Source organism: Rhizobium lusitanum, assembly GCF_014189535.1.
Classification (GTDB): domain Bacteria; phylum Pseudomonadota; class Alphaproteobacteria; order Rhizobiales; family Rhizobiaceae; genus Rhizobium; species Rhizobium lusitanum_C.
The window spans coordinates 1,897,501-2,122,036 of the sequence record NZ_CP050308.1 but is presented as its reverse complement, the minus strand read 5'-3'; the positions used below and the strand labels follow the sequence as shown (position 1 = coordinate 2,122,036).

Genomic DNA, 224,536 nt, shown 5'->3' with positions numbered 1-224,536 from the left:
GGCGGTGTGGGAGCTTTACCTTGCCTGGCTGCCGCAGATCCATCGCGGGTTTGCAAGTCGCAAGCCGCTTAGCCCCCGGCAGCAGCAATTGCTGGAGGCTTTCCAGCTTGTCGGTCAGTCGGTCGTCTCGCATCTTGCCATGATGCCTGAGGAGCGCAAGCTTGCTGCAGAAAATGCGGGCCTCATGCAGCAGCTTCACGACCTGCAGGATCACACGCCGGGTGCCGCCTGGGTGCGCCAGATGTTTCTCTGCAGCAGTGATGAGCTGATCGTCCTGCACCAGCCTAGTCAGCGGGGCTTCCGGCTGCGCTATGAAAACATCGCCAATTGCTGTCACCTCTTCACGCTGATCCAGGCGGCGCTGGGTGAAACCCTGCCGGGCGGACGCCAGCCCAACAGGTTCATCGTCGACATGGCGCGGTGCGTGACGCTGGTGGAGGATGGGACCGACGAGGCCTGGTGGCATTACGGTGCCCCAGCAAGTCAGGCTGCTATTGCAGGCGACACTTCCATCGACAGCATCCCGCGTATCGACGGTATGCAGGTCATCCTTCTCTCGCCTGCTGCTGCCGGCGCTCCGCTCTGGGATACGAGCTTCTTTACGCCGCAACTCTTCGCGATGCCGGCGAACGTCGTGATCGAGAGCGAATTGACGATAGCGGAGAGCGGCGAATGGTTGGCAAAAGCCGGCGTGCCGTCGAAACAAGAGGCTAGTAAGCCATGGCAGAAGCATCCGGCTCCAGCAAAAAGCAGAACCCCTATTATCAGGGGGCCGTTTCCGATCATTTCGACGGCCTACGGTTTTTCAATCCCGAAGGCGTCGAGCCGGGGAGCCTTCTCGACGTCCTGAAATGGAAGCTCGGTGGTGGACGGGCGCGCTGGCCCAATCCGGTCGTCAGCGCCTTTCCGCCGGCAAAGCCCGACAGGCATGTCTTCGGCGACGCATTGCGCGTGACTATGGTCGGTCATGCCTCGATGCTGATCCAGGTGGCGGGGCTGAATATCTTGACCGATCCGGTCTGGTCGGAGCGGGCGAGCCCTTTCACTTTCATCGGGCCGAAGCGCGTGGTGCCGCCGGGCATTCGTTTCGAGGACCTCCCGCCGATCGATCTCGTGCTGGTCTCGCACAATCACTACGACCATCTCGATCTCGCGACGCTGAAGCGGCTGCACGAGGCGCATGCGCCTGATATCGTCACGCCGCTGGGTAACGATACCATCATCAAGCGCGGCATTCCCGGCGCGAAGATCATCACCATGGACTGGGGCGGCCATCTCGCCATCACCGACACGGTGACCATCGATGCCGAGCCCTGCCATCACTGGTCGGCGCGGGGTGGAAGCGATCGCCGAATGGCGCTCTGGGCCGCCTTCGTCATCACCACGCCGGCGGGAAAGATCTACCATGTCGGCGATACCGGCTTTCATGGTGGTATCAATTATGAGGCTGTCCGGCAAAAGCACGGCGGCTTCCGCCTCGCCATCCTGCCCTTCGGCGCCTATGAGCCGCGCTGGTTCATGCGCGGCCAGCACCAGAACCCGGCGGAGGCTGTTCGCGGCATGACGCTTTGCAACGCGGCTCACGTCGCCGGCCATCATTTTGCGACCTTCCAGCTCACAGACGAGGCCATGGATGCGCCGGTGCGGGCGCTGGATGCGGCGCTAAAAGAACAGGGCGTGGAGCCGGATCGGTTTCGGCCGTTGAGGGCTGGGGAAGTGTACGACGTCCCGGTCGTCTGAGGGACAACGCCCGGACAAATCGGATCGCGAAGATTGCCAACGCGATCCGATCGCAAGAGCCCTTGTTCGCTCTCGATGCTTTATTCGTTGATATCGGGCTCCACGAGCTTTGCGAGGTTTCGCAGCGACTCCTGCCAGCCGAGATAGCAGGCTTCGGGCGGGATGACGTCCGGCACGCCCTCCTGCGTAATGTTCACCTCGGTCCCGACCAGGACCTTTTTCAAAATCACGGTCACTTCCATTTCGCCCGGTAGGTTGGGGTCGTCGAATTTGTCCGTGTAGCGCACCCGCTCGCCGGGAACGAGCTCATGAAATTCACCGCCGAAGGCATGGCTTTTGCCCGTGGTGAAGTTGCGGAAAGACATTTTGAACGTGCCGCCGACTGTCGGCTCCATGTGATGCACGGTGCAGGCAAAGCCGTTGGGCGGAAGCCACTTGGCGAGCGCGTCCGCCTCGATGAATGCGCGATAGACCTTCTCCGGGCTGGTTGCCAGGACGCGGTGCAGGCTTATGGTATTCGGCATGGTTATCATCCCTATGAATTGACGAATTGGACGACCCTAGGACGAGCGACACTTCAACAATCCGACATTGGACCGATCTTTTTCGAAATAAATTGCGTCAGGCCTTACGCGCCAGAATTTTGATCGAGATCCGCTTTGTCCGCCAGCGGCCATCGGGGATAGTGCCGTCCGCTGAGGATGAACTTTGCATTGAATAAGCATCGAGTCTACACTGCGAACAGCTACCGAAAATCGGGCCGGTTGGTAATCCGGTCACTGCATCATGCAGTTCAGGCTCCTTGAGCTTCCACGGTACCAGTTGGTTCAGAAATGGCCGGCGAGGTACGTGGTTCTGCGCCCCGTTCCCTCGACGACGGAGAAGGAACATTGAAATGGCGCCTTTCGGCTCACCGCAAACATCACAGATTCCGGCGACCAATGTCATCGAGAATAGCCAGCTCGATCGTGCAGATCTCGAAAATCTATCGAAAATCGGATCGGCGCACAGGCTTGTGGGCTGCATTCTCGAAGAAGTCGATCTTTCGCGGCTGCCGCTGGATGGCTGGGTTTTCGAGGGCTGCAATGTCAAGAAAGCCAATTTCACGGGCGCGAAACTAGGGTCTACCCTGTGGTCCGGCTGCAAGGGTGGATTCGCGGATTTTACGGGCTGCGACCTGTCCGAGGGCGCATTCGAGGGATGCGACTTCAACAACAGCAATTTCCGAGGTGCGACGCTCACCGGTTCGCAATTCGAGCGGTGCAAACTCACGGGCGCCAATCTTTCGGAGGCAAAAACACTCAACCTGTCCTTCAACGAGACATTGCTGGCGGACGCCAGATTGCCCGGCCTCTCGTTTCGAAAGTCGCGTTTGAACGGGCTCGATTTTCAGATGGCGGACCTGAAAAAGTCCGACTTCCGTGACGCGGTATTTCAGAACTGTAGTCTGCGTGATGCCAATTTGGTTGATTGCCGGTTTGAAGGCGCCGATCTTCGCGGCGCGGACCTTGGCGGCATTCGTTTGTTGAACGCCAAGCAATTCAAGGGCGCGACCATCTCACGCGATCAGGCGGGACAGTTGCTTGCCGAGTTGGGGCTTAAGGTTCGTTAGGGTACCGGGCAGGTCATCATCGTGCCGTGGGAATACCAGGAGAATGTCGCGATACGATTTTCGCTGCGTTGTGTTCAGCCCATGGGCGTGAATGGCAGATTTGCATGACAACTGGTCTACACGGGTTCCATCATCCCCTTATACGCCACAATTGATCCGACTCCGGGCAAGGCAATCTCGACATCAAAGCGAAACCGCCCTTCGTGCTGTGTTTCAAAACTCTGGCCGTTCGGCAGCAATAGCCGGGGAAGCGGAATGCCGAGCAGGGACCAGCTGCGGGCAACAAAACAAAGCCGGCCTCCATCGATGACAAGAGCGAGGGCGACGGTGATGACGCCAAATCTTTCGAGCATCAGAAGGTCGTTTTTGCCTGTGCCGCATTTCTGAACGGATGAGAAAGACTTTCCGCCGAAGGTTCTTTTCCAGGTCTCGCTGTGCTCCTTTGGTGATAAAACCACACTTACGGGAACCTCGACCGCAGTGTCGGGAAATCCCATGATTTGACAAATCGCCCGCGCAATCCTGGATTTCCCCCGGATGACCTCGGCATGTCCGCGCCATTCGCGCAATCGTGTCGAGTCATGCAGTGCTTTCACCGGAGCGGAAAGAGTTTCAAAGCTTGGACCCAAAACCTGCTTGTAAATAGGAGCACCTTCCGACTTGGCGCTGCGAAATCCCGCATATATCGAACGACCGGCAAATAGTTCGTCGTAGTCGGCTAGGTCCAGAGCCCGCGTAGCGGGCCGCGCGCCCGCATGTGGACGAATTCCGTTCAGGAGTTTGCGGATAATGGCCTCGATGGCCATGGACGGAATGTACGGACCGTCATCCCCTTCCGCCAGCAAATGCCAGCTCTGTTCGGTTTGCTTACCCTCTCTCAATCCCTTGGCGAGGACAAACATGCCTCCTCGGTGTTCTCCGAACTTCATCAGGTTAAGCACTCGATAAAACAGGCCCGACAATGGCGCCAGGGAGGGCAGCGCTAACGCCGCGCGTGCTCTAGCCAGCAGATTGAGGATGCGATGCAGGAATTCAGGTACGGGTCCGGCTCCCATCCAGATGTCCTGCAAGGTTTCATGCTCAGGAGGAATGACCTGAAGGTCTGGAACATCGACGAGCGAGAAGCGAATATTCCTGAGCGGCAGTCGTCCGGGAACGGCAATCGTGTAACGCATGCTCTCGGCAAGACCGGTGGCGGAGGTCTGAACGCCCTTTCGATAAAGCTTCACCGGCGCGCCGGCGTAGCCGACAACTGCCCGCATGACATTGAGCCCTATGCCAGCAAAGGGCGATGGAGCTATGCCCCCTTTCACGGATGCAATATCCATCGTCTTCGCCATTTCGCGCAGCACCGCGGCGGTCAATACCGGGAAGCTGCTAACACCCGATAACACAAAGACCCCCGCTGCTTCGGCATCGGCGTTGAATTGCGGCACACCAAATACGAAATCTGCGGCATCAGCAAAATCCAAATAATCTGTTCCGGATGCTATGCAGGCCTTGATGACGCCATATGGCGCATCTCCATAATTCTGAAACGGGCCGGACGCGTCAACGACAAGGTCTGGGCGTTCAGTCTCCAGCGCCCGTGCGATCTCGGCACGGTCAAGTCGCAGCGGCCTGACAGCGGCTTTGCCACGATAGGTGGCGCAGAATTCAGTTGCCCGCGACATGTTGCGGCCGCAGATGATGAGTTCGATCTCGTCAATATCAGAGAGAAGTTCTGCTAAACGCCCCCCAAAAACGCCATATCCCCCGAGGATGAGAACCTTCACAACAGCAATCTCTTTCGGACCTCGGGATCCGGAAGTGTGCACAGATCAGCGGTTCCCAAAAACCTGATGCGGTTGCGCGCAACGAAACGATACATGCCGTCTTGCCAGACTGTTGGAAGAACATGAAGCAAGCCTATCACCTTCCAAATCCCGCCAAGCCGTTTCCCGACACGAATAAATGCATTCAGCGACGAGTATGCTCGTCCATCCTCCACATAGAGCCAAGAAGCCGGATCGCTTGGATCAAGCCCATAATGCGTCATCAACGCGCCGCCCAGGTCCGATTGTAGGGGAATGATCTTGAACTCCTGCGCTTTGTCATGCCGGGCAATCCAGGTCGCGCCCCGCGCGCAAAGAGAACATTGGGCATCCATCACCGTAAAAACGCTGCCGGCGGAGAACGGCGGGACATTTTTGTCTTTCTGATAGGAAAACGGTTCACGGCTTTCAATCATGCGGATCTGCTTCGAGTTCGTACGTGCCTTGCTCCAAACAACTTATGAGAGCTTTTTTCTTTGAGCAACATAAAGATGGTCCAGTGGCCGTTTCGAAGCTGGATCAGTCATTGTTGACAATGCTGTGGACTGCTGAAGAGTTGAATTACGGAAATGGAGAGTGCTTCTCCGGCATCTAAGCCTTTCACCTCAACCCCTCGTCCCGCAGCCAAGCAACGGTCGATCATGCCACTGGTAATTCCCCCACATTTCCGCCATATACAGCTCGAAAACACTGACGGGCATACCACCATGAGCAACACGGTCGAATTCGCGCGGATGAACGGGCTTGGCAACAAGATCCTGGTTGTCGACATGCGTGGCCGGAAAGACGTGGTGACGGCAGCGGCCGCGATTGCGCTCAATGCCGATCCCGCAACCCAGTTCGACCAGATCATGGCGATCCACGATCCGAAGGCGGAGGGTACCGACGCCTGGATCGATATCCTCAATTCCGATGGCACCAAGGCGCAGGCTTGCGGTAACGGTACGCGTTGCGTCGTGCAGGCGCTTGCGGCTGAAACCGGAAAGAAGGTGTTCACCTTCCAGACTGTCGCCGGCATTCTGAACGCCATCGAGCATGAGGACGGCACCATTTCCGTCGACATGGGCACGCCCGTCTTTGCCTGGGATAAGATTCCGCTGGCCGAGGAATTTGCCGATACGCGCCGCATCGAGCTGCAGATCGGGCCGATCGACAATCCTGTCCTGCATTCGCCTTCGGTGATGTCGATGGGCAATCCGCATGCGATCTTCTGGGTCGACAAGGACCCGATGTCCTTCGATCTCGCCCGCTTCGGCCCGTTGCTGGAAAACCATCCGATGTTCCCCGAGCGCGCCAATATCACGCTGGCGCAGTTGCTTTCACGGACCTCGCTGCGCACCCGCACCTGGGAGCGTGGCGCCGGTCTGACGCTTGCCTGCGGTTCGGCCGCCTGTTCGGCCGCTGTCAGCGCCGCCCGCACGGGCCGCACCGGCCGCAAGGTGACGATTGATGTCGCCTCCGCGCCGGCTTCTGGCCAGCTCATTATCGAATGGCGGGAAGCTGACGACCATGTCGTCATGACCGGGCCGGCGGAATGGGAATGGTCTGGCTCGGTCGATCCGTTGACGGGCAGCTTCACGCGCGCTCAGGAGCAGGGGGCTCTGGCGCGGTGAGCGGGGTCGAGGTCATTACCTTCGGCTGCCGTCTCAACACCTACGAATCCGAAGTGATGCGGGCCGAGGCAGAGAAAGCCGGGCTCAACAACGCCATCCTGGTTAACACCTGTGCCGTCACCGGCGAGGCCGTGCGTCAAGCGCGCCAGGCGATCCGCCGCGCGCGACGTGACAATCCGCATGCCCGCATCATCGTCACCGGCTGCGCCGCGCAGACCGAGAAGCACACTTTCGCCGACATGGCCGAAGTCGACGCCGTGTTCGGCAATGAAGAGAAGCTGACAAGCGCATCCTATCGCTCGCTGCCGGATTTCGGCGTTTCGGCGGAAGAGAAGCTGCGGGTCAACGATATCATGAGCGTGCGCCACACCGCGCCGCAGATGGTCAAGCACATTGACGGGCATGTGCGCGCCTTCATCCAGGTGCAGAATGGCTGCGACCATCGCTGCACCTTCTGCATCATCCCCTATGGCGCGGCAATTCCCGCTCCGTGCCGATGGGCGCGGTGGTAAGTCAGGCGCGCAATCTGGTGGAAAGTGGTTATCGCGAGATCGTCCTGACCGGCGTCGATGCCACCAGCTACGGCGGCGACCTGCCGGGCGAGCCGACGCTCGGGCTTCTGGCGAAGACGCTATTGAAGCAGATCCCCGAGATCCGCCGTTTGCGGCTGTCATCGATCGATAGCATCGAGGCGGATCAGCATCTGCTGGATCTGATCGCCGACGAGCCGCGCTTCATGCCGCATCTGCATCTATCGCTGCAGCATGGCGATGACATGATCCTGAAGCGGATGAAGCGGCGGCATTCACGCACCGATGCCATTCGTTTCATCGAGGATGTGCGGCGTCTCAGGCCCGAGATGAGTTTCGGCGCCGATATGATCGCCGGTTTTCCGACCGAAACGGACGCGATGTTCGAAAATGCCGTCAGCATGGCGGAAGAGGCTGGCATCGCGCATCTGCACGTCTTTCCCTATAGCCCACGCCCCGGCACGCCGGCGGCACGGATGCCGCAGCTCGACCGGGCGCTGATCAAGGAACGCGCCGCCCGATTGCGCGCCGCTGGACAAAGGCTGCATCAGGCCCATCTCGATACGATGGTCGGCACGCGGCAATGGCTGCTTGTCGAAAACAACGGCCTGGCGCATACGGAAAACTTCACGCTTGTCGCGGCACCGGGCCTCCGGCCGCGCGACCTTGTGCAGGTGGCGATCACCAGCCACAATGGCAAGCACCTCGACATGCAACTTGCGGCCGCTGACGCGGCCTGACCCCACGGAATTTTCATGGCGCTCAGTTTCATCAAAAAAGTCTTCACCTTCGGCCGCGAAAAGCCGGTGGAAGAGAAAGCGCCGGAAGAGGTTTCTTCGGTTGAGGTCGCTGTTCCTGCGTCGGAAGAGCCTGTGGTGGAGCCTTCTGTTGCGTCCGAGGTTGCCGAGCCTGTCGAGCCCCCCTCCGTCCCTTCGGGACATCTCCCCCACGAGGGGGAGATCAGTTGGAGGATGCCGGGCCACCGGAGCAAGAACAAGAAGCTGACGAGCACGTAGATGCTCCTTCTTCACAAGTGTCCGAGGCTTCCGAGCTAGTCGTCGACAATGAAGTTGCAGCACTGCCGGAGCAAACTCCAGATACCGAAGCCGATGTAGTGCCGGAAGCGGCCGCGATCGAACCAATCTCCCCCCTGTGGGGGAGATGTCCGACACGACAGAGGGGGTGACGAAGCCTCGGCAGATGCGGAGTTTTCGTCGGAAAGCACCGAAGTTCCGGCAGACACGGACCTAACCTCGAAAGACACCGACACCACCCCCATCCTCCCCAAAGGCTTCGCCACCGCCTCCAGCATCCCCGAACCTATCCCGGAAGCGCCCAAGCAAAAACTCTCCTGGTTCCAGCGCCTGCGCGCCGGTCTTGCGCGCACCTCGTCGCAGCTCACCGGCCAGATTACCGCGCTGTTCACCAAGCGCAAGCTGGACGACCAGACGCTGCAGGATCTGGAGGATCTGTTGATCCAGGCCGATCTCGGCGTCGAGACGGCGATGCGGGTGACCGATACGCTGGCATCTGAGCGTTACGGCAAGGATGTGACGGGCGAAGATGTTAGCCGGATCATGGCGCTGGAAATCGCGAAGGTGCTGAAGCCGGTCGCCAAGCCGTTGCAGCTCGATCTCAGCCACAAGCCGCACGTCATCCTCGTCGTCGGCGTCAATGGCACCGGCAAGACGACGACCATCGGCAAGCTGGCGTCGAAACTGTCGGGCGCCGGGCTCAAGGTCATGGTCGCCGCCGGCGATACGTTCCGTGCGGCCGCCATCGAGCAGCTGAAGATCTGGGCTGACCGCACCAAGTCGGAATTCATCGGCACGAAGCTCGGCGCCGATGCGGCAGGTCTCGCCTTCGATGCCTTCCAACAGGCCAAGGCCAACAAGAGCGATGTGCTGATCATCGACACCGCCGGCCGCCTGCAGAACAAGGTGGAGCTGATGGCGGAGCTGGAAAAGATCGTCCGCGTGCTCGGCAAGCTCGATCCGGATGCGCCACATACCGTGCTGCAGACGCTGGATGCGACCACCGGCCAGAACGCGCTGAACCAGGTAGAAATTTTCCGCAATGTCGCCGGCGTCAACGGCTTGATCATGACCAAGCTTGACGGTACGGCGCGCGGCGGCATTCTGGTCGCCATCTCGGCCAAGCACAAACTGCCGGTCTATTTCATCGGCGTCGGCGAAGGTGTAGATGATCTCGAGCCGTTCGAGGCCGAGGAATTCGCCCAGGCCATAGCCGGCATCAGCCCCGGAAACGGCCAATGAACGACAAGACCAAACTCGACGATAATGAAAGTGCTGCGATGACGACCAGTGACCGTGACCTCGCCCCAAGTGCTGCCGACAAGCATCATCCGCTATTGAAGCTGGTGCTGGAACTTGGGCCTTTGCTGGTGTTCTTTTTCGCCAATCTGCGCGGCGAATGGCTGGTGCAGCAGTTTCCGGCATTGTCCGCGCTCGGCGGTCCGCTTTTCGTTGCGACCGGGCTGTTCATGGTGGCGACGGCGCTGTCTCTCATCGTCTCCAAGGTCATGCTCGGTCATCTGCCGCTGTTGCCCTTCGTCTCCGGCATCGTCGTCCTCATCTTCGGGGCGCTCGGCATCTATTTGCAGAGCGAAATCTTCATCAAGATGAAGCCGACCATCGTCAACGCGCTGTTTGGCGTGGTGCTGCTCGGCGGCCTCTTTTTCGGCAAGTCGCTGCTTGGCTATGTCTTTAACGCTGCCTTTCAGCTCGATGCTGAAGGCTGGCGCAAGCTCACCTTCCGTTGGGGTATTTTCTTCCTGGTTCTTGCCGTGCTCAACGAAGTCGTCTGGCGCGGGTCGAACTGGCTTTACCTGCCCGACGTCAAGGCTGCGGACAATCTCTGGGTGAACTTCAAGGTCTGGGGCACGATGCCGATCACCATCCTCTTCACGCTGTCGCAGATGCCGCTGATCATGAAGCATACGATCGAGCCGCCGGCGGAAACAGAATGATGACCGCGCTCCCCGACACCGAAAACCGTTATCAGCGGCAGAGTTTCTGGCTCATCGCCTGCGCCCTGGTCCTGCTCGTCCAGATCGTCGCGGAATATATGATGGGCCGGGTGCCGATCTGCACCTGCGGTTATGTCAGGCTCTTCGAACCCGTGGTCAATTCCAGCGGCAACTCGCAGCATATGGCGGATTGGTACACGCCGTCGCACATCATCCACGGCTTCCTGTTCTTCGGGCTGACGCATCTGATCATGCGCCGCAAGCCGCTCTCCATGCGCCTGTTCGTCGCCATGCTGATCGAATCCGGCTGGGAGCTGCTCGAAAACTCGCCCATCATCATCGACCGCTACCGCGCCGCGACGATCTCGCTCAATTATGTCGGCGACAGCATTTTGAATTCGGCGATGGACGCGGTGTTCATGGTCGTTGGCTTCTTGTTCGCCTGGCGCGCGCCGGTGGCGCTGACCATCGTGATCGCCATCTTCTTCGAGCTGCTAACCGGCTGGCTCATCCGCGACAATCTCACCCTGAACGTCATAATGCTGGTTTGGCCGATCGAGGCGATCAAGACCTGGCAGGGCGGGCTTTAAGAGGATTTTGAAGCTGGCCTCGCGGCCACCTCGTGGTTCGAGGCTTTGTTACCTGCGCTATGGCTTCGGTAACAAAGCGCCTCACCATGAGGTGGGGCAGCTTCTGCGGTTGAGCGACAAAGATCAGCCCTCATGGTGAGGTGCGGAGGCCCGCAGGGCTGGAGCCTCGAACCACGAGGGCGGGTGGTTACGCCCCCGGCTTGCCCAGCGCCTTTTCCATGGCCGGATACAGCCCCTCTTTCAGGCTGGTGGCAGTGAAGGGGCCGACCTGTTTGTAGAGGATCGTGCCGTCGGGGGCGACGAGGTAGGATTCGGGGATGCCGTAGACGCCCCAGTCGATCGCGGCCGAGCCGTTTGGATCGATGCCGATGGCGTTATAGGGATTGCCGAGTTCGCCGAGGAAACGCAGGGCGTTTTCGCTGGTGTCCTTGTAGTTGATGGCGACGATATTCAGGCGGCCGTCCTGGGCGAGCTGCTTCAGGACAGGATGTTCATCGCGGCAGGGGATGCACCAGGAGGCGAAGACGTTGACCAGCGTCAGCTTGCCCTTGATGGCGGCGTCGGTCAGCGGCGGCAGGTTGGAGCCGTCAAGCGGCGCCATTGCCAGTGCCGGCGCCTTCGTGCCGATCAGGGCGGAAGGGATGGCGGAAATATCGGTGCCGTGGACTTCCTGATCATACATAACCTTGCCGACGGCGAGCGCAATGCAGGCAAAGACGATCAGCGGAATGAGCGCCATCAGATAGCGTGCGGTGCCGCCCGACTTCGGCTCGCCGCTTTTCTCGGTTTCGATGCTCATTGCGCCTTGTCCTTCGGCGCGCGCTGCGACCGGCGGCGGATGCCGGAGGCTTCGAGCACTGCCATTTCCTTGCGGCGCAAACGACCGTCGATCCATGTCCAGGCGATGATGGCAATAATCATGGCGGCGGCGAAGCCATAGGAACCGTAGACGTAAAAGGGATGGGTCATGCTAGTCCTCGCGGGCGGCCATGCGCGCGGCGAGACGGCGCTGCGCGGCGATGCGGCGGCGCCAGATCTCGTTGCGGATCGCCATCAGGTGCAGCGTGAAGAACAGCAGCGTGAAGGCAAGCGCCATGGTGAAGAGCGGCCAGAGAAATTCCGCATCGATGGCGGGGCCGTCCATGCGCATGAGGCTTTCCGACTGATGCAGCGTGTTCCACCAGTCGACTGAGAATTTGATGATCGGGATATTGATGAAGCCGACGAGGATCAGCACGGCGGTGACGCGTGCGGCCCTGGACGGATCGTCCATGGCGCGGTTGAGCGCAATCAGGCCGAGATACATCAGGAAGAGAATGAAGACCGAGGTCAGCCGGGCGTCCCAGACCCAATAGGTGCCCCACATCGGCTTGCCCCAGAGCGAACCGGTGACGAGCGCAATGAGCGTGAAGGCGGCGCCGAGGGGGGCTGCAGCTCTGGCCGAGACATCGGCGAGCGGATGGCGCCAGACCAGCGTGCCCATCGCCGATAGGCTCATGATCGTGTAGCACATCATCGACAGCCAGGCGGCCGGCACATGGATATACATGATGCGGACGGTATCGCCCTGCTGATAGTCGCCTTCCGTCGAGAAGGAGAGATAAAGGCCGATCGCGAAGAGTATGGCGGTGATCGCCGCCAGCCACGGGATCAGACGCGCCGACAGCGCCAGAAACCGGGTCGGATTGGCGAGGTCGGAAAATCGGCTGATCGCAGGGCTGATATCGCTCATGCGATTTGTTTAACCCGATATGCTTTTGACGGCAATCGACCGGATCGCCTGAGATCGATCAATCCGTCGTGTTGCGCAAGGCGATTGCCGCCGCCGCCGGGCCGAGCACTGCGAAGAACAGAGTGAGTGCCATCAGGATGAGGAAGGGCGGCAGGAAAGGCTGCGGACCCTCGACGGCGGCATAGGTGGCGCTGACGCCGAAGATCAGCACGGGAATGGCGAGCGGCAGCACCAGGATCGACACCAGCAAGCCACCGCGCGGCAGGGCAACGGCAACAGCAGCGCCGACCGCGCCGATGAAGGTGATCGCCGGTGTGCCGACGAGCAGGGTCAGGGCCGTCGCGCCGATCGCCATCTCATTCATATTCATAAAGAGACCGAGCAGCGGCGAGGCGATCACCAGCGGCAGGCCGGTCGCCACCCAGTGTGCTGCGCATTTGGTCAGCACTGTCAATACCAGCGGCGTTTCCTGCATCACCAGCAGATCGAGCGACCCGTCATCGCGTTCCGCCTGAAACAGGCGGTCGAGGCCGAGCAAGGCGGACAGCAGCGCGCCGATCCAGACGATGGCCGGGCCGATGCGCGATAGAAGCTTGAGGTCCGGGCCGACGCCGAAGGGAATGACGGCGACGACGGTCAGGAAGAAGAGAATGCCGATGAGCGCGCCGCCGCCGGCACGAACCGAGAGTTTGAGGTCGCGGAGGAAGAGTGCGGTCATGGGTGGCACCCGGTATGAGGGAGATTGCCTTTCGCTTGGCTCAAGGCGCGATAAGCGTGCGCTTCTCGCCACCCCCCTCTGCCCCTTTGGGGCATCACCCCCACAAGGGGGGAGATTGCGGGCGGCGGCTTCTCGCCCTGTTCGGCCTTATAATGCTCAGCGAATTCAATTGTTTGTTGTTTGGAGAGGTTCGAGCCGCAGGTTTTCAATCTCCCCCCTTGTGGGGGAGATGTCACGACAGTGACAGAGGGGGGTAGCTTATCGTGCAACGATGAGCGCCTCGAGCAAAGCGAAAGGCAATGTCTCCTCATCATCCCCAAACCCCCTCACTCACTCCAACAAACCCCGTCATCCGCATCTCCCGCGCATTATCGAGCCCCAGCGGCTGATGCGTTGCCGCGAGCACGATGCCGCCCGCCGTCTGATGCGAGGCGATCAAATCGCCAAGCAGTCGATCCGCTGCCGTGTCCAGCGCCGCCGTGGGTTCGTCGAGGATCCAGATCGGACGATAAGCGACGAGTAGTTTGGCGAAAGCTATCCGGCGTTGCTGGCCGGCAGAGAGGTAGCCGAAGGGGAGGTGGGTGATGTTGGCAAGACCGACGGCCTCAGTGGCATCTTCGATCGCAAGGCCGGCGCCGCCCTCCATATCGCCGAGAAACTTTTTCCAGAATGTCAGGTTCTCCGCAACCGTAAGTTCGGATTTCATCGCATTGCGATGGCCGAGATAATGGCTGGCTTCCCCCGGCTGACGGTCCGATTCTCCTTGGGAATCCGTGAGAATCACCTGACCTTTTTCCGGTCGCAAGAGGCCGGCGACGACACGTAAAAGTGTTGATTTCCCCGAGCCGTTTCGGCCGGTAAGGATCAGGGCTTCTCCGCCCTCCAAGTCAAAGGAAACACTCGCGAAAATCAGGTCTTCGCCTCGCCTTGCGGCCAGGTTTTCAGCGCTTAGATGCATCAGCTCAGGCTTTCCCCATTTTCGTTGTCGCAGTGCGAAAAAATCTCAAATTTTGCGCTCGGCCACTCTGGCAAGTCTTTACGAAATTATCTATAAGACCGGCAACCACGCCAGCGGTCGGCGTGAATTTCATCCTTGCGCCGAACATAAGGTGTTTTTCCTTACGTGCGGACAGCGGAAATGGCCGTACCCGCATCCTGATGTGCATTAAAGTGCATAGGCGTTCGCACGACTGTGTTGGCTATCAGAAACGGGGTATCTCGTGTCTAAATCTCTTGACAGTTTCAATTGTCGGTCCACGCTGACCGTGGGCGGAAAAGACTATGTCTATTTCAGCCTACCCAAGGCCGAGGCCAATGGTCTGCCCGGTGTTGCCAAGCTTCCCTATTCGATGAAGGTTCTTCTGGAAAACCTGCTGCGCTTCGAAGACGGGCAGACGGTCACCAAGGAACACATCCTTGGCGTTGCCGAGTGGCTGGTCAACAAGGGCACCGTCGAGAACGAAATCGCCTATCGCCCGGCGCGCGTGCTGATGCAGGACTTCACCGGCGTGCCCGCCGTGGTCGATCTTGCCGCCATGCGTGACGCGATGGTGTCGCTCGGTGGCGATCCTGAAAAGATCAACCCACTGGTTCCCGTCGACCTCGTCATCGACCATTCGGTCATCGTCGACGAATTCGGCACGCCGCAGGCTTTTGCCCGCAACGTCGAGCTCGAATATGAGCGCAACGGCGAGCGTTACCGCTTCCTGAAGTGGGGCCAGCAGGCGTTCAAGAATTTCCGCGTCGTTCCTCCCGGCACCGGCATCTGTCATCAGGTGAACCTCGAATATCTCGGCCAGACCGTCTGGACGAAGGAAGAGGACGGCGAGACCATCGCCTATCCCGACACCTGCGTCGGCACCGATTCGCATACGACCATGATCAACGGTCTCGGCGTTCTCGGCTGGGGCGTTGGTGGTATCGAAGCTGAAGCCGCCATGCTCGGCCAGCCGGTCTCCATGCTGCTGCCGGAAGTTATCGGCTTCAGGCTCACCGGCAAGCTCAAGGAAGGCGTCACCGCGACCGACCTGGTGCTGACCGTCGTGCAGATGCTGCGCAAGAAGGGCGTTGTTTCCAAGTTCGTCGAATTCTTCGGCCCCGGCCTAGACGCGCTGCCGCTCGCCGACCGTGCTACCATCGGCAACATGGGTCCGGAATACGGCGCGACCTGCGGCTTCTTCCCGGTCGACAAGGAAACCTTGAACTATCTCGACATGTCCGGTCGCGCGAAGGATCGTATCGCACTGGTCGAAGCCTATTCGAAGGCGCAGGGCATGTGGCGTGACAACGACGGCGCCGACATCGTCTTTACCGATACGCTGGAACTCGAGCTTAGCGACGTCGTGCCGGCCATGGCTGGCCCGAAGCGCCCGGAAGGCCGTATTCCTCTGGAAAACATCGCCTCCGGTTTCGCCGGCTCGCTGGACACCGAATACAAGAAGCCCGGCCAGCTTTCGAACCGCTATGCGGTCGAAGGCACGGATTTCGATCTCGGCCATGGTGACGTGGCGATTGCCGCCATCACGTCGTGCACCAACACCTCGAATCCGTCGGTGCTGATCGCCGCCGGCCTTCTCGCCCGCAACGCCGTTGCCAAGGGCCTGAAGACCAAGCCGTGGGTCAAGACGTCGCTCGCACCTGGATCCCAGGTCGTCGGCGAATATCTCGCCAAGTCCGGCCTGCAGGCCGATCTCGACAAGCTCGGCTTCAATCTGGTCGGCTTCGGCTGCACCACCTGCATCGGCAATTCCGGCCCGCTGCCGGCGCCGGTCTCGAAGACGATCAACGACAAGGGCCTGATCGTTTCCGGCGTTCTCTCCGGTAACCGCAACTTCGAAGGTCGTATCTCGCCTGACGTCCAGGCCAACTACCTGGCCTCGCCGCCGCTCGTCGTCGCCTATGCGCTCGCCGGCACGGTGCAGCTCGACCTGACCAGCGAACCGATCGGCGAAGACCAGGACGGCAAGCCGGTGTTCCTCAAGGACATCTGGCCGACCTCGCATGAGATCCAGGAATTCATCCTGAAATACGTCACCCGCGAACTTTACGAATCCAAGTACGCCGACGTCTTCAAGGGCGATGCCAACTGGCAGGCCGTGCAGATTCCTCCGGGCCAGACCTATGCCTGGGACGATAACTCGACCTATGTGCAGAACCCGCCTTACTTCGTTGGCATGGGCAAGACCGGCGCCGGCATTTCCGACATCAAGGGTGCCCGCGTTCTCGGCCTCTTCGGCGACAAGATCACCACCGACCACATTTCCCCGGCCGGTTCGATCAAGGCTGCCTCGCCGGCTGGTGCTTACCTCATCGGTCATGGTGTCGGCGTTGCCGACTTCAACCAGTACGGCACGCGTCGCGGCAATCATGAAGTCATGATGCGCGGCACCTTTGCCAACATCCGCATCCGCAACCACATGCTCGGCCCGAACGGCAAGGAAGGTGGCTACACCATCCACTATCCGTCCAAGGAAGAGATGTCGATTTACGATGCGGCCATGCAGTACAAGGCCGAGGGCGTTCCGCTCGTGATCTTCGCCGGTGTCGAATATGGCAACGGTTCATCGCGCGACTGGGCTGCCAAGGGCACCAACCTGCTCGGCGTGCGCGCCGTCGTCGCCCAGTCCTTCGAGCGCATCCATCGCTCGAACCTGGTCGGCATGGGCGTCATCCCCTTCGTCTTCGAGGACGGCACCACCTGGGCCACCCTCGACCTCAAGGGCGATGAAGTCGTCTCGATCGAGGGCCTGGAAGATATCAAGCCGCGCGAGCGCAAGATCGCCAAGGTCACCTATGGCGACGGCACAGTCCGCGACATCCCGATCATCTGCCGTATCGATACGCTGGATGAGGTCGTCTACGTCAACAATGGCGGCATCCTGCAGACGGTTCTGCGTGATCTCGCTGCCTGATCGGCGTTAAAGCCATCTTTGCACGCCGCCGGGGGAAACTTCTCCGGCGGCGTCATGTTTTTCACGCTGATGTGTTCGGTGTGGTGGCCTCAGGGCCTTCTCTCACCCCTTCGTGACTTTTAGTCATCGCGCTTAGCTATTATCTCTTGTTTCAGATTTATCAGGCTTGATGAGAGCTTTACGGATACCCTGAAAAGCGGCAAGCGATTTCAGGGTGCTGTCTTGGCTTTGGCCTTCAGCGTCTGAGAAAGAGGTATCACGGCATGCGCCTTCGATTTTCGGTTTCACTTCTGGCAGGCATCGCGCTCGCGAGTTCGCTGCATGCGCAGGAGCTTGCCAAGATCAAGGGGGTCGTCGAGCTCTTCACGTCGCAGGGCTGTTCGTCCTGCCCGCCTGCTGATGCCGCGTTTCGCAAGCTGATCCGCCAGGGCGACGTCGTGGCGCTTGCCTATCATGTCGACTACTGGAACTATCTCGGCTGGAACGACACGATGGCGTCCAAGGACAATACGGCGCGCCAGTATGCCTATGCGCGGACGATGGGCCGCAGCGGGGTCTATACGCCGCAGGCGATCATCAATGGACGAGACCATATGAGTGGTGCCGACTTCGACGGCATCAATGTCAAGCTCGACGGCTTTCAGCACCAGGGCAAGGGCCTGACGGTCGCGGTGAGCGCCGCGATGAAGGGCGACGAGCTGGAAATCAAGATCGGTGCCGGCCAGGGCAAGGCGAATGTGGTCGTTGCCTATTTCGACAAGGAACAGCTGGTCTCCCCCAAGGGTGGCGAAAATAACGGTCAACAGATTGCCTATCTGCATGCGGTTTCGGACGTCGAGACCGTCGGCATGTGGGATGGCAAGGAAATGAATGTGGTGCTGCCCGCCAATGTCCTGGACAAGGACGGCCGGCGCGGCATGGCGGTTCTGCTGCAATCCTCCACGTCGTCGGGAGACCCGGCGGCGATCATCGGCGCGACGGTGCTGACGATTGGCTCTGACGGCTGATCAGATTTCGGTGAGGTGCCCGGCGAGGACGCATTCGGGGCTGGGGTTCGGTCGACGCGCCCCCGGCCGGGCCGTTTGGCGCGGCGGCGCCAAACAATTACCAATAATTCCGGAAATGGGGCGTCGTTTTGGCTGAAATACGGCGCCGCAGAGATGCTTTTCTCCGACGTAAAAATTTGTGAGTGACCGCCGGTCTTGCAATTTGGTGCGGCTGAGGCAAACTGTCATCCTCTTGTCATGACCAGCCCCTGGGGGATTGATGACTGATCAGCCGGATTTACGACACGGCGAAAGCCGTTCCGTCGACACCAATTCTTCCATCGTCGTTGATCTCAGGGACTATAAACAGAGCAGGGATCCGCTGCCGGTAACCTTCCATCGCAGGGAGCTGGACGCGATCCTGTGGATCTACGGCCGCATGGTCGGCGAGGGCGAGTGGCGCGACTATGCCATCGACCATCTCGGGGACAAGGCCGTCTTCTCCGTCTTCAAGCGCTGCGGCGAACTGCCGCTCTTCCGCATCGAGAAAAACCCGAAGCTTGCCGTCAAGCAGGGTGCCTTTAGCGTGGTCAACACCAATGGCATGATCCTGAAGCGCGGCCATGAGCTGAGCCAGGTGCTGAAGATTTTCGACAAGCAGCTGAAGCTGGTGGAGAAGTGATCTCGTCTGGCATCGCCGGTGATCATCGACTGGGGAACAAACGAAAAGCCCCGCCGGTGAGCGGGGCTTTGTGTAGCGACAGATAGCGCCGAAATTAGAACTTCAAGCCGACGCCCAGGTTTATCGATTGTTCGGTGAGGTCGCTCTTCACGCCCTGCAATTCCTTGCTGCCGAAATCACTGTAGCGGTATTCCGCGCGAGCGAAGATGTTGTTGGTGAAGGCATAATCGACGCCGGTGCCGGCCGTCCAGCCGTTGAAGATGACCTTGCCGTCGCCTGAACCAGGAACGTCGGCGAAGCCGCGAGCGGCGGTCCATCCGGCCGCGCCGTAGATCAGCAGGTTGTCGAAAGCATAACCGACCCTTCCGCGAACCGCGCCCGACCAATCAGTGCCGACGCTGGATGCATTGGCGACAGCCTTGTTGTTCCAGTTGTAGTCGATATTGCCGTCGATGCCGATGACGACCTTGTCGAACTGATAGTTGTATCCGAAGAAATTGCCGAAAAGGCCGCCCTTGAAGTCTTCGGATTGGTCGCCACTGCCGAACTTGAAGCTGCCCTTGGTGATCGCGCCGCCGCCGTGGACACCGAGATAGGGGCCGGACCAGGTGAAGACTGAAGCCGGAGCCGCGGCGGCAACAGGCTCCTCGGTGAGATCAGCGGCAACCGCGGAGGTCGAGGTCAGTGCAAGCAAAGCCGAAATGAGCAGATATTTCATATCTATTTCCTTCTATAATTCATATGTGCCAATGCGATGCCCACGAGCCGCAGCGTGCGGCCCTGCCTCAATGCGAGGGAAAACGAATCTCTGAACAAGTCGGGAAATCGGCGGTTAGGGGAACGTTATCGCAGCCAAAATAGCGAATCGAATATTGCGGTGGCTGCTTTAATGTTGAGAAATGTTGCGGAGCGCATCCGATCGCAATTGGCTCTTCTCCGAGGGAAAAGCAGAGGCTGCCTTACTCGCTGAACATCGTCCCCGGATAGGCCGAGGGATCGGGGTCCGTTTCAGCCCCTTCGCCGAGCGCCTTCTGCATCAGCATCGTATCCAGCCAGCGGCCGTGCTTGTAGCCCGTCCCTTTCAGCAGGCCGGTCTCCGCGAAGCCGGCGGCACGGTGAACGGCGATGGAGGCGGGTGCAGCACCGCCGATGACGGCGATCATCTGGCGAAAGCCGAGGGCTTCGCAGGTTTCTATCAGGTTTGCCAGCAGGAGCTTGCCGAGGCCGCGACCCCGTGCTTCCGGGGCAAGGTAGATCGAATCCTCGACCATCCAGCGATAGGCCGGCCGTGTGCGGAAGGCAGACGCATAGGCATAGCCGAGAAGCTTGCCGCCCTCGTCCTCGGCGACGATATAGGGATAGCCCTTGTTCCGGATCGCCTGGAAGCGGCTTGCCATCTCGTCCTCGTCCGGCGGGATGATCTCATAGCTTGCCGTGCCGTTCAGAACAGCGTCGCAATAGATGGCGGTAATCTGGGGGAGGTCGTTCGGGGCGGCCTGGCGAAGGCGGAAGGACATCTGGTTTTACTGCCTGATCTGCGATTTGGAGACGCCGATATAAAATCGCGCGCAGAGATAAGGCAAACAGAAAAGGCGGCCGGAGCCGCCTTTTCGAACTTTCATTCACGTCACTGCGATTATTTACGGTTGCCCATGAACTGCAGCAGGAACATGAAGAGGTTGATGAAGTCGAGGTAGAGCGACAGGGCGCCCATGATCGCCTTGCGGCCGGCCACGGCCGCGTCGTCGGCTTCATAATACATGCTCTTGATCCGCTGCGTATCGTAGGCGGTCAGGCCTGCGAAGATCAGTACGCCGATCACCGAGATAGCGAACTGCATGGCGGACGAAGCCAGGAATATGTTGACGATCGATGCGATGATCAGGCCGAAGAGGCCCATCATCAGGAACGAACCCATCGCCGACAGGTCACGCTTGGTCGTGTAGCCGTAGAGCGACAGCGCGCCGAACGAGGCGGCGGTCACGAAGAAGGTCTGCACGACGCTCTGGCCGGTGTAGATGATGAAGATCGACGACAGCGACAGGCCCACCAGCGCGGCGTAGACCCAGAAGGTCGTCGTCGCGGCGGCCACGCTCATGCGGTTGATCCTGAAGCTCAGGAAGAACACCATCGCCAGCGGAGCGAAGATAACCACCCACTTCAGCGGGCTCTGGTAGATCGCCTGGCCGAAGGCCGTGATCTGGCCGCCGGAGAAGGAGAGCGAGAATGCGAAATAGGCGGCCAGACCCGTGATCGCCAGACCCAGCGCCATCAGGTTGTAGACCTTGAGCATGTAAGCTCGAAGGCCCTCATCTATCATCGCACCGGTCTGCGCGCCTGCTTGCGGCGTCCGGTTTTGGTAATTGCGAAAGTCAGCCATGTTTTCCTCTTTTAAGCTCCGATATGATTACGGTGTCGGGCGATTTCGTCCCAGGCGCCGCTGCGGAGCTTCAGCATGCCTGCTAAGAATATGAGGCTTTCAAGCCCTTTACACAAGACCCAAGCGGCTGGGGCGGGGTTAAATCGATGTAATATCGGGCCGTTTCGCGGTGAAGAGGGACGGCCCGATCTGGGTTCATAGCTCCCGCAGAACGGGCGCCGCCTTCTGGCCGAGCACGCGCCAGGTACCGATAAGGCCGATGCCCACCGTCAGCAGCAGCGCGATGGCGAGGGTCGAAAAGGCGACGTCGGGGAGGAAGCTCGACGGCAGGCGCATGATGCGGCTGACGACATACCAGGCAGCCGTCGAGCCGGCCAGAAGCGCAAAGATGGCGGTGGCCGCCCCGAGGATCAGATATTCGTAGCTGAAGGCGCGGATCAGCATGGCCCGCGTGGCACCGAGCGTCTTCAGCACGACCGCATCATGCGTACGAGCGCGATTGCCTGCCGCCAGCGCGCCGGCAAGCACCAGCACGGAGGCGATGAGCGCGACGGAGGCTGCGGCGCGGATGGCGGTGGCAAGCTGGCCGACCAGCGTGTTGACGATATCGAGCGCATCCTTGACGCGGATGCTGGTGATCGTCGGATAGGTGTTGGTGACGTTCTTCAGGATCGCGGCTTCCTGTGCCGAGGTGGCGGAAGGATCGGTCAGGGTCGCGAGCCAGGCATGTGGCGCGCCCTTGAATGTGTTGGGTGAGAAGATCATGACGAAGTTGATCGATAGCGACTGCCATTGGATCTTGCGGAAGCTGGCGACCTTGGCCGTTACGTTGCGGCCGAGCACGTTGACGGTCAGCTTGTCGCCAAGCTTCAGGCCGAGCGCCTTGCCTTCTTCGTCCGAGAAAGAGACAAGCGGTTCGCCGCTATAGTCCTTGCCCCACCACTGCCCTTCCGTGAGAGCGGCGCTCTCGGGCATGGTTTCGGCATAGGTGATGCCGCGGTCGCCGCGCAGCACCCATTGGCCGGCGGCCGGCACGTTCATCTTGGTGACGTCTTCGCCGTTGAAGGCGACGATGCGGCCCCGCAGCATCGGTGCTTCCACGAGCTTACCCTCAGGCGCCTGGGCCTGAACGACCTTGCGGAAGCCGTCGAGCTCAGAGCTTTGGATATCGACGAAGAAGAAATTCGGCGCCTGCTCGCTCAAGCGCCCGGTCAGCTCCTGGCGCATATTGCCGTCGATCAGCGTCAGCGTCACCAGAAGCGCAAGGCCGAGGCCGAGCGATAGGACGACGGAGGCGGTCAGTGCGCCCGGTCGATGGATGTTGCCGATCGCCAGCCGTAGGGCCGGCGAGTGCACGCGCGGGCTGCGGCGGGCAAGCCATGACAGCAGTGCCGCGACGGCGCGGAGCACGACGAAGGCAACTGCGATCGAGACGATGAAGACGACGGCGATGCGGCGGTCATAGGCGGTGTAGATCGCAAGTGCTGCCAATGCCGCCATCAGCAGGCCGGCGGCGAGCAGATAGGGCCAGCCGGGCAGGCGGCGCGCCTCGAAACCTTGCTCCCGGAAAAGTGCTGTCGCCGGCACTTCGCGGGCATGACCGAGCGGCGGAATGGCGAAGGCGAGCGTCGTCAGCAGGCCGAAGAGGGCAGCCAGCGCCAGCGGGCCGGGATAAAGCTGCGGCGCGGTGGAGATCGGCAGGAATTCGGCCATGAATTGTGACGTCAGCATCGGCGCGATGGCGCCGAACACCAGGCCGATGACGATGCCGGCGAGCGCGATCAGGGCGATCTGGATCAGATAGATCATCACCACGACGGAGGCTGGTGCGCCAAGGCACTTGAAGGTGGCGATGGTGGTGCGCTTGGCGTCGAGGAAGGCGCGCACGGCGTTGGCAACGCCGACACCGCCGACGATCAGGGCAGTGAGGCCGACCAGCGTCAGGAATTGCGAGAAACGGGTGATGTTGTCGGCAAGCGCCGGCGCGGCCCGGTTGCTGGTCTGGACCGACCAGCCGGCCTGCGGAAAGGCGGCATTGGCGCGGGTGGTGATATCGCGCAGGCCGCCCGCGGGATCGTCCATGCGGATCTTGTAGATCTGTTCGACCAGGCTGCCGGTGGTGATCAGTCCGGAAGCTTGCAAGGCCTCGCGGCTGGTGAGCAGTCGCGGGGCGAAGCCAAAACCTTCCGAGACCGAATCCGGCTCGGTCTTCACCGTGCCTGTAACCCGGAGCTTCGTATTGCCGAGCAGCAGTTCGCTGCCGATCTTCAGGTTCAGTCGTTCCAGAAGCAGGGGCGCGAGGATGGCGCCATAGGTTCCATCCTTGGCGGCAAGCAGCGTCGACAGCGGCTGGTCCGGATCGGCCGCGAAGGTGCCGTAGAGCGGATAGGCGCCGTCGACCGCCTTGACCTGGACGAGCGCCTGGTCGGAGCCATCGGGCAGGCGGGCCATGGAGCGCAGGCCGGTGGAGCGAGAGGTCTGGCCGAGGCTTTCGAGATAGGCCAGTTCATCCGGCCTTGCCTCACGATTGTTGAGCTCGAAGCGGACGTCGCCGGCAAGCAGCGACTGGCCCTGGGTCGAGATCGCATCGGTGATCGACTGCGAGACGGAGTTGACGGCGGCAATCGCGCCGGTGCCAAGCGCGATACAGGCCAGGAAGATGTAGAAGCCGCCGAGGCCGCCGCGCAATTCGCGTAGCGCCAGGCGGAAGGCAAGCGTGAAGCGTGCGCCTGCCACCGTCATGCTATCGCCGCCTGGCTGGTCCGCGCATGGGCGCTGTCGCCCTCGATTTCGCCGGAGCGGACGCGGATCTGGCGGGAGCAGCGGGCGGCAAGCGCCGGATCGTGGGTGACGAGCAACAGCGTCGTGCCGCGCTCGGCTTGCTGGGCGAATAGGAGGTCGGAGATCTGCCGTCCGGTATCGGTATCGAGATTGCCGGTCGGCTCGTCGGCGATCAGCAAGGCCGGCGAGGGAGCGAGCGCGCGGGCAATCGCCACGCGCTGCTGTTCGCCGCCCGAAAGCTGGCCGGGATAATGGCTCAACCGCTCACCGAGGCCGACGGCCTGCAATTCGCGCCGGGCGATATCGAAGGCGTCGCGAACATTGGCGAGCTCCAGCGGCACGGCGACGTTTTCGAGCGCCGTCATATTGGCGATGAGATGGAAGGACTGGAAGACGATGCCGATATTGCGGCCACGGAAATCGGCAACGCGATCCTCGCTCAGGCTGTGCAACGGCATATCGCGGATCAGCAGTTCGCCACTATCGAGCTTCTCCAGGCCGGCCAGCACCATCAGTAGCGTCGACTTGCCGGAGCCGGAGGGGCCGATGATGCCAACGGACTCACCTTCCGCAACCGTGAGGTCGATGCCTTTCAGCACATGGACGGAGGCGGCGGCATTGCCGAGCGTCAAATCCGCTTTCTTCAACTCGATGATGGTTTTTGCCAATGCGGGACGCCCTATATACATCTGAGACCATGGCGGGCGCGATTTGGCCCGCGCAGCGAATTTAGGGAATGGATCATGAGTTTTAAAGCTGTCGCGTTTCACTTCGCTGTCATTGCTTTCGGCCTTTTGTTTGGCGCGGCGAGTGCGGCCGAGGCGCGGACCATCCAATTGGTCGGTTTCGGCGACAGCCTGATGGCCGGTTATCAGCTGCCGCCGGGCGACGGATTTCCGGCCAAGCTGGAGGCGGCGCTGAAGGCAAAGGGGCTGGACGTGGCGATCAACGATGCCGGCGTCTCCGGCGACACCACGTCGGGCGGGTTGTCGCGTATCGACTGGTCGGTGCCGGACGGGACCGATGGCGTCATCCTCGAACTCGGGGCCAACGACGCGCTGCGTGGCATTCCGCCGGAGCAGACGGAAAAGAACCTGGACGCCATCATTGCCAGGCTGAAGGAGCGCAACATTCCTGTCCTGCTCGCCGGAATGCTGGCGCCGCCGAACATGGGTCCGGACTATGCGGCCAAATTCAATCCGATCTACCAGCGGCTTGCCGACAAATATAAGCTCCCGCTCTATCCGTTTTTTCTCGATGGCGTCGCAACCCACGCGGATTTGCAATTGAGCGATGGCATGCATCCGACCTCAAAGGGCGTCGACGTGATGGTGCAGGGCTTCCAGCCCGCGGCTGCCAGTTTCATAGGGACGATTGCCGCAGCTGCGAAATAGGTGCTTGCACCGGCCGCAAATGCGTGATTCCCTGCTTATACCTGCAAGAGATTCGGGGAGTGCTCGTGATGCCGAGACTTTTTACCGCCCTCGAAATTCCGCGCAACGCGGCCATGAGCCTTTCGTTGTTGCGCGGCGGTCTTCCCGGTGCCAGGTGGATCGACGTTGAAAATTATCACATCACCCTTCGTTTCATCGGCGATGTCGATGGACGCACGGCGGATGAGATCGTCGACCGTCTGGACCGTATAGACCGGCCGGAATTCCAGCTTCGGCTGGAAGGTATCGGCTCTTTCGGTTCCAAGAAACCACATTCGGTCTGGGCCGGCGTCACGCAGACGCCCGACATGTACGCCCTGCAAGGCGAGATCGAGCGAATCTGCCAGCGTATCGGCCTGCCGCCGGATCCGCGCAAGTTTACGCCGCATGTGACGCTCGCCCGCCTGAAATCCTCGCGCGTCGATGATGTCGTGCACTATCTCTCCGGACGCGGCGACTTCCACACCTCGCCGTTCACGGCGGGTCGCTTCGTGCTGTTGTCATCGCGCGAATCGGTCGGCGGCGGCCCCTACCTCACCGAAGAGGTCTTCCCGCTTCATGAGGCCCGCAGCGCCTTCCCCAGTGTGGGAAGCAGCGCGCTGCAGCCCGCCAAGAGCATGGTGTAGACCGCCTCGAAACCTTCGTGGCCACCGTAGTAGGGATCGGGAATGTCCTTGCTGTTGCCGAGTGCGAGGGCGTTGAAGAGATGTAGCTTGCCGAGCGCATCGGCAGGCGCGATCTTGCGCAAATTCTTCAAATTGTCTTGATCCATTGCGAGGATCAGGTCGAACCGATCGAAGTCGGTGGCTTCGATGCGGCGTGCGCGTTGGCCGGAAATATCAACGCCGTGACCTCCGGCCGCGGCAATCGAGCGGCGGTCCGGCCTTTCTCCCTGATGCCAGCCGCCGATGCCGGCCGAATCGACTTCGAACGCGGCGCTGCGACCGGCTTCGCTCGCAAGATGCCGGAAAATACCTTCGGCAAGCGGTGAGCGACAGATATTGCCGGCGCAAACAAACAGAATCCTGAAGCGGTCCATGATATCCTTCAACCGATCGAGAGGAGTGACCTTGTCATGAAATACGAAAAGCTGGAACCGGGCGCAATCGATGAAACCGTCGCTGGCCTTGGTGGATGGACATTGGCGGCCGATCGCCTGTCGATTTCAAAGAGCTACAAATTCCGAAATTTCATCGAAGCTTTTGGTTTCATGACCGAAGCGGCCCTGACGGCGGAGAAACTCAACCATCATCCGGAATGGTTTAATGTCTATTCGCGTGTCGACGTGACATTGACGACCCATGATGCCAAGGGGTTGACCGATCATGACGTCAAGCTGGCAAAAGCGATGGAAAAGGCCGCGGCGCGGCGGGTCGATTGAATCGCGTGGCGCGATCACCATATGTTTATGCGCCCGGGAAACGGGGTTTCGATGGAGTGCGTGGAATGGATGACATCAAGTATGGGGAAATCCTGATGCCTGGTGACGAAGAGACCCAGCAGCGGCAGGAGAAGTCGGTGCGCGGCAAGTTCTGGCCGACCTTGCGCAAGGCTGCGCGGTATATCCCGTTTTCCCGCGATGTCGTCGCGGCTTTCTACTGTGCGCTCGATACGCAGACGCCGACGCGCGTTCGCGGCGTCCTTCTGGCCGCTCTCGGCTATTTCGTCATGCCGATCGACATCATCCCAGACTTCTTCGCCGTCATCGGCTATTCGGACGATGCCGCGGTTCTGGCGCTTGCCTTCAGCATGGTCAGGGGCCACATCCGCCAAGAGCATTATGACGCCGCCGACCGGGCTTTGGCCAACGAAGTTGCGGCGGCCAAGACGGCTTGATTCCCGCCCGGCTGCAAGCTTTGGAAATCCTGACGGGTTTCCAGACCTTCATGAGATCCTCCTGATTTTAGAGAGGACAAATTCTTGCCTGAATCTTTCTGTCTTAAATCGTTCCCACAGGATGGTGTTCCGCCATCCGGGTTTTCCAATTCTTCCTGATGCATTTTCAGGCCTGACGCAGCGTTTGGGTTGAAATAGCACAGATTAGGGGCGCTTATTGCTCCGTTGACGGTTTGGTAACCTGAATAAAGACAAAATAGAGCAGCTCATGAGCATAGGCAGGCGTGCGTACTCAAATCGCCTCGAGCTCTGGACCGCAAGAAATCGGCAGGAAACCATGTTTGTAAAAAGCTTCGCAATCGCCCTCTCGCTCGTTCTCGCCGGCACCGGCATTGCCTCCGCGCAGACCAAGAAGCAGGCGCCCGCTCAGGCGCAGGCGGGGACACAGGCGGCTCCGACGCGCATCCAGCAATTCGATGCCTGGGGCGCCTATTCCTACCAGTCCGGCGCCGGCAAGGTCTGCTACGTTCTTTCCGTGCCGACGACCAAGATGCCGGCCACGGGTATCGATCACGGCGACAACTTCTTCATCGTTTCCCAGCGTCCGGGCCAGAATATCTCCTATGAGCCGCAGGCGATGATGGGCTATCCGCTCAAGGACAATTCCAAGGTTGACGTCATCATTGACAACAAGACCTTCGTGCTGTTCACCAAGGACAAGGCTGCTTGGGTCGAGAATGCCGCGCAGGAGCCGGCGCTGGTCGCAGCACTCAAGTCCGGCCATTCGCTGAAGGTCACCGCGACCTCGAAGCGGGGCACCCCCACCACCTACACCTATTCGCTGAAGGGCGTTACCGCAGCGCTCAAGCAGATCGAAAACTGCAAATAGGATCGATGATGCCGCGATCACACCGAAGTGATTGCGGGTTCTATCGAGACCGAAGTGATAAGGCTGGCCCGGGTGGCTGGCCTTTTGCTTTTTCAAGAGGGATGACGCGGACTGAAATTAATGCTAAAGGCCGCCCCAACAAGCGGTGTGTTTTGCAAGTTTCTTGCCCGCATCGAGATGAACCTTCTGATTTCAGTGCCTTGCCCGCGCCCGCAGCTTTCCAGCTTTTGGGGGCATCGCCGATATGAACCATTGGAATATCCTATGTCCGCCATCGATGTCATGACCCCATCCAAGCTCAAGCCGATGCCCGTATCGCAGCCGGTCGAGCTTTCGCCGAAACCGTCGCTGATCGGCCTGACGCGCGAGGAAATGGGGGCGGCTCTCAAGGAAAAGGGTGTCGCCGACAAGCAAGTCAAGATGCGTGTCAGCCAGCTCTGGAACTGGATCTATGTGCGCGGCGTCTCGGATTTCGACGCCATGGCGAACGTCTCCAAGGACATGCGCGAAATGCTGAAGACGCATTTCACCATTGCTCGTCCGGAGATCGTCGAGGAGCAGGTCTCCAATGACGGCACCCGCAAGTGGCTGCTGCGCTTCCCGCCACGGGGTGCCGGCCGTCCCGTCGAGGTCGAAACCGTCTATATCCCGGAAGAAGGGCGCGGGACGCTTTGCGTTTCCAGCCAGGTCGGCTGTACGCTCACCTGCTCCTTCTGTCATACCGGCACGCAGCGCCTGGTGCGCAACCTGACGGCGGAAGAGATCCTGTCGCAGTTGCTGCTCGCGCGCGACCGGCTCGGCGATTTTCCGGACCGCGAAGCGCCGCAGAGCACGATCATGCCGGCGGAAGGCCGCAAGGTCAGCAACATGGTCATGATGGGCATGGGTGAACCGCTCTACAATTTCGAAAGCGTCAAGACGGCGCTGCTGATCGCCTCCGACGGCGATGGCCTGTCGCTGTCGAAGCGCCGCATCACGCTGTCTACCTCCGGCGTCGTGCCAGAAATTTACCGCACCGGCGATGAGATCGGCGTCATGCTGGCAATCTCGCTGCATGCGGTGCGCGACGACCTGCGCGACATGCTGGTGCCGATCAACAAGAAATATCCGCTGAAGGAATTGATGGACGCCTGCCGCTCCTATCCCGGCGTTTCCAATGCACGGCGCATCACCTTCGAATATGTGATGCTGAAGGGCGTCAACGACAGTCTTGAGGACGCCAAGGGGCTGATCCAGCTGCTGAAGGGCATCCCTTCGAAGATCAACCTCATCCCCTTCAATCCCTGGCCGGGCACGAACTACCAGTGTTCGGACTGGGAACAGATCGAGAAATTCGCTGATTTCATCAATGCGGCCGGTTACGCCTCGCCGATCCGCACGCCGCGCGGCCGCGACATTCTCGCCGCCTGCGGCCAGTTGAAGTCGGATTCGGAGCGCATGCGCAAGACCGAGCGGCTGGCCTTTGAAGCCATGATGATCGCCAATCACGGCGAGGATTGAGATCGATGCTTCTCGTGTTGCGCAGGCCGATACGGCTCCTGTGGGGCTATCTCGGCGCCTGCGTCATGATGGGCTTCGTGCTGGCCTGCGTCGCCGCCTGGACGATGCCGGGGACGGGCGGCCCGGAGCTCATCGCGCTCACCATCGCCTTGACCAAGCTCGCGATGATCGTCAGCATCCTGCCGTCGCTTGTCGTCATTCCGGTTTTCGAATGGCGCGGCATGCGTCGCTGGTACGGCTATGCGGTCTATGGCGCCTTACTGTCGGCGGTAGCATCCGTCCTGATTTCGGGCAGCGCGGAACGGCCGCAGCCCTTCAACCTGATCACCGTCGTCATCTGCTTTGCTTTTCTCGGAGCAACCAGCGCCACCGTCTATTGGTGGATCGCCGGGCGTTTCGCCGGTAGCGTGATCAACGCGCCTGCGTGAGGAAAATCTTCGCCGCGAAGATCGAAAAGACGCCGGCGAATGTATAGTCAAGGCCGCGCAGGACTCGGCGGTTGTTCTGCAGCCAGGACGACAGCTTGTCGGCGGCGAGAACGACGATGATGTTCACCGGCACGCCGACGACGATGAAGAAAAATCCCAGGAATAGCAGCTTATGCGTGACGGCCGGGTCGCCCGCCGTGACGAACTGCGGCAGGAAGGTCATGAAGAAGATTATGACCTTCGGGTTCAGCAGATTGACCCAGAAACCGTTGGCGATGTTGGAGAGCGGTGTTTTCCTGGCCGCGTCGACCTGCATGACCGACAGGCTGGAGCCGAAGCGGATCGCCTGGATCGCCAGCCACAGCAGATAGGCGGCGCCGCCGGTTTTGAGCATGGTGAAGGCAACAGGCGATGCCGTTATCAGCGCCGAGATGCCAAAGGCTACCAGGCATGTGTGAACGACGACGCCGAGGGTGGTGCCGAGGACCACGAAGAGTGCGGCCCTTTTCCCCTGGGCCAAGGCGCGGCTGATCGAGAGCGTCATGTCCGGGCCGGGGGTCATCGCGAGAAGCAAGGTCGCGGCGGTAAAGGCGAGCAGGGTCGACAGGCTGGGTAGGAAATCCATGAGGGCAGCTCCGAAGGCCGGATAAGAGGATCAGCGTTTTCTATCCGGCTTTCGAGGATTTGCAAATCAATCCTTCTTTTCCAGGAAAGCCTTGAACGTGTCGGCATAATCAGGATGCCAGCGCGACAGCGGCGGACGGTTTTCGACGATATCGCCGGCAGCCCAGAGCATGCGGCGCTCGTCGGTCGGCCGTGCTACGTCATTGTCCGGGCAGAGGATGTAGAAATCGCCGCGCTTCAGGCTTTCCACCATGAAATTGACCGTCTGCTCCGCCGTCCAGGCGGCAGCCGGCTTTTGCCTGCGGTCGCCCTGGGTCAGGCCGGTGAAGACGAAACCGGGGATCAGCAGATGCGCGGAGATCTTCCCGCCTTCGGTGTTGCGCAGCTCATGCTGCAGCGCCTCGGTGAAGACCTTCACGCCGGCCTTGGAGACATTGTAGGCCGGGTTGCCGGGCGGCGTGGTGATACCTTGCTTCGAGCCGGTATTGATGATCAGTCCGGGCTCGCCATGGGCCAGCATGGCGGGTCCGAAGACACGCGTGCCGTTGATGACGGCGAGGAGATTGACGCCGAGAATAGCGTCCCAGCCGGCCTGCGGGCTGAAGATCGAGGTTTCCGGCCCGATGCCGGCATTGTTCATCAGCACATGCACCCGGCCGAAGCGTTGCAGGACGGCGCGCTCGAGAGCTTCCAGCGCCTCTTTCTGGGCAACGTCTGTTTCGACGGCCATGACATGCTCTTCGCCGGCGATGGCTTCAAGCTCAGCACGCGCATCCGCCAACCGGTCACCACCGAGATCGGCAATGGCGACGCTCATGCCGAGGTTTGCGAAATATTTCGCCGCGGCAAGGCCGATGCCGGAGGCGCCGCCGGTGATGACGGCAACATTGGATTTTTTGAAAATGTCTTGAATATCGGTCACGGGCAGGGTCCTCCCTAGGCATTGTTCGTTCGCCGCCGAATATGGTACTTTCGGGAACCAAGTCAAACGGCCGGAGGTCGCACCCGTGACAAAGCATGTGTCCGTAGAGATCGATGAGCAGATGGACGCGTTCATCGGCGAGCAGATCAGCCATGGCAATTACGGCTCGCCGAGCGAGGTTATCGATGCCGCGCTGAAACTATTCCGCACGAGGGCCGAAATAGAAGCTATTGCGGCTGCAATCGCTGAGGGCGAGGCGTCGGGCGAGCCGGAGGAGTTCGACGGTGAAGCGTTTCTGACGGAGTTGCATCGCAAGTATGTCCGCTAAAAGCCGATCCTATAAGCTCTTGCCGAAAGCGCGACAGGATTTGGATGCTATTTGGCGATATACATTTGAGACATGGTCTCTTCAGCAGGCAAATACTTACTACACTGAGTTGATTGGTTGTTTTCCGGACTTGGCAGCCGGAACAGCACGCGGTCGCAAAGTCGGTGGCATAAAACCTGAATATCTCGCCTTGGCCCACGGGTCACATTTCATCATCTACAAAGACGGCGCTCAAACCGTCACGATCATCCGTATCCTGCATCGGCGGATGAATGTCGGCGCTCATCTCTGACCTTACTCGGTTATGCGTCGCGCCGCACTTCCCCTTGCACCTTGCGATAATCTCGCTAAAAGTGCCGCGACATAGGGTTTGCGGGCCTCTCCGCAGGCTCGCATTGAAACGGATCTTATCATCATGGCATCACATAAAGACGTGAAGAAAGTCGTTCTCGCCTATTCGGGCGGTCTCGACACCTCGATTATCCTGAAGTGGCTGCAGACGGAGCTTGGCGCCGAAGTCGTCACCTTCACCGCCGATCTCGGCCAGGGCGAAGAGCTTGAGCCGGCGCGCAAGAAGGCCGAAATGCTCGGCATCAAGGAAATCTATATCGAGGATGTGCGCGAAGAATTCGTGCGCGATTTCGTCTTCCCGATGTTCCGCGCCAATGCCGTTTATGAAGGCGTCTACCTGCTCGGCACGTCGATTGCCCGTCCGCTGATCTCCAAGCACCTGATCGAGATCGCCAGGAAGACCGGCGCCGATGCGATTGCTCACGGCGCGACCGGCAAGGGCAACGACCAGGTCCGTTTCGAACTGTCGGCCTATGCGCTGAACCCGGACATCAAGATCATCGCGCCGTGGCGCGACTGGTCGTTCAAGAGCCGCACCGACTTGCTCGCATTCGCCGAAGAGCACCAGATCCCGGTTGCCAAGGACAAGAAGGGCGAAGCGCCGTTCTCCGTCGACGCCAATCTTCTGCACTCCTCGTCCGAGGGCAAGGTTCTGGAAGATCCGTCGCAGGAAGCGCCGGAATATGTGCACATGCGCACGATTTCGCCGGAAGCTGCTCCCGACAAGGCGACCATCATCAAGGTCGGCTTCGAGAAGGGTGATGCCGTCTCGATCAATGGCGAGCGCCTGAGCCCGGCGACGCTGCTGGCAAAGCTCAATGATTACGGTCGCGACAACGGCATTGGCCGCCTCGATCTCGTCGAGAACCGTTTCGTTGGCATGAAGTCGCGTGGCGTCTACGAGACCCCGGGCGGCACGATCCTGCTCGCCGCGCACCGCGCCATCGAATCGATCACGCTCGATCGTGGTGCCGCGCACCTCAAGGACGAGCTGATGCCGCGTTACGCGGAACTGATCTATTACGGCTTCTGGTTCTCGCCGGAGCGCGAAATGCTGCAGGCCCTGATCGACAAGAGCCAGGAGCATGTCGAAGGTGAAGTGACGCTGAAGCTCTACAAGGGCAATGTCATGACCATCGGTCGCGAAAGCCCGAAGTCGCTCTATTCCGACAAGCTGGTCACCTTCGAAGACGACCAGGGCGCTTACGACCAAAAGGACGCGGCCGGCTTCATCAAACTCAACGCGCTGCGCCTGCGCACGCTCGCCAAGCGCAACCTGACCAAGTAATCAGATTTTCAAAACTTATAGCCCGCTTCCGATTGTCGGAGGCGGGCTTTTTCTTCTCAGGCTTCGCGACGCGCCGGATTTATTCCGCCGGCCTCAATTCACGTTCCATCTCGACCGGCATATCCGCATTCTGCAGATTGCTGCGGAAGACGCGGAGCGCGTGATGCAGTTCGTCCTGCAGGCCGTGATTGAAACCTTGCACCGCATCGCGTTCCACCGCACAGATCTCCCTGCCGATCTGTTTCAGCTTCGCGTCGGCGGTTTCCGACAACACGATGCGCTTGGCGCGGCGGTCGAGGGGGTCTGGCTGTCGCTCGATTAGGCCGCGTGCCTGCAACTTGTCGAGGAAGGCGCTGACCGTCATCGGCTCCAGCCCCATGCGAGAGGCGATGTCAAGCTGTCGGCTGCCATTGACGGCGGCCACCTGAATCAGTGTTCGTGCTTCGCCCGCTGTGAGGCCAAGTCCCGCGACCAGAATGCGCCGCTCGAAAGCCGTTCGCATCAATCGGGCGCAATCCGCTACCAAAAAGGCAAGCGAATCCGTATCTATCCTGCTGCTCATAAGCGCTTCCCTACCTACGCTTGTTTTTAGGCCCCGGTAAATTCTTAGTGATATCGCCCCTTAAATTCAATGGATTCTTTATTTTATACGCCACTCGGTTGGCTTGACCCGATTCGCCTTGTCGCTAGTCTGTCATGGTTGCCATCGGGAACTTTCAATATGACGCAATCACTTATCGTCGGCGCTTTTCTGGCGGCTTTGTTCTATGTGCTGATTCCGGGTCCGGCTTTTCTGGCGCTTCTCGGTATCGGTGCCGGGCAGGGCCGCAAGGCCGGTGCCTTCTTCATGAGCGGCCATCTCGTCGGAGATCTGATATGGTCATCACTCGCCTTGATTGCAATTGTTGGCGCAAAAACTCTCGGCACATTTGTCTTCGATCTGCTCGGATTGCTCTGTGGTTTTTATCTCGCCTGGATCGGCTGGAGTGCCGTGACCGCCAAGCCGAGGTCGGATGGCAAGACGCTGCTCAACGTCGACCGCCCGTTCCGTCGCGGCCTGATTTTCGGCGTCACCAATCCAAAGGGATATCCGGTGGCGCTGGCGACCTTTACCGCGCTGGTGGCGGGGTCTGCCGGGGCATTGACGTTCAGCGCGCTCCCCTTGCTGGTTACCGTTTCTCTTGCCGGCTTCATCACCGCCGACATCATCCTGATCGGCATCATCGGCGCGAGCGTCGTCCGGCGTTTCTATCGCGCTCACGAGCGAATGATCGTGCGTTGTTCCGGCGTGCTCTTCATGGGCTTTGCAGCACAGGCGCTGTGGCACGCGACGCCCGGCCTGCTCGGCTGGCGCAAGGCCTGACAATTTCTCAATCTTTGTTCCGCCTCCGCCATACCAATCCGGCGGATCGGGCCTTATATCGTGCTTCGATCAGAAGTTTGCCGAAAGGATGTCTCGCATGTCTTCCCACGCCGCCGTCAATCCCGCGCTCGTCGAATGGACCGGACATCAGGGCTTGCCACGTTTCGATGCGGTGAAAGACGCCGATTTCGCGCCCGCCTTTGATGCCGCCCTCGCCTCCCACGAGACGGAGATCGAAGCGATCGCCAACAATGGCGAGGCCCCGACCTTCGCCAACACCGTCACCGCGCTCGAGATTGCCGGCGATCCACTGTCGCGGGTTTCCGCGCTGTTCTGGAACAAGGCCGGTGCGCATACGAATGAGGTGATCCAGACCCTGGAGCGCCAGATCGCGCCGAAGATATCGAGGCATTATTCGAAGATCGGCATGAATGTGGCACTTTTCGCCCGCATCGATTCGCTCTGGGAAGGGCGCGACGATCTCGGCCTGACGCTGGAAGAGACCCGCGTTCTGGAACGCCATTGGAAGGGTTTCGTCAAGTCGGGCGCCAAGCTGCCGAAGCCTGAGCAGGAACGGCTTGCAACGATCAACGAGACGCTGGCGGGCCTCGGCGCGCAGTTCGGGCAGAATGTCCTTGGCGATGAAAAGAGCTGGGCGTTGATCCTTTCCGAAGAAGCCGATCTTGCCGGCCTGCCCGATTATCTTAAGGATGCGATGGCGGCGGCGGCGCGGGAACGCGGCGAAGAGGGCAAATATGCCGTCACCCTTTCGCGCTCGATTATCGAGCCTTTCCTGACCGCTTCCGAACGTCGCGATTTGCGGGAACAGGCCTTCAAGGCCTGGGTGGCGCGCGGCGAAAATGGCGGCGAGACCGACAATCGCAAGATCATCCGCGAGACGCTAGCGCTGAGGGCCGAAAAGGCCAAGCTGCTTGGCTACGCCAATTTTGCCGAACTCAAGCTCGACAACACCATGGCGAAGACGCCGGAGGCGGTGAACGATCTCTTGAAGGCTGTCTGGGCTAAGGCGCGGCGCGTGCCGGCGAGGAAGAGGCCGATATCGCCGCATTGATTTCGCAGGAGGGCCGTAATCATGAGGTCATGCCCTGGGACTGGCGGCATTATGCCGAGAAGATCCGGACGCAGAAGTTCGATTTTTCCGAGGCGGAGCTGAAGCCCTATCTGCAGCTCGAAAAGATCATCGCCGCCTGCTTCGATGTCGCTGGGCGTCTTTTCGGCATCCATGCCGTCGAGCAGAAGGGCGTTCCCGCCTATCACCCCGATGTCCGCGTCTTCGAAATCCGCGATGGTTCCGACAGGCTGGTGGCACTGTTCCTCGGCGATTATTTCGCCCGCAGTTCGAAGCGCTCCGGTGCCTGGATGAGCTCGTTCCAGTCGCAGCATAAATTGTCGCTGCCGAACGGCGATGTCGGCGAGCTGCCGATCATCTACAACGTCTGCAATTTCGCCAAGCCCGCGGAAGGCAAGCCGGCGCTGCTATCGCTCGATGATGCCCGCACGCTGTTCCACGAATTCGGCCATGCGCTGCACGGCATGCTCTCCAACGTCACCTATCCCTCGGTTGCGGGCACCGGCGTGTCCCGCGATTTCGTCGAACTGCCGTCGCAGCTCTATGAGCATTGGCTGACCGTGCCGGCGATCCTCAAGCAATATGCCGTGCATTACGAGACCGGCGCGCCGATCCCGCAGGCGCTGCTCGACAAGGTTCTCGCCGCCCGCACCTTCAATGCCGGCTTCAACACCGTGGAATTCACCTCGTCGGCATTGGTCGACATGGCCTTCCACACGCGTGGTGCCGTCGAAGACCCGATGGCGGTACAGGCCGAGGTGCTGTCGGAAATCGGGATGCCGAAATCGATCGTCATGCGCCACGCGACGCCACACTTCCAGCACGTCTTCGCCGGCGACGGCTATTCGGCCGGCTATTATTCCTACATGTGGTCGGAGGTACTCGACGCCGACGCCTTCTCCGCCTTCGAGGAAACCGGCGACGCCTTCAACGCGGAGATGGCCGAGAAACTCAAGGCCAACATCTATTCCGTCGGCGGCTCGATCGACCCGGAAGACGCCTACAAGGCTTTCCGCGGCAAGCTGCCGAGCCCGGATGCGATGCTGAGGAAGAAGGGGCTGGCGGCCTGATCTTTGCTGTCGGGCGTAGCCCCATTCCGCGCAAGATGATAGGCGTTTGAAGCGCCTATCATCTCTGTGCCATTCACGACGACCAATCTCCCTTTTCGATCGCCGGGTTAGTCCCGGCGAGATTACGACGCATGCGAAGCAGATATTCAGTACGATTGAACGGATCGGGGCCAGAGCGCCGGCGCGACCGCTGCGAGCCAGCCGCTGGGGCATAATGGTCAAAGGACGTTTCCATGGTCCCCATGCCGCTCGTCAGCCCTGGAACCTGGTGCTGGATGCTTTGGATCATCGCAGACGCTATCGTGCCTTCCAGTCGGACCACCCCATTGGCAATCACGGAATCCTTCGTGGATGCACCGGATTTCGCAAGCAAGGTGAGCAGGCCGTTCAACGTCGCCGCAGGAGCTTCAACGTAAAAGCGGTCGACCGGTTCACATACAACGGTTTGCGCGGCCGATAGAGCCGTTGCCAGCACCAGAGGGGTCAATTGCCGGAAGTCAGCGGCGGTGCTCGTCGGGGAACTCTGCCGGGCCGAGGTCATAGCCACATGGCAATCGATGATCTGCCAGCCGAGGATACCCTGCTTCAGCGTTTCGAATACGGTTTCCTCGACCGCCCGGTAGAAGCTTGCAGGCATCTGACCCAAGTCCACTTCCAGCGCGAAGCTGTTGCCCGCCCCTTCCGGTCGCGGTTCAACACGCAGTCCAACGGTCGCGATAAATGGATTCGGCTCCTTGAAGATGATTTCGAGGCCGGTCCCGCTTCCGACGAGCCTTTCCACGCAGATGACCGTGCTCGCCTCAAACATTGCCTCAAGACCGAAGTCCGTCAGCAGGGTCGACTGGATGACTTCCTTTTGCACTTCGCCATAGAGCGACACGAAGACTTCGTTCGCATCCTCGTTTCTGCGCAGATTGATCAGGGGATCCTGTTCGGCCAACTGGTTCAGCGCCAACCAGAGCGCCGCATTGTCGGAGGGCCGCTTGGCTCGGACGCAGGTTTCAAGGGTCGGTGGGGCAAACTGGTGCCGACCAGCCGAGAGCAGGTCGGTTCCCACCATGTCGCCTGTCCTGGCACTGCCAAGTCCACTGATGCGGGCGATCTGCCCAGCGCGGAGGCTGGCAACGGTATCAATACGGCCGGCTTCGAAAACATGAATTCCGGTTACCCTCGCCGGGCCTTTGGGCAAGTTCAGATATTGTCGGAGCTGGATCGTGCCGGATTTCAGGTCGATATAGGACAGTTTTTCGCCGCCCCATCCGCGCTCGATTTTGAAGATTTTTCCGACGACCGGGCCGTCCGGGTCGAGCCGACGGTGGGGGAGGATTGTCGCAATGGCCGATGCCAGGGCAGGCACGCCAACGCCGGTCGTTGCGGCTCCCGCAAATGCCGGATGCACCAGGCCTTTGGCGACCTGGTCGGCCAGGCAACGTCCAAGCCTTTCGGTGCTTAGACGATCAGGGGCCAGGACATAGTCGCCCAGCAGCGCGTCGTCGTTTTCCGCCAGTGTTTCGCATAAGGTCGTGAAAACTGGTTCACCTCCGAGGTCGACTGCCTCGACCCGGGCAAGTTTGCTGCCGGCATCGATGACGGCCGACATGGCGATGGGCCGAACAGGCAGTTGGTTGGCAATGGCCTCCAGCACCTCATCATAGCGCGCGCCGAGGCGATCGACCTTATTAATGAAGAACAGGAACGGGACGGAAAGACGTTGCAGCGCCCGCACCAGCACGCGCGTCTGCGCTTGCACGCCTTCGACCGCCGAAACAACGACCACTGCTGCGTCCAGCAATCCAAGCACCCGCTCGACCTCAGCAATGAAGTCAGGGTGACCGGGCGTGTCGATGAGATTGACGACGGTATTGCCGATGGTGAAAGACACGACGGCAGCCCTGATAGTGATGCCACGTTGCCGTTCGAGTTCGAGGCTATCCGTTTGTGTACTACCGGTATCGACGCTGCCAAGCTTGTCGATGATGCCAGTATCAAAAAGCAGCCGTTCGGTAAGGCTAGTCTTGCCTGCGTCTACATGGGCCAGGATGCCCAGATTCAAAGTGCGCATGAACCCTCAACTTCTCAGAATTTCGAATGTGATTTTCGTGAGAAGTGAATCGGCGCATTGGAACCTCTACATGCTGGTAGCTACGGCTTGATGCGGAACCCTCTGTGGTTTTACAGAGACGCAAGCCAAACTCTAGAGACGTATCCGAAGGTATGTCAAGCAAGGCCATCTCGCTGCTTTGTAGCCGTTGCCAACTGGTCGCAGTTACTATCGGCGAGCGCGAGATTGATGTATTCGTGACGCGCAAAAGCAGGCTCGCCATTGCTTTCTCGCCTCCCCCCCTTTCGCAAACGCGAAAAAAAGGGTAAGAGCGCGCCAAACGTAATTGGCGTGTTTACTTTATAGTGCGCCCCAGCCCCAGAGATATAACATTATGAAACTCCGCAACATCGCGATCATCGCGCACGTTGACCATGGGAAAACCACCCTCGTTGACGAGCTTCTGAAGCAGTCCGGCTCCTTCCGCGAGAACCAGCGCACCGTTGAGCGCATGATGGATTCCAACGATCTGGAAAAAGAGCGTGGTATCACCATTCTCGCCAAGGCGACCTCCGTCGTATGGAAGGGCGTTCGCGTCAACATCGTCGACACGCCAGGCCACGCCGACTTCGGCGGTGAAGTCGAGCGCATCCTGTCGATGGTCGATGGCGCCATCGTGCTGGTCGATTCCTCGGAAGGCCCGATGCCGCAGACCAAGTTCGTGGTCGGCAAGGCGCTGAAAGTCGGCCTTCGCCCGATCGTTGCGATCAACAAGATCGACCGTCCGGACGCTCGCCACGAAGAAGTCATCAACGAAGTCTTCGATCTCTTCGCAGCACTGGACGCTACCGACGAGCAGCTCGATTTCCCGATCCTTTACGGTTCGGGCCGCGCCGGCTGGATGAACTATTCGCCGGAAGGCCCCACTGAGGATGGCCTTGGCCCGCTTCTCGATCTCGTGCTGAAGCATGTGCCGGAGCCGAGTGTCGGCGAAGAAGATGGCGCATTCCGCATGATCGGCACGCTTCTCGAAGCCAACCCCTTCCTCGGCCGTCTCATCACTGGCCGCATTCATTCCGGCTCGATCAAGCCGAACCAGGCCGTCAAGGTTCTGGGCCAGGACGGCAAGCCGATCGAGACCGGCCGCATTTCCAAGATCCTCGCCTTCCGCGGCATCGAGCGTACGCCTATCGATGAAGCTCATGCCGGCGATATCGTCGCCATCGCCGGCCTGTCCAAGGGTACCGTCGCCGACACGTTCTGCGATCCGTCCGTCACCGAGGCGCTGCACGCCCAGCCGATCGATCCGCCGACCGTCACCATGTCCTTTATCGTCAATGACAGCCCGCTGGCTGGCACCGAAGGCGACAAGGTTACCTCGCGCGTCATTCGTGATCGCCTGTTCAAGGAAGCCGAAGGCAACGTTGCGCTGAAGATCGAAGAAGCCGAAGGCAAGGACTCGTTCTACGTCTCCGGCCGCGGCGAATTGCAGCTCGCCGTTCTGATCGAAACCATGCGCCGTGAAGGCTTCGAGCTTGCCGTTTCGCGTCCGCGCGTCGTCATGCACAAGGACGAAGCCACTGGCCTGATGCTGGAGCCGATCGAAGAAGTCGTCATCGACGTCGACGAAGAGCATTCGGGTGTCGTCGTGCAGAAGATGTCTGAGCGTAAGGCCGAAATGGTCGAGCTTCGTCCATCCGGCGGCAATCGCCTGCGCCTGAAATTCTTCGCGCCGACCCGCGGTCTCATCGGCTATCAGTCGGAACTGCTGACGGATACGCGCGGCACGGCGATCATGAACCGCTTGTTCCACGACTATCAGCCTTTCAAGGGCGCGATCGGCGGCCGCTCCAACGGCGTCCTGCTCTCCAACGCATCCGGCGAAGCCGTCGCCTACGCGATGTTCAACCTGGAAGACCGTGGCCCGATGATCATCGATCCGGGTGAAAAGGTTTATGCCGGCATGATTATCGGCATCCACACACGCGACAACGACCTTGAAGTCAACGTCCTCAAGGGCAAGCAGCTGACCAACATCCGCTCGGTCAACAAGGACGAGGCCGTCAAGCTGACGCCGCCGATCCGCATGACGCTCGATCGCGCGCTGTCCTGGATCCAGGACGACGAACTGATGGAAGTCACGCCGAAGTCGATCCGCCTGCGCAAGATGTACCTCGACCCGAACGAGCGCAAGCGCTTCGAAAAGTCTCGCTCCGCATAATAAAGCGAGCTGTATCGCTTTGAATCAATCAACCCCGGCCTTTGTGCCGGGGTTTTATTTTGTGTGTTCGATTTTTGGACCCTTGTGGCAAAGGTTAAAAAGGCGTTAATTTTCAGCAGTCGTCCACGGATAAAGGCTGTGGGCAAGTCGGCCGTCTTCGTAAATGAGGATGGTTAATTTGGGCTGGCGAGACCAGAGTAAACGTTATGAAGACGTTGTCGATTGATGTTCGGCGGGCAGAACCGCATGATGCCCGAGCCATATCGGAGGTGCACCGCCAGTCGTGGCAGTACACCTATTCCGGCATCATTCCGCATCGCGCGCTGAGCCAGATGATCGAACGGCGCGGTGAAAGCTGGTGGCGCAAGGCGACCAGCGGCCCGGCAACGCTTCTGGTTCTCGATGTCGCCGGCGAGATTGCCGGCTATGCGACCCTCGGCCTCAATCGCGCCCGCGCGCTGCCGCAGGAAGGCGAGATCTACGAACTCTATCTTCGTCCGGAATATCAGGGCATTGGCCTTGGCCGGCTGCTGTTCGGCGAGGCGCGCCGGCTGCTGAAGTCGCTCGGCTGCAAGGGTCTTGTCGTCTGGTGCCTTGAGGAAAACGAGAATGCCGACCGCTTCTATCGCGGCCAGGGTGGTGCGGATTTCTGCGAGGGCGTCGAGACCTTCGACCGCAAGCAGATCAAGAAGATCGGCTTCGTTTGGTCTTGATGAGGCCGCGTTGCGCTGGCTACGATCCCCGATAAAATCCCGCACTCTACCAATGCATTGTTGCGTTGCAGAATGATTCCGATTATCTGGCTTGCGGTAACCATCCTTAATATTTAGGGGACATGCATGCGCATCGACGCGATTTCCATTGGCAAGAACCCGCCCGAAGACGTCAACGTCATCGTTGAAGTTCCGGTCGGCGGTCACCCGATCAAGTACGAAATGGACAAGGAGGCCGGCACGCTGGTCGTCGACCGTTTCCTCTACACGCCGATGACCTATCCGGGCAATTACGGCTTTGTCCCCCACACGCTTTCCGAAGACGGCGACCCGATCGACGTGCTGATCGCCAGCACCCGTCCGCTGGTGCCGGGCTGCGTCATCAATGTTCGCCCGATCGGCGTGCTGAAAATGGAAGATAATTCCGGCAAGGACGAAAAAATCATTGCCGTTCCCTCGCCGAAGCTGACGCTGCGTTACGAGAAGGTCAAGGAACATACCGACCTGCCGGAGATCACGCTGAAGCAGATCGAGCATTTCTTCGCGCACTACAAGGATCTGGAGCCCGGCAAGTGGGTGAAGATCTATGGCTGGGGCGGCTCCAAGGAAGCTGGTGAGCTCATTCTTGAAGCCATTGAGCGCGCCAAGAAGGCGAAGTGATCAGTCCTTCACTATAGCGTTCAGCCTGCCTATCAAGTCCTCCGGGTCGCCATCGATCCGGAGGATTTTTTTGCGTGCGGTGTCGCCGGAAATCAGGTTGAGCGAGGATTTTGGCATGCCGATGCTCTTGGCCAGCAGGGCGATCAGCGCCTTGTTGGCCTTGCCTTTTTCCGGCACGGCAGACACGCGGGCCTTGAGATAGGCCTCGCCATCGGCACCAGTCTCGATGCCATCGACGGCGTCACGCCCGCCATTGGGCGTGAGCCGGACCGATAGTCTCACATGATCGGCAAAAGCCTGCCAGGCGTCGTTCACCGAACGAAGAGCGGGTACAGCGAATTCCACATCAGCGAGCGGACGAAGAAGATGAGCAGAAGCAGGATGATCGGCGAAATATCGATGCCGCCGAGATTGGGCAGCACGCGACGGATCGGGCGCAGCGCCGGTTCAGTGACTGCGTACAGGAAGCTTCCGACCGAGTTGACGAACTGATTGCTCGAATTAATGACGTTAAAAGCATAGAGCCAAGAGAAAATGGCGCTGGCGATCAGCACCCAGGTATAAAGATTCAAAGCCAGATCAATGGTTTGAAATAAGGCGAGCATGTCCGTCTCCATTTCGTGGTTGACAGACATGTAGACATTGGCGACTTAACGAGCAAGCCCCATGCTTTGACACAGGCTGAATCATGCCTAACAGGCCGAGCCAGCGCGTTCTGCGCCATTGCTCCGGTCGGAAAGTCTCACATATGTCGTTGGTTGCCAGCGGAGACAGATTTGCCGCGTTCCGGCATATCGCCTACACCTATTTCTTCTTTGCCCGTTTTCTGACCGCGTTCGCCACGCAGGTCGTCAGCGTTTCCGTCGGCTGGCAAATGTATGAGCATACCGGCCAACCGATCTATCTCGGCCTGATCGGTCTGGTGCAGTTCCTGCCGTCGCTACTTCTGATCCTGGTGACCGGCACGGTGGCCGACCGTTACAACAGGCGCATGATCGCCGCCATTTGCATCCTCGTCGGCACGATCTGCACGGCCGCGCTGTTGTTTCTGACCGTCACCGGCATTTTTACGCCGCTGCTGGTCTTCCTGATCCTTGCTGTCTTTGGTGTCGAGCGCGCTTTCATGTCGCCAGCCTTGCAGTCGCTCGCCCCCAATCTCATCCCGCCCGCGGATCTTTCGAATGCGGTGACCTGGAATTCCATGTCCTGGGACGCCGCCGCCATTCTTGGCCCGGTCGCCGGTGGCCTGCTTTATGGCATCGGTCCCAGCGTCTCCTACACGGTTGCTGTGTTCTTCTTTGCCGCCGGCTCGATGCTCACCTTCCTGATCCCGAAGCCGCAGCAGCGCGTCGCGCACGAAGCGAAGAGCCTGAATGAGATCCTCGCCGGCTTCCGTTTCATCTGGTCGGAGAAGGTGGTGCTGGGTGCTGTCTCGCTCGACCTTTTCGCCGTGCTGCTCGGTGGCGCCGTGGCGCTGATGCCGATCTTTGCCCGCGATATTCTGACGCTTGGTCCCTGGGGCCTCGGCCTCCTGCGCGCGGCACCGAGCTTCGGCGCCATCGCCATGGGCCTGTTCCTGGCGACCTATCCCATCCGGCATCGGGCAGGGATCTGCATGTTCATCGGCGTTGGTATGTTCGGCCTGGGAACGCTGATCTTCGGCATCTCGCATACGCCGTGGCTGTCGATAGCAGCCCTTGCGATCATGGGCGCGTCCGACCTGATCTCGGTCTATGTCCGCGAGACCCTGATCACGCTCTGGACGCCCGACCACGTGCGCGGCCGCGTCAACGCCGTCAACATGGTCTTTGTCGGCGCCTCGAACGAGCTCGGCGAATTCCGCGCCGGCACCATGGCACATTATTTCGGCGCCATCCCGGCCGTCGTGATCGGCGGCATCGGCACGCTGGCGGTTGCGGTCATCTGGGCGGCGGGCTTCCCGCAACTGCGCAGAATTGATAGTTTGAACGCACCGGAGCGCGAGGACGAGCCGAAGATTGGGTGAGGTCATAAAGATGGGAGAGCAGTCGGATTGGTATAGATCATTCCCGGCGTTGCAGGAGCAGGAGACCGAAGGCGTCGATTATCGTATCCGCATGGAGGATAAGTCGTCGCTGGTGGCGGTGATTGCGCCTCATGGGGGATATATCGAGCCCACGACGTCGGAGATTACGCTGGAAATAGCGTCCGGTAGTTTTTCCGCCTATTGCTTCGAGGGGTTGAGAGAGGGCCGGCCGCATCATGAGCTGCACATCACTTCGGAATGTTTTCGTGAACCGAAGGCGCTTGCTCTGGTTTCAGCAGCCTTGATTGTGGTTGCCATTCATGGTCGAGCAAATGGGGACGATCTGGAAACATCCTGGGTCGGAGGCCTTGATGTGGTTCTTCGTGACCTAATCGTTGAGGCTTTGTCAGAGGGTGGATTCGCGGTCGTTGCGAGGGTGAAGGGAGAGCCTCTCGCCGGTATAGGCGTCCGTAATATATGCAACCAGGGCAAGCGAAATGCGGGCGTTCAGATCGAAATCCCAAGAGCGTTGAGGGACGAGCTTGCTGCCGATAGTGAACAGCTAAGGCACTATGCCACATCCGTGCGTGAAGCGATCAGCCGATACGCGACGATGTTGGAAGCAGGCTGAGGTATCGGGCAGCTCAAGCCGCCATCGCCTGCTTGCCCTCGAACACCATGTCGAGGAATTCGGAGAGCCAGGCTTTCAGGGCCGCGTCGAAGATCATGCGGCCTTCCAGATGCTCGCGGCCCTGCTGGGCGTTCGGAGCACAGAAGCGGTGTTCGCCATGCACGACCCAGCGCTGCATCATGGCGCGCGTGAGTTCGGCGTGGAACTGCAGGCCCCAGGCGTTGGCGCCATAGCGGTAAGCCTGGTTGGGATAGGTCTCGCCAGTTGCCAGTAGTTCGGCTCCGCGTGGCAGCTCGAAGCCTTCGTGGTGGAAGTGATAGACCATTTGTGGCCAACGGCGCATCAGCAGCCGGCCCCTTTCCGTCGGCTGCAGCGGGTACCAGCCGATTTCGGTCTTGCCGTCGTCGCGCGCCTTCACCTTGGCGCCGAGGTGACGGGCGAGCATTTGCGCGCCGAGACAGATGCCGAGATAGGGGCGGTTTTCCTTGAGCGGCACGTCAAGCCAGTCGATCTCCGCCTTGACGAAACCGTCGGGGTCGTTGACGCTCATCGGCCCGCCGAAGACCACCGCGCCCGCGTGACCTTCCAGCGTCGTCGGCAGTCCTTCACCGAGGACCGGACGGCGGACATCGAGGTCGTAGCCTTTTTCGAGAAGCATCTGACCGACGCGGCCGGGGCTGGAGCGCTCCTGGTGCAGCACGATCAGGACGGGGCGGCGATGCGTGCCGCTCCTTGGCGTCTCAATCATCATCGCCTGTCTCCATCGCGTGGCCGGGCGCGCGGGCAGCCGCCTCCTGCCGCTTCACGATGCGCTCGCGATCGGAGATGCCCATGAGATCGGCGATCCGCCAGATCGCGTGGTCCTCCATCTCGCTGCGCTCGCCATCGGCGTAGACGATATCCCAGAGGATGCCGAGGAGTTCGAGGCGCTGCTCGCCATTCAGGTGGCGTTTCAGGTCGGAGGTGAAGCGGTAATAATCCACCGCCTCGCTCTCGGCCTCCTGGCCGGCGGCGATCAGCGCGTCGAGCTGGCGGCCCTCGAGACCGTATTGCTCCTTCAACAGCTTGCGAAGCCGCTTCTTCTCGCTGTCCTCGATCTTGCCGTCCGCTTCCATCACCTGGATGCAGAGAGCCGCCACCGCGATGCGCGGGTCGTCGGGGGCAAAACCGGATTTGGAGTGGTCTTTCGTCAGGCTATGGAAAAATTCCTGAAAGCGTTCAAACATTCGGTTCCATTCTTAGAGCAACTGAGCACGATCTGGTCCGGAAAGCGCAACGCGCTTCTTGGGATCATGCCCTAGAACAACTTGAGCCGTGTCTTGGGGTCCGATTCAAGTTCTCGATTTTTTACACCCGGATCATCTGGCGCGCCGCCGAAAAAGGGCTTTGGCTCGGGCTCCTTCGCCGGCTCGACTGCGGCCGTCGCCGGCTTCGCTACGGTCGGTTCCAGTTCTATAACAGAGGTGCTGGCGGCCGGCGATGCAACTATTGGTGAAGGCGGTTTTGCCGTAGCGGTTGCGGGAGCGGTCTCTCGCATTGGCGGCAGCGACTTCAGCGCGGCATCGACCGAAACGGCTGTGCCTTCTTCCAGCGGCCCCTCGATCTGGCCGAAGGGCGCCTTCCATTCGAAGGCATCGAGCCGGCCGGTGATGGGCGAAAGCGGCAGCCATTTGTCGGAGACGAAACCATCGGCCACCCAGGCCGGATCGCGCGGCGCGCGCAGCGCCTGCGCCATCCAGTGGCGGACACGGCCCTGATCGTCGGTCTCGGCCTCCTCGATATCGGCCAGCAGCAGGAAGGCACCCTCGCGGGCGTCGATTCGGGCCGCCGCCTCGGCCTTGGCGCGGGCCTTGGCGAAGTCATGGGCGTCGAGCGCTGCCTTTGCGGTGACGAGCAGGGCCTCGACATTGTTCGGGCGGATCGCTTCCAGCCGCTCAGCGCGCTTCAGGCGATCGGTGACGCTGTCGCCGCTGCGGGCGCGGACATAGGCCTTGCCGATCTCCGGATGCGGCTTTGCCTTCCAGACCTGTTCAAGAACCGATGCGGCCTTGCGGACCTTGTCTTCACGGAACAATGCCTTGGCGGCCGTCAGTGCGGCGGGGACGAAATCGGCGGCCAGCTTCAGTGCCGCGAGCGCATCGTCGCGGGCGCCGGCTGGGTTGCTTTCCAGCTTGTCGTTGGCGCGCGCGGTCAGGAGTACGGCGCGCTGGCGATTGGCGGTCTCCTTGTCGACGACGTGGGCCACCTTCTGCTGGTCGAGAAGCTTGATGGCGTCGTCCCAGTTGCCGGCTTGGCTGCGATATTCCAGCGTAGCCTGCGCCGCCCAGGGCAAATAGGGGGCGTGATCGGCGGCCTTTTCGGCATATTGCCGTGCGGCCTCATTGGCGCCGAGGCGTTTGGCTTCGAGATAGAGACCGCGCAAGCCGAGCTCGCGGGTTTCCGGGTCGTTGGCCATCAGCTCGAATTTCTGGCGCGCTTCGTCATGCCTGCCTTCGATCAGGGCGGCCTGCGCTTCAAGCAGATTGATCAGCGGTTCCTGGTCGGCGCGGATCAGGCCGCGCGTGCGCGCCGCCATCTTGCGGGCGAGCAGCGCATTGCCGGCACCGGCGGCGATCAGCCCCGTCGACAGCGCCTGATAGCCGCGATCACGCTTGCGGGCGCGGAAATAGCGGGTGACGGAATGCGGCGAGCTCCAGATCAGCCGGATGAACCACCAGATGATCATGGCGGCGGCAATCAGCGCGATCAGGATGCCGGCGGCAACAATCAGCTTGGCCTGGTAAAGCTGACCTTCCCAGACCAGCGAGAGATCGCCGGGGCGATCCGCGAGCCAGGAAAAGCCAAAGCCGAGCACCAGGACGAGGAGGACGAAGATAAGCAGTCTGATCATTCTCGTGCTCCGTCCTCAGTTCTGTTTTCCGGTGTTGGCGATCGCCTTCGACAGCGCTTCGCCGACCAGATCCTCGACGCGGACGCGGGCCCCCAGCGATTGCTTGAAAGCGGCGGAAGCCGATTTGGCGGCATCCGGCAGGTTGTTCCACTCGGTGATGGCGCCGGGCAGGTCGCCATTCTTCACCTTGTCCTCGAAGCGGGCGGCAACGGCATCGACACTATCGCCGGAGACATTGCCGACCGGGCGCACCTGCACCAGCGATTTGGCGCCCGACAGCAGCCGGTCGCTCCAGTTCTGGTTCGGATCGTCCTGTTGCGTCGAGGCGACGATCGCGGTCGTGACGTCGGAAACCTGGCGAATGAGATCGGCGCGGGATGGAATGCCGGTCTGGGCGAAATTCTTGAGATCGGCGACGGCCGGATCGTCCGGCGCGACATTGGCGAAGGTGTCTAGCTCGGGCTGGAAGGGACCACCACGATCGATCGCCGCCTTCAGTGCGGCCGCCGCGATGGCGCGGGCAACGGCGCTCTCCTGGCTCGGCTCGCTCAGCTTCTTCTCGGCGTCGTCGAGACGCTTGCTGACATCGGCATCGGCCGAAGTCCGGCTTTGCGTCGCCTGGTCGAGGCTTGCCTTCAGCTGACCGACCTCGGTGCTCAGTGCTGCGATCTTCTGATCGGCCTCGCCACTGCCTGCTGCGGATGATCCACCGGCCGTCGGGTTGTTGGCGGCGGCTGTCTCGAGGGCCGCGATACGGGCGGTCAGCGTCGTATCAGGCGCTGCTGCGGGCGCGGCGGCGAGATTGGAAACTGTCTGCTTCAGCCCGTCGATTTCGGCGGTGAGCGCGGCAATGTCGGCGGACGTATCTTTAGCCGCCCTGCCGCCGGGTAGGAGGCCTGCATACTGGATCGCGCCGACGCAGATGAGGGGAGATCAGGCCGCCGACGATGCCGGCGGCGATCAGGCCCGAAGTTGAGCCCTGTTGCCGCTGGGGTGCTGCGGGCTGTTCGCTATTGAAAGAGTAGGCTTCAGCTTCCCGGTCGAGCTCGGCTTTGAGCTTTTCCTCCGCTGCTTCCGCGACGGGCTCACCTGCTTCGGAGCGCAGTGGCTCCCGCTCGGTCTCCAGTGGCATCTCCACTTCATTGGCGGAGGAACTGCCGGGTTCGCTATGATTGGGCTCGGTCATGTCATTGGAAGCCGCGGCTTGCACGGACTTCTCTGCTTCCAGGTCGATCGTGACCGGCTCGTCGTTGGGCTTCGAATGGTTTGGCGTTTTTCGCGATACCATGAGGTCCTCTTTTCATGCGCTGCAGCGAGGTTAGACAGACAAGTCGAATATGGAAAGAGCTTAGATCAAAATTGAGGCCTTACTCCGCCGTCAGGAGCGCCAGAAGACTGTCTTCATCCGGCATGTCGGCAATATCCACATGTGCGCGCAGCAAAGCCGGGACGGCATCGGCGATCGTTTCGCTGAGGCAGAGGAACCGTGTCGGAGCAAGGACATCCGGGCGTTGCCGCAGAAAGGACAGGCTGAAAAAACGCAGCGCCGTCTGGCGCGAATAGAGGAGTACGGCGTCGGCGCGGGTATCGACAAAAAGTTTGCGAAGGGCGGCATCGTCGGGGGTGATATCCAGCATATGGTAGCATTCCACCGTCCGCAGCGGGATGTTTAATTCCGTCAGCCTTGTTTCAAAACCCGCAGCGCGGGGCAAGCCGGCGAGATAGAGCAGGGGCTGCTGCGTGCTGGTCCGGTTGCGGGCAATCAGCTCCGCGAGTTCGATGCCGCCGCCTTCGGAGGTAAGGACATGAGTGAAGCCAAGGTTTCTTGCTTTTTTCGCCGTCGCCTTGCCGACCGCGAAAAGCGGGCGGTCGAGATGAGGCGCGAGACTTTGGCCCAGCCCGGCAAGTGCGCGGATCGCTTCGGCGCTGGTGATGGCAATCGCATCTTGCGTATCCGACAGCGCCTGCCGGGCAGCATCGACGTCGTGCATCGGCTCCGACAGCGGCAGCGGGAAAGCCTCGTGTCCCATCTCCGCCAACCGGCTGATGGTGCGTTCACCCGAATGCTGGGGGCGGGTGACGACGACGCGCATGGGCGATCAGGTCCAGTCTTCGAAGAAGGTGCTGCCGGCCTCAGTGCGGATAGCCTGGCCGGCATTGGTGCCGAGCGCTGCGGCGTCCCGGCGGTGGCCCTCGATGGTGGTGGTGTGCACCTGCTGGCCATCCGGGGTCAGGATCATGCCGAAGAACCGGATATGATCGCCCTCGCAGACGGCATAGCCGGCAATCGGCGTGCGGCAGGAGCCGTCGAGTGCTGCAAGGAAGCCACGTTCGCAGGAGACGGTGTCGAAGGTGGGCGCGTCATTGATGGCGGCGAGCAGGTTATTCATCCTGTCATCGCCGATGCGGCTTTCAATGCCGATCGCGCCTTGCGCCGGTGCCGGTGGGAATGCATCGGGGTCGAGGATGTCGGTGATCACATCCACCTTGCCGAGCCGTTTCAGGCCGGCAACAGCCAGGAGCGTTGCATCCGCCTGGCCTTCCTCCAATTTGCGCAGCCGGGTCTGGACCGAGCCGCGAAAGGTGATGACGTTGATATCGGGGCGCAAGCGGCGGATCAGCGCCTGACGGCGCAACGACGCGGAGCCGACGGTCGCACCATGCGGCAGCTCGATCAGCTTCGGCGCCGTGCGGCCGATAACGGAATCGCGAATATCCTCGCGCGGCAGGTAGGCGGTGAGCGCCAGCCCTTCCGGCAGTTTCGTTGCCATGTCCTTGGCGGAATGCACGGCGAAGTCGAGCTCGCCCGAGGTCAGTTTCTCCTCGAGCTCCTCCGTAAACAGGCCCTTGCCGCCGATTTCCGCCAGCGCACGATCGGCGATGCGATCGCCCTTGGTGGTCAGAGCGACGATCTCGAACATTTCTGCCGGCAGGCCGTGGGCCGCCATCAGGCGGTCGCGGGCCTCGTGCGCTTGCGCCAATGCTAGCGGGCTGCCGCGTGTGCCGATCCGGAAAGGTTTTGTTTGCATCCGCTTTGATCCGTTGTTACCGACAGTCCCCGTAACCATATTTCCGCTTTATCGCAATCGACCAACAGGCATCGAACGACTTCCATGGCGTCCTTTCTTCGTATTCTCGGCATCGAAACAAGCTGCGACGAAACCGCGGCAGCCATTGTCGAGCGCCAGGATGACGGCACCGCCATCGTACGCTCAGACGTTGTTTTGAGCCAGCTAGACGAGCATAGCGCCTATGGCGGCGTCGTGCCCGAGATTGCTGCGCGCGCGCATGTCGAGGCGCTGGATACACTGATCGACGAAGCTTTGAAGCGCGCCAATGTGTCGCTGGCCGATGTCGATGCCATCGCTGCCACCTCCGGCCCCGGCCTGATCGGCGGCCTGCTCGTCGGGCTGATGACCGGCAAGGCGATATCCAGGGCAACCGGCAAGCCGCTCTATGCGATCAACCATCTGGAAGGCCATGCCTTGACCGCACGGCTGACGGATGGCCTCGCTTTCCCCTATCTGATGCTGCTGGTCTCCGGTGGCCATACACAATTGATCCTGGTGCGCGGCGTCGGTCAGTACGAGCGTTGGGGCACGACCATTGATGATGCGCTGGGCGAAGCCTTCGACAAGACGGCAAAGCTGCTCGGCCTGCCCTATCCCGGCGGGCCTGCGGTTGAGGCGGCTGCGAAGAACGGTAATCCGGATCGATTCGATCTTCCTCGTCCGCTGGTCGGCGAGGCCCGGCTGGACTTCTCCTTCTCCGGCCTCAAGACAGCGGTGCGGCTGGCGGCGACGACGATCGCGCCGGTGAGCGAGCAGGATATTGCCGATATCTGCGCTTCCTTCCAGAAGGCGGTCTCTCGCACGCTGAAAGACCGGATCGGGCGCGGGCTGCAGCGTTTCAAGAACGAGTTTCCGAAGACGGCGGAAAAGCCGGCGCTGGTGGTTGCCGGCGGTGTTGCTGCCAATCTCGAGCTGCGCCGTACGCTGCAGGAGCTTTGCGATCTCAACGGTTTCCGCTTCATCGCGCCGCCGCTCAGCCTTTGCACCGACAATGCCGTGATGATCGCCTGGGCCGGGTTGGAGCGCATGGCGGTGGGTGCCGCACCTGACGGTCTCGATGTACAGCCGCGCTCGCGCTGGCCGCTCGATCAGAAGGCGGAAACGCTTCTGGGCCATGGCAAACGAGGAGCGAAGGCATGAGCGGCAACGAACGGATCGCGGTCATCGGCGCCGGCGCGTTCGGCACGGCACTTGCCGCCGTCATCGCCTTGACGGGCAAGAGCCAGGTGACGCTGGTCGGGCGCAAGGCGGCGCTGATGGCCGATCTCAATACCGACCGGATGAATGACGCGGCATTGCCCGGCATCGAACTGCCGGATTCGCTGCAATTTTCCGCCGAGCCGGATTCGATTTCGGATGCCGGTATTGTCCTCTTCGCCATGCCGTCGCAGGCGCAGGCCGATGCGGCCCGTCTTTATGGGCCTTATCTCGCAAAAGATGCCGTTGTCGTCACTTGCGCCAAAGGCATCGACAAGGTTTCCGGCGATCTTCTGACCGACATGCTCGAGCGCGAATTGCCGCACCATGCCATCGCTGTTCTCTCCGGGCCGGGCTTTGCCGCGGATATCGCCAAGGGCCTGCCGACAGCAATGGCGATCGCGGCGGCCGACATGGCAGTGGCGGAACGGCTGGCGCAGGCGATTTCCGGCCGCACCTTCCGTCTTTACGCCTCTTCCGATCGCGTTGGCGTGCAACTCGGTGGCGCGCTGAAGAATGTGCTGGCGATTGCCTGCGGCATCGTCGAAGGACGAGGGATCGGCGATTCGGCGCGGGCGGCACTGATCAGCCGTGGCCTTGCCGAGATGTCACGCTTCGTCTTCGCCAAGGGTGGCAAGGCTGAGACCGTGCGCGGGCTCTCCGGCCTCGGCGACCTCGTCTTGACCGCCACCAGCCACCAGTCCCGCAACCTGCGCTTCGGCATCGCGCTTGGCGAGGGCCAGACGGTCGATCCCGCGCATGGAGAGCTGGTCGAAGGCGCCTATGCCGCCTCGATCGCCGCGAAGCTGGCGCAAGGTCTCGGTGTCGATATGCCGATCACTGAGGCCGTTTCGGCGATCATCGACGGCAAGCTGGATATCCCGACGGCCATCGAACAATTGATGACGCGGCCGATTACGACGGAATAATTTTCTAGATCTCAAAAGGAGCACAAATCATGCTGTTTGCCTTTGTCTGCAAGGACAAGCCCGGTCACCTGAATGTCCGCATGGACACGCGCCCTGCCCATGTCGAGCATCTCAACAAGCTCAATGCTGAGGGTACGCTGAAGATGGCGGGCCCGTTCCTCGATGCGGATGGCAAGCCCAATGGCAGCCTCGTCATCGTCAATGCTGACACGATCGAGGCGGCCAAGGCGATTGCCGATTCCGATCCCTATGCCAAGGCCGGCCTGTTCGAGAGTGTCGAGGTCAAGCCGTTCAATTGGGTCTTCAACAATCCGGAGGCATGAGGCATGGCGCATTGGCTTTATAAATCCGAGCCGTCCTCCTGGTCCTGGCAGCAGCAGAAGGATGCCGGGAGCGAGGGCACGGCCTGGACCGGCGTTCGCAACTATCTCGCTCGCAACAACATGCGGACGATGCAGATCGGCGACAAGGGTTTCTTCTACCATTCCAATGACGGGCTGGAGATCGTCGGTATCGTCGAGGTCTGCGCGCTGTCGCATCCCGATGCGACCGCCAAGGACGATCCGCGCTGGGATTGCGTCGATATCCGCGCCGTGCGCGATATGCCCAAGCCTGTGTCGCTGAAGGATATCAAGGCCAATCCGAAGCTTTCGCAGATGTCGCTGGTGACCTCGATGCGGCTTTCCGTGCAGCCGGTGACATCAGAGGAATATCTCGAAGTCTGCCGCATGGGCGAGCTCGACAATCCGCCCGTTTGACACGCCCGAGCTGAGGCCGCTTTGAAGACCGATCCGGAGACATTCATCCGTGCGAACACCAGCGTCATGGCACCGCCGCATGTGTCGGAAATCCGGCTGCATCTGGCCAGCGAAGCCCATGATCTCTGGCTGAAGACGGAGGAAGAGCTGGAGGAGATCGGCCTGCCGCCGCCCTTCTGGGCTTTTGCCTGGGCGGGCGGGCAAGGGCTTGCGCGCTATATTCTCGACCATCCTGACACGGTCGCCTGCAAACGGGTTGTCGATTTTGCCAGTGGTTCGGGGCTGGTGGCGATTGCGGCGAGGCTTGCGCGCGCAAGCCGGGTGCTCGCCGCCGATATCGATCCCTGGGCGGAAACTGCGGTGCGATTGAACGCCATGCAAAACGGCGTCACGCTCGATTTCACCGGCGATAATCTCGTGGACCAGCCGATCGATGCCGACGTCGTTCTCGCCGGGGATGTCTTTTACGATCGCGATTTTGCCGATCGGCTCATTCCCTGGTTTCGGCGGTTGGCGGGAGAGGGGTGTCTGGTTCTGGTCGGCGATCCGGGCCGAGCCTACCTGCCCAAGGATCGCCTGGAGGCCCAGGCCAGCTATCAGGTGCCGGTGACGCGGGCGCTGGAGGATAGCGAAGTCAAAAAGACGACGGTCTGGCGGTTTCTCGCTGACTAACGATCCTTACGGGCGAATCAGGCAGACGCCGGCTTCGTATGAGCAGGCATTGCCGGCAAGCTTGACGTCGATCACCTGAGCGCGCGGCTTCAGCCGTGTCGCGGGCTTGCCCGGGTATCGGTCATAACCGCCATAGCCGACGATATAGGTCCCGCCATCGGCCCGGTAAATATCCGCAGTGCCGGCATAGGTGCCGATATCCGCCGCGTATTGCCGGTCCATCAGGACGATTCTGTTCGGCTGCGGCTGTGCTGAGCGCTGCGACCACGAGATCTCGTGCAACCTGTGGGGGCTGGAATGGTGGAACGGCCGATATTCCCGGCGATAGTCACCCGCCGAGACAGATGAGTATGAAAGAACGGCGGCTGCCGCCAAAACGAGCGCCGCTGCCTTGAAAAGATGCTGCCGCATGCGGTTTCCTCGCCGGTTAAATCCCTAATAAAGTATGAAGAACAGAATGCCGCAAGGGTGCGGTTAAGTCCACTTGGCAGACGAGAAAATCATATCGAAGCGTCAATCAGGGGAATGATTTCCGCTCACGGGCCAAAGATGTCGAACGATCCGAATCGATTAAATTCGAGGCGGACAGCAATTGTGCTTGTCGCCGTGCCTTTCCGTGATTAATGGTCGCAATTGATGCAACGCACACAGGATTTTCCTGCGCGTATGCGTTGCCCCGAAGATATCCGGGATCAAAGCGTATCGTAACGCCGCGAGGTTCTGATGGCGAACGTCACACAAAACCGGCCCTTGTCGCCGCATCTGCAAATCTACAAGCCTATTCCCACCATGATCATGTCGATCGTTCACCGTATCACTGGCTGTGCGCTGTATTTCGGCACGCTGCTGGTTGCCTGGTGGCTGATCGCCGCGGCGACGGGTCAGGGCTCTTTCGAACTGGTCAACTGGATCATGGGGACGATCGTCGGTCGGCTCGTGCTGTTCGGCTATACATGGGCTTTGCTCCACCACATGCTCGGTGGTCTGCGCCATTTCATGTGGGACCTCGGCTATGGCTTCGGCAAGGAATTCTCGACCAGGCTGGCCAAGGCGACGCTCGTCGGTTCGCTCTGTCTGACCGCGCTGGTCTGGATCATCGGCATCGCCATCCGGCTGGTTTGATTGGCATGATCCTGTCCGAGGCCGCCTTGCGGTCCTTCGGTTCGGGATCATTGCTTTAAAGGATATTTCTTATGGATATGCGCACGCCTTTGGGCAAAGTCCGCGGCCTCGGCTCCGCCAAGGAAGGCACCGATCATTTCTGGCGTCAGCGCCTGACTGCCGTCGCCAACGTCCCGCTCTTCATTTTCTTCGTCATTTTCCTTCTGGTCTATGCCGGCGCTCCCTATGCGGAGGTCGTGCACGCGCTGTCGAATCCCTTCGTCGCCGTCATCATGGGCCTGATGGTGATCTCCGGCCTCATTCACATGAAGCTCGGCATGCAGGTCGTCATCGAGGACTATGTCCACACCGAGATCACCAAGATCATCCTTCTCATGCTCAACACATTCTTCACGATCATCATGGCGGGGCTCTGTCTCTTCGCCATTCTGAAGATCGCGTTCGTAGGATAATTGCATCATGGCACCGAACTCATCCGCTCAGAATGGCAAAGCCTACAAGTATGTCGATCACTCCTATGACGTGATCGTCGTCGGCGCCGGCGGCGCTGGCCTGCGTGCCACGCTCGGCATGGCCGAACAGGGCTTCCGCACCGCCTGCATCACCAAGGTCTTTCCGACCCGTTCGCACACGGTCGCGGCCCAGGGCGGCATCGCCGCCTCGCTGCAGAACATGACGCCGGACAGCTGGCAGTGGCATCTCTATGACACCGTCAAGGGCTCCGACTGGCTCGGCGACGTCGACGCCATGCAATACATGGTCATGGAAGCGCCGAAGGCGGTCTACGAGCTTGAGCATTACGGCGTGCCCTTCTCGCGCAACGAGGAAGGCAAGATCTATCAGCGTCCATTTGGCGGCCACATGCAGAATTTCGGCGAGGGACCACCGGTGCAGCGCACCTGTGCTGCCGCCGACCGTACCGGCCACGCTATCCTGCACACGCTCTATGGCCAGTCGCTGCGCAACAATGCAGAATTCTTCATCGAGTATTTCGCGCTCGACCTGATCATGTCGGACGATGGCAGCCGCTGCACCGGCGTCGTTGCCTGGTGTCTCGATGACGGCACGATCCATCGCTTCGCTGCCAAGATGGTGGTGCTGGCGACCGGCGGTTACGGCCGCGCCTATTTCTCCGCGACTTCGGCCCATACCTGCACCGGCGACGGCGGCGGCATGGTGGCCCGTGCCGGCCTGCCGCTGGAGGACATGGAATTCGTGCAGTTCCATCCCACAGGCATTTACGGTTCGGGATGTCTGATCACCGAAGGCGCGCGCGGCGAAGGCGGGTATCTCGTCAACTCCGAAGGCGAGCGCTTCATGGAGCGTTATGCTCCTTCGGCGAAGGACCTTGCCTCGCGTGACGTGGTTTCTCGCTGCATGACGCTGGAAATCCGCGAGGGTCGCGGCGTCGGCAAGAACAAGGACCACATCTTCCTGCATCTCGACCATCTCGATCCGGCCGTGTTGCACGAGCGTCTGCCGGGCATTTCCGAGAGTGCCCGCATCTTCGCCGGCGTCGATGTCACCCGCGAGCCGATCCCGGTGCTGCCGACCGTTCACTACAATATGGGCGGCATTCCGACGAACTATTGGGGCGAAGTGCTGAATGCCGACAGCAACAATCCCGAGCGTGTGCTGCCGGGCCTGATGGCCGTCGGCGAAGCTGGCTGCGCCTCGGTGCACGGCGCCAACCGTCTCGGCTCCAATTCGTTGATCGACCTTGTGGTCTTCGGCCGTGCCGCTGCCATTCGTGCCGGCGAAGTCATCGACCGCGTCAGCCCGGTGCCGCCGGTCAACGTTGCTGCCTGCGATAAGATCATGGATCGCTTCGACCGCCTGCGTCATGCCAGCGGCAGCACGCCGACGGCGGTACTGCGCGAGAAAATGCAGCGCGCCATGCAGGAGGACGCCGCCGTGTTCCGCACGCAGGAATCGCTGGAATCCGGCTGCCGTCGCATTTCGGAAATCTGGAAGGAGCTGCCGGACATCAAGGTCACCGACCGCTCGATGATCTGGAATTCCGATCTCGTCGAGACCTTGGAACTGCACAATCTAATGACCAACGCCATCGCGACGATCTACGGCGCCGAGGCCCGCAAGGAAAGCCGCGGCTCGCATGCCCGCGAGGACTACACCGAAGGCAAGTTCGGCGGCCGCGACGACGAGAACTGGCGCAAGCATACGCTTGCCTGGGTCAACGACGCCGGCGACGTCAAGCTCGACTATCGTCCCGTCCATACCGAACTGATTGCCGAAGGCATCGATCCGCACAAGATCGAGCCAAAAGCACGCGTCTATTGATCTGAGAGGAACTGACCATGGTTGAACTCACTCTCCCCAAGAACTCTCAGATGCGTGAAGGCAAGGTCTGGCCAAAGCCGGCGGGCGCGAAGAACACGCGCGAATTCCGCGTCTATCGCTGGAGCCCAGATGATGGCCTGAACCCGAGCATCGATACCTATTACATCGATGTCGACGATTGCGGCCCGATGGTGCTCGACGGTCTGCTCTACATCAAGAACAACATCGATCCGACGCTGACGCTGCGCCGTTCCTGTCGCGAGGGGATTTGCGGTTCCTGCGCGATGAACATCGACGGCACCAATACGCTCGCCTGCACCAAGGGTCTGGACGAGATCAAGGGTACGGTGAAGATCTATCCGCTGCCGCATCTGCCCGTCGTCAAGGACCTGGTGCCGGATCTGACGAACTTCTACGCCCAACATCGCTCGATCGAGCCCTGGCTCAAGACCGTGTCGCCGCCGCCGGCGAAGGAGTGGAAGCAGAGCCATGAGGACCGTCTGAAGCTTGACGGCCTCTATGAATGCATCCTGTGCGCCTGCTGCTCGACCTCCTGTCCGAGCTACTGGTGGAACGGCGACCGCTATCTCGGTCCCGCTGTTCTGCTGCAGGCCTATCGCTGGCTGATCGATAGCCGGGATGAGGCAAAGGGCGAGCGCCTCGACAATCTCGAGGATCCCTTCCGCCTCTATCGCTGCCACACGATCATGAACTGCGCCCAGACCTGCCCCAAGGGGCTGAACCCGGCCAAGGCGATCGCTGAAATCAAGAAGATGATGGTCGAACGGCGGGTCTAACCGCCGGCGATCGTTCGTTTGTCGCATTGGATTGCGAGGATCCGAGCGCGTGATCATGGGAGCCGCTGCCGAAACCGGTTGCGGCTCGCGCGGTTTTTACCGACCTCGCTTGCGTCTCTCAAGGCTGCTCGCCATCACGGAAGCGCGACAAAAGGGTGCAGGAATTGGCCGATGACTTCTATCTGGCTGAGGTCCGGCGCGTTAAGCCTTGAAATCACCGGATTCTTGCACAGCTATGGCGTCCGGCGATTTATGCCTGTATCGACTTGATTAACCAAAGTGAAATACGTTAGTTCCAATTTTATGGGTGCTCGGTTTCCCAATGTCAGCGGTGGACGATTAGGAGTATGATGATGCAATTGAGATATGCAGTGACGGCTGCGGCGATAGGTCTGTCGCTTGCCGGTTGCCAGCGCACAGCATACAACAACGACGATACGTCCTATTCGCGACCGCCACCCCTGCAGGCTCAGCCTGTTCCTTCCGTCCAGTCCAGCCAGCTACCGCCGACGAATGGCAGCGATGGTTCGCAGTTTCCCGTGGCGCCGTCGAACGCGCCGAGCGCTGCCAATCCGCAGCAACAGCAGGCGATGGCCGCATCTGCGCAGGATGTGACCAAGGAATCCATGGTCGGCAGTTGGAAGGTCAGCAACGGCGGGGCGAGCTGCGATATGTTCCTGACGCTCACCAATCTCGGCGGCGGGTCGCGCGGCGGCACGCGCGGTTGCGCGGGCGAGCTGACGTCGATGGGCTCCTGGGAAGTGTCCGGCAAGCAGATCATCCTCAAGAACCGCGATGGCACCCAGATCGGCTCGGTCTACAAGACGGCCGATTCGCGCTATGATGGCTCGACAGCGTCCGGCCAGCCGCTCAGCCTCAGCCGGTAAAGCTCTTTTAAAAGGGGGCGGCCGTCCGGGTCGCTTTCCCTTCGCACAGGCGGATATTTCCCCATGCAGCCCATGCCCGATTATTCCATCAGCGTCGGCGAACAGCTGAAGGCGCTGACGGCTTCCGGATCGCTTCAGGTGGATTCGGCGCAGATGGATGTGGCGAAATCCCTGGACCGCGTGCTTGCCAACCTCAAGCAGAAGCGACCGGCAATCAAGTCGAGCGCTCTCGGCTGGATGTTTGCGCGCAAGAAGCCGGTCGAGATTGTTCGCGGTCTCTACATCCATGGCAGCGTCGGGCGTGGCAAGACCATGCTGATGGACATGTTCTTCGCCATGGCGCCAGCCAAGAAGAAGCGCCGTGCGCATTTCCATGAGTTCATGGCCGATGTGCACAATCGCATCGCCGCCCATAGGCTGAAATTCAAGAATGGCGAAACCAAGCAGGCCGATCCGGTGCTGCCGGTCGCGGCTGATCTCTACAATGAAGCCGAGCTGCTGTGCTTCGACGAATTCACCGTGACCGACATTGCCGATGCGATGATCCTGTCGCGGCTGTTTGCCGAGCTGTTCTCGCTCGGCTGTGTGCTGATCGCCACTTCGAATGTCGAGCCCGACAATCTCTATCGCGACGGCCTCAATCGCGGCCTGTTTCTGCCCTTCATCGATCTCCTGAAGCGCTATGTCGAGGTCGTGACGCTGGATTCGCCGACCGATTACCGCATGGAGAAGCTGAACAGCCAGCCGGTCTATCTGGTGCCGATCGACGAGCGTACCGACATGGCGATGGATGCGTCCTGGATGCAGGCGCTGCATGGCCGCAAGGCGCAGCCCCTGGATATTCCGATGAAGGGGCGCTCCATCCATGTGCCGCTCGCCGCCGATCGCATGGCGCGCTTTTCCTTCGCCGATCTTTGCGACAAGCCGCTGGGTGCTGCCGATTTCCTGGCGATCGCCAAGCGGTTCGACACGATCTTTCTCGATCGCGTGCCGAAGCTTGGACCGGAAAAGCGCAACCAGACCAAGCGTTTCATCATCCTCATCGACACGCTTTACGATCACGCCATTCGGCTTTATGTTTCGGCGGCGGCGATGCCTGAGGATCTTCTGGTCGAAAGGCGTGGTACGGAAGGCTTCGAGTTCGACCGCACCACATCGCGGCTTTTCGAGATGCGCAGCGCGGAATATCTCGCCCAGACTCCTGCGAAACGGGCCGCCGAGTAACAGATCAGTGACAGAATTTCTTACGTTTACGTAAGAAATTATCGATCTAACCGATTGAAATCCCTGCTCTCAAAATAATCAATTGCCAATTTCGGCCGTTGGGTCTATGCGATTGGCGGCAATGGTGGATGCCTTGTGGGTATCCCGCCACGGATTTTGATCGCAAAGGATACCCCGAAATGGCGCGCAACAAGATCGCACTTATTGGTTCTGGCATGATTGGTGGCACGCTGGCGCATCTCGCCGGCCTGAAGGAACTGGGCGACATCGTCCTGTTCGACATCGCGGACGGCATTCCCCAGGGCAAGGGTCTCGATATTGCCCAGTCTTCGCCGGTCGAAGGCTTCGACGTCAACTTGACTGGCGCCAGTGATTATTCCGCGATCGAAGGTGCTGACGTCTGCATCGTCACCGCCGGTGTCGCCCGCAAGCCGGGCATGAGCCGCGACGATCTTCTCGGCATCAACCTCAAGGTCATGGAACAGGTCGGCGCCGGCATCAAGAAGTATGCCCCGAATGCCTTCGTGATCTGCATCACCAACCCGCTCGACGCCATGGTCTGGGCGCTGCAGAAGTTCTCGGGCCTCCCGGCCAACAAGGTTGTCGGCATGGCCGGCGTGCTCGATAGCTCGCGCTTCCGCCTCTTCCTTGCCAAGGAATTCAACGTTTCCGTCGAAGACGTCACCGCTTTCGTTCTCGGCGGTCATGGTGACTCGATGGTTCCGCTTGCTCGCTACTCCACCGTTGCCGGCATTCCGCTGACCGACCTCGTCACCATTGGCTGGCTCACCGCTGAGCGCCTCGAAGAGATCATCCAGCGCACCCGTGACGGCGGCGCCGAGATCGTCGGCCTGCTGAAGACCGGCTCGGCCTACTACGCTCCGGCTGCTTCCGCCATCGCAATGGCTGAATCCTACCTCAAGGACAAGAAGCGCGTTCTGCCCTGCGCTGCCCATCTCGATGGTCAGTATGGCGTCAAGGACATGTATGTCGGCGTTCCCACGGTTATCGGCGCCGGCGGCATCGAGCGCATCATCGAGATCGACCTGAACAAGGCCGAGAAGGAAGCCTTCGACAAGTCGGTCGCATCTGTCGCCGGCCTTTGCGAAGCCTGCATCGCCATCGCGCCGTCGCTGAAGTAATTTCCGCGTTATAACAGGGATAAACCCATGAACATTCATGAATATCAGGCCAAGGCTCTGCTGAAGACCTTTGGCGCACCCGTCGCGGACGGCGTTGCCATCTTCTCCGCCGATGAAGCCGAAGCTGCTGCAAAGCAGCTTCCTGGCCCGCTTTACGTCGTCAAGAGCCAGATCCATGCCGGCGGTCGCGGCAAGGGCAAGTTCAAGGAACTCGGCCCCGACGCCAAGGGCGGCGTTCGCCTCGCCAAGTCGATCGAGGATGTCGTTTCGAATTCCAAGGACATGCTCGGCAATACGCTGGTGACCAAGCAGACCGGCCCGGCCGGCAAGCAGGTCAACCGCCTTTACATCGAAGACGGCGCCGACATCGACCGCGAACTTTACCTCTCGATCGTGGTTGACCGCTCGGTCGGTCAGGTTGCTTTTGTCGTATCGACCGAAGGCGGCATGGACATCGAGACCGTCGCGCACGACACGCCGGAAAAGATCATCACCGTTGCCATCGATCCGGTCGCTGGTGTGACCGCTGCCGACGCAGCCGCCATTTCCGACGCGCTGAAGCTCGAAGGGGCTGCTCGCGAGGACGGTTCCAAGCTGTTCCCGATCCTCTACAAGGCCTTTGTCGAAAAGGACATGGCCCTGCTTGAAGTCAACCCGCTGATCGTCATGACGAACGGCCGCCTACGCGTCCTCGACGCCAAGGTCTCCTTCGACGGCAACGCGCTGTTCCGCCACGAGGACATCGTTGCGCTGCGTGACACGTCCGAGGAAGACGCCAAGGAAATCGAAGCGCACAAGTATGACCTCGCCTATGTCGCGCTCGACGGCAACATCGGCTGCATGGTCAACGGTGCCGGCCTTGCCATGGCAACCATGGATATCATCAAGCTCTACGGCGCTGAGCCGGCGAACTTCCTCGATGTCGGCGGTGGCGCCACCAAGGAAAAGGTCACTGCGGCCTTCAAGATCATCACCGCCGACCCGGCTGTCGAAGGCATCCTGGTCAACATCTTCGGCGGCATCATGAAGTGCGATGTCATTGCCGAAGGCGTGCTCGCAGCCGTCAAGGAAATTGGTCTGAAGGTTCCGCTCGTCGTTCGCCTCGAAGGCACCAACGTCGAACTGGGCAAGAAGATCATCAACGAATCCGGTCTCAACGTCATCTCCGCCGATGACCTGGACGATGCCGCCCAGAAGATCGTCAAGGCAGTCAAGGGCTGATCAAGATGGCTCCTTCCTTCACCCCTTCGACTGCTCATCTTCGCCTGAGTGCCTTTGCTGGTGCTTGGGAAGGGGAAGAGCATGTCGCGGGCTCTGCCTGGGCGAAGGAAGGCAAGGCCACCGCGCGGCTGACGGCAGAATGTCTGTTTGGCGGGTTTTTCGTCGAGCAGCGTTATGTGCAGACGCGAGACGGCAAGACATCGTTTGAATCCCGAAATATTTTCGGCTTCGACGATGCTGATCAAGCCTACAAGCTCTACCAGTTCGACACAGTGGGTTTCGTGCCGCCGTCGCCGGCGGCCGGCGAATGGGTCGGTCATGAGCTTGCCTTGATGAAGACCTCGCCGCGCGGTGCGCAGCGCACTTTATTCCAGTTCGAAAATGAAGACTGCTACCGAATGGGCGTCAGTTTCTCGCCAGCCGGCAGCGATACATGGCAGGAGGTCGTCAGTGGTGTCTATCGCCGCGTTTCCTCCGCGTCTTCCAACCTCTCGTAACAAAGGCCTCGCATGTCTATTCTCATCAACAAAGACACCAAGGTTCTCGTTCAGGGCCTGACCGGCAAGACCGGCACCTTCCACACTGAACAGGCGCTTGCCTATCACGGCACGAAGATGGTCGGCGGTATCCACCCTTCCAAGGGTGGCGAAACCTGGACCGGCAAGGACGGCGAAAAGCTGCCGATCTTCAAGTCGGTCGCTGAAGGCAAGGACGCCACCGGCGCCAATGCCTCGGTCATCTACGTGCCGCCGGCAGGTGCCGCGGCTGCGATCCTCGAAGCAATCGACGCGGAAATCCCGCTGATCGTCTGCATCACGGAAGGCATTCCGGTTGCCGATATGATCAAGGTCAAGGATCGCCTCGACAAGTCGAAGTCGCGTCTGATCGGGCCGAACTGCCCCGGCGTCCTGACCCCGAACGAATGCAAGATCGGCATCATGCCGGCCTCGATCTTCAAAAAGGGCTCGGTCGGCGTTCTCTCGCGTTCGGGCACGCTCACCTATGAAGCCGTGTTCCAGACCACCAACGAAGGTCTCGGCCAGACGACGGCTGTCGGCATTGGCGGCGACCCGGTCAAGGGCACCGAGTTCATCGACATTCTGGAAATGTTCCTCGCTGACGACGAAACCAAGTCGATCATCATGATCGGCGAAATCGGCGGTTCGGCGGAAGAAGAAGCCGCACAGTTCCTCAAGGACGAAGCCAAGAAGGGCCGCAAGAAGCCGATGGTCGGCTTCATCGCCGGCCGCACGGCACCTCCCGGCCGCACCATGGGCCACGCTGGCGCCGTGATTTCCGGCGGCAAGGGCGGCGCGGAAGACAAGATTGCGGCGATGGAAGCGGCAGGCATTCGCGTGTCGCCGTCGCCGGCGCGTCTCGGCAAGACGCTGGTGGAAGTCCTGAAGGGCTGATCCTACCTATAGCAAGACCCGGACGGGGAGCGGCAATCGCCCATCCCGTCCGGCCTTCGAATTCGTAAGTGCAGATGTGCGGTCCAAGTGGCCGTGGACGAAATACGGTCGCCGGATTTCCATAAGCCGGCAATGCAAACAAGTCGGGAGGCGGACGAAGGCGTCCGCATATCACCATGGCAAGGCAAGAAGCCAACGAGCAATTTCAGATCACTTCGTTCCTGGACGGTGCGAACGCTGCTTATATCGAGCAGCTTTACGCGCGTTACGAGGAAGACGCATCGTCGGTATCCGACGAGTGGCGGTCTTTCTTCAAGGCGCTGGAAGATAGTCCCGACGACGTGAAGCGGGCGGCCAAGGGCGCCTCCTGGCAACGCAAGAACTGGCCGATCCCGGCCAATGGTGAGCTCGTCTCCGCGCTCGACGGCAATTGGGGCATCGTCGAAAAGGTCATCGAGACCAAGGTGAAGGCCAAGGCCGAAGCCCAGGGCAAGCTGGCCGACACTGCAGACGTCCTGCAGGCGACGCGCGATTCCGTCCGCGCCATCATGATGATCCGCGCCTATCGCATGCGTGGCCATCTGCACGCCAAGCTCGACCCGCTCGGCATCGCCGCCGCGGTTGAGGACTACAAGGAACTGTCGCCGGAAGCCTATGGCTTCACCGAGGCCGACCTCGATCGCAAGATCTTTATCGATAACGTGCTCGGCCTCGAATATGCGAGCGTGCGCGAGATGATCGAGATCCTCGAGCGCACCTACTGTTCGACGCTCGGCGTCGAATTCATGCATATCTCCAATCCGGAAGAGAAGGCCTGGATTCAGGAGCGCATCGAGGGCGTCGATAAGGGTATTGCTTTCAATCCCGAGCGCAAGAAGGCGATCCTGCAGAAGGTCATCGAAGCCGAAGGCTACGAGCAGTTCCTTGACGTCAAGTTCAAGGGCACCAAGCGTTTCGGCCTCGACGGCGGTGAATCGCTGATCCCGGCGCTTGAACAGATCCTGAAGAGCGGCAGCCAGCTCGGCCTCAGGGAAGCTCTGTTCGGCATGGCCCATCGCGGCCGCCTGAACGTGCTTTCGCAGGTCATGGGCAAGCCACACCGGGCGATCTTCCACGAGTTCAAGGGCGGCTCCTACGCGCCGGACGAAGTCGAAGGCTCCGGTGACGTCAAGTACCATCTCGGCGCCTCCTCGGACCGCGATTTTGACGGCAACAAGGTGCACGTTTCGCTGACGGCCAATCCGTCGCATCTGGAAATCGTCAATCCTGTGGTCATGGGCAAGGCCCGCGCCAAGCAGGATATGGGCGCTACCCAGTGGGATGGCGACATCATTCCGCTGTCCGAGCGTGCCAAGGTCGTGCCACTCCTAATCCACGGCGATGCGGCTTTCGCCGGTCAGGGCGTGGTAGCTGAAATCCTCGGCCTGTCGGGCTTGCGCGGCCATCGCGTCGCCGGCACGATGCACGTCATCATCAACAACCAGATCGGCTTCACCACCAATCCGGCCTTCTCGCGCTCGTCGCCCTATCCGTCCGACGTTGCGAAGATGATCGAAGCGCCGATCTTCCATGTGAATGGTGACGATCCGGAAGCTGTGGTCTATGCGGCCAAGATCGCTACCGAATTCCGCATGAAGTTCCATAAGCCGGTCGTCCTCGACCTGTTCTGCTACCGCCGCTACGGCCACAATGAAGGCGATGAACCGTCCTTCACGCAGCCGAACATGTATAAGGTCATCCGTGCCCACAAGACGGTGCTGCAGCTCTATTCGCAGCGGCTGGTCGCCGAAGGCGTGCTGACCGACGGCGAAGTCGAGAAGATGAAGGCCGACTGGCGCGCCCATCTCGAACAGGAATTCGAGGCCGGCCAGCACTACAAGCCGAACAAGGCCGACTGGCTGGACGGCGAATGGTCGGGCCTGCATGCGGCCGACAACGCCGACGAGCAGCGCCGTGGCAAGACCGCGGTGCCGATGAAGACGCTGAAGGAAATCGGTCGCAAGCTGTCGGAAATTCCGGACGGCTTCCACGCGCACCGCACCATCCAGCGGTTCATGGAAAACCGCGCCAACATGGTGAAGACCGGCGAAGGCATCGATTGGGCCATGGCGGAAGCGCTCGCTTTCGGCGCGCTTGTTGTCGAAGGCCACAAGATCCGTCTGTCCGGCCAGGATTGCGAGCGCGGCACGTTCTCGCAGCGTCATTCGGTTCTCTACGATCAGGAAACCGAAGAGCGCTACATCCCGCTCGCCAATCTGTCGCCGACCCAGGCCCGCTACGAAGTCATCAACTCGATGCTGTCGGAAGAAGCGGTTCTCGGTTTCGAATACGGCTATTCGCTGGCTCGTCCGAACGCTCTGACGCTCTGGGAAGCCCAGTTCGGCGACTTTGCCAACGGTGCGCAGGTCATCTTCGACCAGTTCATCTCGTCTGGCGAACGCAAGTGGCTGCGTATGTCCGGTCTCGTCTGCCTGCTGCCGCACGGCTATGAAGGCCAAGGCCCGGAACATTCCTCGGCCCGCCTCGAACGCTTTCTGCAGCTTTGCGCCGAAGACAACATGCAGGTCGCCAACGTTACGACGCCGGCTAACTACTTCCATATTCTGCGCCGTCAGCTGAAGCGCGACTTCCGCAAGCCGCTGATCCTCATGACGCCGAAGTCGCTGCTGCGCCACAAGCGCGCTGTGTCGAGCCTGGCGGAGATGGCGGGGGAAACCTCCTTCCATCGCCTGCTCTGGGACGATGCGGAAGTGATCAAGGACGGCCCGATCAAGCTGCAGAAGGACAACAAGATCCGTCGCGTCGTCATCTGCTCGGGCAAGGTCTATTACGACCTTCTGGAAGAGCGCGAAAAGCGCGGCATCGACGATGTCTATCTGCTGCGCATCGAACAGCTCTATCCGTTCCCGGCCAAGGCGCTCATCAACGAGCTCAGCCGTTTCCGCAATGCGGAGATGGTCTGGTGCCAGGAAGAGCCGAAGAACATGGGCGCCTGGTCCTTCATCGATCCCTATCTGGAATGGGTGCTCGCTCATATCGATGCCAAGTACCAGCGGGTTCGCTACACCGGCCGTCCGGCCGCCGCCTCTCCGGCGACGGGTCTGATGTCCAAACACCTGTCGCAACTGGCGGCATTCCTTGAGGATGCGCTCGGCGGTTAAGCAAGGGGTTGCGCGATGGCCTGTTTTCATCAGAAACTTGTGCCATCGCGCTCCGGCTTTCCGCATGACGCCGAAGGGGAGGAGATGGCCGCCATGCAGCAATACGCCGCCTTTGAGGCCGACAGCGTCTTCGACATGCGCGTCATCGACATCGGAAATGCCGATACTCTCGATCATTCCCCGGCCCTCTGTCGCCGGAAATTCTATCTAACTCATAAGACGAAAAATCAGGATCTGAACAATGGCCACTGAAATCCGCGTTCCTACCCTCGGCGAGTCCGTCAGCGAAGCGACTGTCGGCACCTGGTTCAAGAAGGTTGGCGATGTCATCAAGGTCGATGAGCCGCTTGTCGAGCTGGAAACCGACAAGGTGACGATCGAAGTTCCCTCGCCGATCGCCGGCACGCTGTCCGAAATCGTCGCCCAGGCTGGTGAGACCGTCGGTCTCGGCGCGCTGCTCGGCCAGATCTCGGCGGGCGGCGCTGCCGTTGCTCCGGCCGCAGCCGCACCTGCAGCTGCTCCGGCTGCTGCTGCCCCGGTTGCCGCACCCACCGTTTCCGCTCCGGCCTCCGCCATGCCGCCGGCACCCGCAGCCGCCAAGCTGCTTGCCGAAAGCAATGTCTCCGCCGATCAGGTCGATGGCAGCGGCAAGCGCGGCCAGGTCCTGAAGGGCGATGTCATCGCTGCTGTTGCCAAGGCCGCTTCGGCGCCTGCCGCAGCCCCGGCCGCTCCGGTTGCCGCCCGCGCGCCGACGACGGTTGAAGATGCCGGTCGCGAAGAGCGCGTCAAGATGACCCGCCTGCGCCAGACGATTGCTCGTCGCCTCAAGGATGCGCAGAACAACGCAGCCATGCTCACCACCTATAACGAGGTGGACATGAAGGCCGTCATGGACTTGCGCAACAAATACAAGGACATCTTCGAGAAGAAGCATGGCGTGAAGCTCGGCTTCATGGGCTTCTTCACCAAGGCCGTCACGCATGCGCTGAAGGAACTCCCGGCCGTCAACGCCGAAATCGACGGCACCGACATCGTCTACAAGAACTACTGCCACATCGGCATGGCTGTCGGTACTGACAAGGGCCTCGTGGTTCCGGTCATTCGCGATGCCGACCAGATGTCGATCGCCGAAGTCGAGAAGGAGCTTGGCCGTCTGGCGAAGGCTGCTCGTGACGGCTCGCTGTCGATGGCCGACATGCAGGGCGGCACCTTCACCATCACCAATGGCGGTGTCTACGGTTCGCTGATGTCCTCGCCGATCCTCAATGCGCCGCAGTCGGGCATTCTCGGCATGCACAAGATCCAGGAACGTCCTGTCGCCATCGGCGGTCAGGTCGTCATCCGCCCGATGATGTATCTGGCGCTTTCCTATGACCACCGCATGGTCGATGGCAAGGAAGCCGTGACCTTCCTCGTGCGCGTCAAGGAAAGCCTGGAAGATCCGGAACGTCTCGTTCTCGATCTCTAAGGGAGCTCTGGCTCATGTGGACATGGCCCATGCGGACGATGCGCGGACTTTTGTGTGCCGTCGTCGCATGGTTGCCATCGTCTGCGGTCGCGGATGATCTCGACGCGGTAAAGCTCAGCAGCAATCTCGATCTGGCGTCGCTGAGCGACGCCGATCTTGCCTTAAGGGCGGTGACTGCCTTCCATATGGGCGATGTCGAGCTAACCTCGGGCCGCATCGTCGCCAGCGATCCGCTGGTCGGTCCGGACCGCCCGGCCTTCGTCAGGACTGTCCCACCCGGCAACTATCCCGTGACGCTCTACCAAGCCTTCGGCCGCATCGCCGCCGCCAGCCTGCGATTTGCCGAGGGCAAGCCGGTGCGCTGGGAGCTGGCGGTGATTGCCGGTCAGGATATCAAGTCGCTGAAGGGCGACGAGTTCTTCGGCTATCCGGTCGATGCCGGTCTCGGCTGCTACATGGACGCCGATACCTATGCCTTGATCCAGGAGCGGGAGCAGCAGGTCCGCACGCAGAAATCCTCTTCCGACATCAATTACTACGATGACGTCCTGGCGTCCGAGATCGAGGCGAATGACGACAAATATGTCATGCACCGGCCGGTAGCCGGCAAGCGCGGCAATGTCGCGGTCTTCTGGAGTGGCTGGGGCGACGGTTTCTATCCGGTGTTCTGGGGCCTCGATGCCAGTGGCCGTCCCCTTGTGCTGTTTACGGATTTCGGGGTGACCGAAAATGCGGACGGCCGGCGCGAACCGGGGGGCGAGTGATGGCACGATTGGCCCTTCTGCACTGGGCGATGATGGCACTTATGGCCGCGCCAGCGCTGGCGCATGCGAATGAATGCGCGCAGGAAAAGGCTGTCTATGGCGACATGGACGATGCCTATGAGCTGCGTTTCGAGCCGGCGGGCTCGGCGGCTGCTGTCAGCAACAAATTCAAGTTCACTGTCCGCAACACGTCGATCGTGGCCGAAGGTGTGATCATGCGCTCGGACGATGGGCCGCACGCCAATGGCACGATCATGTTCAATTGCCCGGATGGCGACGTGACGGGCGCCGATTTGCGCGCCTGCACTGTCTGGCAGGGCATGATCTATGCCTCGGATATGAAGGGCGATATCAGCGCGCTGCCGATGGAAGGTGCCGGTGCGGCGGAGCGGTTGTTCCTGCCGGCACTCGGGCCTTCAATCCGGCAATCCATCATCTGGGGCGTGGGCAAGGCGACTGTCGCGCCCTGGGATGTCCTGACCTTGAAAGGATGCAACGAATGACTGGAAAATCTCCGGTTCTTCTCGTCACCGGCGGTAGCCGCGGCATCGGTGCCGCGGTCTCGATCGCTGCTGCCCGACAGGGCTGGGCCGTGGCCGTCAACTATGCCTCCAACAAGGTGGCCGCGGAGACGGTGGTCGCTGCGATCCGCGATGGCGGCGGCGAGGCGATCGCGGTTGCCGGCGATGTCGGCGTGGCCGACGATATCCAGGCGATCTTTTCTGTGGTCGACCAGCATTTCGGCCGTCTGGATGGTCTCGTCAACAATGCCGGAATTGTCGATCTGCCGCAGCGCGTGGACGAGATGACGCCTGAGCGGCTTGAGCGTATGTTCCGCATCAACATCACCGGCTCGATCCTCTGTGCCGGGCAGGCCGTGCGCCGCATGTCGACCCGCCACGGCGGCAAGGGCGGAGCGATCGTCAACATCTCGTCGATGGCAGCGGTTCTTGGTTCGGCCGGCCAATATGTCGATTACGCTGCCTCCAAGGGCGCGATCGATACCTTTACGATCGGATTGGCGCGCGAGGTCGTTACCGAAGGCATCCGCGTCAATGCGGTGCGCCCCGGCGTCATCGACACAGATATCCACGCCTCCGGCGGGTTGCCGGATCGCGCGCGGGACTTGGGCCCGACCATCCCGATGCAGCGGGCCGGCACGCCGGACGAGATTGCCGATGCAGTCCTCTACCTGGTAGGCCCCCAAGCATCCTATATAACGGGCTCAATCCTCAATGTGAGCGGCGGCCGGTAAGCGGAGAAGGCGGAAACTATGCAATATGTTTGGGAATTCCTCGGCCTGATGGCCGTGTTTTCGATCTTCATTGTCGTTCCGGGCGCCGACTTTGCGGTGATCCTGCGCCAGAGCATCGTGCATGGCCGCCGCGCGGCGATGATGACTGGCCTCGGCATGGGCTTCTCGCTGCTCTTCCACATCAGCTACACCATTCTCGGCCTCGGCCTGATCGTCTCGCAATCGCTGATGCTGTTCAGCGCGATCAAGTGGGCCGGCGTCCTTTATCTCGTCTATCTCGGCATCAAGTCCTTCCGCGAGCCGGGTTTCAACGTCAAGGAAATCGAGATTACCGACGAGGATCGCAAGCCGGTGTCCGTCTGGCGCTGCCTGGCGACGGGCTTCATCACCAATGCGCTCAATCCGAAGCCGGTGCTGTTCTTCCTGTCGCTGTTTTCGACGCTTGTGCATCACGATACGCCGGCGCTGATTCAGTTCAGCTATGGCATCGGCATGGCGACGGCGCTGGTCGCCTGGTTTGCCGGCGTCTCCGTCTTCTTCACAGTCAAGCCGATCCGCGATCGTTTCATCGCCAGCGGCAAATGGTTCAACCGCATCACCGGCGCCGCACTTGTCGGCTTCGGCATCCGCCTCGCCTTGGCGCGGGCGGCAGATTAACTCGAGCATGATCCCGAAAAGTGCGCAGCGGTTTTCGGATAAAATCATGCTTAATCAAATAATTAGAGCGTCATGACGCTCTAGAGATACAAAACAAGGAAATTAAACCATGTCCTACGATGTGATCATTATCGGAACCGGCCCCGGTGGCTATGTCTGCGCCGTCAAGGCTGCACAACTTGGCCTCAAGGTCGCGGTCATCGAAAAGCGCGCCACCTATGGCGGCACCTGCCTCAATGTCGGCTGCATCCCGTCCAAGGCGCTGCTGCACGCTTCCGAAGTGTTCCATCATGCCGGCCACGGCATGGATGCGCTCGGCGTCGAAGTTTCCGCGCCGACGCTCAACCTTCCGAAGATGCTGGCGCACAAGGATGCGACCGTGAAGTCGAACGTCGATGGCGTCGCCTTCCTCTTCAAGAAGAACAAGATCGATACCTTCCAGGGCACCGGCAAGATCGTTTCCGCCGGCAAGGTCTCCGTCACGGCCGAGGACGGAAAGGTGACCGAGATCGAGGGCAAGAACATCGTCATCGCCACCGGCTCCGACGTTGCCGGCATTCCGGGCGTGCCGCTCGAAATCGATGAGAAGGTCATCATCTCGTCCACCGGCGGCATCGCACTCGACAAGGTGCCGGAAAATCTGGTCGTCGTCGGCGGCGGCGTTATCGGTCTCGAACTTGGCTCGGTCTGGTCGCGTCTCGGCTCCAAGGTCACCGTGGTCGAATATCTCGATAACATTCTCGGCGGCATGGACGGCGAAGTTTCCAAGCAGTTCCAGCGCCTGCTCGCCAAGCAGGGCATCACCTTCCATCTCGGCGCCAAGGTTGTCGGCGTCGAAAAGGTCGGCAAGGGCGCAAAGGTCACCTTCGAGCCCGTCAAGGGCGGCGACAAGGTGGTGCTCGATGCCGATGTCGTGCTGGTCTCCACCGGCCGCAAGCCCTACACGGCTGGCCTCGGCCTCGAAGAAGCAGGCGTTGTGCTCGACAATCGTGGCCGCGTCGAAATCGATGGTCACTTCAAGACCAATGTTGCGGGCATCTATGCCATCGGTGACGTGGTGAAGGGTCCGATGCTGGCACACAAGGCGGAAGATGAGGGTGTGGCGCTCGCCGAAATCCTCGCCGGCCAGGCGGGTCATGTGAACTACGACGTCATTCCGAGCGTGGTCTACACGCAGCCGGAAGTCGCCTCCGTCGGCAAGACCGAGGAAGAGCTGAAGGCGGCGGGCATCGCCTACAAGGTCGGCAAGTTCCCGTTCTCCGCCAACGGCCGCGCCCGCGCCATGCTGGCGACGGACGGTTTCGTCAAGATCCTGGCGGACAAGGAAACCGACCGCGTTCTCGGCGGCCACATCGTCGGCTTCGGCGCCGGCGAGATGATCCACGAGATCACCGTGCTGATGGAATTTGGCGGTTCGTCGGAAGATCTCGGCCGTACCTGCCATGCGCATCCGACCATGTCGGAAGCCGTGAAGGAAGCAGCCCTCGCGACCTTCTTCAAGCCGATCCATATGTAAGAACCGGCGCTCCGACAGGGGTTGAGGGCTAGGATTGCAATGCATGCGTGATGATGCGATGAACGGGAAATTCTCGTGCATCGCATTATCGAAGCTCTCCTCAAAAACGAAGCAAGCATGTCACGCCAAGCTCCAGTCGCTGCCGTATTTCTGCAATTTTTCATGGTCATGGCGCTCACGGTCCTTGTGACCGGAGCGCTGCCGGCTCGCGCCGAAGTGCCTGCCCCCGGCTGGCCGCAAGCCACCAGCGATCTGCCGGCCGAGCCCGGTGTTCGCTTTGGCACGCTGCCCAACGGCATGCGCTTCGCCGTCATGCACAATGCGACGCCCTCGGGGCAGGTGGCGATCCGGTTTCGCATTGCGACCGGCTCACTCCAGGAAAATGACGACCAGCAGGGGCTGGCGCATTTTCTCGAGCATATGGCCTTCAAGGGCTCCACCCATGTGCCCGAAGGCGAGATGATTCGGACCCTTCAGCGCCTGGGTCTAGCCTTCGGTCCGGATACCAATGCCTCCACCGGCTATAACGAGACCGTCTATTCGCTCGATCTCCCGGAGGCCAAACCCGATACGGTTTCCACCGGCCTGATGCTGATGCGCGAGACGGCGAGCGAACTCACGCTCGATGCTGGTGCCTTTGATCGCGAGCGCGGCGTCATCCTCTCGGAGGAGAAGCTACGTGATACGCCGCAATATCGTGGCGGTATCGGCTTCATGAATCTGCTGCTGCCGGGTCAGCGCGTGCCCCTGCGGCCGCCGATCGGCAAGACCGACATCATTCGCAATGCGCCCGTCGATCTGGTTCGGGATTATTACCGTTCCAATTACCGCCCGGATCGCGCCACCCTGATCGTGGTCGGCGATATCGATGCAGCGGCGATCGAAGCCGATATTCGCAGCCGTTTCGGCAACTGGACGTCGGCGACGCCGGCGCCGACCGAGCCCGATCTCGGCGTTCTTGAAAAGCAAGGGCAGCGGGTCGAAACCGTCATTGTGCCGGGCGGTGCGACCCGCGTGCAGATTGCCTGGACCAGTCCCTATGATGCGTCCCCGGACAGTGCTGCCAAGCGTCGCGCGGATCTGGTCGAGACTATTGGCCTTGCTGTCCTTAACCGACGCCTGTCTGTTTTGGCGCAGCAGCCCAACCCGCCCTTTGTCAGCGCGCAGGCGGGATCGCAGGATCTCTACAAGTCCGCTCACATCGCGATGATTGCCGCCGATTCCGATCCCGACAAATGGCAGGCGGCACTTGTTGCCATCGATCAGGAGCAGCGCCGTATTGTCCAGTTCGGCGCCGAGCAAAGCGAGATCGACCGCGAAATCACCGAATATCGCTCGATGCTGCAGGCGGCTGCCGGCGGCGCCGCAACGCGCGCAAGTCCCGATTTAGCCACGACACTGGCCTGGAGCGCAGGCGAGAACCTGGTTTTCACCTCGCCGGCGGAAGATCTCTCACTCTTCGACGTCGCGGTGAAGGGCCTGACTGCGAATGAGGTCAATCGAACTCTTCAACACGTCTTTACCGGCAATGGTCCGCTGTTGGTACTGCAGGCCCCACAAATGCCTGATGGTGGTGCCGCGACTGTCGAGACGGCCTATGCCGGTTCTCGCGCTGTGCCCGTTACCGCGCCGGAACATACGGCATCGGCGATCTGGCCCTACATAAATTTCGGACCGCCGGGCGCCGTCGTCGAACAGCATGCGATCGAGGATCTCGGCATCACGATGGTGCGCTTTGCCAATGGCGTCAGTCTGACCATCAAGCCTACCACGTTCAGTACCGATCAGGTGCTGGTGCGTGCCAATATTGGCCGCGGCCGGCTTGATCTGCCGCATGATCGTCCGCTGCCAATCTGGGCAGCACCGGCGGTGGCGCTGTCCGGGTTGAAGGCGATCGACTACGATGACATGCAAAAAGCCCTTGCCGCCAATGTCGTTGGCAATGGCTTTTCCATCCAGGACGGTTCGTTCAGATTCGAGGGGGCCACCCGGCCAGACGATCTGGCAACACAATTGCAGCTCCTGACGGCCTCTGCCTCGGACGCGGCTTACCGTCCCGATGTTTTCAAGCGGGTCCAGCAGGCCTATCTGAACAGTCTCCCCCAGCTTCAAGCGACACCCGGCGCGGTTATCAGCCGCGATCTTGCTGGTCTCCTGCATTCCAACGATCCACGATGGACGTTCCCGGATCGGGCGCAATTGCTGGATGCCAAGCCGGAAGATTTCGAGGGGCTGTTGCGGCCACTCCTGTCCAACGGGCAGATCGAGGTTATCGTCGTCGGCGATGTCAAGGTGGACGACGCGATCCGCATGACGGCGCAGACCTTCGGTGCCCTGCCAACGCGTGGCGGTGCGCAGAAGCAGGCCGATGGTCCGGATGTTCATTTCCCGGCACCGACACCTCAGCCGGTTGAGCGCTCTCAGGACGGGCGAAGCGACAACGCTGGCGCAGTGGTCGCCGCGCCGATCGGTGATTTCCTGTCGGATTTGCCGCGTGCTGCCGCCGCCAATGTTACGGGAGCGATCTTCCAGAATCGTCTGGTCGACCAGTTCCGCGTTGCCGAGGGCGCGACCTATAGCCCGCAGGGCGATGTCGATCTGTCCAGATCAATTCCGGGTTACGGTTTTACCTACGTCTATGTCGAGACAACGCCGGCCAAAGTGGACCATTTCTTCGATCTCGTGGACAAGATCGCCGCCGATCTACGGGATAGCGACGTCTCGCCGGACGAGCTGACGCGGGCAAAAGCGCCGATGGTCGAGGAGATAAAGCGCTCGCAACAGACCAACGGCTACTGGCTGGAGGGCCTGCACGGCGCCCAGACAGACCCTCGGCGTCTCGAGCGGATTCGCAGCAGCGTCAACGGCTATCAGTCGATAACAGCGCAGGATATCCGCGCCATCGCGACCACATATTTGAAGCCGGAAACCTTCTGGCGGATGAAAATACTGCCAACCGATGGATCGGCGGTGCGTTGATCACTTTCCGGTTGCGTCTGGCGAATTGCCGCAGCCGCTGTTTGTGTGCCTTGCTGTGTGTTGAACGTGCTAGACTGCGGCAGCCGAAACAGAGGATGAGACGATGCCGGCAAAGCCCATCATGGTTAAACCACGTATGCCACACCCCGCATTGCCGGGGGCTGATTGGGCGGATTGTTTCGAGCTGCAAGTTCCGACATCGGATTTCACGGCGATGGCTGCTGCGCGCATGATACTCGACCATTTTCCGCTCTGGGTGCGGGCCTTGCTAAGGCTGCGCGACGCGGTGACCGGCGTTTTCGGCCTGAAATCCAGCGAATATCGTGCACCGGACGGGCCGGAAATGGTCGGCTTCTTCCCGGTTGTCAGCAAATCGGACAACCAGGTCGTTCTCGGATTCGATGACAAGCATCTCGATTTCCGCGTCGTGATCGATGTGCGGGATGATGGTGAGGGACGCCGGCTCGTCGATGCGACGACGCTGGTGAAGCGGAACATCCTGCTTGGCAAGATCTATCTCGCCGTGATCACGCCGTTCCACCGGCTGATTCTCGAGACAATGCTTACGGATTTCGGCAGACGCGTCAGTTGACTGCTGTGACTGTGAAGCCCTGCTTGCGCAGCAGCGTCACCAGCCCCTGGTCGCCCGCCAGATGCAGCGCGCCGACAGCCATGAAGACGTTACCCTTGGCGAGGATCGGGGCTGCGCGCTCGGCCATCACCTTGTTGCGGTCGAGAATGATGCGCTGCTCAAAGGCGGATGCATCGTCGTCGGATAGTGTCTGATCCGGGTCGACGTCCTTCAGCATCGGCATGATGGCGCCGATATTGCCCGTGAGATAGAGGTCGGTCATCGTTTCGTTAATGTCGTTGATCTTGTCGCCGAGTTCCAGCGTCTGGAGCAGCGACTTCAGGTGCAGCTCGATCGGCAGGTCGCTCATCGCCTTGGCCTGTTCGGCCAGCGTCTCCAGGCCCTTGACCTGCTTGCCGCTGGCGCTAGCATCGGCGGCGAGCTTCTGATCGAGGAATTTCACGCCGGACGCCTTGCGGCGGATTTCGCAGCCGGTCATCTGGAAGGAGCTCGATATCAGCCATGGCTGCATGTGGGACACGGCCGCAAGCGGCACGCCGCGTTGTTTCAGGGCCGCTTCCAGTCGCGCATTATCCTCGGTCGACAGATGCTGACCGATGGTCCCGCCGTTCGGCAGCATGGTCAGCTGCGGGTTGATGAAGAGGGCGGCTGCCGCCTTCTTGTCGTCGAGGATCTCGTCGGATTCGACGATGATCGTATCGGCCGCGGCGCTGGCCTCGGCAGCGCCCTTCGGCATGGTCGTTACGCGCGTGTCGCTGACATGCATCGTGCCGAGCAGCCAGGAGGGTTGCAGGCCGGTTTTTTCGATCTTCCAGAAGATGCCTTTGCCGTTCGCGACCTTGTCGCCGTCTGCGAGGATCGAGGCATATTTGGCGGGATCGCTCTTCTGCAGCTCGGCCATGAGGTTCTTGCCGCCGCAGCTGTCTGACACTGTCTCGTCGGCATGCGCCGGCACCGATGATAGTATCGCCACGATCAACGCGATGACGAGCATCACTGGAAAGGCAGTCGCCAGCCACAGGAAAATATCACCGGGCCTCGGTGTCGTCAGCCGCGCCGTCTTGATCCCGAGAGCAGATATCATCCCAACCTTCCGAAAGCAGAATATATGATCCCGAAAGCTGCGAAATAGCCTCCGGACAGGATCATGCCGAAACTGGTCTCTGCTCTATCCGCCCTAAACGCATATTCCCTTAACGCGGGGGGTTAACGCTTTCTTACGCGCGCGGATGAGCCCGATCGTAGACTTCCAGCAGACGTGAGGAATCGACGCCGGTATAGACCTGGGTCGTCGAGAGGCTTGCATGGCCGAGCAACTCCTGGATCGTGCGCAGGTCACCGCCGCCCGCCAGCAGGTGCGTGGCGAAGGAATGGCGCAGCGCATGCGGCGTCGCCGTGTCCGGCAGGCCGAAGGCGCTGCGCAGCTTCTGCATGCCACGCTGGATGATGCCGGCATGCAGCTTGCCGCCGCGCGCGCCACGGAAAAGAGGGGAGCCGGCATCGAGATGATAGGGGCAGATCGCGCGGTATCTCGCGACCGCTTCGCCGACGATGGGCAACAGCGGCACCAGCCGTGTCTTGTTGCCCTTGCCGGTAATGCGTAGCGCCGTCGCGCCGGGGCGTATGTCTTCCGGCAGGAGGTCGAGTGCTTCCGAGATGCGCAGGCCGCAGCCATAGAGCAAGGTCAGCACGGCCGCATCGCGCGCGGCGATCCAGGGCTCGTCATGCATCTGCGCCTCGTCGCTGACGACGGTGATGGCCTGGGTGTCCGACAGCGGCTTCGGCAGGGATTTCGGCTGTTTTGGCGAGCGCACCGCGCCGGCACCGGCGGCATTCACCAGACCTTTCTTTTCGAGATAGCGCAGCAGCGAACGAAGGCCGGCAAGATTGCGCCCAAGCGAACGCGCGCCGGCGCCATCCTTACGGCGTGCTGCGAGAAACCCACGGAAATCGGCGGGCCGCAGTGCCTGGATATCCTTGATGCTTGCCGGGCCGCCAAGATGCCCGGTCAGAAAGGTCAAGAATTGCCGGGTGTCGCGCTCATAGGCATCCAGCGTGTGGGCGGACAGGCGGCGTTCCTGGCCGAGTACCTCCAACCAGCGGCTGCGCTCGTCCATCAACTTGGGGTCGGCAATGATCAGCAACTCGTTCAGTGGAAAACCCCTTGAATTCCAAAATCATTCTGCCACTTTGAAGGAGGGAAGGTTATGGAATCGCTAACAATCCTACTGCGCCGCGCTTCCTTGCGTGCGGAAAGAACACAGTAGCCCTTTTCAACTGCGTATAAGCTGTTCCTTAAATCAAATCGGATTTAAGTGGTTATGCGCGAGGCGCTTGTCATGCTTCGATCATATTCGATTGCGATAGAGTACAACCCAACCATCCAGGGCATTTCATGGCACGTCGCGGTTCGATAACTGCATTGGGACAACTTGCAGAAGCGATCGCTTTGGTGTCCCAGGGCCAGCCCGGACATATCGTCGATACGCTGATCGCCGAGCGCGGCCAGAAGATCGTTCGCAACCCGCTCTGGCCGGTGATGCGACCCTTTCTCTATACGCTGCTGCGCTACAACAAGGCGATCGAATTCGCCGATGACGTCGCCAAGCTGCCGGGCTTCCAGTGCTTCGAATATATGAGCGACCTGCTGAAGCTCGATATCGGCGTGACCCATGCCGAGCGCATACCCGCTTCCGGCGGGTTCATTCTCGTCAGCAACCATCCGACCGGCATTGCCGATGGCGTTGCCGTCTTCGATCTCCTGAAATCGCGCCGGCCCGACATGATGGTGTTTGCCAATCGCGATGCGGTGCGGGTCAATCCGCGCTTTTCCGAGATGATCATCCCGGTCGAATGGCGCGAAGAATACAAGAGCAAGCTGAAGACGCGCGAGACGCTGCAAATCACCAATCGCGCCGTTGCCGAGGGCAAGGTCACCGTGCTCTTCCCATCCGGCCGCATCGCCTATTGGGCAAACGGCAGACTGAACGAGCGGCCGTGGAAGACATCGGCCGTCGGGCTTGCGCGCAAATACAATCTGCCGATCCTGCCGGTGCACCTGACGGCGCGCAATTCCGGGCTGTTCTACTGGTTCGCCAAATGGTCGACGGAGCTGCGCGACATGACGGTGTTCCACGAGCTCCTCAACAAGCGCGGCGACCGCTTCGACTTCCTGATCGGCAATCTGATCCCGGCCGAGCATCTCGACGGCGACGTCAACGACGTGACCAAGGCGCTGGAGAAGCACACGGTGTTCGATCTGGCTCGTGATGGTGATGCGAGGTTTGCGCCGCTCAGTGCGGAGGCCGTGCCTCGGGATATTGTCGCTGATGCTGTCAGGGAACATTCCGCCTGATGTCTTCCCTGAGAGAAGCCGTGTTGAACGACCTCGCCGTGATGATCGCAAACGTCGAATCGGCAAGGCCAATTCGTGTTGCGATCGACGGGAGGACGGCATCCGGCAAAACAACGCTGGCGAACGAACTGGCGGATTGCCTCAGGGCCAAAGGCAGGGACGTCATTCGAACATCAATCGATGGCTTTCATAGGCCAAGGGCGGAACGTTATGCGCGTGGACGACATTCCGCTGAAGGCTATTATTACGACGCGCGCGACCTTCCGGCCATCAATGCGCTGCTTCTCTTTCCTTTGGGACCTGGTGGCGATTGCTGGTATCGCACGGCATCATTTGATCTCGACAGTGATTCGCCCGTCGAACAGGATCCGCAATTCGCGGCGGCGGATGCCATCCTCATCGTGGATGGCACCTTTCTCCAGCGCCCTGAGCTGCGGGACGGCTGGGACCTGGCGGTCTTCGTTGAAACTTCCGAGCGTGTGTCCGAACAACGAGGTATAGATCGCGACACCGCGCTTCTGGGAGGAGCGGAGATCACACGCCAGCTTTATGCGGATCGGTACCGGCCGGCCTTTGATCTCTATCAGCGCTTATGCGCGCCTGCTTCTGCTGCCGATGCAATTTTCAACAACGACAATTTTGAACAGCCTGCTCTCCGGGCTCGTGGAGATGGCAGGCTTTCTGCAGTATCGCGAAGTCTCTGATATTCACGGATTTCGGTAGCAGATGCCACCATTCGGGGCGGGAGCGTTCACGGCAATTTTGCGAGACTGCAAATATCAAATGCAAAACTGTCGCTTCGATCGGGAGTTTCGCGATGGAGGGAACGATGATCAGATTTGTCCATGTGTTTTGGAGCATACTCTGGCGTTCTATCCTTGTTTTGGCCCTCAACAGCGGCATCGCCTATACGCTGTATACAGTGGATCACTCTCTGTTCGAGGTAACGGCTAATTCCATCAAAATTCGGCATTCCCTCACATATTTACCGGCCGCCGTCATGTTCGCAGTGTTGGCCATGCAGATCAAAGGCACTCAAAACATGCTGCTCGAAGAGCGATCACCCCTATCGAATAGGCAATGGCGACAGACATATTTTGGACTATCTGCATGCGCTTTTGGCATCGTGATCATTTTCTGCATTTCAGCGGTAATTTTGAATATTGATACATGGGTCTCTATCCAGAAATTGCTTCCATTGCCTTTGTTCATGCTTTTTTGGATTGCAGTAGCTATATGGCAGGCAAAGAGTCGATAGCGGCGGTTGGCGACATTTGCCACGTAAGTCCTGATATTCAGGACTGCTTGCAGACCGTCCGCATTTTGCGAGTGGCTTGGTGCTAGTCCCGGGTTCCCTTTTGCCGCCGCTCGGGGCATGGTCTGGCGCAATGAGTAAAGATTCTTCCGATCTGTTCGGTGCGCTGTTCGAGGGCGCGGCCGCTAAAGCAGTGATGACCCGTACAGTCCCGGTTCTGGTGCCGATGCCGGCGCCGAAGCCTTATTCCTATGCGGTGCCGGAGGGCATGGCGGTCGAGCCCGGCTCGGTGGTGCAGGTGCCGCTTGGGCCGAGGCAGGTGATCGGCGTCGTCTGGGATGGTGGCGACGAAGGCGGCGTCGATCCGAAGAAGCTCCGGCCGATCAGTCGCGTCTTCGATTGCCCACCGCTTGCCAAGGAGATGCGCGATTTCATCGATTGGGTCGCGGCCTACACGCTGTCGCCGCCCGGTCTCGTTGCCCGCATGGCGCTGAGGGTGCCGGCTGCTTTCGATCCCGAGCCGATGGTCGAGGGGCTGCGCTTTGCCGGCGGGGCGCCGGAGCGGCTGACGCCGGCGCGCGTTCGGGTGATGGAGATGGCGAAGGATGGTCTCTCATGGACACGCAGCGGGCTGGCGCATGCCGCTGGTGTTTCGACAAGCGTCATTGACGGGTTGATCACGCAGGGCATTTTCGAAACCGTGTTCCTGCCGCCGCCGCCCCTCGTCGCCAAGCCCGATCCGGATTACGCCGCCTCGCGGCTCGAAGGCCCGCAGCGCGAAGCGGCCGACGAGATATTGGCCGAGGTGCGCAAGCAGGAATTCGCTGTATCGCTGATCGACGGCGTTACCGGCTCAGGCAAGACCGAGGTCTATTTCGAGGCGATCGCCGAGACGCTGAAGCGCGGTAAGCAGGTACTGATTCTTCTGCCGGAAATCGCGCTGACGGCGAGTTTTCTCGAGCGTTTTCAGGATCGTTTCGGCGCCAAGCCCGCCGAATGGCATTCGGATCTGGCGCCGCGCACGCGCGAAAAGGTCTGGCGGCAGGCGGTGACCGGCGAGGTCCGGGTCGTTGCCGGCGCGCGCTCGGCGCTGTTCCTGCCCTTCGAGGATCTCGGCCTGATCATCGTCGATGAAGAACATGATCCTGCCTACAAGCAGGAAGATCGCGTCTATTACAATGCCCGCGATATGGCCGTCGTGCGCGGCCGCATCGGTGATTTCCCGGTGGTGCTGGTGTCGGCGACGCCGTCGGTTGAGAGCCAGGTCAACGGCCAGAGCGGGCGCTACAGCACCATCCATCTGCCGACCCGCTTCGGCGATGCGGCAATGCCGGACCTGCATCTGGTCGATATGCGGCGCCACGCGCCGTATCGCGGCGGCTTTCTGTCGCCATTGCTGATCCGGGCGATCGGCAAGACGGTGGAGAAGGGGCAGCAGTCGCTGCTGTTTCTCAACAGGCGCGGTTATGCGCCGCTGACGCTCTGCCGGGTCTGCGGTCATCGCTTCCAGTGCCCGCAATGTTCGAGCTGGCTGGTGGAGCATCGGTTTCGCGGCCAGCTCCAATGCCATCAATGTGGCTACGCCGAGCGGACGCCGGAGGCATGCCCGGAATGCGGCACGCTTGACCATCTCGTCGCCTGCGGACCGGGCGTAGAACGCATCGCCGAGGAGGTGGAGCGGCATTTTCCCGATGCGCGGACGATCGTGCTCTCCTCCGACATCATGGGCGGCGTCAAACGGCTGCGTCTCGAACTTGACGCCATCGCCAAGGGCGAGGCGGATATCGTCATCGGCACGCAGCTCGTTGCCAAGGGGCATAATTTCCCGCTGATGACGCTGGTCGGCATCGTCGACGCCGATCTCGGCCTTGCCAATGGCGATCCGCGCGCCGCCGAACGGACATTTCAGCTCCTGTCGCAGGTGACCGGCCGCGCCGGGCGAACCGGCCTCAAGAGCCACGGCCTGTTGCAGACATACCAGCCGCAGCATCCGGTCATGCAGGCGATCGTCTCCGGCGATGCCGGTGCCTTTTACGAGCGCGAGATTTCAGAACGGGAGAGGGCGGTGCTGCCACCTTTCGGACGGCTTGCCTCGATCATCGTTTCCGCCGAGACCCGCCAGGATGCCGAGACCCATGCCCGCGGCATGCGTAGCGCCGCGCCGCTGGTACAGGGCATCTCCGTCCTTGGGCCGGCGGAAGCGCCGCTCGCTCTGGTGCGCGGCCGGCACCGCTTCCGCCTGCTGGTGCACGGCAAGCGCAATTCCGACATGCAGGGGTTTCTCAGGGCCATGCTGGCGCAGGCGCCGAAGGAGCGCGGCTCGGTGCATGTGCAATTGGATATCGATCCGCAGAGCTTTCTGTGATTCCTGTCCTCAGCGTTGCCGCCACGTCTTCCCCTGTTCCGTCGCTTCATGCCATATGCTGATCTCTTCATATGGTTGATTTGATTTGGGCTGATTTGGGGACGATCGATGGAGTTCTATTTTCCGACTGACCTGGGCGAGCGGCTTGCCTATTGCTCGGCAGCATTTACGGCCGTCATCGGTCTCGTCGTGATGTTCGCGCCGGGCTACACCTATCGCTTTCTTCGGCTGCAGGTGCGCGAAGGGCGAACGGAAGCCTATGCCGAGGCGCGCTCGGCCGGCGGTTTCTATCTTGGCTTCGGTGTTGTCGCCATATTGCTGGGCCAGCCGATGATTTATCTGGCGCTCGGAGCGTCTTTTGCGATCGCCGCCTTCGGTCGCATCCTCTCGATCATGTCCGACCGGGGAAGCGCGTGGCTCAATCTGCTGCTTCTGGTTGTTCAGGCTGTCTTGGCGGCTCTACCCCTTCTTTACGGATTTGGTTACATTTGAGCCAAAATTGGTCGCGCTCCGGCTGTCATTACCCGCTCTATCCCCATGGTTCTGAACTTTTGCCATCATAAATTCACTCGAATGGCGTATTCGGCCAATACGCGTGTTGCGAGTCTCAATATCCTATGTTAGACGAACCCCGAATTTCGGATGCGGCAGGAGGAAGCTCCTGTTGATTTCTGGGGGAAATCAAAACGAATTCAAGAGCATGTGGCTTCCGTGCCCCGGAAGCCCAATTCTTGGGTTGAAATCAGGGAATTTTGTGCCCGTGGCAGACACATCCCAGCATATTTCTGGTGTTGCAGAGCGATATGCCTCGTCATTGTTCGAGCTGGCCCTTGAGGAGGGTGCTGTTCCGGCAGTGACCGCCGATCTCGATCGGTTCCAAGCCATGCTGGATGACAGCGATGATCTGAAGCGCTTTGTCGTAAGCCCAGTCTTTTCTGCCGAAGAGCAGGTCGGTGCCGTTCAGGCGCTGGCGACCAAGGCAGGCTTCGGCGCCTATTTTACCAATTTCCTCAAAGTCGTGGCAAGCAACCGGCGCCTTTTTGCGCTGCCGGGGATGATCAAGGCTTTCCATATTATAGCCGCGCAGCATCGCGGTGAAGTTTCCGCCGAGATCACCTCGGCTCATGCGCTGACGAAGGCGCAGGAAAATGAATTGAAGGCGGCGCTGAAGGGCGTCACCGGTAAGGACGTGGCGATTGTCGTCACGGTCGATCCGTCGATCCTTGGTGGCCTGATCGTTAAGATCGGTTCGCGTCAGATCGATACGTCCCTTCGCACCAAACTCTCTACCCTTAAGCTTGCATTGAAAGAGGTCGGCTGATGGATATCCGCGCCGCGGAAATTTCCGCAATTCTGAAAAATCAGATTAAAAATTTCGGCCAAGAAGCCGAAGTCTCCGAAGTCGGCCAGGTTCTTTCCGTCGGTGACGGTATCGCCCGTGTCTACGGTCTGGACAATGTCCAGGCCGGCGAAATGGTCGAGTTCCCCGGCGGCATCCGTGGGATGGCCCTGAACCTCGAATCCGACAATGTCGGCGTGGTCATCTTCGGCTCCGACCGCGACATCAAGGAAGGCGACACCGTCAAGCGTACCGGCTCGATCGTCGACGTTCCTGTCGGTCCGGAACTGCTCGGCCGCGTCGTTGACGCGCTCGGCAACCCGATCGACGGTAAGGGCCCGATCAACGCGACCCGCCGTTCGCGCGTCGACGTCAAGGCTCCGGGCATCATCCCGCGCAAGTCGGTGCATGAGCCGATGTCGACCGGCCTCAAGGCCATCGATGCGCTGATCCCGGTCGGCCGCGGCCAGCGCGAGCTGGTCATCGGTGACCGCCAGACCGGCAAGACCGCCATCATTCTCGACACGATCCTGAACCAGAAGGCCATTCACGATGTCGGCCCAGACAGCGAAAAGCTGTACTGCGTCTACGTCGCCATCGGCCAGAAGCGTTCGACTGTTGCTCAGTTCGTCAAGGTGCTCGAAGAGCGCGGCGCACTGAAGTACTCGATCATCGTTGCCGCAACGGCGTCTGATCCGGCTCCGATGCAGTTCCTGGCACCGTTCGCCGGTTGCGCCATGGGCGAATATTTCCGCGACAACGGCATGCACGCTCTGATCGGCTATGACGATCTGTCGAAGCAGGCCGTTTCCTACCGCCAGATGTCGCTGCTGCTGCGCCGCCCGCCAGGCCGCGAAGCCTATCCGGGCGACGTTTTCTACCTGCATTCGCGTCTCCTCGAGCGCGCTGCCAAGATGAACGACGAATTGGGCGCCGGTTCGCTGACCGCTCTGCCGGTCATCGAAACGCAGGGTAACGACGTTTCGGCCTTCATTCCGACCAACGTGATCTCGATCACCGACGGCCAGATCTTTCTCGAAACCGACCTGTTCTATCAGGGCATTCGTCCGGCCGTTAACGTCGGTCTGTCGGTTTCGCGCGTCGGTTCGTCCGCGCAGATCAAGGCGATGAAGCAGGTTGCCGGCTCGATCAAGGGCGAACTCGCCCAGTATCGCGAAATGGCTGCCTTCGCTCAGTTCGGCTCGGACCTCGATGCCGCAACGCAGCGTCTGCTGAACCGTGGTGCTCGCCTGACCGAACTTCTGAAGCAGCCGCAGTTCTCGCCGCTGAAGGTGGAAGAGCAGGTTGCGGTGATCTTCGCCGGTGTCAACGGCTACCTCGACAAGATCGCCGTTCCGCAGATCGGCAAGTTCGAGCAGGGTCTTCTTTCGTACCTCCGCTCGGAAGGCAAGGAGCTCCTCGATACGATCCGCACCGAAAAGGCCATCAGCGACGCGACCAAGGGCAAGCTTACGGCTGCTCTCGACAGCTACGCCAAGTCTTTCGCCTGATCGGACCTCACTTCTAGGACGGATACCGGATGCCTTCACTAAAGGATCTGAAAAACCGGATCGCCTCCGTCAAGGCGACGCAGAAGATCACCAAGGCGATGAAAATGGTCGCCGCGGCGAAGCTTCGTCGTGCCCAGGAGGCGGCTGAGGCCGCACGGCCCTATTCGCAGCGCATGGGCGCCGTTCTTGCCAACATCACGGCTGCCGTCAGCGATGCTGACGGTGCGCCGCTCCTGATGACCGGCACTGGCAAGAGCGATGTGCATCTGCTCGTGGTCTGCACGGCTGAACGCGGTCTTTGCGGCGGCTTCAACTCGCAGATTGCGCGTTTTGCCCGCGATCACGTCCGCAAACTGCTCGCCGAAGGCAAGACTGTGAAGATCTTCACCGTCGGCAAGAAGGGCTATGACATTCTGCGTCGCGAGTTCGCTTCGCTGATCGTCGAGCGCAAGGAATTGCGCGACGTCAAGCGCGTGGGCTTCGAAAATGCCGATGCTCTCGGCAAGCGCATCATCGAGATGTTCGATGCTGGCGAGTTCGACGTTTGCACGCTGTTCTATTCCGAGTTCAAGTCAGTGATCAGCCAGGTTCCGACGGGACTGCAGCTTATTCCGGCGTCGGCTCCGGCCGTTGTTGAAGAAGATGCCGCCCACAAGGGCGCTGTTTATGAATACGAGCCGGATGCGGCTTCGATCCTCGCGGACCTGATCCCGCGTAACATCTCGGTCCAGATTTTCCGCGCGCTCCTTGAGAACGTCGCCGGCGAAATGGGCTCCAAGATGAGTGCGATGGACAATGCGACGCGCAATGCTGGTGATATGATCAACAAGCTGACGCTGAGTTACAACCGTCAGCGTCAGGCGCAGATCACCAAGGAATTGATTGAAATCATTTCGGGCGCGGAAGCGCTCTGAGGCTAGAAAGAGGTAAGATTATGGCTGACGCAGCTAAGGCCGCAGTTTCGGTCGGCAAGGTTACGCAGGTTATCGGCGCCGTCGTTGACGTTCATTTCAATGGCGATCTGCCGAAGATCCTGAATGCTCTCGAAACCAGCAACAACGGCAACCGCCTTGTTCTGGAAGTCGCGCAGCACCTCGGCGAAAACTCGGTCCGCACGATCGCCATGGACTCCACCGAAGGTCTGGTCCGCGGCCAGACCGTTTCTGACACCGGCGCGCCGATCTCGGTTCCGGTTGGTTATGAAACGCTCGGCCGTATCATGAACGTCATCGGCGAACCCGTTGACGAAGCCGGTCCGCTGATCACCGCTACCAAGCGCTCGATCCACCAGGAGGCTCCGTCCTACGTCGAGCAGTCCACCGAAGGCCAGATCCTGGTCACCGGCATCAAGGTCGTCGACCTGCTTGCTCCTTACGCTAAGGGCGGCAAGATCGGCCTGTTCGGCGGCGCTGGCGTCGGCAAGACCGTTCTCATCATGGAACTGATCAATAACGTCGCCAAGGCGCACGGTGGTTACTCGGTGTTCGCAGGCGTGGGTGAACGTACCCGCGAAGGCAACGACCTTTACCACGAAATGATCGAATCCGGCGTCAACAAGCACGGCGGCGGCGAAGGCTCCAAGGCTGCGCTGGTTTACGGCCAGATGAACGAACCGCCGGGCGCCCGCGCTCGCGTCGCTCTGACCGGTCTGACGGTTGCTGAAAACTTCCGCGATGAAGGCCAGGACGTTCTGTTCTTCGTCGATAACATCTTCCGCTTCACCCAGGCGGGTTCGGAAGTGTCGGCTCTGCTCGGCCGTATTCCTTCGGCCGTGGGCTATCAGCCAACGCTTGCCACCGACATGGGCCAGATGCAGGAACGCATTACCACGACGACCAAGGGTTCGATCACCTCGGTTCAGGCCATTTACGTTCCGGCCGACGACTTGACCGACCCGGCACCGGCTACCTCGTTCGCCCACTTGGACGCAACGACGGTTCTGTCGCGTTCGATCGCTGAAAAGGGCATCTACCCGGCCGTCGACCCGCTCGACTCCACCTCGCGCATGCTCGACCCGCTGGTCGTCGGCGAAGAGCACTATGAAATCGCTCGTAAGGTCCAGTCGACCCTGCAGCGTTACAAGTCTCTCCAGGACATCATCGCGATCCTGGGCATGGACGAACTGTCTGAAGAAGACAAGCTGTCGGTTGCCCGCGCCCGCAAGATCGAACGCTTCCTGTCGCAGCCGTTCTTCGTCGCCGAAATCTTCACCGGCGCGCCGGGCAAGCTCGTCGCTCTCGAAGACACGATCAAGGGCTTCAAGGGCCTGGTCAACGGCGATTACGATCACCTGCCGGAAGCCGCTTTCTACATGGTCGGCTCGATCGAAGAAGCGATCGAAAAGGCCAAGAAGCTGGCTGCCTGATAAGGCCAATCCAACGGCGCGCGATCTTCGTGCGCCGTTGCCTTGAAATAAAGACAATCGAGAAGTGACCGGTCATGGCTGACAATTTCAATTTCGAACTGGTGTCTCCGGAGCGTCTGCTTCTGTCGGAGCAGGTTATCGATGTCGTTATTCCCGCCAGCGAAGGCGAGATGACCGTCATGGCCCACCATGCGCCGACGATGACCACGATCAAGCCGGGCGTCGTCAAGGTGCATTCGGCTTCGGGCAAGAAGCAGGACTACGTCGTGTTCGGCGGTTTCGCCGATATTCTGCCGACCGGCTGCACGCTGCTGGCTGAATCCGCGATCCCGGTTGAAGATCTCAACCAGGATGAGCTGACGCGCCGCATCAATGCCGCCAAGAGCGAACTCGAAGATGCCGAGCATCACGAGCACAAGTCCCGCCTTGAGCATTTCATCATGGAACTCACGCATCTGAGCGGCTCGATCCAGAAGGATTGATCCTCAGAGTTCGGTCTGCGGTTTCGAACGAAAGCGGCCTTTCCCGGCCGCTTTTTTGTTGTTCTTTTGAGGCTATTCGTTTGCCAGCAGGTGCCGGTGCAGTTGTCCTGCCTCGGGCGAGAGGGTGCGGAAGCGCGGCGCGCCGAGATAGTAGCCGAAGCCGCTTTCGACCCGGTCGCTGCCGATGGTAACCAGTGCGCCGGAGTGTAGATATTCATCGATGAGCCCGAGGCTGCCAAGCGCGATACCCTCGCCGCGTAAAGCGGCTTCGACCGCCATGATATAGGTGGAGAAGGATAGCCGTGGTCGCGGCAGCTTGCCCTTCAACGGATCGCCGATGCGGCCGAACCATTGGCGAAAGCTGATCCAGTGGGCGTTGGCGCGCTCGTAGTCGATCAGATCCAGCCCGGCGATATCGGCCGATGTCAGCGCCTGCGGATCGAGGCCACGGCTTGCGAGATAGTCTGGCGAGGCGATCGGCACCAGTACTTCCTTCATCAGCGGTGTCAGGTTCCAGCGCGGATGTTCGCCGGTGGAGTAGATGATGATGAGATCGTTGGTTTCTGACGCCAGTTCCGAATGCACATCTGTGGTCAGCAGGCGCACGGAAATGCCGGGGCTTTCCTTGCCGAAATCCCGGAGCCTCTTTCCGAGCCAGAGATGCGAGATCGAACCGCTGGCGGCAATGGAAATGATTTCACCGGTGCCCGCGCGGAAAGGCTCCAGGCTTTCCTCCAGATATTCGAGCGTCGCCCGCACGCGCTGAAACAGCCGCTCGCCCTCCGGCGTCAGCCCCAGGTTCCGGCCTCGCCGGGTGAAGAGGGGCGCCCCCAGATGATCCTCCAGCCCTTTGATGCGCCGGCTGACAGCGGCCTGGGTGATGTTCAGCTCGCGGCCGGCGCGGGAAAAGTTCATCGCCCGGGCCGCGGCATCGAACACACGGAAGGCCTCCAGCGGTATTTTCTCGAGCATTACTTCTCCATAACTTCAGATCATCAATATCCCCGATAAATGCCTGGATTTGAAGAGCTGAAATTGTGATGCAGGATGTGAGTATCATATTTGACTGCATTTTCCTGGGTGATCTGCCGTGTCCTTCTCCATTTCCGCCATTCCTGACATCAGCTTCGGTGACGGCGCGCTCGCCGGCCTGGCCACCGCCGTCAAATCCTTCGATGGTGTGGCGGCTACTCTTCTGGTGATCGATGCGTTTCTGGCGCAATCTGGTCTTGCCGAGCGGATCAAGGCCGATCTGGCCGAGGCAGGTGTTTCGACACAGATTTTTTCGGATTTCTCCGGTGAGCCGAAGCTCGCGCATCTCCGCGCGGCGATGGAGGCGGCGAAGGGTGCGGATATGGTGATCGGCGTTGGCGGCGGCTCGGCCTTGGATATCGCCAAGATCGTTGCCTGCTGTGCGGCCTCGGGCGCCGATCCGATGTTTTATGCGCTGGCCGTCAATCCGCTGCCAAAGACGCCGTTGAAGAAGATCATGGTGCCGACCACTGCCGGCACCGGCTCGGAGACCTCGGCCACCAATATCTTTGCCGGTCCGGAAGGCAAGAAACTGTGGATCTGGGGACCGGAAACCAAGGCCGATCTCGTCATCCTCGATCCGACCCTGACCACGACGCTGCCCGCCAGCCTCACCGCCTGGTGTGGCCTCGACGCCTTCATCCACGCCTTCGAGGCGGCGACCAACCGCAACACCCATCGCGGCGCGCAGTTCTACGCGCATCAGGCGCTGCGGCTGATCACCGGCTCGTTGGAGACGGCGGTGAAGGAGCCCGGCAATCTCGAGGCGCGGGGCGATGTACTGCTCGGCTCCTGCTTCGCCGGCATCGCCATCGACAATTGCGGCACGGCGATCGCGCATAACATCAGCCATGCGCTGGCCGGCCTTGCGCCGGTTCACCATGGGTTGGCGACCGCGCTCGGCTTCCAGGCGACGCTGCCGTGGCTTGCCGAGGCGAATACAGATGAGCTCAATGCCGCCGCGAAAGCCTGCGGCCTCGAAAGTGCTGCCGCGCTGCCCGCCTTTGTCTTCGACTGGATGGATCGCTGTGGCATCGTCCGCGCCCTTCCATCCGCCTTCAAGCCCTTCGATGCGCCCGATCTGGCGCGGGAAATGCGCGCTCCGGAAAACCAGCCGATGCGGCGTTCGACCGTCCGGGACGTGACGGATGCCGAGATCGACCGCTTCGCCGAGACGATTATGGCGTTGCCGAAAGGAATTTGAGATGACCAAGGAATATACGCGCGACTATTGGGAAGACGTTCTGTCGGGCCTGAAGCTCGAGGGGCGACATTTCATCGACGGCTGCTATCACACTTCGTCTTCCGGCGAGACCTTCACCCGCATCCGCCCGATGGATGGCAAGCCCGGCGCGCAGCTGGCGCGTGGCAACGCTGCGGATATCGACGTCGCTGTAGCCGCAGCGCGCGCCGCCTTCGAAAGTGGTGTCTGGCGCAAGAAGGACCCGCTGGAAAAGAAAAAGATCATGCTGAAGTGGGCCGAACTGATCCGCGCCCATGGCGAAGAACTCGCCATGCTGGAGACGCTGGATGTCGGCAAGCCGGTCATGGCGTCGCTCACCGTCGATGTCCGTCTCTGCGCCGACGGCATCCAGTTCTACGGCGAGATGATCGACAAGATCTATGACGAGATCGCGCCGACCGGGCCGAATGCACGCGCTCTGGTACGCAAGGTGCCGCTCGGCGTCATCGGCGCGATCACGCCATGGAATTATCCGATGATCATCGATGCCTGGAAGCTCGGGCCGTCTATTGCCGCCGGTAATTCCGTGGTGCTGAAGCCGGCCGAGCAATCCTCATTGTCGGCGATCCGTCTTGCTGAACTTGGCTTCGAAGCGGGCCTGCCCGCCGGCGTCCTCAACGTCGTCACCGGTTATGGCGAAGAGACCGGCAAGCCGCTGGCGCTGCACATGGATGTCGACATGATCGCCTTCACCGGCTCGACGGAGGTCGGCAAGCTGATCATGGGCTATGCGGCGCAATCGAACGTCAAGCGCGTGGCGCTGGAGCTTGGCGGCAAGTCGCCGCTGGTCGTCTTCGAAGACGCGGATCTCGATGCGGCCGCGAGTGCCGTCGCCTGGGGCTGCTTCTACAATTCCGGCGAGACCTGCCATGCCTCGACGCGGTTGATCGTGCAGCGTTCGGTACAGGAGACGCTGATCGCAAAGATCGAAGCGGTGACGCGATCCGACATCGCGCTAAAGCATCCGCTCGACCCTGCCGCCCAGATCGGCGCGCTGATCGAGGAAGAGCATATGAACAAGGTGCTGTCGATGATCGCCGTCGGCGAAAAAGAGGGTGCACGTCGCGCCTTCGGTGCTGAGCGCGTATTGAGCGAAACCGGCGGCTACTATATCTCGCCGGGCGTCTTCGTCGATATGACCAACGACATGACCCTGGCGCGACAGGAGATTTTCGGGCCGGTGCTCGCCGCCATCCCCTTCGATACCGAAGAGGAGGCGCTGAAGATCGCCAACGACACGATCTATGGTCTCGCCGGCGCCGTCTTCACCAAAGACATGGACCGCGCCCATCGCTTTTCCGAGGCGATCCATGCGGGTACGGTGTGGATCAACACCTATGACATGTCAAACTTCGCCACGCCCTTCGGCGGCTTCAAGCAATCCGGTTTCGGCCGCGACCGCTCGGTGCATGCGATCGACAAATATTGCGACTACAAGACCATCTGGCAGCAGTTCGGCTGAGGTTCACGGGGAGGCACTATCATGAGCAAGATCGTTTCCATCGAGATCAGCCATCACCGGTTGCCGCTCGACCCGCCGTTCAAGGCGAGCTGGGACGGCCGGCCGCGCCGGAATTTCGACGCGACGATCGTCCGCGTCCGCGACGATGAAGGCCGTGAAGGCATCGGCTCCGGCGACCTGATGAAGGGTTTCGAGGGCCATGAGGATCTGTTCATCGGGCAGGACCCGCGTCATCTCGAGCGCCACTACGAAGTCCTGTCGCATATCAACTTCCACTACGGCCGCTGCTGGCCGATGGATCTGGCGCTGTGGGATCTCTCCGGCAAGATCACCGGTGAGCCGGTCTGGCGGATGCTTGGCGGCCGCGCCAGCCGCGTGCGGCTCTATGCTTCCTCAGGCGTGCTGCGCGAGCCGGCCGCAATGGCTGAACAGGCCGAGCGCTATATCGCTGAGGGATTTCCGGCGATGAAGGTGCGCTTCTCCTCCTCGGCCGGCGGCCGCAGCGGGTGGCGCGACGATGTGAAGGCGCTGGAGGCTGTCCGTGCCCGGGTTGGCGACCGGCTGGAGCTGATGGTCGATTGCAATCAGGGTTGGCGCATGCCCTGGGACACGACGCTGTCCTGGACCTTCAAGGACGCGCTGACGGTGGCAAGGGAGCTGGAACGGCTCGGCGTCTACTGGATGGAAGAGCCGCTGCACCGCTCCGACCGCAAGGGCATGAAGGAGCTGAAGCAGGCGACATCGCTGCGCATCGCCGGCGGCGAGATGACCCGCGAGCTCTATGAATTCCGCGACATCATCGAGGAACGCGCCTTCGACGTCATCCAGCCCGACGTGGCGCTGGTGGGTGGCATCACCGGCTGCCGGCGGCTGGCCTATCAGGCGCGCGAGGCCGCCGTGCAATTCACCCCGCATTCCTGGACGAACGGCATCGGCGTGCTGGCGAACGCACATCTGAGCGCGGGCGTCGGCGATGTGGCCTGGCTCGAATATCCCTACGACAATCCGGAATGGAGCGAGGCCCGCAGGGATTACCCGATGGCTTCGCCGCTCAAGCACAATGAGGGCTGGCTGGATCTTGGAGAAGCACCCGGTCTCGGCGTCGTTCTCGATGAGGAACGCCTGAAAGCCACGCGCATCTGACAGGATGGTTCGGCACTCCTAGTCGAGCTTCCTTGCCGTCCAACGGTTTCCGTTGGGCGGCCTTTTTGTCAGGCGGGGACGGCTTGGTGCGGTGCCTTTTCCCTGGCGCGCGCCCAGCGCATGACGGGGCGCTCCAGAAGGATATAGCTGAGGGTGCCGATTGCGAAGATGATGAGGGTTGCGACGAGGCTGGATGTGAACCATCCGCCTAACACATCGTCGGAGCCCGTGCCGAAGCTCCACGGGAAAAGCTTCTTCATCAGCATCAACACGATATCCTGCCAAATATAGACGCCGAAGGAGACGGTGGCGATATAGTGGCTGAGACGATTGTCGAGAACCCGTGCCAGGACGGCCGATTGCGGCAGAACGCAGAGGGCGACGGCGACAGTCAGCGGGATGACGGGAAAGCGATAGGGAATGCCAAGCCAGCCGTAACCTTCCCAGCTGTCGCCGACCGACATCCAGATTTCAGCCACGCCGACGATCATGGCAAGTATGGCGACGACATCGTAGACCGGCGAGCGCTTCCTGGGGATCATGGTCTGGATGCCCGCCGCCAGCGCGCCGATGGCAAAGACCGCGAAGAAGCCGACCGGGTTATAGCGCGGCATCCATTCCTTGGCCCCGCCCTGGAAGCCGTATTGCCAGCCCCGCTCGACGGTATCGATCGGGATATGGGTGACGATCAGCCAATGGCCGAGAAGCGCCAGGGAGATGACGCCGAGCCAGAGGATGCGGGCAGGCAGGGCAGCGCGCGATCTCAGGGCCGGGGTGAACAGCAACAGGAAAGCGATCGGCAGCAAGACATAGCAGGTGGTCTCAAAGGGAATGGACCAAAGCGGCCCGTCTCCCTGTACCGGAAACAAGGTGCGCCAGTGCCACTGGCTCATCAGGAAGAAACCGGCGACGTAGCGCCCGGCCAGCTCGCCATCGAGCGGAAAATCATAGACCGTGAAACTCAGGATGAAGCCGACCGTCAGGGCAACCCAGAATCCCGGCAGAATACGGGCGGCGCGGCGCATGGTGTAAATTGTCAGCGAAGGCGGCGGCAGGCCCCTGTCCAGCGCCAGCCAGAATGGTCGCGATAGCAGGAAGCCGCTCAGAACGAAGAAGACCGAGACGCCGTAATTGCCGAAGCGGGCGAGAATGAGCGGCAGGGCCAGGGCATCGGGGAGATAACTGAAATCCATCCGCAGCACGAGATGATGGGCAAGCACCATCAGGCACGCCACGGCGCGCATGAAGTCTGCTCCTCCCAGCCGCGCTTCTTTCTCCATCCTCATCCCTCTGGAACCACCCAGATATTGGGTTAGGCCATCAAGGCGGCATCGGCAAGGGTGAGGTCTGATTGACTGAGGTGGAGGAAGACGCCCGGGCGCATGCGGCGCAGGCCCGGGCGCCGAGCCGGTCTTCCGTACCTGCCAGAAACGGAAGAGCGGTGTTGGCTATCGTGGATGAACGCTCAGGCGGCGACGGAGCGATAGGGGCGTGTCTCCCGGGCGGGCTTCAATGCCGCGCTCCACCAATGCAGTCGCGCTATCATCCGCACCAGCGATTGCCGTGCCTCGATCGGGTTTTCGAGAGAACCGTCTTCGGCAAACCGGCCCCAGGGATTGGCGAAGCTGACGGTGTCGCGCACCGTGACCGCATGCAGCTCCGCAAAGACCAGCCGCAATTGCTCGACCGCGCGCAGCCCGCCGGAAATGCCACCATAGGAAACGAAGGCGACCGGCTTGCCCTGCCATGGTTCGTAGACGAGATCGAGAACGAATTTCAGCGAGCCTGTAAAGCTGTGATTATATTCCGGGGTGACGACGATGAAGGCATCGGCGTCCGAGAGACGTGCGGCAAGGGCCGCCACCGCCGGATGCTCGCCGTCATGGTGAACCGGCAGGCCGAAATCGAGCGGATCGATGATATCGATGTCGATAAGCGGATAGTGCGCCAGTTCCCGGACGACCCAATTGACCACGCGGTCGCATAGCCGGCCCTTGCGGGTGCTGCCGTAGAGGATTGCCAGGCGGGTGGGTTCAGTCATGCGTTGCTCCTGCTTTACGCGCTTCGGAGCAAGAGCTATAAAACCTCAAGTAAAGTTGAGGTCAATAGCCTGTCATGGGAAAAATAGACTCCGATGCATTTTCCAGATTGCTGACGGTGGGCGAGGTGGCGGCGCGCAGCGGCGTTGCGGTCTCGGCGCTGCATTTCTATGAGGCGAAGGGGCTGATCGAGAGCCACCGCAGCCGGGGTAACCAGAGGCGTTACGCCCGCGAGGTGCTGCGCCGCGTGGCGGTGATCAAAGTGGCGCAACGCGTGGGAATCCCGCTTGCCGAGATCCAGGCGGCGCTCGACACGCTGCCGCAAAGCCGGACGCCGACCGGCGCCGATTGGCGGGAGCTGTCGGCGAAATGGAAGAACGATCTGGATGCGCGGATCAGGCGGCTGCAAGGCCTGCGCGACCAGCTCGACGGCTGCATCGGCTGCGGCTGTCTTTCGATGCAGAGCTGTCCACTGCGCAATCCCTGGGACGTGCTGGCAGAGCAAGGGCCGGGGCCGAGGTTGCTCGATCCCGAAGGCTAATATGGAAGAGCTGGAAGCCTATGCGTGGACCCGCGTGCCGGCCATGTAGTCGTCCAGCGCGGCGGCCTGATCCTTTGAGAGGTAAAGGCCCTTCTTCGAACGGCGCCAGAGGACATCGGCGGCGGTATAGGCCCATTCATGCGCCATCAGATAGCGCACTTCCGCCTCGTAAAGATCGCTGCCGAAGCTGCGGCCGAGATCGGTCAGGGCTTTGGCGTTGCCGAGGATCATGATGGCGCGGGTGCCGTAGCGGCGTACCAGCCGGCGGGCGTGCGGATCGGTGAGGAAAGGATAACGCGCTTTCAGCTTGACGACTTCGGCTTCATAACCCTTAGCCGGGAAATCACCGCCGGGTAGAGAGCTCTTGGCCGTCCATGGCGTACCCTTGAGGCCGATGGCTTCGCCGATCTTTTCCAGCGCATGCTCGCTCAGGCGGCGATAGGTGGTGAGCTTGCCACCGAAGACGTTGAGCAGCGGTGCCTGACCTTCGGCACCCTCGACCTTCAGCACATAGTCGCGCGTTGCTTCCTGCGCCTTGGTGGCGCCGTCGTCATAGAGCGGGCGCACGGCGGAATAGGTCCAGACGATATCCTCGGGGCGCACCGGCTCCTTGAAATATTCGCTGGCGGCATTGCAGAGATAGGTGGTTTCCTCTTCGGAAATCCTCACATCCTTCGGATCGTCCTTATAGTCGCGATCCGTCGTGCCGATCAGGGTGAAATCCTGTTCGTAGGGGATGGCGAAAATGATGCGATTGTCCGGGTTCTGGAAGAAATAGGCGCGCGGATCGTCGAATTTTTTGCGGACGACGATGTGGCTGCCCTGCACCAGACGAACATTGTGCGCCTGGTTGGTGCCGAAGGCGTCGGAGAGAACATGATCGACCCAGGGGCCGGCGGCATTGATCAGCATGCGCGACTTGAAGAGGCGCTTCTCGCCGGTGACGGTATCCTCAGTTTCGATCGTCCAGAGGGCGCCGTCGCGGCGGGCCGATGTGACCTTGGTGCGCGGCATGATCGTGGCGCCGCGATCGGCGGCGTCGCGAGCGTTGAGCACGACCATGCGGGCGTCATCCACCCAGCCGTCGGAATATTCGAAAGCCTTGGTGAACAGCGACTTCAGCGGCTTTCCCGCCGGGTCGGTCTTCATGTCGAGCGTCGCCGTCGCCGGAAGCAACTTGCGGCCGCCGAGATGGTCGTAAAGGAAAAGGCCGAGGCGGATGAGCCACGCCGGACGGATGCCGCCCTTATGATAAGGCAACACGAAGCGCATCGGCCAGATGATGTGCGGCGCCATCGCCCAGAGCACTTCGCGCTCCATCAGCGATTCGCGCACCAGGCGGAATTCGTAGTGCTCGAGATAGCGCAGGCCGCCATGGATCAGCTTGGTGGCGCCGGACGATGTGCCGGAGGCGAAATCGTTCATTTCGGCAAGCGCAACCTTATAGCCGCGCCCGACGGCATCACGGGCTATGCCGCAGCCGTTGATGCCGCCACCAATGACGAAAATGTCGTGGATCTGCTCGCTCACGCGCCCCTCCGCAAAGCGTTCGCCATCTTGAAAGATGGATAATTCGAAAATCAATCCATCTAAAGCGAAATCAATACGAATGTCAAACGAACGTTTTTTGACGAGCTTCGCGGGTGATCAACTCTGTCGGCGCTCGGTCTCGATCAGGCGAACGCCGTGTTCGGCGGCGGCGATACGCACGGATTCGACCCGACATTCATCGGTGACGAAGGTGTGGACCTGCGACAGATGGCCGATGCGCACCGGGGCGGTGCGTTCGAACTTGGTGCTGTCGGCGACCAGTATGACATGGCGGGCATTGGCGATGATCGCCTGCGCCACTTTCACTTCACGGAAATCGAAATCGAGAAGCGCGCCGTCGGCATCGATGGCCGAGGTGCCGATGACGGCAAAGTCCACCTTGAATTGCCGGATGAAATCGACCGCCGCTTCACCGACGATGCCGCCGTCCGAGCCGCGCACGACGCCGCCGGCGATGACCACCTCGATCGAGGGGAAAATCCGTAACTTATTGGCAACATTGATGTTGTTGGTAATGACCATCAATTCGTGATGGCCGAGAAGAGCCTCGCCGACTGCTTCCGTCGTGGTGCCGATATTGATGAAAAGCGAGCTGTTATTGGGGATGAGACCGGCAGCGGCCCGGCCGATCGCCTGCTTTTCCGGGGCGGCGATGGAGCGGCGTGCATCGTATTTGACGTTTTCCGTGCCGCCCGGAAAGATTGCGCCGCCGTGGACGCGCGATAAAACGCGGCCGTCGCAGAGATCGTTCAGGTCCTTGCGGATGGTCTGCGGCGTCACGGAGAAACGCGACGCCAGCTCCTCCACCAGTACGCGCCCCTCAGTCTTGGCGATTTCCAGAATCTCTGTCTGCCGTCCCGATAGGAACATGATTGGCGCTCCCTTTCTTTCGTTTTTTCATCATCATATGATAAAGTGAAAATTCCGCAATTGCTGGGGCGCGGATTCTGCGATTTGAAGGGGCCATCATGTTTCATCCGAAGCTATTCGAAAATCGCAACGTCGTGATCACCGGCGCTGGCCGCGGCATCGGGCTGGAGGTGGCGCGTCAGTTTCTCGATTGCGGCGCGCGCGTGCTCGTCCATATCGGTCGGGATGGCAACCGCGAGCTGCCGGATTTTCTGCTGGAAGCCGAACTCGACCGCCGCGCTTTTCTCGTTCCGGCCGACTTTAGCAATGAGAACGGCACGAAGGACTTTGCCGCCGCGGCTGCCGGCGTGTTCGATCGGGTCGATGTGCTGGTCAACAATGCCGGCACCATGCTTGGCCGCTTTCCCGCCGGCGAATTGACCGACGAGCAATATGGCCGGATCGTCCAGCTCAACCAGACCTCCGTCGTTGAGGTGACAAGGGCGCTGCTGCCGCTGCTGAGAACTGCGGGGCAGGCGGCGATCGTCAATACGGTATCGATCTCGGCGCTCACCGGCGGCAGCCCCGGATCGGCGATCTATTCCGCCTCCAAAGCCTTCGTCGCCACCTATTCGAAAGCGCTGGCGCGGGAGTTGGCGCCTGATGGTATCCGGGTGAATTGCGTGTCGCCGGGCACCATCGCCACCGATTTCCACGAGCGCTATTCCTCGAAGGAGAAGCTCGAGCAGACGCGCCGGTCGATCCCGCTGCAACGCCTGGGAACCGCCGAGGATTGCGCGCCCACCTATCTCTTCCTGGCCGCGCCGACCTTATCCGGCTACATCACCGGACAGGTGATCGAGATCAATGGCGGTCAGCTTATCTGCTGATAAAATGGACCTTTTTTGGTGCTTCGCCATTTTTTGAACGGGCACCCCATTCATAATATTATACGCATATCTGGATGCGAATTTGTCGCCAGAGGCTATCCTATGTCGTTGTCTCCACCGCTTGGCGGTATTGCGGAGCATAATGTTGAAGAACTGAACGCGAAGGCCAGAAGGGCGAGCGTCCTGTTGAAGGCTCTGTCGCACGAGACACGGCTGATCATTCTCTTCATGCTGGCCAAGCAGGAAAAGACCGTGATGGAGATCGAGGCTATTCTTGGTTTGCAGCAGGCGGTGGTGTCGCAACATCTGGCCCGGCTACGGCTGGAAAAGTTGGTCGAAACGCGGCGCGAGGGCCGGCTTGTCTATTACGCTGTTGCCGGTACCGAAATCCGTGATGTGGTCGAGTCGCTAAGAGAGGTCTTCTGCAGTCTCGACTGATGATCTATAGAGCGACGGCTACCAGGCGTGATGGTTTCCGATCAGGCGGATAGGCTGAGCTTTCCATCCTTCGCGCATGGCGTTCGAGATAGATGGAGCCGACAATGACCCGCGACAAACTCTTTTTGTTGTTCTCCGACTGGGAAGATCCCGCTTATCCCGGTCGGCGTTTCTATTGCGAGCATTGTGCCTTGATGGAAGGCGTCCTGGCGTTATTTCCCGCGTTGGCGCAACGGCTTGATGTCGAGCGGATTGCCTGGCCGAGACCAAGGCTTCCCGTTGTCGCGCTGGTTGGGGAGGAACATCAGTCCCTGCCATTGCTGGTACTGGCGGATGGTGAAACGTCGCAATATCAAACAGGCCTGTTTCAGGGCCGAGCCTTCATATCCGACAAGGATAAAATCCTTGCCGCACTTGCGGAGCGTCACGGGTTTCCCGAGCCTCATCCCTGAATGAGAACCCGGAAGCTCCTGAGATGGCCGAGTGCTTCGTAGCCGGAACGTTGCACCGCCGGACACGCGTTGACGCTGTTCGCTTCACTCTTGCTAGTTGCAGAATGCATAGTTTGAAGCTCATTAATCACTTCGGTGACTGGCGCTGAAACGGTTGTCTATTTAGGGCGACGGTGTCACAACGCGTCACGTTGGCGCATCGCGCCGATCCTCCGCACCTGCTATTGCTTGAATGAAATTTAAGAACGCCGTGACCTTTGCTGGCGGCAACGCCCGCGACGGATGGTAAGCGTAAAGCGGAAATTTCTCTTCACACCAACTGGGTAGAATCTGCACAATGTCCCCGCGGGATAGCCAAGGGGCGAGACCAACCGCCAGACTCTGGAATACCCCTTGACCTGCAAGGCAAGCTTCTAGCGCAACAGTGGGGTCGTCCATCATTACACGGCCAGCAACCTCAACCTCGACAATTTCCGCGCCACGCTGAAATTGCCATTGAAAAGGCCGCCCTGTTTGTGGGTCGCGAAACAAAAGAACCTCGTGATGAACTAGATCATGCGGTGTTTTTGGTTCTCCACACCGTTTGATATAGCTTGGTGCAGCGCACGTAATGACAGGTGTCTCGAGTAGCTTTCGAACGATCAAAGACGCAACGTCGGGGCTCCCAAAACGAACCGCGACGTCGACACCCAACATCATGTCTTCGCGGTAATTGGTGCTCGTCAATTCGACAAACAGCTTGGGATATCTCGCCATGAATTCGGGTAGGCGCGGAGCTACCACCATCCGCGCAAACCAGGGATCAATCGATACCCGCAGCCGACCACTAACGACCATGGATGCACCAGATGCGTCTACCGTTGCCTCCTCCAAACCGGCAAGTAAAGGCATGGCTCGCGCGTGAAATCGGCGGCCTTCTTCCGTAAGGGTCACGACGCGAGAATTTCGATCGAATAGCCTCACGCCGATGCGTGCTTCGAGGCGAGCTATCGACCGACTAACACCCGAGGGTGTTAGTCCCAATATCTTTGCAGCCTTGGCAAAGTTGCCGGCCTCTGCGACCGCAGCGAAGACGCCCACACCTGTTAACAGTCGCGCATCGAAAGCCACTCTGCATTTCCCCTCTTATTGCCGACTAGCCGAATGCTGCCGCGCCGCACTGCGCGATTCCAACATCTTAGCGATGATATTATATCATCGCTTAATTGACTATTATGATCCGGTGTCATCGCAGGAGTTGGAATATAAAGCTGCAACCCCATCGTGATGTTGGGCGGTCAGGTAGAAAGCCTGCCGTAATGACACCCTTTCAAAACTTTCTGGAGAACCATCATGTTTGCAATCACCGGAATAACCGGCAAGGTTGGCGGTGAAGTCGCCCGCACACTTCTCGCAGCCGGACAGGCTGTCCGTGCCGTTTTGCGCGACGATGCGAAGGCCGCAGGTTGGAAGGCACAGGGCTGTGAAATTGACTTGGCCGACATCGAAGACCAGACCGCGCTTGCCGCGGCCTTCGCCGGTGCTGAGGGTGTCTTCATTCTGCCTCCATCTGAGTTCGATCCTGAACCAGGTTTTCCCGAGGCCAGAAAGGTAATCGATGCGATCGTGGCCGCACTGACGGCTGCCCGCCCATTAAAGGTCGTCTGCCTTTCGACTATCGGCGCTGACGCAACGCACGAAAACTTGCTGACACAACGCCAACTGCTGGAGACGGCTCTCTCCGACATCGCCATCCCAGTCACCTTTTTGCGGCCTGCCTGGTTCATGGAGAATGCGATGTGGGATGTCGCTACGGCACGGGACCAGGGTATTCTCCAGAGCTTCCTGCAGCCTGCCGACAAAGCCTTCCCGATGGTCGCCACCAGGGACGTCGGCCGCCTTGCTGCTGAACTGCTCCAGCAAAGCTGGATTGGAACGCGGGTAGTCGAATTGGAAGGACCGGAACGAGTGTCGCCAGATGATCTGGCATCAGCATTCGGCGCAGTTCTGAATCGGTCAGTTAGCGTTGAGACCATACCCCGAGAAACGTGGGAGGGCCTGTTTCGGTCACAAGGAATGAAAAATCCTGGGCCGCGAGCCCGCATGCTCGATGGCTTCAACGAGAGCTGGATTGAATTTGCCGATCAAGGGCGCTCGTCGACCAAGGGGTCCACACCCCTTATCGAGGTGATTTCTGCGCTCGTTGCCCAGAACAATAATAGCAACGAATAGTCTCAGCGCACCTTCTAGTCCCCGTGGAATCCGAGAAGAAGTCTGCCACAAAAGTCATGTCCTCAGGGGCTTTTGCGATAGCCTGAAGACCGTATCGGGAGCAAAGCCGCTGCAATCGCTGTTGTGGCGATTGCACTCCAGCGTCAGCCTGCTTAACTCTTCTTCTCGGGAGAGTTAAATGATCGACAAGCTGGAATTCTTTATCGCGCTTGCCAACCAGAAGCATTTCGGCCGCGCCGCGGAGGAATGCGGGGTGACGCAGCCGACACTGTCGGCGGCGATCAGGCAGCTGGAGGATCAGCTCGGGGTCATGCTCGTCAGTCGCGGCTCACGCTTCCAGGGGTTGACGCCGGAAGGGCAGCGGGTGCTGGAATGGGCGCGGCGCATCGTCGGCGATACCAGGACGATGCGGGAGGAAATGCGGGCGGCGCACAAGGGGCTTGCCGGTCATATCCGCATCGCGGCCATCCCGACGGCGCTTGCCATGGTGCCGAAGATCACGGCGCCGTTTCAGGAACGGCATCCCGACGTCACTTTCTCCATCATCTCGCGCAATTCGCTGCAGGTGCTGAGCCTGCTCGAAAATCTAGAGATCGATGCCGGCATCACCTACCTGGAGAACGAACCGCTCGGCAGGGTTACCAGCGTGCCGCTTTACGCCGAGCGCTATCATCTGATCACGGCGGCGGGCAGTCCGCTCTCCGAGCGCGCAAGCGTGACCTGGAAGGAAGTCGGCGATCTTCGGCTTTGTCTATTGACTGCAGACATGCAGAACCGCCGGATCATCAACCGCCATCTCGCCGAAGCCGGCGCGACGGTGCGACCGACGCTGGAATCCAATTCGATGATCGTGTTGTTTTCCCATGTCCAGACGGGACGCTGGGCGAGCATCATGCCGAAGAATATCGCCGATTCCTTTGGTTTTCCCTCCGATATTCACAAGATCCCGATCACCGAACCGGATGCCGAACATCTCGTCGGCCTGGTCGCTACCCATCGTGAGCCGTTCACGCCGCTCGTCTCGGCCTTGTTGCACGAGGCGCGATTGCTCGCGGAAAGTGAGAAAGGTCGATAGGAATTTCCTATCGATTGACGGGACTCGCTTATTGATCCTTCGGCTCTTCCCTGCGACTCTCCGAATGTAGCACGCGTCGATGCGTGTTTATGGAGGAAGCCTGGGAGGGCTGTTTATGAGTTTGCATCTTGGCTCGGACGCAATCGCGGCCCGTGCTGGCGTGATTATCGACACCATGAAATCGATGGAAGGGCCGCTCCTGCCGATCCTGCATGGGATCCAGGAGGAGTTCGGCTATGTGCCGCAGGATACGCTGCCGCTGATCGCCAAGGCCCTGAATTTGTCGCGCGCCGAAGTGCACGGCGTCATGACCTTCTATCATGATTACCGCGATCATCCCGCCGGCCGCCATGTCCTGAAGCTCTGTCGTGCCGAGGCTTGTCAGTCGATGGGTGCCGATCAGTTGGCGGAGCGCGTCAAACGGCTGCTCGGCATCGATTTTCATCAGACGACGCTTGATGGCAGCGTGACGCTGGAGCCGGTCTACTGTCTCGGGCTCTGCGCCTGTGCGCCGGCGGCGATGCTGGACAGCGAGCTGCATGGTCGGCTGGACGACGAAGGTGTGGAAGACCTCGTGAGGGAGGCGCGCCAATGACGGTGAAGATTTATGTTCCTCGCGATGCGGCGGCTCTTTCGCTCGGCGCCGAGAAGGTAGCCAAGGCTATCGCACAGGAAATCGCCAGCCGTGGCCTGGATGCGCAGATCGTGCGCAACGGTTCGCGCGGCATGTTCTGGCTGGAGCCGCTGGTCGAAGTGGAAGTTGACGGCAAGCGCATCGGCTATGGGCCGGTCAAGGCCAAGGATGTGCCGGCGCTGTTCGATGCCGGATTGATCGATGGCAGCGCGCCTCCGCTCTGTCTTGGGGAGGTCGAAAACCTCCCATTCCTTAAGGAACAAACCCGCCTGACCTTCGCCCGCTGCGGCATCATCGACCCCCTTTCGCTGGAAGATTATGAAGCCCATGGCGGTCTCAAGGGCCTGCGTCGTGCTGTCGCCATGGCTGCGGCCGATATCGTCAAGGACGTTACCGATTCCGGCCTGCGCGGCCGTGGCGGCGCGGGCTTTCCGACCGGTATCAAATGGAAGACGGTGCTCGATGCGCCTGGGACACGCAAATACATCGTCTGCAATGCCGACGAGGGTGACAGCGGTACGTTTGCCGACCGGATGATCATGGAGGGTGATCCCTTCGTCCTCATCGAGGGCATGGCGATATCAGGCCTTGCGACCGGCGCGACCAAGGGCTTCGTCTATGCGCGCTCGGAATATCCGCATGCCATCGCCGCGATGACGCAAGCCGTGGAAATCGCCAGAGGAGCCGGTATTCTCGGAGCCTCCGTGCTTGGCTCCGGTAAGGCCTTCGACATCGAGATCCGCACCGGCGCCGGCGCCTATGTCTGCGGCGAGGAGACGGCGCTGCTCAACAGCCTGGAAGGCAAGCGCGGCATTGTGCGCGCCAAGCCGCCGCTGCCGGCGCATAAGGGCCTGTTCGACTGTCCGACCGTCATCAACAACGTCATCTCGCTCGCCTCCGTGCCCGTGATCATGGACAAGGGCGCTGCCTTCTACCGTGACTTCGGCATGGGCCGCTCGCGCGGTACCATCCCGCTGCAGATCGCGGGCAATGTGAAATATGGCGGCCTCTACGAGACGGCCTTCGGCCTATCGCTCGGCGATATCATCGACAAGATCGGCGGCGGGACAGTGACGGGACGACCGGTGAAGGCGGTGCAGGTCGGCGGCCCGTTGGGCGCGTACTTTCCGCGCGCTTTGTTCGATACGCCGTTCGACTACGAATCCTTCGCGGCCAAGGATGGCCTCATCGGCCATGCCGGCATCGTCGTGTTTGACGATACCGCCGACATGCTGAAGCAGGCGCGTTTCGCGATGGAGTTCTGCGCAGTGGAAAGCTGCGGCAAGTGCACGCCCTGCCGCATCGGCTCGACCCGCGGCGTCGAGACGGCCGACAAGATCGCGCGTGGCATCGAGCCCGAGAAGAACCGGGTCCTGCTTGCCGATCTCTGCAACACGATGAAGTTTGGTTCACTCTGTGCGCTCGGGGGCTTCACGCCCTATCCGGTGATGAGCGCGATGACGCATTTTCCGGAGGATTTCGCTCCGGTCCCTTTGATTGAAGCGGCGGAGTAAGATCCATGTCCCTCGTTCCCGAAATCGACTACGGCACGCCCGCCTCCCTCTCAGAAACTCTGGTGACACTGACCGTCGATGGCCGTCCGATCACCGTGCCCGAGGGCACGTCGATCATGCGCGCCTCGATGGAAGCGGGCATTCAGGTGCCGAAGCTCTGCGCCACCGACATGGTCGATGCTTTCGGCTCCTGCCGCCTCTGTCTCGTCGAGATCGAAGGCCGCAATGGCACGCCTTCGTCCTGCACGACACCGGTTTCGCCGGGCATGGTGGTGCACACCCAGACCAACCGGCTCAAGGATATCCGCCGCGGCGTGATGGAGCTTTATATCTCCGATCATCCGCTCGACTGTCTGACCTGTGCCGCCAATGGCGACTGCGAGCTGCAGGACATGGCCGGCGCGGTTGGCCTGCGCGACGTGCGTTACGGCTATGAGGGCGACAATCACGTCAAGGCGCGCAATAGCGGCGACATCAATCTGAAATGGATGCCGAAGGACGAGTCCAATCCCTATTTCACCTATGACCCCTCGAAATGCATCGTCTGCTCCCGCTGCGTCCGCGCTTGCGAAGAGGTGCAGGGCACGTTCGCGCTGACCATTGAGGGCCGGGGGTTCGGTTCGCGTGTGTCGCCCGGCATGCATGAGCATTTCATCGATTCGGAATGCGTTTCCTGCGGCGCCTGCGTGCAGGCCTGTCCAACCGCGACGCTGACGGAAAAGTCGGTGATCGCGATCGGCCAGCCCGAACATTCCGTCGTCACCACCTGCGCCTATTGCGGCGTTGGCTGTTCCTTCAAGGCGGAGATGCGCGGCGAGGAATTGGTGCGCATGGTGCCGTGGAAGGATGGCCAGGCCAATCGCGGCCATTCCTGCGTCAAGGGTCGCTTCGCCTATGGCTATTCGACGCATCAGGACCGCATTCTCAATCCGATGGTGCGCGAGAAGATCACCGACCCCTGGCGCGAAGTCACCTGGGATGAGGCCTTCGCGCATGTCGCCACGGAAATCCGGCGCATCCAGTATCAGTATGGCCGCGAATCCGTCGGTGGCATCACATCGTCGCGCTGCACCAACGAAGAGACCTTCCTGGTGCAGAAGCTGATCCGCGCCGGCTTCGGCAACAACAATGTCGACACCTGCGCCCGTGTCTGCCACTCACCGACCGGCTATGGCCTTGGCCAGGCCTTCGGCACTTCGGCCGGCACGCAGAATTTCGACAGCGTCGAGCATTCCGATGTTGTCATCGTTATCGGCGCTAATCCGACCGACGGCCATCCGGTCTTCGGCTCGCGCCTGAAGAAGCGGTTGCGCCAGGGCGCCAAACTGATCGTCATCGATCCGCGCCGCATCGATCTGGTGCGTACGCCGCATGTCGAGGCAAGCTATCACTTGCCGCTCAAGCCTGGCACCAATGTCGCCCTGCTGACGGCACTCGCCCATGTGATCGTCACCGAAGGCCTCTTCGACGAAAAATTCATTCGCGAGCGCTGCGACTGGTCGGAATTCGAGGATTGGGCGGCTTTCGTCGCCGAGCCGCAGCATAGCCCGGAAGAGACGGAAAAATTCACCAACGTTCCCGCCGATCTCGTGCGGGGTGCGGCTCGCCTCTTCGCCAAGGGCGGTAACGGCGCGATCTATTATGGTCTCGGCGTCACCGAGCATAGCCAGGGCTCGACGACGGTCATGGCGATCGCCAATCTCGCGATGGTCACCGGCAATATCGGCCGTCCCGGCGTCGGCGTGAACCCGCTGCGCGGCCAGAACAATGTCCAGGGTTCCTGCGACATGGGTTCCTTCCCGCACGAGCTGCCGGGCTATCGCCATGTCTCCGACGATGCGACGCGCGATATCTTCGAAAAGCTATGGGGCGTGACGCTCAACAACGAGCCGGGCCTGCGCATTCCGAACATGCTCGATGCCGCTGTCGATGGCACGTTCAAGGGTCTCTACATCCAGGGCGAGGACATCTTGCAGTCCGATCCGGACACCAAGCATGTCGCCGCCGGCCTTGCCGCGATGGAATGCGTCATCGTCCATGATCTCTTCCTGAACGAGACGGCCAACTACGCCCATGTCTTCCTGCCCGGTTCGACCTTCCTCGAGAAAGACGGCACCTTCACCAATGCCGAGCGCCGCATCAACCGCGTGCGAAAGGTGATGAGCCCGCGCAACGGCTATGCCGACTGGGAGGTGACGCAGAAGATGGCGCAGGCCATGGGACTTGGCTGGAACTACCAGCACCCCTCCGAAATCATGGACGAGATCGCCGCGACGACGCCGAGCTTCGCCCTAGTTTCCTACCACTATCTGGAGAAAATGGGTTCGGTGCAGTGGCCCTGCAACGAGAAGACGCCACTGGGCTCGCCGATCATGCATGTCGACGGTTTCGTGCGCGGTAAGGGCAAGTTCATCCGCACGGAATATGTCGCGACCGACGAACGCACCGGCCCTCGCTTCCCGCTGCTGCTGACGACTGGGCGCATTCTCAGCCAGTACAATGTCGGCGCGCAGACGCGGCGCACCGAGAACGTCATGTGGCATTCCGAGGACCGGCTGGAGATGCATCCGCACGATGCCGAACAGCGCGGCATTCGCGAGGGCGACTGGATCAAGCTTGCCAGCCGTTCCGGCGATACGACGTTGCGTGCGCTGATCACCGACCGCGTCGCGCCGGGCGTCGTCTATACGACCTTCCATCATCCCGATACGCAGGCGAACGTCATCACGACCGACTATTCCGACTGGGCGACGAATTGCCCGGAATATAAGGTAACAGCGGTACAGGTCTCGCCGTCAAACGGTCCGTCGCAATGGCAGATCGACTATGACGAACAGGCCCGGCAGTCTCGTCGGATTGTTGGAAAAATGGAGGCCGCAGAGTGAGTTCGGCAGGCTAATGACCAAATTCACCCCCACGACCACCGTCCCCGAAACCGCGCGCCGCAACGGCGTCGTCCGCTCCAGCTCGCGCATCGTGCCGGAAGAAGTTCCGATCGCCTTTTCCTATGGCGGCTCTTCGCATGCGGTGATGATGGGAACGCCAGACGATCTCGAGGATTTCGCCATCGGGTTCAGCCTGACCGAGGGCATCATCACCGATATCGATCAGATCGCCGCCGTCGAACCTGTCGAAGACGAGCAGGGGATCGATGTGCAGATCACCCTGGTCGATGACGTCGCCGATGCCCTGCGTGTCCGGCGGCGGCATATGGCCGGGCCGGTCGGCTGCGGCCTTTGCGGTATCGAATCGATCGAGCAGGCGGTGCGCAAGGTGCCGGATGTCTCCGCTGTCGCGCTGACGTTGTCCCATGAGGATATCGTCCGCGCCATCGCGCTTCTCAATGACGCGCAGCCCTTGCATCGCGAGACCCGCGCCGTGCATGGGGCCGGGTTTTATATTCCGGGCAAGGGATTGATCGCCGTGCGCGAGGATGTCGGGCGCCACAATGCGTTGGACAAGCTTTGCGGCGCCGTCATTCGCTCCGGCCACAAGGGCACCGATGGCGTCGTTGCGGTCACCAGCCGATTGTCTGTCGAGATGGTGCAGAAGGCGGCGATCCTGGGCAGTTCGGTTCTTGTCGCCATTTCCGCGCCGACGGCGCTTGCCATCCGCACGGCCGATGAGGCCGGTATGACGCTGGTGGCGCTGGTGCGCGGCGACGATTTCGAGATTTTCACCCATCCACAGCGTATTACTCCTGGGAGCATCGCCGATGTCGCTTGATGAAACGCATCACGGCAAGACCGCCACGAAGCTCGTCTATATGGCGAACCAGATCGCCACCTTCTTCAAGACGCAGCCGGCGCATGAAGCGGTGCAGGGTGTTGCCACGCATATCAATAAATTCTGGGAGCCGCGCATGCGGCGACAGCTTTTTGAGATCATCGATCATGGCGACAACGGGCTGGCTCCGCTGGTGCTGGAGGCAGCTTCACTGATCCACAGACCGGAGCCGGTCAAGCAGGACTGAGCTGGTCTTTGTCTTTGATATTTAAAAACTATTGGATGGAGGGGGAAATCCGTCCACGACCGCTGTACAAGGCGGAATTATTGGGGAATGCCGGTCTCAGAAACAAGGAGGGTTGTTCATGGCGACTGCGGAAACGGATATTTCTAGAGGTGCGGCGACACCGGGACTGCTCGATCGCGAGCGCATCATCGCCAAGCCAGGCTTCAACCGATGGCTGGTGCCGCCGGCTGCCCTGGCGATCCATCTTTGCATCGGCATGGCCTATGGTTTCAGCGTCTTCTGGCTGCCGTTGTCGAAGGCACTTGGCACATCGACGCCGCCGACGGCCGAATGCGCCAGCCTCAATCTTCTCTCTGCCTTGGTTACCACGAGCTGCGATTGGCGCGTCAGCGATCTCGGCTGGATCTATACGCTGTTTTTCGTGCTGCTCGGTTCCTCGGCCGCCATCTGGGGCGGCTGGCTGGAACGCGCGGGGCCGCGCAAGGCCGGCGTCGTCTCGGCTTGCTGCTGGTGCGGCGGTATCCTGATTGCCGCGATCGGCGTCCTTTATCATCAGCTCTGGCTGATGTGGATCGGTGCGGGCGTCATCGGCGGTATCGGGCTTGGGCTCGGCTATATCTCGCCGGTCTCGACGCTAATCAAATGGTTTCCCGACCGTCGCGGCATGGCGACGGGTATGGCGATCATGGGCTTCGGCGGTGGAGCGATGATCGGCGCGCCGCTCGCCAACCTGCTGATGACCAACTTCCGCGTCGATGGTTCGGTCGGCGTCTGGCAGACCTTCGTCGTCATGGCGGCGATCTATTTCGTTTTCATGATCGGCGGCGCCTTCGGCTATCGCCTGCCGCCAGCTGGCTGGCGCCCTGAAGGCTGGACACCTCCTGCCGCCAAGAGCACGATGATCACGACCAAGCATGTGCATCTGCGCAACGCCCACAAGACCAAGCAATTCTGGCTGATCTGGGCGGTGCTGTGCCTCAACGTTTCGGCTGGTATCGGCGTCATCGGCATGGCTTCGCCGATGCTGCAGGAAATCTTCGGCGGTGCGCTGATCGGCCTGCCGGATGTGAAGTTCGGTGATCTCAGCAAGGAACAAGTGGCGGGCATCGCAGCCATTGCCGCCGGTTTCGCCGGTCTGCTGTCGCTCTTCAATATCGGCGGGCGCTTCTTCTGGGCGTCGCTCTCCGACAAGATCGGCCGCAAGAATACCTATTACTGCTTCTTCCTCATCGGGATCGCGCTTTACCTGCTTGCCCCCTGGGCGGCGGGCATTCACAGCAAGGTCCTGTTCGTCGGCGCTCTCTGCATCATTCTCTCGATGTATGGCGGCGGCTTTGCCACCATCCCGGCCTATCTCGCCGATATCTTCGGCACGCAGTTCGTCGGTGCCATCCATGGCCGGCTGCTGACGGCCTGGGCGACGGCCGGGATCGTCGGTCCGGTGGTGGTCAACTACATTCGTGAGGCACAGAAGGCTGCCGGCGTCGAAGGCGCGCAGCTCTATACCTTCACCATGTATATCCTTGCCGGCATGCTGGCTTTGGGCCTGATTGCCAACTCGCTGGTGAGGCCGCTTGCGGACAAATGGTTCATGTCGGATGGGGAAGTGGCCGCGCTGCAGGCAAAGACCGCCGCTGCCAATGCCGGCCCGACGGGCTCATTCGGCATCGGTAAGGGCGGGTTCGACGGCAAGGCGCTGATCGCCTGGGCGATCGTCGGCATCCCGCTTCTGTGGGGTGTCTGGGTGACGATCAGGAGCACCTTCGCGCTGTTCGGCTGAAACCGGCACGCGACTTGCATGTAAAAAGCCGCCCCGGAATGTCGGGGCGGCTTTTTTGTGGGGACTGAAATGAAAAGCAGGCGCTCAGGCGGCGAGTTCTTCGGCTTCGCTTTCCTTGAACATCTTGGCAAGGTTCAGGAAGCAGATCATGCCATTTTCAGTGGCGATGATGCCTTCGCAGTAGGCGCGGTCGAAGGAAGCGGTGACTTCCGGGACGGGCTGAACCTGGTCGGCGCCAATCGTCAGGATATCGGATACGCGATCGACCAGCATGCCGATGACCATGTTATGGACTTCCGCCACGACGATGGCGCTGCGTTCATTGGCGACCGTGCTCTGCATGCCCAGCTTGTAGGCGAGATCGATAATTGGGATGACTGAGCCGCGCAGGTTCATGACGCCGATGACGTCAGCCGGCGCATGCGGGATCGGCGTCGACGGCGCCCAGCCGCGGATTTCGCGGATCGTGGTGGTCTTGACGCAGAATTCCTGATCGTGAAGCCGGAAGGCAATGATCTCCAGCGTATCGCCGCTGAAGCTGGTGGAATTGATCGTGGCCATGAACATTCTTCCCGTTGATGCATGGCGCCAAACCCGGCGCTTATCAGGACGATATCGCAAGAATGTTGCTCAAACCTAAACCTATGGAAGAGATTTCGGCTGGGTGTAATTTAGTTTCTTCTAAAGGTTGAGTTCAGCGTGCCAGGACCTTGTCGATCTGTTCCAGCGCCCAGTCGACCTGATTGCGGGTGATGACCAGCGGCGGAGCGAGGCGGATCGTGTGGTCGTGTGTGTCCTTGGCGAGCAGGCCGAGATCCTTGAGCTGATAGCAATACTGCCGCGCCCCGCCGGCCTCGGGTACCAGTTCCACCGCCAGCATCAGGCCGCGTCCGCGAATGTCCTTGACGATGTCGGAGCGGATCGAGCGCAGGCCCTCGATGAAATAATCACCCATGACAGCGGCGTTCTCGATCATGCCTTCTTCGGTCAGGACACGGAGAGCCGCGCGGGCGACGGCGCAGGCGAGCGGATTACCGCCAAAGGTGGAGCCATGCTGTCCGGGTTTCAGCACGCCGAGCACCTCGGAGTTGGAGAGAACGGCGGAGACCGGATAGAAGCCGCCCGACAGGGCCTTGCCGATCAATGTCACGTCTGCCTCGATGCCCTCATGCTCCTCGGCCAGCAGCTTGCCGGTGCGGCCGAGGCCGGTCTGGATCTCGTCGAGGATGAGCGTGATCTTGTTGGCAGTGCAAAGTTCGCGCAAACGGGTGAAATAACCGGCAGGTGGGATGATGACGCCGGCCTCGCCCTGGATCGGCTCGATCAGGGCTGCAACGGTGTTCTGGTTGATCGCGGCGGCGAAGGCATCGGCGTCGCCGAAGGGCACGACGCGGAAACCCGGCGTATAGGGGCCGAAGCCGGAGCGGGCATCCGGATCGGTCGAGAAGCTGATGATGCTCAGCGTCCGGCCGTGGAAATTGTCGGAGAAGACGATGATCTCCGCCTGGTTCTCCGGAACGCCCTTGAGCTCATAGCCCCATTTGCGCACCGCCTTGATCGCGGTCTCGACCGCCTCGGCGCCGGAGTTCATCGGCAGGATCTTGTGAGAGCCGGTGAGCGCGGCCAGTTCCTCGTAGAGATAGGCGAGCTGATCGTTGCGGAAGGCTCGGGAGGTGAGCGTCAGCTTGCCGGCCTGCTCGATCATCGCCTCGCGGATCTTCGGGTGGCAATGACCCTGGTTGACCGCCGAATAGGCTGAGAGGCAATCGAGATAGCGCTTGCCGTCGGTATCCCAGACATAGACGCCTTCGCCGCGGGTGAGCACGACGTCGAGCGGCTTGTAGTTATGGGCGCCGAGACGCTGCTCGGTGGCAATCAGATCGGCTGGTGCGCTCATGGTAACTTCCCCCAGAACTATGCTGCCCTTGTCGGGCGGTCGAAGATGCGTCGACCGAACAGGCTTGCGGCCATCTCCACCAGGACACGGGCGCTCTTGCCGCGATCGTCGAGGAAGGGATTAAGCTCGACCAGATCGAGCGAAGAGACGAGGCCGCTGTCCGACAGCATTTCCATGATCAGATGGGCTTCGCGATAAGTTGCGCCGCCCGGCACCGTCGTTCCCACGCCCGGCGCGATGTCCGGGTCGATAAAATCGACGTCGAAGCTGACATGCAGCAGGCCGTTGGCGGCGCTGACCGTGTCGAGCACCCGGCGCATGATCACGGCCACGCCCTGTTCATCCAGCGAACGCATGTCGAAGACGTTGACGCCGTGCTCTCGGATCTGTTCGCGCTCATGCGGATCGACGGAACGGATGCCGACCTGGAAGACCTTCTTCGGATCGACCAGTGGCCGTCCGGCCGGCAGCACATTGGCGATCTCCGCCTGGCCGCAGAAATAGGCGACGGGCATGCCGTGAATATTGCCTGACGGTGATGTCGCCGGCGAATTGAAGTCCGAATGCGCGTCCAGCCAGAGCACGAACAGCGGCCGGCCGACTTCCGCCGCATAGCGCGCCATGCCGGAGACGCTGCCCATGGAAAGGCTGTGGTCGCCGCCGAGGATCAGCGGGAAGCCGCCGGACGAGGCGACGTCATAGACCTTGGCTTCGAGCGCGCGGGTGAAGGCGCCGACGATTTTCAGATGATGCGCCTTCGGATCGTCCGGTAGGTCAGCGGCCGGGGCTGGATGGAGGTCGCCGCTGTCGGTAACGCGATGGTCGAGCTCGGTCAGCATTGTCGCGATGCCAGCGATGCGCAGGGCTGTCGGACCCATACTGGCGCCGCGACGACCGGAGCCTTCCTCAAGCGGAACGCCGATCAGGGTGACGGATGTGGATTCTACGCTCATTGGGCGGCGCTCCAAAGGGTTAGGGGCTGTTGATTCGCATTATTGGCCAGGGAGGCGACAGCAAAAAGATGGAAAATTGTCGAAAATCGAGTAGTTTTTGACAGATTGATAAGTTCGTTTTAGCAGAATGATAAGCCCATGGATGATCTTGACCGCGACCTCCTGAGTGCATTGCGCCACAATGCCCGCACCTCCGTCTCCTCGCTGGCGGCAGCCACCGGCGCCTCGCGCGCGACCGTCACCGCTCGCATCGAACGGCTGGTCGATAATGGTACCATCACCGCCTTCACCATACGAACTGGCCACGAAACCCGCGCCGCCGGCGTGCGCGCCATCGTGCTCATCGAAGTGCTCGGCAAGCTGGCGGACAAGGTCGCCGATCAGCTTCGTGGCCTGCCGCAGGTGAGGGCGCTGCACAGCACCAACGGCAAATGGGATTTCATCGCCGAACTCGAAGACCGCGACCTCGCCTCCTTCGACGAAACGCTGCGCCGCATCCGGCTTATCAATGGCATCAACACGACGGAGTCTAATATCTTGCTGAAAACGAGCAAGATGGGATTTTGAATACGAGGCCACAGCGGTGGCTTAGTCATTTGTTCTGGAGCATACTTATCGCGCACGATGCCCGCGCCTAATCGGTCAGATGGAGCGTCCTGCCCCGAGGTCAACATGTCAATCAATCTTGAAATCCGGCAATATGCCGGCCCGGATCGTCATCGCCACGATTATAGCCAGATTCTGTTTCCCATGCGCGGTTCCATGCTGGTCGATGTTGAAGGGCGGGCCGATGTCGTCTCAAGCCATAGTCTGGCGATCATCCCGCAGGACCGCATGCATAATTTCGCGCCGAGCGCGGATTGCAGCCTCATGGTCATGGATGTGGAGCTCGGGTCGCTTCCCGATGCGCTTGTTCCGTCCGTCTTGTGCGGCCCGTCGGCTTTGACGGTCAGGATCGAGCCGTGGCTCTGGCGGCTCTTCAATCAGCTCGGTCGCGAGGTTGAGGCGGATGGGCGTCGCGCGCCGGATGCCGCTCATCTGGCGTTGAGCGGGTTGCAGCTTGTCCGGCAGGAGCAGGTGACGGTAGCTCCACCCCTGAGCCTGGCCGAGCAGCGTGTTCTTGACGTCACCAGCGCTCTTGGAAACGATCTTGGGCACGCGAGCGTGACCAGCATGGCGCGGAAGGCCGGTCTTGGGCAAAGCCAGTTCCATGCGCTGTTTCGGGAAACCGTTGGCCAATCGCCGAGGCAATACCAGTTGCGGAAGCTCTTTGATCGCGCCGTCGATCTGCTCGTCAACACATCGCTGCCGATTTCGGAAATCGCCTATGATCTCGGCTATCGAAACGCCTCGTCCTTCAACAGGCAGTTCAAGCAGAGATTCGGCCTGACCCCATCGGCCTTCCGCAATGCCGATGCGGATGGCAGGGGCGTTGCGGACTGAGAATTGGAGGTTCGGTCAAGTCATTCGGAGCTTCGCCTCATCACAAGGGCTCCGATTTCTGCGAAATTCCGCCAGACAAACATCTGGCTTCAGGAGGCCCGCTTGACCAAACTGGCCTGCTGCCGGTTTCATGGACATCGAGTTAAGGTGTTCCTCCTGAAACCGGAGAGCATGAATGCAAAGACGAATATTCAGCCGCGAGTACAAGCTTGAGGCGGTGAAGCTGGTCAGGGAGCGTGGGGTTGCCGTCGCGCAGGCTGCCCGTGATCTTGATGTCCACGAGAATGTGTTGCGCAAATGGGTTCGGGAATACGGCGACGATCCCAGCCAGTCCTTTCCTGGAAAAGGGCAAATGAAGCCGGAGCAGCTTGAGATCGAGCGGCTCCGTCGTGAAGTCGCAAAGCTGAAGGCAGAGCGCGATATCCTAAAAAAGGCCGCAGCCTACTTTGCCAGGGACGCGATATGAAGTTCGCGTTCGTTGCAAAGCACCGCTCGATCTGGCCGGTGGCATGGCTCTGTGAAGTGCTGGGAGTTTCTCGCTCAGGTTTCCACGCCTGGTTCAATCGTTCTCCGAGCGAACATGCACGCCATGACGAGGTCCTGCTGGAAAGGATCAAGCAGAGTTTCCAGTCCAGCGACCGCACCTATGGTGCCCGACGGGTCTGGCACGATGTGCTGGAGGAAGGGTTATCCTGCGGCCTCCATCGTATTGAGCGGCTGATGCGCTTGAATGCGCTCAGGGCAAGACCCAGGCGGCGTGGCTTGCCAAAGGATGCCGGTGACCGTGCCGTCATCATGCCTAACGTGCTGGACCGCCAGTTCGTGGCAGAGCGTCCGAACCAGAAATGGGTGGCTGACTTTACCTATATCTGGACCGCGGAAGGCTGGCTGTATGTCGCAGCCGTCATCGACCTGTTCTCACGCCGTGTCGTCGGCTGGTCGATGAATGCCAACATGACAGCCCAACTCGTCACAGATGCGCTGATCATGGCGATATGGCGTCGAGGAAAACCAGATGCTCTGCTGCATCACTCCGACCAGGGCAGCCAATATACCAGCGAGCAGTTCCAGCGCCTCATGGGAGATCATAGCATCACCTGCTCGATGAGCCGCTCTGGAAATGTCTGGGATAACGCTGCAATGGAGAGCTTCTTCTCCTCACTGAAAACGGAGAGAACGGCACGGAAGGTTTATCGCACGAGGAATGACGCCAGAGCCGATGTGTTCGATTACATCGAGCGCTTCTACAACCCGAAGCGTCGCCACTCGACACTGGGCTATCTCAGCCCCAATGACTTTGAAACAAAGGTGGGATTAGCTTAACCTCGTGTCCGATAAACCGGCAGCAGGCCAAACTGACTGATTTCAAGGCTCTGACTTTCGATTGCTACGGCACACTCATCGATTGGGAGACCGGCATCTGGAACGCACTTCAGCCGCTCTTGAGCGAAGGCCGGCTAACCATGGGCCGCGATGAGACACTCGAACTGTTCGGCCGGCTGGAAACGGAGCAGGAGCTGCAAACGCCGTCCCTGCGTTATTCGACTCTGCTCGCGGCGGTGCATGCGCGCATCGCAAAGGTGCTGGGTGTGCGTGTCTCCCCGGATCTGCATGAACGGTTCGGCGGCTCCGTCTCCGATTGGCCGCCTTTTCCGGATTCCGCCGAGGCGCTCGGCTATCTCAAGAAACACTACAAGCTCATCATCCTGTCGAATGTCGACCGCACCAGCTTTGCTGCCAGCAACCGGAAGCTGGGCGTGAATTTCGACGCCGTCTATACCGCAGAGGATGTCGGGTCCTATAAGCCCGATCCGCGCAATTTCACCTATATGCTCGACCATCTGCGCGATGATTTCGGTATAGCGCCTTCAGAGGTGCTTCACGTCGCACAGAGCCTCCATCACGACCATGTGCCGGCGACGAAGGCGGGTCTGGCCCGCGCCTGGATCGACCGGCGTTCCGGACAGGCCGGTGGCGGAGCGACCCCGATTCCCGCTAATATTCCGACGGTCGATTTCATGTTTACGAGCCTCGCCGAATTCGACGACGCGCATCGCGCCGCCATTGGCGGCTGATATCTCGAGCAAGATCTCGGGAGCTGTGATCAACGGCCGAGATACGCTGAGAGGCGTCTTGGCCGTTGAGGCTTAATATTCGTGCTCGTAGACGATGCCGGCTTCGCCCGCGCCATTCGAGCCGGCGGCACCTCGCAGCTTCACCCCGCGTCCGACGTCTAGATTGATGATCGCCTTGGTGTTGTTGGCGGCACCTTGCTGTAGTTCGATATAGGTACGCTTGTTCAGGTACTTGCCAGCGCCGACCTGTGCTTGGCCATTCGCATCGGTCGAGATGTCGAGATCGTCGACGCCGAGATGGCTGCGCAGGCCGTCGAACAGCGAGGTGGAACGGCCGCCGGCAAGCTGGCTGGCGGCATCGGCGAGCTGGGCGATCTGCATCGCTGAAAGCTTCGACATGGATTGACCGAAAATGAGCTGCGCCATCACCTCGTCCTGCGGCAGGGCAGGGGAGGAGGAAAAAGCAATCTGCGGGTCGGTCGCCAGGCCCGTGACATCCACGGTGATGGTGGTGGAGCTTACCGACGAGGTGGCTTCCATGTTGAGTGCAGGCGTCAGGTCGCCCCCGAAGGTGATCTTGCTGCTGTCGGCGAAATCCAGCCGGCGGCTAAGAATGGTCAGGCGCCCGCGCCGCATGGTGAAGCCGCCTGAGACGACGGGATTTGCCGCCGTGCCGCGAACGGTGATGCTGCCGCCGAGTTCCGCGTCGATACCGCGGCCACGCACGAAGATTTGCGACGGCGCGTCGATCTGCAACTCAATGCCGAGGCTGGTGGATTTGCTGCTCGGCGCCTGCGGTTTCTGGTCCTTGAACTGAGCGGTGACCGCGGCCGGTGCGTTCTTGTGCTTGATGTTGATCTCTGAAAGCGAGGCCGGCAGCTTTTCCGGCACGGTGATCGACGCCTTGTTGAGCTTCAGATTGCCCGTCAGCACGGGTGCCGTCATCAGCGGCCCCTTGATGCCGAGCGTACCGTTGACGGTTGCCGTTACCAGCGTGCCGTCGACATAGGTGGCATTGTTGAACTTCAGCTGGATGTCGGCCGGGAAGCCGCTGTCTGCGGCGATGCCGACCGTGCCGCTCGCCGCGATGCTGCCGCCGCTGGCGAGATTGCCGTTGAGGCGCGAGATCACCGCCTGCTTACCGTCCAGCGTGACGGTGACGGCAAGGCCATTGAGGGTGAGATTGCGGCGAACATCGACGAGCCTGCCGCCGTCGGTGGTGATTGTGCCTGTAACGGCGGGTGCAGCGGTCGTGCCACCGATCTGCAGATCGATCTTCGCCGTGCCAGTCATGACCAGACCCTGCGCGGCAAGCTGGCCGGCCAGTGCGTCGAAGGGCAGGTTGCCGGAGAATTTCATCGCCAGCGCCTTGCTGCCGGCGACGGCGACCGTGCCGCCTCCATTGAGCGCCAGGCCGTTCTGGCCGGTCAGATTGGTATCGATGGTGACGACATTATCGGCGAATTTGCCGTTCGCCTTGATGCCGAGCGGGCCGAGGCCGGCCGATTTCGTCTGGCTGGTCGCAGCCCCCGACCAATTGGTCTGAAAGTTGACGACAGGTGAAGCCGCCCGGCCGGTGACGGTTACGGTGCCGGAAATCGCGCCTTCGGCGGCAAGCGTCGGGGCGAAGACATTGGCGAGGCTGGCGGGCAGGTTGGCGATCCTGGCGTTGATATTCAGCGCCTGGCCCGCAGTGCCGTCGACGACGACGGAGCCGCCGCCGGTCTGGATGGTCAGGCCGTTCAGCGCTGCCGTGCCGTCCTTGATGGTGATCTTGGTGGGCGAGGCCAGTTTGACGGGAATGGTGCGCGGCGCACCGGCAAAATTGCCGAGACTGACGACCGTTTGGCCGCCGCCGGTCTCTACATTGCCGCTTGCTGTGAGCGGCGCGTTGTCATAGCTCGACTTGAGATCGAAAACCGTTCTGCTGCCCTGCTGGGTGAAAGTCAGCCCGAGATCGGCGATGCGATTGGCGCCGGATGCGATGGCGCCGGCGCGGATGCTGCCGTTGGCGGAAAAGGATTTCAGGTCATCGACGGTCAGGGCGATAACCGGCTTGTCGATGGCGAGATCGTCGCGGCGAATATGGCTGCCGGTGGCATTGACCTTCAGGCCGATCTTGCCATTGGCATTGGAGAGATCGAGCGTGCCCTTCAAATCGCCGTCGGCCTTCTGTCCGGCGAGAGCAGCGATGAGGCTGAGATCGGGAAGATCGAAGGTCAGCGCGCCCGATGGTTCGAAACTCGGCGAGAAATCCAGCTTGCCCTGCAGCCTGTTGGGGCCGATCTCTACGGCAAGTGCCGGAATGCTGGTGCGGCCACCTTGCGAGGTGGCGTCGGCGGTGATGCTGATCGGCTTGCCGTCGATGGCGCCGTTTGCCTGCACGTTTGCCTGCGGAGCATTCGGATCGGCGGTTCCGGTCAGGGCAACATCGAGCGTGTCTAGTAGTCGGCCGGCGAGCTTGACGTTGACGGCCTTCACCGTCGCGTCGATGCCCAGCGCAGTCAGTGGCCCCTTGGTCTTCAACCCGATATCCGCCTGGCCCTCGGCGTTCGGGATCAGCTTGGAGAGGTCGAGCAGCTTGCCCGTCAGGTTCGATGCCAGTGTCTGGTCGTCCAGCGTTGCATTGCCGTTGATTTCGCCGAGATTCGATTTCACCGCAAGATTGGAGAGGTTTATCTTCGTCGGCACGGTGCCGGCGACTTGGCCTTCCAGCGAGATTGTTCCCTCGAATTTGTTCGACACGCCATCCGGCAGCACGGCGGGCAGGGCGAAGAGCTTGAAGTTGCCGGTCAGTGCCTTCGTCGACAGCGTATATTTACCGTTGACGGTGCCGCCGATGCTGGCGCTTTCCAATGTCGTGTTGTTGAAGCCGATGCTGTCGGGCGAGATCTGCAGGGGCGCGGTCAGCGAAATCGGCGCGCGGATCAGGCGATTGAGATCGGGACTGACGAATGCGGTCTGACCGACGACGAGACGAAGCTGCACTGGGCCAGACGCGGTGGTCAGGTTGAAGGCGTCGCTTTTGGCGCTGAGGTTCACCTGACCGATCTGGCCTTGCGGCGCGCTGGCGCTTTCGAGCGTGGCTTTCGCGTCGATCTTCACCGACTGCGAGGCGCCCGTAAGCGCAACATCGGCGCGCGAGATCATCGCCCGCAACTCGCCGTTTTCCATCGGCCAGCGGAAATCGACAGGGCCGGAGGTGCCGAGCAGGTTGGCGTTGAGGCTGTTGTTGCCCGAGGGATCGAGCGTGCCGGAAGCGGCGATGACGACGCTGCCGGTGGCGAGATTGCCGGTCTGGATATCGATCTTGCCCTTGCCGTCGAAGGTGGCGGAAAGGTCGATCGTCGTCTGGCCGGTAAATAGCGGGCGCAAGGTCGGCGGCAGCAGCGCATCGACGTCGCCGCCGCCCTTGACGTCGATATGGTGCAGCCCATCGGCGGACATGGCGTGATGGCCGTCGATCGACACTGTCGGCTTGTTGTCCAATGCGGCCTGAAGCTTGCCGGCCCAGTTGGATAGCGGACCCTCGCCGGAGAGATTGATGTTGATTGCGGGGCCGCCCGGCAAGTGCAGCAGTCCGGCGAGCAGGCCGTCGCGGGGTTCTGTGACTTGGGCCTTCAGGTTCAGCCGGTTTTCGGCCGGCGCGAACGAAATGTTGGTCGAGAGCTTGGCGTCGGGAACATCCTGGCGATTGGTATTGAGGACGAGGTCGATGCTGCTATTGTTTGCCTTAACGCTGCCATTGGCGGCAAGCGCGAAATCCTGGCCGGCGACGGCTTGCCCGATGCGCAGGTCCGGCAGGGCGACGGCGCCGATATCGATGGCGATGGGCAGCGAGAAGCCGCTGCTTTCGCTGGTCGTAGCCTGAGGCTCGGCTTTTGCCGTCGACACAGGCAGGCGCTGGACGTCCACGACGTCGGCGGCGACACGGTCGGCATGGAAGGTGCCCGTCAGCAGCGAGAGCGGCGACCAGTCGATAGCGAGGTTCTGGACCTTGGCGACGGTGCCCTTGGTGTCGGCAACGGTGATCGCGCCGACCCTGAGGCTGCCGGTCAGAAGTCCTGACGGCTCGGCAATCGTGATGGTGTGGTCCGGTGTCGAGACGAGCTTTGCCACCCGGTTCACGGCGTAACCGGTAGCGCCAGGCACGAAGCCGACGACAAGCACGGCGACAACGGCCAGCACGAGGATTGCCACGACCGCATAGGCGGCCAAGCGCAACAATTTCCCGAGAATTCGAATCAACATGCTCATGAGAGCGACAGTAACCTCATTTTTGTAACCGCGTGCTGAACCGATCTCCGATCGTACGGCTGGTCAGAAGGATTGGCCGATGCCGGCATAGATGCCGTATGCCGTGCCATCAGGATATTTCTTCAGGGGAACGGCGACATCGAGCCTGATGGGGCCGAAGGGCGTAGCGTAGCGCACACCGACGCCCGCGCCAATGCGAAGATCGGAAAAGTCGGGAAAACTGCTGTCGGTGACGCTGCCCATGTCGACGAAAGGCACCAGGCCGATCGTGTCGGTGATCTTGATGCGGGCTTCGAAGGAGGCTGTTCCATAGGAGCGGCCGCCGAGCGCATCGCCATTGGAATTATAGGGCGTGATTTCCTGATAGGCGTAGCCGCGCACCGAGCCGCCGCCGCCGGCGTAGAAACGCCGGGTGGCCGGAATGTCCTCGATACTGTTGGCTCCAAGCAGAGAGCCCAGGGCAAGCTTGCCGGCGAAGACGACATTGTTGTTGGCGCCGATGCCCTGATAGCCGGAAATCGAGCCCTCGAAGGAGCTGAACACTGAGCCGTCCATCGCTTCATAGCTTGGCTTGGCGCTGATCGAGGCGCGGTAGCCCTCGGTCGGGTCGAGCTTGTTGTCGCGCGTGTCCCTGACATATTCGAGCGGGATCGCCACCGTCAGATAGTTTTGATCGCCATAGGCGTCGGTGCTGTCCTGCTCATAGGACACTTCGCCGCCGGCCGAGACGGTGTCCTGATCGGAGAGCTCATAGGCAAGTCCGGCACTGGCGGTGGCGGTATCGGCATCGTAGGCATCCGGATGCAGGCTCTGCATCTTCAGACCGGCGGTGAAGGTTGCCGAGGGATAGAAAGTCGCGGGCCTGACGTAGGTAATGCCGGCGCTATAGTCGAGCTGGCCGACATCGGTGGTTTCGCCGAGGCGGGAGACCGACCCCTCGATGCGCAACGAATCCGCGCGGCCGGTCAGGTTGCGGTGACCCCAATAGCCCTGCAGGCCAATGCCGTCGATGGTGGAATATTGCGCGCCGACGCCGAAATAGCGTTGCTTGCCTTCCGACACCTCGATGGTCATGGGAATGCTGCCGTCCGGCGCCAGCTTGTCAGCTTCGCGGATGGTGATGCTGGAAAAGACGCCGAGCTTGCGCAGGCGGTCGGAGGCTTTTTTCAGTTCGTCCGGGGAATAGGGCCTACCCTCGTTGATGCGGGCATAGCGCTTGATGAAATCCGGATCGACCGACTTCTGGCCGGTAACGCCGACATTGCCGATGGGCGCGATCGGGCCGCTGTCGACGTTCAATGTCACCTCAACCGTGCGGGTCGCGTGGTCGGCCACGACGTCGCGTCTGGTCAGCTTGGCGAGGGGATGGCCCTCATTCTTGAGGTCGGCGACGATCTTGTCGCCCGCCTTGATGATGGTCAGCGATCCCGCTCCATCGCCGGGTACAAGCCCATATTGCTCGGCGTTGCGGCCAGCCGCGTCGCCGAGCAGGTTGACCTTGCCGAGCTTGAAGAGCGGGCCGGGATCGACACTGATGGTCACCGCAACGGGCTTCGAGCGGCTGAAGGTTGGGTTCGGCGGCAGGGCATCCAGATTGGTGCCGTTGACGGTGATGGTGATCACTGCACCGTAATGGGCTTTTTCATAGAGGCTGCCGATCAGCCGGTCGCGATCGTCGCGCGCCTTGATGACGACGCCGAGGTCGCCGGAAACCGGTTTCTTCTTGTCGGCGACCAGCATCGACGTGTCGGTCAGGGATTCCTTGAGGTCTTTGTCGAGATTGTCAGCCTTCAGATCGACCGTATAACGGACGGGGTCGGAAACCTGATCCGTCGTCTCGTCCTCGCCCCAGAGGGTCATGCCGAACAGCTTGAAAGCAAAGGCGTTCTTGGTATAGAGCGGGGCGAGCGCAAGTGTTGCCGCGACCGCCATTACGGTGCCTGCTCGCCGATACGCAATACTCTTTCTCGGTTCAGTTCTTCTACGCATACGCCGCTTTACGGTTACATGAGAACTTACTCAGGTTGACGTTTCCCCCTGGTTAACGCGCGGGCACCATAGAGACAAAAGCACCTCGGGTGTACCTTTTTAGACTCGAAACTTCGCAAAAGACGGTCGGAGAAATGAAAAGCCCCGGATTTCCGTCCGGGACAGAGGGTCGTTGCGGCTGTTTGAACAGGGCAGGAGCTGGTCGTTATTTTCTCATTCCGCCCGTTCTGATCCAGCGTTGAACCGAGGTCGTTTTCCGCTGTTCCAGGGTAAAGACGCCCTTTTTTGTTTCCCTGCGGCGAGGACACTGGAATCAAAAAGTCCCGGGCTTTAGGCCCGGGACTTCGGTATTTCTATCGACTGTTGATCAGTAGTCTTCGTTGTAACCGCCACGGTAGCCACCACCATCACGATACCCGCCGCCATCGCGATAACCGCCGCGTGGGCAATTATCGATGTAACGACGGCCGTAGCGGTCGCGGTAGTAGCACTGGCCCGGCTGTTCGGAGACGCTGCCGATGACAGCGCCGGAAACACCGCCGATCGCGGCCCCCACGGCTGCGCCACGGACGTTGCCGGTTACGGCGCCGCCGATGATGGCGCCGGACGCCGCGCCGATGCCGGCGCCTTGTTCAGTCGGGGTGCAGCTTGCGATCGACAAGCCGACCAATGCGAGCATAAGAACTTTCTTCATTTACTCTCTCCAACGTTAGTTAAGCCGGTACCCCCGGCCAACGTCGTCCCATTCTTCAGCTCCACTGCGATGGGCTGTCCTTACAGTCATGCAGCTACGAAGAAATATCGTGTAAAATATGATTGTCCATTGGGCACCTATAGCTTTTTTAATGCTAAAATATCTTTGGCTACAATAGGTAAGTAAAATAAATCGCCCGGAGGAAAATCCACGCCTCTTCTAAAGTAGAGGTTGATCGTACTTCAAAAAAGTCAAATGATGGCAATTGCCTCTGGAGGAGAGGCGTGGAGGAAAATATGGCAAAGGTGACTTTGACGGTGAACGGCCGAACGGTCAGCGGCGAGTGCGAGGAGCGCACGCTGCTTGTCCATTTCATCCGGGAAAAGCTTGGCCTGACGGGAACCCATGTCGGCTGCGATACCAGCCAGTGCGGCGCCTGTGTGATTCATATGGATGGAAAGTCGATCAAGAGCTGTTCGATCCTTGCCGTGCAGGCGTCTGGCTCCACGATCATGACCATCGAGGGCCTGGCCGCCAATGGCGAGCTGCATTCCGTTCAGGCCGCCTTCAAGGAACATCATGGCCTGCAATGCGGCTTCTGTACGCCGGGCATGGTGATGACGGCGGTCGACATGATCAATCGTCACGGTGGCGCGCTGGACGAAAAGACGGTGCGGGCCGAGCTGGAGGGCAATATCTGTCGTTGCACCGGCTATCACAATATCGTCCAGGCGGTCCTTGCCGCCAATGCCGAAATGCACGCCGCCAAGCAGGCGGCCGAGTAAGATTTCACCGAGACTGTCTGGCGAACGCCAACGGCTGTTATCTTGGCGGATTTGCCGGGCCCGGAACCCCAATGGGAGGATATCATGGGCGTTGAAGGCATTGGTGCGCGCGTTACGCGCAAGGAAGACAAACGATTTCTGACGGGCAAGGGGCGCTACACCGACGATATGGTGACGCCGGGCATGAAGTATGCCTATTTCGTCCGTAGTCCGCATGCGCATGCGAAGATTGCCGGCCTCGACATCTCTGCCGCGCTGGCGATGCCCGGCGTGATCGGGGTGCTGGACGGCAAGCAGCTGCTTGCCGATGGCATCGGCAATCTGATCTGCGGCTGGATGATCCATTCCAAGGATGGCTCGCCGATGAAGATGGGCGCATGGCGGCCCCTGGCGGTCGATACCGTGCGCTATGTCGGCGATGCCATCGCCATCGTCGTTGCCGACAGTTTGGGCGAAGCCCGTGACGCGGCCGAGGCCGTGGTGGTGGATTACGATGAGCTTCCCGCCGTCGTCGAGGCAATCGAGGCATTGAAGCCCGATGCGCCGCAGGTTCACCCGGAAGCGCCTGGCAATCTGATCTTCGACTGGGAGATCGGCGATAGCGCCGCGACCGATAGCGCGATTGCCGCTGCGGCGCATGTCACCGAGATCGAGATCCATAACAATCGGCTGTCGCCGAACGCGATGGAGCCGCGGGCAACGCTCGGCATCTACGATGCCGCCGAGGATCACTATACCTGCTACACGACCAGCCAGAACCCGCATGTGGCGCGGCTGGTGATGAGCGCCTTCTATAACGTCGCGCCGGAAAACAAGCTGCGGGTGATCGCGCCCGATGTCGGCGGCGGCTTCGGTTCGAAGATCTATATCTATCCGGAGGAGATCGTCTGTCTCTGGGCCTCCAAGAAGACCGGCGTGCCGGTCAAGTGGACGGCCGACCGCACCGAGGCTTTCCTCACCGATGCGCATGGCCGCGACCATGTCTCCAAGGTTAAAATGGCCTTCGATGCCGAGAACCGCATCATCGGCCTCAAGGTCGATACCATCGCCAATCTCGGCGCCTATATGTCGCTGTTTTCCTCGGCGGTGCCGACCTATCTCTATGCCACGCTGCTGTCGGGCCAATATGCGATCCCGGCGATCCACGCCAATGTCCGCACCGTCTATACCAATACGGTGCCGGTCGATGCCTATCGTGGCGCCGGGCGTCCGGAGGCGACCTATCTTCTGGAGCGCACCATGGAAACGGCGGCGCGCGAGCTTGGCATTTCGCCGGCGGAATTGCGGCGCGCCAATTTTATCCGCACCTTCCCCTATCAGACACCGGTGATCATGAATTATGACGCCGGCGACTACGAGGCTTCGCTGAATGCCGCCATGCAGCAGGCGGACTGGAGCGGCTTTCCGGCCCGCAAGGCGGAAGCGGTGGCGCGCGGCATGAAGCGCGGCATTGGCATGAGCTGCTATATCGAAGCCTGCGGCATCGCGCCGTCCCAGGCGGTCGGCTCGCTCGGAGCCGGCGTCGGCCTCTGGGAATCGGCCGAGGTCCGCGTCAACGCGGTCGGAACGATCGAAGTGCTGACCGGCTCGCATAGCCATGGCCAGGGACATGAGACCACTTTCGCGCAGCTCGTCGCCGATCGGCTCGGCGTGCCGCTCGACAGCATCTCCATTGTCCATGGCGACACCGACAAGGTGCAGATGGGCATGGGCACCTATGGCTCCCGCTCTGGTGCGGTCGGCATGTCCGCCGTGGTCAAGGCGCTCGACAAGGTGGAGGCCAAGGCGAAGAAGATCGCGGCCCATCTGATGGAGGCCGATGAAAGCGATATCGTCATCGAGGATGGCAATGTCAAAGTTGCCGGCACGGACAAGTCGCTGCCATGGTTCCAGGTGGCTCTGGCAGCCTATACCGCCCACAACCTGCCTTCCGGCATGGAGCCGGGCCTGAAGGAAACCGCTTTCTACGATCCGGCCAACTTCACCTTTCCGGCCGGCTGCTACATCTGCGAAGTCGAGGTCGATCCGGAAACCGGCAAGACCGAGATTATCCAGTTCGTCGCCGCCGACGACTTCGGCAATATCATCAACCCGATGATCGTTGAGGGCCAGGTGCATGGCGGTATCGCGCAGGGGATTGGCCAGGCATTGCTCGAGGGCGTGCATTATGACGAGAACGGCCAGCTGCTGACGGCGAGCTTCATGGATTACACCATGCCGCGTGCCGACGATCTGCCGTCCTTCAAGCTGTCGCATCAGAACACGCCTTGCCCGAGCAACCCGCTGGGGATCAAGGGCTGCGGCGAGGCCGGCGCCATCGGTTCACCGCCGGCATTGATCAACGCCATCACCGATGCGATCGGTAACAACGCCCTTACCATGCCGGCCACACCGTTGAAGGTGTGGGAAGCGGCGCGGGCCGTGATCTGAGAAGAGGAGGAGAAAGCCATGTATGCAACCAACTATCACCGCGCCTCCTCGGTCGACGAAGCCGTCAAGCTTCTGTCGGGCGTCGACGAGGGCAAGTATGTCTCCGGCGGCATGACGCTGATCGCCACCATGAAACAGCGGCTGGCCTCGCCGAGCGATCTCGTCGATCTCCGGCATATTCCATCGCTGAAGGGCATCCGCGTCGATGGGCGCAGGGTGACGATCGGGGCGGCGACGACGCATGCGGAGGTCGCCTCCTCGGCGGCGATCCGCGCCATCTGTCCGGCGCTCTGCGATCTCGCCGGGATGATCGGCGATCCGCATGTCCGCCATATGGGCACGATCGGCGGCTCCGTCGCCAACAACGATCCGGCGGCGGACTATCCTTCGGCCATGCTGGCGCTCAATGCCACCATCGTCACTGACAAGCGGCAGATTACCGCCGATGACTACTTCACCGGCCTGTTCGAGACCGCGCTGGAAGATGGCGAGTTGATCACGGCCATCACCTTCGAGGTGCCGGAGAAGGCGGGCTATGCCAAATTCCCCAATCCGGCCTCGCGCTATGCCATGACCGGCGTCTTCGTCGCCAAGGGCGCGGGTGGCGTTCGGGTCGCGGTTACCGGCGCGGGTGCGGACGGCGTGTTTCGCCATGGTGGCATGGAGCAGGCGCTCACGGCGAACTGGTCACCGGACGCGGTCGCCAATGCAACCGTCGATTCGTCGGCGCTGATGTCCGATCTGCATGCCACGGCCGAATACCGTGCCAATCTGGTCAAGGTCATGGCCAAGCGCGCGGTGGCAGCGGCATAGATCGCCACGGAAAATGCCGGAGTGGCGGCTCGGCCGTCCTCCGGTTCGTCCCAGCTCCGGGCATGGTTGTAATTGTCAATTCGTCGTGATTGTCTATTCTTGTCTAGAATTGTTCAAAATTAAGGGCCATTTGCCGCAGTGGGGCGTGAAAGCAATGTTGAGGGGTTGACGTGCGGACCGGCATTCATGAAAAACGGTTGCATGGTTCTGGAGCAGACGATGGATTTCGAAGCATTTTTTAAGGGTGAACTGGACGGGCTGCACAAGGAAGGCCGCTACCGTGTGTTCGCCGATCTGGAGCGTCATCGCGGCAGCTTTCCGCGCGCGACGCGGCATACGCCCAACGGCCCGCAGGAAGTGACGGTCTGGTGCTCCAACGACTATCTCGGCATGGGCCAGCATCCGAAAGTGATCGAGGCGATGAAAGAGGCGATCGATCACTGTGGCGCGGGTGCGGGAGGCACCCGGAATATTTCTGGCACCAACCACTACCATGTTCTGCTTGAGCAGGAGCTCGCCGATCTGCACGGCAAGGAATCCGCTCTGATCTTTACCTCCGGCTATATCTCCAACTGGGCGACGCTCGGCACGCTTGGTGCGCGCATTCCCGGCCTGATTGTCTTCTCGGACGCGCTGAACCATGCGTCGATGATCGAGGGCATTCGCCATGCGAAGTGCGGCAAGGTCATCTGGAAGCATAACGATCTTCATGATCTCGAAGCCAAGCTCAAGGCCGCCGATCCGAAGGCGCCGAAGCTGATCGCTTTCGAGAGCGTCTATTCGATGGATGGCGATATCGCGCCGATCAAGGAAATCTGCGATCTCGCCGACAAATACGGCGCGATGACCTATCTCGACGAAGTGCATGCCGTCGGTATGTACGGCCCGCGCGGCGGCGGGATTGCCGAGCGCGAAGGCCTGATGGACCGTCTGACGGTGATCGAAGGCACGCTCGGCAAGGCATTCGGCGTCATGGGCGGCTACATCGCCGCGTCGACAGCATTGTGTGATTACATCCGCTCGTTTTCCTCCGGCTTCATCTTCACGACATCGCTGCCGCCGTCGCTTGCCGCTGGCGCCGTTGCCTCGATCCAGCACCTGAAGGTCAGCCAGTTCGAGCGCGCCCGCCATCAGGACCGTGTCCGCCGGCTACGCGCCCAGCTGGATGTCGCCGGCATCCCGCATATGCCGAACCCGAGCCATGTCGTGCCGGTTCTGGTCGGCGACGCCGCCAAGTGCAAGTGGATCTCCGATCTCCTGCTCGACAACGGCGTCTATGTCCAGCCGATCAACTACCCGACCGTGCCGAAGAAGACCGAGCGCCTGCGCATCACGCCGACGCCGCTGCATTCGGACGCCGATATCGAGCATCTGGTCGGCGCGCTGCACGCGCTCTGGTCACGCTGTGCGCTCGCAAGGGCTGTGGCGTAAGTCATCGTTTACATTTAATTGGGGAATGGCCGCTGTTTACGCGGCCTTTTCTTTTGCGCCACAAGGACGCCCGCGCGTCCGCGTGCCTCTTCATCGGCGGCAAAGACGGCATCCATGGTCTCGGCGGCGCCGGTGGCGATCATCTGGTCCATGACGGCTTCGGCGATATCGGCCATTTCCAGGAAGCCGATGCGGCCGTCCACGAAGGCCTGGAAGGCGATTTCCTCGGCCGCATTCATGATGGCGCCCTGCAGCCCGCCGCGCTCCATGGCGGTGCGCGCCAGACGCAGCGCCGGGAAGCGAACCTCATCCGGCGCCTCGAAATCCAGCCGCGCCAGCTTGGTAAAGTCCAGCCGCTCGACGTCGAGTTTCGTGCGGGACGGATAAGTCAGGGCGTAGCCGATGGCTGTGCGCATGTCCGGACAGCCGAGCTGCGCCAGCACCGAGCCATCGGTATAACCGACCATGGAATGAATGACGGATTGCGGATGGACCACGACTTCGATCTGGTCCGGCCGGACGTTGAACAGGTGTTTCGCCTCGATCATCTCCAGCGCCTTGTTGAACATAGAGGCACTGCCGATGGAGATCTTGAAGCCCATGGACCAGTTCGGGTGAGCGCGCGCGGTCGCCGGCGTGACATTGGCCATCTGCTCGCGCGACCATGTGCGGAAGGGGCCACCGGAGGCCGTCAGGATGATGCGCTCGACCGCATGCTGCTGGTCGTCTTCCAGCGCTTGAAAAATGGCACTGTGTTCGCTGTCGACCGGGATCAGTCGCCCGCCGCCTTCGCTGACGGCGCGAACGAAGAGGTCGCCGGCTGAGACCAGGCATTCCTTGTTGGCAAGGGCGATATCGGCACCCCGGCGCGCGGCCTCCAGCGTTGGCGCCAGGCCCGCCGTGCCGACGATCGCCGCCATCACCCAGTCCGAGGGAATGGAGGCGGCCTCGATCAGCGCGTTCCGGCCGGCGGCGACGGCGATGCCGGTGCCGGCTAGCGCTTCCTTCAGCGCCTGGTAGCGGTCTTCATTGGCGGTAACGGCAAGCGCGGCGCCACAGGCTTTCGCCTGGCTTGCCAGAAGATCGATATTGTCGTGTCCGGTGATCGCGGCGATCTCGAAGGCGTCGCGTCCGCCCAGCTGGGCAATGACGTCGAGCGTGTTCTGGCCGATCGAGCCGGTCGAACCCAATATCGTCAGGCGGCGTGGCGCCCTGCTGCCGGTTGTCATTTCCAAGTATCCGCATCTCGCTGTCGTCGCTCATGGCTCTACAGGGGATCGCGGAGAGCGGCAAGTCCGCAGCCATCGCGGCGAATGTCTGCTCCGGTCCACCGCTCCGGAGATTACTGATTTTAATGATAATTTACAGGCATCCGGTGAACCATTTGCCGAATGCCACGTTTCATCTCGGCGAAACCGCAGGAGACAGGCAGGTAATGGTTTTCAAGGCAGCTACATTTCACGGCATTGCACCGGCGATCGAAAGCGAAAACGCGATGCGTTCGGCGCTGGAATGCGAGGTTGCCAATGCGCTCGCCGTCGCCGGCGGCCTTGACGCCTCAGACGTCACGGTCACCGCCGTCGGCCAGGAAATCCGCCTCGGCGGAACGGTGGCGACACTGGGCGAGGTGAAGCGCGCGAGCGCGGTAGCAGAGGCGATGGCGGGGGTGAGGCTGGTGAGGAACAGGATACTGGTCGGGTGATGAGCACGGGAAACGGCGGCACTGCAGATAGATTTACAAGCCGCGCCCGGTCGCCAGCCAAAAGAACAGTTTGGTCGTATCCGGAGCGTCCGACGGATCGGCACCCGTGCGGTGGAGTATGCCGCCCGCCTTTTCGATGACTCGCCTCGAGGCACGGTTATCTTCGTTGCAGATGATGCCTAGTCTCTCGAAGCCCGCTTGGGCGGCAATTGGCAGCAAGAGCTGAAGTGCCTGGGTGGCGTATCCTCTGCCTTGTTTCCACGGGACAATCGAGTAGCCCACATGGCCCGGTAGATGAAGCGGTAATTGGCTTGTTCCCGGTAGATGACGAAGCGTGATGTAGCCGCAGAATTCTCCATCCCAGATCCAGAATGGCCTGAGAACCAGGCGTTGAGGCTCGCGATTGGACACCGAAGTGGCAATGATCTCGCCGGATGTCAGGCGAGCGAGGAAGTCCGCCCCGTCATGTCTGAGTGCCGCCAGTTCGGTTTCGACATGGGCCGTATCCTTCTGGCGCCGAGGGTCGGGTGACCATCCCTTTGCAAGCGCTTCCTCGAAGCCGGACAGGTTCGCCAGACTTGGTTCAGCCAGGACGATGGAGCTCGCGGTCGCTTGATGCTTCGCCATGTCTATTCCTAGCCCGAGACTACAATGCCGATCGTGTTCGGATGTAAAAAATAGCAATCCGAACTGGCGCATCGAATTGCAAGGGCAATATGCAAAAGCCGACCGGCGAGCCGGGGGCAGCCTAGCGGACAAGCGAATGCACGCGCATATGCCGGTTTGGGCAGGCATCTCTACTGGCCGTTTGAGCGCAATCTTCCGAGATGGTTCACGTTTTATGAAGAACTGGCGGCGATGGTAGCGGCATTCCTGTGTGATTCGAACCGCAAGACGGAGATGGTATGACGCTTCTACAGTTCCCGGCCGACAGACGCACCGCTGATGTGAGACGGTGTGCCGAAGCCCTGCAGCAATTGCATGGTGAGGCGGCAAATCGCTTTTGGCGATCGGAAATGGCCGGATTTGCAGCCGGACTCCGGGGACAGGGTGTCGCCGAGGATGAGATTGGTCATCAGGCCAGCCTGTTCATGCGCGCGGTTCAGACGGAGCTGGAGCTGGTGTTCGCCGCGGAAGAGGCTCTGGCCTAGGTCTTTCCAAGCTCGATCATCGCCTAGCATGGATCGGCGGCGAAGGCGGCAAGCTGTTTTGGCGATCGAATGTGGATGATCCGGGCGTGCCCGCGATGGGCTTCGATGGCGGCGAGCAGTTTCGGACGCATGTCCCGATGCAGCGTCCACATCATCTTGAAGAGACGAATGGTCACCGGAAACATCGGGCATCCCTCAGGCCCGTCTGGACGGCCAAGAAAAAGTGACTTCACCTGGCGCTTGGCCGCCCACCAATAGTGAACCCAGATCGGATGATCGACGAAAACGATCGTATCCGCCATGTCCATGCGACGTTGGACGGAGTCCCACGATCCATAGCCATCGATCAGCCAGCGCTCTTGCGAAAGCCAGGCTTCGTGGGAGGCGATAAATTCAGACCGAGACGCCTGAACCCAATTCGGCTTCCACTGGATCCTGTCGATTGCGTAATAGGGGAGCGCGTGTGCAGTGCTCAACGCCCTGCACATTGTCGACTTTCCGCCGCCGGCATTGCCGATCACCATTACTCGGGTCATGGGTGAAATATAACCTGACGAAGGCGTTGGCGCAAAGACGGATGTGGTCGTTTCAGGAAGAAGATGGGTGGTGATCTCGACGCGATTCGAACGCGTGCCCCAGATTACGAATCTGAGTGTTCAGAGCACAATCCGGCAGGTCTGTTGCGCATTATAATTTTGCTGCGCAATCATTGTAGTCAACTCGATAAACCGAGCTTCCCATGCTGATGGCCTTGCCATGCAACACAACATTGCTGATGAATGTATCTTGGAAGTTGGGGGCGTGATGACGATAGCTGCTGTATGGCGGGAGGAAGATGTCCTTTGGTGCGTGTCAGACACGAGACTATCTCGACCTGGAAAGTCCGGTCTCATAGTGACTTCCGATTCAGGAGCGAAGATATTCCCGCTTCTAATGATGTGCAGACAGACAGCGAGCATCGATCCCGCGGGTTATCCCGTTGTCTACCAGCCTCATTTCATTCGGCGGCTGGGTGTTGTTTTCGCCGGAAATATCCTGATCGCTTCACAGGTTATAGCCACTGTTACAAGTTTATGTCAGTCGTTGGAAACGATAGAGCACGGCGCAGTGCCGAAACTGTCGGATATTGGTGAGTTGCTACGCAAGATCACCGAAGTGTACGTCCGCGATTTTCGATCAGCAACCAATGACATGGGAACGCCGAATCTGGCGGACTTTCTCTTATTCGGCGGATGCCCGGTCTCGAATGATTTGCAGATTTGAAATGTTCGTGACGACGTTTCAACGGGCCTTAGTGTGTCGTTGACGAAAAGAGGTTGCAAAGACGGAGACATAGTGGCGGTGGGCAGCCAACAGGAAAAGTTTCGCGAGTTGCTGCCTTCATTCCAGAAACAGGGTCTCTCGCGGCTTCCTAAGCATGCAATAGATCAAATGGCCCGTGACGGGCGAGGCGATGTTGGTGGAAGCATTGCAGTTGCGTACGCTCGGCCGGATGGATTTGAATATTGCTGGACAGTAAGTCCCATCACGCCGGGAGAGCCGATCGCCTCTCGCAAAATGAATGGTATCGACCTCGATAGCATCGGCGAAATTGGGCCTGCGCACGTCGGTGGTAAAGGTATGGCGTAAACCCAACTCCGGGATTTGTCGTGCGGATCGCCATAAGGACAGGCATAGCGCGCTAGACGATCAATATTTTCCGCAAGGCCATCAGGGGGATTGTTGAAAACGGCTGCCTGCTACAAGTATCGTGCTCTTCGGCTTGCCGGCATTTCGACTAGAGCCTCAGGATTCGTGTACCATTCATGCGCCACCGAATCCCCGCCAACGCCTGAAATTTCCTGTAAATGACTGGCGCACACAGAATTGTGCGCAAATTTTACCATAACCTATTGAATTCAATGGTGATCTCGACGCGATTCGAACGCGTGACCCCCAGATTAGGAATCTGGTGCTCTATCCTGCTGAGCTACGAGACCACTTGAGATGATCCATACAAAAGCAAAGGCGCGAAGCCAAGCCCTTTTACGTCCTAGGGACAATTCGCTTTTGTGCTGCCGTGCGCCCCGGTCGGGCGCACGGAAAATGGTGGCTAGGTCTCAGGCGTTCAAACGCTGTTCGGCGAGGCGGACCCAGTAGGAGACGCCGTGGGCGATGGCTTCGTCGTTGAAGTCGTAGGCGGCGTTGTGCAGGCCCGCCGTGTCGCCGTTGCCGACGAAGATGAAGGCGCCGGGGCGGGCGTTCAGCATGTAGGAGAAATCCTCGCCGCCCATCATCGGATCGACATCGGGGGTGACGTTGCCCACGCCAGCGATATCCTGGGCGGCGGCAAGCGCGTACTCGGTCTCGTCGGCGTGGTTGAAGGTCACCGGATAGTTGCGGTGGAACTGGATATCGACCTCGGCGTCATGGCTGGCGGCGATGCCGGCGACGATCTGCTTGAAGCGCCGCTCGGCGAGATCGCGGATATCAGGATCGAGGGTGCGCACGGTGCCGGCGAAACCGGCATTATCAGGAATGACGTTATAGGCGTTGCCGGCATTGAACTTGGTGACGGTGACGACCACGGACTTCAGCGGGTCGGTGCTGCGCGAGGCGATCAGCTGCAGGTTGGTGACGATCTGGGCGCCGATGGCGATCGGGTCGATCGTCTTGTGCGGCAGGGCGGCATGGCCGCCGCGACCCTTGATGGTAACGGTAAATTCGTCCGTCGCCGCCATGATCGGGCCCTTGCGGATGGCGAACTGGCCGACCGGCAAGCCTGGCAGATTGTGCATGCCGTAGACTTCGGCGATCTCGAAGCGCTCCATCATGCCGTCCTTGACCATGGCGTCGCCGCCGGCGCCGCCCTCTTCGGCGGGCTGGAAGATCACGGCAACGTTGCCGCTGAAATTGCGGGTCTCGGCGAGATATTTAGCGGCTCCCAGCAGCATGGCGGTGTGGCCGTCATGGCCGCAGGCATGCATCTTGCCGGGCGTGGTGGAGGCCCAGGGTTTGCCGGAGATTTCGGTGAGCGGCAGCGCATCCATGTCGGCGCGCAGGCCGACAGTGCGGCCGGGGCCTTTGCCGCGGATCAGGCCGACGACGCCGGTGCGGCCGATGCCGGTGACGACTTCATCGACGCCGAACGCCTTGAGCTTCTCGGCAACAAAGGCGGCGGTCTTTTCCACCGCGTAGAGGAGCTCTGGGTTCGTATGAATATGGCGGCGCCATTCGGTCACTTCGTCCTGGAGTTCGGCGGCTCTGTTCAAGATCGGCATATTGACTTTCCTGCTGCTCACTAACGGATTCGGGTTCGGCACTCGGTCTGGCACACATGTTTCAATATCGCATCGCCCTTTTCAACGCGCTGCGCATAATCAAAAGACTGTGATCCCAGACCATCCACTTTCCTGTCGAAAAAGGGTATGATGGTCTGAGTTCATGGAACTGGAGTACCCTTTTCGCCATCGGCGAATGTGTGGCACTCCGGGTAAATAAACTCGTCGATCGCCTTTGCCTTCTCCTAGCCATATAGGTTAAATAAGCGGAGCTTTCGAGAGAATTTAGGACTTCTGAAGGATAGATCGTGCCGACGAAGCAGAATCGTTTGTATGCCGCCTTGCGGCTTGTTCCCATGGCCGCCGCCGCATCCATGCTTTTCGTGTCGACCGCTGAGGTGGCTGATGCCAATCCGCACGTCCTCGTCGAGGCCAATACCGGGCGTGTACTCGATCATCAGGAAGCCTTCAGCAAGTGGTATCCCGCCTCGCTGACCAAGCTGATGACGGCTTACGTCACCTTCCGCGCTATCCAGTCCGGGCAGGTCTCGCTCGACACGCCCGTCGTCATGTCCAAGCTTGCCTCCGCGCAGCCGGCCGCGAAGATGTATTTCAAGCCGGGCCAGAAGATGACGCTCGACAATGCCTTGAAGATGATGCTGGTCAAGTCCGCCAACGACCTCGCCATGGCCGTTTCCGAGACGATCGGCGGCTCCCAGCAGGGCTTCGTCGCGCGGATGAATGCGGAAGCCGCCCGTCTCGGGATGCTGGATACGCACTTCATCAATCCCAACGGCCTGCCCGGCCAGGGCCAATATACGACCGCGCGTGACCTTGCGGTTCTCAGCGTCGCCTTGCGTCGCGAATTCCCGCAATATGCCGGCTATTTCTCGCTGGAAGGCTTTACCAACGGCGTCAAGCAGGTGCCGAACATCAACATGCTGATCGGTCGCTACGATGGCGCCGACGGCATGAAGACCGGCTTTATCTGCGCTGCCGGTTTCAATCAGATTGCGTCCGCCACCCGCAATGGCCGTACGCTGATCTCGGTCGTGCTCGGCACGGACAGTCTGGCCGCGCGCGCCGACGATTCCGCCAATTTCCTGGAAAAGGGTTTCCAGAACCAGTTTTCGGGTAAGGACACGCTGGCGAACCTCAGGCCCTATGGGCCGGGCCAGGATCAGGTCGCCGACCTCACCGCCGAAATCTGCAGCGCCAAGGGCGCAAAGATCCCGCAGCGAAACGCGCGACGAAGCCGGCCGCATGAAGGTGACCTCGCCCTATATCCACGAAATGGATCACGACCCGAATTTCGTCTATGCCGGCCTGATCGGCGGGCAGGATGCCGTGACCGCCAGCAAGGGCGACAAGACCGACCTGACGGCCAAGGGCGACAAGACCACGAAGGGTGACAAGCTCGCCACTTCGGGTTCCGCCGCCGCCGGCATCCCGATCCCCATGCCGCGTCCCACCTTCTGATCGGACCTGACCCATGAGCAATCCGCAGCATAGGGTGCCGGTATCGATCCTCACCGGCTTTCTCGGAGCCGGCAAATCGACGCTTCTGAACCGCATCCTCAAGGATCCGGACATGCGCGACGCGGCCGTCATCATCAACGAGTTCGGCGATGTCGGCATCGACCATCTTCTGGTTGAAAGCTCCGGCGACGCCATCATCGAGCTCTCCGATGGCTGCCTCTGCTGCACCGTACGTGGCGAGCTTGTGGATACGCTGGCGAACCTGATGGACGCCATGCAGACCGGCCGCATCCGGCCGCTGAAGCGCGTCGTCATCGAGACAACAGGCCTTGCCGATCCAGCGCCGGTGATGCAGTCGATCATGGGCAATCCGATCATCGCCAACAATTTCGATCTGGACGGCGTGATCACCATCGTCGACGCCGTCAACGGATTGCAGACCCTCGACAATCACGAGGAAGCACGCAAGCAGGTGGCGGTCGCCGATCGGCTGATCGTCTCCAAGACCGGTATCGAGGGCGCTGCTCCCGCCGGTGCGTTGGAAAGCCGGCTAAGGACACTCAATCCGCGGGCGCAGATGCTGAATGCCGACAGCGAGGAGGCCGGCCGCGCCGCCATTCTCGTCAACGGCCTCTATGATCCCGCTTCGAAGATCGCCGATGTCGGCCGCTGGCTGCATGACGAGCTGGAGGCGGACGATGATCATCATCACCACGACCATGGGCATGATCACGACCATCACCATGACGATGGGCACCATCACCACCATGACCATCATCACGGCCACCGTCATCAGCATGCCCATGATGTGAACCGTCACGACGGCTCGATCCGGTCCCTCTCGATCATCGAAACGCAGCCGATCGATCCGGTCGCGCTGGAAATGTTCATCGATCTCCTGCGGTCCGCGCATGGCGAAAAGCTTTTGCGCATGAAGGCGATCGTTTCGGTGTCCGACAGGCCGGAGCGCCCGGTGGTGCTGCATGGCGTGCAGAATATCTTCCATCCACCGGTGCGTCTGCCGGCATGGCCCGATCCGAACGACCGGCGTACGCGCATGGTGATCATTACCAAGGATCTACCGGAAGATTTCGTGAAGGGCCTGTTCGACGCGTTCCTGAGCAAGCCGAGCATCGACAAGCCGGATCGCGCCGCGCTTCAGGACAATCCGCTGGCCGTTCCGGGCATGCGATTCTGATTTCCGAATAAAGCTACGTCTTGCGGATCGTGAAGCGATGGCCGCTGCCGGTATTTTCGCTCGCCAGCAGGGCATGGCCGTTTTCGTTGCAGAAATGCGGGATGTCGATGATTGCCAAGGGATCGCTGGTCTCGACCGTCAATATCGTCCCGGACGACATGCCGCGCAGGCGCTTTTCGGTCTTCAGAACGGGGAGCGGGCATTTCAGCCCGCGCAAATCGTAAACCCCGTCGTCCAGCCTATTCACCCTTGGCCCAGAACTTCCAGAAGGGTGGCTTCTTGGCCGTGTCGGTTTGCGCGGTTTCCACCGGCGGAGGCGGCGCGTAGGCGAGCGGGGCGCTGACCATGGGGTTCATGGGGTTCGCCATTGGGATCGGCACATTCGCGGGGATGTTGGCCGCGATAGCGATGTCGCCGGTCTGAGCTGGCTGCAGTGCGATGGGGCCTGGATCCGCCGTTGCCATGCGGATACTGGCGGTCGTCGGATTGGCGGTGGTGGCGCCACGGGCAATCTGCTGTGCCGACTGGTTCGACATCATCGATTCCAGGTCGGCGACCTTCATCATCTTGCCGGCGGCGAGTGCTGTGCCGGTCGGGGCATAGGCGAGGTCGTGGCCCTTGCGTTGCTTGGCGACGACGGCCTTGCGTTCGGCTTCGGTCGGGTCATACCAGGCCATGCCGTCGAATTTCTTCAGCGTGGTACTGTAGTCGGCCTGATATTGCTTGTCATAGGTTGCGAGCGCGGTCTGCAGCGCCGGCGGTGTCGTCATAACGGGGCATTTGCCACCGGCGGTGAACGGGCCGCTGGCCTGCTGGTTGAAGACGTATTTCTTCTCGCAGACTTCGACTTCCGGCGGACGCTTCGTCACCTCGAAATTGTCATAGCCGACCTTCAGCATTTTCCAGAATTCGATATTGGAGCTGAGGCGGTGCTTGACCATGTTTTCCGCCGTCATGCGGAAGGGGAAGGCTTCCAGCTGGATTGTCTTCTGGCCGCCCTTGAAGGCGTCGCGCGCGAAGGCGTAGATTTCCAGCACCTGCTGGTCGGTCATCGAATAGCAGCCCGACGACGAGCAGGCGCCATGGATCATCAGGTTGTTGCCGCTGCGGCCATTGGCGGCGTCATAGCGGTTCGGAAAGCCGGTATTGATGGCGAGATAGTATTTGGAATTCGGATTGAGGTTGGCCGGCGTCAGATTGTAGAAGCCTTCCGGAGCCTGCCGGTCGCCTTCCTTCACCTTCGGGCCGAGACGACCGGACCAGGCGCAGATGCTGTAGCTGGCGATCACCTCGAAGCGGTTGTTCTGGTTCGCCTTGAGGATCTCCATCGTACCTTCTTCCTTGAAGATACGGATCATGATCGGCGAATTGCGGTCCATGCCCTTTTTGGTCATGTCGGCAAGGATGCGGTCGGGGAGCGGCTGCTCGACCTTGTTCTTTACCTTCGACAGGTCAATCGACGCGGTATCGAGCGCGTCGTTGCAGCCGGCGAGAGCCAGCGCGATCAGAGACATATAGGCAAGGTGACGGATGCGCATTCTGACGTAGCCCATAGATGCGAAGAGCGGCCGTACGATCTGTTTCGCCGCCCCTTTCGAAACATTAAATGGAAGCATAGACGGTTTATACTTGATAATTCCTTACCAGCCTATGACGCGCCTGCGGCGCACTCGCAAGCTTTTCTTTGCCATTAACGGTTCGACAACAAGAATGTGGCCAAGATTTGGCCTCATTCTCGTTTGGAAAGATAGCGATTATCGACCTGCGTCAGAGATTGCGGCCAATATTTAGGAATTTCTGACGGCGGTCGCCGCGCAATTGTTCGCCCGAGCGGCTGGAGAGTTCGCCGAGCGCGTTGAAAATCACGTCGCCGGCCGCCGCGATCACCATCTGCGGGTCGCGATGCGCGCCGCCGAGCGGTTCGGGGATGATGCCGTCGATGATCCCAAGCCCCTTCAGGTCTTCGGCGGTGATTTTCATGTTGGTGGCGGCTTCCTTGGCGCGTGTGGAATCGCGCCAGAGGATGGAGGCCGCGCCTTCGGGCGAAATCACGCTGTAGATCGAATGTTCGAGCATATAGACGCGGTTGCCGGTGGCAATCGCGATAGCGCCGCCCGAGCCGCCTTCGCCGATGACGACGGAGATGATCGGTACCTTGACGCCCAGACACATTTCGGTGGAGCGGGCAATCGCTTCCGCCTGGCCGCGCTCTTCGGCTCCGACGCCGGGATAGGCGCCTGCCGTGTCGACCAGGGTGATGACCGGCAGCCCGAAGCGGTCGGCCATTTCCAGGACGCGGATCGCCTTGCGGTAACCCTCGGGACGGGCGCTGCCGAAATTATGCTTCAGGCGCGACTTGGTGTCGTTGCCCTTTTCCTGACCGATGATGGCGATGGGCTGGCCACGGAAGCGGGCAAAGCCCGCCTGGATGGCGGCATCCTCGGAAAATTTGCGGTCGCCGGCCAGCGGCGTAAATTCCGTGAACAGCGCTTTGGCATAGTCGACGAAATGCGGGCGCTGCGGATGGCGGGCGACCTGCGTCTTCTGCCAGGCGTTGAGTTTGGAATAGATGTCGGCCATCGACTCGCGAACGCGAATCTCGAGCCGGCCCACTTCGTCTGAAGTGTCGATGCTCTCATCTTCGCTCGCGAGCTTCTTGAGCTCGTGAATCTTGCCTTCGAGGTCCGAGATGGGTTTTTCGAAGTCGAGATAATTATGCATGAGGTGCGTTTCCGATCCTTTTGCCTGTGACGAGAGACGGCCCGTATAAATCTATGTGCCGGTCCTATTCCTGTTTTTTGCCCTGTTTGGCAAGGGGGTGATGCGTTTGCACCAGCTGGTGAAGGCGTTCTTCCAGCACATGTGTATAGATTTGTGTCGTCGAAATGTCGGAATGGCCGAGTAATTCCTGCACCACGCGCAAATCTGCGCCGTTGGCAAGCAGGTGGCTGGCGAAGGCATGACGCATGACATGCGGCGAGATCAGCGACGGTGTCAGACCGGCGCGGATGGCAAGATCTTTCAGATCGCGCGCGAAAACCTGCCGCGGCAGGTAGCCTTGCTTGGAGGCGGCGGGAAAGAGCCAGGGGCTCTCCGGTGCCGATTGTTTGGCGCTTGCCGCCACCCGCGCCTGCAGCTTGCCATAGGCTTTCAATGTCGCGATGGCCGATTGCGACAGCGGCACCAGCCGCTCCTTGTTGCCCTTGCCCCGGATCATCAGGAAACGCCCCTCCTGGTCCAGCACCTTGGCCGGCAGGGTAACGAGTTCGCTGACGCGCATGCCGGTGGCATAGAGCAGTTCCAGGAGAACCAGCATGCGAAGGCGTTGCAATTGATCGGGACCGTCCGTCGCGGCTTCCTGTTCGGCCTGGGTAAGAAGACGGGTCACCTCTTCGACCCCCATGGTTTTTGGGAGGGGTCTTCCTTTCTTCGGTGCGTCGAGAATGCCGGTGGGGTCATCCGTACGCAAGCCCTCGGAATAGAGGAACTTGTAGAACTGGCGCATGGCCGAAAGCCTTCGCGCCTGCGACGACGGCTTGAAGCCCTGGCGGGAGAGGCCGGAGAGATAGGCACCGAGATCGTTCGATCCTGCCTCCGTCAGACGGACGCTGCGCTCGGACAGAAAGGAGTGAAGGTCGTCGAGGTCGCGCTCATAGGATTGCAGCGTGTTGACGGCCGCGCCGCGTTCCGCGCTCATCATTTCCAGAAAGGCTTCCATATGGACGCGGCTCAAATCCCTCGCCATGACCTCGGCCCTCATGGTTTCACCGAACCGGTTGCCGGCGGGTTGACGCGTTCCGACGGCAGGCGGATCGTCACGTCGCGGGGCTGTGGGTCGACGAAGAGAACTAGAGCCCACATTGCCCCATACACCGATCCGGCGATCACCGCGCAGATGACGAGGAAGCGAAACAGGGTCGGCATTCAGAAACTCTCCTCGTCCCAATCATTGGTCCGGTGACATATTGTAATCATATCCATCAAGCGTTAGCCGAAGGATATTGCAGAGATGTTTACGTCACGGCGTCTTGACGCTACAGGCGCATTTGACGATACCGTTTCCAAACAAATTGTGAATGGGCCGATGAGTGAACAAGTCCTGACCCTTGGAGAAAGCCTCAAAGACAGAGCGCGTGCCGCATTGGGTGCGCGCAATCTTGTCCTTGTTGGGCTGATGGGGGCAGGAAAGTCCTCGATTGGCCGGCTGGTCGCAAACCAGCTCGGTATCCCTTTCGTCGATACGGATATCGAGATTGAGCGCGTGTCGCGGATGACGATCGCGGAACTGTTCGCCGCTTACGGCGAGGAAGAATTCCGGGCGCTGGAAACGCGGGTGATCAAGCGGCTGCTCAAGGGCGGACCGCGCGTCGTCTCCACGGGCGGCGGCGCCTTCATCAACGCACGCACGCGCCGGCACGTCAAACGCAGCGGCTTGTCGGTCTGGCTGAAGGCCGATCTCGATGTGCTGTGGGAGCGCGTCGGCAAACGTGAGACGCGGCCGCTGCTCAAAACAGACAATCCGAAACAAACCCTCGAAAGACTGATGACCGCGCGCTATCCGATCTATGCGGAAGCCGATCTCGTGGTTTGGTCGCGCGATGTGAGCAAGGAAATCATGGTCAAGGAAGTCCTTGAGGCCATGACCGAGGGGAGACAGGAAAGCACAACACCATGAATGCGATCACACCTGCACCCGCAGAGCGCCTTGTCCGCGTCCCGCTCGGCGACCGCGCCTATGACATTTTGATCGGGCCGGGCTTGATCGCCCGAGCCGGTGCGGAAATCGCGGCGAGGTTGAAGGGCCGCAAGGCCGCCGTCATCACCGACGAAAACGTCGCGCCGGTCTATCTCGATGCGCTGGTAGCGAGCCTGCAGGCGGCGGGTATCCAGTCCTCCAGCCTGGTGCTGCCGGCCGGCGAGAAGACCAAGAGCTTCGAGCATCTGATGACCGTCTGCGATGCTGTGCTCACCGCGCGTATCGAGCGCAACGATGCCGTCATTGCGCTTGGCGGCGGCGTGATCGGCGACCTCTCCGGCTTTGCCGCCGGCATCGTGCGCCGGGGCGTTCGTTTCGTGCAGGTGCCGACTTCGCTGCTGTCGCAGGTGGATTCCTCCGTCGGCGGCAAGACCGGCATCAACACCCATCACGGCAAGAACCTGATCGGCGTCTTCCATCAGCCGGATCTGGTGCTCGCCGATACCGACGTGTTGAACACGCTCAGCAAACGCGAATTCCGCGCCGGTTACGCCGAAGTCGCCAAGTACGGCCTGATCGACAAGCCGGATTTCTTTGCCTGGCTGGAGGCCAACTGGCAGGACGTATTTTCCGGCGGTGCGGCACGCATCGAGGCGATCGCCGCGAGCTGCCAGGCGAAATCCGATGTCGTCGTTGCCGACGAGCGCGAAAACGGTCCGCGAGCGCTGCTCAATCTCGGCCATACCTTCGGCCACGCCCTGGAAGCCGCCACCGCCTATGACAGCCGGCGGCTGGTACATGGCGAGGGTGTTGCGATCGGCATGGTGCTGGCGCATGAGTTTTCCTCGCGCCTCAATCTGGCAAGCCCTGATGACGCCAAGCGCGTCGAGGCGCATCTGAAGACAGTCGGCCTGCCGACGCGGATGGGCGATATTCCGGGCGAGCTGCCGCCGGCCGAAGTGCTGATGGATGCGATCGCGCAGGACAAGAAGGTCAAGAGCGGCCAGCTCACCTTCATTCTCACCCGCGGCATCGGCCAGTCCTTCGTGGCCGACGATGTGCCGTCCTCCGAAGTTCTGAGCTTCCTCAAAGAAAAACATCCGCAATGACGGTCGAAGGCACACTGGCGGTTCTGTTGGAATATTGGCCCGAGATCGTCTCGATCATCGTGCTGGTGCTGTTTTCGGCGTTTTTTTCCGGTTCGGAAACAGCGCTGACGGCGGCTTCGCGCAGCCGCATTCACACGCTGGAGGCCAATGGCGACGAGCGAGCGGGTATCGTGCGCAAGCTGATCGAACGCCGCGACCGGCTGATCGGCGCGCTACTGATTGGCAACAATCTCGCCAATATTCTGGCGTCGTCACTGGCGACCAGTGTGTTTCTGGGCCTGTTCGGCAATTCCGGCGTGGCGCTGGCGACGGTAGCCATGACCGTTGTCCTCGTCATCTTCGCGGAAGTGCTGCCGAAAAGCTGGGCGATCTCGGCGCCGGATCGGTTTGCACTCAACGTCGCCGGCACCGTGCGTTTCTTCGTCGCCGTGGTCGGGCCGTTATCGAGCTTCGTCAATGCCATCGTCCGGCAGATTCTTGGTGTCTTCGGCGTCAACCTCTCCAAGGAAGTGTCAATGCTGTCGGCGCATGAGGAGTTGCGCGGCGCCGTTGACCTGCTGCATCGCGAGGGGTCGGTGTTCAAGGCCGATCGCGACCGTCTCGGCGGCGTGCTCGATCTCGGCGAGCTGGAACTCTCCGACATCATGGTCCACCGCATGGCGATGCGCGCCATCAATGCCGACGATCCACCCGATGTCGTGGTGCGTGCCATTCTCGACAGCCCCTACACGCGCATGCCGCTCTGGCGCGGCACGATCGACAACATCATCGGCGTCGTGCACGCCAAGGACCTGCTGAGGGCGCTGGCGGAACGGAATGCCGAGCCGGAGAACCTGGATATCGTCAAGATCGCCCAGAAGCCCTGGTTCGTGCCCGACAGCACCAATCTCGAAGACCAGCTGAATGCCTTCCTGCGCCGCAAGCAGCATTTCGCCGTCGTCGTCGACGAATATGGCGAGGTGCAGGGCATCGTGACGCTGGAAGACATTCTGGAAGAGATCGTCGGCGATATCGCCGATGAGCACGATCTGGATATTCAGGGCGTGCGCCAGGAGGCGGATGGTTCGATCGTCGTCGACGGCGTCGTGCCGATCCGCGACCTCAATCGCGCGCTTGACTGGAATTTGCCCGACCAGGAGGCGACGACGATTGCCGGTCTCGTCATCCACGAATCGATGACCATACCCGAAGAGCGCCAGGCCTTCACCTTCTATGGCAAGCGCTTCATCGTCATGAAGCGGGAAAAGAACCGCATCACCAAGCTCCGCATCCGCCCCGCCGAGACGGAAGAGAACAAGCCGGAGTAGGGCTCGTTACCACCGCACAGCCTCTCCGGGCGCTGCCGGTTCCACGGCGAGCGCATGCAGCCCTGCATCCAGCTCCGGCTTCAGAAGCTCGTTGATCGCCCTGTGGCGGGCAAGGCGCGGCATGCCGGCGAACTTGGCGGAGACAATGCGAACTCTTATATGAGTCTCGCCGGTTCCGGTCATGTCGGGCTGGTGGCCGGCGTGCATGTGGCTTTCGTTGATGACCGCGAGACGCTCGGGCGCGAAGGCGTCGGTGAGCTTTTTTTCAATGCGGGATTGAAGCGTCGTTTCCATATTCCCGCCATGTCCTCGTTCGCGAAAAAGGTTCCCACAAAGCCTATAACATTCCCATTTGTCAATTCTTGTTGTGGGGTAATCGAGGCCTCATAATTAGGGCGTCATGAAACTTGATTCAAAATATTTCGATCGTATTCGAACCCGCCGCAGACGCGAGCCGGAGCCCGAACAGGCGCCGCCGACATGCCAGTGGGACGGCTGCGACAAAAGGGTACGCATCGCGCTCCGGTCGGGCGCAATGCGGAAGGGCAGTTCTTTTTGTTCTGCTTCGAGCACGTCAAGGACTACAACAAGGGCTATAATTATTTCTCCGGCCTTTCGGACGGCGAAATCGCGCGTTACCAGAAGGAAGCGATCACCGGCCATCGTCCGACCTGGACCGTCGGCGTCAACAAGGCGGCAAAGAACAGCCCCTTGCAATCGGAGGTCCGCTCCGGCGCCTATACCCGGGTTCGCGATCCCTTCGGCTTCGTCAAGGATGGCCACGGCCGTGGCAGCGGGCCACGCTTTCCGGAGCAGCGCAAGCTGAAGACACTGGAGGCAAAGGCCTTCGATACGTTTGGTCTGGGCGCCAATGCCACCCCGACGGAAATCAAGAGCCGCTACAAGGAGCTAGTGAAAAAACACCATCCGGACGCCAATGGTGGCGACCGCGGATCGGAGGAGCGCTTCCGCGCAGTCATCCAGGCATATCAATTATTGAAACAGAACGGTTTTTGTTAATTCCTGTCCTTGCTCTCCGTCTTCAATCAGGTATGGTCCAAATCGGCTGAGGCCGTGGGCAACTGCGGCAGGGTGCGCATTTGGCTGGCTGCACCTCGGCCGACTTTCCGGACGCGGCGTTTCTTGTCCGGGACTCTGTTCATGAATGCTCGCAAGCGATCATTTCATCGCATCGAGGTTTCGCTTCAGTCCCGGAGAAGTATCGCCGATGTTCCGACCAGACGGATGCGGGCAATAAACTGCGGCGTCATGATACAAATGGCTGAGATTGATATGGCTGGGTGACAGTCACCCGCCTTGGAGACATGATGAGCAAGATTGACCTTGATATTTCCGAGACTCCCGACACCACCGTTTCGGTCCGTGACGTCTTTGGCATCGATTCCGATATTCGCGTTCCGGCCTACAGCAAGGGCGGCGCCTATGTGCCTGATCTCGACACCGACTATCTCTTCGACCGCGAGACGACGCTCGCCATCCTCGCCGGCTTTGCCCATAACCGCCGCGTGATGATTTCGGGCTACCACGGCACGGGCAAGTCCTCGCATATCGAGCAGGTCGCCGCCCGCCTCAACTGGCCCTGCGTGCGTATTAACCTCGACAGCCATGTCAGCCGTATCGACCTCGTCGGTAAGGACGCGATCGTCGTCAAGGACGGGCTGCAGATCACCGAGTTCAAGGATGGCATCCTGCCCTGGGCCTATCAGCACAATGTCGCGCTCGTCTTCGACGAATATGATGCCGGCCGTCCGGACGTGATGTTCGTCATCCAGCGCGTGCTGGAATCCTCCGGTCGCCTGACGCTGCTCGACCAGAGCCGCGTCATCCGCCCGCACCCGGCCTTCCGTCTGTTCGCGACCGCCAATACCATCGGCCTTGGCGACACGACCGGGCTTTATCACGGCACGCAGCAGATCAACCAGGCGCAGATGGACCGTTGGTCGATCGTTACGACGCTGAACTATTTGCCGCACGAGAACGAAGTCAACATCGTGCTCGCCAAGGTGAAGTCCTTCCGCACGGAGAAGGGCCGCGATACCGTATCCAAGATGGTTCGCGTCGCCGATCTGACCCGCGCCGCCTTCATGAACGGCGATTTGTCGACTGTCATGAGCCCGCGTACGGTCATCACCTGGGCGGAAAATGCGGAAATCTTCGGCGATATCGCCTTTGCCTTCCGTGTCACCTTCCTCAATAAGTGCGATGAGCTGGAGCGGCCGCTGGTCGCCGAGCATTATCAGCGCGCCTTCGGCATAGAGCTGAAGGAAAGTGCTGCCAACATCGTGCTCGAAGCCTAAGGAAGAACCGACAAGTCATGTCAGGTCGCGGAGACAATTCCAAAGCGAAGCCGAGTGGCCCGGTCGACATGGAGCCGTTGCGTCGGGCGATCACCGGCTGCGTGCGCTCGATCGCCGGCGATGCCGAGGTCGAGGTCGCCTTCGCCAACGAGCGTCCGGGAATGACCGGCGAGCGCATTCGCCTGCCGGAGCTTTCGAAGCGGCCGACGGCGCATGAGCTGGCGGTGACGCGCGGCCTCGGCGATTCGATGGCGCTCAGGCTTGCCTGCCATGATGCCCGCGTGCACGCCACCATGGCGCCGCAGGGCGCCGATGCCCGTTCCATCTTCGATGCCGTCGAGCAGGCGCGTGTCGAATCGATCGGCTCGCTGCGCATGAGCGGCGTGGCCTCCAACATCGGCTCGATGAATTCGGAAAAATACGCCAAGGCGAATTTCTCCGGTATCGAGCGGCAGGAGGATGCGCCGATCGGCGAAGCGATGGCGATGATCGTGCGGGAGAAGCTGACCGGTCAGAAGCCGCCGGAAAGTGCTGGCAAGGTTCTCGATCTCTGGCGGTCCTTCATTGAGGAAAAGACCGGCGGCGAACTCGACAATCTCACCTCCAGCATCAACGACCAGCAGAGCTTTGCCCGTGTGGTCCGCAACATGCTGACGGCCATGGAAATGGCCGAGGAATACGGCGATCAGGAGATGGAGCCGGATTCCGACGAGGAGTCCGCCGACGAGGACAAGCCGAGCGGCGAGGATCAGGACGATCAGGATGTCGAGAGCGACGATGGCTCCGACTCCGCGCCCGCCGAGGACAGCGAAGCCTCCGACGAGCAGATGGATGACGGCGAGATGGACGGCGCCGAAATTTCCGACGACGACATGAGCGAAGAGGGCGAAGAGGATTCGGAGACGCCGGGCGAAACCCGCCGTCCGAACACGCCCTTTGCCGACTTCAACGAAAAGGTCGACTACCACGTCTTCACCGAGGAATACGACGAGACCACGACGGCGTCGGAACTCTGCGATACGGCGGAACTCGAGCGCCTGCGCGCCTTCCTCGACAAGCAGCTCGCACATCTGCAGGGCGCGGTCGGGCGGCTCGCAAACCGCTTGCAGCGCCGGCTTATGGCGCAACAGAACCGCTCCTGGGATTTCGACCTGGAAGAGGGTTATCTTGATCCGGCGCGTCTGACACGCCTGATCATCGACCCGACGCAGGCGCTGTCTTTCAAGATGGAGCGGGACACGCAGTTCCGCGATACGGTCGTGACGCTGCTGATCGACAATTCGGGTTCGATGCGCGGCCGGCCGATCACGGTTGCCGCCTCCTGTGCCGATATTCTGGCGCGCACGCTGGAGCGTTGCGGCGTCAAGGTCGAGATCCTCGGCTTCACCACCAAGGCTTGGAAGGGCGGGCAGGCGCGCGAAAAATGGCTCGCCGGTGGCAAGCCGCAGACGCCAGGCCGCCTCAACGACCTGCGCCACATCATCTACAAATCCGCTGACGAACCCTATCGCCGGTCGCGCACCAATCTCGGACTGATGATGCGCGAGGGGTTGCTCAAGGAAAATATCGACGGCGAGGCGCTGATCTGGGCGCATAACCGCCTGCTCGGCCGCCGTGAGCAGCGCCGCATCCTGATGATGATCTCGGATGGCGCGCCGGTCGACGATTCGACGCTGTCGGTCAATCCAGGCAACTATCTGGAGCGGCACCTGCGTGCCGTGATCGAGCAGATCGAGACGCGCTCGCCGGTGGAACTCTTGGCGATCGGCATCGGCCATGATGTCACGCGCTACTATCGCCGTGCCGTGACCATTGTCGACGCAGACGAGCTGGCTGGCGCCATGACCGAGCAGCTTGCTTCGCTGTTCGAAGATCAGTCGACCTTGCCGCGCTCGCGTATGCGCCGCGCAAGCTGACCGCCTTAGGCTTGTCCCCAGCATCGGCCGTTCGGGCCGGTGTTCGTGCTACTGCCGTCCTGATCCCACAGGCCCCGTGAGAGCCCATGAAACGCTTCTGCCGCGCGACCATGCTCGTGATGCTGCTCGCCGGCTGTGCCGCCATGGACACGCCGGAAGGCGGGGTGGCGGACATCCATGCGACGGCGATTTCCGCATTCAAACCCGGTTCTGGACTGACACGGTTCGGGGCGCTCGAATTCCTGGGTGGAGTGGAACTCAGCTCCGCCAATCCCCTCTTCGGTGCCATTTCCGCTATCCGCTTCCGCCCGGACCAGCGTCGTTTCGTCTCGGTGCTGGATACCGGCCACTGGCTGACCGGAACCGTCGAGCGTGACGGGGAGGGGAGGCTGAAGGGCATCGCCGATGTGCGGATCATGCCGATGCTCGATCGTCTTGGCGAGACGGATACCGGCAAGAGCGCGATGGATGCGGAGGGACTGGTGCTCAAGGGCGACCATGTGCTCGTCAGCTATGAGCAATATCACCGGGTCGATACCTATCCGGACCCCGGCTTCGAGACATCACCGCCCGATGGCTCCATTCCGATCCTGATCCCGCGAAAGGAATTGCGCGCCAACCGCAGTCTGGAAGCCTTGATGATCGCGCCGCAATCGAGCCCGCTTTCGGGTGCTACGGTGATCGTCGCGGAAGACAGTCTGGACGCTCAGGGAAACATGCTGGCGGCGATCCTGGACGGGCCGCTGAAGGGCCGATTCACGGTAAGGCATAGCGACGATTTCGACGCAAGCGACGGCGTGTTTCTGCCGGATGGCGACCTGCTGCTCCTGGAGCGACGCTTCGATCTGGCGCATGGCATCGGCATGCGCATCCGCCGCATCGCAGGGGCGGATATCAGGCCGGGCGCGGTCGTGGATGGCGCGGTCATCTTCGAGGCGAATTCCAGCTACCAGATCGACAATATGGAAGGGCTGGACGCCTTCCGCGCGGCCGACGGCACGATCCATCTGATCATGGTCTCCGACGACAATCATTCGATCCTGCAGCGCGGCCTGATGCTGGAATTCCGCCTCCGCGACGAAAGGCTGGTCAGCCAGAATTGAAAAAGCCCGCGACTTGCGCGGGCTTCCATGGATTTGTCGTGGCAGTTGCTTACGCCGTCGGCACCTGCGGGGCCGGCTTCAGCAGGTTCATCAGTGCGCCGTAGGGCAGCAGCATGACGAGGCCGACCGTCATTTTCGCTGAGAAATCGCCGATCGCCCAGGAAATCCAGCGCGGAGCCGACGTGGAAAACACGCCGAGGATCGGCGCCCAGTCGATGGCGAAGGGATCGTTCGGGCCGAAGAAGACGAAGAATGGCGCAAAGGCGAAGGAAAAGAAGATCAGGGTGTCGAGCAGCGAGCCGACCAGCGAGCCGAACAGCGGTGCGCGCCACCAGGCCATGCGGCGCAGGCGGTTGAACACGGAGATGTCGAGGAGCTGACCGGCGAGATAGGCCGAGCCGGAAGCGATCGCGATGCGCGGCTGGGCGGTGACGAAGGAGAGCGCGACACCGACGACGAAGCCGGCGAACACCACCCTACGTGCAGCCTTCGGGCCGAACTGACGATTGGTGAGGTCGGTGATCAGGAAAGCGACGGGATAAGTGAAAGCACCCCAGGTCAGGATGTCGGCAAGATTGATGCCGGCGAGCGTCGCCTGCAGCGGATATTGCACGAGGATGTTCGAGGCGACGACGACGAGCGTCATCAGCAGAACATAGGCAAGGGTATAACGTGATTTCATAAGCATTTTTTTATCCTGGGAGATGCCACCAGTTGGAGTGAAAAACCGGACATGGGAAAAGGCTTGCCCGGAGATGATCCGTGCAAGCCTCTCAGCCCGTATGATAGTCAGAAGTGCAGAAGCTTAGGCGGCTACAGCAGCAGCAACAGCGGCTTCGGCGGTCTTCTTGATGATCTGGCGACGCAGCAAGCGGGCACGCTGGCTGAGTTCGGTTTCGCTGGCCTTCAGAAGGAAAGCGTCGAGACCGCCGCGATGCTCGACCGAACGGAGGCCTGCAGCGGAAACGCGCAGACGATAACGCTGGCCAAGAACGTCAGAAATCAACGTGACCTGGCAGAGGTTCGGAAGGAACCGACGCTTGGTCTTGTTGTTGGCGTGGCTGACATTGTTGCCCACGAGGACGGCCTTGCCGGTCAATTCGCACATGCGGGACATGGAACACCTACTTTTGTTTTTCTTGGCCATTGAAAAGTCGTTCCAGGCAAAACCCAGCACGCAATCCAACAGGCCATAATTGGAAAGTTGCGGTTCTATAGTCAGAGCAGCTGTCCGCGTCAAGCCAAACCTTGAGCTTTCCCGCAATTCCGTCAAAAAGCTGTTGTTTTCTGATGGTCGCAGCAAGCGCACAAAGCGCCTATATATGTTGCCTGCTCTTTGTTGAAGGCTTCGGTGATGGTTTGTTTTCGGAAGTGGTTCCTTGTTTCGGCGTTGATGGCGTCGATGCCCTTGGCGGCGTCGGCTGATCCGGTGCGGCATGAAACCCAATACCGCGTCTCGCTTGCCGGTCTTCCGATCGCAAGGGCGGACTTCAAGACCGAGGTCAAGGACAAGCAGTTCACCATCCGGGGTGATATCACCTCATCGGGTCTTGCCAATCTCGTCACCTCGATCGATGCGAGAACCGACGTGACCGGTGTTGTCGGCGACAACAAGCTGCAGGCGACGCATTACACGCTCTACTACAAGAGCGGCAAACGGGAACGCACCTATGACGTCGCCTATACCGACGGTAATGTGACTTCGAACACGATCACGCCGGAGCCGAATCGGCCGGCGAGCTGGATTCCGCTCGGCGGCGGCGATCTGAAATCGGTTCTTGACCCGATTTCCGGCATGATTTTCCCCGCGACCCCCAATCTCAATTTGTGCAATCAGACGCTGTCCGTCTTCGATGGCGAGATGCGGATGGATCTGAAACTGTCGCCGAAGGGATCGCATCCGTTCTCGACGGAGGGTTTCAAGGGCAAGACGATCGCCTGCGGTGTCCGTTTCACGCCGAAGAGCGGTTATAAGTCGACGCGCAAGGATTATGTCTATCTCGCCAAGAGCGACGCCATGGAGATCTGGTTTGCCAAGGCCGAGGTCATGAATGTATATGCTCCCGTCTACGTCCGCATCCCGACGCAATATGGGACCGTGACGATCACCGCCGTGAAATACGGCAGTTAAGCGAGTTTTCGCGGCGGAGATGCCCGCGGCAACGGACCGGGGGCAGAGTTGACGTTTCGCGCGACATTGACGGGTTTCACGGCTATTGTGATGTGGTCGTTTCTGGCGCTCTTGACGGTTGCGTCCGGCAAGATGCCGCCGTTCCAGCTGCTCGCCATCTGTTTCGCCATCGGCAGCATCCCCGGTATCGTCGTTCTCGCGTTGAAGCCTGAACGCCTGCGCCTGCTGCGCCAGCCGGCCAAGGTTTGGATCATCGGTATCGCCGGGTTGTTCGGCTATCATTTCCTCTATTTCACGGCATTGCGCCGGGCGCCTCCGGTCGAAGCTGGACTGATCGCCAATCTCTGGCCTCTCTTGCTCGTTGTCGGTTCGACGTTGCTGCCGGGTGAGCGGCTGCGCTGGTATCATATGGTCGGGGCGCTGATGGGGCTTGCCGGTACGGTGCTGATCGTCGGCCGTAACGGATTTCACTTCGAGGGCGCCTATGCGATCGGCTATGGCGCTGCCTTCCTCTGCGCTTTCACCTGGTCCGGCTATTCGCTGATCACCCGCCGCTTCGATGCGGTATCGACAGATGTCGTCACCATCTTCTGCATGGCGACCTCTGCCCTTTCCCTGGTCTGCCATCTCGGCCTGGAGGACACGATCTGGCCGGACACGGCATCGCAGTGGGCAGCGGTGCTGGGGCTCGGGTTCTTTCCGGTGGGGGCCGCCTTCTATGCCTGGGATTACGGCGTCAAGAACGGCGATATCCAGATTCTCGGTGCTGCGAGCTATGCAGCACCGCTGCTATCGACGCTGATCCTAATCCTTTTCGGCTTTGCCGAACCGAGCTGGGGTATCGCGCTTGCCTGCCTGCTGGTTACCGGCGGCGCGGTTCTGGCCGCGCACCGGATGATCCTGCGCCGCAATAGTGGTGGGGCGGCGCAGGCGGAAGCGGCGGAACGGGCGTAGTTCATACGCCCGAAGCCGACTTGTTATTTCTTGAAGGCTTTTTCCAGAAACGCGACTAGCGACGGCCGCCAGACGTCCATCTCATGCTGGAGGTCCGGATATTCGTGGTAGTCGTGGGCGATCTTCTTTTCGTCGAGTGTCGCCTTGAGGCCGGCAATGTCCTTGCCGGTGACCTGGTCCTTCGATCCGACCGTTACCGTGAAGCCGCGCAGCGCCTTGTTGATCTTGTCGGGATCGTTCAGCGCGGCGTCGACCGCCTTGTTCGGCACGGTGGTGGTGGAGACGCCGCTGAAGGTCGCAACCCAGCCGAAGGTGCCGAGATGCGAGAGGCCGGAGACAAGCGCCTGATATCCGCCCTGCGACAGGCCCACGACCGCACGCCCATCGGCATTGTCGCGCACCCGATAGTGTTTTTTCATGTAGGGGATGAGGTCCTGGGTCAGCTCCCGGTCGGCCGCGTCCGCATTGATCGGATAGAAATTCTTGCGGCGGTCGGCGCCGGGGAAGTTCTCGGCGATCGCGTCCGGTATGTCGGTTTCCGTATCGGGGATGACGACGATCATCGGTTCGATCTTCTTTTCCGCCAGAAGATTATCGAGGATCTGCGGTGCGCGGCCCTGCGTTACCCAGGAGCCGACCGTGTCGCCGAAGCCGTGATAGAGGTAGACGACCGGCAGCGGCTTCGAGGCGTCGGTGTAGCCGGGCGGTGTGTAGACTTACATCTGCCGCTCGGAATTCAGCGCCTTGGAATGCAGCGTCACCAGCCTGAGGTCGCCATGCGCAACGTTGCGGGTGTCGAGGATGCCGCCGGGCACCAGGATAAGGCTGGTATTCACCTGCCGCTGCGGCTTGGGCGCATTGGCGCCGGTGTCGATGCTGCGGAAGCCGTCGATGTTGAAATAATATTCGTACAGATTGGGTTTCAGCGGCTCGCTCTTGGCGCTCCACACGCCGTCGTCACTACGTTGCAGCACGATTGGATCGCGCGAGCCGAGAACGACGGCAACGGCCTTGGCCGAGGGCGCGTAAAGACGGAAGGTGATCGATCCGTCCTTTTCCACCGATGTGACGAAGTCTTTCAGCGGCCGATCCGCCGGCGGTGTGGCGGGGGCGTCAAGGGCCAGGACTGGAACACTCATGACGCAGCCTGCCACGACGAATAAGGGAAATAACAAACGCACCAGAAAACCTCCTCCGAATGAATCAATAGTCTCTCTCCCGGTGTAAAGCTGACACAGTGCGAAGGTTTTTCAAGGCGGCAGATGCACGTGGCCGCCCCAGGCCGCTTGTCGCGTCAATGAATGATCAAATATTCAGCCGGCCGCCTCAGGCTTCCAATCCGGAGGTGCCATCTCGAAACTGGAAAATTCAAAACCCGGCGCGACGGTGCAGCCGACCAGGGTGAAGTCGCCGAGGCTTTCGGCGGACTGCCACCAGTCGGCGGGAATGATCGCCTGCGGGCGCTCGCCCTTCAGAAGGTCGAGGCCGAGGACGATCGTCTCGCTCGCCTTGCCATCGGCGGAGCGATGCAGGGCCAGAGGCGCCCCGGCATAATAGTGCCAGACCTCGGCGGCATCGTGCACCCGATGCCAATGCGAGCGTTCGCCCGCCTGCAGCAGGTAGTAGATCGCGGTGGAATGGCCGCGCGCACCGCCGTGATCGTCCCGGAATGTCTGAACATACCAGCCACCTTCCGGATGCGGCTGCATGGACAGCGCGTCGATGATCTCTTGCGGCCGCATCAGAAATTGTCCTTGCGCTTGCGGATTTCGGCAAAAACTTCTTCGTTGCTGCGGCTTTCCATCAGGAGGTGTCGACGGATCGACGGATCGGTGGCGCGCAGGAAGGGGTTGGTTTCCTTCTCCAGCGCCAGCGTCGTTGGAATGGTGAATTTGCCTTCGGCCCGCAGCGCCTCGATATCCGCGACGCGAGTTTTCAGCCGTTCATTGTCGGGGTCGATCGTCAGCGCGAAACGGGCGTTGGACAGGGTATATTCGTGACCGAAATAGATCGCCGTCTCGTCCGGCAGCACGGCAAGTTTCTGCAATGACGCCCACATGTCCGTTGCCGGGCGCTCGAACAGCCGGCCGCAGCCAAGCGCGAACAGCGTGTCGGCGGCAAACAGCAGCTTGTCATCGACGAAGTGGTAGCAGATATGGCCGGCGGTGTGGCCTGGTGTCTCGATGACGTTGACCGTGTGTTCGCCGAACTCGAAGCTATCGCCGTCGCCATAGGCGCGGTCGAGGCCGGGAATGGCGACGGCTTCACCGGTCGGGCCGATGATCTCGCAGGCGAATTGTTCCTTCAACGCCAGATTGGCGTCGACATGATCGGTGTGGTGATGGGTGGTGAAGATGTGAGTTATCGTCCAGCCGCGGCGCTTGGCAGCCGCCAGGATGGGACCGGCCTCGGGCGCGTCGATCGATGCCGTATAACCGGTCTCGGGATCATGGACCAGGACGCCATAGTTGTCGGAGCGGCAGATAAATACCTCTAATTCCAAAGGTTTCATGGTCGAAATCGTCCTCATTTCACGGGGGTTGATTCGAAATGTAGGTGGTTCGGCCTTGAAGTCCAACGGGCGACTGATAACATTTGAGACGATGCACGCCGATATCGTCGACCTCCGCCAATTCTATCATTCCGAGCTCGGGCGCTTGGCGGAGCAGTCTATTACCATGGCACTATCCTCGATCTGGGCGCGCCTGCCGGAAGAGCGCCTTGTCGGTCTTGGCTATGCCGTTCCCTATCTCGACCGCTTCCGCGCCGACACCGAGCGGACCTTCGCCTTCATGCCGGCGGGGCAGGGGGCAGTGAACTGGCCGATGGATTCTTCGTCGACGACGGCGCTGATCTTCGACGAGGAATTGCCGCTACCCGATAGTTCCATCGACCGAGTGCTAATGGTGCATTCGCTGGAATTCGCCGAGAGCCCGCGCGAGACGCTGAAGGAATTGTGGCGGGTACTGGCGCCCGGCGGCCGACTGGTCATCGTCGTACCGAACCGCAGGGGCGTCTGGGCGCGCATGGAGCACACGCCCTTTGGCTCCGGTCGGCCCTATTCGCGCGGCCAGCTCACCTCGTTGCTGCGCGAGACCAATTTCACACCTGGGGCGACAGCCGAGGCGCTGCTCTTTCCGCCCTCGAAGCTGCGTACGGTCCTGAGCCTCCGGCGCGCTTTCGAGCGGGTCGGACGCACGCTTTGGCCGGCCTTTTCCGGTGTTATCATCGTCGAGGCACAGAAGCGGCTCTATCAGGGCCTGCCGGTTGCGGTCCGCGCCTCGCGCCGCGTCTTCGTGCCGGTGCTGGCGCCGCGCGGCATACCGACGACGCGCGACGGCGTGTGACGCCATCTCCCGCCGCGCAAACACTCGACAAATTCGTCAATCCGCTTTAATGCGACGGGGTGTTTAAAGCCGGTCTTTTCCGGCGCTTCCCAAGGTCGATCCCATGAGCATGGAAATGAGCAAGCCCGTCCCGCGTCCTGGCATTCTCGATATCGCTGCCTATGTGCCGGGCAAGGAGCATGCGCCGGGCGTGGCGCGGGTGTTCAAGCTCTCCTCGAACGAGACGCCGCTCGGCGCCAGCCCCAAGGCCATCGAGGCCTTCCGGGAAACGGCGACGAATCTGGAGCGCTATCCGGACGGGCAGGCCAAGGAATTGCGCCAGGCGATCGCCGACGTGCATGGGCTGAACCCGGCCAACATCCTCTGCGGCAACGGTTCCGACGAGCTGCTCGGCCTGCTCTGCCATGTCTATCTCGGTACGGGCGATGAAGCCGTCATCACCGAGCATGGTTTCCTGGTCTACAAGATCCAGATTCAGGCCGCTGGCGCGACCCCGGTCACCGTGAAGGAAAAGGACTGCACGGTCGATATCGATGCTATCCTCGCCGCCGTCACCGAGAAGACCAAGATGGTCTTCATTGCCAATCCGGGCAATCCGACCGGCACCTATGTCCCGGTCAGCGAAATTCGTCGCTTGCAGGCGAGCTTGCCGAAGCATGTCATCCTCGTGCTCGATGCCGCCTATGCCGAATATGTGCGCCGCAACGACTACGAGGCCGGCCTCGAGCTCGTTTCCGCCAACCCCAATGTCGTCATGACCCGCACCTTCTCCAAGGTCTACGGTCTGGCAGCGCTGCGTGTTGGCTGGGTTTACGCACCTGCCGAGATCATCGATGCGCTGAACCGTGTACGGGGTCCGTTCAACATGAATGCTGGCGCCATTGCCGCGGGGGCCGCCGCCGTTCGCGATCAGGCGTTCACGGAAAAGGCCGTGGCATTCAATATGCTGTGGATCGGCAAGGTAACGCAGGCGCTCGAAGCCATCGGCCTCAAGGTGACGCCGTCGGTCGCCAACTTCGTTCTCATCCACTTCCCCGATGCTGAGGGCAAGAGCGCCATCGAGGCTGACGACTTCCTCACCAGCCGCGGCTATATCGTACGCGCGGTGCGGTCTTACGGCTTCCCGAACTCGTTGCGCATCAGCATCGGTACGGAAGAGGCCAATCTCGGCGTCATCGACACGCTGACCGAATTTATGGGTCGCAAGGCATGAGCAGCGTTCAGTTCGACCGGATCGCGCTGATCGGCATCGGGCTGATCGGCTCTTCGATAGCCCATGATATCAAGCGCCTCGGCCTTGCCAAGGAAGTGGTGATCTCGACGCGCAGCGTCGAGACGCTGAAGCGCGCAGAGGAGCTGAAGCTCGGTGACCGCTACACGCCGTCGTCGGCTGAGGCGGTCAAGGACGCCGATCTCGTCATCGTCTCCGTGCCGGTCGGTGCGTCCGAAAGCGTCGCCAAGGAGATTGCCGCGCATCTGAAGCCCGGCGCCATCGTCACCGATGTCGGCTCGACCAAGGCCTCAGTCATCGCGCAAATGCAGCCGCATATGCCCGGCAATGTGCATTTCATTCCTGGCCATCCCATTGCGGGCACGGAAAAATCCGGGCCCGACGCCGGTTTTGCCGGCCTGTTCGAAGGCCGCTGGTGCATCTTCACGCCGATTCCTGGCACGGATGAACAGGCGATCAAGAGGCTTCGCCATTTCTGGGAAAGCCTCGGCTCGCGCGTCGACGAAATGGATGCCGCCCATCACGACAAGGTGCTGGCGATCGTTTCGCATCTGCCGCATCTCATCGCCTACAACATCGTCGGCACGGCGGATGATCTGGAGACGGTGACGGAATCGGAAGTGATCAAATATTCCGCCTCCGGCTTCCGCGACTTCACGCGACTGGCCGCCTCCGATCCGACCATGTGGCGCGATATCTGCCTGCACAATCGCGATGCCATTCTGGAAATGCTGTCGCGCTTCTCGGAAGATCTCTCCTCGCTGCAGCGGGCGATCCGTTGGGGCGAGGGCGACAAGATATTCGAACTCTTCAGCCGCACCCGCGCCATCCGCCGCTCGATCGTTGAGGCCGGCCAGGATGTTGATACGCCGGACTTTGGACGTCATGCGCTGGATGCGAAGAAGTAGCGGTTTTGCCTTCTCCCCTTGAGGAGAAGGCGTTGATCCTCAAATCGGCGGGATCTTCCCGAGCGGGATGAAGCCGCTGAGGGAGAGGCGACCGCGATCGGCGGTGAGGTCGACGGAGACCTTATCGCTGCCGCTGGCGAGCGCCTTCAGCAGCTTGGTGGCGGTGTTGACGATATTCTTGGCGGCGGGGATCGTTGCCTTCAGGCTGTCGCCCCAGGGGCCGATCTGATTGATCTCCAGCTTGAATTGGCCGGACAGCAGGCCCTGATCATCGAAATTGAACGGCCCGGAGAGGGTCATGACGCGGCCATCGCCGATATCGATGACGGCCTGATGCAGCACGCCGGCGGCACCATGAAGACCGTTGCTGTCGCTGCCGTCGAGCATGCCAGCCTTGCCGGTGAGCGTAATATTGGCACTTGTGGAGGCCGTCGGCAGAACCTGCGGGAAATCCTTGATGGTGGCGTTGGCGTTTTCGATGCCGATCGCCAGCTCCAGATCCTCGCCATTCTGGCGCGCATGCATCTCGGTATGATCGGCGGTTACATCGGCGCTCTGGCCGGTGGAGGAGGAGACGATGCCGGCCTTCAGTCCGTCGATGACGGTCTGGCTCTGTTCGATGCCGCGACCCTTGGCGACGAGATTGGATTGCAGATCGGTCCATTCTGCCGACACGCTCAGGCCTTGCGCGGTGCGCAATTCCGTCGGCGATTTCAACGTCCAGGCGATATGGTTCGGCTGATAGACCGGCGCCGAGGCTTGGAGATTGCCGAAGGCTGTGGAAACGCCTCTGGTCTGGTTGTCGACGCTTACCTTGGAGCAGGAGAGACCGATCGAGAAGGGAAAGCCGCTGAAGGCCATGTCGGCGCATTCGCCTGAAATGCCGGTGTCGTTCTGCTGGCCGAGCGCCTTGAGCACGTTCGCCTTCACCATCGTCGTCGCATAGTACCAGCCGCCGGTGTAAAGCCCGGCAAGGATCACGATCAGCCCCAGCCCGATAAACCAAATGCGTTTGCTTCTGCCGGATGTGACGCTCTGGCTTGACGCTGCCATGTTGTTCTCCAATGTTAAACCGATGTGGTCACAATGATTTGGCGTTGGATATGGACGAATTTTGGGTATTTGGCTACGGATCGCTCATGTGGAATCCGGGGTTTAGTCATGTCGAAAAATCAGAGGCGCTGATTTTCGGCTATCGCCGCTCCCTTTGTGTCCATTCCTGGGTTCATCGCGGTACGGAAGCGAGCCCCGGCCTGGTGCTGGGCCTCGATCGCGGCGGTTCCTGCCGCGGCATGGCCTTTCGCGTGGCTGCCGCCGAATGGGACGAGGTGCTGACCTATCTGCGCGAGCGCGAGCTGGTCACCCATGTTTATCTGGAAAAGACGTTGGCGATCCGCCTTGGCGATGGCCGGCGGGTGACCGCCGTCGCCTATATTGTCGACCGCGACCACCGGCAATATGCCGGCGGGCTGGACGCCATCGAGGCTGCTCATATCGTCGAATCGGCGGTCGGCCAGTCCGGACCGAACGATGCCTACGTCTTCAATACGCTGGCGCATCTGCGCGAGATGGGTATTCGCGATCAATGGTTGGAGCAGGTCGCTGGCGAGATCGAGCGGATGCGGGAAGCCTCCTAGAGCGTTTCAGCGCTTCACGGAATCGCTTCACCGCTCTATCCCATTGTTTTGACGCGATTCCGGACGGAAAACCGCTGCGCACTTTTCCTGGAATTGCTTTAAACCGCTGTCGCCACCTTGGCCTTGCCGATGTCCGCTAGGCGCTGCGCGGCGGTCGGCGGCACGGGCAGACCCGGGTTGGTGGCGATGGTTTCCACCAGCAGCTCGTCGCTTGCCTTTTCCGTTTCCTGAACCAGCCGCTCGAAGAAGGCATCTGGGTCCATGCCCGGCTGGATCGGCGGCAGGATGCGGACCTTGAAGTGGCCCGGATATTTGCGGAAGGTGCGGCGCGGCCAGAACAGGCCGGGATGCATGGCGACCGCGACGACCGGAATATCCAGGTCACGATACATGCGGGCGATGCCGTATTTGTAGACCGGCTCGGCGCCCGGCGGGCGGCGGGTTCCCTCGGGATAGATGATCAGCTGGCGGCCGGTGGAGAGCTCTTCGCGCGTGCGTTTCATCACGTCGAACATCACCTTGCCGCGGGCGCTGCGATCGACCGGGATCATGCGTTGCTTCTTTGCATACCAGCCAAACAGCGGAATCCACATCAGCTCGCGCTTCAGAATGTAGACGGGATCATCGAGATAGGGCAGCAGCGCGAAGGTGTCCCAGAAGGACTGGTGCTTCGGCGCGAAGATGAAGCTACCCTTGGGGATGTTCTCCAGGCCTTCGATCTCGAAGGTGGTGCCGACGATCTTTTCCATCAGCCAGACGCTGGATTTCGCCCAGGCCTTGGGGATCGCATAGGCGGCCTTGCGCGGCATCAGGAAATAGATCGGCGTGAGTACGATCATGCGAATGATCAGATTGGCATAGAAGGCGATATTGAACAGGATCGAACGCAGGGTGATCATCAAGGCTTTCCCAATACGCCAGCTTGCGCCAGCATCCGAAGCCTTGCCTACACGATTACGCTGTCAATAAAAAGTCGGCCCGCGTGCCAGCCGACATCTCAGTCCGGATCGTCGCTTTGTTCCTGCGAGCGCAGGCCGAGCGGGCGTCCGAGACCGGTGACGTTGCGGGCGCCGGCGAGAAGAACCTTGGCGTATTCATAGATCATGGTGCGCAACGCGTTGGGATCCGTGAACCAGTTCTTTGTCTTGAGGTCGGAATTGACCACCGGATAGGGAATGAAGTCCGTACCCGGATCGACATATTTCAGCTCGGCCAGGCTGCGTGGCATATGATAATTGTTGGTCACCACCAAGATGCTTTTGTAACCTCTAGCGTGGATCCACTTTGCTGCCTCGCGGGCATTGCCGATGGTGTCGATGGCGTCATAGCCGATATCGACGCAGCAATTGAAGAGGTTGGCGGGGCTCTGCGTCAGCTTGCGGATTTGCGACGGCGTGGTCGTCGGATGCGCGCCGGAGATCAAGAGCCGGTTGCCGGCGCCGGTGCGCAGCAGCTCCACGGCCTGGTCTATGCGCTGGTAGCCGCCGGTCAGGACGATAATCGCATCCGCCTTCGGCTCCAGCGGCGGCCTCAACGTGGCGATCGAATCGGCAAAATGCAGGAAGCCGCCGAAAACGATGGCGACGAGGAAGACGAAGGCGAAGCCGCCCCAGCGCAGAAAACGGCGGAAGAAACTGCGCCGCACAGGCCTGTCGCTGTGGAAGCGCTCCCACAACGATTGAGAACTCACAGCCTTGCGAGTCATCAGGTCCATGCTCATGATTCGTTATTATACGCGAAATGCGGCAAGGAACGGGCCATGGAAACATAAAAAATAGTTAGCAAACCGTCAATTCTGTACATTTTCGGTCCTTCCTGGGTCGGAACGAACCAAATCGATCTCGTCGATCGTGCGCATGACGGTGAAGCGAGCCGTGACCGTGGTGAGCAAAGCGATGATGAGCATGGTCGCGAGAATGCCGAGGTAGCCGAGAGTGCCGACCGAAAACGTGCCGAAGAGGGCGGTCGCCTGGTCGGTCTGCGGGGTGGCGATCGTGCTTCTTTGCAGAAGACCGGCGGTGGCGAAGAACAGGGCGGCAAGCGCGCTGCCGGCGGCCGAGCCCTTCAGGCTGATCTTCAGGAAATGCTTCTGGAACTCGGTGGCGACAAAGGTGCTCTCGGCGCCGACGAAATGCAGCACTTCGACAATGTGGCGGTTGCCCGAGCGCGCGCCGCGGGTGGCGAAGACCACGGTCAGCACCATGGCGGTGAAGACCAGCAGCAGGACGCCGGTGCCGATGAGGACGGTGGTGTGTGCCATCGAGACCAAGCGGTCGACCCAGGTGCGATGATCATCCAGCGTCGCCTGCGGAATCTCGCCCTTGAGGAGACCGCGCATCGCCTCGAAATCCGGTGGGTGCGTCTCGTCGATGGTGATGATCACCAAGCGCGGGATGGGCAGTTCCTTAAAGTCGAGGCCGGAGCCGAGCCAGGGTTCGAGCAGGCGGGCGGTGGCCGCCTCGTCGACGATCTGCCCGTTCTTCGTGCCGACGAAGCTAAGCGCGATATCGCGGGCGCTGGCGAGCGCCTTGTCCATGTCGAGATTGTCATCGGGCTTGATCTGGATGGTGATCTCGCGGGCAATCTGGCTTTCCCAGCTTGCCGCTGTCGAGCGCACCATGCTGACGGCGCCGAGCGTCAGGCAGGCGAGGAACGCCATGATGGCGATCACGACAATCAGAGCATTGCCCTGGATATTGGAGGAAGGCACGATCGGCCCCGTCGGGCGGACGCGCATCTCCGGCCGTCTCTTCTCGGGCGGGGTGGTCGGGGATCTTTCCTTGTTGCCAGCAGCCCTTGCGTTGGCAGGGCTCCTGCGGGGTGTGGGCTCAGTCATAGATATCGAGATGCCCTCCCGACAGGATCATGCGCCGGGCTTCGACCTGATCCATCAGTGTGAGGTCATGGGTGGCGATGACGACGGCCGTGCCGAGGCGATTGAGCTCGAGAAACAGATTGAGCAGGCGCCGCGCCATCGGCGGATCGACATTGCCGGTCGGCTCGTCGGCAAGCAGGATTTCCGGGCGGTCGATCAGTGCGCGGGCAATGGCGGCGCGCTGTTTCTCTCCACCCGAGAGCACCGGCGGCAGTACATTGATGCGCTCGCCGAGACCGACCCATTTCAACAATTCCAGCACATCGTTGCGATAGGAGCTTTCGTCCTTGCCGCGCACGCGCAGGGGCAGGGCGACGTTCTCATAGGTCGTCAGATGGTCCAGCAGGCGGAAGTCCTGGAAGACGATACCAACGCGGCGGCGTAGCAGCGGCAACTCGTTGCGTGGGATCGAGGAAATCTCGCGATCGAACATACGGATCAGACCGCGGGTCGGCTGCAATGACATGAAAAGCAGGCGCAGCAAGGTCGTCTTGCCGGCGCCGGAGGGGCCCGTCAGGAACTGGAACGATTTCTTCGGAATGTCGAAGGTCAGGTCGCGGAGGATTTCCGGACCCATGCCATAGCGCAAACCGACGTTCTCAAAATGGATCAACAGGCAGTCCAGTCTTCCGCAGTGTTCAATCAAGCGACTTGTTAACCAATAGCGTTAACGGACAGTAAATTTTGCTGGAAAGGTGGCCCATTCATGGCCGTCTTTGCGAAGCATTAACCATTAAAATTTACGACTGGGCGGGATTCGTTTCAATGCCCAGAATTCAGATGGGCGTGGAAACCATGTGGATCACCGGAAAGGGAGGTCGTCATGGGCGCTTTTCGCCACCGTCGGCAGCAGGCGGGGCTGGTCTATGACCTGCTTCCGCCAGAACGTGGATCGGTTTTACAGCCGGCGCACCGCTTTGGGCCGAAGCCGGATATTGTCGATGCCGAGTTCGTGACCGTCATTCCCGGCCGCGCCAACAGTAATTTTGACAGGGCTACTCGCACACGGTCGCAGGCCCAGCCCGCTCCGAGCGGCATTCCCGTTCGTGCAATCACCGGCTTCCGCCTTGCTGAGGGGTGGCTGCAGCGGGCATCGCGGCGCAGTTTCGTGGCGTTGATCGCGGCATTGGCGACCCTGGTTTTCGGTCTTGCCGGCGGCTTCTCCGGATTGTCCGGCTCCCCGGCGCAGGCAACGTCCGATCCGCTGCAATTTACCCATGTGACGCTGACGCCGCGCGACGAAAACGGCATGCGGGTGATCACCGTCAACGGCATCATCGAGAACCAGACAGGCGCCACGCTGACCGTGCCGCCGGTGCGCGCCGATATTTTCTCCGGCGATCAGTTGCTGACGAGTGTCGTGGTGAACGCGCCCGTGAACCGCATCGGGCCGCGTGAGAGCCGCGGCTTTTCCACCAGATTGCAGCATCCCGGTGGAAAAACGCCGGATGTTCGGCTTTCCTTCATGCCTTAGGGGGTGTGTCGGCCCTCGTGATTGTGCTACGGGCTAGGGCTTGATCAGCGGACAAGTGCCGCAGCACAGCCATGGAGCATACCTATCAATGCCTGTCGTACGCGGGAAGAATATCGAGCCGCTTTTCACCGCCGAGCAGATTGCCGAGCGTAACAAGGCTCTGGCGCTGCAGATCGCCAGTGGACCGACGAAGGATCTCCTCGTCATCGCCATCCTCAAGGGCTCGTTCATTTTCGCGGCCGACTTGCTGCGTGCGCTGCATGATACTGGGCTTGCACCGGAAGTCGAATTCATCACGCTGTCGAGCTATGGCGCGGGCACGACGTCTCAGGGCGTTCGCATCGTCAAGGACATCGACAGCGACGTGAAGGATCGTGACGTGCTGCTGGTCGACGATATCCTCGAATCCGGCCGGACCCTGCGTTTCGCCAAGGAATTGCTCTATGAGCGCGGCGCCCGCCACGTCTCACTTGCCGTGCTGCTCGACAAGAGCGTCAAGCGTCAGGAAGAGCTGGAGGCTGATTATGTCGGCTTCGAATGCCCCGACTATTTCGTTGTCGGCTATGGCATGGACGTCGCCTATGCCTTCCGCGAATTGCCCTTCGTAGGGGTCGTTACCGGCGATGCCGACGAATAGCTTTAGCGCATCGGGCGCCGATTTTGGGTTAATCCGGCGCTCCGACAAGCTGTCCCAATATGCTCCAGCGATGACGAACCGTTAACCACGGGACAGGATCACACCTCCGTCGTTTACCGATCGCAAACGGAATTCTGGTGATTTCGGTCTCGGAACATGACGGACCACGGAGCATAGACCATGGCAAGAATTCTGATTACGGAAGACGAGGACTCTCTTCGCACCTTTGTCGCCCGGGCGTTGCGCCTGGATGGCCACGAGACCGAAGAGGCGGCCGACGGTGCCGAAGGTCTGGAAAAACTGAAGCAGGGCGGCTACGACCTGCTGCTCTCCGATATCCGCATGCCGGTGATGGATGGCATCGAATTGGCGCATCAGGCGGCCTCGACCTACCCCGGCATGAAGATCCTGCTGATGACCGGCTATGCCGAGCAGCGTGAGCGCGCCGATGACCTCATGCAAAAGATCGTCGATGTCGTCTCCAAGCCCTTCGCCCTGCCGGATATTCGCAAGGCGGTCGCCCGCGCCCTGGCGGCTTGATCTGATTTATCGAAAGAGAGCCTTCGCCCATGATGGCGAAGGCGATTCGAGCTTACTGCCTCATATCGAGCAGGCGTTCCAGATAGTTCCGTTCGTCGGACAGTGACGGATTGTTGCTGAGACGCTCGCGGATGGCGTCGAGAATTTCTCGGGCGCGCTGTGCGTCGATGATCTTTGGCACCATATTATCGTTGGTATTGTTGAAGGGGTTGCCGTTGTCGCGAGAGCGGCCGAGCGGATCGCGGCCGTTCTGATTACCCTGGCCTGGCCCCTGCTGCTGTCCCTGGCCTTGCCCCTGCTGTTGTTGCATCTGCGCCATGAGCTGGTTCATCATGTCGCGCGTGCCCTTACGCAGCGCGTCCAGCGCACGGCCCTGGCCCTGCACGGCTGTTTCGCCATTGCCTTGGCCGAGCTCGCCGGCCGCACCCTTCATTTCCTGCTGTGCCTTCCCATAATTCTGGTTCGGCTTCATGCCCATGGAGCCGAGCTCCTTTTGCAGCTCGCCAAGCTGTTTTCCGAGATCATCCTGTTGCTGGCGTAATTGCTTCAGCGCATCGCGCAACTGGTCGGCGGTCATGCCGTCCGCCGGGTTGTCGCCCTGCTGTTTCTGACCCGGTTGCTGGCCTTGCTGTTGCTGGTTCTTGCCCTGCTGCTGATCCTGTTGGCCCTGATCCTGCTGGCCCATGTCCGGTTGTTGCAGATCGTCCAGGCCCGGCATGGGCTGGTTCAGCGCGTCGTCGCCGTCTTCATTGGGATCGCCGCGCTGCATGCGGTCGCGCATCGACTGGTCGAGCTTGAAGGTTTGCTCCATCAGCTTTTGCTGGTCGCGGAGGATGCGGCCGAGCTTGTCCATCTGCTGGCGCATCTTGTCGTTTGCTTCGCCCTGCTGCTGGTTCTGGTCGCGCTGCGGCTTGCCCGCCTGGAGGTTGTTCATCATCTGCTGCAGTTCGGACAGCATCTGCTGGGCGGCCTGACGGTTGCCGGAGCGGGCGAGGTTCTCGATCTGGTCCATCATCCGCTGCAGATCCTGCTGGCGCAGGATATTGGCCGATTTCTGGTTGGGCTGCGCCGGCATGTTCTTCATGCGCTCGGCGAGCTCCTTCATATAATTGTTCATCGCCTTGCGCAGCTCGTCCATCAATTTCTTGACTTCCGCGTCGGGCGCATTGCGCTCGAGGGCATCGGAGAGCTTCTGCTGCGCATCGCGAAGGGCTTTCTCCGCATCGGTCAGTTGCGCGTCTTCCATGCCGAGCGCGATCTGCCAGAGATAGTCGGCAGTATCCTTCAGCGCGGCGTCGCCGCTGGCGAGCTTCATGCGTGTCAGCGCCGATTTGATCAGCAGGTAGTTGCCGAGATCGGGGATCGTTTCGTCCGGGCGGATCGTCAGCGACTTGTTGAGCTCGATCGCCTCCGGCATCTTGCGGGTATCGAGCGCGAAAACCTGGCGTTCCTCGGCGACCGCTGCGGCAAGCGGCTGATTGAAATTGCGCGAGGGCAGCGTCATCTCATAGGGCGCGCTACGGCCGGTCTGGCCGGCGCCGTCGCGGGCGACGAGAGTGATGTGCACCTTTTTGCCGGCAAGCGCATCCTGCGTCAGATCGCGGCTCGTCAGTCCCTTGCCGTCACGGCGGTCGCGACGCGGGATTTCCAGCTTGTATTCCGGTAGGCCATAGAGTGGCTTGGCCTCGACATCGGCATCGACGGGCACGATCTCGGCACGCGCTTCCTCGACGCCATAATCGTCCTTCACCTTGAAGCCGATTTCGAGCGAGCTGTTGGAGGTGGCGTGCGGGATGCCGTCGAAGGTGATTTCCGGCGGCTTGTCGACGATGACATCGAAAGACCAGGACTTGCCGTTGACCGTCAGCTTGCCGCCTTTTTCGAGTTTCTGCACATGGGTGCGGGCAACCATCGCCTCCACGCCGGTCGCAGATGGTGAGGCCGTGTTGGCGACCGGCTGGGCGGCGGTGGGGGCGGTCGGGCTGCCATTTGCCGGCGCTGCCTGCTTGTCAGCATCGGCGACCTGTTCGGGGATTTCGGAGCTGGTGTCGCTGTCGGCGGCCTGGAACAGCACCTTCTCATCCGTGGAGGCGCCGGTGACGCGCACGGTGAGTTCGGAGAATTGCGGGACGTTGACGCTGTCGCTGGTTTTGGCGGCATTGCCGGTCAGATAGATCGGTGCTTCGCCGGTGTAATAGGGCGGCGTCACCCAGGCGTCGACGCGGACATCCGGATTGTTCGAGGTGATGGCGGGCGCGATGAAGGCATCGCTCAGAGAGCCGCCGCTATTGGACATGGAGAAGCTGAACGCCGTCACCAGCAGCAGCGCCGGAATGGTGCGGAGTGCAAAGCGGTCGTATCGGGCGATATCCGGGCGCGGGAAGCCGGCGTCCAGGGCGGCGATGCGCGCCGCCATGCGGGTCTGGTGCTCCCGCCACAGCGCCCGGGCAAAGGGCGTGTCGAAAGCCGGTTCGTCCTCCTGCACGGTAACCGGCTGATGCGGGAGGCCGTTGCGCTCCTCCAGCATCCGGTCGGCTTCGCCAACGCTTGGCCAGCGCAGGCGGCGGAAGGGGAAGCAGGCGGCGGCGAAGGCGATGGTGAAAACGGCCAGCAGGATAACGCGCAGCATATCCGGCGCGATGCGGAAGATGCCGAACCAGGCGGCCGAGAGGAAAAGGGCAAGGATCGACAGAGGCAGCAGCAGCAGCGGCAGGATCTGCTCGGAGACGAGCACCAGCCGTGCGAAAAGACGTTTGACCGCAACCAGCCGCGCCAGCGCCGGACGGCTGGCGAAAGCGCCCTTCTTGGGGTTGCTTGGGCTGGTCATCGGTCCGGTTTTCTCCCCGATCTGACGTTGATGGCTATTTGCCCATTGGAAATGGTGGGGCGTCCCACACGCCCAGGTTTACAGCGCCCGGCGAGACGCCTGTTATGGAAAGATAACATTCTTTGTGGCGAAGACGAGAGCAAGCGGCGTCAAAGGCCACTTTTTCATCGGATTTCGCTTAAACGTGATTAAGCCGCGCGGTTAAGCCGACGCATAATCCCATCCGAAAATCGATTTCGACTTTCGGGGTTATGCGCTGAGCCAGGCGGGAATCGAATCGAGGCCGATTAGCTCTTCATAGGTGCGGCGCGGACGAATGACGTGGAAGTCGCCGCCCTTGACCAGCACTTCGGGCACCAGAAGCCGGCTGTTATAGGTGCCGGCCTGGACCGCGCCATAGGCGCCGCCGGAGCTGACGGCCAGGAGATCGCCGGGCTTCGGCATCGCCATTTCGCGATCGAGCGCCAGATAGTCGCCGGTTTCACAGACCGGGCCGACGATATCGGCCTTGATGCGCGGCGCATTGGCGGCGGTGATCTCGACGGGGCGGATCTCGTGATAGGCCTCGTAAAGCGTCGGGCGGATCAGGTCGTTCATGGCGGCGTCGACGATGACGAAGCTCTTGTTGCCGCCGTCCTTCACATAGATGACTTCCGTCACCAGGATGCCGGCATTGCCGACAATCAGGCGGCCGGGCTCGGTGACGATCTTGCAGTTCAGACTGCGCAATTGATTCTTGACGATATGGGCATAGGCGTCCGGCAGTGGCGGCGGGCTATTGTCGTCGCGGTAGGGGATGCCGAGGCCGCCGCCAATATCGACATGGTGGATGTCATGGCCTTCGCCACGCAGCGTTTCGACGAGTTCGCGCAACAGCTTGAACGCATCCTCGAAGGGCTGCAGCTCGGTGATCTGGCTGCCGATATGCATGTCGATGCCGGTGGCATTGATCCCCGGCAGATTGGCGGCGCGGGCATAGACGGCACGGGCGCGCTCCCAGGAGATGCCGAACTTGTTTTCCTTCTTGCCGGTCGAAATCTTCGCATGGGTGCGGGCATCGACGTCGGGATTGATGCGGAAGGAAACGGGGGCGATCTTGCCGGCGCGGACGGCGCGCTGGTTCAGCACTTCCAGTTCCGGCTCGGATTCGACGTTGAAGCAATAGATGCCGGCTTCGAGCGCGATGTCCATTTCCTGCGCGGTCTTGCCGACGCCGGAGAACATGATGCGGTTTGCGGGGATGCCGGCGGCCAAAGCGCGCTGCAGCTCGCCGACGGAGACGACGTCCACGCCGGCGCCGAGACGGCCGAGCGTCTTCAGCACCGCCTGGTTGGAATTGGCCTTCATCGCGTAGCAGACCATGGCGTCGACATCGCTGAAGGCTTGCGCGAAGACGCGGTAGTGGCGCTCGAGCGTCGCCGTCGAATAGACGTAGAAAGGCGTTCCGACCGCCTTGGCGATCTCGGGAACGGGGACGTCTTCGGCGTAGAGAATGCCGTCGCGGTACTGGAAATGGTTCACGGTCGCGGCCTGTTTAGAGAAGCGGATCGAGGAGGAACTTCTTGTCCGGGGTGGGCTCCTTGGTCGGCTTGGAGACGTCGCCACCCTTGGTCGCGTGAGCACTCGGTGGGTCGAGATCGCCCTTGCGGCCACATCCGACGACGGCAAGGCCGATGACCGAAAGGAGGACGGTCAGGCGGATGATATGCGGCATGTTGATCTGCATCGAAATCCTCTTGGGCGGCAAACGCGGAAGCAATCCTTCATAGCGAAGTTTCCGCGCCTTGTGCACCCTGATTGTTAGCGTGTGGTTTTCGTCGATTGTTTCAGTTGCGGGCGCGCCAGAAGGCGATCTGCTTGCGCACTTCCGACGGCGCCGTGCCGCCGAAGCTCTTGCGGCTGGCGACCGAGGCTTCGACGGTCAGCACGCCGAAGATCTTGTCGGTGATATCAGGATGGATCGCCTGCAACTCCTCCAGCGACAGATCGGCAAGATCGCAGGATTTACTCTCGGCAAGCGCCACGGCGCGGCCGGTGACGTGATGGGCGTCGCGGAAGGGAAGGCCCGCTTCACGTACCAGCCAGTCGGCAAGGTCGGTCGCGGTCGAATAGCCGGAGCCGGCGGCGGCCTTCATGCGGGCGACGTTGATCGTCATGTCGCGCACCATGCCGGTCATGGCGGCAATCGCCAGTTCCAGGCTTTCGGCGGCGTCGAAGACCTGTTCCTTGTCTTCCTGCATATCCTTGGAATAGGCGAGCGGCAGGCCCTTCATGATGGTCAGGAGCGCGACGAGCGAGCCGTTGATGCGGCCCGTCTTGGCGCGTACCAGTTCTGCCGCATCCGGGTTCTTCTTTTGCGGCATGATCGAGGAGCCGGTGGAGAAGGCATCGGACAGGCGCACGAAGCCGAATTGCGGTGTCGACCAGATGACGATCTCTTCGGCGAGCCGCGACAGGTGCATACCGGCGATGGCGGCGATCGACAGAAATTCGATGGCGAAGTCACGGTCGGAGACGGTGTCGATCGAGTTGCGGGTCGGCTCGCGGAAGCCCAGTGCCTTGGCCGTCATGTGACGGTCGATCGGGAAGCCTGTGCCGGCGAGGGCGGCGGCGCCGATCGGCGATTCGTCCATGTGCTCGATGGCGTGGCGGACGCGCGAACGGTCACGGCCAAACATCTCGACATAGGCCATGCAATGATGGCCGAAGGTAACCGGCTGCGCCGTCTGCAGATGGGTGAAGCCGGGCATGACGGTGTCGGCATGTTCTTCGGCGCGGTCGAGGAAGGCGGCGATCAGGCCGGTCAGCGCCTGCTCGCATCTCTGCAGCTCTTCCTTGACCCAGAGGCGGAAGTCGAGCGCCACCTGGTCGTTGCGCGAGCGCGCCGTGTGCAGACGCCCAGCGGCGGGGCCGATCAGGGTTGCGAGCCGCGACTCGACGTTCATATGGATGTCTTCGAGGCTGCGGGAGAATTCGAAATTACCGGCTTCGATCTCTGACAGGATCGTGTTCAACCCGTGAACGATCTTGTCTTTATCCTCGGTTGAAATGATGCCTTGATGGGCGAGCATGGTGGCATGGGCGATGGAGCCGCGGATATCCTGCGCAAACAGCTTCTTGTCGAAACCGATTGATGCATTTATCTCCTCCATGATTGCCGCGGGGCCGGAGGCGAAACGTCCGCCCCACATCTGGTTGGAGGATTTGGTGTCCGTGCCGTCAGCCATGAGATGCCTACCTGGAGAATGTAATGACAGCGAAGAAGCCGTTTGGTCTGCCGTCCGTGAAATTTGTCCTGCTTGCCGCCGTTGCCGGGGTCGTCGCCGGTGCGGCAGCGGTATACGTGAAGGAGGCGGGGTATGGCAATGGTATTGGTGAAACGGCCTCTTCCGGACAATGTGAAACGGCCAAGGAACGTGCCGCAGCCCTGACACCCTTCACCAAGGGGCAGGTCGCCGCCATGGCCGCGCCACAGACGCCGGTCTCGCTGCACGACGTTTCCTTCAAGGGAGCGGATGGCCAGCCGCTGTCGATCGGCAATTTCTCCGGCAAGACGCTGCTGCTCAACGTCTGGGCGACCTGGTGCGTGCCCTGCCGCGAGGAAATGCCGGCTTTGAATGCGCTGGAGAAAAGCATGGGCAACGACAAGTTCGAGGTGGTCGCCGTCAATATCGACACGGGAGACGATGAGAAGCCAAAAGCGTTCCGCACCGATTACGGCATCGACAAGCTCGGCTATTATCGCGACAGCACCATGGGTGTCTTCAATGCGCTGAAGAAGCAGGGATTGGCATTCGGCCTGCCGGTAACGCTGCTGATCGACGGCAAGGGCTGCCTCGTCTCGGCCATGAATGGTCCTGCGGCATGGGACAGCGACGATGCGAAGAATCTCATCAAGGCGGCGGTGGGGATTTGATATTCTTCCTTCTCCCCTTGGGGAGAAGGAGTTTTTACCGCGTCGGAACCGGCACTTCGCCGCGATAGTCGTAAAAGCCGCGACCGGATTTGCGGCCGAGCCAGCCGGCTTCGACATATTTCACCAGCAGCGGGCAAGGGCGATATTTCGAATCCGCCAGGCCGTCATGCAGCACCTGCATGATCGACAGGCAGGTGTCGAGGCCGATGAAATCGGCAAGCTGCAATGGACCCATAGGGTGATTGGCGCCGAGCTTCATGGCGGTGTCGATGGCATCGACGGAGCCGACGCCTTCGTAAAGCGTGTAGATTGCTTCGTTGATCATCGGCAGCAGGATGCGGTTGACGATGAAGGCCGGGAAGTCCTCGGCCACCGTGATCGTCTTGTCCAGCGAGCTGACATATTCCTTGGCGGCGGAGAAGGTCGATTCTTCGGTGGCGATGCCGCGCACCAGCTCGACCAGCTTCATCACCGGCACCGGGTTCATGAAGTGAATGCCCATGAAGCGTTCCGGCCGATCGGTCGCGGAGGCGAGACGGGTGATCGATAGCGACGAGGTGTTGGTGGCGAGCATCGCCTCGGGCTTCAAGATCGGACAAATCTGGGCGTAGATCTTGCGCTTGACGCTTTCGTCCTCGGTTGCGGCCTCGATGGCGAGGTCGACCTGAGCCAGATCGTTGAGGTCGGAAGAGCCCGATATCAGCGCCAGCGCCGTCTTGCGCTCCTCGTCGGTCATCTTGCCGGAAGAAACCTGGCGGGCAAGGTTGCCGTTGATGGTGGCAAGGCCACTCTCGATGCGCTCCTGCGACAGATCGTAGATGTGCACCTTATAACCGGCTATGGCGGATACGTGGGCAATGCCGCAGCCCATCTGGCCCGCTCCGATAATACCAATCGTCTTCAGCGAACTCATTGCCAACTCCCCCGGGGCGGCGCGTTCTTGGCGGCGCGCCATGCTTTTCGTCATAAATTTGCCGGACTATTTCTAGCCCGGCAAGATTGATAGACCCATAAAGGACAATTTTCCAGTCTTTCGCAACTGCGAAAGAGATCAAGAGGCGCGATCAGAGCGCCTTTTCGAGTTCCGGCAGGGCCTCGAAGAGATCGGCGACGAGGCCGTAGTCGGCGATCTGGAAGATCGGGGCCTCTTCGTCCTTGTTGATGGCGACGATGACCTTCGAGTCCTTCATGCCGGCCAGATGCTGGATGGCGCCGGAAATGCCGACCGCGATGTAGAGCTGCGGCGCGACCACCTTGCCGGTCTGACCAACCTGCCAGTCGTTCGGCGCATAGCCGGCATCCACTGCTGCGCGCGACGCGCCGACGGCGGCACCGAGCTTGTCGGCGACGGGAAGGATGACTTCGCGGAACTTCTCCGCCGAGCCAAGCGCGCGGCCACCGGAGATGATGATCTTTGCTGAGGTCAGCTCCGGACGGTCGGATGAGGACAGCGCATCACTGACGAAGGTGGAAAGACCGGAATTGGCAACGGCGGCAATCGCCTCGACGGCAGCCGAGCCGCCTTCAGGGGCAGATGCGAACGACGCCGTGCGAACGGTGATCACCCGCTTCGCATCGCTCGACTGCACCGTCTGGATGGCGTTGCCGGCATAGATCGGGCGCTTGAAGGTGTCGGCAGAGACGACCTCGGTAATCTCAGAGATCTGGGCGACGTCGAGCAGGGCTGCAACGCGCGGCAAGACGTTCTTGCCGACCGAGGTGGCGGCCGTGATGATGGTGTCGTAGCCGGCGGCCAGTGACACGATCAGATCAGCCAGCGGTTCGGCGAGGTTGTTGGCAAGCTCGTCGCTTTCGGCCAGCAGCACCTTGGAGACGCCAGCAAGCTTTGCAGCTGCATCGGCGGCAGGCTTGGCGCCCTTGCCGGCGACCAGCACATGTACATCGCCGCCGATTTTCGCGGCAGCCGTAAGTGTCTTGGCGGTCTGGTCGGAAAGGCTGGCATTATCGTGGTCAGCCAGAAGAAGAATGGCCATGGGTGTTATCCTTTCCTATCCTTAGAGTACGCCGGCTTCGGCCTTGAGCTTCTCGACGAGTTCGGCGACCGATCCCACCTTGATACCCGCCTTGCGGCCACCCGGCTCTTCCGTCTTCAGCACTTTCAGGCGCGGCTCTGTCGAGACGCCGAAGTCGGCCGGCGATTTTTTGTCGAGCGGCTTCTTCTTCGCCTTCATGATGTTCGGCAGCGAGGCGTAGCGCGGCTCGTTGAGGCGAAGGTCTGTCGTGACAACAGCCGGAAGCTTGATTTCGATGGTCTGCAGGCCGCCGTCGACTTCACGGGTCACGGTTGCCTTGCCGTCACCGATCTCGATCTTCGAGGCGAAGGTTGCCTGTGCAGAGCCCAAGAGGGCTGCGAGCATCTGGCCGGTCTGGTTGCTGTCGTCGTCGATTGCCTGCTTGCCGACTATGATCAGGCCGGGCTGTTCGGCGTCTGCGACACCCTTGAGGATCTTGGCGACGGCGAGTGGCTCGACCGCATCGTCGGTTTCGACCAGGATCGCCCGGTCGGCGCCCATGGCGAGCGCGGTGCGCAGCGTCTCTTCGGCCTTGGCCGGTCCGATCGAGACGACGATCACTTCCTCAGCCTTGCCGGCTTCCTTCAGCCGCAGTGCTTCCTCAACCGAGATCTCGTCGAACGGGTTCATCGACATCTTCACATTCGCAAGTTCGACGCCAGTCCCATCCGGCTTGACCCGGATCTTAACGTTATAGTCGACGACACGCTTTACAGGCACGAGAATCTTCATGGAATCCTTCCTTCAACACTGCGCTCCAGAACATGACCTGTTCAGCGCCGCTCTGTTTGTCGAATGGCGACATGGATACGCGTTTTTCCCCCAATTACAACGCTTCCATGCCGCAGACAGGCAAATTGCTTTAGGGGTGTAAATAACGTTTACGTTAACGTCAATAAGGCTATCAGCTTCTTCGCTTGCTATTGAAGGCCGCCCTAAGACGGTGGAGGGCAATTCGTGTGAAGGGAATCGTTGCGGAGCACGAAAACGTATTCGCATATTTATACTGATATCTTCGCCGCGTTGACATTTGCTCAACAATCCTTCTTGGCTAAGGTGAAGAGGAAACTGTCGGATTGGTTGCAATGTCTTTCTCCGAAGAATCGCTTTGGGATTTGATCAACGCCTCGTGGACGCGGATGAGCAACGAGCAACGACGTTTCTGGGACATGATCAAGCTCGTCCCTGAGGAGTGGGAGCTAAAGAACTACAGCTCATGCTGGGTCGTAGGACTGATCGGCCCGACCGTCATCTATTACAATCACTTCGAATATGGGTTCAACCGTTCAGTCTGGCGGCAGTACGGCGTCATTGAACAATACCAATCCATGCAGTGGGAACTGGAAGACGCAATTAAGCAGCAGTTGGACATGTTCAAGAGCGGTTACGACGTTGGGTCATGGGGGGATCAATCACCCCGTCCCGGAGTTTTTGAACCCAAACCATAAGCCTTGTGAAACGGCTATTACCGATTCTTGCCGGGTACCCAGAGCACATCGGCGCGCCCGCGATCGTTCGCATGGCGCGCGGCGACAAACAGGAAGTCCGAGAGGCGGTTGACGTATTTCAATGCCGCCGGGCTGACACGCTCGCCCTTGGTGCGTGACAGAGCCACCATCAGCCGTTCGGCGCGCCGCGCGATGGTGCGGGCGAGGTGGAGATGGGCGGAGGCGGGGCTGCCCGCGGGCAGGACGAAGGAATTCAGCGGTTCGAGACCGGCATTCAGAGCATCGATATCATGTTCGATACGCGACACCTGATTGTCGATGATGCGCAGCGGCTCATAGGGAAGCGGCTCATCGGTTTCCGGCGCCGAGAGATCGGCGCCGAGATCGAACAGATCGTTCTGGATCCGCATCAGCATGGCGTCGAGATCGGGCATCTCGACTGTGTGCAGTCGGGCGACGCCGATCGCGGAATTGGTTTCGTCGATCGTGCCATAGGATTCGACGCGCAGGTCGTGCTTCAGCCGGCGCGGACCGGAAACGAGGCCGGTGGTACCGTCGTCACCGGTCTTGGTATAAATCTTGTTGAGCTTGACCATTTTGATCCCGTAATCAGGCTGGACGTCCGCCGCCGGTCAGCCACAGCGTCAGCATGATCAGGATGACGGCGACCGCCTGCAGCAGCACGCGAAGCTGCATCAGCCGATTGGAGAGATTGGGGTTCTCACCCTTCATCATGTTGAACAGGCCACGAATGAGGACGAGCACGACGAGGCCCATGGCAATGATGGCGGCGATATAGGTAAATGTGGACATGGCTCCTCCGTCCCCCTCTTCAATCCAGCCGGCGCATCAGACGATAGAAAAGGTTAGCCGGCAACAGCCTTTTCAGAAGAACGCCCTGCTTGGCAGGGGTGGTCACGAGATAGTGCGGACGCGGATTCTTCGCGTGCAAAGCGGATTTTAACACGTCATAGACCGCTTCGGGTCCCAATTTGTGCTTGTTAACCGGGCCTGTGCCATTCAGTCGCGCCAGTTGCCGTTGGTATTCGACCGCATGGGCCGAATGTTTGAGATCGATATGTTCCTCGATCTTGGCGAGCGCATTGGCGGTGAAGCGCGTGGCGATCGGGCCGGGTTCGATCAGACTGACATGGATGCCGCTATCCTGCAGCTCCATCCTGAGCGTGATCGTCAGCCCCTCCAGCGCGAATTTCGAGGCCGTGTAGGCGCCGCGGAAGCGATAGGGAATGAGGCCGAGGATGGAGGAGCAATTGACGATCCGGCCTTGACCTTTGGCGCGCATCAGCGGGATCACCTGCCGCGTCAGCTCATGCCAGCCGAAGAAATTCGCTTCGAACTGTTCGCGCAGCACATCCGAGGAGAGGTCCTCGACGGCACCCGGCTGGCCGTAGGCGCCGTTGTTGAACAGGGCGTCGATGCGGTCGCCGCTCCGCTCGCGCACGGTGGCAACCAGGGCGGAGATCGTGTCGGGCCGGGTGTAGTCCATCAGCAGCGCCTCGACGCCGTCGGCCTCGAGCGGGCCGAGGTCCGCCTCCTTGCGCACGGTGGCGAAAACGCGCCAGCCGTCGGCCTTCAACGCCCGGGCGCAGTAGGCGCCGATGCCGGAAGAGGAACCCGTCACGATGATGGTGCGTTGATCCGCCATGGAATGATTCCTGTACAAAGTCGGAGTCGTTTCCCATATTCAGGCCCCCGATACAATCGACAACCGGTGGATGAGGACCGGGTTCAAGCGGAGATGGAATGCCGACATTCGTTCGCGCGCTTTACAAGGTGATCTACGATGCAGTGTACCATTTCGTCGAGGACGACGGGTTTGCCATGGCGAGCCATGTCGCGCTTTCGACGCTGCTGGCGGTCTTTCCTTTCCTGATCTTCGGCACCGCGCTTGCGAGCTTTCTTGGCGCCAGCCAGTTTTCCTCGACCGCGGTGCACCTGATCTTCGACACCTGGCCGGAGGCGATCGCCAAGCCGGTGGCCGATCAGGTGGTGCAGGTGCTGACAATCCCGCGCGGTGGGCTGTTGACGATCTCGGTGCTGGCCGCCGCCTATTTCGCCTCCAACGGTGTCGAGGCGCTGCGCATCTCGCTCAACCGCGCCTATCGCGTGCCGGAGACGCGGCCATGGTATTTCAACCGCCTCGCCAGCCTCGGCTATGTGCTGATCGCGGTTCTGATCTTTGCGCTTCTGAGCATCCTGCTGGTCGCCGTGCCGCTGGCGCTGAATTATACGCGGCAATGGCTGCCGGCGCTTGCCGATATCCTCGACGTCGTTTTCAGCTGGCGGATCTACGGCACCATTTTCCTGCTGGTGGCGGGGCTGTTGATCCTGCATCTGTGGCTGGCGGCGGGGCGGCGGCGCTTGTTCGACGTCATTCCCGGCGTGTTCCTGACCCTGGTCTTCTGGTCGATCGGCGCGCTGCTCTTTGCCTATTATCTTTCGACCTTCGCCAACTATACCGCCACTTATGCCGGCCTCGCCTCGGTGATGATCGTCCTCATCTTCCTCTACATGCTAGCGGTGATCTTCATCTTGGGGGCGGAGATCAATGCGGCGCTGATGAAGTTCAAGGTGCGGCGCCTGCTTTTTGGCAAGGCGGCAGCCAATCGGCAAGCAGCCATCCAAGAGGCCGACAAGCAGCAATCAGAGGCCGATGCGGCGGCGAAGCTGCGCAGGTGACATGCCCCGCCGGCGCCATTCGGCAATGCCGGTATCGCCCTGGCTCTTCGACAGTTTGCGGCCGTCGTCACCGAGGATCAGCCGGTGATGGTGGTAGAGCGGCTCCGGCAGGCCGAGCAAGACCTGCAACAGACGGTGGATCGAGGTGGCGTGGAAAAGGTCGAGGCCGCGCACGACATGGGTGATGCCTTGCGTCGCGTCATCGACGACCACGGACAGATGGTAGCTCGACGGCGCATCGGAGCGCGACAGCACGACATCGCCCCAGGCGGCGGGATCGGCAAGGATATTACCCGTCTCGCCATCGCCGCTTTCGCGCCAATGGAGCGGCTGGCCGACCTCGGCTATGGCTTTTTCCATATCGAGCCGCCAGGCATGCTTGAGTCCGGTATCCAGCAATCGCCGCCGCTCTTCCGGGCTGCGTTCGCGGTCGTCAGGTGGATAGAGCGGCGTTCCGTCCGGATCGCGAGGCCAGGGTTTGCCGTTGGCCTCACCTGCTGCGACCCGCGCTTTCACCTCGCCGCGTGTCAGAAAGGCGGGATAGACGAGGCCGCGATCGATCAGCGACTGCAGGGCGCTCTGGTAGGCCGGGAAATGCTCTGACTGCCGGCGCACCGGTTCCTCCCAGGCAAGGCCAAGCCAGCGGAGGTCGGTCAAAATCCCCGCTTCGAAATCGGGTGTGCAACGGGCCTGATCTATGTCTTCGATACGCAGGAGAAAATTGCCGCCGGCCCTGATCGCCATGTCATGGTTGAGGATCGCCGACAGCGCATGGCCGAGATGCAGCGGGCCGTTCGGGCTCGGCGCGAAGCGGAATCTCGGTTTTTGACGGGGAATCGCGATCATGCTTTCTTCTGCCACGAATTTTAATCCCGGACCATGAGACGCCATGCACATCATTCGCGATGAAGACGATATCAGGGAGGGGCTGGCGGCGCTGGTCGAGCTCGATCCGCGTCTGCGGCAGATTATCTCCGAAGCCGGACCCGTGCCGCTGCGCCTGCGCGAGCCGGGCTTCGAGGGGCTTGCCCATATCATCGTCTCGCAGGTTGTGTCGCGGGCAAGCGCCGACGCGATCTGGGGGCGGATGACGGCGAGGATCGGGCGGGTGACGGCCGAGGCCTATGCCGGGCTGGAGCCGGATGCCTGGCGCGGCTTCGGCCTGTCGCGAATCAAGGCGGATACCCTTGCGCGGGTTGCCGATGCGGTTGTCGAAGGCCGCATCGATCTACTTTCGTTGAGCACTGAGCATCCGAAAAAGGCATTGTCCGAACTCACCGCCATCAAGGGGATAGGCCCGTGGACGGCGGAGGTCTATTTGATGTTCTGTGGCGGTCACGCAGATGTGTTCCCGGTCGGCGATGTCGCCCTGCAGGCCGCCGTCGGCATGGCGTTTGGTCATGAAATCAGGCCCTTGCCGAAGCTTTTGGCTCGGGAAGCGGCGGTTTGGGCGCCCTGGCGCTCGGTCGCGGCCCGGCTTTTCTGGGCATATTATGCCGTCAAGACCCGGCGAGAGGCGCTGCCCATAGATTAATCAGTGGGTGTCATAGATCAGCCTCTTTGCACTGAATTTATTGGACTTCACAATCCTGTAACAACCGGCCTAATATACAGGTGCAGATGCCGAATCGATCAGGAGGGTTCCTTGACGATTGCAGTCTCCCCGCAGTCCTTACCGGCGCTCGTCCTGAACGCTGACTATAGACCGCTAAGTTATTACCCCTTGTCGCTCTGGTCCTGGCAGGACGCGATCAAGGCGGTTTTCCTTGACCGTGTGAATATCATTGCTCAATACGATCAGTGCGTATCCTCGCCGAGCTTCTCGATGCGGTTGCCGAGCGTTGTCTGCCTTAAGACTTACGTTCAGCCGTCCCGCAACCCGGCCTTTACCCGGTTCAACGTCTTCCTGCGCGACCGGTTCGAGTGCCAGTATTGCGGTACCCATGACGACCTGACCTTCGACCATGTCATCCCGCGCGCCCATGGCGGCGAGACGACCTGGCAGAATGTCGTGGCGGCCTGCTCGCCGTGCAACTTGCGCAAGGGCAGCAAGCTGCCAAAGCAGGCGGGCATGTTCCCGGCACAGAAGCCGTATCAGCCGACCGTGCAGGATCTGCACAATAACGGCCGCCTGTTCCCGCCGAACTATCTGCACGATAGCTGGCTTGACTATCTCTACTGGGATACGGAGCTGCAGCCTTAAAGGGCAGTTATCGTCTCGGCGGCTTCCGAGTTTGCGGAGAGTGCGTCACCTCCTTTGTCACTGTCGTGACGGAGGAGGTATCAGAGGCGCGGCATATGAGAGATTGCGATCTCTGCCCGAGATCATCCAGCCTTCTTCACACCAACGAAAGCAATCGCCGCGAGGATCACGCTGGCGACCACGTTCCAGCCCGCCATCGAGATGCCGAGGACGCGGAGCGCTGCTTCCGTGCAGGACGGCCCCTTGACGGTGCTGAGCTCATTCAACAGGTCGCCGGCATTCTGCGTCAAGCTGCCGGCCGAGGTGGAGCAGGTGGTCGGTCCGGCCCAGAAGTGCCATTCGACGCCGGCATGGTAGACGCCGATGCCGCCGCCGACCACCATCAGGAGGCCGGCAATGGCTAGCAGCGTGCGGGTGATCCAGGAGGGCAGGCGGGCGGCGGCTGTCAAGGCTGCGACGATCGCGACCGGAATGCCGTAATAATAGGGTTGGCGTTGCTCCAGGCAGAGCGCGCAAGGGATATAGTGCCCGATATACTGGAAGCCGAGCGCCGAACCGACGACGATGATCATGCCGATCGCAAGTAGCGCCGAATAGCCAAGGCCGGCGCGAGAGGAGGTCAAGGTCTGGGACATCAGAGGGCTCCGTGGTCAGTTCGCTAGGGCAAAGTGGAAGATGCCGTAGAGGGCGATGAGAACGCCGGCGCCGACCATGGTGATCTGGCCGAGGCGCTTCTCGATGAAGTGCCGGATTGATTCACCGTAGCGGCGCAGCAGGAAGGCCAGCAGGAAGAAGCGCGCGCCACGCGCGATGATGGCCGAGATGATGAAGAGACCGAGATCGATATGGGCCACGCCGGAGAGGATCGTCACCACCTTGATCGGTGGTAGATGCGCAAGGCCCGATGTGACCAGCAGCAGGACGATCCATTCGTAGGTGACGCCTGCGCTCATCTGATTGAAGGCATCGAGCTTGCCGTAGAATTCCAGGATCGGCTTGGCGATCGCCTCGAAGGCGTAGTAGCCGAGCGCCCAGCCGGCGATGCCGCCGAGCACGGAGGCGATGGTCGCCGTCAGCGCATAGCGCCAGGCCCGCTCGGGCTTTGCCAGCGACATGGGCAGGAACAGGACGTCGGCGGGGACAAGAAAGACAGAGCTTTCGACGAAGGCGATAACGGCCAACCAGACTTCCGCCGATTTGCGGCCGGCAAGCGACATGGTCCAGTCGTAGAGTCTACGAAGCATAGTACCCCCTTTTGCTGCGTTGCACACCTTTAGGGACGAGGATTGTGGCTGTAAATGGCCGCAGGCTCAGGCGGGCAGCACAAAGTCAAAATTTTTCGTGAAGCTGGGGTGATTGCCGGCGGTGTGTTTTTGTTTAGTGTTTTCTTATGTTTCTGGTTTTGGACACTGTGCCGATGAAGGTTTTTTCAGCCTCCGTGTTTAGTAAATATCTATATTTTTGGCGAATTTTCTAAAGAAATTAAATACTTCTCGGTAATCCATGTTATGTTGAGGCAATAATTAAAATAATCAGGCAAGGAGAATTTAGATGATGCGGTTTAATTTATTTTTCACCGGACGGCAGTATGCAATTTTCTTCATTGAAACATCGGTTCTGTCCGCTGGTATTGCCTTAATTATTATCGCTAATCTTCCTGTGATTCACTGAATTCTGTTGATCGTTGCCCGGATGGGCGGCGCCTATTGCATGGCTGACTCCCTTCTCGCATGTACTTTACCGTGCTTTGGAACTTTTTCTGCATCCAATGGTTTATAGTTTGTGATGTGGAGGAGTATCGCAATGAGCAATGATTTCAATAGACCAAATCCAGACCTTGGAACGACGCCGTTGTCACGCCGCCCTCCCTGGGCATCGTGGCTACCTATCTTGGCGATTGCTGTCGTCGCCGCACTGGTGTGGAGCTTCTGGCCTCACACAACCTCGATGGAAACAACAGCTCCGGCGGCTCAGACCACAACGACACCACCACCTGCAACGTCAACGCCACCGGCTACATCAACGCAGCCTGCGACGGCACCCGCTCAGCAGTAGAGAAAGCCCGCCAGCAATGGCGGGTTTTCTATCCGCAAGATCCCGGCCACGCCTTGAGGGAGTGCTTTGCTCCTTCATCTCCTGGATCAGGAGTCATTTTGGTGGGCGGTGGGTTCTTGCGTGCAAGTTCAATGAGTTGCTCTGATATAAAAGCTAATATGAAATTAAAGTAAAATATTCCCTGAAATCCGTGCTATGATGGCTCTCATAGGAAACGGTTTCCGCATTTTGCGCGGAAATGAAACTGTCTTCTTCCCTTCTTGGTAGGCAACGATACGTGGGAATGTCGGTAACGACGGCAGGCGCCGTCGTGATGCTAGCTGTGAAAGCCCTTGCCCAACCGACCAGCAACTCAAACGGAGGATGCAGATAATGCCAATCCATATCGCTCCAACCTTGAAAACCCGCAAGGGGTTCAAGTGCAAGATCAGTGAAAAGACCGGCACGGTGTTTCGCGAGATCACCACGGGTAAGGTCGACCAACGACTGGAGAAGGCCGGGCTTCTCAAAGCTCTGCGTATAGAGCGGGAACGGCCAACACGCCCGCAGCGCCCGGTTTGATGACACCTCAGGCGGCGCACCGGTGGCCGCCTGCGAGACCTGCTCAGCCAATTAAATGCTCTAATCCGAAAGCCCGCTCTTTGCGGGTTTTTTGCTGCGCGAAATTTGGCTAATCGGCCGCCGGATGTGAACAAATGCGGTCTGCTTTTGCCCCACATCTCTTGCTAACCTGGGTCATCCTATTTCAGACGCGCCGCAGCAGCTACGCCAAGCCCAAAACTACAACATGTCGCCCAGGCTCCAATGGTTATTCCATCGCACGTCGATCTCGTCGTCGACGTTTTGATATCTGATGTCGGTGGAGAGGCGTAGTCGCTGACCTTTATCCTGGTTGGTCGTGGAGGCGTGGATCATAAACGGCGAGTGGAGCATAATGTCACCGGCCTCATAATTCGCGGCGAGCCAGCGTGTGTTGAACCGCTCTGCCATTTCCGGCAGGTCCTTTGAAACCCATCCGCCTTCCGTCATATTGCGATTGTAAGCGCTCACCTGTTCTTCGGGGCTGAGATGTTTGTTCCGCTCGCTAAATTCGCGTTCCATCTTCAAGCCAATCGCGTGCGATCCTTCGAGATAGACCAGGCCGCCCATTTCAAGGGGAGTGTCGCCAATCGGGATCCATGTGGTCACTACTCGGCTTGTGCCCCCACGCAGGTAGACAAGATCATAGTGCGCCGGCGTTACGGTCGCTGTTCCCGGACGGACAAAGCGCATGATCTTGCGCTTGTGCAAATAAGAGATACCCGACAGAAATTCGTCCATAAAGTGCGCGATCCGGGGCTGCGCGCAGAAGCCCTCATATGCTGTGGAGCGGACCAAGGACATGAGGCAGCGGTCCGCCGCTCTATTTTCAAGCTCCGCCGCTGATGCTATTCCATACCGGACGTCCGTGCCTTGCTCGATCAGGCCTGTTTTGGCCAAATGGGCGAAGACCCAACCCCGGAATTCGATGACCTCGTTTCGTAGCAAGAAGCCTTTCAACCATACATAGCCGTTCTCCTCATAGAGACGACGGATCGCCCCCACACCTATATTCGGATCGGTCGGGGTCAGATACCCGAACCGCTCCGGGGCCATCGACAGGATCTTTCCGTTTGCGGCGAGGGGGAGGCTTGCCTCGCTTGGTTGGGTAATCTGCCTGGAAATTGACATTTCGCGCGTCCGGTGTTTGGGTTATTTGTGTCCAGATGCTAGCAAATAACGGTCATTACCTACATGGAGGAAAGTCACGCTGGACTTTTCGCTCACCATGAATCCAACGGAAGCAATCTATCGGTCGCCCCTCGCAACCGCCGGCGGTCTTGCCGTCATTGGCAGCGGGAGGCAGCATGTCAATCACGCGGTCAAGTGTCGGAAGCTGCCGAGCTATGCGGTTGTTCTGGTGGAACGGGGCCAGGGTTTTATCGAGACCGATGCCGGCGGCCGGCGGAGCGTCACAGGCCCAGCCCTTTTCTGGCTATTTCCAAACCGTCAGCACTCATATGGCCCGGATGCCGCCGGTTGGAGCGAGCGGTGGGCGCTTTTCGAAGGCTCTTTCACGCGCGATTTCGTGCGGTTACGGCTCTTTAGCGAGCGAGATCCGGTCGTGGTGCTTCGGAACCTGGACCGGGTGCAGCGACTGTTCAGCAATCTTCACACCGACCTTTTAGATGATACGAATCTTGGAAGGGCGTCCGCCGCATCGATTCTGCACCAGATTGTTGTCTTGGCGGCAAGACAGGCAAGCCGCGCCGCGCCTTTACGCGGCCATACGACCGATATGGCGGAGATCGTCGAAGTGTTGCGGAAAAGGACAATGCAGCCTCTCGACCTAGCTGCGTTCGCTGCCGAGCATGGGATGTCGACTGCCACGCTACGCAGGAAATTTATCGAAGAGACCGGATTGCCGCCGAAGAAATTTCAGCTTCGGGTGCGCATGGATCACGCCAAGGAGCTTCTGGCGACGACGGCTGAAAAGATCGAGATCATTGCGGTCACAGTCGGAATAGAAGACCCCTTCTATTTTTCGCGGCTGTTTCATGAACGCGAAGGCTGCACACCTCGCGAATTCCGGGCGCGGTACATGAGAGTCTGAGGGGTGGAATTCAATCGCCTATCAATACGGTCTCAGACGATGTCATGCTGAAAGCAAAGACGGGAAAACACAGACGAATTCGATGAGAATTCTGGATGGTGGTGCCCCATGCCGGAGTCGAACCAGCACTTCTTTCGAAACTCGATTTTGAGTCGAGCGCGTCTACCAATTCCGCCAATGGGGCAACGGATCCTGACGAGGCGGGTGTCTAGCATGTGATCGCCCGAGCGCGCAAGACGGCTGACGAAGGAATGCAGGTGTTTTCGGTACTTGAGATATGGCCCATGGCGCGGAGGGCGCCATGGGCTGTTGTGTTGGTGGGGGTGAACCGCCGTCTCAGTGCGCCATTGCCGGCGCTCTATCCGTTGAACCGGGCTTGCTGATGGTCAGGGCCAGGATCGCGGCGAGTACGCAGAAGGCACCGGCGACGAAGAAGGCGGGCAGGTAGGTGTTGAGTTCGGTGCGGGTCAGGCCGGCGCCATAGGCGGCGGTGGCGGCGCCCATCTGGTGGGCGGCAAAGACCCAGCCGAAGACCAGGCCGGCCTTTTCGCGGCCGAAACGGTCGGCGGCGATCTTGACGGTCGGCGGCACGGTGGCGATCCAGTCGAGGCCATAGAAGACGGCGAAGATCGACAGGCCGTAGAAGGTGAAGTCGCTGAAGGGCAGGTAGACCAGCGACAGGCCGCGCAGACCGTAATACCAGAAGAGCAGCCAGCGATTGTCGAAGCGGTCGGAGAGCCAGCCGGAGCCGATGGTGCCGAAGAAATCGAAGATGCCCATGACGGCAAGCACGCTGGCGGCGGCCACCGGCACGATGCCGAAATCACCGCAGAGCGTGACGAAATGCGTCTGGATCAGGCCGTTTGTGGAGAGCCCGCAGATGAAGAAGGTGGCCGCGAGGATCCAGAAGGTCGAGCTCTTCGACGCTTCCTTCAGGATGACGATCGGCGAGGCGAGCGCCGCCTTCAGGCTCTTGGTGGCGGGTGGCGGCGTGACGTGGATCTCGCCGACGAGCGGCAGGTTCATGTCCGACGGCCGGTCGCGCATCAAGAGCAGCACGACCAGGGCGGCGACGACGATCATGCCGCAGACGAAGATTACGGTGGTGCGCCAGCCGTAGCGCGTCGTCAGTTCGGCCATCAGCGGCAGGAAGACGAGCTGGCCGGTAGCGGAGCTTGCCGAGAGCATGCCGATGACAAGGCCGCGATGCTTGGTGAACCAGCGCGTCGAGACCGTGGCGGCGAGCACCATGGCGGTAAGGCCGGTACCGAAGCCGACGATGATGCCCCAGCAGAGCAGCAGCTGCCAGACTTGCGTCATGAATAGCGAGCCGATGAAGCCGACGCTGATGGTGGCAAGCGCAAAGACGATGACCTTACGGACGCCGAAATAATTCATGAAGGCGGCGGCGAAAGGCCCCATCAGGCCGAACAGCACGAGGCGGACGGCGAGTGCCGAGGAAATGGACGACGTGCTCCAGCCGAACTCATCTTCCAGTGGCTTGATGAGCACGCCGGGCGCGCCCATGGCGCCGGCGGTGACGAGCATGGTGAGGAAAGTGGCGCCGACGACAACCCATCCGTAATGGATGTTGCGGCGGGCCAGCGTCGAAGCGAGGGCTGTGGAGACCATGGGATGCGTTCCAGTGGGGTTTCGTGTTTCGGCGTTCAATATCGGGAAAGATTGGCGGACTTAACTGCGGACGGATGGCGGTATTATATTCGCTTATCGCGCGCTGCTGCTCTCCTGGCTTGAACGATTGTGCAAAGGCATTTAGATGATCGCGATCATATTTGTTGCATATTCATGATGGTCGTCATATAAATTGTCAATCAAGATTTATTGAAGCTCTGATGGAGTTTTTTGATGAGAGTGAGCCGGGAAAAATTCGCCGAGAACCGCGAGAAGATCCTCGCGGTGGCGGGTGAGCTTTTTCGTGAAAAGGGATTTGACGGCATTGGCGTCGCTGACATCATGAAGGCGGCCGGGCTGACGCATGGCGGCTTCTACGGTCATTTCGAATCCAAGGACGAACTGGCCTGCGAGGCCAGCAAGGCGGTGGTGTCTCGCTCGCTGGAGCGCTGGAAGGAAGTGGTCGACGGTGCGCCGGGCGAGCCGCTGGATGCGCTGCTTGCGCATTATCTTTCACATCGCAATGTCGTCGAGCATGCGACCGGTTGCGTCTTCGCGGCGCTGACGCAGGAGGTTAGCCGTCACGGCCCGAAAATGCAGTCGACCTTTACCGGTGGCCTGATGGGCATGGCGGCGATCCTTGAGGAGATCACACCCGGCGAAACGCCGGAGGAGCGACGCCGTAAGGCGCTTGTCAGCCTCTCGGCCATGGTCGGCGCCGTCATCCTGGCCCGGGCAATGGACAACCCCGAACTATCACAGGAATTTCTTGCCGCCACCCGGCAGGAGCTGACGCCCACGCCGGGGAGCACCAAGGAATGATGTCGGCCTAGAACGGTTCCGCGTTTCATGGAATCGCGGAACCGTTCTATCTCTTTGCTTTTACGCAATTCCGGACGGAAAACCGCTTCGCACTTTTCCTGGAATTGCTTTAATCGCGGAAGGCCAGCAGCCCGTTGGCCTCGACGATCTCCGTGATCTTGCCATCGGGGGCGACTTCCAGCAATTCCGTCCGGAGTGCGGCCTCGAAATCCGCGAGTTTGTCGCCAAGCGCTTGCGGCGAGGTGGAGGACATCGAAAAGACGCGGCCGACGATATCCTCGATATCTCGCACATATTCCCTGACGATGCCGATGCGCTCGAGGTTGCGGAAGGGCGAGGCGAGCAGCATCGCCTCATGCGGCGCCCAAGCCTTGCCCTTGCGCAACAGGCGCTCCTCGTGGCGCTCCGGCGAAAAAGTCTCCGCCAGCTTTTCGACGATGCCGCGCCAATCCGGGCTCGCCAGGATCGTCTTGTCATGAAACAGCACGACCGCGCCATCAGGCTCGATCAGTTTGTCGAGCGCTGCCAGCGTCGCCGCGCGATCCATCCAGTGGAAGGAGCGGCCCATGATGCAGAGATGCAGCTTGCCGATGTCTGGCCCGAGATCATAGGAAGATCCCTGACGGACGGTAATCCCGACGCCGGCTTCCTTCGCACCGACTTCGGCGGCGGCGAGCATTTCCGGTTCGGGGTCCATGGCAGTGACTGTGGCGCCCTGAAGCCGCGCAAAGGCAATGCCGAGCTGGCCGGGGCCGCAGCCGAGATCAAGCACATGGTCGCCGGCCTTCAGGCCGCTGCGCTCAGCCACGCGAGCGATCAGGGTATCGGGATAGGGGATGCGATAGCGCAGATAATAAGCTGCGGTGGATTGAAAACGCCGCGCTTCGAAGGGCATGGTGGTCATGGGTGGATCCTCGGGGTAGGGAACCTTGACCTGTTATGACTCAACTGTGACCGGGGCGTGAAATAACGTTTGCGCGATTTGCCGCGGGCTCAATTGGCTTCAGAGCTTGGTATTGCCCCTCACCCTAGCCCTCACCCCGCAGCCGGGGCGAGGGGACCGCTCAGCGTTTGCTCTTATCTCCCATTCACTCATGACATACTGACTGAATGCAATACCCCCCTCTCTCCGCATTGACGAGAAGAGGGTTGGGGTGAGGGGTCAGGCACGTCGTTGCCGCAACGGCAGCCGTGCCTGACCAGCATTCAAAATCCTCACTTAAACCCAGCAACCCCATGCGGGACGTAAGGTGATTCCAGTGCCTCGATCTCTTCCGGCGTCAATTTGACGGCCAGCGAGGCGACGGCGTCGGCGATGTGGCCGGGCTTGGAGGCGCCGACGATTGGGGCGGTGACGGCGCTTTTCTGCAGGATCCAGGCGGTGGCGACCTGGGCGCGGGCAATGCCGCGGGCCTTGGCGATGGTGCCAACGGCTTCGACGACATTGCGGTCGGCTTCCAATGCCTGGGTGTAGAGCGTCTTGCCGAATTCGTCGGTTTCCGTGCGCGCCGTTGCCTCGTCCCAGTCGCGGGTGAGGCGGCCGCGGGCCAGCGGGCTCCATGGGATGACGGCGATCTTTTGGTCTTCGCAGAAAGGCAGCATCTCGCGCTCTTCCTCGCGATAGAGCAGGTTCAGGTGATCCTGCATGCTGACGAATTCGGTCCAGCCGTTAAGACGCGAGGTATAGATCGCCTTGGCGAACTGCCAGGCATACATCGAGGAGGCGCCGATATAGCGGGCCTTTCCGGCCTTGACGACGTCGTGCAGCGCTTCCAGTGTTTCCTCGATCGGCGTCGTATAGTCCCAACGGTGGATCTGATAGAGGTCGACATAATCGGTGCCGAGGCGGCGCAGGCTGTTATCGATCTCGTCGAAGATCGCCTTGCGCGACAGGCCGGCGCCGTTCGGGCCGGGACGCATGCGGTTGAACACCTTCGTTGCCAGCACAATGTCTTCGCGGCGGGAGAAATCCTTGATGGCGCGGCCGACGATCTCCTCCGAGGAGCCGTTGGAATAGGTGTTTGCCGTATCGAGGAAATTGATACCAGCCTCGATCGCCTGCTTGAGCAGCGGCCGGCTGTCTTCCTCTTTCAGCGACCAGGCATGTGTGCCTTTTCCGGGTTCGCCATAGGTCATGCAGCCCAAGCAGATGCGGGACACTTCAAGACCGGTTTTGCCAAACTTTACGTATTCCATCGATCGTCTCCATCCTGTTCCGGATATTCGATAGGCAAGCGCTCCGCTGCCGCAATGGGGCAGAGTGATGTACCATCATAATCAGACTAGCCGAGCAAAGCTCCACCGGTCAGCTCAATAATTCGCGATAGGCTCTGAAGCAGCACGAAACAAACATGGCGCAGTTTGTGGGGATTGCCATGTTAGGGCATTCAAACGCAGGCATTGGTTGTGTAACGATGGCGGTTCGAGCAGCCGGAGAACTTCCATGGGTTTCATTCGATTCTTCCGAGACCGCCGCCCGCTTGCCGCGATCATTATCGGGCTGATCCTGGGGCCTGCCATCGTCATGGCCTATCTCGGCAAGGGACGCATGGCCGTCGCCTATCTCCTGCTTTCCAATCTGGCGGTGTTTTTTGCAGTCTTCGCGCTGCCGCAACTGACTCTGATGGCGGCTGTGGCGATTGCGGTGGTGTGCTTTCATCTGCTTGGCTGCATCCACGGCTACTTGCTGGCGCGAAGAGGAGCGGCCGATTGGCAATATCGCTGGTTCTCTCGCTGGTACAATATTTTCCTGTTTTTCTGGTTGCTGCCGATCGTCGTCGCGCTCCTCATCCGCTCGTTCGTCGCCCAGCCTTTTACCATCCCTTCCGGTTCGATGATGCCGACGCTGACGCCGGGCGACTATGCCTTCGTGACGAAATTCAATTACGGTTATGGGCGCTACTCCTTCCCGTACCGGGCTGACTGGATTCCGCTGAAAATGTTCGGCGCGAAGCCTGAGCGGGGGGGACGTCGTCATTTTTGCCTATCCTCCGGCGCCGGAGGTCGACTACGTGAAGCGCGTCATCGGATTGCCCGGCGATCACATCCAGATGAAGGGCGGGATCGTCTTCATCAACGGGCAGGCCGTGCCGCGCGATGCCGAGGGCACGATCACATCGACTTACAGCATGGAACCGGGCGAACTTCCCGTCTTCGGCGAGGTGCTGGACAATGGCGCCCGTTATCAGACGCTCGATCTCTCGCCGAATTCGCGAGGGGACAATACCGGTGAATACAGCGTGCCCGAGGGGCATTATTTCGTCATGGGCGATAATCGCGATAATTCCAACGATAGCCGCTTCGATGTCGGCTTCGTGCCGGAGGCAAATATCTATGGCAAGTTCTGGCTATTGTTTTACCGCGAGGGGGCGAGAACCAGCTGGTCGCTTGTGCGCTAGACTTGGTGGCGGGGTTCGGTGGGATTGGGCTATCCCAATTGTTTTCTTGAATAGCCCGCTCGGGAAGTGTTAGCTGCGCTGCAACATTTTTCCGGAATTCCGCATGAAACTGCCCCCGCACGACACCTATGAGGCCCTTTATCGTGATTTTCGCTGGGAGATTCCGGCGAAATTCAACATCGGGCGTGCGGTCTGCGATGATTGGGCCGAGCGGGAGCCGGACCGGATCTGTCTCGAACATTTCAGCCCGGATAGCCATCGTCACAGCCTGACCTATGGCAAGCTGCGCGACCGCTCCGCCGCCTTCGCCAACGCCTTGACGGCGCTCGGTGTCTTGCGCGGCGATCGCGTGGCGCTGCTCTTGCCGCAAAGTTTTGAAACGGTTGTCGCGCATGTGGCGATCTACAAGATGGGCGCCATCGCCTTGCCGCTGGCGCTGCTGTTTGGCGCGGAAGCGCTGGAATATCGGCTTAAGGTCTCGGGCGCCTCGGTCATCGTCACCAATCGGTTCGGTCTCGAACGGCTACGGCCGATCCGCGACCGCCTGCCGGAATTGGCCCATGTGATCAGCATCGATAGTGGTGAGGAGGGTGTAGCCGGTTTTGCCGATCTCGTCGCGTCGCATCCGCCGCTCTTTGACGTCGCCGATACCGGGCCGGACGATCCGGCCTTGATGATCTTCACTTCCGGCACGACGGGGCCACCGAAGGGCGCGCTGCATGGCCACCGTGTTCTGCCGGGGCATATTCCCGGCATGCAGTTTGCTCACGAGGGTTTTCCGCAAGCCGGCGACAAGCTCTGGACGCCGTCGGACTGGGCCTGGGCGGGCGGTCTTCTGAACGCGCTGCTGCCAAGCCTGATGCTTGGTGTGCCCGTGGTCTCCTCGCCGGCGCAGAAATTCGACCCGCATACGGCATTTCGCATCATGGCCGAGATGGGCGTGCGCAATGCCTTCATCCCGCCGACGGCGCTGCGGCTGTTGAAATCGATCGACAATCCCCAAGCGCTTTATGACCTGAAGCTGCGCACTATTGGTTCTGCTGGAGAGGCGCTCGGACGCGAGACCTATGAATGGGCGCGGTCCGCGCTCGGCGTCACCGTCAACGAATTCTTCGGCCAGACCGAGTGCAATTTCGTGCTGTCCTCCAGCGCCGCTTTCGGCGTCAGCCGTGGCGGGGCGACCGGCAAGCCGGTGCCCGGCCATCGCGTTGCGATCGTCGATGCCGAGGGGCGGGAGATGCCGGTGGGCGAGAGCGGGCAGATCGCCATAAAGCGGCCAGATCCGGTGATGTTTCTCGGTTACTGGCAGGACGAGAAGGCGACGGCGGCGAAATTTGCCGGCGGCTGGATGCTGACCGGCGATCTCGGCCGGCAGGATGCGGAGGGCTATATCTCTTTCATCGGCCGCGACGATGACGTCATCACCTCCTCGGGCTACCGCATCGGCCCGAGCGAGATCGAGGATTGTCTCGGCGGTCATCCGGCCGTGCAGCTGGCGGCGGCCGTCGGCAAGCCGGATGCCGTGCGTACCGAGATCGTCAAGGCCTATGTGGTGCTGGTGCCGGGCCATGCGCCGAGCGAAGCGCTGGCCGCCGAAATCCGCGACTGGGTGAAGACGCGGCTCTCCATGCATGAATATCCGCGCGAGATCGAATTCGTCGACGAATTGCCGCTGACGACCTCGGGCAAGGTGATCCGCCGGTTGCTGCGTGACCGCGCCGCCGCCGAGACCGTTGATACGAAAGACTAGCGCCTCGTCAGCGACAATATCTTCTGGCGCAGCAGCTTCGCCATGTTGCGGGTGCTGCGATACATATGCAGTTGCGCCGCCACTTGCCGCACGTCGCGGTCGCCGTTCTGGGTCAGGCCGATGATCAGCGTGCCCATGTCCTCTCGCTCCTGCCAGAAGCGGCTCATGACGGGATGGTCGGGTGCTGCGCAGGAATCGGAGCGGACGATGTTGGCGTCGTCGAGATGCCATTCCGTCAGCTCGCCCAGCAACAGCTTGCCCGGCGAGAAGCGGGCGTATTCCTCATTATAAGCGGTCTTCCAAGTATAGGCTTCGCCACCCATCATCAGCACGATCATCGAGGCGATTGCCCGGCCGTTGAGGTCGATGGTGTGAATACGCACGGCGTCGACGGCGGCGAGGTTGGAAACGGCTTCGCGGGCAAAGGCCGCATGGTGGCGGTCGGTGACCAGCGCGCTGCGCTTCTTGCCCTTCCAGCCGCTTGCCTCCAGCGCTAGGAATTCCTCCATGCGCCGGTGAATGTCGCGCGGCTGGCGGGCGACGGCGTAGACGACCTCGCCATGGCTTTCCAGCAGGCGCCATTGCCGGCGCATTTCGCGCAGGTGCGCGTTCGAGATCGTCCGCTTGAGATAGGCGAGCGCATCGTCGCTGCTGTGGAGCATCGGTCTTTGATAGAGATTGGCGACGGTCAGCGGCAGGTTGCGGCCGATGGCGACGGCCTTTGCCATCTGCGCGAAACGGCCGTTCAATCTGATATCTGGGAGTACCAGCATCGTCGGCAGTTGCAGCTCGCGCTGGATCAGCGCCTCGAAAAGATTGTCGAGAGTTTCGCCGGCCTCCTCGGCATCCACCAGCGGCGTGCCGAGCGGCCCGAAGGAATTCGACCAGACGCGAATGATCGACGGGCCGATGGCAAAACCCGGCTTATCGACAGTGAAGGGCATCAGCAGGCGCATGCGGCTGCGGGCGCCGCTCTGGTCGCGCATCAGCGCGAGGCGAATGTGCCGATCCTCGAGGCGCGGCATGGCCGGCGCCAGGAAGCGGCCGGAGAAGAAGACATTCGGCTCCATCGCGCGGTTGGAAAGGAAATCCAGCTCGTCCTGCAGCTCATAGCCGAGCTTGCCGGGATAAAGGCAGAGTTCGCGGCCGGCTCGGCCGACTTCGACGCGGGCCTCGGCCTTGGGCGGCTCGAAATGCAGCGCCGCGAGTGTATGCGTGAGCGCATTCACTTGGCTGTTGGTGCTTTCGGTGAAGGGAGCGCGCGCCATGGTCAAAGTGCCCCGCTGGTTGCTGGTGTCGTCGGTCTGCGGACGAGCGCAAAAAGTACGATGCCGAGCGCGCGGCGCACGGCAATATGCAGCAGAATAGCCTCGAGCGCCATGGCGCTCGCCGTAGCGATGGCTGCACCTTCGATCCCGAAATGCGGAATAAGCAGGAGATTGAGACCGACATTGGCGACGAGCGCGGCAGCATAGAGATAGACGCAGAGCATCTGCCGGTCCGCCATCATCAATAATATCTCCGCCGGTCCGACCAATGCCCTGACGAGAACACCGGCAAGCAGAATAGCGATAACCACCTGGCCCTCGGTAAAGGCGGCGCCGAAGAGCGAGAGCAGAAATTGCCCGGCGGCCAGCACAACAAGACCGACGGCCAGCGCTGGAAAGAAGGTCCAGCGGGTGGCCTCGGTCGCGTAGGCTGCAAGCTTGGTCCGGTCGTTCTCGGCGATGATGGCGGCAAAGCGCGGGCCGATAGCGGCCTTGACGGCAAAATAGACGAAATGCACGAGAGCCATGATCTTGGCGGCGGCGAAATAGACGGCGACTTCGCTGGGATCAAGGAAGATGCCGACCACCACGACATCGGAATTGGTCAGCAGATAGCCGACGCCCTCGACCAGGAAGACCGGGAAGGCGACGGCGAGCCAGGCGTTGAACTCGATGGCCTTCGGGCCGTTCGGATAGTGACGGCGCAGGCGGAAGGTGACGGCGAGATATTGGCAAAGCACCGTGAGGAACGCGGCTGCGAGCGCGGCTGCCATGGCGGTGACCGCATCATGCGCCGCGCCGAAAAGGATCGCGGTGAGCATGAAGAGCAGGATCAGCGTCGGGCGGATCAGGAAGGTGGGGCTCAGCGCCATGACTGGCCAGTGATTAGCACGCGCCGTACCATCAAGCACATCTCCGAGCGCGATCATCGGCACGGCGATGAGGCCGAGGAAGATCGGCATCACGTAATAGCTCTCCACCATGCCGCTGAAGGCATGGAGGGCGGCCATGCCGACCAGCGCCAAGCCTCCGGCAACCGAGAGCACGAAGAGGCGTGCGGTGCGGTTCAGGCCGCGAATGGCGTCATGATTGCCGCTGGCGTCGTATTGCGGCAGGAAGCGGATGATCGCGGTCGGAAAGCCGAGGCAGGCGAGGTTGCCGAACAGGATCATCAATACCCAGACAAAGACGAAGATACCGTATTCGAAGCGGCCCATCATGCGGGCAAGTGCGATCTGCGAGATAAAGGCGAGGGCGGCGCCGGCAATGCGGATGGCAAAGGCGATGAGCGCCATGCGTTGAGAGATGGATTTTTCGTCAGTGCCGATGAAAACAGGGGCAAGTTTGCGCAAATAAGGAGACAGCACGATCCGCAGCCCGGACGGCAGCATTCTCTCAGCTGTTTGAAAGACCGTCATGATCGTTACGCAATACTTTAAATATGGGCTCAACCTCTCGATAGTTTTGGCAGAGGAGGGTTAAGAATCGGTTCTCCTTGGTAAATGAAATACATCAAGGACAGCCGCGCCAGCAAAAATGCCGCCCGGAGGCGGCATTTCATGGATCGATGGAACGGCGCAAAGCCTCAAACGGCCTCGTTTCTTTCAAGCATCGGTGATAATGCCTTTGTAGCTGGTGCTACGGACAATCATCGCGTCATCTCGCGATTTTCTGGGGCGCATCCTTATCCGATACGAGCTGGCCACCCTTGGCCCAGTGTTCGCGAGAAATCTCGCTGATCAGCACATCCACACTATCCGTCGGGCAGGCAAGCGTTTCGGCGGTAATCTGAGTGACCTTGCGGACGAAATCACGTTTTTGTTGGAGCGTACGGCCTGGATGCATTTCGAGGTGAATTGTCGGCATTGGAGAGCTCCTGTTTCACTGCCTTCTCGAACTGAGACGGCTGAGGCAAGGGAACTATGACCGCTAGCTTGCCTCCGATAAACGTGTTCTATGTTCATTCATTTAGAACCACTGGGTTTATAATATGGATAAATTATCCGGCATGGCGATGTTCGTGCGGGTGGTCGAACATGGCAGCTTTAGCGCCGCGGCCGACGCTGCTGGCGTGTCGCCCACCATGGCGGGCAAGCAAATCCGGGCAATAGAGGCAAGCTTGGGAGCTCGCCTGCTGCACCGGACCACCCGGCGGCAGCAGCTAACCGAAATCGGTCGTTTGTATTACGAGCGCTGCAAGCAAGTGTTGGCCGACGTGCAACTGGCTGATGCGAGCGCAAGCGAATTGCAGGCCGAGCCCCGTGGTCTCCTGCGCATCGTCTCTCCCGTTACTTTCGGAAGTCATCGCCTGATGCCGACGCTGTCCGACTATCTCGCCATGTATCCTGCCGTGAGCGTCGATCTCATGCTGGACAATGGGACCCCGGACCTGTCACGAGAAGGGTGTGAACTTGCAATCAGGATAGGCGCGGTTGCCGAGGCTGATCTGGTGGCGCGTCCTCTACAGCCATATCGAAGAATAATGGCCGCGTCCGCGACCTATCTGGAGCGGCGGGGCACGCCGGGACACCCCAGGGATCTCTCCACGCATGACTGTCTCGGCCTCTCCTATTGGCGCCGCCGGGACCAGTGGTACTTGTTCGGCCCGGATGGCGAGTGGCGGTCGGACGTGAGCGGGCGATTGTCCGCTGACAATGGTGATGCGCTGCGCGTGGCGGCCTTGAACGGAGCGGGTATCGTTCTTCAGCCGGAAGTCATGCTTGCTGATGATCTCGCCAGAGGCCGCCTTGTTCAGGTTCTGCCCGAATGGACGCCCGTCGCCTCGCCGATGTACCTGCTATATGCCGTGGACCGTCGGCCGACCGCGAAACTGCGCAGCATGATCGATTTCCTGCTGAAACGCTTTGGCGCATCCGCTGAATAGCGATCCCGCTGCATGTCGCTCGGGAGTTTCGGGCGAGGAATGCCAATCTGCATCGCGCATAAAAAATGCCGCCCTGAAGGCGGCATTTTGATTGTTGCTGAGAGATTTTGAAGCCTCAAACCACTTCGTTGCTCTCGAACGCTCCGTGGCAATGCTTGTATTTCTTGCCGGAGCCGCAGGGGCAGGCCTCGTTGCGGCCGATGCGGCCCCAGGTTGCCGGGTTCTGCGGGTCGCGGTTTTCCGGGGCGATGACGGTTTCGTTGATCATGCCGAGCGGCGCGAACTCGTCCTGGCCGGTGGTGGCGTCGATATGACTACCGTGCATCGGTGGGGGCTGCGGCTCGGCCGGCTGCTGCACCAGCTCGACGCGCGACAGCTGCGCGGTGACGGCCTGGCGAAGGTTGTTCAACAGGGCCTGGAAGAGTTCGAAGGCTTCGGCCTTGTATTCCTGCAGCGGGTCGCGCTGGGCATAGCCACGGAAGCCGATGACGGAGCGCAGGTGATCAAGGTTGACGATGTGCTCGCGCCAGAGATTGTCCAGCGTCTGCAGCACGATGGAGCGCTCGACATAGGTCATGATCTCGGGGCCAAAGCGTTCGGCCTTTTCGGCCGCGGCCTTTTCGACGACTTCCGTCATGCGTGCGCGGATGTCGTCCTCGGCAATGCCCTCTTCCTTGACCCAATCGTGAATCGGCAGGTCCAGGTCGAAGAAGTTGGCGACGGCGGTCTTCAGGCCGTCGGCATCCCACTGCTCGGCATAGGCACGTTCCGGAATGTGCTTTGAAACCAGATCCTCGATGACGTCGTGACGCATGTCGCCGACAGTCTCGGTGAGATCGGTGGCGTCCATCAGCTCGACGCGCTGCTCGAAGATGACCTTGCGCTGATCGTTCAGCACGTCGTCATACTTCAGAACGTTCTTGCGGATATCGAAGTTGCGGGCTTCGACCTTCTTCTGGGCGCGTTCCAGGGCCTTGTTGATCCAGGGATGGACGATGGCTTCGCCTTCCTTGAGGCCGAGCTTCTGCAGCATGCTGTCCATGCGGTCGGAGCCGAAAATGCGCATCAGGTCGTCCTGGAGGGACAGATAGAATTTCGAGCGGCCGGGGTCGCCCTGACGGCCGGAACGGCCGCGCAGCTGGTTGTCGATGCGGCGGCTTTCATGGCGTTCACTGGCGATGACGTAGAGACCGCCGGCGGCGATCGAGCGCTGCTTGAGCACCTGGATTTCCTCGGCGATCCTGGCGGTCGCCGCGTCGCGCTCCGGACCCGGCTCGATCTCGCCCAGGTCGCGTTCGACGCGCATTTCGAGGTTGCCGCCGAGCTGGATGTCGGTGCCGCGGCCGGCCATGTTGGTGGCGATCGTCACGGCGCCGGGAACACCGGCCTGGGCGACGATATAGGCTTCCTGCTCATGGTAGCGGGCGTTCAGGACCTGGAAGTTGGTGAAACCCTGCTTGCGCATCAGCTCGGCGAGAAGTTCCGACTTTTCGATCGAGGTGGTGCCGACGAGCACTGGCTGGTCGCGCTTATGCGCATCGAGAATTTCGGCAATGATCGCCTTGAACTTCTCTTCATGCGTACGATAGACCTCGTCGTCCTCGTCGATACGCTGGATCGGCAGGTTGGTCGGCACTTCGACCACTTCGAGGCCGTAGATGTTGCCGAATTCTTCCGCTTCCGTCGAGGCCGTGCCGGTCATGCCGGCGAGCTTGCCATACATGCGGAAGTAGTTCTGGAAGGTGATCTGCGCCAGCGTCTGGTTTTCCGGCTGGATCTGAACCCGTTCCTTGGCTTCCAGTGCCTGATGCTGGCCATCCGAATAGCGGCGGCCCGGCATCATGCGGCCGGTGAATTCGTCGATGATGACGACTTCGTCGTTGCGGACGATGTAGTCCTTGTCGCGCTGGAAGAGCTTGTGGGCCTTGAGCGCGTTGTTGATGTGGTGGACGATAGCGACGTTTTCGACGTCGTAGAGCGATTCACCCTTCAAGAGGCCTGCCTCGCGCAGCATGTTCTCCAGCTTCTCGGTGCCGTCTTCGGAGAAGTTGGCCGAGCGCTGCTTTTCGTCGATCTCGTAGTCGTCCTTGGTCAGGCCCGGAATGAAGGCGTCGATGGTCGTGTAGAGATCGGAGCGGTCGTCGAGCGGGCCGGAAATGATCAGCGGCGTGCGCGCTTCGTCGACAAGGATCGAGTCCACTTCGTCGACGATCGCGAAATTGTGACCGCGCTGCACCATCTGGCCGCGATCGTATTTCATGTTGTCGCGCAGATAGTCGAAGCCGAGTTCGTTGTTGGTGGCGTAGGTGACGTCGCAGGCATAGGCCTCACGGCGTTCGTCATCCGACAGGCCGTGGACGATGACGCCGGTGCGCATGCCGAGAAATTCGTAGAGGCGGCCCATGGTGGCGCTGTCGCGCTGCGCCAGATAGTCGTTGACGGTAACGACATGCACACCCTTGCCGGCCAGCGCGTTCAGGTAGACCGGCAGCGTTCCGACCAGCGTCTTGCCTTCGCCTGTCTTCATCTCGGCGATGGCGTTGGAATGCAGGATCATGCCGCCGATGAGCTGTACGTCAAAAGGTCGCATGCCAAGGACACGCCGCGAGGCTTCGCGCGCCACGGCGAAGGCTGGAACGAGAATATCGTCGAGCGTCTTGCCGTCGGCAAGCTGCTGGCGAAACTCAACCGTCTTGGCGGCGAGGGCTTCGTCAGACAAGGCACGCATCTGCTCTTCGAGCGCGTTGATCGCAACGACATTCGGCTGGTACGACTTGACCCGGCGGTCGTTGGACGAGCCAAACAACTTGCGGGCAATTCCACCTAGGCTGACCATCTGAATGGTCCTTTCTGAGATTTCATCCTGTCGTTTTCTGCTTCATCCATCTCCGAAAAAAACGGGAGTTCAGCACAAAACGCCCGGAAACTGTTCTGGACGCGAGGTTGCGTGACAGATAAGAGGGGGGTCGATTGATGTCAACGGGAATTGGCCGATACAGAAAGGCCACATTCTCCTGCTGAAGGCTTTTTTCCTGCCGGATTCACAGCTTCGAGCCGGTCGAGACCACCGAAAGGTTATTTTATGCTGAACTATAATAAACTTGCTGCGGTTGCTTTCGCAACATTCGTTACGTTGCATGCGCCGGTTTTTGCCGATGATGCGAAGGATCCGGTCGTCGCCAAGGTCGGCGATGTCGAAATCCATCAGTCCGAACTCGATCTCGCGATCGCCAACCTCGACCCACAGCTCGGTCAGTTGCCGGACGATCAGAAGAAGGTCGCAGCACTTTCGGCTTCGATCGACGTGAAGCTGCTCGCCAAGGACGCTGCTGCCGAAAAGCTCGATCAGACGCCGGCTTTCCAGTCGCATATGGCCTATCTGCGTGACCGCGAGCTGCACAATGCCTATTTCAAGGCCCATGTCGCCGACGCCATCACCGACGATGAAGTCAAGGCGCGCTACGACAAGGAAGTCGCAGCCCTGCCGAAGCAGGAAGAAGTTCATGCTCGCCACATCCTGGTGAAGACCGAGGACGAAGCCAAGGCGATCATCAAGGAACTCGACGCCGGCAAGGATTTCGCCACGCTCGCCAAGGAAAAGTCCACCGACCCGAACAAGGCTGACGGCGGCGATCTCGGCTATTTCGCCCATGGCCGCATGGTCAAGGAATTCGAAGATGCAGCCTTCGCGCTGCCGGTCGGCACCTACACCAAGACCCCGGTCAAGAGCGATTTCGGCTGGCACGTCATCAAGGTCGAAGACAAGCGCGTTGCTCCGCCACCGCCGTTCGACCAGGTTAAGGATCAGGTTCGTCAGCTCGTCATGCGCGACAAGTATCTTGAGCTTCTGAACAAGGCCAAGCAGGACACCAAGGTCGCGATCAGCGACCCGGCACTGAGCAAGGCCTATGAAGATGCGCAGAAGCAGCAGGATGCAGCACCGGCGGACGACGCCATTGCTCCTGACGCTCAGCCGCAGCAGTAAGTCGTCGCAGTCACAACTATCTGGGCCCGGTTTTTCCGGGCCCTTCATTATCAGGTGGCCTCATGTCCGGTTCCGTCTCTCCGCTTGCTCCCAAATCCTTTACTGCCATGCCGGCTTTGCGCGGCGTGCGCATGATCACGGCGTCCGCCGGTATCAAGTACAAGAACCGGACTGACGTCCTGCTCATGGTCTTCGACAAGCCGGCCGCCGTCGCGGGTGTTTTCACCCGTTCGAAGTGCCCGTCGGCCCCGGTCGATTTCTGCCGTTCGAACCTGGCCCATGGCAGCGCTCGCGCCGTCGTCGTCAATTCCGGCAATGCCAATGCCTTTACCGGCCTCAAGGGTCGCCAGGCGACCGAGCTCACCGCCAAGTCGGCTGCTGCCGCCGTCGGTTGCGGTGAGAACGAAGTTTACCTCGCCTCGACCGGTGTCATCGGTGAGCCGCTCGATGCGACCAAGTTCGCCGGCGTACTCGACACCATGGCGAAGGACGCTACCGGCGACTTCTGGTTCGAGGCTGCCAAGGCGATCATGACCACGGATACCTATCCGAAGGTCGCCACCCGCAGCGCCGAGATCGATAGCGTCAAGGTCACCATCAACGGCATCGCCAAGGGCGCCGGCATGATCGCGCCCGACATGGCGACGATGCTGTCCTTCGTCGTCACCGACGCAGACATTTCCGCTTCCGCTTTGCAGGCGCTGCTCTCCGACGGCGTCGGCCCGAGCTTCAATTCGATGACGATCGACAGCGACACGTCGACGTCCGACACGTTGATGCTGTTTGCCACGGGTGCTGCCGCCGCCGATGGTCAGGCGCGTATCGAGCGCGCCGACGATCCGAAGCTTGCTGGCTTCCGCGCGGCTCTGAACGAGCTCCTCAAGGACCTTGCCATCCAGGTCGTCCGTGATGGCGAAGGTGCCACCAAGATGCTGGAGATCACGGTCACTGGCGCCGAGAGTGATGCTAGCGCCAAGCGCATCGCGCTCTCGATCGCCAATTCGCCACTGGTCAAGACGGCCGCCGCCGGCGAGGACGCCAATTGGGGTCGTATCGTCATGGCTGTCGGCAAGGCCGGCGAAGTGGCCGACCGCGACAAGCTCGCCATCTGGTTCGGCGATATCCGCGTTGCCGTCGATGGCGAGCGCGACGCTACCTATTCCGAGGAAGCCGCTTCCAACGTGATGAAGCGGCAGGATATTCCCGTGAAAGTCGACCTCGGGCTCGGCAATGGCCGTGCAACGGTCTGGACCTGCGACCTCACCAAGGAATATGTTGCCATCAATGGCGACTACCGGAGCTGATATTGAACTGATGCACGCGCTGTCCTCGATGAACAAACTGCCTTTGGTGCGCAGGCTGGAAGCTGTTGGTTTCCGGGCCTGGCCGGCTTCGTCCGTGCAGTATGACGGTAGCTGGCAGGTGCGGCTGACGGCGGGCCATCCGTCGAAGCGGCTGAATTGCGTCGTGCCGCTCGATCCCTCCGACCATCGCGATCTGGAGATCCGTCTGACGAAGGCGCAGCGCAAGTTCGAAGCCTATGGCCGGCTGATGGTGGTGCGCGAAACGCCACTGGCCTCGCCGATGCTGATCGAGCTGTTGCAGCGCGAGGGCTGGACGCGGTTCGAAGAGACCATCGTCATGATCGCAGATCTCGTCGATCTCGAATTGCCGGATGCGCTGGACCATCTGCCGAGCCACGATGTCGGCCGCTATGTCGACGCCAGCCTGCTGGTCGATCGCGCCGATCCCGCGCTCAAGCCCGCTCTGGCGGAAGTGGTGAGCGGCATCAAGCCGCCGTCGGGCCTTTTTGTCATCGAGAATGACGACGCCGGGCCGGTGGCGACGACGCTTTGTGTGCAGGACAATGATCTCGCCGGCATCATGTCGGTTTCGGTTTCGGCCGAACATCGGCGCAAGGGATTGGGTGTCGAGATCCTGACATCGGCGCTCCGTTGGGCGCGCATGCGCAGCGCCCGGACCGCCTGGCTTCAGGTCGGTGCTTCAAACGACCCGGCGCTGGCGCTTTATGCCCGCTTCGGTTTCCGCGAGGCCTATCGTTATTGCTACTGGCGTTCCCCGGGGGAGGCATGAGCGACGCAGGCCGCAAGATCATTCTCGTCGCCGCCTGCGCGCTGATCGACACCGATGGCCGTATTCTTCTGGCGCAACGGCCGGAAGGAAAATCGCTGGCCGGCCTCTGGGAGTTTCCCGGCGGCAAGGTCGAGCCCGGCGAAACGCCGGAGGAGACGCTGGTGCGCGAGCTTGAGGAAGAGCTCGGCATCCAGACGAAGATTGCCTGCCTCGCGCCGCTGACCTTCGCCAGCCACACCTACGAGACCTTCCACCTGCTGATGCCGCTTTACATATGCCGGCGCTACGAGGGCATTCCGTATGGCCGCGAAGGCCAGGCGATCAAATGGGTGCGGCCGCTGGCCCTGCGCGACTATCCGATGCCGCCGGCCGACGAGCCGCTGATCCCGTTCTTGCAGGATCTGCTGTAGGTTCAGATTTCCTTGAAGCGGAAGTTTGATTTCGAGAGCTGATCGAGATTGTTTGCTGCCGGATCTCTGCCAGACAGATGTGCATTTGGGCCTCCCCGGAGCAACTCCGTCAGCATTTCCGACTGTCTGATTGAATTCCGGTGGATTGCCTTCAGATGTTCGAGCATCACTCCAAAGGCAAAAATCACAGCACCGCAAAATGCGTATAATAGGGCCGCGACCAGCCCTGCGGCAAAGCCACCGATGCCTCCAATAGCGAGCATCCAGACGGCCATCACGATCGCAAGGGCTATAACGAGGCCGCCGACAACTTTAAATAACCCCACCATATGTTAGCTCCTCTACAACTTATGATAACAATATTCTCGTTATACGTTGCATCATGACGAGCAAAAATCAACGTCAATTTATCGGTGTATTTTGATTTTGTTTACTCTTATGCGTGTTGCTTCTGAGGAGAGTTGACGTCTGATGCTGCGCCGGCTCTCTTTTGGACCTGCCGCGCGCACCTTTAACGCGCCTCGCAATGACACACGACAAGCATGGTTAACAAAAATTAGGTATTAATATCAGTCTTTTAGCCAGAATCGGTGTTATCGTGAAATTTTACATCTCATTAATTCACCTGTGGATATTAAGGGATCGTTTATGACCTTCTGGCATTCAATGGTCGCGATCAAGCAGTTGTTGTTTGCGTTAAAGAAGGCTTGACATCATGGACGACGATTTCTGGAAAGCTGTTCAGGAAAAAGAACAGTCCTATTCCACGTCGCGCAAGACGGGCGCGTTGAATATCGCTTTGCTGTTTGGAACGGCGGCGGTCGCGCTTTCGCTTATCCTGACGCCAATGCTGTCCGACAAATCCAAGTCGAACGTGCTTGCCAGCGCGCCTGAGCTCGACACCATGACGACCGGCTCCATTCAGCGAACGGAAGACGGCAAGCGTTACACTATCCGCCGCAGCGTCCTGCAACAGGAACCCGGTTCAGTCTGCATCGTCCAAGGCTATGGTGCCGATGGCGGCTGCTGATTGCTATAGAGGTTAAGCCTATCGGGTGCATGAACGCGCCGGATTCGCTCGTTTTCAAAAGCTAGGAGCTTGAAGCGTATGCGTTCCGTTCGGCGTTTTTTTAATGACAAGACCGGTGCTACGGTCATCGAATATGGCTTGATCGCCGCCCTTATGTCAGTGGCGATCATCAGCGGCTACGGCGCTTTTGCCGGCAGCCTGACAAACATATTCAACACCGTCTCCACCACGCTTAGCGGTCCGGCAACGCCGACGAACTGACGTCGCGTGTCCGGGCGGCCAGATCCAGCTCCGCCGATCCATCTATTGCTTGAGCTTGTGTTCCTCGACCTTCAGGGCATCGGCGAGCCGAGCCTTGGCCGAGCCCGGCTGTAACGGCTTCTGCTGGCTTTCATGCGGCGTCCAGCCAGAGGCGTAGATGATCGTGAAGGTCGCTCTTATTCTTCCGTCGGGATCGGAATAGCGTTCTGCGTAGAGCTCGGCCGCGCGCAGGAAGAAGGCGCGCGTCAGCGGCTTGCGGCTACGGTCGGCGAGCGGGTTGGTCATGCCCATGGCGCGCAGGTCGCGCATCAGCGCAAAGAGATTGTCGTAGCGCACCGTATAGCTCTCGGCATCGATCACCGGCAGGGTGAAGCCGGCGCGTTGCAGCAGTCCGCCAACATCGCGAACTTCCGCAAAGGGGATGACACGCGGGCTGGCGCCGCCGGTAAGCTCGATCTCGGTAGCAAGCAGCACGTCGCGTAGTTCCTGCAGCGTGCCCAGGCCAGGGATTGCGGCCAGAAACAGGCCATCAGCCTTCAGCGCGCGGCGCACCTGGATGAAGACGCCGGGCGTGTCGTTGGTGACATGCAGGCTGAGCGGCGACAGCACGAGATTGACGGATTCGGCTGCCAGCGGCAATTCCTCCAGCGGCGCCTTGATCAGCTCCTCGCCGGGAGCGGCAAAGCCGGCCTCGCCTTCGATGCGCCTGATATGGCCGATCTTGCCGGTCGCAAGCGCCTCGCGCGCCGCAATACCGGTCGCGCCATGCAGCTCGATCGCCTCGTCGAAATGCCGCTCGATGACGGAGAGCCGCTCTGCCAATTCGCGCGCGGCGATGTCCAGGAGGAAAGCGGCTTTCGTGTCTCCCTGTTTCAGCGCCCGGTGCCTGCGGGCGGCGAGCAGCGATTGGTCGAACACGATGTCCATGGCGGTTTCCTGCAATCTGATCTCATCGGCGCGGCCTTGCGGCCACGCATGTTTTCCCTTCGCAAAGCCTGCGGGAAAAAGCTAGTCTCAATCATATAGGCATTGTGGGGCGTATGGGCATCATCGGGGACGAAATCACGCTGTCGAGATTGCGGGCCGGCTTGGTGAAGCCGTGGCAGATGCTTGCCGATCTCGTCTATCCGCCCGCCTGTCCCGGCTGCGGCGCCTCGACGGGCGCGCATCGCAGCCTTTGCCCGACCTGCTGGTCCGGCGTCCGCTTCATCGAGCGACCCTATTGCGAAGTGCTGGGCAGCCCGTTTACCCACGATCTCGGCTCGGGGATCCTAAGCGCTGAAGCGATCGCCGATCCGCCCGTCTTCGACCGGCTGCGCTCCGCTGCCATTCACGACGGCGTCGTCCGCGATCTCGTGCTCGGACTTAAATATCGCGACCGCACCGATCTGGCGCCGATGATGGCGGGCTGGATGCTGCGCGCCAGCGACGGCATGGTGGCCGCCTGTGATGCGATCATTCCCGTGCCACTGCATCGGGCGCGGCTGTTCTCGCGCAAATACAATCAGGCAGCGGAACTGGCCCGGCATCTTGCCCGGCTCTCCGGCAAACCGCTGCTGGCGGCAACGCTATTGCGCACGAAACGGACGAGCCAGCAGGTCGGTCTCGGCGCGAAGGCGCGGCTGGATAATGTACGTGGTGCCTTCGCCATTCCGGAGGCCCGTACGGTCGATATTCTCGACCGTCGCGTCGTGCTGATCGACGATGTCTATACGACCGGTGCGACGGTGGCCGCTGCAACACGGGTGCTGAAAAAAGCTGGCGCCTCGGATGTGACGGTTTTGACCTTTGCAAGGGCTGTAGGCGAGCTTATATGACAGGTAACCTGTAATTTTCCCGGAGTGGATCATGGCATCCGTTGTCATCTATACGCGTGAGTTCTGCGGCTATTGCGCCCGGGCAAAATCCCTGCTCGAGTCCAAGGGCGTCGGCTATGTCGAACACAACGCCACCTATTCGCCCGAGTTGCGCCAGGAGATGATCGAGAAGGCCAAGGGCCACTCGACCTTCCCGCAGATCTTCATCAATGGCGAGCATGTCGGCGGATGCGATGATATTCATGCGCTCGATCGGGCCGGCAAGCTCGATCCGCTGCTCGCCGCCTGAGCTGGACCACACTCGGAGACAATGATGACCTTTAAAGCCGCTGCCATTCAGATGTGTTCCGGTGTCGATCCGGTGAAGAACGCCGCCGACATGGCGCGGCTGGTCCGCGAGGCCGCCGCGCAGGGTGCCGTTTATGTGCAGACGCCGGAAATGACCGGCGCGGTGCAGAAGGACCGGCCGGGCCTGCGCGCGATACTGCGCGACGAGGCCAATGACATCATCGTCAAGACGGCGTCGGACCTCGCCAAGGAACTCGGTATCCATGTGCATGTCGGCTCGACGGCGATCCCGCTCGACGATGGCAAGATTGCCAATCGCGGCTTTCTCTTCGGGCCGGATGGCAAGCTCATCAGCCGCTACGACAAGATCCACATGTTCGACGTCGATCTCGATAATGGTGAGAGCTGGCGCGAGAGCGCGGTCTATCGGCCCGGCTCGGAGGCGCGCATCGTGTCGCTGCCTTTCGCTGAGCTTGGGTTCTCCATCTGCTATGACGTGCGCTTTCCGCAGCTCTTCCGTGCCCAGGCCGTTGCCGGTGCCGAGGTGATGACGGTGCCGGCCGCCTTTACCCGGCAGACCGGCGAGGCGCATTGGGAAATTCTGCTCCGGGCGCGGGCGATCGAAAACGGCATGTTCGTCATCGCCGCCGCCCAGGCCGGCGTTCACGAGGATGGCCGCGAGACTTTCGGTCATTCGATGATCATCGACCCCTGGGGCAAGGTACTGGCGTCGGCAGGCGGCACCGGCGAGGCGGTCCTCGTCGCCGAGATCGATGTCGCGGCGGTCAAATCCGCCCATGACAAGATCCCCAATCTCAAGAATGCGCGTGAATTCTCGCTGGAGAAGATCGCGACGCCGGCGGCTGGAGGCGTCGCTGCTTGATCCGTTATTCGCTCAGCTGTGACAACGCCCATGAGTTCGAGGGCTGGTTTTCGGAAAGCGCCGATTTCGACCGTCAGGTCGCAAGCGGTTTCCTGACCTGCCCCGTCTGCAATTCGGGTGCGATCTCCAAACTCCTGATGGCGCCGTCGGTTTCCACCGCGCGCAAGAAGGACGAATTGCAGACGCTTGCCATGGACGCTGCCCGCAAGGAGGCGATGATCAAGCTCAAGGAGGCGGTCGACACCATCAAGGCGAATGCCGAGGATGTCGGCGCGAAATTCCCGGAAGAGGCCCGCAAGATCCATTATGGCGAGGCTGACGCCCGCGGGATCATCGGCAAGGCGACACCGGACGAAGCACAGGCGCTGGTCGAGGAAGGCATCGAGATCGCCGCCATTCCGGTTCTGCCGGATGATATCAACTGATGCCGCATGGCGGCAAACATCTCGCAATGTATAATTTTGGGCTGCATGTTGCGGCCTACGAGAGCCCTGCGGTCGAAGGGTTTCGTCTGCGGGAAGAGGCTAATTTCGAGGCCGCCGCTCGTGCCCATGGTTTCATCGGACGCTCCGGCTATGACGGAATGCCAGGCCCGGCATGCTGGGGCAAGCAGGTCTTCCCACGCTTTATTGATGGAAGTGGCTTTGCGACGGCACCATCCTCGCTTTCGCTCTGGACCGATATCGAATCCCTGATGGCTTTTTCCTATAGCGGCGTCCATGCCGATGCCCTGAAACATGCGCGGCACTGGAACGTGAAGCAAAGCTGGCCGGCACTGGTCCTGTGGTGGATTGACGCTGACGTCATCCCTGAATGGAAAGATGGTGTCCAGCGGCTGGAACGGCTTCACGATGAAGGGCCGAGTGCTTCGGCTTTCACCTTCAAGCAGTCCTATCTTGCCGACGGTAATCCGACGATGATCAATCGCATGCGCGTGAAAGAGATCGCGGCATCGAATGCCGCAGGCCAAAGCGATCTATTGGCGCATGTCCTGACGCTGAAAGCCTGATCCGGCAGCAGGGCGGTTTTCAGCCGGCCCGCTTCGCCAGTAGCATGTAGTTCACATCCATGTCCTTCGACAGGTTCCACCGGTCCTGCAGCGGCGAATAGAAGACGCCGGTGCGGGCGATGATGTCGAGGCCGTCGGCTGCGAGCGGCTTTTCGATTTCTTCCGGGCGGACGAGCTTTTCATATTGATGCGTGCCGCGCGGCAGCCAGCGCAGGACGTTTTCGGCGGCAAAGATAGCGAGTGCCGCCGCCTTCATGGTGCGGTTGATGGTGGCGACGTACATCAGGCCGCCGGGACGGACCATCTTGGCGCAGGTCGTGATGAAGAACTCGACATCGGCGACATGCTCGACCACTTCCATGTTGAGCACGATATCGAAGGTCTCGCCGGCCTCGGCCAGCTGCTCGGCGGTCACGGCGCGATAATCGACGGGAACGCCGGAGGCTTTCGCATGAGTCGAGGCGATGCCGATGTTCTTTTCGGAGGGGTCGGCGCCGACGACCGAGGCGCCCATGCGCGCCACCGGCTCCGACAGCAATCCGCCGCCGCAGCCGATATCGAGCACGCGCAGACCTTCCAGCGGCCGGGCGCTCTTCGGATCTCGGCCGAAATTCTCGCAGGCATGGTCGCGGATATAGGCAAGCCGCACCGGGTTGAACTTGTGCAGCGGCTTGAACTTGCCGGTCGGGCTCCACCATTCCGCCGCCATGGCGGAAAAGCGATCCACTTCGCTCTGGTCGATCGTGCTTTTCGCCGTTTCGCTCATGGTTCCGCTCCTTGGTCTGGGTGGCACTTCGTAGATGTGAAGTCGGACGATCGCAAGCCGATGTCAAGGGCCGAGGCGGTTCGACCGGCAGGCAGGATTGTGTTCGATGTTTGGGAAGGGCATCCGCGAAAGCTTGACAGCAAGGAGTTTCGTGGCCGATCAACTCTCCCTATTGTCAAATGGCCTTTTGGATCCAAGGCTATTGTGTCGCACTGGTATTCGGAGAGGGGGCTTCATGCGATCATTCTTTTACGCGGCGACAATCGTCGCCTCCTGTCTTGCGACCGGGACTGCATTTGCAGGCGACGGCAAGGGGTTTCGCCTGACGATCGATGGCGTGGAGGTGGGTATCAATCCGGGCGATACGCTTGATGTCACCACCAAGGACGGGCGCAAGCTTTCGGTAGACCTCCAGCGCAGCGACACGGTCACTTTTGCCGGCCCCAAGTTTTCCTTCGACCATGATGGCCAGTTCACGGTCGCGAAAAGCGATCTTGGCGATGGCATCACGCAATATGCCCTGTTGACGCCGATCGGCACCGGTATCATCGTCCAAGAATATAAAGGCTTCAATCCCTCCAGCATCACCGATTTCGTCCTGCAGCAGATGGTGCAGGAAAGCATCGACGGCGGCGCCAAGATGACGAAGGAAGCTACTCAGCGGACCCTGGCCGCCGGTAACGTGCTGAAGGGCGTCAAGGCGGAGACTGCGAACGCCAACGACGTCATGGATTATGAAATCGTTGCGACGGGTCGCCCGGACGGCGGCGTTCTTGTGGCAACCTTCGCCAACAGGGAAAACCTCCCCAAGGAAGGCGCGATCCTCGAGAGGCTCTGGTCGAGTATCAAAGTGGAGTATTAAAGAGAACTATTACACCGCGCCATGCTATTGCACCGGCCTGCCAAACTCGCTAAGAGACGCCCCCATTGAGATTAGGCTTTTCCGGCTCATGCAGCGGAAGGCTATTTAGCATGCCGGGCTCATCGCGTTTCGGCCGCCCGGCGCTGGTACTGGTAGAGGCACATGGCACGCATCGTGATGAAATTCGGCGGAACGTCCGTCGCGGATCTGGACCGTATCAAGAATGTCGCACGCCATGTGAAACGTGAAGTCGACGCGGGCCATGAGGTCGCGGTCGTCGTTTCCGCCATGTCTGGCAAGACCAATGAGCTGGTCGGCTGGGTGCAGAACATGCCGAAGGTCGCGGGCGCCGATCATTCGATCTATGATGCGCGCGAATATGACGCCATCGTCGCTTCCGGCGAACAGGTGACCTCCGGGCTCCTGGCGATTGCGTTGCAGGCGATGGGCATCAATGCCCGCTCCTGGCAGGGGTGGCAGATCCCGATCCGGACCGACAACGCCCATGGTGCTGCGCGCATTCTCGAGATTGAAGGCACGGAAATCATCCGACGCATGGGAGAAGGCCAGGTGGCTGTCGTCGCCGGCTTCCAGGGTCTTGGTCCGGACAATCGTCTCTCGACGCTTGGCCGTGGCGGATCCGATACCTCTGCCGTGGCGATCGCCGCTGCGGTGAAGGCCGATCGTTGCGATATCTATACCGATGTTGACGGCGTCTACACGACCGATCCGCGCATAGAGCCGAAGGCGCGGCGTCTGAAGAAGATCGCCTTCGAAGAAATGCTTGAAATGGCCTCGCTCGGCGCCAAGGTGCTGCAGGTGCGGTCGGTCGAGCTGGCCATGGTCTTTAAGGTCCGCACCTTCGTGCGCTCCTCATTTGAAGATCCCGATGCTCCGGGCATGGGCGATCTGTTGAACCCGCCCGGAACGCTGATTTGTGACGAGGAAGAAATCGTGGAACAGGAAGTAGTCACCGGTATTGCCTATGCCAAGGATGAAGCCCAGATCTCGCTGCGCCGTCTTGCCGACCGGCCGGGCGTCTCCGCCGCGATCTTCGGGCCTTTGGCCGAAAGCCACATCAACGTCGACATGATCGTCCAGAACATTTCCGAGGACGGTTCCAAGACCGACATGACCTTCACGGTTCCTTCGGGCGATGTCGAAAAGGCGCTGCGTGTTCTCGGCGATAACAAGGACAAGATCGGCTACGACGTCGTTCAAAACGAATCAGGTCTCGTCAAGGTCTCGGTCATCGGTATCGGCATGCGTTCGCACGCTGGCGTCGCTGCGACCGCTTTCCAGGCACTTGCCGAAAAAGGCATCAACATCAAGGCTATTACGACGTCGGAAATCAAGATTTCCATTCTCATCGACGGTCCTTATGCAGAACTCGCAGTCAGGACTTTGCATTCCTGCTACGGTCTGGATAAGAGTTGATAAAGGACTGCTGACAACGGACCGTGACGGAGGTGAGTTTCGGCCGGCCCTGACGTGGGCAAGACTGACGGCAATATCTTGATTTCGGGAGCTAGAGACGCAATGAGAGACCTATCCGGCGGTCCACGCGTTCTGCTCAAGCGGCTGCGCGAATTGATGGCGGAGCCGCTGGAGCCGCAGGAGCGTCTTGACCGGATCGTCCGCCAGATCGCCAGCAACATGGTCGCCGAGGTCTGCTCGGTCTACGTGCTGCGCGCCGACGGGGTGCTCGAACTCTACGCCACCGAGGGTCTGAACAAGGAAGCCGTCCATCTTTCGCAATTGAAGATGGGCCAGGGCCTGGTCGGCACCATCGCGGCTTCCGCCCAGCCGCTCAATCTCTCCGACGCGCAATCGCATCCCGCCTTCCGCTATCTCCCGGAAACCGGCGAAGAGGTCTACCACTCCTTCCTCGGCGTGCCGATCCTGCGCACCGGCCGTTCTCTCGGCGTTCTTGTCGTGCAGAACAAGGCAAGCCGCAACTATCGCGAAGAAGAGCTGGAAGCGCTCGAGACGACCGCGATGGTGCTGGCCGAGATGATCGCCACCGGCGAGCTGAAGAAGATCACCAAGCCGGGCCTCGAGCTCGATCTTACCCGTTCGGTCACCATCGACGGCGACAGCTACAATGAAGGCATCGGCCTTGGCTACGTCGTGCTGCACGAGCCGCGCATCGTTGTTACCAATCTGCTGAACGAGGATACCGACAAGGAAATCGGCCGGCTGGCCGAGGCGCTCGGCTCGCTGCGCATCTCCATCGACGACATGCTCTCGCGGCGCGACGTTTCCATGGAGGGTGAGCACCGCGAGGTTCTGGAAACCTACCGCATGTTCGCCCACGACCAGGGCTGGGTGCGCAAGCTCGAAGAGGCGATCCGCAACGGCCTGACCGCGGAAGCTGCGGTCGAGAAGGTGCAGAGCGACACCAAGGCGCGGATGATGCGCCTGACCGATCCCTATCTGCGCGAGCGCATGCATGATTTCGAGGATCTGGCCAACCGGCTGCTCCGGCAGCTTACCGGCTATTCCGGGCGCACGGCGGCCGACGGCTTCCCGACAGATGCCGTGATTTTTGCGCGCGCCATGGGTGCCGCTGAGCTGCTCGATTATCCGCGCGCCAATATTCGCGGTCTGGTGCTCGAAGAGGGCGCCGTCACCAGTCACGTCGTCATCGTTGCGCGTGCCATGGGCATTGCGGTCGTCGGCCAGGCGGCCGGCGTCGTGGCTCTCGCCGAAAACGGCGATTCCGTCATCATCGATGGCGATGGTGGTCATGTGCACCTGCGGCCGATGGCCGATCACCTGCGTTCCTATGAAGAAAAGGTGCGTTTCCGTGCCCGCCGACAGGAGCAGTTCCGCGCCCTGCGTTCGGTCGAGCCGGTCACCAGGGACGGGCAGCGTATTTCGCTGATGATGAATGCAGGTCTGCTGGTCGATCTGCCGCAGCTTGCCGAATCGGGCGCGGAAGGCATCGGCCTGTTCCGTACCGAGCTGCAATTCATGATCGCCTCGACCATGCCGAAGGCGGAGGAGCAGGAAGCCTTCTATCGCAGCGTGCTGAAGCAGGCGGGCGGGCGTGTCGTCACTTTCAGGACGCTCGATATCGGCGGCGATAAGGTCGTGCCTTATTTCCGCGCCCATGAGGAAGAGAACCCGGCGCTCGGCTGGCGCGCCATTCGCCTGTCGCTCGACCGGCCCGGCTTGCTCCGCACACAGTTGCGCGCCATGCTGAAGGCGGCGGCCGACGGCGAATTGAAGATGATGGTGCCGATGGTCACGGAGGTCTCCGAGATCGAGGCAGTGCGCGAGCTTTTACAGAAGGAAGTGCAGCACCTGTCGCGCTTCGGTCATGCCCTGCCGCGCAAGCTGCAATTCGGCGCCATGCTGGAAGTGCCGGCGCTGCTCTGGCAGCTCGACGAGCTGATGGCGGCGGTCGATTTCGTCTCGGTCGGCTCCAACGATCTCTTCCAGTTCTCGATGGCGGTCGATCGTGGCAATGCACGCGTGTCGGACCGTTTCGATCCGCTCGGGCGTCCGTTCCTGCGCATCCTGCGCGACATCGTGCGTGCCGGCGAACGCAACAAGACGCCGGTGACGCTCTGCGGCGAACTTGCCGGCAAGACGATTTCGGCGATGGCGCTGCTGGGCCTCGGCTTCCGCTCGGTATCGATGTCGCCCGCTTCCATCGGCCCGGTCAAGGCGATGCTGCTGGGTCTCGATCTCCAGGCGTTGTCGAAGGTGATGGAGGAGGCGCTGGACGACAAGCGCCCGACGGCCTCGATGCGAGAGATCCTTGCCGGCTTCGCCGAGAGCCACAATATTCCGTTGTAGACAGAACAAATAAGAAGAATTGGAGTGTGGGGTGGCAAACCTTCCCATTGAAAAAATGCGCGAATTGGAACGCCGTTTCGGCGAGATCGAAGCGCGTATGTCCGCCGGTCCGGCGGCGGATGTCTATGTGAAGCTTGCTTCCGAATATTCCGAATTGCAGCCGGTCGTCGCCAAGATCCGCGACTATGAGAAGGCGATTGCCGAGGCTTCGGATCTGGAAGCCATGCTCGCCGACAAGTCGGTCGACCGCGAGATGCGCGATCTCGCCGATATGGAGCTGCCCGAGGTCAAGGAGCGGATCGAGGCGCTGGAGCAGGATATCCAGATCTTGCTGCTGCCGAAGGACGCGGCCGACGAAAAGAGCGCGATCCTCGAAATCCGCGCCGGAACCGGCGGCTCGGAAGCCGCCCTGTTCGGCGGCGATCTCTTCCGCATGTATGAGCGCTTCGCCGCGAACAATGGTTGGAAAGTCGAAATCCTTTCGGCCAGTGACGGCGAAGCCGGCGGCTACAAGGAAGTCATCGCGACGATCACCGGCAAGGGCGTGTTCTCGCGGCTGAAATTCGAATCCGGCGTGCATCGCGTGCAGCGCGTGCCGGCAACCGAGGCGGGCGGGCGCATCCACACGTCGGCGGCAACCGTCGCGGTGCTGCCGGAAGCCGAGGAAATCGATATCGAAGTTCGTGCCGAGGACATCCGTATCGATACCATGCGCTCTTCCGGCGCTGGCGGCCAGCACGTCAATACGACAGACTCTGCGGTGCGCATCACCCATCTTCCCTCGGGGATCGTGGTGACGAGTTCGGAAAAGTCGCAGCACCAGAACCGCGCCAAGGCAATGCAGGTGCTGCGTTCACGCCTCTTCGACATGGAGCGCCAGCGCGCCGATAATGAACGGTCTGCCGACCGCAAGAGCCAGGTTGGTTCCGGCGACCGCTCCGAACGCATCCGCACCTATAATTTTCCACAGGGACGCATCACCGACCATCGCATCAACCTGACGCTCTATAAGCTCGACCGGATGATGGAAGGCGAGATCGATGAAGTGGTCGATGCGCTTCGCGCCGACCATCAGGCGAGCCAACTCGCCCAACTCGGCGAACAGCGATGAGCGGCGGGCCGGGAGCAACCGTCGCTGGACTGTTCCAGGAGGTGCGCGCCCGTTTCATCGAGGCCGATCTCGATGATCCCGCAACGGAGGCCCGAATCCTCGTCGTCGGTCTTCTTCATTTGTCATCGACTGAACTGGTCACGCGCGGTGCCGAGGTCGTGGCGCCGGATCGCGCGGAGGCAGTGTGCGCGGCGATCGCGCGCCGGCTCAATCACGAACCGGTGCATCGTATCCTAGGCGAGCGAGAGTTCTATGGCCTGCCCATGACGCTGTCAGCTGCAACACTGGAGCCGCGCCCCGATACGGAAATCCTGGTCGATACCGTGCTGCCGCACGCGCGACGTCTTGCAGCGGAATATGGGACTATCGACCTATTGGACATGGGCACGGGCACGGGGGCCATCTGTCTCGCACTGCTGCATGAATGTCCGCAGGCAATGGGCATCGGCTCCGATATTTCCGGTGAAGCTTTGGAGACGGCGCGGGCGAATGCGGTGCGCAATGGCTTGGCGGCACGGTTTGAGACGGTGCAGGGAAGCTGGTTTGAAGCCATCCACGGTCGATTTCACGTGATTGTCTCAAATCCGCCCTATATTGAGTCCAGTGTCATTTCCACTCTCGCTCCTGAAGTAAAGAATTTCGATCCTCCGGCAGCTCTCGACGGTGGCCTTGACGGGCTGGATGCCTACAGAGCAATTGCAGAGGATGCGGCGCGGTTTCTGCACCGAGATGGTATTGTCGGCGTGGAGATCGGTTATGATCAGCGCAAGACGGTGACTTCGGTTTTTGAAGGAGCAGGATTTTTCCTTATCGAAGCGGCCCGGGACTATGGGCACAACGATCGGGTGCTCTTGTTTCAATATCACCACTAACGCGACAATTTGCAGCAGGCTCATGAGACCTTGTTGTTATCGCAAAGAAAAGGCTTGGATTTCCCGAGGAAGCGATATAGGTTCCCCTCACGCGTTGGGCTGCTGGGAATAGGCGAAACGATTCGCCTGTCTTGGATAGCCTCGGGGATCCGCTCTCTGATAAGAGTGTCAAAGGTTGAAGATAACCCAATGCGTGATCAGTTAATCTGACGTAGTCGAGCGGCAGACAGGCGCTTAAGGCGCGGTTTGCTTGCGGCACGCAGGCTCTGGCTTGGAAGATTCCGGCCACGGCGGCAGGTGCCGTGTATAATTTCATCCCAACTAAGAAAATTCAGGTGAAGGATCTATGAGGCCAGGACAGCAAAATAAGCGCGGTCGGGGGCGTGGTAACAACAACGGCAGCGGCGGCGGAAACAACAACAATAATAACAACAACAATAACAATTTTAACCGCAAGGGCTCGAACCCACTGACCCGGACTTACGACAGCTCCGGTCCCGATGTGAAAATCCGCGGAACCGCACAGCATATCGCCGAGAAGTACGCGACACTTGCTCGCGATTCTCACAGCTCCGGCGACCGCGTCATGGCGGAAAACTATCTTCAGCACGCTGAACATTACAATCGGATCATTGCCAGCGCCCAGGCGCAGATGCAGGAACGTTTCCAGCGCGACGAACAGCAGAATCCTAACGATCGTGACAATTCCGATCGTGACAATTCTGACCGCGACATGGATGACATGGATGCGAACGACAACGATATGGACGATCAGCCGCAGATGGCACCGCCTCCGGTGCGTGTCCGTGCTCCTGCTCCTGCACCAGTTGTCGTTGCCGCGCCCGCGCCCGAGGTTATCGACGGCACCGGCCCGCAGCCGGTGATCGAAGGCATTCCGGCCGAAGTTGCGATCGAGGAAGAAACGCCCGTCGCTTCCGGCGAACGCCAGCCCCGCCGTCGCAACGCCGGCAATCGTCCCCGTCGCCAGCCGCGCCGCAGCGCCGATGCCGAAGGTCAGGCCGAAGGCGAAGCTACTCCGAGCGAGGCCCCCGCACTGGTGGAAGCCGGCACGGAGTGAGGACTATTCGGATGTGCAGGTCGTTGCCGTAAAGGCGGGACCGGTCATATATCTGCAAAAACCCCGGTCTAGGCCGGGGTTTTTTCGTTTCCGGCACCCTTTAAACTCCTCAAATCCCCTCCCATATTCTCCCCTGTTGCCTTGCCGTAAATCTCAATCGGCGGCGGGCGGGGTCTGCCTTTTCAGGGGGCTCAATCTCAATCATCGGTCTGTGCCAGTCTGGGCAGGGCGATTCATGGAGGTCTACTATGAATATTGAAAAATACTCCGAGCGCGTGCGCGGCTTTTTACAGTCCGCGCAAACCAATGCTTTGTCGCAAGGAAACCAGCAATTCACGCCTGAGCATGTGCTGAAGGTGCTTCTGGACGACGACCAGGGCATGGCCGCCTCGTTGATCGAGCGCGCCGGCGGCGACGCCAAAGCTGCGCGGCTTGCCAATGACACCGCACTTGCCAAACTGCCGAAAGTGTCCGGCGGCGACGGCCAGGTCTATCTCTCGCAGCCGCTCGCCAAGGTCTTTACCACGGCCGAAGACGCCGCCAAGAAGGCCGGCGACAGCTTCGTCACGGTCGAACGCCTGTTGCAGGCATTGGCCATCGAGTCTTCGGCATCGACCTCGGCCACGCTGAAGAAGGCCGGCGTTACGCCAGCTGGGCTCAACCAGGTCATCAACGATATCCGCAAGGGCCGCACCGCCGATTCCGCCAACGCGGAACAGGGCTTCGATTCCCTGAAGAAATATGCCCGCGATCTCACCGCCGAGGCCCGCGAGGGCCGGCTCGATCCGGTGATCGGTCGTGACGACGAAATCCGTCGTACCATCCAGGTCCTGTCCCGGCGCACGAAGAACAATCCCGTGCTGATCGGCGAACCCGGCGTCGGCAAGACTGCGATCGTCGAAGGTCTGGCGCTGCGCATCGTCAATGGCGATGTGCCGGAGAGCCTCAAGGACAAGAAGCTGATGGCGCTCGATTTGGGTGCCTTGATTGCCGGTGCGAAGTTCCGCGGCGAGTTCGAGGAACGGCTGAAGGCCGTGCTCAATGAGGTGCAGTCGGAAAACGGCGAGATCATCCTGTTCATCGACGAGATGCACACGCTGGTTGGAGCCGGTAAGGCCGATGGCGCCATGGATGCCTCCAACCTTTTGAAGCCGGCGCTTGCGCGCGGCGAGCTGCATTGTGTTGGCGCGACCACGCTTGATGAATATCGCAAGCATGTCGAGAAGGATCCGGCGCTTGCCCGTCGTTTCCAGCCTGTCATGGTCGAGGAACCGACGGTCGAAGACACGATCTCGATCCTGCGCGGCCTGAAGGAAAAATACGAGCAGCATCACAAGGTCCGCATCGCCGATGCCGCCCTGGTGGCCGCCGCAACCCTGTCGAACCGCTACATTACCGACCGCTTCCTGCCGGACAAGGCCATCGACCTTATGGATGAGGCCGCGGCACGCCTGCGCATGCAGGTGGATTCGAAGCCGGAAGAGCTCGACGAACTCGATCGCCGTATCATCCAGCTGAAGATCGAGCGCGAAGCGCTGAAGAAGGAAACCGACCAGGCCTCGGCCGACCGGCTGAAGCGGCTGGAGACCGAGCTCACCTCGCTGGAAGAGGAGGCCGATGCGCTGACCGCGCGCTGGCAGGCCGAGAAGCAGAAGCTGGGTCTTGCCGCCGATCTGAAGAAGCAGCTCGACGAAGCCCGCAACGAATTGGCCATTGCGCAGCGCAAGGGTGAATTCCAGCGCGCCGGCGAGCTTGCCTATGGCGTGATCCCCAATCTGGAAAAGGATCTCCAGACTGCCGAAGAGCAGGATGGCGGTCGCGATTCCATGGTGCAAGAAGTGGTCACCGCTGACAACATCGCCCATATCGTCTCTCGCTGGACCGGGATTCCCGTGGACAAGATGCTGGAGGGCGAGCGCGACAAGCTGCTTCGGATGGAAGACGAGCTGGCGAAGTGGGTCGTTGGCCAGGGCGATGCCGTCCAGGCGGTGTCGCGCGCCGTTCGTCGCTCGCGCGCCGGCCTGCAGGATCCGAACCGGCCGATCGGCTCGTTCATCTTCCTCGGCCCGACCGGCGTCGGCAAGACGGAGCTCACCAAGGCGCTTGCCCGATTCCTCTTTGACGATGATACGGCCATGGTGCGCATGGACATGTCGGAATATATGGAGAAACACTCCGTTGCCCGGCTGATCGGCGCTCCTCCCGGCTATGTCGGCTATGAAGAAGGCGGTGCGCTGACAGAGGCCGTCCGTCGCCGGCCCTATCAGGTCGTGCTGTTCGACGAGATCGAGAAGGCGCATCCCGATGTCTTCAACGTTCTGCTCCAGGTTCTGGACGACGGGCGCTTGACCGACGGACAGGGCCGCACGGTCGATTTCCGCAATACCATGATCATCATGACCTCGAACCTAGGTGCCGAATACCTGACCCAGCTTAAAGAAGGCGAGGACAGCGACCAGGTGCGCGAGCAGGTGATGGATGTGGTGCGTGCGCATTTCCGGCCGGAATTCCTGAACCGCGTCGATGAGATCATCCTGTTCCATCGCTTGAAGCGCGAAGAGATGGGGGCGATCGTCGATATCCAGCTCGAGCGGCTCCTGAAGCTGCTGTCGGAGCGCAAGATCGCGCTCGAACTCGACGAGGATGCCCGCAATTGGCTCGCCAACAAGGGTTACGATCCGGTCTATGGCGCAAGGCCGCTGAAGCGGGTGATCCAGAAGTACGTTCAGGATCCGCTCGCCGAGCAGATCCTCTCCGGCCAATTGCCGGATGGGTCGCGCGTGCTCGTCACCAGCGGCTCCGACAGGTTGCTGTTCCGCCCGCGCCAGCCGGTCAACGAAGCGGCGTAAGCGACGCCGTCGTGATTTGACTCTATGAAATGGCGGCTCTCGGGCCGCCATTTTTCGTCCGAGGCCTGTGTCGAAATCGCCTTGCCGCCGCAAGGCTCTTCGGCGAAGCTGGCATGGCGTTGGAGAATCGCTCGGGGAGGGGACATCATGCTGGTTATCTTCGGTGGCCTGCCGGGCAGCGGTAAAACCACCATCGCGCAAGCCTTGGCGAAGCGGCTGGAGGCTGTGTATGTCCGGGTCGATACGATCGAGCAGGCATTGCGAGCTTCCGATGTTCTGAAATTGGATGAAGGCCCGGCCGGCTATATGATTGCCTATGGTGTCGCCGAGGACAATCTCAAGCTGGGGCAGACGGTCGTCGCGGATTCGGTCAATTCCATCCATGTCACGCGCGACGCCTGGCTGTCGGTCGCAAAGCGGGCCGGCACGCGCGCGGTCGAAGTGGAAGTTGTCTGCTCGGACAGGGTCGAGCATCGCCGGCGTGCTGAAACGCGCGTGACGGATGTCGAAGGGTTGGTAAAACCGACATGGGATGAGATCGTCAACCGGACCTATGACGACTGGAGCACCCGCCCGATCGTCGTCGATACCGCCCATAAATCCGTGGATGACCTTATTGCCGAACTGATGGTCCAGCTGGGGCATACCCAGGACTGAAATCTCTGGTTGCCATCCCGGCGCTCAAACGCCCGAGGGTTAGTCCTTGCTTGCAACCTGCTTCGACTTTTCATCGCTCAGGAGCGTGTCGATACGCTTGCGTTCGTCCTGGAATTTGGCGAGCGCATCGCCGCCCAAGGTCTTGCCGCCGGGAAGACGGATGCGCAGCGGATCGACCTTGGTGCCGTTGACGATTAGCTCGTAATGCAGGTGCGGCCCGGTCGCCAGACCCGTGGAGCCGATGAAGCCGATGACCTGGCCCTGCACCACCTTAGCGCCGGGAACCACGCCCTTGGCGATGGCGCTCTGATGGTTGTAGGAGGAGACATAGCCATTGGCATGACGGATCAACGTCTGATTGCCGAAGCCGCCGGAATCCCAGCCGGCCTTTTCGACGATGCCGTTGCCGGCCGAGATGATCGGCGTGCCGCGGGGGGCTGCCCAGTCGACGCCGGTATGCATGC

217 protein-coding genes, 2 tRNA genes and 8 pseudogenes (1 of these 227 cut by a window edge) are annotated in these 224,536 nt (G+C 60.7%); 137 read left to right on the top strand and 90 right to left on the bottom strand.

The window, feature by feature from the left end:
• Window positions 1-720: 720 nt before the first annotated feature.
• The gene (locus HB780_RS24045; protein ID WP_183689867.1) at window positions 721-1,740 is read left to right on the top strand and encodes an MBL fold metallo-hydrolase; all 1,020 of its coding nucleotides are present in this window, start codon (window positions 721-723) and stop codon (window positions 1,738-1,740) included.
• Window positions 1,741-1,820: 80 nt separating this feature from the next.
• Here the strand turns inward: HB780_RS24045 and HB780_RS24040 are convergent, their stop codons facing one another.
• Complete coding sequence (locus tag HB780_RS24040) at window positions 1,821-2,264, bottom strand: SRPBCC family protein (protein WP_183689866.1); 444 nt, start codon at window positions 2,262-2,264, stop codon at window positions 1,821-1,823.
• 278 nt (window positions 2,265-2,542) lie between these two features.
• Between HB780_RS24040 and HB780_RS24035 the strand changes: the two genes are divergently transcribed.
• The gene (locus HB780_RS24035) at window positions 2,543-3,352 is read left to right on the top strand and encodes a pentapeptide repeat-containing protein (protein ID WP_286203054.1); all 810 of its coding nucleotides are present in this window, start codon (window positions 2,543-2,545) and stop codon (window positions 3,350-3,352) included.
• A gap of 116 nt (window positions 3,353-3,468) precedes the next feature.
• On the opposite strand, the gene HB780_RS24030 is transcribed toward HB780_RS24035, so the two are convergent.
• Both HB780_RS24030 and HB780_RS24025 read right to left on the bottom strand, forming a co-directional pair.
• A complete protein-coding gene (locus HB780_RS24030; RefSeq protein WP_183689865.1) occupies window positions 3,469-5,127 on the bottom strand; it encodes a saccharopine dehydrogenase family protein in 1,659 nt (552 codons plus the stop codon).
• Complete coding sequence (locus HB780_RS24025; protein ID WP_183689864.1) at window positions 5,124-5,582, bottom strand: thiol-disulfide oxidoreductase DCC family protein; 459 nt, start codon at window positions 5,580-5,582, stop codon at window positions 5,124-5,126. Before HB780_RS24025 ends, HB780_RS24030 begins: the two co-directional genes overlap by 4 nt.
• A 291-nt stretch (window positions 5,583-5,873) precedes the next feature.
• On the opposite strand from HB780_RS24025, the gene dapF reads away from it, so the two are divergent.
• From dapF to HB780_RS24000, 5 genes and pseudogenes are all read left to right on the top strand, one after another.
• Window positions 5,874-6,779, top strand: a complete 906-nt coding sequence (dapF, locus tag HB780_RS24020; RefSeq protein ID WP_183689863.1) for a diaminopimelate epimerase — start codon at window positions 5,874-5,876, stop codon at window positions 6,777-6,779.
• Window positions 6,776-8,049: pseudogene (gene mtaB, locus HB780_RS24015) on the top strand (tRNA (N(6)-L-threonylcarbamoyladenosine(37)-C(2))-methylthiotransferase MtaB). The gene dapF and the pseudogene mtaB overlap by 4 nt, the downstream one beginning before the upstream one ends.
• Window positions 8,050-8,064: 15 nt before the next feature.
• Window positions 8,065-9,585, top strand: a pseudogene (ftsY, locus tag HB780_RS33390) (signal recognition particle-docking protein FtsY).
• A complete protein-coding gene (locus tag HB780_RS24005; protein WP_183689862.1) occupies window positions 9,582-10,298 on the top strand; it encodes a septation protein A in 717 nt (238 codons plus the stop codon). The pseudogene ftsY and the gene HB780_RS24005 overlap by 4 nt, the downstream one beginning before the upstream one ends.
• Window positions 10,298-10,888, top strand: coding sequence for a DUF2585 domain-containing protein (locus tag HB780_RS24000; protein ID WP_435693927.1), 591 nt, complete (start codon window positions 10,298-10,300; stop codon window positions 10,886-10,888). The genes HB780_RS24005 and HB780_RS24000 overlap by 1 nt, the downstream gene beginning before the upstream one ends.
• Before the next feature lie 187 nt (window positions 10,889-11,075).
• Here HB780_RS24000 and HB780_RS23995 read toward each other — a convergent pair whose 3' ends face one another.
• The 5 genes from HB780_RS23995 to ccmA all read right to left on the bottom strand — a co-directional run bounded on the left by HB780_RS23995 (window position 11,076) and on the right by ccmA (window position 14,296).
• Window positions 11,076-11,687 (bottom strand): DsbE family thiol:disulfide interchange protein, encoded by a 612-nt coding sequence (locus tag HB780_RS23995; RefSeq protein ID WP_183689860.1) that lies wholly within the window; start codon window positions 11,685-11,687, stop codon window positions 11,076-11,078.
• Window positions 11,684-11,857 carry a heme exporter protein CcmD gene (gene ccmD / locus HB780_RS23990; RefSeq protein ID WP_183689859.1) on the bottom strand — a complete coding sequence of 58 codons (174 nt, stop codon included), beginning with the start codon at window positions 11,855-11,857 and terminating at the stop codon, window positions 11,684-11,686. Before ccmD ends, HB780_RS23995 begins: the two co-directional genes overlap by 4 nt.
• A gap of 1 nt (window position 11,858) precedes the next feature.
• Complete coding sequence (locus HB780_RS23985) at window positions 11,859-12,620, bottom strand: heme ABC transporter permease (RefSeq protein WP_183689858.1); 762 nt, start codon at window positions 12,618-12,620, stop codon at window positions 11,859-11,861.
• 58 nt (window positions 12,621-12,678) lie between these two features.
• Window positions 12,679-13,338, bottom strand: coding sequence for a heme exporter protein CcmB (ccmB, locus tag HB780_RS23980; RefSeq protein WP_183689857.1), 660 nt, complete (start codon window positions 13,336-13,338; stop codon window positions 12,679-12,681).
• Window positions 13,339-13,648: 310 nt separating this feature from the next.
• Window positions 13,649-14,296, bottom strand: coding sequence for a heme ABC exporter ATP-binding protein CcmA (gene ccmA, locus HB780_RS23975; protein ID WP_183689856.1), 648 nt, complete (start codon window positions 14,294-14,296; stop codon window positions 13,649-13,651).
• Between the two features lie 262 nt (window positions 14,297-14,558).
• On the opposite strand from ccmA, the gene acnA reads away from it, so the two are divergent.
• The 3 genes from acnA (at window position 14,559) to HB780_RS23960 (ending at window position 18,917) form a co-directional block, all read left to right on the top strand.
• Window positions 14,559-17,249: an aconitate hydratase AcnA gene (gene acnA, locus HB780_RS23970; RefSeq protein ID WP_183689855.1), complete on the top strand. Its 2,691-nt coding sequence runs from the start codon at window positions 14,559-14,561 to the stop codon at window positions 17,247-17,249.
• A 263-nt stretch (window positions 17,250-17,512) separates the two neighbouring features.
• A complete protein-coding gene (locus HB780_RS23965) occupies window positions 17,513-18,256 on the top strand; it encodes a DUF1223 domain-containing protein (RefSeq protein WP_183689854.1) in 744 nt (247 codons plus the stop codon).
• A 259-nt stretch (window positions 18,257-18,515) separates the two neighbouring features.
• Window positions 18,516-18,917, top strand: coding sequence for a DUF2794 domain-containing protein (locus HB780_RS23960; protein WP_183689853.1), 402 nt, complete (start codon window positions 18,516-18,518; stop codon window positions 18,915-18,917).
• A gap of 94 nt (window positions 18,918-19,011) precedes the next feature.
• On the opposite strand, the gene HB780_RS23955 is transcribed toward HB780_RS23960, so the two are convergent.
• The 5 genes from HB780_RS23955 to HB780_RS23935 form a co-directional block, all read right to left on the bottom strand.
• Window positions 19,012-19,635, bottom strand: coding sequence for an outer membrane protein (locus HB780_RS23955; protein ID WP_183689852.1), 624 nt, complete (start codon window positions 19,633-19,635; stop codon window positions 19,012-19,014).
• Between the two features lie 241 nt (window positions 19,636-19,876).
• A complete protein-coding gene (locus HB780_RS23950) occupies window positions 19,877-20,434 on the bottom strand; it encodes a GNAT family N-acetyltransferase (RefSeq protein ID WP_183689851.1) in 558 nt (185 codons plus the stop codon).
• Window positions 20,435-20,553: 119 nt separating this feature from the next.
• Window positions 20,554-21,297 (bottom strand): Bax inhibitor-1/YccA family protein, encoded by a 744-nt coding sequence (locus tag HB780_RS23945; protein ID WP_183689850.1) that lies wholly within the window; start codon window positions 21,295-21,297, stop codon window positions 20,554-20,556.
• A 195-nt stretch (window positions 21,298-21,492) separates the two neighbouring features.
• The gene (locus HB780_RS23940) at window positions 21,493-24,039 is read right to left on the bottom strand and encodes an ABC transporter permease (RefSeq protein WP_183689849.1); all 2,547 of its coding nucleotides are present in this window, start codon (window positions 24,037-24,039) and stop codon (window positions 21,493-21,495) included.
• Window positions 24,036-24,746 carry an ABC transporter ATP-binding protein gene (locus HB780_RS23935; protein ID WP_183689848.1) on the bottom strand — a complete coding sequence of 237 codons (711 nt, stop codon included), beginning with the start codon at window positions 24,744-24,746 and terminating at the stop codon, window positions 24,036-24,038. Before HB780_RS23935 ends, HB780_RS23940 begins: the two co-directional genes overlap by 4 nt.
• A gap of 75 nt (window positions 24,747-24,821) precedes the next feature.
• On the opposite strand from HB780_RS23935, the gene HB780_RS23930 reads away from it, so the two are divergent.
• Window positions 24,822-25,472: an arylesterase gene (locus HB780_RS23930; RefSeq protein ID WP_183689847.1), complete on the top strand. Its 651-nt coding sequence runs from the start codon at window positions 24,822-24,824 to the stop codon at window positions 25,470-25,472.
• 68 nt (window positions 25,473-25,540) lie between these two features.
• The gene (thpR, locus tag HB780_RS23925) at window positions 25,541-26,137 is read left to right on the top strand and encodes an RNA 2',3'-cyclic phosphodiesterase (protein WP_183689846.1); all 597 of its coding nucleotides are present in this window, start codon (window positions 25,541-25,543) and stop codon (window positions 26,135-26,137) included.
• Here thpR and HB780_RS23920 read toward each other — a convergent pair.
• The gene (locus HB780_RS23920) at window positions 26,068-26,550 is read right to left on the bottom strand and encodes a low molecular weight protein-tyrosine-phosphatase (protein WP_183689845.1); all 483 of its coding nucleotides are present in this window, start codon (window positions 26,548-26,550) and stop codon (window positions 26,068-26,070) included. The genes thpR and HB780_RS23920 overlap by 70 nt on opposite strands.
• Window positions 26,551-26,586: 36 nt before the next feature.
• On the opposite strand from HB780_RS23920, the gene HB780_RS23915 reads away from it, so the two are divergent.
• The 5 genes from HB780_RS23915 (at window position 26,587) to HB780_RS23895 (ending at window position 30,164) form a co-directional block, all read left to right on the top strand.
• Window positions 26,587-26,892 carry a 4a-hydroxytetrahydrobiopterin dehydratase gene (locus HB780_RS23915; protein WP_183689844.1) on the top strand — a complete coding sequence of 102 codons (306 nt, stop codon included), beginning with the start codon at window positions 26,587-26,589 and terminating at the stop codon, window positions 26,890-26,892.
• A gap of 65 nt (window positions 26,893-26,957) precedes the next feature.
• A complete protein-coding gene (locus HB780_RS23910) occupies window positions 26,958-27,347 on the top strand; it encodes a YkvA family protein (protein WP_183689843.1) in 390 nt (129 codons plus the stop codon).
• A 337-nt stretch (window positions 27,348-27,684) separates the two neighbouring features.
• A complete protein-coding gene (locus HB780_RS23905) occupies window positions 27,685-28,236 on the top strand; it encodes an invasion associated locus B family protein (protein WP_183689842.1) in 552 nt (183 codons plus the stop codon).
• A 264-nt stretch (window positions 28,237-28,500) separates the two neighbouring features.
• On the top strand, window positions 28,501-29,736 hold the full coding sequence (gene rlmN / locus HB780_RS23900; RefSeq protein WP_183689841.1) for a dual-specificity RNA methyltransferase RlmN: 1,236 nt from the start codon (window positions 28,501-28,503) through the stop codon (window positions 29,734-29,736).
• 5 nt (window positions 29,737-29,741) lie between these two features.
• Complete coding sequence (locus tag HB780_RS23895) at window positions 29,742-30,164, top strand: hypothetical protein (RefSeq protein ID WP_183689840.1); 423 nt, start codon at window positions 29,742-29,744, stop codon at window positions 30,162-30,164.
• Here the strand turns inward: HB780_RS23895 and HB780_RS23890 are convergent.
• Window positions 30,148-30,789 carry a LysE family translocator gene (locus HB780_RS23890; protein ID WP_183689839.1) on the bottom strand — a complete coding sequence of 214 codons (642 nt, stop codon included), beginning with the start codon at window positions 30,787-30,789 and terminating at the stop codon, window positions 30,148-30,150. The genes HB780_RS23895 and HB780_RS23890 overlap by 17 nt on opposite strands.
• A gap of 66 nt (window positions 30,790-30,855) precedes the next feature.
• On the bottom strand, window positions 30,856-31,710 hold the full coding sequence (locus HB780_RS23885; protein ID WP_183689838.1) for an SDR family NAD(P)-dependent oxidoreductase: 855 nt from the start codon (window positions 31,708-31,710) through the stop codon (window positions 30,856-30,858).
• Window positions 31,711-31,795: 85 nt separating this feature from the next.
• On the opposite strand from HB780_RS23885, the gene HB780_RS23880 reads away from it, so the two are divergent.
• The 3 genes from HB780_RS23880 (at window position 31,796) to HB780_RS23870 (ending at window position 33,677) form a co-directional block, all read left to right on the top strand.
• Window positions 31,796-32,038, top strand: coding sequence for a type II toxin-antitoxin system ParD family antitoxin (locus HB780_RS23880; protein WP_183689837.1), 243 nt, complete (start codon window positions 31,796-31,798; stop codon window positions 32,036-32,038).
• The gene (locus HB780_RS23875; protein WP_183689836.1) at window positions 32,028-32,330 is read left to right on the top strand and encodes a type II toxin-antitoxin system RelE/ParE family toxin; all 303 of its coding nucleotides are present in this window, start codon (window positions 32,028-32,030) and stop codon (window positions 32,328-32,330) included. The genes HB780_RS23880 and HB780_RS23875 overlap by 11 nt, the downstream gene beginning before the upstream one ends.
• Window positions 32,331-32,453: 123 nt before the next feature.
• Window positions 32,454-33,677, top strand: a complete 1,224-nt coding sequence (locus HB780_RS23870) for an argininosuccinate synthase (RefSeq protein ID WP_183689835.1) — start codon at window positions 32,454-32,456, stop codon at window positions 33,675-33,677.
• Between the two features lie 79 nt (window positions 33,678-33,756).
• On the opposite strand, the gene HB780_RS23865 is transcribed toward HB780_RS23870, so the two are convergent.
• Window positions 33,757-34,239: a MarR family winged helix-turn-helix transcriptional regulator gene (locus tag HB780_RS23865; protein WP_183689834.1), complete on the bottom strand. Its 483-nt coding sequence runs from the start codon at window positions 34,237-34,239 to the stop codon at window positions 33,757-33,759.
• Between the two features lie 159 nt (window positions 34,240-34,398).
• Here HB780_RS23865 and HB780_RS23860 point away from each other — a divergent pair, with 159 nt between their 5' ends.
• The gene (locus HB780_RS23860) at window positions 34,399-35,040 is read left to right on the top strand and encodes a LysE family translocator (protein ID WP_183689833.1); all 642 of its coding nucleotides are present in this window, start codon (window positions 34,399-34,401) and stop codon (window positions 35,038-35,040) included.
• A 97-nt stretch (window positions 35,041-35,137) separates the two neighbouring features.
• A pseudogene (locus tag HB780_RS23855) lies at window positions 35,138-37,200 on the top strand (M3 family metallopeptidase).
• A 73-nt stretch (window positions 37,201-37,273) separates the two neighbouring features.
• On the opposite strand, the gene HB780_RS23850 reads toward HB780_RS23855, so the two are convergent.
• On the bottom strand, window positions 37,274-39,262 hold the full coding sequence (locus HB780_RS23850; RefSeq protein WP_183689832.1) for an elongation factor G: 1,989 nt from the start codon (window positions 39,260-39,262) through the stop codon (window positions 37,274-37,276).
• A 373-nt stretch (window positions 39,263-39,635) separates the two neighbouring features.
• Between HB780_RS23850 and typA the strand changes: the two genes are divergently transcribed.
• The 3 genes from typA (at window position 39,636) to ppa (ending at window position 42,835) form a co-directional block, all read left to right on the top strand.
• A complete protein-coding gene (gene typA / locus HB780_RS23845; protein WP_183689831.1) occupies window positions 39,636-41,462 on the top strand; it encodes a translational GTPase TypA in 1,827 nt (608 codons plus the stop codon).
• A gap of 206 nt (window positions 41,463-41,668) precedes the next feature.
• On the top strand, window positions 41,669-42,175 hold the full coding sequence (locus HB780_RS23840; protein ID WP_183689830.1) for a GNAT family N-acetyltransferase: 507 nt from the start codon (window positions 41,669-41,671) through the stop codon (window positions 42,173-42,175).
• 126 nt (window positions 42,176-42,301) lie between these two features.
• The gene (gene ppa / locus HB780_RS23835; protein WP_047466137.1) at window positions 42,302-42,835 is read left to right on the top strand and encodes an inorganic diphosphatase; all 534 of its coding nucleotides are present in this window, start codon (window positions 42,302-42,304) and stop codon (window positions 42,833-42,835) included.
• Here ppa and HB780_RS23830 read toward each other — a convergent pair whose 3' ends face one another.
• Window positions 42,836-43,150, bottom strand: a complete 315-nt coding sequence (locus tag HB780_RS23830) for a DUF167 domain-containing protein (protein ID WP_183689829.1) — start codon at window positions 43,148-43,150, stop codon at window positions 42,836-42,838. It abuts the gene before it with no gap.
• On the bottom strand, window positions 43,147-43,470 hold the full coding sequence (locus tag HB780_RS23825; RefSeq protein WP_042471625.1) for a YggT family protein: 324 nt from the start codon (window positions 43,468-43,470) through the stop codon (window positions 43,147-43,149). The genes HB780_RS23830 and HB780_RS23825 overlap by 4 nt, the downstream gene beginning before the upstream one ends.
• Before the next feature lie 113 nt (window positions 43,471-43,583).
• On the opposite strand from HB780_RS23825, the gene HB780_RS23820 reads away from it, so the two are divergent.
• Window positions 43,584-44,840, top strand: a complete 1,257-nt coding sequence (locus HB780_RS23820) for an MFS transporter (RefSeq protein ID WP_183689828.1) — start codon at window positions 43,584-43,586, stop codon at window positions 44,838-44,840.
• Entirely contained in the window at window positions 44,833-45,471 is a 639-nt protein-coding gene (locus tag HB780_RS23815; protein WP_286203052.1) for a poly-gamma-glutamate hydrolase family protein, read from the top strand. The genes HB780_RS23820 and HB780_RS23815 overlap by 8 nt, the downstream gene beginning before the upstream one ends.
• A 13-nt stretch (window positions 45,472-45,484) precedes the next feature.
• On the opposite strand, the gene HB780_RS23810 is transcribed toward HB780_RS23815, so the two are convergent.
• From HB780_RS23810 to hemC, 6 genes and pseudogenes are all read right to left on the bottom strand, one after another.
• On the bottom strand, window positions 45,485-46,219 hold the full coding sequence (locus tag HB780_RS23810) for a glutamine amidotransferase (RefSeq protein WP_183697423.1): 735 nt from the start codon (window positions 46,217-46,219) through the stop codon (window positions 45,485-45,487).
• Window positions 46,212-46,697, bottom strand: coding sequence for a tellurite resistance TerB family protein (locus tag HB780_RS23805; protein ID WP_183689826.1), 486 nt, complete (start codon window positions 46,695-46,697; stop codon window positions 46,212-46,214). The genes HB780_RS23810 and HB780_RS23805 overlap by 8 nt, the downstream gene beginning before the upstream one ends.
• Window positions 46,698-46,768: 71 nt before the next feature.
• A complete protein-coding gene (locus HB780_RS23800; protein WP_183689825.1) occupies window positions 46,769-48,361 on the bottom strand; it encodes a heme biosynthesis protein HemY in 1,593 nt (530 codons plus the stop codon).
• 15 nt (window positions 48,362-48,376) lie between these two features.
• Window positions 48,377-49,649 (bottom strand): annotated as a pseudogene (locus tag HB780_RS23795) (COG4223 family protein).
• A gap of 79 nt (window positions 49,650-49,728) precedes the next feature.
• On the bottom strand, window positions 49,729-50,454 hold the full coding sequence (locus tag HB780_RS23790; protein WP_183689824.1) for a uroporphyrinogen-III synthase: 726 nt from the start codon (window positions 50,452-50,454) through the stop codon (window positions 49,729-49,731).
• 6 nt (window positions 50,455-50,460) lie between these two features.
• The gene (hemC, locus tag HB780_RS23785; protein WP_183689823.1) at window positions 50,461-51,390 is read right to left on the bottom strand and encodes a hydroxymethylbilane synthase; all 930 of its coding nucleotides are present in this window, start codon (window positions 51,388-51,390) and stop codon (window positions 50,461-50,463) included.
• An 84-nt stretch (window positions 51,391-51,474) separates the two neighbouring features.
• Between hemC and tsaD the strand changes: the two genes are divergently transcribed.
• The 5 genes from tsaD to HB780_RS23760 are packed head-to-tail and all read left to right on the top strand — an operon-like array spanning window position 51,475 to window position 54,988.
• Window positions 51,475-52,572: a tRNA (adenosine(37)-N6)-threonylcarbamoyltransferase complex transferase subunit TsaD gene (tsaD, locus tag HB780_RS23780; RefSeq protein WP_183689822.1), complete on the top strand. Its 1,098-nt coding sequence runs from the start codon at window positions 51,475-51,477 to the stop codon at window positions 52,570-52,572.
• Entirely contained in the window at window positions 52,569-53,558 is a 990-nt protein-coding gene (locus HB780_RS23775; RefSeq protein ID WP_183689821.1) for an NAD(P)H-dependent glycerol-3-phosphate dehydrogenase, read from the top strand. The genes tsaD and HB780_RS23775 overlap by 4 nt, the downstream gene beginning before the upstream one ends.
• A gap of 29 nt (window positions 53,559-53,587) precedes the next feature.
• The gene (locus HB780_RS23770) at window positions 53,588-53,881 is read left to right on the top strand and encodes a YciI-like protein (RefSeq protein WP_047466101.1); all 294 of its coding nucleotides are present in this window, start codon (window positions 53,588-53,590) and stop codon (window positions 53,879-53,881) included.
• A 3-nt stretch (window positions 53,882-53,884) separates the two neighbouring features.
• Window positions 53,885-54,316: an EVE domain-containing protein gene (locus HB780_RS23765; RefSeq protein WP_183689820.1), complete on the top strand. Its 432-nt coding sequence runs from the start codon at window positions 53,885-53,887 to the stop codon at window positions 54,314-54,316.
• Between the two features lie 21 nt (window positions 54,317-54,337).
• Window positions 54,338-54,988: a class I SAM-dependent methyltransferase gene (locus HB780_RS23760; protein WP_183689819.1), complete on the top strand. Its 651-nt coding sequence runs from the start codon at window positions 54,338-54,340 to the stop codon at window positions 54,986-54,988.
• Window positions 54,989-54,994: 6 nt separating this feature from the next.
• Here the strand turns inward: HB780_RS23760 and HB780_RS23755 are convergent, their stop codons facing one another.
• The gene (locus HB780_RS23755; protein ID WP_183689818.1) at window positions 54,995-55,399 is read right to left on the bottom strand and encodes a hypothetical protein; all 405 of its coding nucleotides are present in this window, start codon (window positions 55,397-55,399) and stop codon (window positions 54,995-54,997) included.
• A gap of 312 nt (window positions 55,400-55,711) precedes the next feature.
• Here HB780_RS23755 and sdhC point away from each other — a divergent pair, with 312 nt between their 5' ends.
• The 20 genes from sdhC (at window position 55,712) to HB780_RS23655 (ending at window position 77,486) form a co-directional block, all read left to right on the top strand.
• Window positions 55,712-56,110, top strand: a complete 399-nt coding sequence (gene sdhC / locus HB780_RS23750; protein WP_183689817.1) for a succinate dehydrogenase, cytochrome b556 subunit — start codon at window positions 55,712-55,714, stop codon at window positions 56,108-56,110.
• A 71-nt stretch (window positions 56,111-56,181) separates the two neighbouring features.
• On the top strand, window positions 56,182-56,562 hold the full coding sequence (sdhD, locus tag HB780_RS23745) for a succinate dehydrogenase, hydrophobic membrane anchor protein (protein WP_183689816.1): 381 nt from the start codon (window positions 56,182-56,184) through the stop codon (window positions 56,560-56,562).
• A gap of 7 nt (window positions 56,563-56,569) precedes the next feature.
• Entirely contained in the window at window positions 56,570-58,411 is a 1,842-nt protein-coding gene (sdhA, locus tag HB780_RS23740) for a succinate dehydrogenase flavoprotein subunit (protein ID WP_183689815.1), read from the top strand.
• 17 nt (window positions 58,412-58,428) lie between these two features.
• Entirely contained in the window at window positions 58,429-59,208 is a 780-nt protein-coding gene (locus tag HB780_RS23735) for a succinate dehydrogenase iron-sulfur subunit (RefSeq protein WP_183689814.1), read from the top strand.
• 353 nt (window positions 59,209-59,561) lie between these two features.
• Entirely contained in the window at window positions 59,562-60,095 is a 534-nt protein-coding gene (locus tag HB780_RS23730) for a protease inhibitor Inh/omp19 family protein (RefSeq protein ID WP_183689813.1), read from the top strand.
• Between the two features lie 63 nt (window positions 60,096-60,158).
• Complete coding sequence (gene zapE / locus HB780_RS23725; protein WP_183689812.1) at window positions 60,159-61,319, top strand: cell division protein ZapE; 1,161 nt, start codon at window positions 60,159-60,161, stop codon at window positions 61,317-61,319.
• 179 nt (window positions 61,320-61,498) lie between these two features.
• Window positions 61,499-62,461 (top strand): malate dehydrogenase, encoded by a 963-nt coding sequence (mdh, locus tag HB780_RS23720; protein WP_183689811.1) that lies wholly within the window; start codon window positions 61,499-61,501, stop codon window positions 62,459-62,461.
• Between the two features lie 27 nt (window positions 62,462-62,488).
• On the top strand, window positions 62,489-63,682 hold the full coding sequence (gene sucC, locus HB780_RS23715) for an ADP-forming succinate--CoA ligase subunit beta (RefSeq protein WP_183689810.1): 1,194 nt from the start codon (window positions 62,489-62,491) through the stop codon (window positions 63,680-63,682).
• Window positions 63,683-63,687: 5 nt separating this feature from the next.
• A complete protein-coding gene (locus HB780_RS23710; protein ID WP_183689809.1) occupies window positions 63,688-64,179 on the top strand; it encodes a DUF1579 family protein in 492 nt (163 codons plus the stop codon).
• Between the two features lie 12 nt (window positions 64,180-64,191).
• Window positions 64,192-65,094 (top strand): succinate--CoA ligase subunit alpha, encoded by a 903-nt coding sequence (sucD, locus tag HB780_RS23705; RefSeq protein ID WP_034481706.1) that lies wholly within the window; start codon window positions 64,192-64,194, stop codon window positions 65,092-65,094.
• Between the two features lie 176 nt (window positions 65,095-65,270).
• Window positions 65,271-68,255: a 2-oxoglutarate dehydrogenase E1 component gene (locus HB780_RS23700; protein WP_183689808.1), complete on the top strand. Its 2,985-nt coding sequence runs from the start codon at window positions 65,271-65,273 to the stop codon at window positions 68,253-68,255.
• Window positions 68,256-68,270: 15 nt separating this feature from the next.
• On the top strand, window positions 68,271-68,507 hold the full coding sequence (locus HB780_RS23695) for a hypothetical protein (RefSeq protein WP_183689807.1): 237 nt from the start codon (window positions 68,271-68,273) through the stop codon (window positions 68,505-68,507).
• Window positions 68,497-69,723 carry a 2-oxoglutarate dehydrogenase complex dihydrolipoyllysine-residue succinyltransferase gene (odhB, locus tag HB780_RS23690; protein ID WP_183689806.1) on the top strand — a complete coding sequence of 409 codons (1,227 nt, stop codon included), beginning with the start codon at window positions 68,497-68,499 and terminating at the stop codon, window positions 69,721-69,723. The genes HB780_RS23695 and odhB overlap by 11 nt, the downstream gene beginning before the upstream one ends.
• 14 nt (window positions 69,724-69,737) lie before the next feature.
• Window positions 69,738-70,487, top strand: coding sequence for a DUF4241 domain-containing protein (locus HB780_RS23685; protein WP_183689805.1), 750 nt, complete (start codon window positions 69,738-69,740; stop codon window positions 70,485-70,487).
• On the top strand, window positions 70,487-70,990 hold the full coding sequence (locus HB780_RS23680; RefSeq protein WP_183689804.1) for a hypothetical protein: 504 nt from the start codon (window positions 70,487-70,489) through the stop codon (window positions 70,988-70,990). Before HB780_RS23685 ends, HB780_RS23680 begins: the two co-directional genes overlap by 1 nt.
• Complete coding sequence (locus HB780_RS23675) at window positions 70,987-71,742, top strand: SDR family oxidoreductase (RefSeq protein WP_183689803.1); 756 nt, start codon at window positions 70,987-70,989, stop codon at window positions 71,740-71,742. The genes HB780_RS23680 and HB780_RS23675 overlap by 4 nt, the downstream gene beginning before the upstream one ends.
• A gap of 18 nt (window positions 71,743-71,760) precedes the next feature.
• Window positions 71,761-72,399: a LysE family translocator gene (locus tag HB780_RS23670; RefSeq protein WP_183689802.1), complete on the top strand. Its 639-nt coding sequence runs from the start codon at window positions 71,761-71,763 to the stop codon at window positions 72,397-72,399.
• Window positions 72,400-72,508: 109 nt separating this feature from the next.
• Window positions 72,509-73,915 carry a dihydrolipoyl dehydrogenase gene (gene lpdA, locus HB780_RS23665; protein ID WP_183689801.1) on the top strand — a complete coding sequence of 469 codons (1,407 nt, stop codon included), beginning with the start codon at window positions 72,509-72,511 and terminating at the stop codon, window positions 73,913-73,915.
• A 117-nt stretch (window positions 73,916-74,032) separates the two neighbouring features.
• Window positions 74,033-76,894: a M16 family metallopeptidase gene (locus HB780_RS23660; protein ID WP_286203051.1), complete on the top strand. Its 2,862-nt coding sequence runs from the start codon at window positions 74,033-74,035 to the stop codon at window positions 76,892-76,894.
• 103 nt (window positions 76,895-76,997) lie between these two features.
• Entirely contained in the window at window positions 76,998-77,486 is a 489-nt protein-coding gene (locus HB780_RS23655; protein WP_183689799.1) for a DUF2867 domain-containing protein, read from the top strand.
• On the opposite strand, the gene HB780_RS23650 is transcribed toward HB780_RS23655, so the two are convergent.
• A complete protein-coding gene (locus HB780_RS23650) occupies window positions 77,479-78,570 on the bottom strand; it encodes a TraB/GumN family protein (RefSeq protein ID WP_183689798.1) in 1,092 nt (363 codons plus the stop codon). The genes HB780_RS23655 and HB780_RS23650 overlap by 8 nt on opposite strands.
• 133 nt (window positions 78,571-78,703) lie before the next feature.
• Window positions 78,704-79,639: a tyrosine recombinase XerC gene (locus tag HB780_RS23645; RefSeq protein ID WP_183697420.1), complete on the bottom strand. Its 936-nt coding sequence runs from the start codon at window positions 79,637-79,639 to the stop codon at window positions 78,704-78,706.
• A gap of 242 nt (window positions 79,640-79,881) precedes the next feature.
• Between HB780_RS23645 and HB780_RS23640 the strand changes: the two genes are divergently transcribed.
• From HB780_RS23640 to HB780_RS23595, 10 genes are all read left to right on the top strand, one after another.
• Window positions 79,882-80,841: a GNAT family N-acetyltransferase gene (locus HB780_RS23640; protein ID WP_183689797.1), complete on the top strand. Its 960-nt coding sequence runs from the start codon at window positions 79,882-79,884 to the stop codon at window positions 80,839-80,841.
• Between the two features lie 20 nt (window positions 80,842-80,861).
• On the top strand, window positions 80,862-81,545 hold the full coding sequence (locus tag HB780_RS23635) for a nucleoside/nucleotide kinase family protein (RefSeq protein WP_286203050.1): 684 nt from the start codon (window positions 80,862-80,864) through the stop codon (window positions 81,543-81,545).
• A gap of 125 nt (window positions 81,546-81,670) precedes the next feature.
• Window positions 81,671-82,099 (top strand): hypothetical protein, encoded by a 429-nt coding sequence (locus HB780_RS23630; protein WP_183689795.1) that lies wholly within the window; start codon window positions 81,671-81,673, stop codon window positions 82,097-82,099.
• 130 nt (window positions 82,100-82,229) lie between these two features.
• Entirely contained in the window at window positions 82,230-84,461 is a 2,232-nt protein-coding gene (locus HB780_RS23625) for a primosomal protein N' (protein WP_183689794.1), read from the top strand.
• Window positions 84,462-84,569: 108 nt separating this feature from the next.
• Window positions 84,570-84,953: an AGROH133_08824 family phage infection protein gene (locus HB780_RS23620; RefSeq protein ID WP_183689793.1), complete on the top strand. Its 384-nt coding sequence runs from the start codon at window positions 84,570-84,572 to the stop codon at window positions 84,951-84,953.
• 262 nt (window positions 84,954-85,215) lie between these two features.
• Complete coding sequence (locus HB780_RS23615) at window positions 85,216-85,782, top strand: F0F1 ATP synthase subunit delta (RefSeq protein ID WP_183689792.1); 567 nt, start codon at window positions 85,216-85,218, stop codon at window positions 85,780-85,782.
• On the top strand, window positions 85,782-87,311 hold the full coding sequence (gene atpA, locus HB780_RS23610) for a F0F1 ATP synthase subunit alpha (RefSeq protein ID WP_183689791.1): 1,530 nt from the start codon (window positions 85,782-85,784) through the stop codon (window positions 87,309-87,311). Before HB780_RS23615 ends, atpA begins: the two co-directional genes overlap by 1 nt.
• Window positions 87,312-87,340: 29 nt before the next feature.
• On the top strand, window positions 87,341-88,225 hold the full coding sequence (locus HB780_RS23605) for a F0F1 ATP synthase subunit gamma (RefSeq protein WP_183689790.1): 885 nt from the start codon (window positions 87,341-87,343) through the stop codon (window positions 88,223-88,225).
• 20 nt (window positions 88,226-88,245) lie between these two features.
• Window positions 88,246-89,676, top strand: coding sequence for a F0F1 ATP synthase subunit beta (gene atpD, locus HB780_RS23600; protein ID WP_183689789.1), 1,431 nt, complete (start codon window positions 88,246-88,248; stop codon window positions 89,674-89,676).
• Between the two features lie 74 nt (window positions 89,677-89,750).
• Window positions 89,751-90,158 carry a F0F1 ATP synthase subunit epsilon gene (locus HB780_RS23595; protein WP_183689788.1) on the top strand — a complete coding sequence of 136 codons (408 nt, stop codon included), beginning with the start codon at window positions 89,751-89,753 and terminating at the stop codon, window positions 90,156-90,158.
• A 72-nt stretch (window positions 90,159-90,230) separates the two neighbouring features.
• On the opposite strand, the gene HB780_RS23590 is transcribed toward HB780_RS23595, so the two are convergent.
• Window positions 90,231-91,130 carry a LysR substrate-binding domain-containing protein gene (locus HB780_RS23590; protein WP_183689787.1) on the bottom strand — a complete coding sequence of 300 codons (900 nt, stop codon included), beginning with the start codon at window positions 91,128-91,130 and terminating at the stop codon, window positions 90,231-90,233.
• Between the two features lie 118 nt (window positions 91,131-91,248).
• Between HB780_RS23590 and HB780_RS23585 the strand changes: the two genes are divergently transcribed.
• The 3 genes from HB780_RS23585 to HB780_RS23575 are packed head-to-tail and all read left to right on the top strand — an operon-like array spanning window position 91,249 to window position 95,038.
• Window positions 91,249-92,394, top strand: coding sequence for an iron-containing alcohol dehydrogenase (locus HB780_RS23585; protein WP_183689786.1), 1,146 nt, complete (start codon window positions 91,249-91,251; stop codon window positions 92,392-92,394).
• Window position 92,395: 1 nt separating this feature from the next.
• Window positions 92,396-93,895 carry an aldehyde dehydrogenase gene (locus tag HB780_RS23580; protein ID WP_183689785.1) on the top strand — a complete coding sequence of 500 codons (1,500 nt, stop codon included), beginning with the start codon at window positions 92,396-92,398 and terminating at the stop codon, window positions 93,893-93,895.
• A 21-nt stretch (window positions 93,896-93,916) separates the two neighbouring features.
• Window positions 93,917-95,038 (top strand): mandelate racemase/muconate lactonizing enzyme family protein, encoded by a 1,122-nt coding sequence (locus HB780_RS23575; RefSeq protein WP_183689784.1) that lies wholly within the window; start codon window positions 93,917-93,919, stop codon window positions 95,036-95,038.
• A gap of 68 nt (window positions 95,039-95,106) precedes the next feature.
• Here HB780_RS23575 and HB780_RS23570 read toward each other — a convergent pair whose 3' ends face one another.
• Both HB780_RS23570 and HB780_RS23565 read right to left on the bottom strand, forming a co-directional pair.
• Window positions 95,107-96,318, bottom strand: coding sequence for an acyltransferase family protein (locus HB780_RS23570; protein WP_183689783.1), 1,212 nt, complete (start codon window positions 96,316-96,318; stop codon window positions 95,107-95,109).
• 185 nt (window positions 96,319-96,503) lie between these two features.
• The gene (locus HB780_RS23565; RefSeq protein ID WP_183689782.1) at window positions 96,504-97,079 is read right to left on the bottom strand and encodes an NADPH-dependent FMN reductase; all 576 of its coding nucleotides are present in this window, start codon (window positions 97,077-97,079) and stop codon (window positions 96,504-96,506) included.
• A 74-nt stretch (window positions 97,080-97,153) separates the two neighbouring features.
• Between HB780_RS23565 and soxR the strand changes: the two genes are divergently transcribed.
• Window positions 97,154-97,618: a redox-sensitive transcriptional activator SoxR gene (gene soxR, locus HB780_RS23560; RefSeq protein WP_183689781.1), complete on the top strand. Its 465-nt coding sequence runs from the start codon at window positions 97,154-97,156 to the stop codon at window positions 97,616-97,618.
• An 18-nt stretch (window positions 97,619-97,636) separates the two neighbouring features.
• Here the strand turns inward: soxR and glpD are convergent, their stop codons facing one another.
• Entirely contained in the window at window positions 97,637-99,148 is a 1,512-nt protein-coding gene (gene glpD, locus HB780_RS23555) for a glycerol-3-phosphate dehydrogenase (RefSeq protein WP_183689780.1), read from the bottom strand.
• Between the two features lie 117 nt (window positions 99,149-99,265).
• Window positions 99,266-100,039, bottom strand: coding sequence for a DeoR/GlpR family DNA-binding transcription regulator (locus HB780_RS23550; protein WP_183689779.1), 774 nt, complete (start codon window positions 100,037-100,039; stop codon window positions 99,266-99,268).
• A gap of 98 nt (window positions 100,040-100,137) precedes the next feature.
• On the opposite strand from HB780_RS23550, the gene HB780_RS23545 reads away from it, so the two are divergent.
• From HB780_RS23545 to HB780_RS23535, 3 genes are all read left to right on the top strand, one after another.
• Window positions 100,138-100,908: an SDR family NAD(P)-dependent oxidoreductase gene (locus HB780_RS23545; RefSeq protein ID WP_183689778.1), complete on the top strand. Its 771-nt coding sequence runs from the start codon at window positions 100,138-100,140 to the stop codon at window positions 100,906-100,908.
• Between the two features lie 102 nt (window positions 100,909-101,010).
• Window positions 101,011-101,346, top strand: coding sequence for an ArsR/SmtB family transcription factor (locus HB780_RS23540; protein ID WP_183689777.1), 336 nt, complete (start codon window positions 101,011-101,013; stop codon window positions 101,344-101,346).
• Window positions 101,347-101,450: 104 nt separating this feature from the next.
• Window positions 101,451-101,798 carry a DUF3088 domain-containing protein gene (locus HB780_RS23535; RefSeq protein WP_183689776.1) on the top strand — a complete coding sequence of 116 codons (348 nt, stop codon included), beginning with the start codon at window positions 101,451-101,453 and terminating at the stop codon, window positions 101,796-101,798.
• A gap of 186 nt (window positions 101,799-101,984) precedes the next feature.
• On the opposite strand, the gene HB780_RS23530 is transcribed toward HB780_RS23535, so the two are convergent.
• Entirely contained in the window at window positions 101,985-102,908 is a 924-nt protein-coding gene (locus HB780_RS23530) for a LysR family transcriptional regulator (RefSeq protein WP_183689775.1), read from the bottom strand.
• A 222-nt stretch (window positions 102,909-103,130) separates the two neighbouring features.
• Here HB780_RS23530 and HB780_RS23525 point away from each other — a divergent pair, with 222 nt between their 5' ends.
• The 8 genes from HB780_RS23525 (at window position 103,131) to HB780_RS23490 (ending at window position 112,985) form a co-directional block, all read left to right on the top strand.
• Complete coding sequence (locus HB780_RS23525; protein ID WP_183689774.1) at window positions 103,131-104,009, top strand: NmrA family NAD(P)-binding protein; 879 nt, start codon at window positions 103,131-103,133, stop codon at window positions 104,007-104,009.
• A gap of 178 nt (window positions 104,010-104,187) precedes the next feature.
• On the top strand, window positions 104,188-105,084 hold the full coding sequence (locus HB780_RS23520; protein WP_183689773.1) for a LysR family transcriptional regulator: 897 nt from the start codon (window positions 104,188-104,190) through the stop codon (window positions 105,082-105,084).
• 175 nt (window positions 105,085-105,259) lie between these two features.
• Window positions 105,260-105,679, top strand: coding sequence for a formate dehydrogenase subunit gamma (locus tag HB780_RS23515; RefSeq protein WP_435693926.1), 420 nt, complete (start codon window positions 105,260-105,262; stop codon window positions 105,677-105,679).
• On the top strand, window positions 105,676-107,232 hold the full coding sequence (locus tag HB780_RS23510) for a formate dehydrogenase beta subunit (protein WP_183689771.1): 1,557 nt from the start codon (window positions 105,676-105,678) through the stop codon (window positions 107,230-107,232). Before HB780_RS23515 ends, HB780_RS23510 begins: the two co-directional genes overlap by 4 nt.
• A gap of 5 nt (window positions 107,233-107,237) precedes the next feature.
• Window positions 107,238-110,117: a formate dehydrogenase subunit alpha gene (fdhF, locus tag HB780_RS23505; RefSeq protein WP_183689770.1), complete on the top strand. Its 2,880-nt coding sequence runs from the start codon at window positions 107,238-107,240 to the stop codon at window positions 110,115-110,117.
• Window positions 110,118-110,130: 13 nt separating this feature from the next.
• The gene (fdhD, locus tag HB780_RS23500) at window positions 110,131-110,958 is read left to right on the top strand and encodes a formate dehydrogenase accessory sulfurtransferase FdhD (protein ID WP_183689769.1); all 828 of its coding nucleotides are present in this window, start codon (window positions 110,131-110,133) and stop codon (window positions 110,956-110,958) included.
• Window positions 110,948-111,205, top strand: a complete 258-nt coding sequence (locus HB780_RS23495; RefSeq protein WP_183689768.1) for a formate dehydrogenase subunit delta — start codon at window positions 110,948-110,950, stop codon at window positions 111,203-111,205. Before fdhD ends, HB780_RS23495 begins: the two co-directional genes overlap by 11 nt.
• Before the next feature lie 118 nt (window positions 111,206-111,323).
• Window positions 111,324-112,985 (top strand): OFA family MFS transporter, encoded by a 1,662-nt coding sequence (locus HB780_RS23490; protein WP_183689767.1) that lies wholly within the window; start codon window positions 111,324-111,326, stop codon window positions 112,983-112,985.
• Window positions 112,986-113,069: 84 nt separating this feature from the next.
• Here HB780_RS23490 and HB780_RS23485 read toward each other — a convergent pair whose 3' ends face one another.
• The 3 genes from HB780_RS23485 to rocF all read right to left on the bottom strand — a co-directional run bounded on the left by HB780_RS23485 (window position 113,070) and on the right by rocF (window position 115,835).
• A complete protein-coding gene (locus HB780_RS23485; protein ID WP_183689766.1) occupies window positions 113,070-113,546 on the bottom strand; it encodes a chemotaxis protein CheW in 477 nt (158 codons plus the stop codon).
• Between the two features lie 133 nt (window positions 113,547-113,679).
• A complete protein-coding gene (rocD, locus tag HB780_RS23480) occupies window positions 113,680-114,882 on the bottom strand; it encodes an ornithine--oxo-acid transaminase (protein ID WP_183689765.1) in 1,203 nt (400 codons plus the stop codon).
• Between the two features lie 17 nt (window positions 114,883-114,899).
• Complete coding sequence (gene rocF / locus HB780_RS23475) at window positions 114,900-115,835, bottom strand: arginase (RefSeq protein WP_183689764.1); 936 nt, start codon at window positions 115,833-115,835, stop codon at window positions 114,900-114,902.
• A gap of 138 nt (window positions 115,836-115,973) precedes the next feature.
• Between rocF and HB780_RS23470 the strand changes: the two genes are divergently transcribed.
• From HB780_RS23470 to HB780_RS23455, 4 genes are all read left to right on the top strand, one after another.
• Window positions 115,974-116,402, top strand: coding sequence for an Lrp/AsnC family transcriptional regulator (locus HB780_RS23470; protein WP_183689763.1), 429 nt, complete (start codon window positions 115,974-115,976; stop codon window positions 116,400-116,402).
• A gap of 105 nt (window positions 116,403-116,507) precedes the next feature.
• A complete protein-coding gene (locus tag HB780_RS23465) occupies window positions 116,508-117,278 on the top strand; it encodes a helix-turn-helix domain-containing protein (protein WP_183689762.1) in 771 nt (256 codons plus the stop codon).
• Window positions 117,279-117,453: 175 nt separating this feature from the next.
• Window positions 117,454-118,601 (top strand): IS3 family transposase gene (locus HB780_RS23460; RefSeq protein WP_183689761.1). Its coding sequence is split into 2 segments (ribosomal slippage): window positions 117,454-117,703 and window positions 117,703-118,601, totalling 1,149 coding nucleotides; the frame shifts between segments, so codons are not numbered across the junction.
• Window positions 118,592-119,353 (top strand): haloacid dehalogenase type II, encoded by a 762-nt coding sequence (locus HB780_RS23455; RefSeq protein ID WP_353622969.1) that lies wholly within the window; start codon window positions 118,592-118,594, stop codon window positions 119,351-119,353. The genes HB780_RS23460 and HB780_RS23455 overlap by 10 nt, the downstream gene beginning before the upstream one ends.
• Before the next feature lie 72 nt (window positions 119,354-119,425).
• Here the strand turns inward: HB780_RS23455 and HB780_RS23450 are convergent, their stop codons facing one another.
• The 3 genes and pseudogenes from HB780_RS23450 to HB780_RS23440 form a co-directional block, all read right to left on the bottom strand.
• Window positions 119,426-123,610 (bottom strand): translocation/assembly module TamB domain-containing protein, encoded by a 4,185-nt coding sequence (locus tag HB780_RS23450; RefSeq protein WP_183689760.1) that lies wholly within the window; start codon window positions 123,608-123,610, stop codon window positions 119,426-119,428.
• Window positions 123,611-123,673: 63 nt separating this feature from the next.
• Window positions 123,674-125,599, bottom strand: coding sequence for an autotransporter assembly complex protein TamA (locus HB780_RS23445; protein ID WP_183689759.1), 1,926 nt, complete (start codon window positions 125,597-125,599; stop codon window positions 123,674-123,676).
• Between the two features lie 439 nt (window positions 125,600-126,038).
• A pseudogene (locus HB780_RS23440) lies at window positions 126,039-126,293 on the bottom strand (YMGG-like glycine zipper-containing protein); the annotation flags it as partial.
• Between the two features lie 296 nt (window positions 126,294-126,589).
• Here HB780_RS23440 and HB780_RS23435 point away from each other — a divergent pair.
• From HB780_RS23435 to hemA, 4 genes are all read left to right on the top strand, one after another.
• On the top strand, window positions 126,590-127,078 hold the full coding sequence (locus HB780_RS23435) for a (2Fe-2S)-binding protein (RefSeq protein ID WP_183689757.1): 489 nt from the start codon (window positions 126,590-126,592) through the stop codon (window positions 127,076-127,078).
• An 84-nt stretch (window positions 127,079-127,162) separates the two neighbouring features.
• Entirely contained in the window at window positions 127,163-129,508 is a 2,346-nt protein-coding gene (locus HB780_RS23430; protein ID WP_183689756.1) for a xanthine dehydrogenase family protein molybdopterin-binding subunit, read from the top strand.
• 18 nt (window positions 129,509-129,526) lie between these two features.
• Window positions 129,527-130,321, top strand: a complete 795-nt coding sequence (locus tag HB780_RS23425) for an FAD binding domain-containing protein (protein WP_183689755.1) — start codon at window positions 129,527-129,529, stop codon at window positions 130,319-130,321.
• Between the two features lie 219 nt (window positions 130,322-130,540).
• Complete coding sequence (gene hemA, locus HB780_RS23420) at window positions 130,541-131,752, top strand: 5-aminolevulinate synthase (RefSeq protein WP_183697414.1); 1,212 nt, start codon at window positions 130,541-130,543, stop codon at window positions 131,750-131,752.
• Window positions 131,753-131,766: 14 nt separating this feature from the next.
• Here hemA and dxr read toward each other — a convergent pair whose 3' ends face one another.
• On the bottom strand, window positions 131,767-132,981 hold the full coding sequence (gene dxr, locus HB780_RS23415) for a 1-deoxy-D-xylulose-5-phosphate reductoisomerase (RefSeq protein ID WP_183689754.1): 1,215 nt from the start codon (window positions 132,979-132,981) through the stop codon (window positions 131,767-131,769).
• Window positions 132,982-133,187: 206 nt separating this feature from the next.
• Here dxr and HB780_RS23410 point away from each other — a divergent pair, with 206 nt between their 5' ends.
• Window positions 133,188-133,454, top strand: coding sequence for a BON domain-containing protein (locus HB780_RS23410; protein ID WP_183689753.1), 267 nt, complete (start codon window positions 133,188-133,190; stop codon window positions 133,452-133,454).
• A gap of 33 nt (window positions 133,455-133,487) precedes the next feature.
• On the opposite strand, the gene HB780_RS23405 is transcribed toward HB780_RS23410, so the two are convergent.
• On the bottom strand, window positions 133,488-134,081 hold the full coding sequence (locus HB780_RS23405; protein ID WP_183689752.1) for a GNAT family N-acetyltransferase: 594 nt from the start codon (window positions 134,079-134,081) through the stop codon (window positions 133,488-133,490).
• Window positions 134,082-134,359: 278 nt separating this feature from the next.
• On the opposite strand from HB780_RS23405, the gene HB780_RS23400 reads away from it, so the two are divergent.
• Window positions 134,360-134,605: a DUF6074 family protein gene (locus HB780_RS23400; RefSeq protein WP_183689751.1), complete on the top strand. Its 246-nt coding sequence runs from the start codon at window positions 134,360-134,362 to the stop codon at window positions 134,603-134,605.
• 23 nt (window positions 134,606-134,628) lie between these two features.
• Here the strand turns inward: HB780_RS23400 and HB780_RS23395 are convergent, their stop codons facing one another.
• Entirely contained in the window at window positions 134,629-135,141 is a 513-nt protein-coding gene (locus HB780_RS23395; RefSeq protein ID WP_183689750.1) for a P-loop NTPase family protein, read from the bottom strand.
• 220 nt (window positions 135,142-135,361) lie between these two features.
• Between HB780_RS23395 and HB780_RS23390 the strand changes: the two genes are divergently transcribed.
• Window positions 135,362-135,868, top strand: coding sequence for a hypothetical protein (locus HB780_RS23390; protein WP_183689749.1), 507 nt, complete (start codon window positions 135,362-135,364; stop codon window positions 135,866-135,868).
• Between the two features lie 639 nt (window positions 135,869-136,507).
• Here HB780_RS23390 and HB780_RS23385 read toward each other — a convergent pair.
• Together HB780_RS23385 and HB780_RS23380 are read right to left on the bottom strand one after the other, a co-directional pair.
• Window positions 136,508-136,584 (bottom strand) — tRNA-Arg (locus HB780_RS23385).
• Between the two features lie 120 nt (window positions 136,585-136,704).
• Window positions 136,705-137,865 carry a M20 aminoacylase family protein gene (locus tag HB780_RS23380; protein WP_183689748.1) on the bottom strand — a complete coding sequence of 387 codons (1,161 nt, stop codon included), beginning with the start codon at window positions 137,863-137,865 and terminating at the stop codon, window positions 136,705-136,707.
• 308 nt (window positions 137,866-138,173) lie between these two features.
• Here HB780_RS23380 and HB780_RS23375 point away from each other — a divergent pair.
• Both HB780_RS23375 and HB780_RS23370 read left to right on the top strand, forming a co-directional pair.
• Window positions 138,174-139,344 (top strand): annotated as a pseudogene (locus tag HB780_RS23375) (D-alanyl-D-alanine carboxypeptidase family protein).
• A 13-nt stretch (window positions 139,345-139,357) separates the two neighbouring features.
• On the top strand, window positions 139,358-140,542 hold the full coding sequence (locus HB780_RS23370) for a CobW family GTP-binding protein (protein ID WP_183689747.1): 1,185 nt from the start codon (window positions 139,358-139,360) through the stop codon (window positions 140,540-140,542).
• 13 nt (window positions 140,543-140,555) lie between these two features.
• Here HB780_RS23370 and HB780_RS23365 read toward each other — a convergent pair whose 3' ends face one another.
• The 5 genes from HB780_RS23365 to HB780_RS23345 form a co-directional block, all read right to left on the bottom strand.
• The gene (locus HB780_RS23365) at window positions 140,556-140,789 is read right to left on the bottom strand and encodes a sulfurtransferase TusA family protein (protein WP_435693889.1); all 234 of its coding nucleotides are present in this window, start codon (window positions 140,787-140,789) and stop codon (window positions 140,556-140,558) included.
• Entirely contained in the window at window positions 140,782-142,080 is a 1,299-nt protein-coding gene (locus HB780_RS23360; protein ID WP_183689746.1) for a L,D-transpeptidase family protein, read from the bottom strand. Before HB780_RS23360 ends, HB780_RS23365 begins: the two co-directional genes overlap by 8 nt.
• Window positions 142,081-142,309: 229 nt before the next feature.
• Window positions 142,310-143,263: an acetyl-CoA carboxylase carboxyltransferase subunit alpha gene (locus tag HB780_RS23355; RefSeq protein ID WP_183689745.1), complete on the bottom strand. Its 954-nt coding sequence runs from the start codon at window positions 143,261-143,263 to the stop codon at window positions 142,310-142,312.
• Between the two features lie 64 nt (window positions 143,264-143,327).
• Window positions 143,328-144,287, bottom strand: a complete 960-nt coding sequence (xerD, locus tag HB780_RS23350) for a site-specific tyrosine recombinase XerD (protein WP_183689744.1) — start codon at window positions 144,285-144,287, stop codon at window positions 143,328-143,330.
• An 11-nt stretch (window positions 144,288-144,298) separates the two neighbouring features.
• Window positions 144,299-144,466, bottom strand: a complete 168-nt coding sequence (locus HB780_RS23345) for a hypothetical protein (RefSeq protein WP_183689743.1) — start codon at window positions 144,464-144,466, stop codon at window positions 144,299-144,301.
• 160 nt (window positions 144,467-144,626) lie between these two features.
• Here HB780_RS23345 and HB780_RS23340 point away from each other — a divergent pair, with 160 nt between their 5' ends.
• The 3 genes from HB780_RS23340 to HB780_RS23330 are packed head-to-tail and all read left to right on the top strand — an operon-like array spanning window position 144,627 to window position 147,654.
• A complete protein-coding gene (locus tag HB780_RS23340) occupies window positions 144,627-145,217 on the top strand; it encodes a shikimate kinase (RefSeq protein WP_183689742.1) in 591 nt (196 codons plus the stop codon).
• Window positions 145,214-146,347 carry a 3-dehydroquinate synthase gene (gene aroB, locus HB780_RS23335; RefSeq protein WP_183689741.1) on the top strand — a complete coding sequence of 378 codons (1,134 nt, stop codon included), beginning with the start codon at window positions 145,214-145,216 and terminating at the stop codon, window positions 146,345-146,347. The genes HB780_RS23340 and aroB overlap by 4 nt, the downstream gene beginning before the upstream one ends.
• Complete coding sequence (locus tag HB780_RS23330; RefSeq protein WP_183689740.1) at window positions 146,344-147,654, top strand: HlyC/CorC family transporter; 1,311 nt, start codon at window positions 146,344-146,346, stop codon at window positions 147,652-147,654. The genes aroB and HB780_RS23330 overlap by 4 nt, the downstream gene beginning before the upstream one ends.
• A 6-nt stretch (window positions 147,655-147,660) precedes the next feature.
• On the opposite strand, the gene HB780_RS23325 is transcribed toward HB780_RS23330, so the two are convergent.
• Window positions 147,661-147,948: a BolA family protein gene (locus tag HB780_RS23325; RefSeq protein WP_007690001.1), complete on the bottom strand. Its 288-nt coding sequence runs from the start codon at window positions 147,946-147,948 to the stop codon at window positions 147,661-147,663.
• A gap of 106 nt (window positions 147,949-148,054) precedes the next feature.
• On the opposite strand from HB780_RS23325, the pseudogene HB780_RS23320 reads away from it, so the two are divergent.
• From HB780_RS23320 to HB780_RS23305, 4 genes and pseudogenes are all read left to right on the top strand, one after another.
• Window positions 148,055-148,674, top strand: a pseudogene (locus HB780_RS23320) (J domain-containing protein).
• Between the two features lie 308 nt (window positions 148,675-148,982).
• Window positions 148,983-149,972 (top strand): cobaltochelatase subunit CobS, encoded by a 990-nt coding sequence (gene cobS / locus HB780_RS23315; RefSeq protein ID WP_183697408.1) that lies wholly within the window; start codon window positions 148,983-148,985, stop codon window positions 149,970-149,972.
• 17 nt (window positions 149,973-149,989) lie between these two features.
• On the top strand, window positions 149,990-151,888 hold the full coding sequence (cobT, locus tag HB780_RS23310; RefSeq protein WP_183689739.1) for a cobaltochelatase subunit CobT: 1,899 nt from the start codon (window positions 149,990-149,992) through the stop codon (window positions 151,886-151,888).
• 86 nt (window positions 151,889-151,974) lie between these two features.
• Window positions 151,975-152,991, top strand: a complete 1,017-nt coding sequence (locus HB780_RS23305) for an esterase-like activity of phytase family protein (protein ID WP_183689738.1) — start codon at window positions 151,975-151,977, stop codon at window positions 152,989-152,991.
• Between the two features lie 49 nt (window positions 152,992-153,040).
• Here HB780_RS23305 and HB780_RS23300 read toward each other — a convergent pair whose 3' ends face one another.
• Together HB780_RS23300 and rpmB are read right to left on the bottom strand one after the other, a co-directional pair.
• Window positions 153,041-153,679: a queuosine precursor transporter gene (locus tag HB780_RS23300; protein ID WP_183689737.1), complete on the bottom strand. Its 639-nt coding sequence runs from the start codon at window positions 153,677-153,679 to the stop codon at window positions 153,041-153,043.
• A 117-nt stretch (window positions 153,680-153,796) separates the two neighbouring features.
• Window positions 153,797-154,108, bottom strand: coding sequence for a 50S ribosomal protein L28 (rpmB, locus tag HB780_RS23295; protein ID WP_183689736.1), 312 nt, complete (start codon window positions 154,106-154,108; stop codon window positions 153,797-153,799).
• A 237-nt stretch (window positions 154,109-154,345) separates the two neighbouring features.
• Here rpmB and HB780_RS23290 point away from each other — a divergent pair, with 237 nt between their 5' ends.
• Together HB780_RS23290 and yddG are read left to right on the top strand one after the other, a co-directional pair.
• The gene (locus tag HB780_RS23290) at window positions 154,346-155,122 is read left to right on the top strand and encodes a DUF3108 domain-containing protein (RefSeq protein WP_183697404.1); all 777 of its coding nucleotides are present in this window, start codon (window positions 154,346-154,348) and stop codon (window positions 155,120-155,122) included.
• Window positions 155,123-155,170: 48 nt separating this feature from the next.
• Window positions 155,171-156,076, top strand: a complete 906-nt coding sequence (gene yddG / locus HB780_RS23285; RefSeq protein ID WP_183689735.1) for an aromatic amino acid exporter YddG — start codon at window positions 155,171-155,173, stop codon at window positions 156,074-156,076.
• Window positions 156,077-156,099: 23 nt separating this feature from the next.
• Here the strand turns inward: yddG and HB780_RS33190 are convergent, their stop codons facing one another.
• The 4 genes from HB780_RS33190 to gloB form a co-directional block, all read right to left on the bottom strand.
• Window positions 156,100-156,753 carry an alpha/beta hydrolase gene (locus HB780_RS33190; protein ID WP_286203184.1) on the bottom strand — a complete coding sequence of 218 codons (654 nt, stop codon included), beginning with the start codon at window positions 156,751-156,753 and terminating at the stop codon, window positions 156,100-156,102.
• A 39-nt stretch (window positions 156,754-156,792) separates the two neighbouring features.
• Entirely contained in the window at window positions 156,793-157,215 is a 423-nt protein-coding gene (locus tag HB780_RS33185; protein WP_286203049.1) for an early set domain-containing protein, read from the bottom strand.
• 174 nt (window positions 157,216-157,389) lie between these two features.
• On the bottom strand, window positions 157,390-157,818 hold the full coding sequence (locus HB780_RS23275; protein WP_183689734.1) for a cupin domain-containing protein: 429 nt from the start codon (window positions 157,816-157,818) through the stop codon (window positions 157,390-157,392).
• Window positions 157,818-158,588, bottom strand: coding sequence for a hydroxyacylglutathione hydrolase (gene gloB, locus HB780_RS23270; RefSeq protein ID WP_183689733.1), 771 nt, complete (start codon window positions 158,586-158,588; stop codon window positions 157,818-157,820). Before gloB ends, HB780_RS23275 begins: the two co-directional genes overlap by 1 nt.
• 55 nt (window positions 158,589-158,643) lie before the next feature.
• On the opposite strand from gloB, the gene HB780_RS23265 reads away from it, so the two are divergent.
• From HB780_RS23265 to HB780_RS23255, 3 genes are all read left to right on the top strand, one after another.
• Window positions 158,644-159,423, top strand: coding sequence for a class I SAM-dependent methyltransferase (locus tag HB780_RS23265; RefSeq protein ID WP_183689732.1), 780 nt, complete (start codon window positions 158,644-158,646; stop codon window positions 159,421-159,423).
• Between the two features lie 103 nt (window positions 159,424-159,526).
• Entirely contained in the window at window positions 159,527-160,636 is a 1,110-nt protein-coding gene (hisC, locus tag HB780_RS23260) for a histidinol-phosphate transaminase (protein ID WP_183689731.1), read from the top strand.
• Window positions 160,633-161,562, top strand: a complete 930-nt coding sequence (locus HB780_RS23255) for a prephenate/arogenate dehydrogenase family protein (protein WP_183689730.1) — start codon at window positions 160,633-160,635, stop codon at window positions 161,560-161,562. The genes hisC and HB780_RS23255 overlap by 4 nt, the downstream gene beginning before the upstream one ends.
• Window positions 161,563-161,601: 39 nt before the next feature.
• Here HB780_RS23255 and HB780_RS23250 read toward each other — a convergent pair whose 3' ends face one another.
• Window positions 161,602-162,615: a DUF2125 domain-containing protein gene (locus HB780_RS23250; protein WP_183689729.1), complete on the bottom strand. Its 1,014-nt coding sequence runs from the start codon at window positions 162,613-162,615 to the stop codon at window positions 161,602-161,604.
• A gap of 50 nt (window positions 162,616-162,665) precedes the next feature.
• On the opposite strand from HB780_RS23250, the gene HB780_RS23245 reads away from it, so the two are divergent.
• A complete protein-coding gene (locus tag HB780_RS23245; RefSeq protein WP_286203048.1) occupies window positions 162,666-163,199 on the top strand; it encodes a gamma-glutamylcyclotransferase in 534 nt (177 codons plus the stop codon).
• 98 nt (window positions 163,200-163,297) lie between these two features.
• Here HB780_RS23245 and HB780_RS23240 read toward each other — a convergent pair whose 3' ends face one another.
• The 4 genes from HB780_RS23240 to ftsE all read right to left on the bottom strand — a co-directional run bounded on the left by HB780_RS23240 (window position 163,298) and on the right by ftsE (window position 166,687).
• Window positions 163,298-164,098 carry a lysophospholipid acyltransferase family protein gene (locus HB780_RS23240; RefSeq protein ID WP_183689727.1) on the bottom strand — a complete coding sequence of 267 codons (801 nt, stop codon included), beginning with the start codon at window positions 164,096-164,098 and terminating at the stop codon, window positions 163,298-163,300.
• A 98-nt stretch (window positions 164,099-164,196) separates the two neighbouring features.
• Window positions 164,197-164,904 carry a YdcF family protein gene (locus HB780_RS23235; RefSeq protein WP_183697401.1) on the bottom strand — a complete coding sequence of 236 codons (708 nt, stop codon included), beginning with the start codon at window positions 164,902-164,904 and terminating at the stop codon, window positions 164,197-164,199.
• A gap of 84 nt (window positions 164,905-164,988) precedes the next feature.
• On the bottom strand, window positions 164,989-166,035 hold the full coding sequence (locus HB780_RS23230) for a cell division protein FtsX (protein WP_435693919.1): 1,047 nt from the start codon (window positions 166,033-166,035) through the stop codon (window positions 164,989-164,991).
• Window positions 166,028-166,687, bottom strand: a complete 660-nt coding sequence (gene ftsE / locus HB780_RS23225; RefSeq protein ID WP_007693621.1) for a cell division ATP-binding protein FtsE — start codon at window positions 166,685-166,687, stop codon at window positions 166,028-166,030. Before ftsE ends, HB780_RS23230 begins: the two co-directional genes overlap by 8 nt.
• Window positions 166,688-166,897: 210 nt before the next feature.
• On the opposite strand from ftsE, the gene HB780_RS23220 reads away from it, so the two are divergent.
• The 3 genes from HB780_RS23220 to HB780_RS23210 all read left to right on the top strand — a co-directional run bounded on the left by HB780_RS23220 (window position 166,898) and on the right by HB780_RS23210 (window position 168,725).
• Complete coding sequence (locus HB780_RS23220) at window positions 166,898-167,548, top strand: hypothetical protein (protein ID WP_183697116.1); 651 nt, start codon at window positions 166,898-166,900, stop codon at window positions 167,546-167,548.
• A gap of 88 nt (window positions 167,549-167,636) precedes the next feature.
• Window positions 167,637-168,185 (top strand): hypoxanthine phosphoribosyltransferase, encoded by a 549-nt coding sequence (gene hpt / locus HB780_RS23215; RefSeq protein ID WP_183697113.1) that lies wholly within the window; start codon window positions 167,637-167,639, stop codon window positions 168,183-168,185.
• A gap of 180 nt (window positions 168,186-168,365) precedes the next feature.
• The gene (locus HB780_RS23210) at window positions 168,366-168,725 is read left to right on the top strand and encodes a response regulator (RefSeq protein WP_183697110.1); all 360 of its coding nucleotides are present in this window, start codon (window positions 168,366-168,368) and stop codon (window positions 168,723-168,725) included.
• A 52-nt stretch (window positions 168,726-168,777) separates the two neighbouring features.
• On the opposite strand, the gene HB780_RS23205 is transcribed toward HB780_RS23210, so the two are convergent.
• The 4 genes from HB780_RS23205 to argH form a co-directional block, all read right to left on the bottom strand.
• Window positions 168,778-171,552, bottom strand: coding sequence for a TIGR02302 family protein (locus HB780_RS23205; protein WP_183697107.1), 2,775 nt, complete (start codon window positions 171,550-171,552; stop codon window positions 168,778-168,780).
• Window positions 171,553-171,801: 249 nt separating this feature from the next.
• The gene (lysA, locus tag HB780_RS23200; RefSeq protein ID WP_183697104.1) at window positions 171,802-173,073 is read right to left on the bottom strand and encodes a diaminopimelate decarboxylase; all 1,272 of its coding nucleotides are present in this window, start codon (window positions 173,071-173,073) and stop codon (window positions 171,802-171,804) included.
• 13 nt (window positions 173,074-173,086) lie between these two features.
• Window positions 173,087-173,278 carry an LPS translocon maturation chaperone LptM gene (gene lptM / locus HB780_RS23195; RefSeq protein ID WP_183697100.1) on the bottom strand — a complete coding sequence of 64 codons (192 nt, stop codon included), beginning with the start codon at window positions 173,276-173,278 and terminating at the stop codon, window positions 173,087-173,089.
• Between the two features lie 100 nt (window positions 173,279-173,378).
• Window positions 173,379-174,779 carry an argininosuccinate lyase gene (gene argH / locus HB780_RS23190; RefSeq protein WP_183697097.1) on the bottom strand — a complete coding sequence of 467 codons (1,401 nt, stop codon included), beginning with the start codon at window positions 174,777-174,779 and terminating at the stop codon, window positions 173,379-173,381.
• Between the two features lie 23 nt (window positions 174,780-174,802).
• On the opposite strand from argH, the gene tlpA reads away from it, so the two are divergent.
• Window positions 174,803-175,468: a thiol:disulfide interchange protein TlpA gene (tlpA, locus tag HB780_RS23185; protein WP_183697094.1), complete on the top strand. Its 666-nt coding sequence runs from the start codon at window positions 174,803-174,805 to the stop codon at window positions 175,466-175,468.
• Window positions 175,469-175,502: 34 nt separating this feature from the next.
• Here the strand turns inward: tlpA and HB780_RS23180 are convergent, their stop codons facing one another.
• From HB780_RS23180 to HB780_RS23170, 3 genes are all read right to left on the bottom strand, one after another.
• Window positions 175,503-176,381: a 3-hydroxybutyryl-CoA dehydrogenase gene (locus HB780_RS23180; RefSeq protein ID WP_183697090.1), complete on the bottom strand. Its 879-nt coding sequence runs from the start codon at window positions 176,379-176,381 to the stop codon at window positions 175,503-175,505.
• Between the two features lie 151 nt (window positions 176,382-176,532).
• Window positions 176,533-177,462 (bottom strand): electron transfer flavoprotein subunit alpha/FixB family protein, encoded by a 930-nt coding sequence (locus HB780_RS23175; RefSeq protein WP_183697087.1) that lies wholly within the window; start codon window positions 177,460-177,462, stop codon window positions 176,533-176,535.
• Between the two features lie 21 nt (window positions 177,463-177,483).
• The gene (locus tag HB780_RS23170; RefSeq protein ID WP_183697084.1) at window positions 177,484-178,233 is read right to left on the bottom strand and encodes an electron transfer flavoprotein subunit beta/FixA family protein; all 750 of its coding nucleotides are present in this window, start codon (window positions 178,231-178,233) and stop codon (window positions 177,484-177,486) included.
• Between the two features lie 353 nt (window positions 178,234-178,586).
• Here HB780_RS23170 and HB780_RS23165 point away from each other — a divergent pair, with 353 nt between their 5' ends.
• Complete coding sequence (locus HB780_RS23165) at window positions 178,587-178,949, top strand: hypothetical protein (RefSeq protein ID WP_183697081.1); 363 nt, start codon at window positions 178,587-178,589, stop codon at window positions 178,947-178,949.
• Window positions 178,950-178,966: 17 nt separating this feature from the next.
• Here HB780_RS23165 and HB780_RS23160 read toward each other — a convergent pair whose 3' ends face one another.
• The 3 genes from HB780_RS23160 to HB780_RS23150 are packed head-to-tail and all read right to left on the bottom strand — an operon-like array spanning window position 178,967 to window position 180,615.
• Window positions 178,967-179,545, bottom strand: a complete 579-nt coding sequence (locus tag HB780_RS23160) for a cob(I)yrinic acid a,c-diamide adenosyltransferase (protein WP_183697079.1) — start codon at window positions 179,543-179,545, stop codon at window positions 178,967-178,969.
• 13 nt (window positions 179,546-179,558) lie between these two features.
• Window positions 179,559-179,762 (bottom strand): twin transmembrane helix small protein, encoded by a 204-nt coding sequence (locus HB780_RS23155; RefSeq protein ID WP_183697077.1) that lies wholly within the window; start codon window positions 179,760-179,762, stop codon window positions 179,559-179,561.
• A gap of 19 nt (window positions 179,763-179,781) precedes the next feature.
• Window positions 179,782-180,615 (bottom strand): SDR family oxidoreductase, encoded by an 834-nt coding sequence (locus HB780_RS23150; protein ID WP_183697076.1) that lies wholly within the window; start codon window positions 180,613-180,615, stop codon window positions 179,782-179,784.
• Window positions 180,616-180,713: 98 nt separating this feature from the next.
• Here HB780_RS23150 and HB780_RS23145 point away from each other — a divergent pair, with 98 nt between their 5' ends.
• The gene (locus HB780_RS23145; RefSeq protein WP_183697075.1) at window positions 180,714-181,649 is read left to right on the top strand and encodes a YihY/virulence factor BrkB family protein; all 936 of its coding nucleotides are present in this window, start codon (window positions 180,714-180,716) and stop codon (window positions 181,647-181,649) included.
• On the opposite strand, the gene gluQRS is transcribed toward HB780_RS23145, so the two are convergent.
• Window positions 181,614-182,495: a tRNA glutamyl-Q(34) synthetase GluQRS gene (gene gluQRS / locus HB780_RS23140; RefSeq protein ID WP_183697074.1), complete on the bottom strand. Its 882-nt coding sequence runs from the start codon at window positions 182,493-182,495 to the stop codon at window positions 181,614-181,616. The two genes, HB780_RS23145 and gluQRS, sit on opposite strands and share 36 nt — an antisense overlap.
• Window positions 182,496-182,538: 43 nt before the next feature.
• On the opposite strand from gluQRS, the gene HB780_RS23135 reads away from it, so the two are divergent.
• On the top strand, window positions 182,539-183,183 hold the full coding sequence (locus HB780_RS23135; RefSeq protein WP_183697073.1) for a DNA-3-methyladenine glycosylase family protein: 645 nt from the start codon (window positions 182,539-182,541) through the stop codon (window positions 183,181-183,183).
• A 111-nt stretch (window positions 183,184-183,294) separates the two neighbouring features.
• The gene (locus tag HB780_RS23130; protein WP_183697071.1) at window positions 183,295-183,852 is read left to right on the top strand and encodes an HNH endonuclease; all 558 of its coding nucleotides are present in this window, start codon (window positions 183,295-183,297) and stop codon (window positions 183,850-183,852) included.
• Window positions 183,853-183,974: 122 nt separating this feature from the next.
• On the opposite strand, the gene HB780_RS23125 is transcribed toward HB780_RS23130, so the two are convergent.
• Together HB780_RS23125 and HB780_RS23120 are read right to left on the bottom strand one after the other, a co-directional pair.
• Window positions 183,975-184,487 carry a disulfide bond formation protein B gene (locus HB780_RS23125; RefSeq protein WP_183697069.1) on the bottom strand — a complete coding sequence of 171 codons (513 nt, stop codon included), beginning with the start codon at window positions 184,485-184,487 and terminating at the stop codon, window positions 183,975-183,977.
• A 15-nt stretch (window positions 184,488-184,502) separates the two neighbouring features.
• A complete protein-coding gene (locus HB780_RS23120) occupies window positions 184,503-185,096 on the bottom strand; it encodes a YqaA family protein (protein ID WP_183697068.1) in 594 nt (197 codons plus the stop codon).
• A gap of 633 nt (window positions 185,097-185,729) precedes the next feature.
• Between HB780_RS23120 and HB780_RS23115 the strand changes: the two genes are divergently transcribed.
• Window positions 185,730-186,080 (top strand): hypothetical protein, encoded by a 351-nt coding sequence (locus tag HB780_RS23115; protein WP_183697065.1) that lies wholly within the window; start codon window positions 185,730-185,732, stop codon window positions 186,078-186,080.
• Here the strand turns inward: HB780_RS23115 and HB780_RS23110 are convergent.
• Both HB780_RS23110 and HB780_RS23105 read right to left on the bottom strand, forming a co-directional pair.
• Window positions 186,061-186,519 carry a hypothetical protein gene (locus HB780_RS23110; RefSeq protein ID WP_183697062.1) on the bottom strand — a complete coding sequence of 153 codons (459 nt, stop codon included), beginning with the start codon at window positions 186,517-186,519 and terminating at the stop codon, window positions 186,061-186,063. The two genes, HB780_RS23115 and HB780_RS23110, sit on opposite strands and share 20 nt — an antisense overlap.
• Before the next feature lie 168 nt (window positions 186,520-186,687).
• The gene (locus HB780_RS23105) at window positions 186,688-187,617 is read right to left on the bottom strand and encodes a phytanoyl-CoA dioxygenase family protein (RefSeq protein ID WP_183697058.1); all 930 of its coding nucleotides are present in this window, start codon (window positions 187,615-187,617) and stop codon (window positions 186,688-186,690) included.
• A 97-nt stretch (window positions 187,618-187,714) separates the two neighbouring features.
• Here HB780_RS23105 and HB780_RS23100 point away from each other — a divergent pair, with 97 nt between their 5' ends.
• The gene (locus HB780_RS23100) at window positions 187,715-188,539 is read left to right on the top strand and encodes a helix-turn-helix domain-containing protein (protein WP_183697055.1); all 825 of its coding nucleotides are present in this window, start codon (window positions 187,715-187,717) and stop codon (window positions 188,537-188,539) included.
• Window positions 188,540-188,638: 99 nt separating this feature from the next.
• On the opposite strand, the gene HB780_RS23095 is transcribed toward HB780_RS23100, so the two are convergent.
• A tRNA-Leu gene (locus tag HB780_RS23095) sits at window positions 188,639-188,723 on the bottom strand.
• A gap of 152 nt (window positions 188,724-188,875) precedes the next feature.
• Window positions 188,876-190,171: an MFS transporter gene (locus HB780_RS23090; protein WP_183697053.1), complete on the bottom strand. Its 1,296-nt coding sequence runs from the start codon at window positions 190,169-190,171 to the stop codon at window positions 188,876-188,878.
• A gap of 234 nt (window positions 190,172-190,405) precedes the next feature.
• On the opposite strand from HB780_RS23090, the gene HB780_RS23085 reads away from it, so the two are divergent.
• The gene (locus HB780_RS23085) at window positions 190,406-190,993 is read left to right on the top strand and encodes a TetR/AcrR family transcriptional regulator (RefSeq protein ID WP_183697050.1); all 588 of its coding nucleotides are present in this window, start codon (window positions 190,406-190,408) and stop codon (window positions 190,991-190,993) included.
• A gap of 109 nt (window positions 190,994-191,102) precedes the next feature.
• Here the strand turns inward: HB780_RS23085 and HB780_RS23080 are convergent, their stop codons facing one another.
• Both HB780_RS23080 and HB780_RS23075 read right to left on the bottom strand, forming a co-directional pair.
• Window positions 191,103-191,897: a class I SAM-dependent methyltransferase gene (locus tag HB780_RS23080; RefSeq protein WP_183697047.1), complete on the bottom strand. Its 795-nt coding sequence runs from the start codon at window positions 191,895-191,897 to the stop codon at window positions 191,103-191,105.
• A 311-nt stretch (window positions 191,898-192,208) separates the two neighbouring features.
• A complete protein-coding gene (locus tag HB780_RS23075; protein WP_183697044.1) occupies window positions 192,209-193,189 on the bottom strand; it encodes an aldo/keto reductase in 981 nt (326 codons plus the stop codon).
• A gap of 247 nt (window positions 193,190-193,436) precedes the next feature.
• On the opposite strand from HB780_RS23075, the pseudogene HB780_RS33385 reads away from it, so the two are divergent.
• The 3 genes and pseudogenes from HB780_RS33385 to HB780_RS23065 form a co-directional block, all read left to right on the top strand.
• Window positions 193,437-193,832 (top strand): annotated as a pseudogene (locus HB780_RS33385) (signal peptidase I); the annotation flags it as partial.
• Window positions 193,833-194,004: 172 nt separating this feature from the next.
• Window positions 194,005-194,391, top strand: a complete 387-nt coding sequence (lepB, locus tag HB780_RS33175) for a signal peptidase I (protein ID WP_435693918.1) — start codon at window positions 194,005-194,007, stop codon at window positions 194,389-194,391.
• 103 nt (window positions 194,392-194,494) lie between these two features.
• Window positions 194,495-196,141, top strand: coding sequence for an AMP-binding protein (locus tag HB780_RS23065; RefSeq protein ID WP_183697041.1), 1,647 nt, complete (start codon window positions 194,495-194,497; stop codon window positions 196,139-196,141).
• On the opposite strand, the gene HB780_RS23060 is transcribed toward HB780_RS23065, so the two are convergent.
• From HB780_RS23060 to HB780_RS23050, 3 genes are all read right to left on the bottom strand, one after another.
• Window positions 196,138-197,409: a GNAT family N-acetyltransferase gene (locus tag HB780_RS23060; RefSeq protein WP_183697038.1), complete on the bottom strand. Its 1,272-nt coding sequence runs from the start codon at window positions 197,407-197,409 to the stop codon at window positions 196,138-196,140. The genes HB780_RS23065 and HB780_RS23060 overlap by 4 nt on opposite strands.
• A 2-nt stretch (window positions 197,410-197,411) precedes the next feature.
• Window positions 197,412-198,827, bottom strand: a complete 1,416-nt coding sequence (locus HB780_RS23055; RefSeq protein ID WP_183697035.1) for a lipopolysaccharide biosynthesis protein — start codon at window positions 198,825-198,827, stop codon at window positions 197,412-197,414.
• Between the two features lie 238 nt (window positions 198,828-199,065).
• Complete coding sequence (locus HB780_RS23050) at window positions 199,066-199,275, bottom strand: 4-oxalocrotonate tautomerase (RefSeq protein WP_183697032.1); 210 nt, start codon at window positions 199,273-199,275, stop codon at window positions 199,066-199,068.
• Between the two features lie 124 nt (window positions 199,276-199,399).
• Here HB780_RS23050 and HB780_RS23045 point away from each other — a divergent pair, with 124 nt between their 5' ends.
• Window positions 199,400-200,293 carry a LysR family transcriptional regulator gene (locus tag HB780_RS23045; RefSeq protein WP_183697029.1) on the top strand — a complete coding sequence of 298 codons (894 nt, stop codon included), beginning with the start codon at window positions 199,400-199,402 and terminating at the stop codon, window positions 200,291-200,293.
• Window positions 200,294-200,408: 115 nt separating this feature from the next.
• On the opposite strand, the gene secA is transcribed toward HB780_RS23045, so the two are convergent.
• Entirely contained in the window at window positions 200,409-203,129 is a 2,721-nt protein-coding gene (gene secA / locus HB780_RS23040) for a preprotein translocase subunit SecA (protein WP_183697026.1), read from the bottom strand.
• A 246-nt stretch (window positions 203,130-203,375) separates the two neighbouring features.
• On the opposite strand from secA, the gene HB780_RS23035 reads away from it, so the two are divergent.
• From HB780_RS23035 to mutT, 4 genes are all read left to right on the top strand, one after another.
• Window positions 203,376-204,278: a peptidylprolyl isomerase gene (locus HB780_RS23035; protein ID WP_183697023.1), complete on the top strand. Its 903-nt coding sequence runs from the start codon at window positions 203,376-203,378 to the stop codon at window positions 204,276-204,278.
• Window positions 204,279-204,340: 62 nt separating this feature from the next.
• A complete protein-coding gene (argJ, locus tag HB780_RS23030; protein WP_183697020.1) occupies window positions 204,341-205,582 on the top strand; it encodes a bifunctional glutamate N-acetyltransferase/amino-acid acetyltransferase ArgJ in 1,242 nt (413 codons plus the stop codon).
• Window positions 205,563-206,372: a GNAT family N-acetyltransferase gene (locus HB780_RS23025; protein ID WP_183697017.1), complete on the top strand. Its 810-nt coding sequence runs from the start codon at window positions 205,563-205,565 to the stop codon at window positions 206,370-206,372. The genes argJ and HB780_RS23025 overlap by 20 nt, the downstream gene beginning before the upstream one ends.
• Window positions 206,369-206,782 carry an 8-oxo-dGTP diphosphatase MutT gene (gene mutT, locus HB780_RS23020; protein ID WP_183697014.1) on the top strand — a complete coding sequence of 138 codons (414 nt, stop codon included), beginning with the start codon at window positions 206,369-206,371 and terminating at the stop codon, window positions 206,780-206,782. The genes HB780_RS23025 and mutT overlap by 4 nt, the downstream gene beginning before the upstream one ends.
• 2 nt (window positions 206,783-206,784) lie before the next feature.
• Here mutT and HB780_RS23015 read toward each other — a convergent pair whose 3' ends face one another.
• Window positions 206,785-207,111: a hypothetical protein gene (locus HB780_RS23015; RefSeq protein ID WP_183697011.1), complete on the bottom strand. Its 327-nt coding sequence runs from the start codon at window positions 207,109-207,111 to the stop codon at window positions 206,785-206,787.
• A gap of 386 nt (window positions 207,112-207,497) precedes the next feature.
• On the opposite strand from HB780_RS23015, the gene HB780_RS23010 reads away from it, so the two are divergent.
• Together HB780_RS23010 and HB780_RS23005 are read left to right on the top strand one after the other, a co-directional pair.
• Complete coding sequence (locus HB780_RS23010; RefSeq protein WP_183697007.1) at window positions 207,498-207,812, top strand: hypothetical protein; 315 nt, start codon at window positions 207,498-207,500, stop codon at window positions 207,810-207,812.
• 78 nt (window positions 207,813-207,890) lie between these two features.
• The gene (locus tag HB780_RS23005; protein WP_047465828.1) at window positions 207,891-208,073 is read left to right on the top strand and encodes a Flp family type IVb pilin; all 183 of its coding nucleotides are present in this window, start codon (window positions 207,891-207,893) and stop codon (window positions 208,071-208,073) included.
• A 42-nt stretch (window positions 208,074-208,115) separates the two neighbouring features.
• Here HB780_RS23005 and HB780_RS23000 read toward each other — a convergent pair whose 3' ends face one another.
• The gene (locus tag HB780_RS23000) at window positions 208,116-209,000 is read right to left on the bottom strand and encodes a class I SAM-dependent methyltransferase (RefSeq protein ID WP_183697004.1); all 885 of its coding nucleotides are present in this window, start codon (window positions 208,998-209,000) and stop codon (window positions 208,116-208,118) included.
• A 113-nt stretch (window positions 209,001-209,113) separates the two neighbouring features.
• On the opposite strand from HB780_RS23000, the gene HB780_RS22995 reads away from it, so the two are divergent.
• The 5 genes from HB780_RS22995 to HB780_RS22975 are packed head-to-tail and all read left to right on the top strand — an operon-like array spanning window position 209,114 to window position 212,070.
• On the top strand, window positions 209,114-209,890 hold the full coding sequence (locus tag HB780_RS22995; protein WP_183697001.1) for a ComF family protein: 777 nt from the start codon (window positions 209,114-209,116) through the stop codon (window positions 209,888-209,890).
• A gap of 31 nt (window positions 209,891-209,921) precedes the next feature.
• Window positions 209,922-210,179, top strand: coding sequence for a glutaredoxin 3 (gene grxC / locus HB780_RS22990; protein WP_183696998.1), 258 nt, complete (start codon window positions 209,922-209,924; stop codon window positions 210,177-210,179).
• A gap of 24 nt (window positions 210,180-210,203) precedes the next feature.
• Window positions 210,204-211,061, top strand: a complete 858-nt coding sequence (locus tag HB780_RS22985) for a carbon-nitrogen hydrolase family protein (protein WP_183697399.1) — start codon at window positions 210,204-210,206, stop codon at window positions 211,059-211,061.
• Window positions 211,058-211,486: a DUF1178 family protein gene (locus tag HB780_RS22980; RefSeq protein WP_183696995.1), complete on the top strand. Its 429-nt coding sequence runs from the start codon at window positions 211,058-211,060 to the stop codon at window positions 211,484-211,486. The genes HB780_RS22985 and HB780_RS22980 overlap by 4 nt, the downstream gene beginning before the upstream one ends.
• On the top strand, window positions 211,486-212,070 hold the full coding sequence (locus HB780_RS22975; RefSeq protein ID WP_183696992.1) for a DUF3291 domain-containing protein: 585 nt from the start codon (window positions 211,486-211,488) through the stop codon (window positions 212,068-212,070). The genes HB780_RS22980 and HB780_RS22975 overlap by 1 nt, the downstream gene beginning before the upstream one ends.
• A gap of 19 nt (window positions 212,071-212,089) precedes the next feature.
• Here the strand turns inward: HB780_RS22975 and ubiG are convergent, their stop codons facing one another.
• A complete protein-coding gene (gene ubiG, locus HB780_RS22970; RefSeq protein WP_183696989.1) occupies window positions 212,090-212,836 on the bottom strand; it encodes a bifunctional 2-polyprenyl-6-hydroxyphenol methylase/3-demethylubiquinol 3-O-methyltransferase UbiG in 747 nt (248 codons plus the stop codon).
• A gap of 235 nt (window positions 212,837-213,071) precedes the next feature.
• Between ubiG and HB780_RS22965 the strand changes: the two genes are divergently transcribed.
• From HB780_RS22965 to HB780_RS22930, 8 genes are all read left to right on the top strand, one after another.
• Window positions 213,072-213,698: a hypothetical protein gene (locus tag HB780_RS22965; RefSeq protein WP_286203173.1), complete on the top strand. Its 627-nt coding sequence runs from the start codon at window positions 213,072-213,074 to the stop codon at window positions 213,696-213,698.
• Between the two features lie 162 nt (window positions 213,699-213,860).
• Window positions 213,861-215,135 carry an aspartate kinase gene (locus HB780_RS22960; RefSeq protein WP_183696986.1) on the top strand — a complete coding sequence of 425 codons (1,275 nt, stop codon included), beginning with the start codon at window positions 213,861-213,863 and terminating at the stop codon, window positions 215,133-215,135.
• Between the two features lie 102 nt (window positions 215,136-215,237).
• A complete protein-coding gene (ptsP, locus tag HB780_RS22955; RefSeq protein ID WP_183696983.1) occupies window positions 215,238-217,505 on the top strand; it encodes a phosphoenolpyruvate--protein phosphotransferase in 2,268 nt (755 codons plus the stop codon).
• 31 nt (window positions 217,506-217,536) lie between these two features.
• Window positions 217,537-218,616: a peptide chain release factor 1 gene (prfA, locus tag HB780_RS22950; protein WP_183696980.1), complete on the top strand. Its 1,080-nt coding sequence runs from the start codon at window positions 217,537-217,539 to the stop codon at window positions 218,614-218,616.
• Entirely contained in the window at window positions 218,613-219,488 is an 876-nt protein-coding gene (gene prmC, locus HB780_RS22945; protein ID WP_183696977.1) for a peptide chain release factor N(5)-glutamine methyltransferase, read from the top strand. The genes prfA and prmC overlap by 4 nt, the downstream gene beginning before the upstream one ends.
• 346 nt (window positions 219,489-219,834) lie before the next feature.
• Complete coding sequence (locus HB780_RS22940) at window positions 219,835-220,566, top strand: DUF4167 domain-containing protein (protein WP_183696974.1); 732 nt, start codon at window positions 219,835-219,837, stop codon at window positions 220,564-220,566.
• Window positions 220,567-220,814: 248 nt separating this feature from the next.
• Complete coding sequence (gene clpB, locus HB780_RS22935) at window positions 220,815-223,415, top strand: ATP-dependent chaperone ClpB (RefSeq protein ID WP_183696972.1); 2,601 nt, start codon at window positions 220,815-220,817, stop codon at window positions 223,413-223,415.
• A gap of 147 nt (window positions 223,416-223,562) precedes the next feature.
• Entirely contained in the window at window positions 223,563-224,072 is a 510-nt protein-coding gene (locus tag HB780_RS22930; RefSeq protein WP_183696969.1) for a P-loop nucleotide/nucleoside kinase family protein, read from the top strand.
• Window positions 224,073-224,111: 39 nt separating this feature from the next.
• Here HB780_RS22930 and HB780_RS22925 read toward each other — a convergent pair whose 3' ends face one another.
• Window positions 224,112-224,536, bottom strand: the final stretch of a protein-coding gene (locus HB780_RS22925; RefSeq protein WP_183696966.1) for a M23 family metallopeptidase. The gene runs 1,525 nt beyond the window's last position; 425 of the gene's 1,950 nt are visible here — the last part of the coding sequence; its start codon lies beyond the right edge, outside the window; the stop codon is at window positions 224,112-224,114.

Excerpts from the sequence above, each read along its gene's own strand:
- HB780_RS24045 (WP_183689867.1), top strand. The coding sequence starts at position 721 with ATGGCAGAAGCATCCGGCTCCAGCAAAAAGCAGAACCCCTATTATCAG.
- HB780_RS24040 (WP_183689866.1), bottom strand. The coding sequence starts at position 2,264 with ATGCCGAATACCATAAGCCTGCACCGCGTCCTGGCAACCAGCCCGGAG.
- HB780_RS24025 (WP_183689864.1), bottom strand. The coding sequence starts at position 5,582 with ATGATTGAAAGCCGTGAACCGTTTTCCTATCAGAAAGACAAAAATGTC.
- dapF (WP_183689863.1), top strand. The coding sequence starts at position 5,874 with ATGAGCAACACGGTCGAATTCGCGCGGATGAACGGGCTTGGCAACAAG.
- HB780_RS24005 (WP_183689862.1), top strand. The coding sequence starts at position 9,582 with ATGAACGACAAGACCAAACTCGACGATAATGAAAGTGCTGCGATGACG.
- HB780_RS24000 (WP_435693927.1), top strand. The coding sequence starts at position 10,298 with ATGACCGCGCTCCCCGACACCGAAAACCGTTATCAGCGGCAGAGTTTC.
- HB780_RS23995 (WP_183689860.1), bottom strand. The coding sequence starts at position 11,687 with ATGAGCATCGAAACCGAGAAAAGCGGCGAGCCGAAGTCGGGCGGCACC.
- ccmD (WP_183689859.1), bottom strand. The coding sequence starts at position 11,857 with ATGACCCATCCCTTTTACGTCTACGGTTCCTATGGCTTCGCCGCCGCC.
- HB780_RS23985 (WP_183689858.1), bottom strand. The coding sequence starts at position 12,620 with ATGAGCGATATCAGCCCTGCGATCAGCCGATTTTCCGACCTCGCCAAT.
- ccmB (WP_183689857.1), bottom strand. The coding sequence starts at position 13,338 with ATGACCGCACTCTTCCTCCGCGACCTCAAACTCTCGGTTCGTGCCGGC.
- ccmA (WP_183689856.1), bottom strand. The coding sequence starts at position 14,296 with ATGCATCTAAGCGCTGAAAACCTGGCCGCAAGGCGAGGCGAAGACCTG.
- HB780_RS23965 (WP_183689854.1), top strand. The coding sequence starts at position 17,513 with ATGCGCCTTCGATTTTCGGTTTCACTTCTGGCAGGCATCGCGCTCGCG.
- HB780_RS23960 (WP_183689853.1), top strand. The coding sequence starts at position 18,516 with ATGACTGATCAGCCGGATTTACGACACGGCGAAAGCCGTTCCGTCGAC.
- HB780_RS23955 (WP_183689852.1), bottom strand. The coding sequence starts at position 19,635 with ATGAAATATCTGCTCATTTCGGCTTTGCTTGCACTGACCTCGACCTCC.
- HB780_RS23950 (WP_183689851.1), bottom strand. The coding sequence starts at position 20,434 with ATGTCCTTCCGCCTTCGCCAGGCCGCCCCGAACGACCTCCCCCAGATT.
- HB780_RS23945 (WP_183689850.1), bottom strand. The coding sequence starts at position 21,297 with ATGGCTGACTTTCGCAATTACCAAAACCGGACGCCGCAAGCAGGCGCG.
- HB780_RS23940 (WP_183689849.1), bottom strand. The coding sequence starts at position 24,039 with ATGACGGTGGCAGGCGCACGCTTCACGCTTGCCTTCCGCCTGGCGCTA.
- HB780_RS23930 (WP_183689847.1), top strand. The coding sequence starts at position 24,822 with ATGAGTTTTAAAGCTGTCGCGTTTCACTTCGCTGTCATTGCTTTCGGC.
- thpR (WP_183689846.1), top strand. The coding sequence starts at position 25,541 with ATGCCGAGACTTTTTACCGCCCTCGAAATTCCGCGCAACGCGGCCATG.
- HB780_RS23920 (WP_183689845.1), bottom strand. The coding sequence starts at position 26,550 with ATGGACCGCTTCAGGATTCTGTTTGTTTGCGCCGGCAATATCTGTCGC.
- HB780_RS23915 (WP_183689844.1), top strand. The coding sequence starts at position 26,587 with ATGAAATACGAAAAGCTGGAACCGGGCGCAATCGATGAAACCGTCGCT.
- HB780_RS23910 (WP_183689843.1), top strand. The coding sequence starts at position 26,958 with ATGGATGACATCAAGTATGGGGAAATCCTGATGCCTGGTGACGAAGAG.
- HB780_RS23905 (WP_183689842.1), top strand. The coding sequence starts at position 27,685 with ATGTTTGTAAAAAGCTTCGCAATCGCCCTCTCGCTCGTTCTCGCCGGC.
- rlmN (WP_183689841.1), top strand. The coding sequence starts at position 28,501 with ATGTCCGCCATCGATGTCATGACCCCATCCAAGCTCAAGCCGATGCCC.
- HB780_RS23895 (WP_183689840.1), top strand. The coding sequence starts at position 29,742 with ATGCTTCTCGTGTTGCGCAGGCCGATACGGCTCCTGTGGGGCTATCTC.
- HB780_RS23890 (WP_183689839.1), bottom strand. The coding sequence starts at position 30,789 with ATGGATTTCCTACCCAGCCTGTCGACCCTGCTCGCCTTTACCGCCGCG.
- HB780_RS23875 (WP_183689836.1), top strand. The coding sequence starts at position 32,028 with ATGTCCGCTAAAAGCCGATCCTATAAGCTCTTGCCGAAAGCGCGACAG.
- HB780_RS23870 (WP_183689835.1), top strand. The coding sequence starts at position 32,454 with ATGGCATCACATAAAGACGTGAAGAAAGTCGTTCTCGCCTATTCGGGC.
- HB780_RS23865 (WP_183689834.1), bottom strand. The coding sequence starts at position 34,239 with ATGAGCAGCAGGATAGATACGGATTCGCTTGCCTTTTTGGTAGCGGAT.
- HB780_RS23860 (WP_183689833.1), top strand. The coding sequence starts at position 34,399 with ATGACGCAATCACTTATCGTCGGCGCTTTTCTGGCGGCTTTGTTCTAT.
- HB780_RS23850 (WP_183689832.1), bottom strand. The coding sequence starts at position 39,262 with ATGCGCACTTTGAATCTGGGCATCCTGGCCCATGTAGACGCAGGCAAG.
- typA (WP_183689831.1), top strand. The coding sequence starts at position 39,636 with ATGAAACTCCGCAACATCGCGATCATCGCGCACGTTGACCATGGGAAA.
- HB780_RS23840 (WP_183689830.1), top strand. The coding sequence starts at position 41,669 with ATGAAGACGTTGTCGATTGATGTTCGGCGGGCAGAACCGCATGATGCC.
- ppa (WP_047466137.1), top strand. The coding sequence starts at position 42,302 with ATGCGCATCGACGCGATTTCCATTGGCAAGAACCCGCCCGAAGACGTC.
- HB780_RS23825 (WP_042471625.1), bottom strand. The coding sequence starts at position 43,470 with ATGTCTGTCAACCACGAAATGGAGACGGACATGCTCGCCTTATTTCAA.
- HB780_RS23820 (WP_183689828.1), top strand. The coding sequence starts at position 43,584 with ATGTCGTTGGTTGCCAGCGGAGACAGATTTGCCGCGTTCCGGCATATC.
- HB780_RS23810 (WP_183697423.1), bottom strand. The coding sequence starts at position 46,219 with ATGATTGAGACGCCAAGGAGCGGCACGCATCGCCGCCCCGTCCTGATC.
- HB780_RS23805 (WP_183689826.1), bottom strand. The coding sequence starts at position 46,697 with ATGTTTGAACGCTTTCAGGAATTTTTCCATAGCCTGACGAAAGACCAC.
- HB780_RS23800 (WP_183689825.1), bottom strand. The coding sequence starts at position 48,361 with ATGATCAGACTGCTTATCTTCGTCCTCCTCGTCCTGGTGCTCGGCTTT.
- HB780_RS23790 (WP_183689824.1), bottom strand. The coding sequence starts at position 50,454 with ATGCGCGTCGTCGTCACCCGCCCCCAGCATTCGGGTGAACGCACCATC.
- hemC (WP_183689823.1), bottom strand. The coding sequence starts at position 51,390 with ATGCAAACAAAACCTTTCCGGATCGGCACACGCGGCAGCCCGCTAGCA.
- tsaD (WP_183689822.1), top strand. The coding sequence starts at position 51,475 with ATGGCGTCCTTTCTTCGTATTCTCGGCATCGAAACAAGCTGCGACGAA.
- HB780_RS23775 (WP_183689821.1), top strand. The coding sequence starts at position 52,569 with ATGAGCGGCAACGAACGGATCGCGGTCATCGGCGCCGGCGCGTTCGGC.
- HB780_RS23770 (WP_047466101.1), top strand. The coding sequence starts at position 53,588 with ATGCTGTTTGCCTTTGTCTGCAAGGACAAGCCCGGTCACCTGAATGTC.
- HB780_RS23765 (WP_183689820.1), top strand. The coding sequence starts at position 53,885 with ATGGCGCATTGGCTTTATAAATCCGAGCCGTCCTCCTGGTCCTGGCAG.
- HB780_RS23755 (WP_183689818.1), bottom strand. The coding sequence starts at position 55,399 with ATGCGGCAGCATCTTTTCAAGGCAGCGGCGCTCGTTTTGGCGGCAGCC.
- sdhC (WP_183689817.1), top strand. The coding sequence starts at position 55,712 with ATGGCGAACGTCACACAAAACCGGCCCTTGTCGCCGCATCTGCAAATC.
- sdhD (WP_183689816.1), top strand. The coding sequence starts at position 56,182 with ATGGATATGCGCACGCCTTTGGGCAAAGTCCGCGGCCTCGGCTCCGCC.
- sdhA (WP_183689815.1), top strand. The coding sequence starts at position 56,570 with ATGGCACCGAACTCATCCGCTCAGAATGGCAAAGCCTACAAGTATGTC.
- HB780_RS23735 (WP_183689814.1), top strand. The coding sequence starts at position 58,429 with ATGGTTGAACTCACTCTCCCCAAGAACTCTCAGATGCGTGAAGGCAAG.
- HB780_RS23730 (WP_183689813.1), top strand. The coding sequence starts at position 59,562 with ATGCAATTGAGATATGCAGTGACGGCTGCGGCGATAGGTCTGTCGCTT.
- zapE (WP_183689812.1), top strand. The coding sequence starts at position 60,159 with ATGCAGCCCATGCCCGATTATTCCATCAGCGTCGGCGAACAGCTGAAG.
- mdh (WP_183689811.1), top strand. The coding sequence starts at position 61,499 with ATGGCGCGCAACAAGATCGCACTTATTGGTTCTGGCATGATTGGTGGC.
- sucC (WP_183689810.1), top strand. The coding sequence starts at position 62,489 with ATGAACATTCATGAATATCAGGCCAAGGCTCTGCTGAAGACCTTTGGC.
- HB780_RS23710 (WP_183689809.1), top strand. The coding sequence starts at position 63,688 with ATGGCTCCTTCCTTCACCCCTTCGACTGCTCATCTTCGCCTGAGTGCC.
- sucD (WP_034481706.1), top strand. The coding sequence starts at position 64,192 with ATGTCTATTCTCATCAACAAAGACACCAAGGTTCTCGTTCAGGGCCTG.
- HB780_RS23700 (WP_183689808.1), top strand. The coding sequence starts at position 65,271 with ATGGCAAGGCAAGAAGCCAACGAGCAATTTCAGATCACTTCGTTCCTG.
- HB780_RS23695 (WP_183689807.1), top strand. The coding sequence starts at position 68,271 with ATGGCCTGTTTTCATCAGAAACTTGTGCCATCGCGCTCCGGCTTTCCG.
- odhB (WP_183689806.1), top strand. The coding sequence starts at position 68,497 with ATGGCCACTGAAATCCGCGTTCCTACCCTCGGCGAGTCCGTCAGCGAA.
- HB780_RS23685 (WP_183689805.1), top strand. The coding sequence starts at position 69,738 with ATGTGGACATGGCCCATGCGGACGATGCGCGGACTTTTGTGTGCCGTC.
- HB780_RS23680 (WP_183689804.1), top strand. The coding sequence starts at position 70,487 with ATGGCACGATTGGCCCTTCTGCACTGGGCGATGATGGCACTTATGGCC.
- HB780_RS23675 (WP_183689803.1), top strand. The coding sequence starts at position 70,987 with ATGACTGGAAAATCTCCGGTTCTTCTCGTCACCGGCGGTAGCCGCGGC.
- HB780_RS23670 (WP_183689802.1), top strand. The coding sequence starts at position 71,761 with ATGCAATATGTTTGGGAATTCCTCGGCCTGATGGCCGTGTTTTCGATC.
- lpdA (WP_183689801.1), top strand. The coding sequence starts at position 72,509 with ATGTCCTACGATGTGATCATTATCGGAACCGGCCCCGGTGGCTATGTC.
- HB780_RS23660 (WP_286203051.1), top strand. The coding sequence starts at position 74,033 with ATGTCACGCCAAGCTCCAGTCGCTGCCGTATTTCTGCAATTTTTCATG.
- HB780_RS23655 (WP_183689799.1), top strand. The coding sequence starts at position 76,998 with ATGCCGGCAAAGCCCATCATGGTTAAACCACGTATGCCACACCCCGCA.
- HB780_RS23650 (WP_183689798.1), bottom strand. The coding sequence starts at position 78,570 with ATGATATCTGCTCTCGGGATCAAGACGGCGCGGCTGACGACACCGAGG.
- HB780_RS23640 (WP_183689797.1), top strand. The coding sequence starts at position 79,882 with ATGGCACGTCGCGGTTCGATAACTGCATTGGGACAACTTGCAGAAGCG.
- HB780_RS23630 (WP_183689795.1), top strand. The coding sequence starts at position 81,671 with ATGATCAGATTTGTCCATGTGTTTTGGAGCATACTCTGGCGTTCTATC.
- HB780_RS23625 (WP_183689794.1), top strand. The coding sequence starts at position 82,230 with ATGAGTAAAGATTCTTCCGATCTGTTCGGTGCGCTGTTCGAGGGCGCG.
- HB780_RS23620 (WP_183689793.1), top strand. The coding sequence starts at position 84,570 with ATGGAGTTCTATTTTCCGACTGACCTGGGCGAGCGGCTTGCCTATTGC.
- atpA (WP_183689791.1), top strand. The coding sequence starts at position 85,782 with ATGGATATCCGCGCCGCGGAAATTTCCGCAATTCTGAAAAATCAGATT.
- HB780_RS23605 (WP_183689790.1), top strand. The coding sequence starts at position 87,341 with ATGCCTTCACTAAAGGATCTGAAAAACCGGATCGCCTCCGTCAAGGCG.
- atpD (WP_183689789.1), top strand. The coding sequence starts at position 88,246 with ATGGCTGACGCAGCTAAGGCCGCAGTTTCGGTCGGCAAGGTTACGCAG.
- HB780_RS23595 (WP_183689788.1), top strand. The coding sequence starts at position 89,751 with ATGGCTGACAATTTCAATTTCGAACTGGTGTCTCCGGAGCGTCTGCTT.
- HB780_RS23590 (WP_183689787.1), bottom strand. The coding sequence starts at position 91,130 with ATGCTCGAGAAAATACCGCTGGAGGCCTTCCGTGTGTTCGATGCCGCG.
- HB780_RS23580 (WP_183689785.1), top strand. The coding sequence starts at position 92,396 with ATGACCAAGGAATATACGCGCGACTATTGGGAAGACGTTCTGTCGGGC.
- HB780_RS23575 (WP_183689784.1), top strand. The coding sequence starts at position 93,917 with ATGAGCAAGATCGTTTCCATCGAGATCAGCCATCACCGGTTGCCGCTC.
- HB780_RS23570 (WP_183689783.1), bottom strand. The coding sequence starts at position 96,318 with ATGGAGAAAGAAGCGCGGCTGGGAGGAGCAGACTTCATGCGCGCCGTG.
- HB780_RS23565 (WP_183689782.1), bottom strand. The coding sequence starts at position 97,079 with ATGACTGAACCCACCCGCCTGGCAATCCTCTACGGCAGCACCCGCAAG.
- soxR (WP_183689781.1), top strand. The coding sequence starts at position 97,154 with ATGGGAAAAATAGACTCCGATGCATTTTCCAGATTGCTGACGGTGGGC.
- HB780_RS23550 (WP_183689779.1), bottom strand. The coding sequence starts at position 100,039 with ATGTTCCTATCGGGACGGCAGACAGAGATTCTGGAAATCGCCAAGACT.
- HB780_RS23545 (WP_183689778.1), top strand. The coding sequence starts at position 100,138 with ATGTTTCATCCGAAGCTATTCGAAAATCGCAACGTCGTGATCACCGGC.
- HB780_RS23540 (WP_183689777.1), top strand. The coding sequence starts at position 101,011 with ATGTCGTTGTCTCCACCGCTTGGCGGTATTGCGGAGCATAATGTTGAA.
- HB780_RS23535 (WP_183689776.1), top strand. The coding sequence starts at position 101,451 with ATGACCCGCGACAAACTCTTTTTGTTGTTCTCCGACTGGGAAGATCCC.
- HB780_RS23525 (WP_183689774.1), top strand. The coding sequence starts at position 103,131 with ATGTTTGCAATCACCGGAATAACCGGCAAGGTTGGCGGTGAAGTCGCC.
- HB780_RS23520 (WP_183689773.1), top strand. The coding sequence starts at position 104,188 with ATGATCGACAAGCTGGAATTCTTTATCGCGCTTGCCAACCAGAAGCAT.
- HB780_RS23515 (WP_435693926.1), top strand. The coding sequence starts at position 105,260 with ATGAAATCGATGGAAGGGCCGCTCCTGCCGATCCTGCATGGGATCCAG.
- HB780_RS23510 (WP_183689771.1), top strand. The coding sequence starts at position 105,676 with ATGACGGTGAAGATTTATGTTCCTCGCGATGCGGCGGCTCTTTCGCTC.
- fdhF (WP_183689770.1), top strand. The coding sequence starts at position 107,238 with ATGTCCCTCGTTCCCGAAATCGACTACGGCACGCCCGCCTCCCTCTCA.
- fdhD (WP_183689769.1), top strand. The coding sequence starts at position 110,131 with ATGACCAAATTCACCCCCACGACCACCGTCCCCGAAACCGCGCGCCGC.
- HB780_RS23495 (WP_183689768.1), top strand. The coding sequence starts at position 110,948 with ATGTCGCTTGATGAAACGCATCACGGCAAGACCGCCACGAAGCTCGTC.
- HB780_RS23490 (WP_183689767.1), top strand. The coding sequence starts at position 111,324 with ATGGCGACTGCGGAAACGGATATTTCTAGAGGTGCGGCGACACCGGGA.
- HB780_RS23485 (WP_183689766.1), bottom strand. The coding sequence starts at position 113,546 with ATGGCCACGATCAATTCCACCAGCTTCAGCGGCGATACGCTGGAGATC.
- rocD (WP_183689765.1), bottom strand. The coding sequence starts at position 114,882 with ATGAGCGCACCAGCCGATCTGATTGCCACCGAGCAGCGTCTCGGCGCC.
- rocF (WP_183689764.1), bottom strand. The coding sequence starts at position 115,835 with ATGAGCGTAGAATCCACATCCGTCACCCTGATCGGCGTTCCGCTTGAG.
- HB780_RS23470 (WP_183689763.1), top strand. The coding sequence starts at position 115,974 with ATGGATGATCTTGACCGCGACCTCCTGAGTGCATTGCGCCACAATGCC.
- HB780_RS23465 (WP_183689762.1), top strand. The coding sequence starts at position 116,508 with ATGTCAATCAATCTTGAAATCCGGCAATATGCCGGCCCGGATCGTCAT.
- HB780_RS23450 (WP_183689760.1), bottom strand. The coding sequence starts at position 123,610 with ATGAGCATGTTGATTCGAATTCTCGGGAAATTGTTGCGCTTGGCCGCC.
- HB780_RS23445 (WP_183689759.1), bottom strand. The coding sequence starts at position 125,599 with ATGCGTAGAAGAACTGAACCGAGAAAGAGTATTGCGTATCGGCGAGCA.
- HB780_RS23435 (WP_183689757.1), top strand. The coding sequence starts at position 126,590 with ATGGCAAAGGTGACTTTGACGGTGAACGGCCGAACGGTCAGCGGCGAG.
- HB780_RS23430 (WP_183689756.1), top strand. The coding sequence starts at position 127,163 with ATGGGCGTTGAAGGCATTGGTGCGCGCGTTACGCGCAAGGAAGACAAA.
- HB780_RS23425 (WP_183689755.1), top strand. The coding sequence starts at position 129,527 with ATGTATGCAACCAACTATCACCGCGCCTCCTCGGTCGACGAAGCCGTC.
- hemA (WP_183697414.1), top strand. The coding sequence starts at position 130,541 with ATGGATTTCGAAGCATTTTTTAAGGGTGAACTGGACGGGCTGCACAAG.
- dxr (WP_183689754.1), bottom strand. The coding sequence starts at position 132,981 with ATGACAACCGGCAGCAGGGCGCCACGCCGCCTGACGATATTGGGTTCG.
- HB780_RS23410 (WP_183689753.1), top strand. The coding sequence starts at position 133,188 with ATGGTTTTCAAGGCAGCTACATTTCACGGCATTGCACCGGCGATCGAA.
- HB780_RS23405 (WP_183689752.1), bottom strand. The coding sequence starts at position 134,081 with ATGGCGAAGCATCAAGCGACCGCGAGCTCCATCGTCCTGGCTGAACCA.
- HB780_RS23400 (WP_183689751.1), top strand. The coding sequence starts at position 134,360 with ATGACGCTTCTACAGTTCCCGGCCGACAGACGCACCGCTGATGTGAGA.
- HB780_RS23395 (WP_183689750.1), bottom strand. The coding sequence starts at position 135,141 with ATGACCCGAGTAATGGTGATCGGCAATGCCGGCGGCGGAAAGTCGACA.
- HB780_RS23390 (WP_183689749.1), top strand. The coding sequence starts at position 135,362 with ATGCAACACAACATTGCTGATGAATGTATCTTGGAAGTTGGGGGCGTG.
- HB780_RS23380 (WP_183689748.1), bottom strand. The coding sequence starts at position 137,865 with ATGCCGATCTTGAACAGAGCCGCCGAACTCCAGGACGAAGTGACCGAA.
- HB780_RS23370 (WP_183689747.1), top strand. The coding sequence starts at position 139,358 with ATGAGCAATCCGCAGCATAGGGTGCCGGTATCGATCCTCACCGGCTTT.
- HB780_RS23360 (WP_183689746.1), bottom strand. The coding sequence starts at position 142,080 with ATGCGCATCCGTCACCTTGCCTATATGTCTCTGATCGCGCTGGCTCTC.
- HB780_RS23355 (WP_183689745.1), bottom strand. The coding sequence starts at position 143,263 with ATGCATAATTATCTCGACTTCGAAAAACCCATCTCGGACCTCGAAGGC.
- xerD (WP_183689744.1), bottom strand. The coding sequence starts at position 144,287 with ATGGCGAGGGATTTGAGCCGCGTCCATATGGAAGCCTTTCTGGAAATG.
- HB780_RS23345 (WP_183689743.1), bottom strand. The coding sequence starts at position 144,466 with ATGCCGACCCTGTTTCGCTTCCTCGTCATCTGCGCGGTGATCGCCGGA.
- HB780_RS23340 (WP_183689742.1), top strand. The coding sequence starts at position 144,627 with ATGAGTGAACAAGTCCTGACCCTTGGAGAAAGCCTCAAAGACAGAGCG.
- aroB (WP_183689741.1), top strand. The coding sequence starts at position 145,214 with ATGAATGCGATCACACCTGCACCCGCAGAGCGCCTTGTCCGCGTCCCG.
- HB780_RS23330 (WP_183689740.1), top strand. The coding sequence starts at position 146,344 with ATGACGGTCGAAGGCACACTGGCGGTTCTGTTGGAATATTGGCCCGAG.
- HB780_RS23325 (WP_007690001.1), bottom strand. The coding sequence starts at position 147,948 with ATGGAAACGACGCTTCAATCCCGCATTGAAAAAAAGCTCACCGACGCC.
- cobS (WP_183697408.1), top strand. The coding sequence starts at position 148,983 with ATGAGCAAGATTGACCTTGATATTTCCGAGACTCCCGACACCACCGTT.
- cobT (WP_183689739.1), top strand. The coding sequence starts at position 149,990 with ATGTCAGGTCGCGGAGACAATTCCAAAGCGAAGCCGAGTGGCCCGGTC.
- HB780_RS23305 (WP_183689738.1), top strand. The coding sequence starts at position 151,975 with ATGAAACGCTTCTGCCGCGCGACCATGCTCGTGATGCTGCTCGCCGGC.
- HB780_RS23300 (WP_183689737.1), bottom strand. The coding sequence starts at position 153,679 with ATGCTTATGAAATCACGTTATACCCTTGCCTATGTTCTGCTGATGACG.
- rpmB (WP_183689736.1), bottom strand. The coding sequence starts at position 154,108 with ATGTCCCGCATGTGCGAATTGACCGGCAAGGCCGTCCTCGTGGGCAAC.
- HB780_RS23290 (WP_183697404.1), top strand. The coding sequence starts at position 154,346 with ATGGTTTGTTTTCGGAAGTGGTTCCTTGTTTCGGCGTTGATGGCGTCG.
- HB780_RS33185 (WP_286203049.1), bottom strand. The coding sequence starts at position 157,215 with ATGAGTGTTCCAGTCCTGGCCCTTGACGCCCCCGCCACACCGCCGGCG.
- HB780_RS23275 (WP_183689734.1), bottom strand. The coding sequence starts at position 157,818 with ATGCGGCCGCAAGAGATCATCGACGCGCTGTCCATGCAGCCGCATCCG.
- gloB (WP_183689733.1), bottom strand. The coding sequence starts at position 158,588 with ATGAAACCTTTGGAATTAGAGGTATTTATCTGCCGCTCCGACAACTAT.
- hisC (WP_183689731.1), top strand. The coding sequence starts at position 159,527 with ATGAGCATGGAAATGAGCAAGCCCGTCCCGCGTCCTGGCATTCTCGAT.
- HB780_RS23255 (WP_183689730.1), top strand. The coding sequence starts at position 160,633 with ATGAGCAGCGTTCAGTTCGACCGGATCGCGCTGATCGGCATCGGGCTG.
- HB780_RS23250 (WP_183689729.1), bottom strand. The coding sequence starts at position 162,615 with ATGGCAGCGTCAAGCCAGAGCGTCACATCCGGCAGAAGCAAACGCATT.
- HB780_RS23245 (WP_286203048.1), top strand. The coding sequence starts at position 162,666 with ATGGACGAATTTTGGGTATTTGGCTACGGATCGCTCATGTGGAATCCG.
- HB780_RS23240 (WP_183689727.1), bottom strand. The coding sequence starts at position 164,098 with ATGATCACCCTGCGTTCGATCCTGTTCAATATCGCCTTCTATGCCAAT.
- HB780_RS23235 (WP_183697401.1), bottom strand. The coding sequence starts at position 164,904 with ATGACTCGCAAGGCTGTGAGTTCTCAATCGTTGTGGGAGCGCTTCCAC.
- HB780_RS23230 (WP_435693919.1), bottom strand. The coding sequence starts at position 166,035 with ATGACTGAGCCCACACCCCGCAGGAGCCCTGCCAACGCAAGGGCTGCT.
- HB780_RS23220 (WP_183697116.1), top strand. The coding sequence starts at position 166,898 with ATGGGCGCTTTTCGCCACCGTCGGCAGCAGGCGGGGCTGGTCTATGAC.
- hpt (WP_183697113.1), top strand. The coding sequence starts at position 167,637 with ATGCCTGTCGTACGCGGGAAGAATATCGAGCCGCTTTTCACCGCCGAG.
- HB780_RS23210 (WP_183697110.1), top strand. The coding sequence starts at position 168,366 with ATGGCAAGAATTCTGATTACGGAAGACGAGGACTCTCTTCGCACCTTT.
- HB780_RS23205 (WP_183697107.1), bottom strand. The coding sequence starts at position 171,552 with ATGACCAGCCCAAGCAACCCCAAGAAGGGCGCTTTCGCCAGCCGTCCG.
- lptM (WP_183697100.1), bottom strand. The coding sequence starts at position 173,278 with ATGCAGATCAACATGCCGCATATCATCCGCCTGACCGTCCTCCTTTCG.
- argH (WP_183697097.1), bottom strand. The coding sequence starts at position 174,779 with ATGGCTGACGGCACGGACACCAAATCCTCCAACCAGATGTGGGGCGGA.
- tlpA (WP_183697094.1), top strand. The coding sequence starts at position 174,803 with ATGACAGCGAAGAAGCCGTTTGGTCTGCCGTCCGTGAAATTTGTCCTG.
- HB780_RS23180 (WP_183697090.1), bottom strand. The coding sequence starts at position 176,381 with ATGAGTTCGCTGAAGACGATTGGTATTATCGGAGCGGGCCAGATGGGC.
- HB780_RS23175 (WP_183697087.1), bottom strand. The coding sequence starts at position 177,462 with ATGGCCATTCTTCTTCTGGCTGACCACGATAATGCCAGCCTTTCCGAC.
- HB780_RS23170 (WP_183697084.1), bottom strand. The coding sequence starts at position 178,233 with ATGAAGATTCTCGTGCCTGTAAAGCGTGTCGTCGACTATAACGTTAAG.
- HB780_RS23165 (WP_183697081.1), top strand. The coding sequence starts at position 178,587 with ATGTCTTTCTCCGAAGAATCGCTTTGGGATTTGATCAACGCCTCGTGG.
- HB780_RS23160 (WP_183697079.1), bottom strand. The coding sequence starts at position 179,545 with ATGGTCAAGCTCAACAAGATTTATACCAAGACCGGTGACGACGGTACC.
- HB780_RS23155 (WP_183697077.1), bottom strand. The coding sequence starts at position 179,762 with ATGTCCACATTTACCTATATCGCCGCCATCATTGCCATGGGCCTCGTC.
- HB780_RS23150 (WP_183697076.1), bottom strand. The coding sequence starts at position 180,615 with ATGGCGGATCAACGCACCATCATCGTGACGGGTTCCTCTTCCGGCATC.
- HB780_RS23145 (WP_183697075.1), top strand. The coding sequence starts at position 180,714 with ATGCCGACATTCGTTCGCGCGCTTTACAAGGTGATCTACGATGCAGTG.
- gluQRS (WP_183697074.1), bottom strand. The coding sequence starts at position 182,495 with ATGATCGCGATTCCCCGTCAAAAACCGAGATTCCGCTTCGCGCCGAGC.
- HB780_RS23135 (WP_183697073.1), top strand. The coding sequence starts at position 182,539 with ATGCACATCATTCGCGATGAAGACGATATCAGGGAGGGGCTGGCGGCG.
- HB780_RS23125 (WP_183697069.1), bottom strand. The coding sequence starts at position 184,487 with ATGTCCCAGACCTTGACCTCCTCTCGCGCCGGCCTTGGCTATTCGGCG.
- HB780_RS23120 (WP_183697068.1), bottom strand. The coding sequence starts at position 185,096 with ATGCTTCGTAGACTCTACGACTGGACCATGTCGCTTGCCGGCCGCAAA.
- HB780_RS23105 (WP_183697058.1), bottom strand. The coding sequence starts at position 187,617 with ATGTCAATTTCCAGGCAGATTACCCAACCAAGCGAGGCAAGCCTCCCC.
- HB780_RS23100 (WP_183697055.1), top strand. The coding sequence starts at position 187,715 with ATGAATCCAACGGAAGCAATCTATCGGTCGCCCCTCGCAACCGCCGGC.
- HB780_RS23090 (WP_183697053.1), bottom strand. The coding sequence starts at position 190,171 with ATGGTCTCCACAGCCCTCGCTTCGACGCTGGCCCGCCGCAACATCCAT.
- HB780_RS23085 (WP_183697050.1), top strand. The coding sequence starts at position 190,406 with ATGAGAGTGAGCCGGGAAAAATTCGCCGAGAACCGCGAGAAGATCCTC.
- HB780_RS23080 (WP_183697047.1), bottom strand. The coding sequence starts at position 191,897 with ATGACCACCATGCCCTTCGAAGCGCGGCGTTTTCAATCCACCGCAGCT.
- HB780_RS23075 (WP_183697044.1), bottom strand. The coding sequence starts at position 193,189 with ATGGAATACGTAAAGTTTGGCAAAACCGGTCTTGAAGTGTCCCGCATC.
- HB780_RS23065 (WP_183697041.1), top strand. The coding sequence starts at position 194,495 with ATGAAACTGCCCCCGCACGACACCTATGAGGCCCTTTATCGTGATTTT.
- HB780_RS23060 (WP_183697038.1), bottom strand. The coding sequence starts at position 197,409 with ATGGCGCGCGCTCCCTTCACCGAAAGCACCAACAGCCAAGTGAATGCG.
- HB780_RS23055 (WP_183697035.1), bottom strand. The coding sequence starts at position 198,827 with ATGACGGTCTTTCAAACAGCTGAGAGAATGCTGCCGTCCGGGCTGCGG.
- HB780_RS23050 (WP_183697032.1), bottom strand. The coding sequence starts at position 199,275 with ATGCCGACAATTCACCTCGAAATGCATCCAGGCCGTACGCTCCAACAA.
- HB780_RS23045 (WP_183697029.1), top strand. The coding sequence starts at position 199,400 with ATGGATAAATTATCCGGCATGGCGATGTTCGTGCGGGTGGTCGAACAT.
- secA (WP_183697026.1), bottom strand. The coding sequence starts at position 203,129 with ATGGTCAGCCTAGGTGGAATTGCCCGCAAGTTGTTTGGCTCGTCCAAC.
- HB780_RS23035 (WP_183697023.1), top strand. The coding sequence starts at position 203,376 with ATGCTGAACTATAATAAACTTGCTGCGGTTGCTTTCGCAACATTCGTT.
- argJ (WP_183697020.1), top strand. The coding sequence starts at position 204,341 with ATGTCCGGTTCCGTCTCTCCGCTTGCTCCCAAATCCTTTACTGCCATG.
- HB780_RS23025 (WP_183697017.1), top strand. The coding sequence starts at position 205,563 with ATGGCGACTACCGGAGCTGATATTGAACTGATGCACGCGCTGTCCTCG.
- mutT (WP_183697014.1), top strand. The coding sequence starts at position 206,369 with ATGAGCGACGCAGGCCGCAAGATCATTCTCGTCGCCGCCTGCGCGCTG.
- HB780_RS23015 (WP_183697011.1), bottom strand. The coding sequence starts at position 207,111 with ATGGTGGGGTTATTTAAAGTTGTCGGCGGCCTCGTTATAGCCCTTGCG.
- HB780_RS23010 (WP_183697007.1), top strand. The coding sequence starts at position 207,498 with ATGGACGACGATTTCTGGAAAGCTGTTCAGGAAAAAGAACAGTCCTAT.
- HB780_RS23005 (WP_047465828.1), top strand. The coding sequence starts at position 207,891 with ATGCGTTCCGTTCGGCGTTTTTTTAATGACAAGACCGGTGCTACGGTC.
- HB780_RS23000 (WP_183697004.1), bottom strand. The coding sequence starts at position 209,000 with ATGGACATCGTGTTCGACCAATCGCTGCTCGCCGCCCGCAGGCACCGG.
- HB780_RS22995 (WP_183697001.1), top strand. The coding sequence starts at position 209,114 with ATGGGCATCATCGGGGACGAAATCACGCTGTCGAGATTGCGGGCCGGC.
- grxC (WP_183696998.1), top strand. The coding sequence starts at position 209,922 with ATGGCATCCGTTGTCATCTATACGCGTGAGTTCTGCGGCTATTGCGCC.
- HB780_RS22985 (WP_183697399.1), top strand. The coding sequence starts at position 210,204 with ATGACCTTTAAAGCCGCTGCCATTCAGATGTGTTCCGGTGTCGATCCG.
- HB780_RS22975 (WP_183696992.1), top strand. The coding sequence starts at position 211,486 with ATGCCGCATGGCGGCAAACATCTCGCAATGTATAATTTTGGGCTGCAT.
- ubiG (WP_183696989.1), bottom strand. The coding sequence starts at position 212,836 with ATGAGCGAAACGGCGAAAAGCACGATCGACCAGAGCGAAGTGGATCGC.
- HB780_RS22965 (WP_286203173.1), top strand. The coding sequence starts at position 213,072 with ATGCGATCATTCTTTTACGCGGCGACAATCGTCGCCTCCTGTCTTGCG.
- HB780_RS22960 (WP_183696986.1), top strand. The coding sequence starts at position 213,861 with ATGGCACGCATCGTGATGAAATTCGGCGGAACGTCCGTCGCGGATCTG.
- ptsP (WP_183696983.1), top strand. The coding sequence starts at position 215,238 with ATGAGAGACCTATCCGGCGGTCCACGCGTTCTGCTCAAGCGGCTGCGC.
- prmC (WP_183696977.1), top strand. The coding sequence starts at position 218,613 with ATGAGCGGCGGGCCGGGAGCAACCGTCGCTGGACTGTTCCAGGAGGTG.
- HB780_RS22940 (WP_183696974.1), top strand. The coding sequence starts at position 219,835 with ATGAGGCCAGGACAGCAAAATAAGCGCGGTCGGGGGCGTGGTAACAAC.
- clpB (WP_183696972.1), top strand. The coding sequence starts at position 220,815 with ATGAATATTGAAAAATACTCCGAGCGCGTGCGCGGCTTTTTACAGTCC.
- HB780_RS22930 (WP_183696969.1), top strand. The coding sequence starts at position 223,563 with ATGCTGGTTATCTTCGGTGGCCTGCCGGGCAGCGGTAAAACCACCATC.